A 213,041-nucleotide genomic window follows, 5' to 3' on the forward strand; every position below is an offset into this window, starting at 1 on the left:
TGGATGGAACTCAAGCGCATCGGCAAGACATACGGGAAGTCGGGCGGCGCGTTCGACACGGTTGCTGGGGATCTGTCGAGTGGACACAAAGAGGTCGACGAGCACTGGAACGGTGAGGCAGCAGCCGCATTTACCACCTACTCCGTTGATATGGTGAAGGGTCTCAACTGGGAAGGCTCCGTCGGGCGCCTCGTGGAGCAGGGGCTGTCACTGTGTGCCGACCAGCTTGAAGAGACCGCGAAGGCGATCATCGAACTCGTCCAGAAGGGCCTTTCAAGAATCGTCAAGGTGGACAGCTTCACCGGCGCTTTGAAACTGGCTGCGAAAGTCGTACCAGGCGTTGGGACCACAGCCGCAGTCGCTGAGGTGACCAGATTGCTGCTTGAAGTGGCCACGGAAACCAGGAAGCTGATACTGGAGCTCCAGCAGGGCATAGAAGCGCTGATGACTTTCATCGAATTCTGCCAAGATCCGGTCGGTTTTGCCAAAGGTCGTGCCGAGGACAGAGTCAAGGAAGAGCTGAAGCCGTTCACCGACTTCGTTGGCGAGGTGGAAGGCTATCAACAGCTTGCCACGGACGCGGCCACCGCAACCGACGTTGGGCGTGTAACGCGCACGCCAACCACGCCTTACGACCCGGGCTTGGAGGGTCGACTATGGGAGGACGCATCGTGAAACTGGTTCGTAGGCTGTCGTGGACGATTGCGACCACCGCTCTGGTGGCGATGGGTGCAGTCGCATGCGGCGACGACCCCGCGACGGACAACACCGCCTCGTCGTCAAACCAGATTCCGACGGGAGTAGCCGCGCAGTCGGCGTCGGTTGAGAACCCGACGCAACTTTCGGGCGCCGACATCTGCGCGGTGCTTTCGCCGGAGGACGTCGCGCCGTTGACCAATGGAAAGGTCACTGACAGCCCGAAACCGACAGACACTCAAGGGCTTCCCGGATGCAAATGGGCCGTCCAGGATGGATGGGGATGGCTGGAAATCGGAGTATCCAAGCCGACGAACGAAAGTGCTCTGATCTCGGCTTCGAAGTCGAACTACCAGGTCGGGGGCGGCACTGCGTACGAACAGTTCGACGAAGGACTGGCGACGTGCCAGGCATACGTTCAGGTACCCGGAGCTCCCAAGGGTTACGGGCTCAGGATCAGCCTCGACGCGCCGATGGGACAACTGGACAAAACCAATCTCTGCGAATCCGCCATCCCCCAGACCGAAAAGGTCCTCAAGGCACTGGGCTGGTGACATGTCCATGACGGACCCGGCTGGTTTTGACGAAGCACTTCACAAGCTACAGGGCGCATTGAATCACCTCGCCACCGCAACCATCCGAGCGCGCAACATCGAGTTCCCTGACGTCGAGTTCACCTCGCCACCGCCGGAACCCGACGCTGATCCGGGGCGCACCGGCGATGAGCTCGCCGATCTGCGTCGATGGGCGACAGATGAGAACGCGCGCAATGCCGAGTTCCGCCGGCGGGTGGACGAGGCATTCGATGCCGAGATCGATGGTCGGGGCGGCTGGCTCACCGATGAGCGGCGTACCCAGATCGTCGAAGATGTGCGCGCGAACCTGCTCGCACAGCTTCGACGCTTCGGCAGTGTCTAGCGAGTCGGTGGCAGGCGGCGTGCTTTTCCTCGAGCGGTGGAGTACTCCGCTGGGAATCGTTGCGCTGCAGACGGTCATGGTGGCAGCCGTGATCGGGATCGGCAATGAGGTCGAGTACCGATCGTGGGAGGGCCGATTTCCCTTCTCGATATCCTTGGATGACGGTCTCGACGCCACCCACGGACGCGACACGACGTCGAGCGCTGTCGGCGCGATTCTCGACGGGAATGTTCCGGGCACGTGGAGCGATGTGCCGCAAGCATATCCGGCTGGCGGCGAGGGCGCATTGTCGTCGCTGGCCAGCGCGATGCACGATCTGGACGATGCAATCAAACGAGCGAGGTCAATCGATTTCAGGGGATCGGGTACGGGTGCCTTCGGCTGGGGGATTGAGATGCGCGTGACCATCTTTGTGGTGGTTGCGTGTGTTGTGGCCGCGACACGAGGCCGTACCAACGGCTCTGCCGACGGGGCCGCCCGAGGCCCGCGTCTCCTCTCGCACTTCCAAGGTCACTGACTGCCCATGGAACCAGAGCATGAAAGCACCGCTCTCACACTGCGCTGGACCAAGCGCACCGCATACGAATACCGACCGTCGCGGGATGGATTGTTCGTTCTGGTCGGGATCGGTGTCGTGGGGTTCGTTGGGTCAATGGCGATGCCATTTCCAATGGTTGCATTGACGTTTGTCTGCGTGGCACTCATACCGGTTGCGGCGCGGGCCCCTTTGCGCACGAAACTGGTGACGCGGTCCGATCACGTCGCGGCGTATCGGCAACGCTTCTATGCGAACCCCGGGGTCACGATCTCGGTGTTGTGCGGGGTCATGTCCGGCGGGATGATCGGTGCCTTCCTTCTCGGATACTCCGACGCTGGGCGAATGCTGTTGCCGGCACTGATGGGCGTGGCGCTTGTGCCGGTACTCCTCACGGTGAGCTACCGCGAGCGTGGCCCACTGCTCATTGACGGGGGTGGCATTGAGTTTGGTGATGGGATGCGGTTCGCCTTCGAATCGACGACGGTCGGCTTCCTCGTGATGAGCAACCGAGTCCCCGCGATCGAGCTGAGATCTGCGAAGGTGAGGCGTGGACGCCCGCGACGGCTGCTGCACCGCCCGTACAACGTCGACTTCAACACGATGCTGTCCACGATCGAGCAACTGCAGGTGTGGCATGCCCAGGGTCGGTGGGCGACTCCTGCGGAGATCCACGCCATGCTGAATGTGTCTACGCCCACCGACGTCGAGGTCGGCGAGACCGTGACGCTTGGAGTCCGGGTGGACGAAACGCCGAAACGTACTTGAGACGTCACTGCCGTTGGTGCACGGTGTTGTGATCGATACCGCGGTGCACCAAAAGTAAAGGCAGCGGTCATAATCGGCCCCGGCGTGGCTGATGCGAGACCGCTCGGACAGGGGAAGCTGGACGCTACTGCGCCCCGCCGCACCTATCTACGACAGCGTGGCGATGGTGATTTGCTTGGCCGCCTTGAACGAAACGTTGAACCAGGCAGTGCCGGAGACGATGCTGGGCAGCTCGGGGTGTGTGCGACCGTGTCGGAACGCCGCTCGACCGAGACGGGGAAGCTGGTCTTGTACACCGAGGAGGTACCGGAGCACGACCTTCGGCGGCTGCCTTCATCGCGCCCGCGAACTCACGAATAACTCGGTCACAGTGTCCGCGTCAGTAACGGCGCCGCCGCGAACTCACCCGGCCGATCCGATCGCTCGACCAATGCGTACAGCTCGCGGGAAGCGGCCGCGAACCCGGGCTCATCGACAGGTGGCACACGGTAAAGCCACTCGAGCACCTCATCCAGTGTTGTGTCACTGATGCGGTAGCCGCGCGCGAGGGACCGCTGGTCGCCCTCGTCCGCGGGATGCCGGTACCAGTCGTAGACGAAGAACAACGGCGCCCCCTGCTCCTGGGTGATGGCCTGCGGTGTCACCGCTTCGATGTGCATGGGTCCATCATCCCGCCCGGTGCATCGGCGCTTCACACCTTCTGGTCGCGGCCGTGGCCATCCCCAATGGGGGTATCTCCGTGGCGGTGTCGCGGCAGACCTGTGCGTCCGGGAACGTTCCGATGGTCATGACGCCGGTGTGCTCGAGCCGCTGGACGGGTTGTTGTGGGCCGATGCGGGACGGCGTCCGCGGGACGTGATGGTGTCGACCTGCCGTACCGGCGCAGATGTGTTGCCTGTCCACTAATTCCCCGCCGGCACGATGTCCGCGCGGGGAGATGACTCGATAATCTTGGCGCCCAACCGGAGTGGCGTGCTAATGGGTTGTGTGGCGTAGAGCCCGTGCGCGGCCGAGACGACCCGATAGTCGGGGCCAACGAGTTGATGACTGCGAGACCATCCAGGTGAGGGGTCCCGCGGCCGAGCGCCCGGGCGACGTGGCGGGGATCGGGTACCAGGTCGGATTTGTTGGCGCCGCAGTCGGGCAGGCGAGGACCCCAGATTGCTCAGGCCATTCGTCCTCGATGAGTTCTAGATCTTCCTGGATGCCGATCAGAGCGGCACCAGGGCCGACGATGAATCAGGGGGTGGTCCTTACACCGCCGCGGTGGCGATCATCGGCAGGACCAACACCAGCAGGAACAAGACGAAGGAGATGGCGGCGATCGCGATCGTTGCTCCGACACCGTTGTACGACTGGGGACCCATGCCCAGCGAGCCTCGACTGAACGCCCACAGCGGCGCCTTGTACTCGGCTTCGGTCACCTGGTTGGGATGCACCGGGATGACGGTGTCGGCCGGTCCGAGCCGGCTCGGCAGCAGGTAGGGGACGTGCACGTGCACGTGGTGCTGGCCCGGCGGCATCGGCACCACGGTCCGGCCCCACGGTGAGCGGGGGAGCTCGTACCCGTTCACCGAGATCGACGGCTTGATGAAGAAGAACACCCACGCGAGTGGGAAGAACTCGGTGGTCAATGCGATGCCCTGCGCTGCTGCCTGCGGCGCGCCGTATTGCTGCGGGTCTCCGTACTGCTGTGGCGCTGCGTACTGCTGTTGCGGGTACTGCCCCTGTGGTGGGGCGGCCTGCGGGTAGCCGTCCTGCGGATACGGCTGCTGGGCGGCCGGATACGGCGGTGGGGTCCCGGGGTAAGCCTGGTGCTGCGGTGTCGCGGGATATGCCTGCTGGGCTGCGGCCCCATACGGTGTCGACCCGTACTGCTGGGGGTACGGCTGCTGACCGTAGGGCAGCTGGGGTGCGTTCATCGTTGGTCCTCGTCGCTCGGGCTGCGCAGTTCGAGCCGCGCAGTGTTGGGACGAATGTAGCGGGTCCACGACGGGCACAGCGTCGGCGAGCCGGGTGCATGCAGCTCTACGTCGGACGGTGTCGTTCGGGTGGATGACGCGGTCGGTCCACGGCCGACCAACGGGTTCCGAAGAACGACAAGGCCGGACACGCAACCAACCGGAATCGGGGTCAGCGCGCGTCTGAGCGGGTTGGCTGGAGCGTTCCGCGGAACGCCGGGCACCAACACACCGGTCACGCCGTCGGTTCGCTCGCGCAGCAGGTCCGAATGACCGTGTGTCGGGCGATCGCGGAGCCGCGGTCCGGACCGGTCCGCGGCTCGTCGATCGGCGGGACGGGACTCGCGTCCAGCACGCGCTGCTACCAGTTCCGTTCCACCACTGCCATGTGTGTCAGGGAATGGCGTCGATCGGACTCGCGTGATCATCGCCCATCGTCAGGCCGGTATCCGGAACGCGGATCGGGTGGTGGTGATCGATGCCCGCGCGTCGTGGAGGAGGGCACGCCTGCGGAACTGGCGGAGGCCGGCGGCTACTTCGCCGGGTTCTGGCAGCGGCACGGGAGAGTGGCGGGGTGGAAGCTCACTGATGTGGTCGGGTGAGTGGTTGCTCGCCAGTGCTGCACTGATCTTCCCGCGCCAGGGAACTCACGGCGGGGTTGTCTCGCTGATTCGGTAGGTATTTCGGCGGGATGGGGGCGAAACGGTCATCCGGTAACGATGTGCGGCGTGGGCGGCGGGAAGCTCGGATTGTCGGGCAAGGGTTGCTCACCGCTCTTCTCACCGATCTGCTTGATGGTCTGGAGTTCCGACAGGTTCGATGATCCCTGCCGGGCCAGGGAATCGTCGTACCACTCGAACCACGGATAGCCGTGGTTCTGGTAGTCGGTGATGGTCGGCGGCGCGTGATGTGGCAGGTTCCCGGTCAGTGTCTCCCAGTGAGTGCTGTTGATGATGCGCAGGGTGGCGTCGCGCTGGGCGCCGATCTCCCAATTCTCCTTCGACTCAATGGGAACGGCGATCGACTGGGTGATGGAGCCGCCGGCTCCCAATCCCATCGCGGAACCGGGTGCTGCCAATGGGGGGTTGATGTCACCGAAGTCGCCGTTGTCATCGGACCCTTTGGCGACCCGTCGCGGCGGGGTTCGACGTGCGGCGCGGCGGGCGTTCCAGATTTCTCCGCGTAGTGGTGTCACCTGGATGCGCAGTGTCGCGTCGTCGACCCCCGACAGCTGTTCGGCCGCCGTGTATCCCCGGCCGAGCGGCATGGCGACGAACTGGCGCACCGTCGTGTCGTCGACCCGGAACCCGTCCAGCCACGGTTGCGTGGGGACCTCGAAGTAGTCTTCGCCGGTGAAATCGACCTCGTCGGTGAAGTCGTCTCCGGTGACCGCATTGATGCCGCCGACCGACATCCGGACGAGGAATGGATATCTGGTCGACGACGTGAAGCTGAACCACGCCGCCTCGGCCTGCCACATCGGCAACAGCACATCCTCGCGCGACCACTCGCGTTCGCGGGACCGGAAGTTCGCGGCGGAGGTGAGCTGGAAGGCGCCGAGCCCGGGCGGCAGCCCGTAGGTGGTCTTGTCGTCGGGGACGCGAAGGGTGCGATACACGGTGATCGACAAGCGCGCATCCGCGTGGACGTCGGGGAACGCGAACTCGAGACTGCTGTCGGCGGGAGTGACAGGCATGGGAAGCCTTCCTGGATGGGCGCGATGGTGGGTCCAGGCTAGGGCGGGGGTATGACAGGGACTCGGCGGACCGTCAGCGCGTGTGCCACTCGAAGTCGACCCGTCCGAGGACGCCGATATTCTTGCGGCCGAGCCAGACCGGCGTGCTCTCGGGCTGCGTGGCGTACAGCCCGTGTGCCGCGGACACCACACGGTCGAACTGACTGGGCCAGTTGATGTCGGCGGCGAGCGTCTCAAGGAGCGGTTGGCCACGATCCAACGCCCGATCGACGTGGCCGGGGGAGGGCAGCAGGTCGGACTTGTTGGAGTTGCAGGCCGGGCAGGCGAGCACAAGGTTGGCCAGGCCGTCGATGCCGACCCGAGACCACGGCAGCACATGGTCGACGTGGCGGGTGGCGGTCAGTCGTGTCGCACAGTAGAAGCAGTTTGGTCCGAACTCGCTCGCCAGGACGTCGCCGGCTTTCAGGAGGGAGACGCGGTCGGCGCCGAAGAGGTGGTCGGCGATGTCGGGGCCGTCGGCTAACAGGGTCTTGTTCATGCGGCGGACGTCGTCGACCCACGCGAGTTGGAAAGCAGGCTTCAGGAGTGGGGCGAGACGGGCGAGGGTGGTGCAGACCCTGGGGTGTGTGCGGCGGCGTAGGCGTCCGAGCGGTCAGCGACGATCAGATCGAGCGTTGGTGTGCGGTGTGAGCGGGTCAGTTCGGCGCGTAGACCGGCGACGGTGGTGAAGAGGACGCCGCGGCCGTCGGTCGATTGGCGCAGCTGATGGCCGTCCAGGGGTCGTAGCTGACGCCAGTACAGCTCGATGACTCGGGTGGTCAGCTCGTCGAGGTCGATGTCGACAGGTGCGTCCGGATCGTCAGGGACGGATTCGACGCTAAGATCCAGCAGCGCCATGAGGATCGCGAGTTTGTAGGTCGCCGTGCGGCGCCCGCCTTCGAGGAGGGCGACCAGCTTCTGGCCAGGGTGAGTGGGTCGGAAACTGGCTGTCGCATGGGCCTATCCGGCGATCGCCGGAGATACGACGATCGATCCGTCAGACTCCCGCGCGATCTCGATGGCGACATCAGTCGGGCGGCCCGAGGCAGGGACCCTGTCGCCCAGATCTCGTAGTCGGTCGGAGGTCTGCAGGAGCTTGTCGACGTCCGCTGCACGGAACGCGAAGCCTCGCACCCCGTGCGAACGGTCGAGTTGCAGAGACGCAAGCTGCCGCAGTACGTGGGCGATGTCGTTGTCTAGCTTGTCAACGTTCTTCTGATCGGCCTGCAACGTGCGGACGAACCCCTCGAACGGGTTGCCCTCGTTCAGCTGTGCGTGCTCCACAGCTTGAAGCACCACCACCCGTCGCTTCAGTGCGATGGCCAAGTCGGCCAATTCGAGATTCCCGCGGGATATCGCTGGAGAGTGCCAGCCCGCTGGCTCAGCAACTGTCCGACCTCGTCGCGCAGACGACGAAGTCGCGTCGACGAGCGCCGCGAACTCGGGCGAGCACCTTCATCGATGTGTCTGGCGTCGAAGCACGCAAGTTGAACCCGGACCGGTCAGAGCAAGCGTGCGCGGGCCCCGCGTGGAACCAGCAAGTGGTCGACGGCCAGACCGCCGTGTATAGCGAGTTATACCCCCTGCGGCAGTCCCCTCTCCTAGTCTCTTCTCATCCATTCTGCGGTGTGAAGGGGATCAAGGCAGTGCCATCGACTCCCGTATCGACTCGAGCTCAAGCGGCATTAAGCTGTGGTCGCTCATGAACTGCATGAGCTTCGCTACGACCGCAAGTGTGTTGGCAAGTTGAAGCTTTGCGGGGGCCTTCTCGTCGCTGAATGCCGACAACCTGTTCAGCTGCGCCGAAATCTGGCTTTCTGCGTGTGCCAGGCGCGTCCACAAGTCTGCGTCGTGCGGCTCGCCGACTTGCTTTAACGCGTGCGCCGTGGCGACTTGGATCGCGATACTGGTCGGATCGAGCGACACGGGCGCCGCGCCGCCGCGAACAGTGGCGGCCGCGGTGGTGACCACGGCCCCTGTCGAAGCCAGACCTCCGAGCATTGCTAGCCCGCCGACCATACCTCCTGGGCCGAATGCAGCGAGACTGCTGGTTATGGCGGCGGCACCAACTGCGGTTGCTGAACCCGCGACGGCGAGGCCGATTGGACCGGCAGCGAGGAGGGCGACACCCGCCGCCGCCATCATGACGCGGGTCTTTGTACTGAAGAGGCTCTTATCGCTGTCGAGGCAATTGGTCACGTCGGTGACAGCCGCCTTCACCTTGTCTCCAACACCGCTGCGGAAGCCCAACTCGACGAACAGGTTCGGCACAGCGTTCACACGCGCATCGCCTACTTCGATCTCGTACGGATCGAGCACGTTGGTAAACGCGAGAACTACTGCCTGAGTGACTGCTTCGGTCAGGTCCCAGCGGCGTGGCAACGGAGGGACACGATCCTTGCTCAGCTCAGCTAGCTCGGGTGGTAGCTGCCTTCCCTCTCCGCTCAGCGCGAGCAGGCCTTGCACGAAGTTGTCCTGCAGGACGTCGAGCGCGTCTTCATAGCGGTCCTTGGTATCCCGATCGCTGATGTAGCTCGCGACATTATTCGCGTAAGCAAGGGCGAGCAGCGAACCGGCCTCCTGGTCCCCGAGCCGTAACACGACGGCGTTCTCGGCGGATGTTTCGGTCTGTTTTGCCGGATTAGCGTGCATCACCTCGGTGACCAGACGTGCGACAGCAGGATGACGCAGGTACAGGTGGGCAGAGTGTTTAGGCGCGCTCCCGATCTGAAAGTCTTGTGCACCAGGAAAGATGCGAGCAAGGCCACGACCTGAAGTCACGGGATCACGCGCGTCAAGGAAATTGGCCCAATCATCGACCCGTGCGTACGGGAACCGCTTGAGAATCCGATCGCTACCACGATGAAGTGGTTCTGAACCTGCTGGACTTCCGACTGTGATGAAGCGTTTAACGTGCAGCTTCTCGGGAAGGTGGTCGAGCAGGTCGATGGCGATGACACTCCCGAGGCTGTGTCCGATGAGCACTATTTCGCCAGACGTCGGCAGATCGTCGAGGATATTGCCGAGAATTGCCGCGCGCAGGTTTTCGTCGGAAAGATACCTTCTGACTTGCTTCAGGACTGCAAGTGGCGCGATGCTAATACCCACCGTTTGAACTGATTCCACCAGCACATCTGGCACGCCGTTGAGGCCGAATACTCGGACATCGCTTGTCCGGCGGAGCATGCGTTGTACGCGTGCTTGTCGACGTTCGAAGGCTCTGCGGAATTCGTGGTCGTTCTTGACCTTGTACGTAACACCGGGATGCTTCGACTTGATTCCGTCAGTGTTCAGCAACGATGAGTACCGGGGTGCAATGACCTCTTCTGGACTGATCTCCGGGGCATCGATACGAGCGAGCCCGCGGTTGAGTCCGGCCAACCACTCTTGCTGAGGGTTACCATCTCCAACTCCGTGGAGGAACACAATCTTCACGCCATCTCCTTGTGCGGTGTGGAAGAAGCAGGGCGTGTGGCGCCGCAGCTCATGGGACTTAGCAGTCAGAATTCTGGGGGTCAAGCGGACGGTAGTAGTGGGACAAGCTGATCCTCGTCAATATTCGCCATATTCACGACGAAGTAGCCCGCGTTGGTGAGATCCTCATCGCGATCAGCATCGGCATCTTCAACGAGCACGACTCTGGCTGTCTCCCATACGGCTTCGACTGGCCAGTAGTGCTCTCCGAGTTCAACTCCGATCTGGGGTTTGGCCACACCGCGTGTGGACAGCGTCATTAGGAGCTCGACCACTGACTGCGACGTGTACGCGAGTGTCTCACCCCAAGGCCCATCGACAAGGTCCTTCGAGGCCTCAACCTTAAGTGCCGCGAAGATCTCGAGCGCTCCGGCACGGGTGAGCTGGTCGTGATAGCGCTCGTTTCTGAATGAGCGCAGACAGCCGTAGCAGGATGTCTCGGCGCCGCAATCGCAGCGGGTCACCCTATCGACGGCGAACTGGATGACCCGATCCAGGTTCTCAGCGATGTTCTTCGCTGCCCCGGCACCGGCCGGAACGGTGTCGAAGAGGACGATGCTTCGCCGTCCGTCGCCGGTCCAGGAGAGTGTTCCGTCGATGTCGTCTCGGCTGATCTCCAGCGCTTCTGATGCACCTTCGAGCAGTGCGTAAAGCACAGAAAGCCAGTGTGATTCCGATGCTTTGTCGTATGCGACAGAACTGAAGGAAAACTCGGCGATATCGGTCTCGTATCGATGAGCCAATGAAATGATGCGAATGGAGCCCTCGCACGGAGAGTCGGTCGTCGGCTTCCGGTGGCTTCCTCCTCGGGATGTATTGGTCGTGACCGGTGCGGCCCAGCCGCAGCGTCCGCACAGCTGGAAGCCCGCTCCGCCGCCGTCAGAGATGACGATCATGCGGGCACGGGTTCCGGCGCGCGCTTCCACTTCGACACCACCGGTGGACTCCCACGGGAACGGGTCACTCACCTCTCCGAGGTCTTCGACGTAGCTGTCGCCACCCCAACGCCTCTGTGGAGGCTCGGACTTCACATCGTCGACGTTTCGGTCAGCTACGAAGCCGAACTCGGGGACCACGAACGTGCGGATTCTCTTGAAAGGTTGTTGACAGCTCGGGCACGGCTCGTCGAGGTCAAGCTCGGTCCCACATTGAAACTGGCCGCAGTTGCCGCACGTGCGGTACTTCAACTCAACGAGCTCGCGCTTAGGCAGTTTGTGAAGGCCTCGCGAGGTCCACAATTTACCGCCTGCGACGACTTGGTTTCCAGGCGCGTAGTCGTAGATGGCTTGGCTGAGGTCTCGTGAGAGCTCAAGTGAAGCGCCAACGTCACTGTCGCAGTGCAAAGTGCGCAGTTCGACTGTGTCGACCGGAAACCCGTACTTCGGAAGAATGTTCTTGTTTGCCAGATAGCCCAGTAGCTGGCGACTCTCGATAGTTCGCAACGTCTTTTGAAGGTGGCCACCGAAAGCCAGCTTGTTCGCTGCTTTCGCCTCCTCGATAAGCGCACGATAGGTATCGAGGTCGTTGAGCATGTCTTGCTCGGCGACGGCGAGAAGTTCACAGAGCTTGTCGACCCAGCTACCGTCATCGAAACCGATGTCTGATGCTAACGATGGGGGGATTACTCTCCGAATCGCGGATTCCACTGGCTTCGGCACTGGGTTGAGGAATAGCCGCACCTGTGACGCAGGGGAGTCTTGACCGTCGTCATCGGGCGAGAAGAACTCGCCAGCATGCTTCCAGGTCAGTCCGTCGTTCTCGTGCCGATGTCGGAAGTACGCTGCCAAAGCGACTGAGTGGGCGTGTCTTCGGGCAATACGCTCATTCTCGATCGGAACCCAGGGTATCCGCATTTCGCCTGCAATCATGGACTCTGGATTCTGATACTTGGAGAGGTCGTGAGAACTACGCTTCGCGTACGTCAGCACCAGTGCAGCGGAGGCCGCGCGACGGCCTGCGCGGCCCGCACGCTGGACGTAGTTGGACGTCTTGGGTGGCATATTGCGAAGGACTACCGACTGGAGGTCGCCTACGTCCACGCCAAGCTCGAAGGTGGTGGAGCATGACAGCACATTGACCTTGCCGTCGATGAACTCGCGCTGGATAGCTGCGGCAGCCTTTGACTCCCACTGCGCCGTATGTTCTTTCGCCGACAGTGGAGCCGGGCGCATTGTCCGGTACAGCGCGCGGTAGTGATTGGCGTCCGCGTCAACGTCGGGGACGCGGAAAGCTTGTAGTCTCCCGTCACACGAGCCGTGTGGGCATACGTCACGTACGTTGTTGGCGGTCAGTCGTCGACATGATGAGCACTGGTACCAATCGCAGTCGGCGCCAGGAAGAATCCGCAGCTTGTCGTGGTCGACCTGATACACGTCACCGGCGGACTTGTCGGCCACAAGCCGAAACATGCCTTGGTCTAGCAAGAAGCGCCAGCATCCGTCAAGCAGCTTCTCAGGCTGCATCTCTGCGCCAAGCGCAGTCAGTATTTTGCGGACGAACAGGATCCGATTGTTGGTTGTCCCCGCTCGTCCTGCCGCGAGCCAACTGATGATCCGCTTCTTCGGATCCGAGTTCATTGACCGGATTCGGACCTGGGTGTTGCGAGGCTCGAATATCTCTGCCTTGATGTCGACGTCGTCAAGGAGTGTCACCGCGCCCTGAAGCCGAACGATCTTGAGCAACTCGTTGAGAAGCCCCCATGCCTCGTCCTCAGCGAGACCCAGACTCGCGAACGCCGGCGGCAGCACTGCGCGACGGGAGCGGAACATCCGGACCGCCATCAGGCCCAGCCCCTCTAACGACTGACGCTGGTCAAGCGCCATCAGCTCGGCCATCACCCACGGATTGACAGTTCGCTTGATCGTCGAGCGCGTCGCCGTTTCCTCGAAGTGGTAGGCGTCTTTGGCCTTCTTGGCTGCATAGTCGGCCAGGTCGTCAGCCGAGAGTTCAACGTCGCGATACTTGGGATCGGTGAGGACCATCGTCAGGTATCGCCGTTCGATCATCCGCCCGTAGGTCTTGTCCAGGTACGGTGCGGCGAATGCGGCTGCCTGACGGGAATCGGAGAACATCAAGAGCTTTCGACCCTCGCCGACCTCTTCGACGGTCTCGTCGGACGCGGGTGGAAGGTGCTGATACAGAGCGGTAGTGATGACTGCTGGTGCTGCGTTGGTATCGGTACGGAGTCGACGAATGACCTGTCGAGCCCGGGCGCCGCACTCGGTGCACTTGCTCATCACAGCAGAAGTCCGCGCATGTTCCCGAACTCGAAGCGTCGGCCCACCGGGACATGAGGAATTTGTACAGGCACCAGCTCCCAGAGCGCCACAGCCGGCACACAATCGTTTGACAGTGGTGTCGGCCGCGGACTCGCCGTCCTGCGCGAGAGTCGCTTCATCCTCGTCGACCATGCTGTCACCCGGGGTGTCAGTCAGAACGAGCCACTTCACCTGCCCATCCTTCTTGGCAGGACGGAAGAACTCTTGCCCCTGCGATACTTCACGTTCGCCGGCGAGGTGCACTGCGCCGCACCGCTGACATGTCCCGAACTCAAAGACTGCGCGGCCCGAAACGGGATCGACCTCGTGCCGGCCGAGCAGAACTGTGGGCCCATCGTCGCCAAACGAGACGAAGGCACCCTCGGTCGCCCGCACAAATAGGTGGTATCGCGCTGACAAGACAGGATTGCCACTCGTATCGCTTACCTTCGAACCGAGAGCGACGAGGGCCTCGAGTTTCGCAGTGCTGTCAGCCAATTCTGGCCACAGTTGGTTCTCGAGTTCGTGAACGCTTACTGGCCCGCGAGCGAGGATCGCTTGCAGGTCGCTGATGTGCTGCTCGGTGTGAAGAGCGTCGGCCGCGTCGCCACTGGGTGCGTGAGCACCGAGGTTGTGGAGATCTGCGTCGGGCTCCGAGAGCCGAGACAGCTCTTCTTCGTCGATACTCCACGTAGGTGTTTCACTCCGACGGAGCCGCGTCGGAATGACAAGGTCTTGTCGATCTGGATTGTCGTCGATGAACTCGAACGGTACGTCGAAGAGGTTGCGGGCGAAGGTTGTTGCCTCTGTGCCTTGTGTCTTCGGTGTCTTGCCAGTGAGCGACGCAGACGTGGCTATGCACTGAAGCGGTCTGCCACCACTGACTCGTTGGCGTAGTCGCCGGAGCAGCAAGGCAACTTCGGCTCCTTGGGCACCGTCGTAGACGTGCGCTTCATCGAGTGCGATGAACCTCCAGGCTCCCGCGTGCTCACCATCGAAGAGGTCGAGGTCTGCTGGTCGTAGAAGCAGATATTCAAGCATCGCGTAGTTTGTGAGAAGGAAGTGCGGTGGATTGGCGCGCATCTCTTCGCGGCTCAGTAGCTCATTTGGCAGTCGGTCATGTCCAGGATTCGCCGCCCGAAAAGTTGATTCGGCGTCGCGTCTGGACTGTTCAGTCTCTCCGGTGTATCGCCCGAAGGTAATGTCGGGCACCTCTTTTAGAAGTGCACGCAACCGCTTGAGTTGGTCATTGGCGAGCGCATTCATCGGGTAGAGGAGCAATGCGCGGACACCGGGACCCAGCGTGCCTTTGGCGCGCTCCTCAACGAGCGAGTTGAGTATTGGGACCAGGAAACTCTCTGTTTTTCCGGAGCCGGTGCCGGTACTGACAACCAGATTTCGCCCACCAACGACCTTGCGGATCGCAGTCTCCTGATGCTGATACAGCGGCCGCGTCATCGGCAAGGCGTCACTATCCAGCAGGGAGAAGTCGGCGTGGAGAGTGCCGTCCTCGATCAAATCCCCCAGAGACGCCCCTGGCGCGTATGGCGGCGTCACTTCGAGCAGTGGGCCCTTGGTGAGAAGATCCGAGCCATCAATCGCGCTGTCGAATGCTGTCGCCAACTCTGGCACACGGGGCGCAAGAAGCGTTTTGAGGTAACGCCGGTAACTCGCGTCAATGGCGGCGCCAGCAGCGAGGGGGTCGAGGCGGGCGGTCATTCACCTTCTCCAATCAGATCCCCGTGCGTCAGGTGCGTCGCGAGAGCCTCGGCGATCAGCAGGTCACCAGCGACCATGGATGGAAAGTAATCGGCAAGCACTGCCCACGCATGCCGCATTCCTGCCGTCATAGGTGGGTAGGGAAATTCTCCCCGCGCCTCAAGCCGAGCGACTGCGGCCAAGGTCAGTGACTGCACCGACAACAGCATCCATGGATGTTCGACGGTGTCGACGCCGTCGAGACCTTCATTTCGTGCCTTGATCGCGTCATACAGCGTCGGCGAGGCCTTTTTGACCGCCGTAAGTGCGCTGCTGACATGGCTCGACACCTCCCGGGAAATCGGGTCAGCAGCCCACTCGCCTCGGCGACGAAAAGCCTCGAACGCCGCGCTCGTCCGAGTGTCCGCGTCGAGAAGCGGTCCTGGCACAATTCTCGCGAACTCAAACATCCGGGCAACCTGTTCGTCACTCATCGCCGCGTAGCGAGTATCTGATTGGCTGAACACGCCAGATCGAGAGTCAAGCATCTTCCCGGAACTCAACAACGCCTTAAGGTCCTCGCCACCCTGAGTTCTGATGTACGCCAAGGTCTCTGCGCGCTCGGCAGCTACGCTGTCGCCCTTCGTTTGGAGCGCCGGTAGGTCCGCGATCTCGATCATGCATCCGACCCACGGATGCTGATGCAACTCGTTGAGCGTGAAGCTCGCGGAATAGGGCCGGTCTACAAGGTGGGTGCGAATCAGCAAGGCCATCATCTCGTCTCGAGAGATGACACTGTTCCCGAGCGCCTCTAGCGCAACGCGCGGGTTCTTTCCGATGATTCTGATCAGACCGGATCTCGTACGTTCCGACTGGGAATCACTCTTGTCCCAGGGAAGCAACCACAGCGCTGCCCAGGCGCCGGCGGCGGCAGCGGAGACAAGCGGAAGCTGTCCCTCCCCGGCCAGGAACTGAGCGAGCCCGTCGAGGACTCTCGCGTTTTCGTTCCGGACCCAACCAGGCTGACGAATACGAAACGCGTCACTGTTTGGCCGTCGTGGGCGCGAAATCACCGTGAAGGGGTCATCGACGAAGACTTGAGCGATCAAGTCGCCGGCGTCTTTCAAGTCGTCCGGTAGTTTCGCACGGCCGTCTATTATCGATATCCGAGTGACTGGTGTCCATGGCGCAGTCGCTGACCAGAGCCATACGCCAAGATCATCGGCTTTCGCCAGATCCGTGAAGACGAGCTCCTCACCGTCGAGTGAGATTGCGCTGCACAGTCGCTGAGGGCGGATCTCTGCGAGTGTGAGCTCGTGGCGAGTCCCCTCAGGCGCGTTGACGACAGCAACGAGTCGCGTCACGCCAGCACCCCGCGCAGTGTCGACGAAGCGGCGCGATGCAAACTGAAACACGTTGTTGGATTGGCGTTCCTGGTCCTCGCTTTGTAGTGCACCTCCGTGTTGCGCCAACAAGGAGACGGTCACGCGAATCGTGTGCGGGACTCGCACGGCGATCACGGCATGGCGTTCGAGATCAGTGGGGGCCAGGGCGAGGGGAGAAGTACGCCACTGCGCGGGTGTGCCTGCCTCGTCGATTCGGAACTCAATGTGCGGAGGTCTGACCACGAGCCGGTAGCCGTGTCCTGCCGTGCCGACTCGAAGGTGGTTCTCTCGGTCGGTCGCCTGAAACTCGAGCCTCTCAGTGTCGACGGGAAGGCCAAACTTTGAGCTGATCGAACAAACAGTAGGCGTCAGCCCACCGGACACTGGGCACCGGAACGGTAGGTCGTACTCAATCTCGATGCCTTCGGCGATGAACAGCGTGTGTCGTTGGTCTGACCCTAGATTGCCGCTCACGACGACCTCGTATTGGCCGAGGAGAGCCTCCTCGACGCCGTCGAAGGGGTCCAGGCATGTCTCCTCGACGTCGGATTCCCAATCGGTGTCCGTTAGCCAGTGCGGGGCCCCAACCCGCCGGGTTCGCACTCGCCAGAACTCGGGCTCGTCGCCGAGATGCGGCGGTAGGTCGACCATGGGCCGTTCTGGATACACGCTGAGGCCGCCGGCAGTGTGTAGGCCCCTTATGGCCGCGCCAGGATCGAAGTTTGGTGTGCCAAGCGATTTCACGCCACGGACTGGTCCGTTCTTGTTCTTGCCATCTCGCTGCAGAACGATGGAGGAGTGACCTGCGAGGTCCAGTTGTTGCACCCGCCATCCGGCCCACCCGGACGGCACTCGTGCGTCATCGACGGCGCAAATCTCGTCCTGTGTCACGGCGTCGAACACCATGGCGTCTTTGGGGTGAACGGCGAGAACTAAACCCCGCGGCAACGCACTGCGGCGTCCGACGAGTCGACCGTCTGAAGTGAAGAGCAACAGCGGATCGGCAGAATCGAAGATCGGTACTCGGTGGGTGGCACCCGACGCGTCGTGACGCATCGTCACCTCACGAGCCGTAGTCGTTATCGATACAGGAGTTAGCGGGTGGTCATCGTCGTCTATGCCCCAGCCGCGTTCCGCATAGATTTCACGGGTCTCGCCGCCAGCAGTCACCGTCCACGGCGAGTCGCCATCCGTAGCGGGGTAAGGAACTCCCACCACGATCTCCTCGGTGTCGATCGCATAACTGATCGAAGGGCCAACCTTCCGAAGCGAGCGGCTCGCACCGCCTCTACCGGCGGTGGACAGGAACGGCTGGTCGCGGACCCGCTCGATCAGGCCCTCCAAAATCAGGGTTGGTAGGCCTGTTGTCGAGGTTTCAAGCTTGAGGTCGTTCCACACGTCCGGTTCTTGGAGAGTGAACGTGAGGAACTCGATGATGCGATCAAGGATGTTGACCGCGGTTTCACCCCCTAGCCGAAGGAAGTTGCGGACCGGCACGTCCAGGCGATTGAGTCGGTGGTCCATGCCTGGTTCGGTGAGCCATTCGACGAGCGCAGCACCTGTCGCGTCTCGTCCCTGCTGCACTTGTTCCTCGATCACATCGACGAGATCGCCGAGGCAGTGCACCGGAATCCCGGAATGCATAGCCATGGCCAGGACATAGTTTGGCCCAGAGAAGTCGACAAATTCGCGCAGCTTGAACTTGCGTAGCAAGTCGGGCAGAGAGTGGCGAAGCTGTGACTCGAAATCCTGGTCACGGTCGGTACCGATCTCGTCCCAGAAGCTGTCCCAATAGCGACCTTGCTCGTACGCAAGACCTGCGTGACCGATCATCGTCGTCAGAGTGAGCGCGGGATACCGCTTGATCACCGTGGCCTGCGTGCCACCGCTGATCTCACGAGCGGTCAGGCGGCCGAACAATTCTTGGGCGCGACGCAGCTCGTCCTCATCAAGATTGAGCTCGAAAAATAGGCTCACCTTGGCCAGCGCCTGCCGAATCCGAAATTCCTCGTCGCTTGCCTGGTCCGCTAGATATGAACTCACGTGCTTCCTCCCGCTGGTCAGCGCGCTTCACTGTGACATAGCAGACCGACAGCGACCCGACATTCCACTCCTATTCGACTGGAAGGTGGACAGCTTGTGGCGCCGATGTTGCCCTTCCTCACATACGTCGTCTGACTCACCCAGTAACGTTTCACGGGCATAGATCACCACTTGGAGGGCTGCACCATTTCCGCACCGACCACCGACCTGACTGTTGCGCCCGGGTCAATCGTGGTGGTACGCGACGAGGAGTGGCTGGTCACGTCCGCCGAGCAGGGCTCGGACGGCTGGCTGGTGAAGGCCCGCGGACTGACGGAGTTAGTCAAAGACACGTCAGCGACGTTCTACTCAAGCCTCGACACGATCGAGGTCCAGGACCCCCGCGACGCCGAGGTGGTCGCGGATGCGTCGTCGGGCTACCGCGACTCGCGGCTATGGCTCGAAGCGCTGCTGCGCAAAACACCGTTCCCCTACGGTGACCAGACGTTGACGGTGTCGACGCAGATGCTCGCGGATTCGCTCGGCTACCAGCGGGCCGCGGCCGCGAAGGCGCTCGATCCGCAGCACATTCGCCCGCGCATCCTGATTGCGGATGCGGTGGGTCTGGGTAAGACCCTCGAGATCGGCATGATCCTGTCGGAGTTGGTGCGGCGCGGGCGCGGCGAGCGGATCCTGGTCGTCACCCCGAAGCACGTGCTGGAGCAGATGCAGCACGAGCTGTGGTGCCGGTTCGCGTTGCCGTTCGTCCGGTTGGACTCGGCGGGTATCCAGAAGGTGCGGCAGAAGCTGCCGGCCACCCGCAACCCGTTCACGTACTTCAAGCGGGCGATCATTTCGATCGACACCCTCAAGAGCCCCCGCTACAAGGCGCATCTGCAGCGCCAGCATTGGGACGCGGTGGTGATCGACGAGTCGCACAACCTCACAAACGTCGGCACCCAGAACAACGAGCTGGCACGTGTCCTCGCCCCGAACACGGAGGCGCTGATCCTGGCCTCTGCCACGCCGCACAACGGCAAGGAGGAGTCGTTCGCGGAGCTGCTGCGGCTGCTGGACCCGACCGCCGTCGCCGCAGACGGCACGTTCACCAAGGACGACGTGGCCTCGCTGCTGATCCGCCGGCACCGGCACCACCCGGAAGTGGCCGCGGAGGTGGGCAGCGACTGGGCCGAGCGCGCCGAGCCCGTGCACAAGCTGGTGAAGCCGTCGCCTGCGGAGGACGCTGTCGCGCAGGAACTCTCACAGACCTGGTTGCACCCGGAATCGGGCCGCTCCCCCTACTCGGGCCAGACGACGGCACTGTTCCCGTGGACGCTGGCGAAGGCGTTCCTGTCCTCTCCCGCCGCGCTCGGCGAGTCGATCAAGCAGCGCCGCGGCAAGCTGGACGCGTCCGTGCCCGAGCACGCCGTCGAGTTGACGGCCTTGAACATCCTCGACGAGTTGAACGCGAAGGCCCTGAACGACGCGGCCGGCAAGCAGGCCGCACTGGTGCAGCGACTGAAGGAAATCGGGGTCGGCGCTAAGTCGGGCACCAGGGCGGTGGTGTTCGCCGAACGCGTCGCGACGCTGCGCTGGCTCACCGAGCACCTGCCGAAGCAGTTGGGGCTCAAGCCCGAGAACGTCGCGATGCTGCACGGGGGGCTGTCCGACGTCGAGCAGCAGGAGATCGTGGACAGCTTCAAGCTGGAGACCTCCCCGATCCGGGTGCTGGTCACCGGCGACGTCGCGTCCGAGGGCGTGAACCTGCACGCGCAGTGCCACCACCTGATCCACTTCGACATCCCGTGGTCGCTGATCCGTATCGAGCAGCGCAACGGCCGCGTCGACCGCTACGGGCAAAAGCATCCGCCGGTGATCTCGTCGCTGATCCTCGAACCGTCGGACCCGGACTTCTCCGGCGACCTGCGGGTGCTGTCCCGTCTGTTGGAGCGGGAGAACCAGGCGCACGGCACCCTCGGCGACGTCGCGTCGCTGATGGGCAAGCACTCGGTGACGGACGAGGAGAACGCGATCCGCGACGTCCTTGTCGGCAAGTCCACCCTCGACGATCAGCTCCGCGACGTCGACGACGTGGCCGCCGGCGACGACCTGGACGCGTTCTTCGCCCAGTTCGACCTCGAGGAGACCACCGACGACGACCCGGCAGCCGCGCTGCCACAGGCACCGAGGCAGAGCCTGTACGCCGACGACCTCACCTTTCTCGACGAGGCGCTCAAGGCCGCATTCCATGACGTGCCGCACGCCAGCCTCGACGCCGGCGGCGTCGGCTGGACGGTGCACGCCAACCACGCCGTCGCAGAACTGACGCCGCCGCGGGACCTGCGACAGCGTCTCGGCCAGCTGCCGCAGAACTACCTCCAGCACGGCAAGGTGCTCGAACGCCTCACCCTCGCCACGTCCCCGGAGGTCGGCAACGCGCAGCTCGCCGCGGCCCGGGAGGGCAAGGGTGTGGCGGGCACGACGTGGCCGGAGGCGCACTACCTGGGGCCGCTGCACCCGGTATTGGACTGGGCGAGTGACCGTGCGCTGAGCGCGTTGGGCCGCAACCAGATCTTCGTGATCCGCGGGGACGTGGACGCCCCCACGGTGCTGCTGATGGGCACGCTGATGAACCGGCGCGGGCAGCTGATCTCGCGGGTGTTCTCGACCGCCGAATTCCCCAACCCGAACAATCCGTCGTTCTGTGTGGTGGAAACCCTGGCAGATCTCGACTTCCTCACCACCGATACCGGTCTGCGGCCGGGTTCGGCGAACCCCGGCGCGGTCGCGGATGCCGAGCGGTATCGGGCGCTGGTTCCGATCGCGGTGGACGAGGCGACGACGGCGATGCAGATGGTGCTCGACGCGCAGGAGTCCGCCGCCATGGAGCGACTGGACAGGTGGCGACGCCGCGCCGACCGCTGGCATACCGGCGCCGAGCAGCTGGAGCTGTTCGCCGGCCAACGCAAGAAGGTGGACACCCTGTCTCGCCGCATCTCGGAGGAGCAGCGCCTCGCCGAATCCCTCGCCCCCACCCAGCAGTTGGTGCGCCCACTGCTGCTGATCGTCCCCGCTGTTCAGTCCAACGGAAAGGACCAGTAGTCGTGGCCTCCTTCGACTCCATCGTCATCGGCGAGGACTGGATCAGCGAGCACTACTTCACCACCGACTCGGCGAAGGAGTCGTTCCACGGCAAGGTACTCGAACTGCGCAAGCTGTGGGACGCCGAGAAGAAGGACGGCCGCGCTACGGTGCGCGACGACCTGCTCGCCGCCACCAAGGACTTGCAGACCGCGCTGGCCGGGCTGGCGGAGAACCCGGACGCCGCCCCCGAGGCGCACGCCCTGACGCGGACCGCGTTCGGCTACCCGGCCGCGCTGTCGGCCTTCACCGCCGAGCGCGCCGGTTCCGAGCTGGAGATACCCGACGCGCGGTTCGATCACGGCCAGCCGGGCGACGCCACGAGTGTGCTGTTCCTGCAGGCGGTTCCTGTCGCGTCGATCGAAGACCTCCTCGACCCCGACACCGGGCTGCTGATCACCCCTGCCGTCGAGGACGGGAAGCTGATCGAGTCCGCCTCGAAGGCCGTCTCGGCGGCATTCCGGTCGGACGCGCCGCCCGCATTCGTCGTCGTGCAGGCTGGGCAGTGGCTGCTCCTCGCCGAGGCGGAGCGCTGGGCGGAGGGCCGCTATCTGGCCGTCGACTTGCTCGTCGTCGCGGAACGCCGGCACGAGGCGAAGGGCGGCGAGATCGACCGCGTCGCCGCGATGTTCGGTAAGCAAGCGCTGCTGCCGGACGCGGACGGCAACGTCTGGTGGGCGGGGGTGCTGGACGATTCGGTCGAGCACACCGTCGGGGTGTCGAAGGACTTGCGTGAGGGCATTCGGCTGTCCATCGAGATCATCGCCAACGAGGTGGTGAAACGGCGGGATGCCAAGGGCCTGACCCTCGACGGAATCGACGGGCAAGACCTGGCGAAGCACTCGCTGCGGTTCCTGTACCGGATCCTGTTCCTGCTGTATGCGGAAGCATCGCCGGAGATGCGGGTGATGCCCACCGACGCCGCCGAGTACGAGGAGGGCTACGGTCTGGATCGACTGCGAGAGCTCACGCTCACCGAGCTGGTGTCCGAGCAGGCCCGCACCGGTTCCCACCTGTACGAATCCCTCGCGACCCTGTTCCGACTCGTGGACCGCGGCCACACCCCCTCGGTCCGGGAGAACTGCGCCGACGACCCCGCCCCGGGTCTCGAATTCCAGCCGCTGCGCGCGGACCTGTTCTCCCCCGCATCGACCGCCCTGATTGACGAGGTGGGCCTGGGCAACGAGGCCACCCAGCGGGTACTCGAACACCTGCTGCTCTCAAAGGAGAGCAAGGGCCGCAAGGGCGGCGACCGCGGCTTCATCTCCTACGCGGAGCTCGGAATCAACCAACTCGGTGCGGTGTACGAGGGCCTGATGAGCTACACCGGGTTCTTCGCGGAGGACGACCTTTTCGAGGTCGCGAAGAATGGTGACCCAGAGAAGGGATCCTGGGTAGTCCCAGTCGGCCGCGCAGATCATCTCTCACCCGAGGATTTCGTCCGGAAGGTCGATGAGGCGACCGGCGAGGAGAAGCCGGTGCTGCACCGCCAAGGCACCTTCGTGTTCCGCCTCGCCGGTCGCGAACGCCAGCAGTCGGCGTCGTACTACACGCCCGAGGTGTTGACGAAGTTCGTTGTCTCGCAGGCCCTCGAGGAACTGCTGGACCAGCACGGCGAGCGCACCACTCCCGAGCAGATCCTTGACCTGACGATCTGCGAGCCCGCACTCGGGTCGGGAGCGTTCGCGATCGAGGCGGTTCGACAGTTGGCGGCCGAGTACCTCAAGCGCAAGCAGGAGGATCTGGGTGAGCTGATCGACGCCGACCAGTACCCGGTCGAGTTGCAGAAGGTGAAGGCACACATCGCCCTGCACCAGGTGTACGGCGTGGACCTCAACGCCACCGCCGTCGAGCTGGCGGAAATCTCGCTGTGGCTCGACACCATGGTCGCCGACCTGCAGGCACCGTGGTTTGGTCTGCACCTGCGCTGCGGTAACTCCCTCATAGGCGCGCGACGGTCGGTATACGCGCCGAGCCTGCTGGCAAAGAAGCAGTGGCTCAAGACCCCGGCGAAGGACGTGCCACTCGGTGAGGAGATCGGCAGCGGTATCCACCACTTCCTCCTGCCGTCCGAGGGCTGGGGCGCGGTGATCGACACCGCTGAGGCCAAGACGTACGCGCCGGAGAAGCGCGAGGAGTTGCGGCTGTGGCGCAACGAGATCCGCAAGTCGCCGAGCAAGACCATCGTAAAGAGACTCGCCGCGCTGGCGCAGCGGGTGGAGACGCTGTGGGAGTTCACGCTCCGCCGGTTGACGATCGCGGAGTCGGAGATCCGCCGCGACATTCACTTGTGGGGATCGGACCCGGTTGACCACACACCGGCGGTGACACGGGAGGAAATCGAGCACGTCATCGGCGATCCGAATGGCGCGTACCAGCGCCTGCGGCGGGTGATGGACGTGTGGTGCGCGATCTGGTCGTGGCCGTTGACTGCCCAATTCGATCCGCCGGACTGGGATCAGTGGGTTGGCGGCCTCGAGGCCATGCTCGGCGTACCGGTGAAGGAGACCGCCGCCGAGCGCCGCGGCCAGCTCAGTATCGGCCGCGACACCAGCTGGCAGGAGCTGAGTTTCGCCGAAGAGAACGACCTACTGCTGTCGCGGGCGATGGCGGTCGGCCATGCATACCAACAGTTCCCGTGGCTGAATCTTGCGCAGGACACCGCCGAACGGCAGGGCTTCTTCCATTGGGAGCTCGACTTCGCGCTAGTCTTCTCCCGCGGCGGGTTCGACCTTCAGGTCGGTAACCCGCCGTGGGTGCGGCCGGACTGGGACGAGGCCAGCGTGCTTGCCGAGTTTGATCCGTGGTGGCAGTTGGCGAACGCACCCGCCGAGGCAGTCAAACGAGCCAGGTGCGTGGAAGCCCTCGACCAGACCGGTATTCGCATTGCCTACCTTGATGAACGAGCCGACCAAGCCGGCGCAAAGGAGAACCTCGGATCGGTTACTGACCGCCCTGTGCTCGCTGGCCTGCAACCGGACCTGTACCGCTGCTTCATGGAGCGGACCTGGCGGTCGATGGGCGCGACGGGAGTTGTCGGTCTCATCCACCCGGATAGCCACTTTACGGAGCTGCGCGCCGCAGGACTCCGTCGCGGATCGTACGAGCGGTTACGTCGCCATTTCAAGTTCCACAACAACACCTATCAATTCCCCGAGATAGGCCACAAGAAGACCTTCGGTATCCACATCTATGGCAGGCAGTCCTCCGTCAGTTTCCTGCAGGCCGGATGGATCTTCGCACCCAGCGTCGTTGACCGCTCGCTCCTACACGACGGCTCTGGCCCCGAACCCGGCCTGCGCGACGACGACGGCGAGTGGGACCTTCGGGCACACCGGAACCGAATCGTGAATGTAAACGACGCAGTCCTCGCTGGTTGGGCTTCGCTTGTCGACGAGCCCGGCACACCACCCACCGAAGCTCGTATGCTCTATCCAGTTAACCGCGCCAGCGCCGACGTTCTCAACAAGATCGCGGAAGCTCCACGCCTCGGGGATCTCGACTTCGAGTGGACTGCAGGTTGGCATGAGTCGGCAGATCGTCGGCGAGAGTACTTCGAGTCTCAGCAAGCAGTTCCTGCCAAATGGCACGGCGCCATCCTCCAAGGCCCCCATATCACAGTGGCTACTCCACTGTTTCAGCAACCCGAAACCACGAAGGGCCGCCAGCACATGTACGAGGAAGTCGACCTCGATGCGGTCGGTAAAGACTTCATCCCCCGCACCAACTACCAGGTCGCGAAGCCATACGACGAGTACATCGCCGCCTACCCGAAATGGCACGGCGAACCCAGCTCATCGTTCTTCCGCCTCGCCTGGCGTGAAATGGCCGATGTAATGACAGTTCGCACGCTGCAGACTGCGATACTTCCGCCAGGCCCTACTCACGTCCACACTGTCGACAGCCTCACACTTCCCGGTCTGCCAACTGAGTTGGTTGCCTTAACGGGTATCAGCCATTCGATTGTTGGCGACTTCATCATCAAAGTTATCGGAAGCTCTCACATTCAGGCATCGGTATGGAAGCGCATGCCCTTTCCTGCCCGCCACGCGCTCCTTCCGCAACTGATCCTCCGCACGCTTCGCCTCAACTGCCTTGCGAGCCCGTACGCACCACTGTGGGAGATGCTGTACGACGAGGCCTGGCAGCAAGATTCATGGGCTCCGGGTATTGGCTGCGATAACGCCGGCCGTGACCCACTTGGTGAGGTTCAAAAGCACTGGGAGTGGGCAACACCGCTACGCCGCGCCGCCGACCGCAGGCAGGTTCTCGTCGAGATCGACGCCATCGTCGCGGTCATGCTCGGCATCACCGCCGACGAACTGCTGACAATCTACCGCACCCAGTTCCCGGTGCTGCAGAAGTACGAGCGCGAAGCGCTGTATGACGCAACCGGACGGCAGCTCCCGACGAAGCTCGCGTCGGAGTACCGCAAGAAGGGCGCGCTCAAGCCCGCCGACCTTGCCGTCGACGGTGTCAACTACCAGGAACCCTTCACCAGCGTCACCCGCGAACGCGACATGGAACTTGCGCACAAACACTTCCGCGACACTCTAATTGCTCAATCCGGCTGCGACACTCGCACATCACGACCGATCATCAAGACCATGACGGGAGACCACAGTGAGCAAGTTTGATCTTTACGGCGCCCTGGAGGATGCCTACTTCTCCGACAACCCCTCGCGGGGTGTTCACTTTCTCTCGTCCTTCCTCGAGAAGCAGGTACGCCTGGCGGCTTGCCTAGTCTTCTCTGAACTCGATATCACTCAGACACACCTTCGCCTACCCCGGTCAACCGGCCTGGGCGGGTACCTCAACATTATGGAGCAGGTTGCACACTACTGCCGGACAGAAGCAACAAATACGGAAGCTACCATGCTATGCGATGCACTGACGCTTCGATTCGCCGAAAGTGCAGCGGACCGAACAATAAAAAAGTATCGCGACTATCTTTCCCACGGAGGCATCGAGCCATCCGGGACGGAACTGCAAGATGCATTGACGTATGCGAAGCAAGAGAACGCAGAGGCAATCCGCATCTATATCGAACAATGCGGTGGCGTTGTCTGGACAGATGGCCTGCTCCGGCTTGGAGCCGGACCATCCCTGTACCCCCTCATAATCGAAAGCTCCGGCGATCTCGCAATATTTCAAAGTGTCGCCGACCAATGCTGTACCTTTCACACATTGAACCGGGACCGCCCCGCCGTCGAGTTCGACTCCCCTAAAGACATCATTGTAGGCGATATTTCGCGATACACGTCGCCTCCTCCATCCTCAGTAGACCGCCAGGGCATCAGCCTCTTTCGCGAATCAATACGTAAGGACCTCAAAGGGTTCCGCGAGCTTCACATGGACTTTTCATTCCAAGGATCCTACTCCCCGTTCGCACTAGAGTGGGCACGCAAGACCAGCGGGGGCCACGAGTACCGAACCGACAAATTCCGTATCGACAACAACTACAAGCACGAATGGAGATCACCCGACGGGTGGGCGAGCTATACGGAATTTCTGAAGTCGATCGCAAACTGGGATGTCGTCGTCCGGAGATCACTGCACAGGCTTGCTGAAATCAACGACGACCTCCGCAAGGTTGAGGCCGACCAGTTCGCCAACCTGTCGACCCTTAAAATTCCCGATTCGATATCCACCAAATTTGCAGTACGAGAATTCCTAGGCACCAGCTTCGACTCGTCGAAAGATGGACAGGCCGTGGACATCTACGACATTATCGACGAATCCTCCCATAACTCGACGGGGGTACCGCAGGTATATTTCGTTCGAGGTGAAGCGGGCATCGGCAAGACTTACAACCTATTCAAGGCATCCAAAGACCGCGCCACCGCACTGTGCGATACCACATCGGACAAGCCCCTTTATCTATACATTAGCTGTAGCGGATTAGGCCTAAAGAGGGTTGAGGACATCATCGATGCCGCCGTCGTGGGGACGCAGAATCTTGATTTCAACTCAGTTCTCGCGCTCAGCCGAAATGGGTTACTTGTTCTCGTCATCGACGGATTCGACGAACTGGTCGGCGGCACGGGTTACGGTGATGCATTCCAGCTCCTTCGACCGGTCCTCAAGCAACTTGGAGGAAGCGGAACCCTACTCCTTTCCGCTCGCTCGTCCTACTTTGCAAACCAGTACCAAAAGAGTCTGGAGAATGCAGCGCAACTCGATGGCCTCCCAGCACACCACATGATCCTCGAACTGCAGCGCTGGTCACGCTCCGATGTCGAGCTACTTTTCGCGGAGAACTCTCACTGGTCCACGTATCGACAGTCGCTCAGCGACTCTGACTTGGCACTACTTGGGGTTCCGTTTTTCGCACAGGCTTTCAATGACGCGACGTCATCGCCTGGAGCAGCAGTCAGATTCCAGAGCCTGCGCTCGACACTCATCGACTCATATCTTGCTCGAGAGACAAAAAAGCTGGAGAGTCGCGGCGGTCAATCGCCCGTGTCCTCGCGACAGCTTCGATCAATATTCCAGGAGATTGCGGGGCTCCTCTACGAGAGCAGCGAGTCAAGCCTCGACGTCGACGATTTCAAACTAGCTTGTGAATCCGCACTTGAGCTCGACGGATTCAATGGCCCGAACCAGGCCCTCGGCGATCGACTGACAGTCCTCTGCGGAATGTCGGCTTCAGCAGACAGCAGCGGCTCTCCTCTCTTTAGTTTCCAGCACGACATATTCTTCGAGGTCATGCTGGCGGACTATCTGGGTAAGCAGTACCTCAGCAGCCTTGACGGATACACGTCCATGAGTGGGGCGCTCGAGCGTTCCCCGCTCGGAGACGCAACAGTCGCATCGATAGTTGAACGGTACGAGGAAGGGCTTGCATCCTTCTTGTCGGAACCATCTGTCGCGAAGAAGGATTCCAACAGCACGTACGCCCTCAACCTTGCGGCGCTGATCTCCGCATTCATTCTACCGACACATTCAATGCCGTCAACGTGGTATCGCGACATCAATTTTGGATCACTTGACCTCACCCCTCTACCTCAACTTGGCATAACTCTGAATGATTGCCATATTGATCGCCTACGTTTCGCGTCGGAAGCCACGGGATCAATTACGTTGTCAAACTGCACAGTCAATCATTTGGAGTCTTACGGCGACAGTATCGCCCCGATGTCCCCAGTGGTTTTCGAGGGAAATATCTCCGTTCAAGAGATGAGCGCAGTTCGTGGAGACGGCAAGATCGGTACATTCGAATCGGGAGTGCATCGCGTCCTTGAAGAACTAGACCGTCTCGGTGCACAGGGGGTTCAACGTCAGCTGCACGAAGCTCGCGACGCTGAGCCATCCGCTCTTGAGCTATTCGCATACGACGTACTCAACGGGATGTCTGCCCGCGGAGAGAATTCGTATATCATAAAAACAAAGAGCCAAATTCCCGGAGATAGCGCTGGTCGAGGAATGTATCGCCCGAACGATCCTCTGTGGGCTGATCTGACTCGAAAGCTTGAAAGCACAGGAGTAGCTTCAACCAAACAGATCACAGCATCAGGCACAGCGAAATCAGTTGTGGCGTTTCGGTATACTTCAACCGCACTTTGCTCGCGCCAGTCCTCCGAGGCCAAGATTAATGACTTCTGGAGCGAGCTTCGGTCATCATGAGCTCATCAATCCACGCACTACTACCCACCCTCCAGGCCAACCACCTGCGTGAGGGCCTCACCGACTACCTCGCGACTACGTTCGCCCTCACCGACCCCGACGCCCAGGGCGCACTGACGGATTTCGTCGGCCACCCCGACACCGGCATGTTCAAGGGCCCCTACGTCCGCCTTCGCCTGCCGTTCGCGCCCGCCGGCGGTAACTGGGGGATGCACCTGGACTGGCGGCCAACAGGGTTCACCCCCTACGGCCACCAGGCCGCGGCATTCGCACGCATATCAACAAAATTCCACGAGCGCCTGCAGCCGACCCTCATCACCACCGGCACCGGCTCCGGTAAAACCGAGGCGTTTCTCTACCCGATCCTCGACCATGTCCTCCGCGCCAAAGCAGCCGGCGTCACCGGGATGAAGGCTCTCATCCTCTACCCGATGAACTCGCTCGCCAACGACCAGGCCGAGCGCCTAGCCCGTCTCATCACCGAACACCCCGAATTGTCCGGCGTCTCCGCCGGCCTCTACACCGGCGAGCAGTCGACCGGCGGGCGCACCAAGGTCACCGACGAGGGCCTCATAACCGACCGTTCCCTCATGCACGCCGCTCCCCCAGACGTTCTGCTCACCAACTACAAGATGCTCGACCACCTGCTGCTGCACCCCGACCGCGCCGACATCTGGCGCCTCTCCGCGGACTCGCTGCAGTACGTCGTCCTCGACGAGTTCCACACCTACGACGGCGCTCAGGGCACCGACGTCGCCATGCTGCTGCGTCGGCTCGGCCTCACCGTCAAAACGCACTGGACCGCGACCTCCCCCGCCACCGACGAGGACCGGGCCCGCCCCCTCGGCCGCATCACCCCCGTCGCCACCTCCGCGACCCTCGGCTCGAAGGCCGAACCCACCGCGATGCTCGACTTCGCGCACACCGTCTTCGGGGAGCGGTTCGACGCCGACGCGGTGATCGGCGAAACCCGCCTCACCGCCTCGGAGTGGCTCGCCGACCGCGATACCGCCCTCGACCGGCTGTACCGGCCCATCGCCCCCGCCGTCAGCGATGCAGCCCAGCGCCTCGACGAGTGCGCAGCCGGTTCGCTCACCAACGCCTCGCTGACGACAGCCGTGCTGGCCGAACTGTTCGAGCGTGCGGAAGTGTTCGAGCGCGCCGCGCTCTTCGCTGCCGCCGACGATCTCGACACCGACCGCCGCCTCACCTCCACCGACCTGCGCAACCTCGCCCCGGTTGAGCAGCTGCACCTGCTCAAGGCGCACCCGCTGCTGGCGAGTCTCCTCAGCCATGCCGTCGACGCGATCTCCCTCGCCGATCTCGCGGACACCCTGTTCGACGGTGCCGCCTCCGACCGAGACAGCCACCGCGTGCGGGCCGCGCGGCAACGCTTCCTCGACTACCTGTTCGCCGCGCTCTCGCATCTCCGCGCTGAGATCGGCCGTGCCGCCCTGAACGTCGATGTGCACCTGTGGATTCGGGAGCTGTCCCGCATCGACCGGGCCGTCGCCACCAACACCACGTACCGGTGGTCCGACGACGGCGTCCACGAGGACGGCGACGTCGTGCACCTGCCCGCGCTGTACTGCCGGCACTGTGGCCGCTCCGGGTGGGGAGCCCGTCTCGCCCCCACCGGCCACGCCCTCGACGTCACCGATGAATCCATCCGCGCCGACCACGCTGCCGGCGCGTCCCGTTTCCGGGCACTCATCTCCGCGCCCGCCGAAGCCCTTCTCACCACCACCCGCCCGGACGAGCAGATCGAGGGTCTGCGCTGGTTCCGCATCGACGACCGCGAAATCTCCGACGCCGCACCTGATCCCGACGGCACCGAACAGCTCGAGGGCAGGGTCCTGCCGGTGCTCGTCCTCACTGGCGAGGACGTGGAGGAGAACTCCAAGAACGATATGTGCCCCGCTTGCGGGGCCGCCGACGGTATCCGCTTCCTGGGCAGCGCTGTCGCCACCCAACTCTCGGTGACGCTGTCGAATCTGTTCGGCGACGCCAAGCTCGACGCCGACGAGAAGAAGGCGTTGATGTTTACCGACAGCGTGCAGGATGCCGCGCACCGCGCCGGCTTCGTGCAGGCTCGCTCCCACACCCTGAGCCTGCGCTCCACTCTGCGCAGCGCGATCGGCGACACGACCCTCACCCTGCCCGAGTTGTGTGAGGCCGTCGTCACCCGTGCTGGCGACGACCCGGCCCGCCGCTACCATCTGCTCGCCCCGGACATCGTCGACCACGACGAGTTCGTCCCCTTCTGGAAGTCCGACGCGTCCACCGCGGCCCGCAAAAAGGCCACCACGAAGGTGGGGCGCCGCCTCGAATTCGACATCGACATGGAATTCGGGCTGCAGTCGCGCCTCGGCCGTACCCTCGAACTCACCGGCAGCGCCGTCGCTGAAGTAGACCTCGGCGGTGCGGAACGTCCCGTCCGGCTCGGCCGCGCCGCCCTCAACGCCACCGAACACCAGCTCGCGCTCGAAGCGCCCGACCCGGCGGCGATCACCCGCTGGGTCCGCGGCACCGTCGAACGTGTCCGCACCCGCGGCGCCATTCACCACCCGTGGCTGCGTAAGTACGTCGAGCGCGACGCCAACCGCCGCTGGGTGTGGGGAGCTAGACCCAAGGGCGAAGGCATGCCCGCCTTCCCGAAGGGCCGCCCCGCCGCCGCGTTCCCCGCAGTCGGATCACGGTCCGTCCCTGAGGGATTCGACGCCATCACCGCGGCCTCGTCCTGGTACGCGCGGTGGGCGTCGCAATGCCTGGGCGTGTCGCCGTTCGACGGCAGCTTCCTCGCACGCTCCCTGTTCTCTGTGCTCGCCGAGCAGCGAGTGCTCACGGCCGTTCTCACCGAAAGCGGGCTCACCGCCTACGGCCTGCCCGCCGCCGCCGTGGTCGTGTCCGCCCCGACCGACGAGGATCTCGCCGCCGGCCGACACCTGCTGGTGTGCAGCGTCTGCCAGACGCCCACCCCCGGCTCCGCCACCGTCGTCGACGAACTCGACGGCGCACCCTGCCTGCTCGTACGCTGCCCCGGCAGCCTCGCCCGCGCACCGAAGGCACAGAACTTCTACCGCCGCCTCTACGACAGCTCCGAGATGAAACGCGTCGTCGCGCGCGAGCACACCTCACTGCTGCCCACCGCGACCCGCCTCAGCTACGAGACGGCGTTCAAACGCGGCGGCGGCGATCCGCAGGCCCCGAACGTCCTCGTCGCCACACCCACGCTGGAGATGGGTATCGACATCGGTGACCTGTCCACGGTGATGCTCGGGTCGCTGCCGCGCACCGTCTCCTCGTACCTGCAGCGCGTCGGCCGCGCCGGACGCCTCACCGGCAACTCCCTCGTGCTCGCGTTCGTCCGCGGCCGCGGCGAGCACCTGCCGAAGCTGTACGACCCCACCTCGGTGATTCAGGGCGACGTCCGGCCACCCGCCACGTTCCTCACCGCCGAGGAGATCCTGCAACGCCAGTACGTGGCGCACGTGATCGACCGGCTCGCCCGCGACCCCGGCACCGTCGCGCCTCGCGGTGCCCGCGCCGTGCTCGGCAGCTTCGATCCTGGGAGCTGGATGGCCGACCTCCTCACCGCGGTGAGCGCCGATGCGGACGAGCTCGTGGACGGGTTCCTCGCACAGTTCGACGACGTCCTTGACGAGCACACACGGGGCTCGTTGCGCGCTTGGGCAACCCCTGGCGCACATGGTGTTCCCAGTGGACTGGCTGAGGAGCTACAGGAGGCCGTGCACCGCTGGAACCGGGACTTCACCGAACTCACCGCGCGTCGCGCCGCCGTCGAAGCGGAGATGCCGGAGTTCGAGCGTCGCGCGGCATCGCCAGCCGCCACCGATGACGACCTCCGGGACCTCCGCACCGCGAAAGGGTCGCTGCGGCTGCTCGGCGGGCAAATCCACGACCTCACCGACGACTACTGGATCAGCGTCCTCGAACGCTACGGCGTGCTGCCCAACTACACGCTGCTCGACGACTCGGTCACTCTCGACGTCGGCGTCACCTGGATCGACCCCGACACCAACCAGTACATGGGCGAGGCCACCAGCTACCAGCGCGGCTCCCGGGTCGCCCTGACCGAACTCGCGCCCGGCGCCACCTTCTACGCGCAGGGCCTCGCCGCGCGGATCGACGCCATCGACCTTGGCGCCGGCGAATCCAATATCAGCATCTGGCGGCTGTGCTCGCAGTGCGGGTGGGCGGGGATCACCCTCGCCGGTGAGGAACCACCGACCGTGACTGCGTGCCCGCGGTGCGGGACCGGCGCCATCGCGGACGTCAGCCAACAGCTGAACGTGGTGGAGATGGCTCGGGTGTCAGCGGAAGTGCGCCGCGACGAAGCATCCATCAACGACGCTCGTGACGAACGGCACAAAGAAGCGTTTACCGTCGTGACGGCTGCGGATATCGACCCCGTCAACGTCGACCGGGCATGGTTCGTCCGCGATATCGAGTTCGGTGCAGAATACCTGCGCCGCATAGATGTCCGCTGGCTCAACATGGGCCGTCGGACGTCGCAGGGCGGCACACGAACCATAGCTGGGCAGGAAACCACCACCGGCCTGTTCCGGGTCTGCTCGTCATGCGGGCAACTCGATCGGTCAGCGGGGCGAAACAGTCGGTACGAGCATCGCAGTTGGTGTCGGCACCGGAATGCGGCGACCGAGCATGTCCGTGAGATCGCGCTTGCCCGGACGCTTCGGACCCAAGGTGTGTTGTTACATCTGCCCCGTGCGCTGGAGTACGACCCGTTCGCGTATCCCAGCTTGAGTGCGGCGATTCTGCTGGGGCTGCGGCAGGTCATCGGCGGGTCACCCGAGCATCTCGACGTTGCGACGATTCCCGATGCGCTGCACGCGCCAAGCCAGCGAGCGCTACTGATCCACGACACCGTCCCGGGTGGCACCGGCTACCTTGCTGAGTTCGCCGATCCCGCCAAAGTGTGGGCCGTGCTGGACGCTGCTCGCACGGTGGTGCGCAACTGCGACTGTGCGGAGCAAGATCGGCTGGCCTGCCACAAATGCTTGCTGCCGTTCGCGGCTCCGCACGAGCTGGACAAGGTGTCGCGAAAGACCGCGGCACGCATCCTCGATGATCTCCTGGGCGTCGATGGAGATGCTGAGCCTCAGGTGGCGGCGTGGCTTGCGGAGGTCACCGAGCAGGCGCCGTCGAGGCCGGTGGGTAGCGAGGAATCGCCGCTGGAGAAGGAGTTCTACGTTGCCTTCGTCGAGCGTCTTCGCGCGATGGGTGCAACGGTGAAGGAAACGCCGGGTACTTATGGTCCGTCTGCGACCATCGTGCTGCCGGGTAAGAAGATCCGAACGTGGAAGCTCACCCCCCAGGTTCATATGGTCAACTCCAAGCCCGACTTTGAGCTCGCCACCACCGACCCCGAGATCCCGAGGATCGCCGTCTTCGCAGACGGCCGAAAGTTCCACGCTGTGCCGGGCTGCAACCGCGTCGCCGATGACGCTGAGAAGCGGACCGTTTTGCGTGACAGTGGGTATCTCGTCTGGTCGTTTGGGCACGAAGACCTGCAGCGATTCAAGGAGAAGACCGCACCCGTACCGCCTTGGTTCACTGAGCAGGCGGCGTCCAAGATCATGGCCGCCGGCAGCCTTCGACCCGCACTCGTGAAACATCTGACGGCGGACCCCCTTACGACCCTGCTGTCGTTCATTACCGACCCCGACGTCGGTGCCTGGGAGCAAGTGGGCCGATGGGTACCGATGATGTTCGTCGGAGGCGGCACACGCGCGAAGGGGAATGGCGACACGGTGGGTGCACGTGCACTCGACGTCCTCGACGGCAAGTCTCCGGACTTCGGCGACGGTGTGGACATGTGCTGGTCCTACGTCGAAGGACCGCTGGTCGCCACCGCGACTATGCGCCCCGGCACACGCACCACCAACGCGGTCCTTGCCCTCGACGACCGAGACGATCGACTCGAAGTCCTCGAGGGGCAGGCGTGGAAAGAGTGGCTGCGACTCTCCAATTGGCTGGGCTTGAGTAGCAATCATCGGATCACGACTCGCAGCCTGCTCGAAGCTAATGCCACTGCGCCGGCTGCGACACCAACGTCCGCCGACTTGCCCCTTGCCTGGCGCGAAGTATTTGACGCCACCGTGTCGGATGCCGAGAAAGAGCTGGTGATCGCGCTCGCCGCCGCCGAGGTTCCCGTGCCGACGGTCGGGTTCGAGACCGACGATGGCGAGGTCGTCGACTTCGCATGGGGTGACGTCCGCATCGGTGTACTTCTCGACCGGGACGTAGCCAAGGCAAATACGATGTCGGAGGCCGGGTGGACTCTGTGTCCGCCGGACGCCGAACGAATCGCGGCCGCGCTGCAGAACGGAATGGCGTAAGGGGAAGACCGGGTCACAGCGTCGACATTCACAAAGAACTAGTCGCGGAGAAGAGGTAGGCAGTGAAGGGCAGCATCAGGGCGATCACCGAGCTGTTCGACGGCAACAGCAAGCATCTGTTGATCCCCGTGTACCAACGCAACTACGACTGGAAGCTCAAGCACTGCGCCCGGCTGTTCGATGACCTGGTCGAGATCGTTCAACAGGACCGTAAGTCGCACTTCTTCGGCGCTATCGTCGGGCATGCCGAGACCGCGTTCACCTATGTGGTGATCGACGGCCAGCAGCGACTGACCACCAGCAGCCTGCTGATGCTGGCGCTGGTTCACTCGCTCGAAGACGGCGCGGTGAAGTCCGGAGACCCCAATCTCGCCGAGATGATCCGCGACAGCTACCTCGTTCTCAAGAACAAGCACGCAGACGTCAAGTTCAAGCTCAAGCCGGTCAAGAACGACAACGACGCCTACAGCCGCCTCCTTCGCGGGGACACTCCGATCGAGGCGTCCACCATCACCGCCAACTACCGTTACTTCCGCGAGCGAATCGCCGGCGCTGAGCTCGACGGTGACCAGATCTGGGAAGCCATCTTCCGCCTGCAGGTGATGGCGCTGGACCTGGAGCAGCAGGACGATCCGCAGCGAATCTTCGAGAGCATCAACTCCACCGGCCTAGAGCTCAGCGAAGCCGACAAGATCCGCAACGTGGTGCTGATGCACCAACCGAGCCACGAGCAAGACGATCTGTACGAGAACTACTGGAACCGCATCGAGACAGCGGTCGAATACCGCACCGACTGGTTCATCCGCCTCTACCTGGTCTCCAAGACCGGCAAGACTCCCCGCCAGGATGCCGTGTACGAGGCGTTCCGCGACTATCAGAAGAACGCCAAAGCTAGCACCCGCGAGATCCTCTCGGATATGCGCGCGTACGCCGCGTACAGCCGTGAACTCAATATGGCCAGCACCGGCATCGCCGCCGCGGACAAGCGACTACGTCGCTTCAACATGGTCAAGCACGACGTGACGTTGCCCTTGACCATGCCACTACTTGGCGAGGTGAAGGCCAGCACTGTGTCAGCCAAGGACTTCACCGAGGTCGTCGAGATCCTCGACACTTACCTGTTCCGCCGATTCATCTGCGGCGTACCCACAAATTCACTCAACAGCATCTTCGCGACGCTGTACTCCGAGATTCACCGCCTCCGCAGCGCCGGGGACCAGTTCTCCGAGGTGCTGACGTACTCCCTGCGCCGACGCACTACCTCGAGTCGGTTCCCCACCGATGATGAGTTCAGAGAGGCATTCGCCACCCGCAACCTGTACAACATCAAGGGCGAGAACCGCAGCTACCTGTTCGAATGCCTCGAGAATAGCTGGTCTAACGACACCCACGACATCGCCAAAGCGCTCGAAAGCCAGTCGATCAGCATCGAGCACATCATGCCTCAGACGCTGACTTCTGCCTGGCGGCACGACTTGGGTTCCGATTCGGAGGAAATCCACGCAACCTGGTGCAATCGAATCGGCAATCTGACCGTCACCGGCTACAACTCCACCTACTCCAACTCGACGTTCGCCGACAAGAAAAAGCGTGCCAACGGGTTCGACGCCTCGCCCTATCGTCTCAACGCGCTGCTGAAGAGTTCAGATGTCTGGACGGTGACTCAGCTTGAGGAACGAACCCGGGCGCTGACCGCCCTCGCGCTGAAGTATTGGCCGCTACCGACCACGGACTTCGAACCTTATGTACCGCCGCTGCCGTCGGTGCCAATGGGCGACGACGAGTCCTTCACCAACCGCACCATCGTCTCGTTCGAGTATGGTGACACCCGCAGGACGGTCGCCAGCTGGAAGGTTGCCTACGTCGAGGTGATCCGGCTGCTCGTCGACGAACATCGCGATGAGGTCTTTGCGTACGCCGCCGATTCGAATGATCTGACGACAGTTGATGATTCGTATGAGATACCTATCTGGGAATCCCTGGTGATACCAGGCCTGACGCTGACGACGGCGAACTCCACCCGCTCGAAGCTGGCCGTCCTGCGGAAGCTGTTTAACCATCTGGACATCGACACCGACGACCTGGTTTTCACGCTCCGAAATACCGAAACCGCCGACCTTGAAGAGATCGTGGAGGAACCCGGTCCGTACGTGGAGTTGACGAAGTTCATTCCCAGGATGAGGGAACTCTCGTCTGGCGTCGTCACTGACGAGGAGACTAGGGACCTTCGCACGGAGTTCGCCACGTCGTTCGCCGGGTTCACCGTCGCGAGCCCCCAGGCCGCGCTTCCGGGCAGGAACCTGCCCGATCTGGAGACCGAGGGCTTCATCGAAACGGCCACGACCGACGACATTATCGCCGCGCTGAGCATGATGTTCCAAGTCGAGGGGATGATGCCTCAGTTCCACCGTCTGATCGTCTCGGGAACGGTCGTGCGGTGGCTGAACGTGCTGGCCTCGGGCTCGCGGGAGTTCGGCGACCGACGCTCCGTCAACACCGACAGTCCGCTCCACGCTGACACCGGCAATCCCGCATCAGTGGCCCTCGGACCGCCGTGGCAGGAACTGTTCGACGCCACCGTCTCCGACGTCGAGAAGCGGTTGGTGGTCGCGCTCGCAGCAACAGAGTTGCCGGTGCCAACGGTGGGCTACGAGACCGACGAGGGCGACGTCGTGGACTTTGCGTGGCCGGACAGCCGCGTCGGGGTGCTTCTCGACCCCGATGACGACGCGGCAAACACGTTGGCCCTGAAGGGTTGGACGCTGTGCCCGCCCGATGCCGCACAGATCGCGGCAGCGTTGCAGAACGGAGTGATCTAAGTGGCGAACCTGGTTATCGCGTCCAACACGAAGGCGATGAAGAAGCTCGACAAGACGATCAAGGACAAGGTCTGGTCCTTCATCGAGAAGCTCTCCGCAGACGATACCGCCGCCGGACTACACATCGAGCCGCTCAACGGGGCCGTCGACCCGCGAGTGCGCACAGGCCGGGTAGACCTCAACTTTCGAGCGATCCTGTTCAAGATCGACGACAAGCTGGGCGATGACCCCACCTACATCTATATGGGGACATGGCCCCACGACGAAGCCAACAAACTTGCTGAACGATCACGGCTGCGAGTCAACCCAATCAACGGCGTTCTCGAAGGAATCATCGGCGAACTCGACGGTGAAGACGACCGCAAGAAGCGAACCGTCGTCCCAGACCCCCGAGGCGAACTCGACCGAAGAATACGCGAGGAACCGAAACCGTACCTCGGGGAGCGTTTCAGTCTTGCCGACCTGACGGAGCGGCTCGGCCTGGATGCCGAGCTAGCGCAGCGGGCACTCGCTGCGTCAAGCGAAGATGTCCTCGTCGATATCGCCGCGAACGCGGTCGGATGGCAGGGGAGTGCGCTCCTGGACCTCGCCACTGGTCTCCATATCGACACGATCCGTGAGAAGCACGGATTCACGGATACCCCAGCAGATGACGATCTCGACGAGGACGAGAAGATCCTCAAGGCTCTCGAACAGCCGGCATCGAAGATGCAGTTCACGTTTGTGGAGGATGACGACGAACTTCGCCGGATCATCGAGGGCGGGGACTTCGCTGCCTGGCGGACCTTCCTTCATCCGGAGCAGCGCAAGTACGTCGAACAGGACTTCAACGGGCCGTTCCGGCTCTCAGGTGGCGCTGGCACCGGCAAGACGGTGGTCGCGATTCACCGGGCGCGGCGCCTGGCCAAGGCAAACCCGGACGCACGAATCGTGTTAACCACCTACAACAGAACTCTCGCGGCGGATCTCAAATCTGCGTTGAAGACGCTCGACCCGGATGTCGTTCTCGCGGAACGGCTCGGAGAGCCCGGCGTTTACGTCAGCGGCATTGATGCGCTCGGAAACGCGGTCCTCAATCGTCCGGGCGACATGGGTGACGCGGGCGAGAACGTGCTCGGCTATCGCGGGGTGGAGCGCACACACAACCGCACCAACTCTGACAAGGTGTGGCGCGACGTCGCGCAGACCGTCGGCAGCGGCCTCGATCCCAAACTTGCCACACCAGGGTTCCTCGAAAACGAGTACGTCGCCGTCGTGCTCGCGAACCGGACAACGACTCTCGAGCAATATGCAAAAGTGCCGCGGCCCGGTCGCGGAGTTCGGCTGAGCCGTCCGCAACGCATCGCGGTGTGGAAGATAGTTGAGGCGTTTCGCCGGCAGGAGCGGGTCGACGGCAGTCTCAGCTTTCCCGAGGTGCTGGCGCTTGCCGCCGAGCACCTGCGGTTGCAAGCGGAGCCCGGTGATGGGTACTTGGCGGACCATGTTCTGGTCGATGAGGCGCAGGACCTGCACGCGTCGCATTGGGCTTTGTTGCGGGCCCTCGTCGCTGACGGCCGCAACGACCTCTTCATCGCGGAAGATTCGCACCAGCGGATCTACGGACAGCCAGTTGTGCTGTCCCGGTTTGGAATCAAGATTGTGGGTCGTGCGAGACGGCTGACCCTGAACTATCGGACGACCGCGCAGAACCTCCATTTCGCTGTGAGCATCTTGTCCGGCGCTGATTACAGGGACCTGGAAGAGGGTGAGGAGTCCACAGAGGAGTACAGGTCGGCGCGGCTTGGGCCGAACCCCCGGCTTGTCGAGTGCACGTCTCCGGCCGACGAGCTCGACAAGGTTGCGGATCTCGTCAAGGCGTGGATTGCCGACGGTGTCGACAAGTCGACGATCGCGGTGCTGACTCGTGGGCAGAACGACCGTAGTCAGTTCGTCCGGGCGCTGGGCGAGAGAGACGTTGATGCTCGTGCGTTGGACAACAATCCTGCGGCATCAGGACACGTGCAGGTGCTGACCATGCACCGGTCGAAGGGCATGGAGTTCTCGCGGGTCATCTTGGCTGGCGTCGATTCCACGCATGTGCCTTCCGGCGCGACTCTGAGATCTGTGCCGGAGGAGGAGCAGGCGGAGGCGATGTTGCGGGAGCGGTCGTTGCTTTACGTGGCTGCCTCGCGGGCGAGGGACGAGCTTGTCGTGACGTGGAGTGGGAAGCGATCGGAGCTGCTGGGACAGGCCAGTTGAATGTCGATCGCGACGGTGAAGGAGTAGGTCTATGGCGCTGATCAGATCGCTGGAGCCTAGCAAAGGAAGCGGACGGCCTCCGCAGTCGGAGGTTGACGGGACCTACGTGGTCGTTGAGGACCCGGAGCGCGGGAGGATTCTGAAGATCACGACGTATGGATCTGACACGCGGAAGTCGGGACCGAAGCCGAGCCAGGTTATTGAGCTGGACGTCGAGACGGGGCAGAAGCTTGTTGCGATTCTCCGCGATCACCTGGGTGTGGAGGTGGATTCTGACAGTTCCGAAGAAGCGACCTGAAACCGCCGATAATTTGCTCGTACAAGTCGTTGGACACCTGGGGCATAGGTAGATATGAAGAATTGAATCAAGGGAATCTGGGCGAACCCCAGGAGTAGTCCGTATCATTTGCGGCTTCGGCGTATCTATGAGATCAGCTTGTGGCTCGCATGGTGGATTGCGTACGTTCTGGTCATTTCTATATAGCTACAAGCGAATCGGCGAAAGGGGCCAATTAGTATGGACACGCTTCTAGTCATTGTTTTCCTTGTTGTCATCGCAACGGTCCTGTACCGGGTGATCCGCCATATCCGCAAGGTGAGGTACTTTGCAAGTGCGGAGTTTCTGGCTCATAAGGCTGGGTTAGCATCTGTTGTCGCTGAGCACAACGAGGTTGCTGAATACGTCTCGGAGATTCGCCGCCGCGGAACTTTCGAACTTGGTGCGTCAGCGACCGGGGCTCAGGCGCACCTGGCGTCGTTCCAGAACACCAGTCATCACCGGTACCGACGAGATCGCAACGTGGCGAATTATCACGCACCGAACGTGCACAACTGCTCACTGCAGGTCGTTCGCAACGCAAGCGCTGATCCCCTCAAATACGTGATTAAGTACTTCGGCATTAAATCTGACGAGGCGCACCTCGCAAACGTAGAGAATCTTGGCAAGGATATTGGGCGACTCGAGAACGCCCTCGCCAACGTCCAGCAGCGCGAGTCGAGCATTGCGTCGTCGATCAATCCTCCGTCGTTTATCTTGAAGCATTATCGAGAGGAGTTCATGGAGCATGCCGGAGTCGAGCTTTCACCGATTAGCATTCCCTACCCAGAATATGTTTTTGAATATGTCAGCGCGGGTGGGAACAGTTCGCAGCGAACAGCAGTCACACTGAACACTGAAACTATAGACTCACTCATCGAGACCCTTTCGCAGAGAATCCGTCTTAGAAAGAGTGCTGCGGGCCAGCGTGCACTGATGACATCCAAGCTCCGGAACTCTATTAAGTCGCGCGACAATCACACGTGCCAGAGCTGCGGGGTATCAGTCGCAGAAGAGCCCCACCTGCTGCTTGAGGTGGATCATATTGTTCCGGTCTCCAAAGGTGGCTTGTCGACGCCGGATAACCTTCAAACTCTGTGCTGGCGGTGCAACAGGTCTAAGTCGAATAAGCTCCCTAACGTATCGAGTCTCGCCGACCAGCCCTCGGCAGAGACCGGTTCGGCTGTGGCTGACGTACCCGTTGACGCGGCCGCCACGATCACGCCGGTCTACCAACCCAAGCCGTCTGCGCCACCGGTGCCGCCACCATCACCGGCGGTCTCTATGCCTCTGCGTTTGCCGCCACCCGGCTGGCATGCGGACCCGGGCGGTACTCCTGGGCTTATGCGGTACTGGGACGGTGTTCAATGGACACACCACACGGCCCCTGCGCCGTATGGACATGGTTTCACCACCGGTCCTCCTGGGATTTGACCGAGTACGTCGCTCGGCCGATCTCCCCGGCGAGGCCAGCCGTGCACCGCTCTCCGCCAGTGCCACGGGACTGCGCTGGCACCCCAGCGAGCTCCGAGCAGACCTCCGGCGATCGCAGCGACGGTATCGGTGTCGTTGCCGATGCCCACCGCGGCATTGAGGGCGTCCGGGAGGTGGAGGCACGGCATCGCGTCGAGGATCGGTGTCTGTGTGATGGCCGCGGTGGCAGCCTGTAGTGCACTGACGGTGAAACCGTTGGGTGTGAACGACTTCGGGTCCTTGCCCTCGGCGTGATCGAGCCACGTCGACCACTGGTCGACTCGTTCGCCTGGCAACAGGTCGAGACCTCGGCGGAGGTCGACGTGCCCCTCGAGAACGGCCACCCGGATCGCCTCACACCACAGCACACACGAGTCGCCGGCCAGGGGGTCGGCGTGAGTGAGCGATGCGACCAGACGCGCCGCATCGGCCAACTGCTCGCGATCGTCGAGGTGCGCCAACGCAACCGGCGCGGTCCGCGTTCAGCGCGCCGTTGCCGGCGGAACGAGGGTGCGAAGCCGCGTACCGGTCCGATTCGTCGCGCATGATCCGCCCGGTGCCGTGCTCCCCACAGTTCAGTCGGCGACGGGTCGCGCTGAGGACAGCGCGGGTCTGGTTCCCGACGTCCGGCGGATTGCCGTCGTACCAGCGCAAGAAATTGTCGGCGATGGCGTCGAGCGCGTCATCGGTGGTGAGGTCGGCGCCGGTGGCCGCGACCTCGGCGATGGCCATCGCCATCGACGTGTCGTCGCTCCACTCGCCGGGGGCGAAGTTGCCGAGGCCCCCGCCGAGCATCTGCGCAGGCTCGCCGTCGAGGGGTAAAGGGAGACTGTCGAATTCGTAGGGGACTCCGAGGGCGTCGCCGGCCGCTGTGCCGAGAAGGACGCCTGTGGCGCGGTCGAGCTGGGCGGTGGTGAGGTGGGTCAAGTGGGTGGTCATTTTCGGTGTGGGAGGGGAGTGGTCTCGATACGCGGGCTCGCCCCAGGGGGCTCGCTCGCTACTCGACCAGCGGAAAGGTGCGACCGGCGGATCGGGTGACCGGCGGAGAGGGGTGGCTACCGCCGATCGAGTAGGCGAGGAGCGTAGCGACGAGGCATATCGAGATCAGCAGTGCTACAACAGAATCAGTCGATCCGTCGACCACGCTTCCGATTCCCCAGGTGATACGAATCGCGCGTCGCCTTCGAAGCGTAGATTGCACCGGTGACCTGCGCGGTGGCGCCGAGCTCCTCGATCATCTGCAGCTCGCTGTCGATCACCGCGCGATCCTCGGGTGCGGCGCAGCCGGCCGCTTCCTGCAGCCGCTCACGGGATGCGCGGAGATGCGCCTGGCCTGCGTCGAAATCGCCGGCCTCGTAGGCCCGTGACGCCTCGAGCTTGGCGGCCTGACCTTCCTGATACAGCCTCTCCGACTGTACTTTCGGGTCGGGCATGCGCTCACCGAGTTCGTCGCCGGGAACCACACTCACCGAAATCGGCAGCGACACCGTGTGTTCGGTGAGGGATGCCGTCTCGACGTACCGCAGTTCCAGCTCGGCGATCTGCGCGAGCCCGAGCGCGGCGAGTCCGTCGACCTTCATCCGCAGCAGCAGCTTGCGACTCTCGAGTGCGTACAGATCACCCAGCTCGATCATCACCTCGCCGTCGCCGATCTGATGGGCGGGCAAATCGTTGTACAGCGACAGGGACTGGACCTGCGGCACGTAACGCACCGTGAGGGTCACGGCCTGTGCCGACTTCGCCAGCAGGCCTTCCACCTCGCCGGCGATCGCGGCACCGGCAGCGTCGGGGTCGTCGGCGAACACATGATTCCCGTTGCCCGACCGCGCGATTGCCGACAGCAGCGTCTCGTCGTAGCCACGTCCGTAACCGAGGGTCGATGTGACGATGCCGTCGGCGGCGGCCTTGGCGGTGATACTCGCGAACTCGTCGAGTTCCTGGATGCCGCGATTGACGTGGCCGTCACTGATCACCAGGACGGTACCTCCGCGGACGCCGGCTGCCTTGGTGCTGCGTCGCAGCTCCTGCAGGCCGCGGAGATAGCCCGACGAGAGGTCGGTGCATCCGCCGGGCACGATCGACTGAATCGCATCGACGGCGCGCTGCTTGTCGGAGAGCGGGCCGGCCGGGACCACGACCTGCGCATCATCGTCGAAGGTGACGACGCCGAACACGTCCGACGGATCGAGCTGCGCGACAACACCTGCCAGTGCCTTCTGGGCGCCTTCCAGCGGCGGACCCGACATCGATCCGCTGCGGTCGAGGACGACCTGCAATGCCGTGGGTGCGCGTTCGGTGTCCGGACCGACCGGGGCCTCCAGTTCGAGCAGCAGAGTGACCTCGTCGGCGGCCTCGTGGGCCACCACCTCGACGTCGAGAGCGGCGGAGAGTTTCATCAGAATTCCTTCCTCCCACCCGGCATCCGACCGAGGCGGTGACTTTTCGCGTTTTTGAGTTTACTACTTTGCGCAGACATTCGCATAGGGTCGAGATGTGAGCGCTCGACCCAGCCCGCGATTAAGCGGTTTCCCGCGTCCAAACGTCGCCGTCGACATCGCGGTGCTCACGGTGGTCGACGGGACGTTGTGTGTGGTGGTCCAGCGCGGTTCTGACTCCGAGGGAGCCGCGTTGCCGGGCCGGTTTGTTCGAGAACGCCGGACCGTCGACGAGACGGTGCGCGAAGTCCTCGAACTGAAACTGGGGCTTTCGCCCGACCACGTCCGACCGCATCTGCTGGCGGTGTTCAGCGATCCTGACCGAGATCCTCGCGGGTGGACGATCTCGATCGCGCATGCTGTGGCGTTGCCGGCCGACGACCTGTCAGACGTCGTCGGCGAGCTGGCACCGTTGACGCCGGAGGGGCGTTTGGCGTCAGGGGAGCGGTTGCTCTACGACCACGACAGGATCATCGCAGCGGCCACCGACAATTTGCGCGAGCGCTACGAGGACCAGCCGGATCCCGACAATCTCCTCCATCAGCCATACACACTGTCGGAGCTGCGTGAGCTACACGAGGCGATCCTCGGGCGGCGGCTGATGCGGGATTCGTTCAATCGTCGAGTCCAGCCCCTGTTGGCAGCGGAGATCGATCCGGAGGGCAAGCCCGCGACGCGTGTGGGTGGTGGGCGGCCGGCACGGCTGTACAGCAAGGACGCCCCGCCGACGGCGACGTTCGGGTGGAGGTTGCCGAGCGCGGAGGAGTGAGCGGCGTGCGGGCCGACGCCGGCTACGGCAGGAGCCCGGTGCCATCACGACAAGCAGCTGCAGCAGTACGGGTCGTCTCATCGGTCGCTAGGGTAGGGAACCGCTCGCAGCCGGGCGAGCCCCTTTCACGGTTGACCAACCTGTGTCCAACCAGGTGACTGCGGCAACACTCTTTGAAATTCGGGATCCGGGAAGCCGTTGGGGTACAGGCGGTGTGGTGGAGAACCTGGGTCGGTGAATCCTGGGCAGTTCTGGTGCGCCCATTGGTCGCAGGCTGTTCCGGCCCGCCACCGGTCAGCGAAGCCCGTTCTCACGAGCTCCCAACCTTGGAAGACATCCCAGTTGGGTGCGCGCGCTTCGCCGAGAGCAGGGTTGGCCGGCCACAGTGGTTTGCCTTCGACTGGACGCAACTCGACATACGTCGTGAAGGGCTCATCCATGTACGGGCGGTCGCCGGCGCCATATCGAAATCGGCCCCTCGGCATGACCTCTTCCTGCGGCTTGCCCACGAATCTCTGGCGATACAAGCCGGCCCTGTCGTCGCAGACTGTCGCGCGGACGATGCCCGCGTTCTCGGTGATCGACTGTAGTCGGAGGCGGCGTGTTCCAGTCCAATCCGCGTCGGTCTTCGCATTACCATCGATGACCGCACCCTGCAGGTCGCCGACCAACCGCACGAAACCTGGAAAGGCATCCGCTTTGGTGTACGTCGAGGCGATGAACTCGCTCTCGAAGTAGGCGCGTGTCAGTGTCGGCAGTTTGCCGGAGAGATCGATGCCGGGAGCTGCCTGCCACGTCGTTGTCATCGGACCCATCGACTTCGGGAAGGTATACGACGTGACCGGGTTGGCCTCGGTCGAACTCCCTGTGCTGGTCTCGTGACGCACTGCGTTCGCGCAGCCGCACAGAGTCATCACGAGAATCACCTGCAGCAGCACTTGTGTTCTCAGTGGTCGTCTAGAGCAGACAGTCTCTCGGAGTCGACCGAGTTCCACTACGGCCGACCAACCTGTGTCCAACCAGGCGATTGCGGCAATGTGCTTTGGAAGTCAGGATCCGGAAAGCCGTTGGGGTACAGGCGGTGCGGTGGGGGACCTGGGTCGGCGACTCCCGGGTAGTTCTGGTGTGCCCATTGGTCGCAAGCTGTTCCTGGCTGGTTCGACTCGGCCCAGCCGGTATCAACGAGATCCCAGCCTTTGAATACGTCCCTGTTGGGGGCTCGCGCATCGCCGATGGCGGGGTCGGCGGGGCCTAGACGATCGCCGTCCACGGAGAACAACTCGACGAACCACGTGTAGGGTTCGTCCATATACGGGCGGTTGCCAGTGCCGTACCGAAACCGATTCTTCGGCATGACAACCTCCTGCGGCTTGCCTACGAACTTCTGCCGATACAGCCCGGCTCTATCGTCGCAGACTGTTGCGCGAACTATGCCATCGTGTTCGGTGATCGACTGTAGTCGGAGGCGTCGCGTGCCAGTCCAGCCTGCGTAGGTTTGTGCACCGCCGTCAATCAGTTGGTACCCGTTCTTGCCAAACAGCCGAACGAATCCAGGGAATGCGTCCGCCTTGGTATACGTCTCTGCGATGAACGCACTTTCAAAAAAAGCCCTGGTCAGAGTGGGTAGTGGATCGGTGATTTTGATTCCGCGCGACGCTTGCCACGTCGTTGTCATCGGGCCCATCTTTGCCGGGAACTCGTAGGTCCGGGCTGGATCAACTGAACGTGATGAACGGGAGCTCGGAGTGTCCGGTGCGCTCGCACAAGCGGAAATCGTAATCAGGAGCGTGACGAGTGCAATGATTCTTTTCATTTCTCGCCTTGCAGATTGAGTTCGTAGTAGTCATAGTCGATCGAGTTGCTATCGTCACCGGCGAACTTGTTGTACACAATGTCGAAGTTGGTGACATCAATTCCCTTGTCGGCAAGCTTGTTCTTCATGATCTCACTCAGGGCCACCGGACTGCTCGATCTCGATTCGGTGTTGTCGAAGTTGCTTTCCTCAAGCACCTTCGCCAATGGTTTGATCGTTCCGTCCGGTTCGAAGAGCAAGGAATCGTTGGGATCGCCGGACGGTTGAGGGTCGGTTGCCGCCCATGCCGCCCAATGTTGTTCGAGCAGGGTGTCATTCATCGGTGCCCGAGATGGTTGGCTGCCCGAGTCGGCTTCGACGCTCTCGGGTGGATTGATCCAGTCGATTGCCATACCGGTGCCGAGGGCCGCAGGGTCCCCGACAAAGGGCACCGCACTGATCAGGCTGGTCACTACATCCTTCGCGTTCGATTTCACCGACCCGAAGGTGTCGGCATCGACGTCGTTACCCGGATGGTCGTCGTGCCAGTCGTCGAGCATGTCAGCCATGACTCCGTCACGCGCGAGTGATTGCAGCCAGCCGTTTCTGGCCGCCAGGTCTGCGCTGAAGCCTTGGCCGCCGGCCAGCGCATCGGATACGTGGGCTGCGTTGTACGACTGCTGCAGACCGATGTCCCTGATCAACTGGGCGCGTGCGCCGTCGTCGGACGAGATCACCCCGAACAGCCTACGAACGCCATCTTGGAAATCTCGGTCGTTTCCGATGTCATTCTCGGGACCGCCAAAGTTCCGAAGGTGTTCTGCGGCAGCTTGATCGAACCCGTAGTTCAGAGGATTTCCTCCTGAGAGGATGTTGAAGTACGGGCGGGTTGCCTGCTCCATCGCTCGTGCCAACTCCGGATTGATGTCGCCAAGCGATCCGGAATGTCCGCCATTCGTGTCCATCAGGAATGTGAAGTTCGCCGGGTTGTCGGTGAAGTCGTACATCCCGCGGAATGCTTCTGCCGACAGTCCTGCACGGTGGGAGTTGCCCTGGTCGGCAGCGTAGTCATCGATCCAGTCGGTCAACGTTCCGACAGATTTGCCGTTGTCTCGCCAGTCGTGCGCGAAGAGCGATTTCAGTGTTTCATCACGGTTGTAGTCGGGCTCCAGTCCGGCTTCGGCGCCGCCGTGGCCGCTGAGTATGGCCGTTGAGGCCTCATGGCTCAGCGACCCCGCACCGAGGAGGTTCTCAAGAGTGTCTTCATAGCGACCGCTGAAAACCGAACTGTCAGGATGCCCAGTGTCGACGAGATCGTTGAGTCCGTTCTCCACACCCCACGGACCCAGTAGCGCGAGATTCGACATGTAGGGTGATCCACCAGATGGGTTATTTCTCTCTGCTTCAGCCAGATTCGCTGTCTTCTGGATCAACTCGCTACCCAAGCGGGTACCGGGCGGTGTCGTGGCACCGTTGACCAGTTGACCCAGTACAAACGACCGCGCAAAGGGATCCAGACTGGCGACGTCTTTGGGATTGGTCGGTACCCGTTCGGTCGCGATGTTTCTCATCCAGCTGGGCAGTTCGTTGAATCCGCCCGCCGTTCCACCGCCACCGACTCTCTCGTTCCCGAGAGTGTTGATCCCGTTGCCGAACGCTGTCCCGGCGGAGGCGTCGGTCTTGTCGAGGCCGTACCGGAGTTCAAGTGCCTGCTGCGGGTTGAGTCCGCCATACAGGTTGCGCAGATACGAGACGACGCCGGGCGGTACCGCGACGTTCTCTCCGTTCATCAGGGCGCGCAGCTGCTCTGGTGTCAACTGCGCCTCCTTCAAATGCTCTCCGATGGTGCGTAGTTCGTCCGGCGAGAATCCATCGCTTGCGAGGCCCGCATCTCGTGCACCCATTGTTCCGTTCAGCGCCAGTGACGACGGAGTGATGGTGCTGAGGTTGCCGAGCTCTGAGCCCAGTGAATCGGCAGCGGACCGGACAGCATCGAAGGCTGCGTTGGCTTGAGCGACGAGTCGTGTTCGCCACGACTCCATCGCGGCGGCGTCACCCTCTTTCTCCTCCTGCCCCTCTTTGCGCTTCAGGTTCCACTGTGGATCACTGGCGGAGACAAGGTCGTATCCGGCGTCGAAAGCTGCATTCTGTATCGAGATCAAGAAGGTCTTGTGGTTCGCGATGTTCTCGCAACCCTTCTCGATCGAGGTAGCGACGTCCTCGAGGTTGTCCGCGAGATTGGTCATCCACTTCTTCTCGGCTTCGGCGCGGTCGTCTGCGCTGTTTCGGCTCTCGCCGGCCCAGTCGGACGTGCGATCTAGGTCGGCGACTACGGCATTACGGACAAGTCCGGCCTTTGCTTCCAGTGACGCGGCCATCTGACGCGCTGCTGCGGCCGCCGGCAGCATCGTGTGGGGTTGCCACATGTCGACGTCAATCCGTCCGGGAGTACTCATCGGTCCGACCTGTCAGCGCGGGTGAGCTGGACGGTTGACGTTGCCAGGGTCGGACGGAGCGACCGTCGGGAGATCGCCGGCACCGGTGAAACGTGAGGCGTTGAAGCCGTCGGTCCGCTCAGTGGCTCCGGCCGCAACCCGAACCAGCGCGGAGAACGCCTCGATCTGTCCGCCGCAGTTGGAGACGAACTCGGTGATGGTGGCGTCCGCACCGTCGGCGACGGACTTCATCGGCGACGAGCAGTTGGGTGTATCCGGTATCGCTGTGCCCAGCGTCGACATCTTGGTGGTCAACGTGAGGCTGCGGATCTCGGCTGCGAGCCCATCGACCTTGCTCGCGGCGCCCTCCACGGCACTGATATCCATACTGAACTTCGTCATTCGTCCCCCGGTGGCCACAGCGACAGAATTGGTGCACTACCTGAGCCAAAGTGGAGAATACCAAGGGTCCCCGATGGCCCGGACTATTGGACGCATCCGGGCGGAGATCGGTTCCATTGGCAGGTTCGGTGGTGGGCGTCCGTCGAGCTTCTTGCAGCAGCTTCTTGGGGGCGTCGCTGAATGCTTGCGACCCGCTGGCCTGTACACCGGAGATCGCGCCTGGGGGATCGGGACTCCGTCGTCAAGTTCACCGGGTAGTAGAAGACCTCGTCCTCGTTGTCGACGCGTTCGACGTGGAGGCGGTTTCCTTCGGCAACGCCGTGGTCGATCTCACCGGAGTCGACCAATTGGCTCTTCATGGATCGAGCAGGGATCAAGCCTCGCTGGCGGTGACTGTGACGACGGTTGTGTTGGCTGACGCGCATTTCTCGGACGGTGGTTCTGTATTTCGGTCTTGCTGGGTCTCAAGCTCCGCGGCAAGGTCGTCGCGTTCTCGGGCGGCGGGCTATAGCGTGACTCGTTCAATCGTCGATTCCAGCCGCTGATGGCGGCGGAGATCGATCCAGAGGGCAAGTCTGCCACGCGTGTGGGTGGTCGGCGGCAGCGCACGCTACAGCAAGGACGCATGGGTAACCCGCTCGGCCGGGAACCCGAGGAGATAACCGCCAACAGTTCAGTTCTTATCGCACCCAGCGCTCACCACAGCCGGCGGTATCATCGCGGGTACCGAAGCCGGAAAGCGGCAACGCACTACAGAAGTCTCTGCCGACGCACCCCAAGAACACTGGCGAAGATCTTCACTACGGAGCAAAATCTGGTGGTCTTGCGCTTGCGTCGGGCGTCGCAATGTATGACGTGGTGACCGCGGACAGCGGGGCCGACAAGTGCCGAGCAGCCATCGCCGGACTAGGGGGTGTTGCCGGCGGTTGGGGTGGCGGAGCCCTGGGCGCCGCAGTCCCGATTCCCGGGGTCAATGTGGTGACGGCCGGAGTTCTCGGCGCCGGAGGAGCGTGGGCATTCGGTTGGGTAGGTTCTGAATTGGGTAAGGCGGTCTGCAATTGAGCGGGGAACACGTCGACGGGCTCGCCGGCTGGGACAGTGTCCGAAACAAGACGAAAGTGCTTGTGGTGGTCGTCGTGGCACTCACGGTGTTGGGGCTCTTCTGGGCTTACCATGGCATCCGCGCCATCGGAGATGCCCGACTTGTCTACGTGTTGTTCTATCTCCCAGCTGCTGTGGGCTGTCTCGTCGTAGCAGCGCTCACGACCGTCATCATGCGGCAGCGGCTGAGGAGCTCCGTTGCACCGCGGACGGCTGTCACCGTTGCGTCCGGCGCGATTTCGTTCCAGATGCCCAGGACGCTGGAATGGGGATACTGGGTCGTCTTTGTCCTGACAGTCATCGCAAGCGTGACCCTCGCCGTTGGAATGTGGACGGACGCGTTGACATTCCCGATGAGCTCAGGCTTCGACATGGTTCTGCCGTTTGTCGCTCTGGCACTGGGGTTGTACGGAGCAGTGGCCCTGATCTGGTTTGCGATGGGGTTTGCACGGTTCCCCACAATCGACTGCACGCCTGATGATCTAGTGGTGCAAGGGTTCAAGGCGCGCCAGCAGATTCGTTGGTCAGAGATCGTCGACGTCGAGCCGGTGGCATCGAACAACAATCTGGGACTGGCGATCACCGTCGCTGACGGTGCCCACGCACAGGTCCACATCAACTTCATCGGGCCCCTCGCCCCGGCCCGCCGTGATCTGCAACGGTCGATCACGGTTGCCGCTGACCTTTTCGCTGTCGGCGCCGATCAGCTTCTGGGCTTCCTGCAGTACTACGTGAAACATCCCGACGCTCGTGACGAGCTTGGTGATGGTCGTGCGGTTGAACGGTTGAACGTCGCGGGTTAGCGGTGCCTGGAGTGATACGGACGGGACTTCGTCCGCCAAGGCGAACGCGGACTGATGGGATGGAGTATCCCGCACAGATACTCTTAACAATATGGGACAGCTCAGCTCTCGAATGTTTCGCGGCGTTCTGGCTCCAGCTCTACAATCTCATCGGTCACGTTCCGACGCGCACGCTCTTCCCATCTCTTGTGCCCGTAGCCAGTGTGAAAGATGCTCTGCTGGTTCAGGAGCCCGCGCAACACATCGGCCCGCCCGGGGCGGAAGTACTCGTCGGGAACGCTTGCGTACTCCTCTCGAACCTGCTGTGTATATCGTGCGTAGTCCGCTGGCGCTGCACCGAGTATGGATAGATCCGCATCGCAGAGGGCCGCGGCGTTGCGGTCACCGGGCGTGACGTGGTGAGTGGCTGTGATGCGAACGAGTCGGGTGACCTCGCCCGCAGAACCATGGCCCGCGAGCATTGTCGAAGCCAGCTCCGCTGAGCGAATCTCATTGTCGTGGCCCGGAATATCGTAGACGGCGTCGTGGAACCAAGCGGCCAACCGAACGGGAACGACATCGAATTCGACCGAGGAATCCTGAAGTTCCCTCAGCGACTCCAGCACTCGTCTCAGATGCTCCACGGTGTGGTAGCGGCGTTGCGGTTCACTCCATCTCGAAATGAGATAGTGCCGTTGGGCTTGGTCGAGTTCGGGCTCGAGCAGTTCATCGTCATTCATGGAACTGGCCCTTGGGTAGTCGCGGTCGAGCTGTGTCGGGCCACCCAGATTCAGCGGTGATTACTGTCCAGGTATCCGGAGCCGTCGTGAAGTCCATCCAGCGGCCATGCCCCAGATACAGTGAGTAAAGGTGCTCGTCGGGAAAGTTGCCCATTCGAAGGTAGAGCGGTGTCGTCGAGGTTTCACCGCGAAACCAGCCGACGTCGTCTGGGTCTGGAATGAAAGTCGTCGGAGTGGCCAGCGCGGCCTCGAGATCGGGAACGGTAGTTGCGCGAGTAACCATTGAGGGCCTCCTCAGTCGTCGAGATACGCGGACTTCACTGTCCGAAGCAGCGAAGACCAGCGCTCCGCGGTCTCAGACGCTGTCGTACCAGTGCATTGCAGTAGATAGACGACGTTTCCTCGTTGATAGAGAACATGTTTGGTCACCGCGAATAACCAGCCCGCCGAGTCATCTCGGTAGGAGCCGGCTTGGATGGTGCCACCTTCGTTCCGGTCGGTGATGGGAAATCTTTCGGCTTGTTGCTCTGTCCAGTCCGATAGTCGGCGTGCGTCGTTGAATGCTTCGTCGAGCGCGTCGTTGACATCGACACCGCGATCCACAATGAAACGAGTGAGGACAAGGAAGATATTGTCGCGGAACGACGCCAACGGGGACTCAGGAGCGACAAGTATTCTCAAGTAGCCGAGCTGCCGACCACTCGGATCTTCCTGCCATTCCAATGCCGATGCGTCTATGCGGATGTCGCCGGCAATGGTGCGCGGGTCGATAACTCGTGCCGCCGCTACCGACATCAGCCGCACGCGTTCATACAGACCGATCTCGCTCAATCGAATAGCCCTCCCACCTGTTTCCCAAGAAGGCCACCGATGAGGTCGCCGGCAAGACCGCCGATTACGGCACCTGCGGCGATGCCGACCGGCCCGCCATACACTCCCACCATCGCACCGTACTCGGCTCCCGCCCAGGCACCTCCCACAGCACCAGCCCTGAGCCTGCCGCTTCAGAAATCGTTTCAGTGCCATCCTTGACCTGGTTGTATCCGTCTTACACCTCGTATGCGAGGGCGGCAGGTATCGCCGCCTGTCCTGTGACGTGGGAGGCGGCCCGGCCGACCTCTGGGGCAGCGTCTATGGGGCCGGCGCGAGCGGGCATCCACGACTCGACTTCCTTCGGATCGGGAAGCCTCGCTCAGAATGCGGCGCTTCAAAACAGTGCGAGAGACTTGGGTGAAGCGTCGCGGCGTCCCGGCGCCTCGAGTGGACGTCTCGAATCCGAACAATCACGACATCACCCCGAGCGAGCGGCAAGCGTCTGCTGTACTCACCCTGATTCCATCACTGTTGAAAGCAGCTGACGGGGTCTAGTGTCTGAGGCTTATGTTCACCTTCGATTCGGTTACCGTTCACCTACCGTTCGCCGGCGCGTGACCGTGGCCGAACTCCGTGTCGCGACCATCGACCCTGGCGGGGTCGCCATCGATTCCGCGCGGCCGGCAGTGGTCGACGTGCTCTTCGACGGTGAATGGGTGTGGTCGTTCCAGGCCGAGCGCGACACTCGGAAAGTCCTGCGGCGCACCGTGCACCACTACGCGCCGTGGCCGGAATGCCTGCTCCCGTACCTGCACGGCACGGGCCACGTCACGGTGCGCGAACGGTCGTCGGAGCGCACGCTGTTCGACGGCGACTACGCCTTCGACAGCAGCGACGCCCGTGTGCGTATCGCCGACGGTCAGGGCCGGGCGCTGATCGTCGACAAGGCCGGCGAGCTGCAGTGCGCCTTCGCCGAGCGTGGGCAGGCGACCGTGGATGCGTTGCTCGACGCGGTCGAGGACGTGCTGGCGCGGCTGACAGGTGCGGGGGTGGACGCGTTTCTCGCATACGGTGGTTTGCTCGGCGCGGTTCGTGACGGAGCGTTCATCCCGCACGACTCGGATGCCGACGTCGCCTATCTGAGCACGCACAACGCGCCAGTAGACGTCGCGCGTGAGTCGTTCGCGCTCGAGCGCGTCATGATCGAGGCCGGGTATTGGACGTGGCGGTTCTCCGCTGCCGACTTCAAGGTGATCGTGCCTGACCCGGAGGGCGGCCGGGCGATCGACGTGTTCGCCGGGTTCGTCGTCGAAGATGTCTTCTATCTGCTGCCCGAGGTGGCGTCGGAGACGTTCCGTACCGACATGATCCTGCCGCTGGGCGAGGTCGAGTTGCACGGACGCTACATCACCGCACCCGCCGACCCCGAGGCGCTGCTGGAGATCACCTACGGACCGCACTGGCGAATCCCGGACCCGTCGTTCAAGTTCGAGGCGCCGCAGTGGGTTCGGCACCGTCTCACCGGATGGCTGCGCGGGAACAACGGCAACCACGACCATTGGTGGTCGTTCTACTTCGGACAATCGAATGAGACGGTGCCCATCGAGCCCTCACCGTTCGCCCGCTGGGTCAACGACCGCGAGCCCCTTGGATCGGCGATCGTGGACATCGGCACCGGAACCGGTCGCGACGCCCTGTGGTTCGCCCGTCAGGACCGCGACGTGCTCGGCCTCGACTACATCCCCGCGGCCACGGAGCGGGCCGGCAACATCGCCCGGGCCGAGGAACTGCCGGCGCGATTCCGAACTCTGAACCTCTACGACATCCGACAGGTGCTCGCCCTCGGCGCCGACCTGGCCCACCAGTCGGAAACGCCGGTCCTGTATGGCCGCTTCCTGATCCACGCACTTGAGGATGCCGGTCGGCTCAACCTGTGGCGGATCGCGAACATGTCGCTGCGCCGCGGCGGCAAGTTCTATCTCGAGTTCCGCACCGGTCTCGATGAGAACGCCGAGCACGAGTTCGGCGAACACTTCCGCCGCTACCTCGAACCCGACGCCGTGATCGCCGAGATCGAGGCGTCGGGTGGTCAGATCGAACACTGCGAGGCCGGCCACGGTCTCGCAGTCTACAAACAGGAGGACCCACACGTATGTCGTCTGGTCGCAACGTGGAAACGCTGAAGCAACGAGGCCGCGCAGGCAAGCGCGTGGTCACCGAGCGAATCGACAAGGTCACCTGGTCGTTCACAAAGATGCGTGAGCTGCCCGAGCGCATCAAACAGCTCGAACTCGAAGTCCAAGAGACACAGCGGCTCCACCAGCGGGTCGCCGAGCTCACCGACGTGGTCGCCGAGGTGCTGATTCCCGCAGCAGATCGCGACGACGACAGGATTCGCGAGGTTCTGGCGAAGTACAACGCGACGTCGTTCTGATCCTTTCCGGGCGTAGGACAGTGGTCGCTCTGGAGTCCTTCTACCGCCTGCGCTCAGCGTCGCGAACCGCCTCGAACTCCGCCTGCGTCAGATACTTCTGACAGCTGACGATGAGGTTCCCGACGCAATGTCCAAGGAACGCGAACGCGCCGAAGAACGCCGCACCACTTGCGATTCCGCTTCCCGACGAAGCAGCGTAACCAGCTGCTCCTGCGCCGGCACCGACCCCAATGCGCTGATTGCGCGAGAGGGCCGACCCGAAAGTCATCGGCCGGCCCTCAGCCCTTTGTTCGGGCGTCCGACGCAGAGGCTTCAGCCCGTAGTACAGACTCGCGAGAATCGTCGGGACACAGATGACGAGCAGAGTCACTGACAACCCGGTGTTGTCGCGCAGATGGGTGATGACGAGGTAGAGAAATACACCCACGATGCTGAATGAGAAAGCGCAACCGATCAGCGCGTAGATGACGAAGACCGCTCGTCTGGCCCAGTACCCGAATCCGCGGTTGTGCCAACTCGTTCCCAGACTCTTGATCGATTTGATGGGGAGCCGCTGGTGGTTCTCCACGAAACGATCCTCCTCTCACGCTGGTGATCAGCCCAATAGCTCGGACGCGGAATGATTTACACAGTGGTGATCCACCAGACTGCGAACCAGATCAGGATCGGCAACGACGGGGCCGCGGCGCTGCTGAACGGCACCGAGACACCCAGGTAGGAAAACCGGTAGAAACACGATCGAGAGTGCGACGATGGCGATGATTCCGAACAGGAGACCGGTGGCCACCTGGGACCACCCCACCGGCTGTCGATGTTCTTTCGATGGGGATGTCATTCGGGTCCGCTCTGGGGATACGGCGATCACCCGCGAACCCGTATGGCACAGCAGGTCCTATGTCGAGGCCGACGGCTCAGGCAGATCGTTGATCATGGCGTACCCGATGTATTCACACTTGTTGAAGTCGAGTTGGTCGTCGGAGCCCGCCGTGTTGTCTACGATGTAGGCCATCCGCACGGGGAACGCTCTCATGCCCTCGTGTAACTGTGCGCCCTCCCACAAGGGGGCGATCGCGATGGCATAGATGGTCACGAACTCGCCCGCCTCGTCCTTGCCGAAACATTCTGGCTGGCCGCGGGACCAGTCGAATCCCTCCGGCGGAAGGAAGTTGATCTGCTTCTGCAGGACGGCGAACGCGTAGTCGCGACCGTCTGGGCCAGGAATCTGTCGGTGCAACCGCGCGGTGATGGGAAGGAGGCGCTGCATCTCCTCGACTGCGGAATGGATGCCGCCGCCGAACTGGTCGTAGTCGACGCTTTCCACCGTGAAACGTGCCATGCTTTCAGCCCCCCGGCCTCCGTGTTGCGACGATCCTCATCCTACTGCGACATCGCTTCGTAGTACTCACGTGAGTCCGGACGATGCAACAACACGATGATGCCCACTGCGAGAACGCACATCACGATGTTGGTGCCCATCGTGAAATCGGTGTCGGCGCGTACCGCCGAGAAGAGGCCGAACACCGTGCCCAAGACCGCGAGTGTGGTCGCAGTGCTCCGGGCCCAGGTCTGCCCGCGGGCGTTGGTGCGGGCCATCCAGATCCACAGCCCGACCGCAATCGCGCTGACGGCGATGACAATTGCGACTCCGGCGCCGAGACCCGTATCGACTGAACTTTCCAGATCTGTGTCGGTGAGTCCCGAGCCCCGCGCATGCTCGGTGCGGACATTCAGCGCCGACGTGTTCATGGCGGTGAGAGCAGCGACCAAACCTGCGATCTGGACGACGGCGCCGAAGTACATCAGACAGATCGCGCCGACCAGTGGGACCGGAAGCTCACGATCCGACCCGGAGGCCATCGACCCAGCTTGTGATGGACGCCCCGGCATCCCAGAATTCATGCCTGAGAGCGTAGCGTTCGCGGATGTTCCCAGGTCGACGCGCTCACGAACATCATCCGGCCAGGCCGAGTTCCTCCCACCGGACGGCACGCACCAGCCATCCCATGGAAACCGCGTTCTGCACGCGGCGTCGTTCCTCGCGCGACATGTCCTCGCGCCCTGAGTCGACGGTCGGAGGCGGTGGGGCACCGCGGAGTAGTCGGTCGAGGTTCTCGCCGACGTGGTGGATGCGGTTGATTCGCGGCATGTTCGGGGGTCCAGTGCCGTCGTTGTTGAGAGTCCACGCCGGCCGACCGGTGTCGGGGCCTTCGCGGACGATGTGGGTCGTCCACTGTCCGACCTTGGGGCCGACCATCCGGTTGTGTTTCGGACACGCCCCCGGCGAGGTCCGAGACGTCTGTCCAGCCTCCGTCGGCCCAGTCCCGTTCAGCGTGATGGATTTCCAGGCGGGTGAACGGCTGTGTGCATTCAGGGCAGGTGCATCCGGCGCCGTCCCGGGCGAACAGCGCGAATCGCTGCGACTGGTTGGCGAGCCGCTGAGCTTCGCCGAGGTAGAGAATCTCAGGGCTGTGATCGGCGAACACTGCCAGATGATGTTTCACTTGCGCACCGAGGCGAGCAACGGTTGCCGGATCGAAGTCGCGGGCATGCTGCGCCAGCTGGGACTCGGCGGCGACCTTGTCTTCGGAGGAGGCCGACGATGGGATGTGGCGCAGCGTCTTCAGGATCATCTCGACGTGGTCGGGGCCGATGGCTCCCTCGGCCAGCGCTGCGGCGGTGGCGGGACACGCAGGAGGAAGCAGTTCGCCTTGCATCGAAAACATCTGTGCGACGGCTTCCATGTGCCGTCGGCGTTGAGTCGGGTTGGTGATCCGCAACCTGGCGGCCATGAATGCATGCAGCCTCGCCGATGACGCGGGCGACGCCACGGCAGCACATGACGCGAACGCGCTGTTGCACCAGCTGCTGGTGACGGCATCGCACAACCACGCGTTGGGGGAGATCATGTCTCCCATCCTGTTTCGCGTGCAGTGGCTGGTCCGGCAGATCCCGAACCCGCACACCGTGTCACACGATCATCACGAGTTCGTCGAGGCCATCGCCGCCGGAGACGGTGAATTGGCGGAGTCGCTCGCCAGGGAGCACGCGGAGCGGAACCGGACGACGACGTTGGAGGCGATGTTCGGGGCGGGGTGAGACGTCATTCGTCAGAGAAATCGGGCATTGGGATGTCCTCGGCGCCTGGGATTCCCTCGGAAAACGTCGTGTTGAGCTCACGCCATGTCAGGTTCAAGAGGAACGATGCTGCAGTGTCGGTCGAGTCGGTGAAATAGAATCGGCCTGGATCGTTCGCCATAAAGTACCTCGTCGCTGGCTCAAACCCACTGGGGTTTGGCTCGGATGACTGCAGCCACCCCGGCGCGAGACCGCGATTCAGCCATTGCAGGTTCACTACAGGAATTGCCGATGGTTTGTAGAGCATTCGCGTTATTTCGGCGACATTTGCACCCACGAAATACTTTGTGGCATCGTCGAAATGGCCGAACCAGCAACTTGGCCGGTCTGGGCGGATGTCCTTCCGGCTCCTTCCGGAAACCCGCAGACTGTAACTGCCGTGCTCGTCGAGAATCGAGTAGTCGGTGTAACCCTCGGAATCCTCTGCACTTCCAGGCCCGCGAGGAATCATCAGCCGTTCGCCGTCGAGGTAAGGACGCTCGTACAGCGGGGCTTTGGTTGTGAGTCGTCCGTCGCTGGCGAGCATGACCTGAACCGCATTCCAGTAAGTCATTGCGCCGAGGAAATCGGTTAATCCGGCGAACTCATCCATTGTTCTCCTAAAGTCCCACTAGTTTCGAGGAGCTTCTGAAATCACTCCGCTACGGAGCAGTTCCGAAACCCGCACCTGTTCACCAGTGGATTTCTCGATGACCACCCATTGATGACCGCCGCCGGGATGGCCAAACTCTGCCGCGATCGCGCCGTCGCGAATCTCCCACTCAGGTTTCACAGGTACTCCTGTCGCGACGTATTGGTGATAGTTCGCAGCAACTCCAGGCGGTAAGGCTCGAGCACCATAGGAGTCACCTTCTTGGCCGAGAAACTTTCCTGTCGGTTCACCAATGCGATCCAGGTGCGTCCCTGCTGGAATGCTGTCGGACACATCGTAGTCCCCCGCAAATCCGTCGTTTGGCGGATAGTTCCAAGTTTCTCTGGCGTCGTCCCAGTACCGATCCAGAACCTGCTGCGGCGTGAGGTTCCGGTATGGATTGTTGGCGACGGCGTCGTCGATGATGCTCTTGGGGACACCGCCCTCCTCCAATGATTTGCGGAGGAAATCCGGGTCCACCGCGCGTTTCAGCTCATCGCGAGCCCAGTCCGGCATCTTGTTGAGGGCCATGGCGAGCTCCTCGGCACGGACCGAACTCCGCGACAGGTCCATGGAGAACATCGCAGCGCGCGAACCCATCAGGGCGCCGAGGTCGCTGACCGCGGCGCTGGCCGGATCGATCACATATATCAAGGGCCGCACCACCTGGGCCGCAGTGGTCGCAAGAGTTCGGATGATGGTGGCGATCCGAGCGCCGGTCTGGGTCGCCTTGGCCACTCCGGCAGCCGTGGCAAGCACATCACTGAGCCCTGCGGTCACCAGGGTCAGTGCGATACCGAGGATTGCAGCACCGACCAGCTCGCAAGAAAGCTCCTTGACCTCGTCGGCGATCTGCTTCCTGGTATCGCGGACATGTGTGGCGTAGCCGTTGCACAGCTTGGCGACGGCATCGCACGAGTCGGCGATCCCGCCGAGGTGTTGCTTGATCAGACCAGCCTGATCCTGCGCCGGCCCGACCTCGGCTGAGCGCTCACCCGCAATATGTGCGATCGCTGATTGCACGGTCGTCTGGTGTTTGCGGAGGTCGGAGGCGGCGCGGGTCCATGCGTCACCCGCCTGTTCGAGCTTTCCCGGATCGCCGTCAGGGAAGATCTCGCCCTGGATGAACTCCTCGAGCTTCTCCCAGTTGCTGGGTTCTCCAGGTCCGCCGTACGAACTGCCCGCCGATACCGTTGGCAACGTCTCGAAGTTCTTGGGGTTTCCCGACGGATTGGTCGGCGTGCACACACCGATGGCGTTGTTGACGTTGTTGTGGTTCAGTGCCGATGCGTCGAGTAGCTCGGCCATCTTTCCGCATGCATTGCCCATGAGAGCAATACCGGCCAACAGGCTCTGTCCGCCGTTGACGGTCTTGTCGTAACTCTGGGCAAAAGTGCGGCCCGATCGATCACTGCCGGCCATTTGGCCCGACGAACCCAATGTGAGGTACAGGCGGTCCAGGGTGTCACGGATATCGGCACGAATGTTTTCAAACGCCTTGGCGGAGTCCGCAAAAGACGTTGGACGCACCGCGACGACGGGAGCGGTCACGGCCACATCCTTCGATGTAAGTCCTGCACCCCGTGGAAGGCGGCGTGGGAATGCGCGGTCGCCGTGCGGATGTCGGCGATCGCCTCCCGGATCTCCGATGCACCCTCTCTCCATTGCTCGTGGGCTTCTCGGTGGGCCTTGGCGCCCTTACCGGTCCAGGACACATGGAGGTCATCGATACGTTTATCGAGCGCCCGCACACGATCCTCGACGTTCTTGACGAACTTGCTGAGATCCTCGGTGAACTTCTCGACCTCGTTCAGGTCGATGCGGTACGAGTCCTCGGACGTCATGAGAGGTTCAGCAGGGGAGGTGACTCGACATCCTCGATCACCCTGGTGTTCGAGGCCTCTTGCTCCGCATATGTCTGCGCCGCCTCGACGAGCGCGCGGCCCATCGAGTCCAGGCTCGTCAACACATGTTCGAAACCATTGCGGCAGTGTGCCCACGGCTCGGCGTAAGAGTCCGCCGCAATGCCATGCCAACTCGAGCCGAACAGATCCTCTGCCTGTTTCGCGATCCGAGACCACCCGTTGGCGATGTCGCCATGGAGTTGCGCAACAGCATGAGAAGTTGCGCGCAGTCGCTCGAGATCCGCATCCAGGACCATCGCTCCCCCAATCGACGGAGCACGACGTTACCACGGCGTTATCTCGTCGAATCCGGTGTGGCCCATCGATGTCCGGTATGGGATATAGGTCGCTTTTGATCGGATTGGCGGGCGGGTGCCTGCCCGCGCTTCACCTGCCCTCGCCGAGCCGCGTCGCCAGCGACTGTGCCAGAAGGGTATTCGTCGTCTCTGTGAGCGTGACACGCGTGGCCGCATCGGCGAGGGCGCGCAACTGGACCAGCGTGAGCGTCACCTCGGTGAGTCGGTCGTCGTCTGTGCTGCCCGCCGTCGGAACCGCGAGTGCTTCTGCGGCACCGATCATCGCCTGGCCCAACTCCTCGAACGCAGGTGCGACCTGTTCGATGACGTCGATGACCGCCGATGCGGGCCTGGTCGCGGTGATCAGGGGCAGGATCGTGTCGAGAAGGGCCGGTTCCTCGACGATCACGTTATCCGCGGAGTGGATGGTGATGAGCTTGAGGCGCACCAGACGGTCGGCGTCGGCGGCATCGACACCGGCCTCGGCGAGTTCGGTAAGGGATGTCGAACGTGACGTGGGTGGTTCCTGGATGTCGGTGAGTTCGGTTTCGAGTCCGAGGACGTCGACGATCTGTCTTCCGCTTTGCCATGCTGTGATCAACTCGTCGATGTGGGCGATGGTGTATCCCCGTGACAGCATCGAACTGATCAGCGCGAGCCGCGATACGTGGCTGTCGGAATACAGCGTCACACGTCCGACGCGATGGGGCGGTGGCAGCAGGCCGCGCTCTCGATAGACCCGGATGTTCCGGGTCGTGACGCCGGAGATCCGGGCCAGGTCGTCGATGCGATACCTCGACACGGCGGGCTGGCCGAATGCCTGTCGTGTGGCGTTTGCCAGCAGTCTGGTGATGGTGGCCTCGAGCTCGCGCGACTGTTTGCCCACGTAGCGAGGGGTGGCCGACATGTGCTCGATCAGTGTTGCCAGATGAGCCATGCGCGCTGACGATGCTCGGGCCATCGCTCGTCACCTCCGCCTTCGTGCTGTGCATCCGCGCCGCGGCCGACGCCCGGTAATCACACTACGCAATGTGCCATTGACAGATGGCGGGATTGGTGATGCGATTCGACTGTGACGGAGACCTCATCTGCATCACGATGGGCGGCCTGGCTGGCGCGACGAACCTTGCGCCCGTTCGCCGAGGTGCTGCCTACCGGATCTGTGCAAGTCCACACGTCGCGTGCCATCGTGGCGGCCGCGATGCTGATCGGCTGCCCGCCCCCGCACAAGGTGACAGTCGACAGGCTTGCCACCGGAACCTTCCGGGGAGAGTGGGTCTACCCCGCCACCGCGAAGGAGTCGCGTCAGGTCATCCTGTACGTCCACGGGAGCGGGTATGCGATCTGCTCGGCCCGTACCCATCGCGGGATCGCCGCCCGACTTGCGCGCCTGACCGGGATGCCGGTCTTCACCGTCGACTACCGATTGGCTCCGGAACATGCGTTCCCGGCGGCCGCCGACGACGTCGAGGCAGCGTACGCGTGGCTGCAGGACATCGGCTACCGACCGCAGAACATCACGGTCGCGGGCGATTCGGCGGGCGGGCATCTGATCCTGGATCTGTTGGCCGAGAACGTTCGTCGAGGCCGTTCACAGCCGAGGTCAGCGGTGTTGATGTCCCCGATCGTCGATCTGACTCTGGGGCTTGCCCGCCGGCGCGAGCGGGAAATCGGCCCCGACCCGTTGATATCGGCTCGGGCCGCACGGCGACTGGTCCGTCACTACACGGCAGCACATCCCGATGACCTGCCGCGTCTGAAGCTCACCCTCGACCGCGCCGACGATCTGCCGCGGACACTCATCCAGGTCGGCGGAACCGAGATGCTCGCCGCCGACGCGGCGGAAGCTCAGCGGATGATCCTGGATGCCGGCGGGACATGCGAACTCCAGACGTGGCCGGGCCAACTGCATGTGTTCCAAGCACTTCCGACGCTGATCCCGGAGGCGACACCCGCGTTGGCCGAAGTCGCCGCATTCATCACACGGCCTTTCGAATCATCCAGTGATTCCGACCAGGACGTCATCGAGGAAGGGGACACGCGAAACCATGACAGCCAAGCGATCGTATGACGCACGCGCGGTGGTCACCGGTGCCGGCAGCGGAATCGGGCGGGCATTTGCCGTGGAGCTCGCTCGACGCGGCGGGCGCGTGCTGTGCGCCGACATCGATATTGACCGCGCCACCGAGACGGTTCGGCTGATCGATCAGGCCGGGCGTGGACAGGCCGCGGCCATATGCTGCGACGTTGCCGATGCCGACAACATGCATGCACTCGTTGCGCGGGCCCGCGACCATCTCGGTGGTCCGGCCGACCTGATGATCAACAACGCCGGCGTCGGAATTGGTGGCCGAGCGGTGGGCACCATCGGCATCGACGATTGGGAGTGGGCACTCGGGATCAACCTTCGCGGAATGGTGTACGGCTCAGAGCTGTTCCTGCCGCAACTGCGCGAATCCGGGCGCGCAGGGCTGATCAACGTCGCATCCGCAGCTGCGTTTTCCGCGGCGCCCGGGATGGGCGCCTACAACGTCGGCAAGGCCGGTGTGCTGGCGTTGTCGGAGACCATCGCCGCGGAGGTGTCAGGGAGCGACATCGCGGTGACCGTCCTGTGTCCGACATTCGTCCGAACAAACGTCGCCGCCGACGGCAGGATCACCGGCGAGGCGATGAAGGTGGCCGAAACCCTGATGCGTCTGTCCGGTCGATCTCCGGAACAAGTGGCGCGGCAGACCCTCGACGCCAACGATCGGGGCCGCCTCTACGTGATGCCCCAGATCGACGCCAAGGCGATCTGGCTGTTCAAGCGACTGGCCCCGCGGACCTACACCTTCGGGGCCGGTCTCCTGCAGCGGTTCCTACCCGACCTCGTGTCGACAGAGGTCGATGACCCCATCCCGGAAGGAGTGTGAGATGCCCATCGTGCTCGAGGACATGTTGCAGACCATCAAGGACCGACAGTGGGCGCTCGGGGACGTCGACTGGGAGGCTCCCGGTGCCGATCTCATCACCGAAGAACAGAAGCCAAAGCTCAAGGCCTTCATGGCTGATCTGGTGTGGATCGAGAACGTCGGGGCCCGCGGATTCGCCGCCCTGGCGAAGAAGGCCCCCGACGACACCCTCGCCGAGATCTACCGCTACTTCCACGCCGAGGAACAAAAGCACGCCAACGCCGAGCTCGCTCTGATGCGAAGGTGGGGGATGCTCGAGGATGACGAGGTTCCCGAGCCGAACGTCAACATCCGGCTCGCGATCGAATGGCTCGACACCTTCGCCGATCACATGTCGCTGTCCGTGTTGGGCACCGTGATCCCGATGCTGGAGGTCGCGCTCGACGGTGCACTGCTCAAGTTCCTCCTCGAGGAGGTCCAGGATCCGGTGTGTCACGAGGCGTTCCGGAAGATCAATGCCGACGAGTCCCGACATCTCGCCGTCGACTTCCATGCCCTCGACATGATCGGCAACTCACGGCTGCGCACACTGATCATCGAGACGGTCGGTACCGTGGCCTCGCCGGGTGTCATCATCGGCGCGCTGATGTACGTGCCGCTGCTGAACAAGATGCGCGACAACATCGTCGACATGGGACTCCAGGAGGAGCGTCTGTACGAGGCGATGAAACGGTTCAAGAAGAACGGGGAGCGCGGCAAGGGGACCCGCCTGCTCACCTATCAGGTGCTGAAGTATCACGCTGGCTGGGTCATCAACCGCGACAGTCCGTATCACTATTTCGCGGATGCCATGGTCCGGGTGACCGATCACTATCCGCGTTTCCTGTTGCGGCCCCAGCCGACCTGGTCGAAGGAACTGACCTACGAGCCGGTCGCATGAGCACGGGAGGCGTGACCGACGAGCGGCCCGTCGACACCACCACGCTGATCATCGGCGCCGGGTTCGCCGGCATCGGCACCGCGATCCGACTGCTTCAACAGGGACACGACGACCTGGTGATCCTCGAACGGGATGTGCGGCCGGGTGGAACCTGGCGGGACAACGACTACCCGGGTGCCGCCTGCGACATCCCGTCGCGACTCTATTCGTATTCGTTCGCTCCGAATCCCGAGTGGACACAAACATATTCGGGAAGTCGCGAGATCCTGGCGTACATCGACAGCATGATCGCCGACCACGGACTCGACCGCTACATCCGGTACTCGCACCTGGCGACCGCGATGGAGTTCGACGAAGCGAGCGGTACGTGGCTCGTCGATGTGGCCGATCGCGAGCCGATCATCGCACGCTCCGTCGTGGTGGCCTCGGGGCCGCTCTCGACGCCGGGCTATCCCGACATCACCGGCCTCGACGACTTCGCCGGGCATCGGATGCATTCGGCGGCATGGGATCACGACTACGATCTGGACGGAAAGAAGGTCGGCGTGATCGGCACCGGTGCCAGTGCCGTCCAGCTGATCCCAGAACTGGTGCGCGCCGACGCCGACGTCACGGTCTTCCAGCGCACACCCGGGTGGGTGCTGCCGCGCCTTGATCGTCGTGTCTCGGGGATGACCCGACAGTTGTACCGTTCGCTGCCGTTGACGCAGGCCACCGCGCGCCGACTGTGGTTCGCGGGACATGAGTCGGTGGCACTGGGCGCCGTGTGGAACTCGCCCTTCACCCGTGTGATCGAAGCCGTGGCCAAGCTGAATCTGCGCGCGCAGGTGAGCGATCCATGGATGCGACGCCAACTGACGCCGGACTTCCGGGCCGGTTGCAAGCGTCTGCTGATGACAAATGACTACTACCCTGCCCTGCAGGCAGACAACTGCACCCTCGTGACCTGGCCGATCGCACGGATCTGTGAACACGGGGTGCGGACCGTCGAAGGTATCGAGCGCAGGTTCGATTGCCTCGTGTTCGCGACAGGTTTCGAGGTGTCGAAACAGGGCACGCCCATCCCGATCCGAGGCCGCGACGGGCGGGTCCTGGCCGACGAATGGTCGGGCGGCGCATATGCCTACAAGAGCTTTGCGGTCTCGGGCTTCCCCAACCTGTACTTCACCTTCGGCCCGAACTCCGGCCCGGGCCACAACTCTGCGTTGGTTTACATGGAAGCCCAGATCGACGCCATCGTCACCGCGATCTCGATCATTCGCGACCGTGGCCTTCGGCTTCTCGACGTGCACCGGCCGGCACAGGAGGGCTACAACAGGTCCATCCAGAAGCGGCTTCAACACACGACCTGGAACTCCGGCTGTCGCAGTTGGTACCTCACAGCCGAGGGATTCAACGCCACGATGTACCCAGGGTTCGCCACCCAGTACATCTCTCAGATGAGGACCGTCGATTTCACCCGGGACTTCCGTGCGGTCGCCGCAGACGCCGTGCCGTCGACGCGGCCCGTCAAGTCCGGGACGCCGACGTACCGAGGTTGACCTCCAGCACGGTACCGGTGGTGAGCCCCGGGTCGTCGACGAAGTACATGACGGCACGGGTGACGTCTTCGGGTTCGAGCCATGGCACACCGAGCGGGCTGAGACCGGCGAACACGGGCTTCGCGTCGTCGGGGGTCGGGTCGTCCAGGTCTGGCCGGAACCGCCGCAGCGTCGTCTCGTTCATCACCATCGGCGTCGCCACCGACGACGGGCATACCACATTCGCGGTGACTCCGTGCGAACCGACCTCCAGGGCAACGGATTTGATGAATCCGATGATGCCCCACTTGCTGGCCGAGTAGTGCGAGAGATCCTTCATCCCACCGCGGCCCGCACCCGACGACACCCCGATGACACGGCCGAATCCGTTGGGCTTCATGGCGCGAACAGCGGCCCGGACGCAATGGAAGGTGCCGGACAGGTTGGTGTCCAGCATGTCGGTCCACTGTTCGTCGCTCATGTCCTCGAGCGGTACGAACGCGCAGATCCCGGCGTTGGCGACCAGGATGTCGAGACGGTCGTGGTCGGCGACGATGCGTGCGACCAGGTCTGTGACCGCACCCGAGTCCCTGACGTCGAGGTGCGCGCCGGTCGCCCGGCCACCGCCTTCGACGATCTCGGAGACCGTCGCGTCGAGCTCCTCGGGAGTCGCCAGCGGGTAGTTGACGGTGGTCACCTGCCGCACACTGTCGGTGACCACCACGTGGGCGCCCGCCGCGGCCAGCGCTCGAGCATGCGCACGCCCCTGCCCGCGCGCACCGCCCGTCACCCATGCGACGCGTCCGGAGAGATCGGTCATCGTCATTCCTCGAATCCGTAGACGCGTGCCGCGTTGCGGCGGTAGAAGCGGTCCTGCTCGTCCGGTGTCGCGGCGCCGATGATGGAGTCCAGTGACTCCACCAGCTCGGCGTAGCGGCCGGCCATGTGCTCGATCGGGATGTTGCTGCCGAAGATCACCCGATCCCAGCCGAAGGCGTCGACAGTGGTTTCCACCCATGGCCGCAACGCGGACACCGACAGATCGGCCGTCGTCATCCCGAGCCCCGACACCTTGCACGACGCACGCGAACGCTGGGCGCAGTCGGCGATGGCCCGATGCCAGTCGGCGCGCGCGTCGTCATCGACACCGGCGGGCCAGCCCGTGTGCTCGAGCACCACCTCGAGATCCGGGTATTCGCCGATCGTTCGCAGCCAATCGTCCATGGTGTCCGGATGGGTGACGAGGTCGAAGATCAGTTCGTGGTCGTCCAACCAGTGCAGGATGGTCCGTGCCGTCGACGATTCGGGCAAGAGGTCGTACAGCACCCGGATGCCGCGGAAATGCGGCGTGAGGGCCAGCTGAGCCTCGAGGTCGGCGAGGACATCGGCCTCGGGCAGCGCCGGATCCACTGTCCCGACGAATCGCATGTCGACGTCATGGTCACTTGCCACGGTGCTCACCCACCGCAACTCGTCGAGATATGCGCGCGGGGCCGTGACGGCGGAGACGTGCACGAACTTCTCCACCGGGAACGATCCGGCCGCCTTCGAGTAATTGTCGAGACCGAAGTCGGAGTAGAGCTCGGGTTGGCCCAGACTCTCGGCCATGGCCTGGAGGCCGGGGTACCACGGGTGGTTCAGATCCCAGAGGTGGACGTGAGCGTCGACGACGTGATCAGGCATGATGCCATCGTCGCGCCCAACCGGACCAAACCACCAACACCCATTGGCTATCGATCTAGCATCGAGCGATGCTAGATGTTTCGCTGCGAGAGCTGGAGTACGTCGTCGCGGTCCATCGGGAACGCAGCTTCACCCGTGCCGCGCAGCACCTGCACATGGCGCAACCCGCCCTCAGCCAGGCGATCATCCGGCTCGAGCGACGCTTGGGTGTCATGCTGTTCGAGCGCACCAGCCGGCGGGTGGATCCGACCAGAGCGGGCGACGAGCTGGCCGCGGACGCCCGCGACATCATCGACCGGGTCCGAGTCGCCGTCTCCCGAGCGACCGGGACACCGCGACACGTGCTCACCGTCCACGTCAGTGAGCCGGCGCTGGAGACCCCTCGTCGATTGCTGGCCGCGCTCCGCGCCACCAAGCCGGACCTGTCGGTGCATCTGACGACGTTGCCCCGTGCGTTGACCGGTGACGACGCGGCGCGAGCGCAGCTGTCGCTGACGATAGGCGGCCCGTTGGAGGTGCCCGGCGCGATGAGTGAGCCGATCCGCATCGAACGAGTCGGTGCGTTGATGACCGACGACCACCCGCTCGCATCCGCTGGGACCATCGCCCCCGACGACCTCACGCGCCACCCGGTGGTCTCCATCGATGACCAGTTGAGTCGATGGAATCGATGGGTGACCGACTGGCTCGGCATCCATGGATGCCAGCCACGCTGGACGACGTCGGCCGTGTTCGGCATCGTCGCCGGCAGCGACATGGTGACCGACGGAGAAGCCCTCTTCATCTGTCTGGAATCGGTGGCGGCCGATGTCCGCGACGGATTCGTATGGAAACCGTTGACACCTAACGCCACTGCCACGTGGCATCTCAACTGGGTGGGTGGACGGCAGGATTCGGGAGTGCTCCATGAGGGTCTGTCCGCAGCACGCGGATACGCGCTCACCGCGGGCTGGGCGGGTCATCTGATCGGTTGAATCATCTCGGATTTCGGCCCGATGGGTAACGGGAGGCAGCGCATCGTCGTATACCCGAGTGAGAACGATGCGTCCCACAGAACGCACGCTCCGCACCCACCTGTGCCTGCTGTCACGGGTGGCCGCCACATCACGAATCGAGCCTGATCATGTCCGAACCGTCCCAGGTCCCGCCGACTCCCTCGGACCCCGCGCTGCCGAACCAACCCGCGCACCTTCCGCCCCCTCCCGTTCAACCCCGTCCGGTTCCGCCCGGCCCGGGTTCGCAAGGTCAGGTGCCGATGGTCGCGCCGCATCCGGTACCTGTCGCGTCCGGGCTGGCGATGAAGCGTCGCAACCCCTTCGCGGTCTGGATCGGGCTGCCGTTGATCACACTCGGTATCTACCTTTACGTGTGGTACTACAAGATTCACAAGGAGATGGCGGAGTTCGATCGACGACGCCAGATCCCGGTCGTCGGCCCGATGCTCGTGATGCTCCTGCTCGGCTGGACCGTCATCGGACCACTGATCAGCTACCACAACGCGGGTGCGCGAATCCGAAACGCGCAAGTCGCCGCCGGACTTCCCGCCACCTGCTCGCCGACCCTGTGCTGGGCGTTGGCCTTCCTGTTCGGGACGAATCTTCTTTACATGCAGTTCGAACTGAACAAGGTGGTGGACCGTTATGCCGGCGCCCCGCCGCACACCACTGTTCCTCTGTTCGTCTGACGCTCCGGACGCCGATGGCGTCGGGCCGCGGGTAGCGGTGAGTCTGCGTAGTGCATGATCTCGTGGCAACCCTCGTCATCGGCGGGTGCGTCGCGAGCGCGGTGTCCGTCACACGCTGCAGGGTGCCGCCCTCGCGGGTGGTCCACCCGACGGTATCCACGATGCCGTGGGTGGTGCGGAGGCCCCACAGCTTCTCGATGATCCGCCCGGAATGCGGCTGGGTGCAGCCGGATTCATCGGTGCACCGTAGTCGTTGCTCGTGCCGGTGATGCTGTAGGCGAAGGCGTCGGTCTGCGCAACGCCCGTGGCCTACGCACCGCAGGAACATCGGCCGGACTCCTGTCCTATCGTGAACCCATGACGTCTCTCGACGAGCTCACTCGCCGCCTCGACCACCTCGACCGGGTCGAGGCGATCAAGCAGCTGAAGCATCGGTACTGGCGCGCCTGCGATGGCAAGGACCCCAACGGGTTCCGGGATTGCTTCGTCCGCAGCGGCGCCCGCATCGACTACGGTCCGCTCGGTGCCTACGACGACGCCGAACCGATGGCGAAGATCTTCGGGCAGGTCGCGCTGCATCGGGTCGACGGCAAGTACGTCATCTTCGACATGCACCACGGCATGCATCCCGACATCACGCTGACGTCTGACTCCACCGCGACGGGCAGCTGGACGCTGAAGTTCCGTCAGGTCAATCTGCTCGATCGCACCGAGACGATCATGACGGGGGAGTACGACGACGAGTACGTCGTCGAGGACGGCGAGTGGAAGATGTCGGCCAGCGCGCTGACCGAGCGGTGGTCGATCCGCAGGCCGCTCGGCGACGACGCGGAGTTGCGACCGGGAACCTTCGCCGGGTAGGCCTCAGTGCACGTCGAGCATCAGAGCACTTCAAGCATCAGAGCGCGTCGAGATGCTCCACCGCAGCGATCGGATCAAGGCTGTTGGGCTCGAGTCCTTCGTTGACGAGTCGTGTCGTCTCGGCCTGTACCAGCTCGTTGACCGGGGTCGGTACCCCGTGCAGTCGGCCGAGAAGAACGATCTCGCCTGACAGGTAATCGATCTCGACGTCACCGGCGCCGCGGGCGACGCTCTGCCAGGTGGAGCTGACGAGGCTGTCCTCGCCGGTGTCGCGCCGGATGATGTGGTCGCCGCGTCGTTCCTGGTCGTCGGCCGCGCTGACCACATCGATGCCGGCGGCGTCGAGGACTGTTTCGCCCTCGATGCGGGCGCGGCGCATGAGCTCGCCCAGGGCATCGTCGCCTCGACGGTAGGTGGCGTCCACGCCGTTCCCGAGGTTCAGGATCAGCTTGCGGTACTTCCACGCCATGATGTCGTGCTGTGTCCGGGACTCGAACGACGCCGCGCGGAGATGTGTGGAGATGGCCTCGGCGACATCGTCGGTACCGGTCGGGAAACGGCCGACGTCGAGGATGCCGGGTTTGGCAGATGACCCCTGCACCACGACGCCCGGTTCGAGATGTGTGGCCGGCAACATGACACAGATCGAGTAGGTGTTGGGGAAGCGCCGCAAGATCGCCGGCTCGTTCGCGACGCCGTTCTGGGCGGACACGATCGGCGTGGTCCGTGGTGCGTGCGCCTGGAGGTCGTCGAGCGCAGCAGCAGTCTGCTGTGATTTCACGCAGAGAAAGACGACGCAATCGTCGGTCCACTCGACCTCCGAAGCATTTGCCGCCGCGGTGATCATCTGGCTGATTCTGCCGTCTGCCGTGTCGAGGACCAGTCCGCGATCCCGGATGGCCTGCAGGTGCGCACCGCGGGCGACCACCGTCGTCGGACTCCCCGAATGGAACAGGTGGGAACCGATCACACCGCCGACGGCGCCGGCCCCGTAGATGACGAAATGCATGGCACCCAGGTTAGGCATGGTGGGCGCGATGTCGAAACGCGCAGCCGCTCGAGCCTTGACGTCAAGCGCACTTGAGGTCCTAACGTCGGTGCGATGAGACCGCAAATGCAGCCGCCGCTGGAACAACCCATCGGTTTCTGGACGATCCGCGCAGGTGAGGCGATCCGATCACGGATCAGGTCGCGGCTCGCGGAGGTGGGCGTCTCCCAGCACGAGTGGTGGGTCCTGCATCAGCTGTCCCGGTACCCGGGGGGAGTCGATGAGCAGCAACTGGTCGAGACGATCGGACCGAACGACACCGATGAGGCGATTGTGCGGACCATCGACGTCGTGGCCGAGAAGGGGTGGGTCACGCGGCGCGAGGGAATGGTGATGGCCACCTCGGCGGGCGCCGAACGATTCACGGTGGCCGCCGAGGCCCAGAACGAACTGGGGGTCGAACGTCGACGAGGCATCTCCGACGAGGAATACGAGATCGCCATCACGGTTCTCCAGCGCACCATCGCGAACGTCGGGGGCGACGCCTGGCATTGGTGACCGATCGGGGAAAGTGTCGTGCACAGGCAGGCGTCGGTCACACTCGACATCAGTGATCGGCGACAGCGAAGAGGAGATCCCGGGATGTCAGACAACGACCGCCCCGCACCCCCGACACCCGCGGACTTCACCTTCGACGCGCTGAGTCCGGTCGCCTTCCTCACGCGCGCTGCCGCGGTCTTTGCCGACCGGACCGCGATCGTCGACGGCGACCGGACGTTCACCTATGCCGAGCTCCATCGTCGAGCAGGCCGGTTGACGGCAGTGCTGGACGGACTGGGTGTGCGGCCGGGCGACCGGGTGGCCGCGCTGTGCAGCAACAGTCACGAGATGTTGGAGCTGCACAACGCGGTCCCAGGACTCGGTGCGGTGTTGGTGCCGTTGAACATCCGACTCTCCGAGGCGGAACTGACCTACATCGTGGAGCACAGCGGCGCGAGCCTGCTGGTGGCGACAGTCGAGTTCGCCGTGCCGGCCCGCGCGGTCGGCGCGACAGCGGGTATCCGGGTCCTGGTGTCGGGTGATGCCGACGATGAGTACGGGACGCTCCTCGACGTCGCACCGGAACCGGTGTGGCGTGAGGTGGACGAGCGCGGGCTACTGGCGATCAATTACACGTCGGGCACCACCGGGCGTCCCAAGGGGGTCATGTATCACCACCGGGGCGCGTACCTGCAGTCGCTCGCGATGGCCTACCACACCGGGATCGGACCGGCCTCCAACTATCTGTGGACGCTGCCGATGTTCCATTGTGACGGTTGGTGTTTCCCGTGGGCCGTCACCGCCGTCGGCGCCACCCACGTGTGCCTCCGCGGGATCGACACCGCGCAGATCTGGCGCCACCTCACCCACGACGGCATCACGCATTTCAGCGCCGCACCGACGGTATTGACGATGATCGCCGAGGACGCGGCCGCTGCCCCGCTCGATCGCACCGTGGAAGCGACGACCGGCGGCGCCCCGCCCTCTCCGGCGCTTTTGGCGCGGATGTCCGATCTCGGCATCGAGGTCACCCACCTCTACGGACTGACCGAGACGTTCGGGCCGATAGCCGTGAACCAGTGGCAGCCCGAGTGGAACACCGGTACTCCCGAGGAGCGCGCAAACCTGAAGGCACGACAAGGGATCGGCAACATCGCGGCCGGCGTGGTTCGGGTGGTGACACCGGAGGGGGACGACGTCCCGACGGACGGCAGCACCCAGGGCGAGCTCGTGGCGCGGGGCAACAACGTGATGCTCGGCTACTACCGCGATCCCGAGGCCACCGCAGCGGCCACGGTGAACGGCTGGCTGCGTACCGGCGACATCGCGGTCATGCACCCCGACGGATACGCCGAGATCCGGGACCGCAGCAAGGACGTCATCATCTCCGGCGGCGAGAACATCGCGTCGGTGGAGGTCGAGCGTGTTCTCGACAGTCACCCCGACGTCGTCGAGTCGGCCGTGGTCGGGCGCACCGACGAGCGCTGGGGTGAGGTGCCGATCGCCTACGTGAGCGTTCGCGCGGGCGGGGAGGTGGAGGCGGACGAACTTATCGAATTCGCGCGGGAACGGCTGGCGCGGTTCAAGGTTCCGAAGGAGATCGTCTTCGCCGAGCTGCCCAAGACCTCGACGGGAAAGATCCAGAAGACGGTGCTGCGGGAGCGACACGAGGAGCAAGCCGGCCGGCGCGACGATGCGTAATATGACAACTGTCAATTAATTGACTGTTGCACATCATGTGACTCGCCTCTACTGTCACTTTCATGCCGAGCCAGGTCCCGATCGACGTCGGCGTCGATCGCCGCGTTCGTCGTTCGCGCGCCGCGTTGTTCGCCGCCGCGGTGCGGCTGGTATCCGAACGTGGATCAAGCTCGGTCTCGCTCACCGAGCTGGCCGAAGCCGCCGATCTCAGCCGCCAGGCCGTGTATTCGCACTTCTGCGACCGGGATTCGGTGATCGTGGCGGCGGGAATCGATCTGATCGAGCGTGAACTGTTTCCTGCGCTGAACGAGTGCGGCGACGGCGCTTGGGGCGAGATGACGCTTTTGGCCACACGCCACCTGGCGCAGTACCGCGCCTACTATCGGGCGCTGGGTACCGGGCCGTGTGCGTATCCGGCGAAACAGGCGGTTCTCGCGGCAGTCGGGTCGCTGCACAATCAGATTGGTGGGCAGGCGGTCCGAGATTTCGAGGGCGACGATGCGGTGACGTTCGTCGTCGGAGGATGCTTCGATCTCTTCACTCGGTGGCTGGACGAGGGAGACGATCGTCTCGACCCAGAGGCGATGGCCGATCGTCTACTCGCATTGGCCGGGCAGTTGTTCAGTGGCGACCTCGCCGATTCGGTCAGACGCCCATGACGATCACAGGAGGACGGCAATGTCCGGATACACGCGGGTGAGAGCAATGTGCGTACTCATCGCGACCATGGTGGCGATGGTGACCACCTGTTCCGCCGTCTCCGCGGCCCCGGCCGCCAGGTCCGGCGGCGCCGTGGGGCCGGTGCCGTCGGCCGGATGTCGGACGGCCCCTACGCCACCCGGAACATCTCTCCACGGCTTCTCCGTCGTCGGGCGATCCGGTGACTACCTACAAGAGGTTCCCCGCGTTGCGCCCCGCGTCCCGATGCCGGTGGTGTTCGACGTCCACGGCTACCTGCAGCCGGGAGTTCTGCAGGACGCCTGGAGTGGGATGGGCGCCTACGGATCCAGCCACGGGTTCGCCGTGATCACACCGGAAACCCATGTGCTACCGCCGAAATGGGACTACGGCAAAGATGGCGTGGACATCGGCTTCTTGTCCGCGATGCTGACCCACGTCGAGCGGACCCTCTGTGTCGACAAGCGGCGCGTGTACATGACCGGACTGTCGATGGGAGCGTTCACCGCCTCATCGGTCGCCTGTCAGCTCGCGGATCGTTTCGCCGCAGTGGCGCCGGTCTCGGGTCTCCAGAACTTCGCCTGGTGTCGTCCGTCCCGACACGTTCCGGTGGTCGCCTTCCACGGAACGGGCGACGAGATCCTCTCCTACTCCGGCGGGGTCGGCGCTCGTGGCAAGCTCCTGCCGTCCACCGACGGCTCGGCGCGAACCATCGGTCAGCAACGCCGCGACGACGCACGTCCGCGACTGATGCCGAACACGGAAAGCATTCCCGCCCAGACTCATGCCTGGGCGCGGCGCAATGCTTGCGCAGAACGACCGACCACCCGGAAGGTCACTCACGATGTTTCTCGGACGTCGTATTCGTGCGCACCCGACAGTTCGGTGGAGCTCTACACGATCATCGGGGGCGGCCACAATTGGCCCGGTGGCGATCCGGCACTTGCGGCCACCGCGATCACCGGTCCGATCACCTCGTCGATCAGCGCCACCGCCATCATCTGGGACTTCTTCCGTAAGCATCCGCTGACCGGCGCGTTGCACGCCTGAGGTCAGCGTCGCTCTCCGAGCGCGCGCAGATACACCGACGCCCAGGTCCGAAACGGCCGCCACAATTCGGAGACTTCCGCGACCGAGCGGTCGGGCCCGTACCGCTCGGCGACCTCGGCGGCCAGCCGCCGTTCATGGGTGGGAACCGCATCCGGCGCATTCGCCCCGCGCAACACGATCAGCTCGGCGGCAAACGGTCCGATTCCGGTGATCGATCGGACCGAGTCCATCGCATCCTCCGGCGTCATCGACCGCAGCCGTGCGGTGTCGAGTCGGCCGTCGAGCGCGGCATCTGCCACCGCGTGGAGGTACTCGGCCTTGCGTCCGGGGAGGTCGAGGTGGAGGGCGGCCAGACGCTCGGGTGCCGGAAATGCTCCGTCGTCTCCATGATCGGCGATGACGCGCTGTCGGAGATGCGCGGCTTGTTCGACGCGAATGCGTTGCGACAGCACCGCCCATGCCGCCGCCTCGTACGCCGAGTGGAATCCGCAGGGCCGCAGACCGGGCAACGCGTGCTGCGCACGGCCGATCACCTCGTCCCGTTCGCCGATCCCGGGCCACTGCTGGGCGTCGACGTCGAGCGCGAGGAACCGTGCGGCCTGCTCCGCCGCCGATTCGAGATCGCCGTCGCCCTCCAGCGACAGTTCGGCAACCGTGTCACGCTGGATGACCGCGAGATGAGCCGTCGACCAGTCGCCGTCGACCCGGAACACCGTCGACAGCGTTCCGGGTCTCTGCTCGGCGGTGAGGGCGGCCGGTGCGAAGCCCTCCCAGAACTCACGGCTGGTGTCCAGCGACCACGGGCCGAGGACCTCATGTCGCACGGTGTGTGTGCTCATGGCGAACCGATCTGTCGAGTGACGATGGTTTGACGGTACGTCCGAGGTCACCGGACGCTGGGTAGCGGCACTCCCTTCGCGGCGAAGTCGTTGACTTGACCTGGCGACACGGGCTTCCAGCCGCTCTTGCCAAAGATGTGGATGCCGTTGATGTCGGCTCCCTTGAGGGTCTGTGCCTCGTACTCGTAGTGGTAGTGCACCGCGACGCCGCGCCCGCCGATCGTGGTCACCGGATACGACTTGTCGGGTACCGCCCGAACGACACGCAACCGGATCTGAGAGCGGCCCTGGATGTCGACCGCGGCTCCCGGGCGTCCGGGGTTGACTCTGCCGCCGGCGCCCGGTGCGGTGTTCGGCTCCGAGCCCTGCGGCAGGGGGACGCCGACACCGTTGTTGGTCAGCGGGTTCGGCGTGATCAGGTTCTTCGAGAATGTACCTGTAGCACCATCGTTGGCGTCTGGGTCGATGACGCGGGCGGTGGTCCGAGGGTCACCGCCCGCGGGCATGTTGTCGAGGTCGAAGACACGAGTGGTGCCGCTGTGTCTGGAACCCACCGCGCAGCCGTGTGGGCAGTTCTCGGTGGTGATCGCCGAACCGGGCAGGGAGGGACTACCCGGGATGCTCCGGGCATCGACATACGGGCCACTCGGCTCTGACGGTGTTGACGGCTCTGCTGGTGCTGACGGCTTTGCTGGTGCGGACGGCTCCGAGGGTGCGGGTGTCTCGGCGGGCGGCTGCGTGGTGGGCGCTGTCGGTGACGGTGACGGTATCTGCGGTGACTGTGTCTGGGGTGTCGCCGGCTCCGATTCTGGCGCCGAATGTTCGGAAGGACTTGCTGTCGAGGGGGATTGGCCCTGATCCTGAGGCGAGGCGTCGGCGTGCGGTGGTGTCCGGTCCCCGCCACCAGGCGTGATCGGTGCTATCTGATTACCGATATCGCCCGGCGTGAACTTGTGGGGGCTACGGTCGGGCTCCGCGCCCACGCGCGGATGATTGTCGTTGTTGTTACCGCCGGGAACGCTCTTGTGCGGACTGCGATCCGGTTCGGCGCCGTGCCGAACGTGGTTGTCGTTGTTGGTGCCGCCCGGCGTGCTCTTGTGCGGGCCGCGATCCGGCTCGGCCGACGCCGTGGCGGCCGGTGCGCCGACCACAATTGCGGCGGCAACCAGGATCGCTGACAGCCTGTGGGCGTGTGTGATCATGCCTACTCCTTGGGTGGCAGGTGTGCTGATGGGTTCCGGGCTCACGGTAGCCACGGATGCAGCGTCAGAGGTAGGGCTCCTATTCGCGTGAACGACCGTTCAGGTGAACGACCCGGGTGCGAACTCAGTAGTCCGGGTCGGGTCCGGCATTGTTGCGTTTGCGGTTCCGAGAGCGCTCGGCCCGTCGTCGGGCGTGTTTGTTCGCCGCCCGGGTGCCGGTACGGACGGGACGGTGTTCGGGTGGCAACGATGGCGGCGGGGCCTTGGCCGGAGGGGATTCGAAGCGGATCCGGCGCAGCCCGGGAAACAGGTCTTCGTTGGTCTCGGCTTCACCAGGGATGTCCAGGCCCTCGGGAGTGATGAATTCGGTGGTGAGACGGCCACTCTCGTCGCGATACTGGTCGTCGAGCCAGCTTCCGAAGGTCTTGAGCAGGTGGCCGGGCCGGCATTTGGCATTCAGGTTCTCCGACGTCGTCTGACCGCCACCCTCGGGATGGGTGTGGTCGTACTCGGTGACGTGGTCGAGATCGCAGTCGAATGCCGAGGTGGCGCAGCCGGGCTCGGCGCAGTAGCCGTCGCGCAGGCGGGTGTGCGTGTCCAGCGCGGTCGATGGTCGATACGGGTCGGCCGGTTGGTGTGCGGGCAAGGTGAAACTGCCGTCGGCGTTCGCATCGGTGCCGGGCGGGACCAGGAACGAGATCTTCGTGTCCGGACGAGCAGCGATGTCTCGGACATGCTCGTCGGAGATGACGCCGTGGCCGTCGAGGAAGCCGGGGTTCTCGGCCGTGCCGGCGAGGGTGCCCTCGTCGCACACCACGTGCAGGACGATCCTCGTGTCGACCGGAGGGAGCGTGCCCGGTTCAGGAATCTGTGCGATGCAATCGTCACGGCCGCACTGGCACTCGAATGTCGCCCCCGACAGCAACGCGAACATGGCATCGGACATGCGTTGCGGTCTCGTCCTGCCGTCATGCTCACAGGCCGCATCAGCCAGGGCGGCGACCGCGGCGGCGGCGATGCGCACGTTCTCGGCAGCCATGATCCCGGTGATCTCGGCGACCCCGTCGCCTCGACTCTCGGTCCACACGCCTCGGGCGTCGAGAGCCTCTTTCCGGCGTTCACGCACGCTGTTGGGGTCGTGGCGGAAGATGATCCGATCGACCATGTCGCGCAACCGCTTCTTCGACCATGTCCCCTTGCGCCGTCGCAGCAGATCCGCGACCGACGCGTCGATGACTGGCGCGAAGGACTGGTCGTCGAGGAGGTCGGTGCGCGATATGATCACCTTCGCCTGCCATGGTGCGATCAGCCCATCACGTAGACATTCGAAGACCTCGGGCAGCCTGTCCCGCAGGGCGACCGCCTCATTCAGCAGGACCTCCGCGTCGTGGCGGGTCATGTTTCGAAGTTTCGCGATCCGGGATGCGCAGTCGGCGAAACCATCCACGATGAAGCCGTCGGATCTCTCACGTGCGGCGACCAGACGGTCGAACATGACTGCAACCGAGGCATATTCGCAGTAGGCGAGGTAGGACCGACCATGATCGATATCGACCAAGCCGAGCAGCAGGTCGTTGATCGGTTCCTCATCCGGATATGACGGATCGATGCCACCGACGAACGCGGCGGGCAGTTCCTGCCACGACACCGACGATGAGAACACGACGAGCCTTCCAGAGTTGCGGACACGACCACAGGACCCTCGTCGTCATCAACCCTGGTGCCGCGAATCAACCGCCGCGCCGAACTTCGCTCATCGTCTTCGATCCTGCTGAAACCAACCTATAACGAGGCACCGACAAGTTTCGATCACTCGCCGGTGATCGACCGACAAGAAGGAGAATCATGATTGCCGTGCTCGATCCGGGTCGCTCACCACGCCCATCTCGCTGATCAAGCACTGTGCTGCCGCCGAGGGCGACAGCAGCTTCCTGGTTGCCGATGACGTGGCACTCGACGACACCGCCGAACACCACCTGATCGGCGCCGTGAACCTGCGGTTTGCCTACCTGGGATTGATCAGCGACGTCGCTCGGCATGCCGGCCATGCCGACATCCTCGTCGAGCAGATCCGAGCGAGCGACCGGCGCCCCGATGAGTGAGCCGCCACGACCTCGACTTCGTTCACGGGTGCTCGGCGTGCAGAGTCGGCAAGGTGTATCGGCCGGTCGCGATCGCCTCGTCGCCGCCGTAGGCCCGCACGATCACGGTGAACGGGCCGTCCGGCGCCGGCAGCCAATTGGCCTGCGCAGCTATATCATCGGGCCTCTCATGCGAGATGTGCAATGTGAGGGACCCGTCGTCGGCATAGACGATGCCGGGCGTGCGGTCGCCGATGGAGTAGCGATCGATGGGATTTGCGACCAGGAGTCGTTCGGGGAGGCGGTACATGGTGGCCGACCAGAAAAACTTCACCTTCGGCAGAGCGTCGGGGCCGAAGGTGACGGTGTGGACCGTCGACCCGTCGGGCAGCTTTCCATCGGAGTCCTTCAGCCACCCGGCGTACCATGCCTCACTCGCCGGAAGACCGTAGATACCCTTGGCGGCCGCCATGTTTCGCTTGGTGTACTCACCGGCCATCTCGTCGTGAGTGCCGAAGATCCCGATCGACGACGCGAGCTGGTCGGCATTCAGTTGGAGATCGGCTTTCGCCTCTGCCATCCCGGCGGTGAGCTCTGCCCGCTCGTCCTCGGACAACGATTCGAGGCTGAACTCTCCGGAGCCGTCGAGCCCGATCCCGGCCATGCGATCGCGAACGGCTCGATCCTCGTCGAGTACCGGACAGAACTGGAGGAGGAAGTCGAGCAGATGGAAGAATTCCGTGGTCTGGGTGAACTTCTCCTCATCCCATGCCGGCCACGCAGGTGCTGCCGTGGGTGCCGGGGAGTCGCCACCGGAGAACGCACTCAGCGGCTCGACGCGATAGGAGCGCTGGATGGCGCTCATCGACTCGACCCCGTCGGGCATCAGGGAGGTGCGGGTGAGGCTCCCGACGAAGTCGGTGGCCGAGCGGATGACGCCGTCGATGCCCGGAGGGGTGTCACCCGCCCAGGACGGCCCTGCGATCAGGTACGAACCCGCGTTCGGTCCGGTGGTCACCGCACCGACGTAACCGGCGTAGATGGTGTACAGGTCGTGGAACGGCAGGATGTAGTACCGGTCGATGGCCGGCACCGTCACCACGTAGGGCTCGGCACGCAGGTCGAGCCACAACCATGAATACGGGGTGTCGTTGTTGGGGGTGACGATGTCGGTGTTCTCGGGGCGCGCAGGCTGCGGATAATGCCGGTACTCCCCGAAACCGCCGGTGTAGCGCGGATCGTTCACATCGACGGCCTGCGCGTAGAGGGTTCGGTAGTTCTCCACCATGGCGTATCCGAACGCGAAGGCATCCTTCGCGACCTGGCGGATCGACGACGTCGGCATCGAGAACTCCATCCTGTGCGGGACGTGGGCGTGCTTTCAGCATGCCCTACGCAACGACGACGACGTCACTTCTTTGTACGACGGCTCCCGCCATGCCAGTCCTCTTGCACGCCCACCTCGGCATCGGTCACGCCGAAGGCCGTCAGCTGAGGCTTCTCGCGAAGGCTACGTTTCAGTTCGGCGAAACCGGGGAAGCGGGCAAGACCGATCACATGGTCCCAGAGCGCCACGGCATCGTCGTCGCTCGGCAACCGGCTGATCACGGGCCCGAAGAACGCGACTCCGTCCGGTGGCTCGAACTGGATGATGGGCGTGCCCACGTCCCGCCCGGTCAGCGCCAGGGCCTCATCCGTCTCGGCCTGGATCTCGGCATCGAACGACGAATCGTCCAGCGCCGCAACGTGGTGGTCGGGCAGACCGAGTTCGGCGAGCACGGGACCGAGGAAGTCCGGGGTGCCACGGTGATCGCCACCGTCGACGGTGTACGTGCCGCTGTGGGTGTCGAAGATGCGGGTGCCGAACGCCGCATAGAGGGAATCGACCGCCGCCCGACCATGCTCACGCCGAACGCTTGCGGTGGCCCGCAGCAGTCGAAGGCCGGCCGTGTGACCGGCCTCGTACTCCGGCGGGAAATGTGCGTCGTAGTCGATATGGGCGTTGAGCCGGCGCAGCGAGATGAACCGCCAGTCGACGGTGTAGTCGCGCTGTGCCCGCACCTTGCGGACCCACTTGCTGGTCATCCAGGCGAACGGGCACACCGGGTCGAAGTAGAAGTTGATGTCGGCATCGGCCATCGAAGTCATCTCTTTCGGTTGCGGTCCTGTCATCCACGATAACGCCGATCACCGCGCGGTCGGGTCGGCCTCCAATCGGGCCAGAACGGCGTCGAGATCCTGCCGCGACCACCACCCACCGTCGCGGACCACCCCGGCGACGTCGTGTAGTGCGGTGTGGTCGATGAGTGGATCTCGGTCGAGTAGAACGAGGTCCGCATTGAATCCGGCCGCGACCCGACCATGAGTGTCGCCCCGGCCGAAGAACCGTGCCGGCTCCGACGTCGCCATCTGCAGGATCTTCAGCGGCGTCAGCCCGGCGGAGGCGAGGTGGTCGAACTCGTCGTGCAGCGCGAAGCCGGGAATCACCCAGCCCGCCCCATTCGCGTCGGTGCCCGCGATCATCGGCACGCCGGCCTCGGCGAACACCTTCGTCATCCGCAACTGGGCTTCCCAATGGTCACGCAGCGCGGCGCGAGTCGCCTCGGGGAGCTTGTCGAATCGGTGTGTCGCCTTGCGCCATCGTTTGATCTCGGCCGCGTCGATGTACTTCAGGCGCGGATCATGTTGGTGTTCGGTAGCATCGGGAAACTGCTGGGTGTGTAGGCGGATCAGTGTCGGACACTGCCAGGTCTCGTGTTCGATGAACAGCGCAGCGAGCTCTGCCGCCTTGTCAGCGTCGAAGGTGTCGTCGGCGCGGGTGAGTTCCGCGGCGGCCGTGGGAGAGGTGCGTGTCGCCGGATTCACCACCAGTCGCGCGATCAGCTTGCCGACGATCCGATCCATACCCGGGATCTTCACGCCCGGTATCCGGATCTGTTTCGGTGGCACCGCTCGGATCTCCGCTTCGCAGCACGAGGTGGCCGCAAAGACCGTCGGTCCGGGACCCAGGTGCTCGATGCAGCGCATTCCCCCGTGCGCGGCGTCACGGGGATCGACGTCGCCGGGAAGATGACCCGCCAGCGGGATCCCCAGGCGGGTGGCCTCGGTGAGCGCTGCGAGAAAGCCGTCATGCTGCGTCATCCCCGCCTTGATGAAGTCGGCGCCCTGCTCGTGCTGGGCGCGCACCTCGTCGGTGGCGGCCTCGGCAGTGGCGGCATTCATGGGAGTCAAGAGCATGCCGGGGGTGGCGAGTAGTTCCGGCGCGCCGGTCGGCGCCGGAAGTCGGCCCGCGGCGCGGTCGGCGAGCAGCGCGGGACTGCCCGACATCTGCCGGAACCCGACCACCCCGTTCGCGAGCATGAGTGCGTACGCGCCGGCGACGTCGTCGGGGGTGTTCAGCGCGTGGGCGTGACCGTCGATGAAACCGGGTACGACGAATCGACCGCTGCCGTCCACGCTCTCGACATCGCGGACCTCGTCTTGGGCGGCGTCGATCAACGCGATCTTCCCTGCTGTGATCCGGATGTCGCGATGCGGGACGAGGGTGCCGCCGAGGACGTCGACGACGGTGACGTCGCGGATGACGAACGAGTCCCGGATCGCGGGTGTGGTGACGTAGTGCGTCATGATTCCGGGGTTCTCCTCAAGAGGGTGACCGCGTTGTCGGCAACCCGCGTGCGCCAGGGATCGTCGGCGTCCGGCCAGTTGTCGTCCAACTGCTTGGCCAGCAGGTCGACAGCAAAGGCCGGGGTGAAGCAGTAGTCGCTGCCGTAGAGCAGATGGTCGGTACCGAATCGACGAGTGAATGCACCCAGCTGATCGGGTATCGGGGCGCCGGCCAGATCGAACCATAGGCTTTCCCAACCGAGATCGCCGTCGACGTCGGCGGAGACCAACCCGGCCAGGCGGAACAGTTCGACGCGACTGAGCATCGTCGGCAACACGGCGCCGCAATGCGGGACCACGAACCGGATGTCGGGATGACGAAGCAGCACGCCGGCTGTGGCGAGATGGACGATCGTGCGCGTGGTGTCGAAGAGATACTCGAGCAGCGGTGCGGGGTAGCCGGTCAGCGTCGGATCGAAACCTGGTGGCGCGGTCGGGTGGACGAACACCACCGCCTTCTGCGCGGCCAATTCCTGCCACAGTGGTTCGAGGGCCGGAGCGCCCAGATACACACCGTGCGCGTTGGACTCGATACCCACACCCACACGGCCGGGGACGTCCCGGGTTCGTCGGGCCTCGTTGATCGCGCCGTCGACGTCCGGCAGGGGGAGTGTGGCGAAATACTCGAACCGGTTGGGATGATCGTGATGGAGACCGTGCATGAAATCGTTGACCGCGACGGCCAGCGAACCTGCCGCCGCATCATCGCCGAAATGCACTCCGGGAGAGGAGATCGACAGTACGGATCGGTCGATGCCGACCTGATCCATCATCGCGAGATGGTCCTGGACAGACCATTCCGGCCACGCAGGCATCGCGTCGGGCGTGATGTGTCCGGCGGTCTTCGCGGCGTCGACGTACCAGTCCGGTAGGACGTGGGCGTGGACGTCGACGAGTTCACCGCTCACCGGAAACTCCTGTCCGGTCTGCGTATTTCGCGAAGTAGCGCAGAGCGTCCGGATCATCGACGGTGTCGACGCCGGTGACCTGCATCAGCGGTCGTCCCCGGATCAGGCGTTTCACCGGGACCTCCAACTTCTTGCCGGTGCGCGTGTGCGGGATGGCAGGCACCTCGATGATGTCATCTGGGACGTGGCGTGGCGATGCCTTCGATCGAATCGCGTCACCGATCCGTCTGCGTAGGTCGTCATCGAGGACGCCGCCATCGGCCATCACCACGAACAGCGGCATCCAGTAGCCCGACCCCTCGAGCTCGGCTCCCACGACGAGAGACTCACGGATCTCGGGGAAGTCCTCGACGACGTCGTAGATGTCGGCACTGCCGAGCCGGACACCCTGACGATTCAGCGTGGCATCCGACCGGCCGGAGATGACGAGGCTGCCGCGCTCGGTGACCGTCACCCAGTCGCCGTGGCGCCAGATACCCGGATAGACATCGAAATACGCGTCCCGATAGCGGCTTCCGTCCGGATCGTTCCAGAACGCCACCGGCATCGACGGCATCGGAGTGGCGATCACCAATTCGCCGACCTCGCCGACGACCGATCGACCGTCGGTGTCCCACGCCTGCAGGTCGACACCGAGTAACGGCGCCGAGATCTCCCCCGGCCAGACCGGCGTGGTGGGGGCGCTGCCGGCGAATCCGCTGACCACATCGGTGCCGCCACTGGTGGACGCCACCTGGACATGAGCACCGAGTTCGTCGTGCACCCAGTGATAACTCTGCGCGGGCAGCGGTGCACCGGTGCAGCCGATGGCTCGCAACGCGGACAGATCGAAGGCGGTGGCGGGACGGAGACCTGCCTTGGCGCTTCCCGCCAGGTAGCCCGGGCTGACACCGAGAACCGAGACGCGGTGGTCGGCGGTGATCTCCCATAACCGTTCGGGTCCTGGGTGATTGGGGCTGCCGTCGTAGAGGACGATGGTGGCCCCGACCAACAGTCCGGATACCACCATGTTCCACATCATCCAGTTGGTGGTGGTGTACCAGAAGAACCGCTCACCGGGCCGGAGATCGTTGTGGAGCCCGAGCAGCTTCAGGTGGTCGATCACCACGCCGCCGTGTGAGTGGACGATGCCCTTCGGTACACCCGTCGTCCCCGACGAAAAGAGCACCCACAGTGGATCGTTGAATTCGACGCGGACGAACTCGGGTTCGGCGGGGTCGGAGACGACGTCGTCCCAGTCGGCCACGCCCGGGGTGTCGGTGGCATCGGGCCAGGAGCCGAGAATCGGCACCTGTAGCACCGCCCGCAGTGTGGGCACCGAAGCTCGCAGTTGCTCGACCTCGGCCCGCCGGTCATGCGCCTTCCCGTTCCAGCGGTACCCGTCCGCCGCGATCAGGACGGTCGGTTCGAGCTGGCCGAGCCGGGCCGCGGCACCCGCGGCGCCGTAGTCCTGTCCGCAACCCGACCAGATCGCGCCGATCCCGGTGGTGGCCAGCAACGCGACGACGGGATGAACGGAGTTCGGCAGGTATCCGACGACTCGATCGCCCCGACCGACGCCTTGTGTCCGCAACCATCGCTGCAACGATCCGACCATGCCGCGCAACCCATCCCAGGTGACCTCCGAAGTGGTACCCGCCTCGTCCACCGCAATGATGGCGATCTCGGTGCCGTCGTCGGTACCGTGGCGTCGTAACGCGTGTTCGGCGTAGTTGATTCGCGCACCGGGAAACCATCGGGCGCCTGGCATCGTCGAATCCGGTAAGGCGACGTCCGGAACGTCGTCGGCCTGCACGTCGAAGAAGTCCATGACCGCCGACCAGAAGTCTCCGACCTGCTCGGTCGAGTAGGTCCACAGATCGTGGTAGGTCGGGTGGTCGACGCCGGTCTGTGCGGAGACGAACTCGGCGAACCGGGCGATCTGGGTGTTCGCGGAGTCGTCGGAGGGTTGCCAGATCGGGGTGATGTCGGGGGTCATGGGATCCTCGTGTTGTGCGGGAGGGGTTTCGATACGCGGCAGGCTCGCTGCGCTCGCTCGTCGCTACTCAACCGGCGGGTAGGGGCTCAGCCAGCGGCGGCGGCATTTCCGCCGATCGAGTGGCCCGGAGCGCCAGCGGAGGGCGTATCGAGATCAGACAGCGCTGTGCACGCCGGACATCAGCGCACCGAGGTCCTCCGGTGCCAGGAACGACGGGGGCGGTGGCGGGCCCCAGCTGAACAGACCCTTGGCCCCTTCGAACACCTCGGGCGTCCACAGCTGGTCGTCGACGATGGAGTCCATGTCGGAGTAGTACTCGCTGAAGTTGCCTGCCGGATCCTTGAGGTACCAGAAGAAGTTGGAGCCTGCGTGATGACGGCCCAGACCCCAGACGTGACGATCGGGATCGGCCTCGAGCATGCGCGTCGCGCCGCGACCGATGTCGTCGACGTCGTCGAGCTGCCACGACGTGTGGTGCAGGAAACTGACCGGCGCCTGCTGCACCAGGACGTTGTGATGGTCGGTGGAGCAGCGCAGGAACGCGGCCAGGCCCTTGACCTCGTCGCTGACCTTGAATCCGAGGCCGTGGTTGAAGAAACGCTGCGTCACAGCATGATCGGTACTGCCGATGACGGCGTGACCGAGCTTGCGGGGCTTGACCGGATTCTCCCGGAGGATGCCCGGCGCTCGGCAGGTCTTGCGCTCGAGACGGCCCGGCCCGTTGTAGGGCGTCGGCTCCACATGGGTCTGGGTGATCCGGGGCTGCACCTCGACCACGGCACGCAGGCCGGTGGCCTGCTCGGTCGCCGCGATGCTGGTGGCCGTCCGGTCGAACGGGATGCCCAGCCCGTTCAGATTGTGGGCGATCTGGTCGATGTCGTCGGGGCTGTCGGCGCCGACGGTGAGTCCGATCAGCCGACGCGACGGCGCATCGAGGATCCGGAGTTGGCGCCCGCCGTCGACCGTTGACAGCCAACCGTCAGCTTCCTCGGTGAGGCCGAACTCCGAGTAATAGGAACGGGTTTCCGCGACGTTCGGCACACCCACGGTGACCGAGGCGAGACGATGCAAGCTCATGATGATGCTTCCTGGGAGGTTGCGGAGACGAAGGTCTGGTGGAGTTCACCGATGCCGGAGATCCAGCTGTCGAGACGTTCGCCCGGCGCGAGGAAACGTTTGGGATCGCGCCCGGCGCCGACCCCGGATGGGGTACCGGTGAAGATCACGTCGCCCGGATAGAGGGTCACGTTGCGCGACAAGGTCGCGACCAGTTGGGAGACCGAGAAGATCAGCTCGCGGGTGCGGCCCTTCTGCATGTCCTCACCGTCGATGGTGCAGCCGAGTTCGAGGTCGTCACGGTCGGCGAGCTCGTCCGGTGTGACCAGCCACGGTCCCTGCGGAGAGAATCCAGGGAAGGACTTGCCGAGACCGAACTGCGGTGCCGGACCACGGGTCTGGGTGATCCGTTCACTGATGTCCTGCCCTACCGTCAGCCTGGCGACGTGATCCCAGGCGTCGCTCTCGGCGATGTCGGTGGCCTCGCGACCGATGATCGCGACGAGTTCAACCTCCCAGTCGACCGCGCCGTTCTCGGGGATGACGACGGTGGTGTCGGGGCCGGAGAAGCTGGACACGTACTTGGTGAAGACCGGCGGCAGGTGTGTCGGCGACTCGAAACCGGATTCGGCGGCATGCTCGTCGTAGTTCAGGCCGACGGCGAACACCTGACGCGGCCGGGGTGACGGCGCGCCGAGGCGGGCGCGGTCGATGGGCGAGATGTCCGCGGACGAGACGTCGAAAGAGGCTGCCCAATCGGCGAGTTCGGACCATCGGTCATAGACGGATACCAGGTCGGGCCCGAAGCGTCCGTCGGACGCGGTGGCGATGTCGATACCCTGTTCGGCGCCGGAATCCCCGGTCACCAGGACCGCACGGTCGTCGTGGTTGGCAATACGCATGAGTGAGTTCTCCTTTGGTGGTATCGGGTCAGACCATCGGGGTGATCGGCTCTTCGACCCCGAGAAGGGCCTTGCCGTAGACCTCGTAGCTGACGGCCGGCGCGACGATGGCATGCCGGGCTCCGGTGGCCGAGTCGCGCCAGATCCGTTGCAGAGGGCTGACTTCCGCGAAAGACCCGGCACCGTGGGCGGAGAGCAGAATGTCGATGGCGCGGGTGATGCACTCGGCGACGTAACCTGTGTCGGACCGGACCCTGGCCCGGGCCAGGTAGTCGGGGTACTCGCCACTGGCTGCCGCAGCATCGATGTCGTCGGCGGCACGATAGGCGTGCAGGTGGGCGGTGTCGATCAATCGAGCTGCTTCGGCGATCTGCAGCTGGAAGGCGGTGGACTCCTTCTGCGAGGTGAAGAAGGTGTAGGAGATGGGTTTCTTCGGCGCTTTCTCGATGACGAAATCGAGTGCTGCCCGGCCCATTCCGAGCTGCGGTCCGACGAGCACCAGCGCGAGTACCGGTACGAGTGCGGAGCGGTAGAGCACCTCGTCGGTGTGCTCGGTGGCATAGTTGCCGACGAGGGCCGGCGGCACACTCATCACACGGTGGTCGGGTACGAAGATGTCGTCGGCGATGAGGCAGTTGCTGCCGGACGAGCGCATCCCGGCGACGAACCAGGTCTCCTCGAATTCCATGTCCTCGCGTGGGATCAGGGCAGTTCCCTGGTCGATCACATTCCCGTCGGCGTCGGTGATCGGGATGCCCATCGCGGCCCAGGTGGCGTGCCACGATCCGGAGTTGTAGAACCACTTGCCGGTGACCCGATAGCCGCCCTCGACCTTGCGGGTCTCGGCGGTGGGGGCCAGCACCCCGGACACCTTGGCGTCGGGATCGGCACCGAACACCTCGTCCTGTGCCTTCTCCGACATGAGGCCCACGAGCCAGTTGCAGACATTGGTGAGGGTGACCACCCACGATGTGCCGCCGTCGGCCTCGGCTACGGCTGCCGACACATCCATCATGGTGCGCATCGACGTCTCGTACCCTCCGTACCGCTTGGGGACCGAGATCCGGAACAGGCCGGCGTCGGTGAGCGCCTGGATGCTCTCCTCCACGACGCGGCGGTCCTGCTCACCCTGGGCGGCGTTACGCGCCAGCAGTGGCTTCAACGCATGCGCTCGAGCGACGAGTTCGGCGGCGGTCGGGACCTCGGCCGGGGTCGGGTCCTCGGTGGGTGCGGTGGGTGCGGTGGCTGTGGTGGTCATACTCGTCTCCTGATGTCGTGAATGGAAGTGGATCGGGCGGCGGTGAATCAGCTTGCGCAGGCGGTTATCTGATCGATGATGGCTGGCCGGCTGCGAACAGCGAAATGCGAGTGGGTACCAAAGGTCCGGTGTCCGTAGACAAGTGGTGGCCGGTGGGTGGATGCGGCATCGGTGACGGCGCCGATGAGCAGCAGGTGATCGCCTGCCTCGACGGTCTGGAACAGCTCGCAGGCCGCCCAGCCGGCCACCTCGTCAAGACGCGGCAGCTCGCCGGCGAGGGTCCACGGTGTAACGGCGAAGCGATCCGCGGCGCGGGAGGCGAAGGTCATCGCGACGTCATCCTGAGCCGAGTTGAGGATGTTCACGCCGAACCTCCCGGTGTCGAGGATGCGGGCCAGCAGACTCGAACGATGGTCGAGCGCGATGGACAGGAGTGCGGGGCGCAGGGAGAGCGAGGCCAGCGAGCTCACTGTGGCGCCGTGCGGACCGTCGGTGTCAGCGGTCGTGACGACCGTGACGGGTGCACATACCCCTGCCATCAGATCGCGGAACTGTTGATCGAGCATCGCCCGGCACCTCCAAATAAACATGATTAATTACTTGGATCACAGCCTGCGTGTGACACGGGTCACTTGTCAAGGAAATTCGTCAGATTCATCATGATTAATTACGGAAGCGGGCCGAGACCGTGAATAGTCGCAGTTCAGCTGCGGTGTCAGGAAGCGGATGCGACTGATTCGGGCCGCAGGATCATCGTCGGATCGGTGCGACGCAGTGCGGCAACGGCCGCATCGGCGTCTCGCGCGGTGAGCGCGCCGACCAGATCCTCGACGGCCTGAGCGAGCCCGCCGAGGTACACCGGGACTTGTTCGCGGGCCGCGTCCAGGTGGGCCTGCAGGTGTGAGGTACCGACGTCCATGATGCTGAGGTAGAGGCTGTTGAGAAGTTGGCTGCTGCCGATGCCGGCGAAGTATTCGTGCACGTTCCAGGCAGCCCAGACGAAGCCGGACAGATCACCGGAGGCGCGGGTTCGGCGGACATCGGTCAACCGTTCGTCGAGGGCACGCAGGTCGTCGTCGGTGAGAGCGCTCATGACCTCGGTCACGAGCAGGGGTGCGAGTGCGTCTCGGATCTGAATCGACTCGGGCAGAGACGAACTGTCCGCCGCAGCCGCACGAAACCAGCCGTTCATCCGCGAGAGCGGCGAGGGATCGGTCGCGAAGATGCCGCCACCCGGGCCCGGTCGTGAGGTGATGACGCCGCGTTCCTGGGCGAGCTTGATGGCCTCGTTGACCGTGCCGACCGACACCTCGCAGATACCGCGGATGTCGTCCTTGCTGCCGATTCGCTCGCCTGCGGGAAGTCCGGCTGCCAGGCGGGCGATCTGATTGGCGGCCAGCTCGGCCCGCGACAACCCGATTGTGACGGTCCCCGGCAGGCTGATGGGGCGCTGCCACATCTCCGGCGCGTAGGCCGGGATGTCGGGTGGCCCCTGGTCGGGGATGTCGGCGGGCACGTGTCGATGGTAACGCGAATCCATCATGATCAATCGTGGAGTCACCACGGGGTGGGCGTGCGACCGCCGCTCAGCGTGCGTCGATCTGTGCCAGGCCCCGCCGAATCGTCTCCTCCACCTCGCCGACGTTCTCCCGATGTCGCTGCGCGGCAGCATGTTCGTTCATCTCTTTGGCCGATCGAACGAGCGTCTCAGGGCAGCAAGATCGCCTTGAACACCCCTGGTATCCGGCCCCAACCCGGGTGAGCGGCGTAATGCGTGAGCGCCTTCGACGCCGAGGTGTTGGCCTTGGAGGTGACCAGCCAGGGCATCGGCGGTGCCATCGACGCCTCTCCGCCCAGCCACGAGCGTGGGAACGGGCGGAACGGTCCGTTCACCACCACCCGTTCGGGGCCGGCGATCAGCCGGGCGTTGTGGACAACACCGATACCGCTGCCCACGTCGTCGAGTGTGTTGCCCGGGAAGGCGCCCCACGGCATCACCGGGGCGAGGTATCCCGTGGCCGACCAGCAGTTGATCCCGATGGTGCCGTAACGCAGATCGGCGATCGCTTCGGTGAAAGCAGGCCCCATCGCCTTCCGATCATGCGGGGCGACAATGAGACTGGCGCCGAGAGTGCCCACGAGGCGGTCATTGGCGAACCGAACCGCATTGCGCAGGAAGTCGGCTCCGACTCCGGGAATAGTGGTGTGACCCAGTACGGGCGAGAAGTACTCGGTCCGGTAGAGCTCGTCCGACGTCGAATCGCCCACCTCGATCAGCATCCGGCCACCGTGACGTTCGGCGCCGGGATACGCGTGGTGGGCCCGGGCCATGTTGCGGTCACTGCCCGGATACCAGTTGCCTCGCGGAGGCAGGCTGTCGAAGACCTTCCGGATCGCGTCGAGGAACTGCGCGCGTTGCGGCCAGGCCGAACTCATGATCATGGCCTGACCGGCGATGCAGTTGTGGCCGCTGTTCTGCAGCTTCTGCGTCGCGACGTTCTCGGCCTGGTAGGTGAGGTCGGCGTCGGACCATTTTCCGGGTACGACGATGATGGGCGAGACACCGCCGAGTTCACTGGTGATCGGTTTCGCCATCAATGGTGTGTGGGCCGCGCGCCGGTGCTCGCCCTCGGTGCCGCGACCCCAGACGATGGCATCGTGGGTGGATGCGCTGCCGGTGATGTGGACATGTCCGATCTGCGGATGGCTGGTGATGTACTCACCGACATCGCCCTCGCCGTTGATGATTCGTAGGATGTCATGCCGGATCAGCGGAGCGAAAGCCTTCTCGTACACCGGTAGTAGTTCGGCGAAGGTCGGATTCAGCTTGAGTAGGCTGACGCGGTTGTGGGCGACGAGTTGGTACAGGGCATCGAGTGGTCCGATGAGTGTGGCATTGCCTGCGCCCAGGACCAGACCGACGCCGCCACTCTCGGTGGGACGTCGTGGGGCGAGCCCGGCCGTCGCGCGCACCTCGTCGATCCCGACACCCGGCGGCATCCAGATCTCGCCGATGAAACCGTTGAGCAGCAACGCTTCCTGCGCGCCATGTGGCAACACCTCGAGGGTGATCCGCCCGCCGGGTGCCCGGCCGACCGGTACTCCGTCGACCGGGTTGCCGCCCCTGGCCAGAGTGGTCAGGGTCTGCGCCGTCGCGGTGAGGGTCGCCATGGTGATGTAAGGGCCGACGAGCCACTCTTCGCCGTGTACCGATGGTGGGGTCTGTTTGATCCGGATCGCCGTGTCGGCCCACTCGGCCGCGTTGTCGCGCACGGTGTCACGGGTCCGGAGAAGGAGCGTTGCGCGTTCGTGAAGCGCCATCGACGCCCACGCGTTCGCCCCGCGTCCGAGCTCGTCGATCAGTCGGTCGAGCTCCGTGTGATCCACGGGATGCGAAATGGTGGTCATACTCACCAAGTGTGACACCGCATGATGTGAACGAGGAGTAGTTTTCGCATCATTTGTGCAGGAAGGTCGGGTTTTCGGCCGTTCCGACGACATGACGTACTCGCGGACTATGAGATGACGTCTGCGTCGATCGTGAGGACCACGAAGAGCGGATCTGTCACGATGGCCGCGGGTGTGCCGGCCTCGACGTCGACATAGGCTCGGAGACCCGGCATGACCGGCCGGCTGATGCTCACCTGTCCGACCTCACCTCGGACGACCGATCGCGGTACCCCCTCGCCGCCGTTGATGTCCAGGTCTGGATCGGACAGATCGACGCTCAGTCGTTCCCCGCGCGCAGGGACGGTGGTGCCGAAGATCTCCGCCGGGCCGGTGAGATGCACTGTACGGACGGCACGCTCGCGGGCGGCACGGTACTCGGCGACCTCGTCGGGGCCGGGCTCGGTGATGGTGTCGATGGCGAGCCCGACGACCACGCCGCCGACGGATCGAACCTCGCCGGTGCGGTCATCCTCGGCCGCCGAGTGCGGGTGCCGTTCTGCCGCAGTGACACTGGTGTACTCCCGGGAGCCCGATACGAGGTGCCACTCGTCTCCCGCGCGCCGGGCGAGGGTCGAGGTTTCATACACCGCGGTGATGGTGGCGACGACCTCGGGGCGAACGGGTGCGGTCTCATGCCACGACATGGACAGCATCAGCGCTCGGCCTCGCGGATCATCGAGGTCCGGTGCCCAGTGTGCCGAGCCACCGGGAAAGCGGATCAGGTCGAGATCGCTGTCCCAGGATGTCGGCGCCGGCACCAGAAACCGATGGTCCGGATCTGCCGGAAACGCGGACAGGCTACCGGTGACCTGTGCGCCCTGGGTGGGAGTGGTGCCGCAGCAGCCGTACTCCCAGGACGAGATGTGCGCGTAGACGGGATCGTGTGGAGGAGAGGCCAAGATGATCACGAATTGCATCGGGAGGTGGACGGCCGCGGCACGAACGCCCCGGGTCCCGATGTACCTGTCGGTCCAGGCTAGGCCGACTGCCTCGACTCGGCAAGATGCAGATTGGCTGTTCAGGGCAAGGAGTCACGGCGGATCAGTGCGATATGGATTGAGCTGTAGGTCTTTACCGACGGGAACCAACCCAGCGCCCGCATTCCGTAGCCGGATCGCGGCCCTCGGAACTTCACGAAGCCTTGGTCGCTGGCGTCAACGAGCTTCGCGGCCATGTCGTCGTGCAGGATGCTGCGCTTGTTCTGCGCGTCTCGGGCACGCCTGTACAGCGCCTAATTGACCAGCGTGGCCCGACCGTCCGCCATCAAGGAGTAGATAGTGCGACAACATCGGTCGGCTGGTCGACGGCCGACCTCTCGAACGGGTGGTCTGGCCGGTCGGCTGAGGTGGGTTCCTCGACACGACGCCTGCGAGGTCCACGCCACGGATCGGGGAGCAGCATCCCGGCCGCTGCCACCAAGAGCACCGAGATCAGCACATCACTGGGGCGGTGCCAGCCGGCCGCGACGAGCGAGACGCCGATCACCGCGGCCCAGCCTCCGAGCACGATGCCGATCAATGGGCGCAGCACCGGGGGAGTGGCAAGGATCAGCACCACGGCGACGGCAGTGACCGCCGCGGCGTGGCCGCTCGGTGCCGAATTGGCGGTCTCGGTGATCCAATCGTGGAGTTGCGGACGGGTCAGGACGTGGTCGCGCAGGATGCGGGCAACCAGGATGGCGGCCGGTGGAAACGAGAGCAATGCCACGGTCACGATCAGCGTGTGCCGGGCCTCGGCGCGCGAGCGGAACCGTCCGAGCTGGATCAGCACCACGACGGCGGCTGCGACCCCCAGCCACAGCAGCGGGTTGGAAACGATGTCGATCGTGACGATGGCCGGTACGTCGGCCTTCGGGATACGCCGACCGGCGTCCAGGAGCCACTGGTCGATGCGTTGGCCGGTCGGTGTCCGCACCGCGACCAGGAAGACGGCTGCGGCGGCCAGGACGAGTGCGGCCGCGACCATCACTGCGCGTGAGAGGGAGGGGGTGCGCCCAGTGACAGTCGCGGCCATGTGAGCAACGCTAGAGGGTGAGTCTGGGAGCGACCTGGACGAAACCTGAGGACCACCGATGTGCCGCGAAGATGTGCCGCGAACACTCCGACCGAACGGCCAGATCTGTGTACAGTTGTGCACCAGGGGGTGGGAGGAGCCTGTATGGACCTTTTGAAGTGGAGCAAGCGCCCGGCGGCCGACGTCGAGGCGAAGAAACCCGAGGTCAACATCGTGCGGGGCCTCATCGCCCGCGCGACCACGCCATTGTTGCCCGATGACTATCTGCACCTCATCAATCCGCTGTGGAGTGCGCGTGAATTGCGCGGCCGGGTCGTCCACGTCGAGCGTGAGACCGAGGATTCCGCGACGGTCACCATCCGCACCGGATGGGGTTTTCCTGAGTCGTACAAACCCGGCCAGTACGTGGGGATCGGGCTGCAGGTCGGCGGGCGCTGGCATTGGCGGTCCTATTCGCTGACCTCGATCGGTAGTTCGGACGATCGGAAGATCGCGATCACGGTGAAGGCGAATCCCGACGGGTTCCTGTCGACGCACCTCGTCGACGGTGTCAGTCCCGGGACGATCATCCGTCTCGCAGCGCCCAAGGGCGACTTCCATCTGCCCGAGCCGTTGCCCGACAGCATCCTGTTCCTCACCGCGGGCAGTGGTATCACGCCGGTCATGTCGATGCTCCGGTCCGTGAGCTCACGCGAGCAGCAGCCCGACATCGTGCACGTGCACTCGGCGCCCACCCGAGACGACGTCATCTTCCTCGAGGAACTCGAGGGCATGGACTCCGACCTGGTGTCTTACAGTCTGCAACTGCAGCTCACCCGCGAGCACGGTAAGTTCGAACTCGACCAGCTCGATGCCGAGGTCCCGGATTGGCGTGACCGTTCGTGCTGGGCCTGCGGGCCCGTGGCAATGCTCGATACCGTCGAGGAGCGCTATGCCGACGAGGGGCTCCGCGACCAGCTCCACATCGAGCGGTTCGCCATCGCACGGACCGATGTGGGTGGTGAAGGCGGGACGGTCACGTTCACCAAATCTGGTAAGACCACTGAGATCGACGGCGCCACCACACTTATGGAGGCAGGCGAAGGACTGGGAATCCAGATGCCGTTCGGCTGCCGGATGGGCATCTGCCAGACCTGCGTTGTTCCATTGGCCGGGGGCTACGTGCGCGACCTGCGCAGTGGCGATGAGCATCGTGAAGGAGATCGAATCCAGACATGTATCAGCACCGTGTCTGGAGAATGCACACTCGACCTGTAAAGGGGAGCAATGGCGATCACCGACATTGATCAATACGCACACCTGACCGACGCCGACGTCGAGGCATTGGGCGCAGAGCTCGATGCCATCCGGCGGGACATCGAGGAAGAACGCGGCGAGTCGGATGCCCGCTACATCCGGCGCTCGATCACCATCCAGCGCAGCCTCGCCGCCACCGGTCGTGTGGTGCTCATGTTCAGCAACCGCAAGCCGGCATGGGTGGCAGGAACCGCCATCCTCGGTCTGGCGAAGATCGTGGAGAACATGGAACTCGGGCACAACGTGATGCACGGGCAGTGGGACTGGATGAACGATCCGGAGGTCCATTCATCATCCTGGGAGTGGGACACCACGTGCCCGAGCGTGCAGTGGAAGCACTCCCACAACTTCGTCCATCACAAGTACACCAACATCGTCGGGATGGACGACGACGTGGGTTACGGGATTCTGCGGGTGACCCGCGACCAGCCGTGGGAGTGGTGGAACGTCGGGAACCCGTTCTATAACCTCACCCTCGGTACCTTCTTCGAATACGGTGTGGCGCTCCATCATCTGGAGACCGAGAAGCTCCGCAAGAAGGAGAAGTCCTACCGGCAGGCCTTCAAGGATCTGCGGATCATCGGTCGTAAGGTCGGTAAGCAGGCGGCCAAGGACTACCTGATCTTCCCGGTCCTTGCCGGTCCCAATTGGAAGTCGAACATCACCGCCAACTTCACCGCCAACATCATTCGCAACTACTGGTCGTACATGGTGATCTTCTGCGGTCACTTTCCGGACGGTGCCGAGAAGTTCACCGTCGAGGAGTACGAGAACGAGGACCAGCCGCGCTGGTATCTCCGACAGATGCTGGGATCGGCGAACTTTCGTGCCGGACCGCTGATGCGTTTCATGAGCGGCAACCTGAGCCACCAGATCGAACACCACCTGTTCCCCGATCTGCCGAGCAATCGGTACGAGGAGATCGGCGTTCGGGTGCGTGAACTGTGCGACAAGTACGACCTGCCGTATACGACGGGTTCCATTGTGCACCAGTATTTTCAGTCGTTCCGGACCATCGCCAAGCTCGCGCTGCCCAACGCGCTGTTGAAGGCAACGTCCGACGATGCGCCCGAGACTGCCTCGGAGTTGCGGTTCGCCGTGCGCGATGGTGTACAGAACCACTTCGGGGTCGATCCGGTGACCGGTCGGCGTCGGGGTCTACGCACTGCGATGCGGGAACTCAAGAACGCGCCGGTGCAGGCGGCGAGCTGATCGGGCGGCCGCCGTGTCAGGGCGGCCACCCGAGCAACAGTGCGCGCACACTTCTTTCACACTCACTTTTTTCACACTATGGAGTTGTCAAAGGACTGATGCGGTCCCGGCCGGATGAACCGTTGTTTGCCGGGTGCGAGAAATCAATTGCGCTGGGACGGTTGAGCGCTGAGCCTGTTGAGCGCTGGGCCAGTTGAGCGTCAGCCGGCCAGTGCGAGGTCGTCGGTGGTCAGCGCGCGTCTGTTGTAGGCACGCAGGGGTCTGCGTCTCGGGTCGACGGTCCGCGGTGGGATGAGCCATGGATGCTGGTCGGAACCGATGAACACCTCCCATCCGTGGTGATGCACATCCGCATGACACGACGGACAGAGCAGGCAGCCGTTCACGAGACATGTGTCCCCGCCGTCTGCCCAGTGACGGATGTGGTGGGCGTGGGTGCGGTCGGCAGGTGCGCCGCACTTGATGCAGCACTGGTCGCGAACGTAGAGGGCCTTGCGTAGGTGTGCCGGGAAGAATCGCTTCTCGCGGCTGATGTCGAGCGGCACCCGTTCGCCGTCGACGATGACGGTGGTGACCGACGTGTCACATGCAAGTGCGCGCATCGTGGCCTCGGTGACCGATCCCATGAGCGCCAACGACGACAACGTCGGAGCGTCGGCCGGCACTGTCAGCAGCACCTGGGTGCGCGGCGCGGACGCGGTGTCGCCACAGCGGGCGGCGATGTCGAGGAGCGTCTCCAGGGCGTCGGCCTGACGACGCTGGGTCGACCGCGCATCCGGTGAGCCGTCGGGTTCTGGCCGGGGCGCTGCCAGCTCGTCGATGGCCGCACGGAACTTCTCGCCGACCTCGACGTCGAGGTCGGCCCGCACCTGGAGTCGACCGTCATCGTCTTTGCCGTGATCGAGCGTGTTGAGCGCCCGATCTTCGGCCGCAGGGAGGCCGCCCTCGCTCGAAGCGGCGATCTGGTTGCCGAGTGTCCGTGCGCGATCCATGATCTCGGCGGGTGTGGCGCCGGAGAAGAACTGTCCGAGAAGATCTGTCACATGTTTATGACGCATCGCCCCATCGATCGGTTCCGGCGATCGTGTCGCGATGTGCTTCATGCCGCGCACGATCGCATCGGTGTGCTCGCCGGAGATGGCGCCGTCGGCAGCGTGCGCGTCCAGGGTCGGGAGTTGTGCCGCCCCGGCCGCGATGCGCAACAGTCGCTGCGCCGCCGACGGCGCAAATCCCATGACGATCAACAACTCTCGAGTGGTCCGTCCGTGATCTTTGGCGATTCCCAGGCGATCGAGTGCACCGGCGAGGACGGCTGCACGATGGTCGATCTGGTTGCGTGCCCTGATGGTCGACTGCATTGCCTCGAATTCGCCGCGACCGCTGAGTTCCGCATCAATACGCAGTTCGCCCAAGATGTCGGTGATGGTGAGATCCCCCGCTGCTCCCATGACCCCACACTACTCGCATGTATGTTCGAGTCAAGAACTAATAGTGGTTTAGCCCAACGACTTTCAGTACCAGCAGTGGACTGCAGTGGACTGCAGTGGACTGCAGTGGACTGCAGTGGACTGCAGTGGACTGCCGTGAACAGGAGTCACAGGAGTCACGCCTTCGGATCTGGCTCCCGACTTCTATGTTGGGGCGGCATCGTGTTCGAACCTACGGGTCGTAGCGTGCCGTAGGTGACCTCGGGGATGACTCGCTGGCTTCCTGCCACCCGTCCGGCCGGAGGGTTGGCTCTAAGAGGGTTCTGTTTCCTCGCGGTCACTGTTCGCTGCCTGGCTCAACACAGGAACGCCGCCCGTCCCTGGGTGGCTGGAAGTCGGAATGCCGGCAGCGGATTGCCACTGTCCACTGCTCGGAAGGCGCACCTCACAGTGATCGTGATCGGTATCGACCCGCACAAGTCCACCCACACCGCTACCGCGGTGAACTCGGCCAACAACCGGGATCTCGGATCTGTGCGGATCAGGTCATCGTTCGACGATTACGCACAGCTCATCACATGGTCCAAGGCGTGGCCGGATCGGATTTGGGCCGTGGAGAACGCTTCCGGGCTCGGGCACCATCTCACGCAGTGGTTGGTCAGCCGCGGTGAGGCGGTCGTCGATGTCCCATCGACGGCGACGGCCCGGGTGCGTCAACTCTCGCGTGGTGGCCGCCGCAAGAACGACCGCATCGATGCCGCTGCGGCGGCGTGTGTGGCATTCAGTCAGGGCGATTTTCGGCCGGTCGCCCCAGAAGGCCAAACCGGTGTCTTGCGAGTCCTCGACGAACGCCGGGTCGACCTGGTCAAGCAGAACGGGCGGCTCGTCAATCAGCTCCACGCGCTGCTGCGAGAGCTGTTCCCGGGCGGCATTGGACGTGATTTCGACACCGAAGACGCCGCCAAGCAGCTCAAAGCGTTCCGGCCCGAGACTCAGGCAGACGCGATGCGTAAGAACGTCGCCCTCGAGATAGTCGGCGACCTGCGGCGAATCCAGTTTCAGATTGACGACCTCAGCACCCGAGTCAAGACCGAGCTCGCTGCGAGTGGCACAAAGCTGATGAAGATTAATGGCGTCGGGATCGCGACTGCGGCAAGGATTCTCGCTCGGACCGGTGATCCGACCCGCTTCGCGAACGAGGCTGCATTCGCGAGCTACACCGGTACCGCTCCTGTCGAGGTCGCCAGTGCCGACAAACAACGTCACCGGCTCTCACGCTACGGCGATCGCACTCTGAACTCGGCGATCCACATCGTCGCCGTTACTCAAGCCAGAACACCCAGCAGCGACGGATACGCCTACCACCAGCGCAAGATGTCCGAAGGGAAGACCTCACGCGAGGCGATGCGCTGCCTCAAACGACAAGTGGCGAAACGGTTATGGCGCACAATGAGAGACGATCATTCAGCAGTCTCGCGCCCATGTAGTCAGGCAGCTCTTGGCAGTTCACGTACTGGTTGGCGCCGTTGATCCCGGAGACTTGGGGCCAACGGGTGAATTGGTGGTGGGAGTAGCCCTCGGTGGAGTAGATCTGTGCTTTGGCGCCAGTGATGGTGGCGTTCCCCCCGACCCTCGTTACAGGCTGTGTCGGGGACGGTGAATCACGCGGCGATGTAGTGGCTGTCGATGGCCTGATCGCTTTCGCCTCGGAAATCGTACTGGGGGGGGCGGTGCAGCCACACCAGATGGTGTACTGGCCCGAAACCGGGAGCAGTGGGCAGTTCGCGTCAGCGTCTCCCGGTCCTCATCGGTCAACACCAGTTCAATTTTTGGTCGCCCACCTGCTGTACCTCAGGGTTGTTTGCAAGAGTGACGCCGACCCGCAGTTGCCGCCGTGCCCTGTGCCCCCGGAGCCAGCAGCCGATCTGTGCATCGGTGAGCGACTCGGCGTCCAGGCGTGTGGCTATCTCAGGTTGATGACCGAATCCGCGGTCATCCTTGGCGCCGCCAACCAGGTCGTAAGAAGTCAATTCAATGAACTCGTGTGGTTTCTCGCGGTGGTGGTGCCGTCGGGGTTGTCCCCCGACGGCACCTCGCCCTGCCCACGTGTTGCACGTTTCTACCATCCGATGTGGATCAGGACGCCGAAGGTGAACAAGTAGCCGTAGACCACCGTCCCCACCACCAGTGACCACCCGAAAACTCTGAATAACGGCCACTTGGTGTGCAGCAGGATCGCGACCAGCACCGCGAGGAGCGGGGCCAGAACAAGCGCATTGATCATCCAATGGCCGACTTCTGGCACGGCCAGAAACGCGGTCCACCAGAGCGCTCCGGCAGGAAGGCCGCAGAGGCCTTGCACCAAGGCCCAGGCCATCTGCGGGGGACCCGTCGGAGTTGACCGGGCGTCAGTTTTCGAGTGGTCCATCCTGTCAGTCTTTCAAGACGATGAGATCGTTGCCATCTTCATTGTCCAGACCGACCAGGTCCGGAACGATACGGGCCTCGTGTGCATAGCGAAGACTCGTATCCTCGATGCCGGCGTGATTACCTTCGTTGCGCAGGCCGACCGCGCGTCCGGTCACGTTGTTGTACGCATCCATCGCGTTGGCCTGTGGGGTGCCGGGTGCGTCCTGCTCGTGGGCGTCGGCGATCTGTATCGCGAAGTCTTCGTTGGCCATCTCCGTGGTGTATGCCTGCCATAAGCAGTGCCGCGCCGCATCGGCTCGGTTGTCCCCCTGATCAGCACCGGGGAACTCCTGCAACGAGATCTTCTGAGCCATCGACTGCGCGGGGAAGGCGCGACGGCAGTCGTTCGGATTGGTGCCGCAGACCCATCGCTGCTGCGTGCCGATGCTCATGAAATCGTCGTAGCTGCTGGTGGCAGCTTCGAACAGAGAATCGACGGGCACGCGTGCAGTCTTGTCGAACTGGAACGTCACACTGCTCCCCGCGGTAACCGCACTGACATCGACCAGCGCGCCCGCAGAATCTGTCGCAATCGGGAGCCCAATGGCCGCGATAACGCTCGAGTCAGGGGCCAGCAGGTCCACGCGGCCACCGTCGGCCTGGAGTCGGAATCCGGCAGGTACCGGCAGAAGCATCGTGAAATCGCGCGGCGCCTGTGCTCCCAGGATGTCGATGCCAATCTCCGCGTAGATCTCGCTCCGCTTGAGGAGTGTGACGTCGAAGCCGTCGCCATGAAAGGTGACGCCGTCGGTGACCGCTTCCACCGTGAGCGTTCCCAGGCTGGGAAGACCGAATGACAGCCCGGCCGGGATCAGATCGGCGGTGAGTCGTGCCCCCGAGGAGTAGAGACGACCGTTCTGGAACTCCTGCTCCTCGACCGATGATCCGGCCGCCACGGTCGCATCAGAGACGGGGTAGCCGAGGTCGCTGCGTTCGTAGCCGGCCGCAGCCCACTGGTCGTAGATGGTGCCGATGACCGAATGTGCTCCCGTTGTCGGTGACCAGTAGATGGCGCCGTGCTGGAACGTTGAGTACCGTCCCGCGCCGTCCGGGGCGACGATCTCGTCGGAGGTCGGGAAGCCGAGCACGCCCGTTTCTGCACCCGTCGCCTTCCACTTGTCATTGATGAGGCTCTGGATGCTGTGCGCGCCGGTGCCAACTCCGCGACCGAAAGACGACGCTGTAGATACATGCCTCAGCGGGAGCCGCAGTCACCTGTACTGGAGCGGTGAGGGCTATGGGCCAGCAACGTGTGGAATGAAAGCGTCTAACGGATACGCCGCCGAGCATCTACGAGCCATGACCGGCATTGGGGCTTGCACTGAGTGGGCAGGTCGGGCCTGGCAAACAAGCGAAACAGAATGGGGGACAGTTGATTGACGGTCGTGGCTCAGCTGGACTCATCGCCTGGCAGATACGTAAGGCGGCACAAGGCTTACTTCCATCGGACAGATACAGGCGGCGAGGTGTAGGACAATGCTTCCCGGGCAGTACCCCATCGCCCACACCTCGCTCACCTGCGCCCAGCGAGCGTTCGAACAGAATCCCCATTGACAAACACACAGGAACCCTCAGAAACTCGCCGTCGGCGCACCCATCCCCGGATCGATCCGTACCGGCCCCTCCTTCGACGGAGCGATCGGGAAGTCGAAGATCGCCGTGGGGATGTAGACCGTCGCACACGAATTGGGGATGTCGACCACTCCGGAGAGCCGCCCTTCGATGGGCGCCGACCCGAGAAGGAGGTAGGCCTGCTCAGGGCTGTAGCCGAACTTGGTGAGGTAGTCGATCGCGTGTAGGCAGGCGCGCTGGTAGGAGAGATCCGAATCCAGGTAGCGTTGCTCACCGTCGAGGGTCACCGACGTACCGGAGAAGGCGATCCACTCCGAGTACTGCGGGTCGGTGTTGCCGGGCAGGAAGATGGCGTTCTCGGTGACACCGTAGGTCTCCATGCCGCCCTTGATCAGATCGACGTGGAGGTCCATGAAGCCGCCCATCTCGATGGCGCCGCAGAAGGTGATCTCACCGTCGCCCTGGGAGAAGTGCAAGTCGCCGAACGAGAGATTCGCACCGGGAACGAACACCGGATAGAACACCCGGGTGCCCTTGGTGAGATTCTTGATGTCCTGGTTCCCGCCGTTCTCCCTGGGCGGTGCGGTCCGGGCGGCTTCGCCTGCGACGCGGTCGAATTCGGCGCCGGACAAGGAACCGAGGACAGCGCCGTCCGGCTCGGGCGGCAGTGCGAGCGGCGGCACGCGGTCGGGATCGGTGGCGATCAGCGTCGCCTCACGTGCATTCCAGGTGCCCAGCAGTTCGGGCGACGGTGCCGTACCCATCAGGCCGGGATGCACTATGCCGGTGTACTTCACATGTGGGACATGCCTCGACGTGGTGCTCTGGCCGCTGAAGTCCCAGATGGCCTTGTAGGCGTCCGGGAATTGTTCGGTGAGGAATCCGCCGCCGTTGCGGGTGGCGAAGATTCCTGTGTAGCCCCAGCCCTGACCGGCAAGCGGGCCCGAATCCTCCTGCGGGATCGGCCCGACGTCGAGGATGTCGACGATCAGCAGATCACCTGGCTCTGCGCCCTCGATCGCGAACGGCCCGGACAGGGTGTGCACGTTGTTCAGTGGGGCGTTGAGAATGTCGTCTGCCGAGTCGTCGTTGTGGATGGCGCCGTCGAACCACTCGCGGCAATGTGCGCGGAAGGTGTCGCCCGGTTTGACGGTGACCGCAGGCGGGATGTCGGGATGCCAGCGGTTGTGGCCGACGATCTGTTGATCGGTGAAGCTCTTCGACGAATCCAGTGGGAACAACAACTCCGGCACAGCGACTCCCTCAACTTCCGACGACGGATCGGCTCGGGGATGAGTCTAGTGATGCAGGCCGGTATCGGCAGCGTCTACGACGCATCTGGTCGGCGACGTACGCCTAGGGTGAAAGCCATGCCGACCTACGTGTACCGATGCTCGGAGTTCTGCGATGACTTCACCGAGCAGCATTCGATGACGTCGATCTCGGATGAGTCGACGTGCCCGGAATGCGGACATGATGCGCGACGGGTGATAGGCGCCCCGGCGTTGGGCGCGGGCAATACGGCGGCGGTTCGTCTACAGGATGCGACCAGGTCGACTGCCGACTCACCGCAGGTGGTGTCGAGCGTCCCCGGTCGACGTCGCACGCCCACTCCGGTGTCGACGAACCCGTTGCACCGCAAGCTGCCGAGGCCGTGACGGCCGGGCCGACGCCGCCGGGACCTTGAATGTTCCCGGCCGTCGTTCGCTGAACCGAATTGGTTCCTCACGGGGTTCGGAGAGGATGATGCCGACCTAGATTCATCTCGACCCATCCATTCGCGAGAGTCGAGACAACATGCGATCTTCCAGAGCCATCACGGTGCTTATCGGCGCCTGTGTCACCGCTGTGGCCGCCGTTCTCATCGCCATTCTCCCACTGGCACATGCCGGTGCGGCTTCCACCAACGGCATGGGCGGCGGTGCGTCGTCGCAGTCGGGGAACAGCAAGAGTGGCCACAACAAGGCGACACCGTCACCGGGAAACCGGCGCGGCGAGGCGCACAAGATCAAACCTCGGCCGGCGCCGTCGAGCCCAGCGGCTCCCAAGAAGCCGTCGACGCCTCACAGGTCACCGGCGAAGCCGGATCGCGATCCGCACAAGTACTCCCCGAAGACCAAGGCGCCGAATACTTCTGACCATGGCGCGAGAAGTGGGAACAAGCGGAAGGGCGCCGACCGCCCGTCGGGTCCGTCCGAGAATCGCGGCCCGAACAAGAGCACGCCGAACACCTTCGCTCGTCCGGACTCGTCGCCGGATCGGAGTTCGCACGGACGTCCAGGCACGAGCGGCCGCACCGAGGATCGCACGCCGGACCGGGACGATCCGCCTGCGACACCACTCGACAGTCCGGGTATGGACGGTGTCGACAACGATCACGACGGCATCGTCGACAACGAGAATCCGTTCGTCGAGCTTCCGCCCGTCGAGATCCCGATGCCCCGGGGCGGCGGTCTCCCGCTGCCAGGCATGAAGCCGCCGGCCCCGAAGGTACCGGCAGAGCCCGCACCTGCCCCGGCGCCCAAGGCCCCCGAATCCGCTCCGGCCAGACCGGCCCAGCCGCCTGCCGCCCAGCCGCCCGCCGCCCAGAAGCCCGCCCCCGCGCCGGCGAAGTTGCGACCATGGCAGCAGGGCGCCCCTCGCCCGCCGCAGGTTCCGGAGGGCTACGTCGCGGGACCCGCGCGGAACGGAAAGGGAGTCGTGTGGCGTCCGCCGGGTTCCCAGGGCGACGAGAACTCGATCCGGATCATGGAGCCGACCCCGCAACACCCGAACGGGTACGTTCGGTACTACAACAAGTACGGACAACCAGTCGACCAGCAGATGAAGCCGACCGGCCCGGACCTGACCCACCACGATCTCGGACCGGATGGTCAGTTCCCGTCGGTCCCCAGCGGATGGCCACAGAAATGACGAGCATCACCGACCGGCCTCAGACGATCTCCGAGGTGGTGATCGAGCCGTACCGAATCGTCATCCGCACCGACCTCGACTGGACCATCGTGCTCGAGGTCTATGACGCGATCCGCTCGGGGGAGGGCGCGGTCATCCCGCCGGACGAAGTGCCCAGCACTCTCGAATCGTTGACCGGCAGGTCCGTCGGCAGAATGACGGTGGATGATCCGGGGACGTTGTCACTGACCTTCGACGACGGATCGCGAGTCGACATCGGCGGCGACCCGACCGGCCGATACGAGGCGTGGTCCGTCGTCGCCCCCGACGGGGTCCGGGCCGTCGCGATGCCCGACGGCGAGGTGGCGTTCTGGGATCCACCGCCGGCACCGCAGTGACAGCGTGAACGGGCGGCCGGCATTGTGGGGCCGACCGAGAGGCCTGGCACGGATCGGTCAGGTGGTGTGCTCGCGGCCCGACGACTCGGGCCTGCGGCGGTTCTGGGCTTCGTCGAGGGCACGCAGTGCGGTCCCGAGGCACCTGATGACGTGTCGCCATTCGCGGGCCTCCTCGGCCCGGCGCTCGGCCGCGTCCGGATCACCGAGCTGTCGGGAAGCCTTCTCGTCTGCCCGGCACCGATTGGACCGTTGGGCGCAGTGACGCAGGTAGCCGAGGATGGTGGTCTCGTCGTATCGACACAAAGCGGCGATGGTCATACCGTCCGGCTCCGATCGATCGTCGACCAGGTCCAGCACGCCGTCGAGGCCGGCCGGCGTCCCGCCTGACTCGGCAAGCACGGGTCGCGGTCGTGCCCTGCTGCAGCGCAGTGCGATCTCGGTCGCAGAGTCTCGGATGAAAGAGTCCCAGATCTCCAGTCCGGCAGTGAGGTTGGCCGGATGGAAGGCCGAGCACTCGATGCGGTGCGACGCGTGGACCCGGCCATCCTCGACCGACAGGCAGATGCCGGGCCACTGGCGTCCGTTGGTGGCGACGAAATCCGCAGCGCCGGAGGCCGGCACGTGATCGGAGAGGATCGTGTAGCACTCGATCGCTGCGACGTCGTGAATCGCGCGTAGCCACGACTTGACCGGATCGGTCGGGAGTGGGATCTCGCCGTGCCGGTCGACGTGGACGCGGACACCGGTGAGTCCTTCGAGGGCGTCGATCACCAGGCTCAGCAACTGGGTCGAGTCGTGGGCGAGGGTGGCGAGTTCGATGGCGGGCTCGTCGGGGACGGTCTCATCCGAGGACGCCTGAAGGAATGCCGGATGCACGACATCCCACACCTCGCGCAATGCTGTCGCCACGATCGCGGAGATGACGTCGACCTGGCGTTTGCCGGTATCGACGACGAGGTCGCCGCCGGCGCCCCGCAACGACCGCATGCCGAGGTCTCGCAGAACGCGCATCCGCGCGGGACGTCGTTCGTCGTCGCCAAGTGTGGGCGCGTGGACGCGACATCGGTACCTACGGGATGCGGTGAGGGAGCACGTCATCAGGGGATGGGCCGCGCTGTTGCCGTCGACGGGAATCGCCGACACGACCAATTCCTCCCCGGCCGGTAGGCCCGCGAGGTGATCGGCGAGGTCGATCCGGTACCGGCGCCATGCGGCCTCGAGGTCGTCGTCGAAGTCGGCGAGAGTCATGGCGAACCCCTCTCGATCGCTGGACGCGATGCTGGAGTCGAAAAGCGTGTTACCGCAGCTGATCTGGCTGGATCGGCGGGGCAGCACCGAGGCCGTGAGGAGCTCGGTGCTGCACCCGATCGGTCCGCGATCAGGCGGCGGGAGGTGTGAGGACGGTGTCGATCAGGTAGACGGTGGCGTTGGCGGTCTTCACGCCGCCGCACACCACGCCGGCCGAATCGTTCACCTTCATGTCGTTGCCCGAACCCGAGACGGTGAGGGACTTACCCTCGACGGTCTTGTGTTCGCCACCGACCTGATCCGGAGTCATCTGGCCCGGAACCACATGGTACGTAAGGATGTCGGTCAACATCGCGGAGTCGGTCTTGAGCTTGTCGAGTGTTGCCGGCGGCAGCTTCGCGAACGCGTCGTCGGTGGGGGCGAAGACGGTGTACTGCCCGTTGTTGAGCGTGTCCACGAGGTTCACGTCCGGGTTCAGCTGCCCGGAGACCGCCTGGGTGAGGGTCTTCAGCATCGGGTTCGCGGCCGCTGCCGTGGCGACGGGGGCCATCGCCATACCGTCGACCGATGCCGGGCCCGTCGGATTCTGTTGCGCGTAGGTGGCACAACCGGAGCCGACCATCGCTGCCGGTGCGGCGGAGGCGCTTTCGCCGGACATACCGCTCATCGGTGCCATGCTGGACGCGGTCGAGTCAGATGTCGTGGAGCTGTCATCCGACGAGCATCCTGCCACGAGGCCGATTGCCAGAACGGCGCCCGATGCCGCCAGCACTGCGCGCTGCATTCCTTTGATCGCCATGATCGATCCAATCTGTCGATGGTGGACCCACCGCCCGGCAGGTCTCATCGAGTCATTCGCTGGCCACGTGATTCCGGATGGGTGTGAGTTTTGCGATTGCGTCGGAATCCCGCTCGCCTGTGCTGACCCCGTGAGACCAATCCGGGCGTCCGACTCCGCCGAATAGCAGATGTCTATGGACGGACAACAGGTCCCGACAGGCTTGTTGTACGAGGAGGATGCTCATGCGCACCAGTACCGAAAAGTATGTGCGCGGGGGCTTATCCGGGCTCGTCGCCGTCGGCTGCGGAGTTGCGTCGGGTGAACTCGTCGCGCTGGCGGTCTCGGCATTCGCGTCGCCCTATCAGGCCGTGGCCGCGTTCATGGTCGACCACTCGCCCGCCTTCGCGCGGGAATTCGCCATCCAGACCTTCGGGACCAACGACAAGCAGGCGCTGATGCTCGGCATGGTCGCGGTGATCGCCCTGCTCGCGGTGGTCGCCGGCATCCTGCAGGTCCGTCGCCCGCCGCTGGGTCTCGTGGTGGTCGTGCTCTTCGCGGCTTTCGGTGTGCTTGCTGCGGTGACCCGTCCGACATTCGAGCCGTCGTACGTCCTCCCCCCGCTCGTGTCGGGCGTTGTGTCGGGCCTCGTGTTGGTGGTGTTGTGCCGCGGTGCGCGGCCCCGTTCGGATGGTTCCGCCGAATCCGCGGACAGCCCTGATCGGAGTCCTGATGGGGCGGGTTGGTCGCGCCGACAGTTCGGCGGTGCGGTGGGGGTGCTCGCGGTGGCCTCGGCTGCTTCGGTCCTCGTCGCCCGACAGGTGGCACGCACGGGTGGCGTGATCGCGGAACGGATGCGCGAAGTGTTGCCGAAGGCATCCTCGGAGGCCGCTCCGATCCCGGCGGGTACCGATGTGGCGGTCGATGGCGTGACCCCGTTCGTCACGGGGAACGGGACGTTCTACCGGATCGACACCGCGCTGCAGGTGCCACAGCTGAGCACCCGTGATTGGCAATTGCGGATCCACGGGATGGTCGATCGGGAGATCACGCTCTCGTGGGACGACCTGATGTCGATGCCGACGATGGAGCGCATCATCACACTGTCCTGCGTGTCCAACGAGGTGGGCGGCGATCTCGCGGGCAATGCGCGATGGCTCGGCTTCCCGATGCGCGAGATCCTCGATCGCGCGGGCGTGCAATCCGGCGCCGACATGCTCCTGTCCACCAGCATCGACGGCTGGACGTCCGGAACGCCGCTGCAGGCGATCACGGACGGCCGGGACGCGATGCTCGCCATCGGTATGAACGGTGAGCCGTTACCTCTCGAACACGGTTATCCGGTTAGGCAGGTGATCCCGGGACTCTACGGGTTCGTGTCGGCATGCAAGTGGGTTGTCGATTGGGAGATCACCAGATTCGATCGTGCACAGGCATATTGGACGAAACGCGGCTGGGGGGTGCGGGCACCGATCAAGACCGCGTCGCGCATCGACCGTCCGGCGCCACTGTCGAAACAACCCGCCGGGCGGGTGGTGGTGGCAGGCACCGCATGGGCGCAACATCGCGGCGTGCGTGGCGTGGAGGTGCGCGTCGACGACGGCCCATGGCAGCCCGCCACTCTGGCGACCGAGTACTCCGTCGACACCTGGCGCCAGTGGACCTGGGACTGGGATGCCACGCCGGGCCAGCACACGCTGCACTGCCGTGCAACGGACGCGGCCGGCCGTACCCAACCCGAACAGCGGGTGGCACCGATCCCCGACGGCGCGACCGGCTGGCACAGTCGGGTGTTCCGGATCGAGGGGTGAGTCAGGCCGGCGCAGGCGCCCGGCCGAACACCATCGAGTCCTCGACATCGTCGAGGCGATGGTCGATCGCGTCCCGGTAGTAGTTGTGGCGGACCGCCCAGTGTCCTCGGGTGCCCGACTTGGGGAGGGCGTCGGGTGAGCGCTCGACGTAACCCGCCTTGAGGTCCCACAGTGGCTTGGACCCCATCGATTCCGATCCCAGATGTGGATAGGCATGGGTGTAGCCGTGAGACTTCATGTACCGCAACAGCTTCGCCACCGCCCGTGCTGTCATGTCCGCGCGTAGGGTCCAGGACGCGTTGGTGTAACCGACCGACCACGCGAGGTTGGGGACATCCTCCAGTAGATGGCTCTTGAAGACGAAGCGGTCATGTGGCTTGATCTCGGCGTCGTCGACGCGAATCCGGATGCCACCGAACGCCAGGAGCTGCAGCCCGGTGGCCGTCACCACGAGATCGGCATCGAGGTGCCGCCCTGACTGTAGGGTGACCCCGCCCGCGTCGAACCGATCGATCTGATCGGTCACCATCTCCACACGGCCGGTGGTGATCTCGGCGAACAGATCGCCGTCAGGGACCATGCACATGCGCTGATCCCAGGGGTCGTAGCGGGGATTGAAATGCACGTCGACCGGATAGTTGTCGGGGAGTTCCTTGGCGACTCCGGAACGCAGGAGCTTGCGACCCACCTTGGGGAACCGGTGCATCCCGTGCACCATGGCAGCAGTCTGCGCCGCGTAGCGGGCGCGGATGACCTTGTGGGCGGCCTTGGCCGGCAAGACCTTCCGGATCAACGGGTTGATTCGCTGCTGCTGCGACATCGATGCGATGTACGACGGCGACCGCTGCAGCATCGTGACGTGCTCGGCGGTGCGTGCCAACGACGGGATGAGGCTCACCGCGGTGGCGCCGCTCCCGATCACGACGATCCGTTTGCCGGAGTGGTCCAGGTCCTCCGGCCACTGCTGTGGATGTACGACGTTTCCGGCGAAGTCGTCGAGCCCGGCGAACCGCGGTTGGTAGGGATCGTCGTAGTCGTAATAGCCGGTGGCGAAATAGACGAACCGACATCGGTAGGTCTGTTCTGTGCCGTCCGCCGAGGTGGCGATCGTCCAGGAGTCGGTGCTCGAGTCCCAGTCGGCGGAACGGACGTGCTGCCCGAACCGGATGTGCTCGGCGATCCCGTGCCTGGCCGCCGTCGCGGTGACATAGTCACGGATGTCCGAGCCCTGGGCGAGGGCTTCGGGTCGACGCCACGGCTCGAACGGGAAGCTCAGGGTGAAGATGTCGCTGTCCGAGCGTATGCCGGGATAGCGGAACAGATCCCAGGTGCCGCCGATGTGGTCGCGACGCTCCAGGACCAGGTAGCGGGTGGTTGGGTCCGACTCGGTCAAACGGTACGCGGCGTCGATGCCGGAGAGCCCGGCGCCGATGATGATGACGTCGTACAGCTCGGCGCCGTCGGCGCGCGATCCAACGCCGGATGTGTCGGGCTCGTTCACCGGGACCTCCTCGTCGAGTTCCGCATTCATGGCGGAACGATCACGGACCGTGTTGATCACGAACGTGGGCAAGCACGTTCGCGACCACCGTTGTGCGCTGTCGGCCGCAGCCCGTCGACGGGGGTCCGTTGAGGTAACCGTAGTTCTTCGAAGCCCGGTTGTGCGGAGAAGTCGCGAAGGTTTCTCGGCCGGGCATCGGTTGCCCACGCTCCGCTGGTGGGCGCGGCGTTACGCGTCAGGCATGGTGAACAGCGCGCCCATCGTCGACTGCCCGTCCAGGGCCTCGCGGATGATGTCGGCGTGACCCGAGTGATGCGCGGTCTCGCGAAGCTTGTGCAGCATCATCTTCCGGATCGTCCACCACTCGCGCTCCGGCTGCCATGGAGCGGTCGGCTGCGGGATCAGCTCGTCGAGGCCGCCGACCTCCGCGACATATTCGTCGAGTTCGGCCGCCGCGCGGTCGTACTCGTCGAGCCAGCCCGCGAGGGTCTCGCCGTCGGCGAGATCGTAGGCGTTCTCGGCCTCGGTCATGTCGAACTCGGCCGTCTCGTCGCGTTCGCGCAACTCCTCGAGCGTGTTCTGCTCACCCAGCGCGAGGTGCTTGACCAGACCGCCGAGGGTCAGCTCGCTCACCGTGGTCCGCTTGCGGGCCTGCTCCTCGGTGATTCCCCGGACGGTGACCTTGAAGAGCGCCCGCTGATCGGCGAGCAGAGTGAGCAGATCTTCTTTCTCACCGATGACGGTGAACGGGAGTGCGACAGAGGTGTAGGTGCCGGCCATGATGGTGCCTCTCGTTGTCGGTGCTTGCGCTGTGGTGCTGGGGACAACGTTATGGACAATTGCGGACAGGTTCGGTCCGCGATGTTTCGAGTCGGTTGGAATACTTGGTCGGCGGGATCTCGATACGCGCCCTCGCTGCGCTCGGGGGCTACTCGATCGGCGGGAGGGGGCGCGCTGCGCCCGGGGGCTACTCGATCGGCAGGAACGGCCGCTGCCGATATCGCCGGTCGAGTAACCGCGAACGGAGTGAGCGGTGTATCGAGACCACTGGTTCACTCCTGCTTGCGGAGGATGAATCGCTGGATCTTGCCACTCGGCGTCTTGGGCAACGCATCGACGAAGTGCACGGTCCGCGGATAGGCGTGCGCCGCGAATCCGGTCTTCACGAGCTGCTGCAGTTCCTTCTCCAGGTCATCGGTCCCGGAGACTCCTTCCGCGAGTACCACAAAGGCCTCGAGGACCTCACCGCGCAGTTCGTCGGGGCGGCCGACGACGGCCACATCCATCACCGAGGGATGCGTGATCAGCACACTCTCCACGTCGAAGGGGCCGATCCGGTAGCCCGCCATGATGATCACGTCGTCATCGCGGGCGGTGAAGAAATAGCGACCGTTCTCGTCCATCCGGCCGGTGTCACCCGTGAGGTACCACGTCTTGTCGTCGGTGAAACGCGCGGCGGTCTTGTCCGGCGCATCGAGATAACCGGTGAACCACATCAGCGGACTCCGCGCCACGTCGATGGCGATCTGGCCGTCGACGATGCCTGCCGCGAAGCCCGGCATGGGCTTGCCCATCGAGCCGGGAATCAGCGGTTCGGCGACGTCGGGGTGCCAGTGATTGTTGATGAACATGCCATGTTCGGTCTGCCCGTAGTGATCACGGACCTCGGTGTTCAGTGCGGTCTTCGCCCACTCGATCACATCGGGGGTCAGCGGCTCACCCGCCGATGACGCGCGCCGCAGGGTGAAGCCGGTGAACGACGGGTCCTTCGACAGCGACCGGTACACCGTGGGTGCGGCAGCGAAGTTGGTGACGCCCAGTTCCCGGATGGTGCGCGCGGTCAGCTCAGGTGAGAAACCGGCGTGCAGCAACAGGTTTCGACGACCGAGCGACAACGGGCCGAGCACGCCGTAATAGAGCCCGTAGGCCCAGCCGGGATCGGCGGCGTTCCAGAACACGTCGTCGGCGGCGACGTCGAGGCCGTAGTGCATGTAGCAGGCGAACGACGCGAGCGCGCGTACCGACACCGGGACGCCCTTGGGTGCGCCGGTGGTGCCGCTGGTGAACAGCAGGATGAGCGCGTCGTCGCCGCCGACGGCCACCGATTCGGCGATGGGCGCGCTGGTGGCGACGAGATCGTCGAACTGTTCACCGGCGACGATCGTGCTGATGCCGTCCACGCCGTCGAGCTTCGAGGCCTGACTCGGCTCGGTGATCACCACGCGTGCCTCGCCGGCCGTCAGGCGCATCTCGATGGCCGGCGGTGCAAAGGCGGTGAACAGCGGGATGTAGACGGCGCCCAGTCGCGCGATGGCGAGCAACGCGACGACCAGTTCAGCGCGCTTGCCCATCAGGACTCCGACGGTGTCCCCGCGACCGATGCCCGCCTCGGAGAGCGCGGTGGCGAATCGCTTGGAGGAATCGGCGAGTTCGCCATAGGTGAGGTCGACGGTGACCAGATCGTCGCCGTCGACCTCGATGGTGGTGAAGGCGATGGCGGCCGGGTCGTGGCGATCCACCAGGAGTTCGGCGGCGTTCGCGTCGTCGGCGCCGAAGGTGGTGAGCCAGGCGTCGATGGTCGCGGTGACCGAGGCGTGGTCGGCGGGGGTGGGAGCGGTCTGCGTCATGGTGAACCTCTGTCGGTGCCGGGGGCGGAACGAGCGGGCCGGATCGGATCCGGCCCACGGGTAAGCTAGGTCACATTGTCCCGGTGGTGGCGCATTCCGAACACCCCCCGAAGAGGGGTCGCGCCGAGATCGCGGGTTGACGCCGAGACGCCTGGAGGCTGCCATGAGCGAATCGACGCTGGTCACAGATGCGCTGCGCCGCGTCCGCCGAACCAGCGGGGTATCGCTCGCGTTTGCCGGCATGGTCAAACCCGCGGTCGGGACCCGACAACGGAGTGTGCGACTCGAGCATTTCGTCGGGAACACCATCGGCGCGTTGGCCGGGGTGTCGGTGGACGTCGGGCACGGTCTCGGCGGCAAGGTCGTCAGCGTGAGCCGCCCGGTCGCCGTCGACGACTATCTGCGCACCCCGAACATCACCCATCGCTACAACACGATCATCGCGACCGAGGGACTCCGTGCGATGGCCGCGGCACCGGTGATCGTCGACCGCACGCCCGTCGCGGTTCTGTACGGTGCGCTGCACACCGACGACCCGATCGGAAACCGCACGCTCGACGTCCTGGCGATGGAGGCGCGTGCACTCGAACAGCAGATCGTCGCGACCCGTGCCGCCGTGGAATCGGAGGCAGCCGCCCCGGAGATGGGTGCACTGCGCGACCGGATCACCGACGCGTATGCCCGGCTGCGGGTGCTGGCACAAGCCGTCGACGACCCGGCGTTCACGCGGGAACTCGACCTGATCACCGAATCGCTGATCGGCTCGTCGGGAGGCCCGGGAGTCGCGCTCACGCGCAGAGAGCAGGATGTGCTGTCGTTGGCGGCTCTCGGCTACAGCAATGCGCGGATCGCCGAGAGCCTCGGCGTCGGTGTGCAGACCGCCAAGGGTTACATGAAAGACGCGATGCGCAAACTCGGTGCGTCGACGCGGTTGGAGGCGGTCGTCATCGCTCGCCGCGCAGGTCTGCTGCCCGGCTGACGAACACCGTGGTCACCGGATTCAGTGATTCCGCAACGCCTCGATGAGCTGGTCCTTGTTCAGGTCCGAGTAACCCGTGAGATCGAGTTCTTTTGCGCGTTTTCGCAATTCATCGACGGTCCAGTCCTCGTAGGAGCCGGACTCGCCACCTTTCTCGCCGACCTTTGATCGGGATTGGTTGGCGGCGGCGTTCGCGATCCGGGCGGATTTCTCCTTGGAGTTGCCTTCGTCGCGCAACTTCTCGTACAGCTCGTCGTCCTTGACGGAAGGTCCGGGGTCGCGTTCTGGCATGGCTGCCTCCTCTGATCATCGAAACTGAGCTTCGAAATCTCGTGGTCTCGTCTGTCTTCTCAACCGAGGGCCTGTTTTCGAGGCTACGCCGGTGGGGCGGAAATTTGACGAATCACCGCACGCCCGGTGGCAGTTCGCCTCAGCGGAACATGGAGTCTCCCAGTGCGACAAAGAAGGACGAGACGGGAGCGCCCCCGCCGCTCAGTGCAGACAACGCAACCGCTCGCGGCCGGCACATGCTGTCTGGTGAGAATCGATATCGAAAGGCCGGGTTGGTGCCCGAAGCGCCGGTTTCGTTCTAGGGTTGGGAGACAGCCGAAGCGGAGAGGGACGACACATGGGCAAGAAGCAGAAGTTGATCGGGCGCCTCGAGAAAGAAGTCGAAAGGCTGCAGCAGGAACTGTCCCGCGTGGAGAAGGAAGCCAAGAAGCGGCTGAAGAAGGCCGACAGCGATGTCGCCTCTCTGCGCACCGAGGTCTTGAGATTGATCGGCCAGCGCGGGTCCGCGAAGCCGGCCGTCACGGAGAAACCGGCCCCGCGGCCTGCCGTGGTGCCGGAGGCGGTGACCAAGCCGTCGACCCCGGCGAAATCTGCGCCCAAGCCCGCTCCCGCCAAGCCTGCCACCGCCAAGCCCGCTCCCGCCAAGCCTGCCACCGCCAAGCCCGCGGCCAAGGCCCCCGCACAATCGACGCCCCGAGCACGTCGGAGCGGCCCGACTGTCGCCGAGCTACGCACCCAGGCCAAGGAGAAGGGCGTCAAGGGCTATTCGTCGATGACCAAGGCGCAACTGCTCGACGCGCTCAACTGAGGCCTGGCGTACGTATCGACTGGACACTTGTCTAGGCTGCGTGCGAGGGAATCTGAACGCCGACGAGCTCAATCTCGAAACTAAACAACGTCCACTCTGAGTGGAGCGGGTGTTGCCTCGTCGTTAGGCTGATGCCGACGTTCGATCACATCGTGAACGCAGTCGTGGAAGGAAAGCAGCGCATGTCGCAGACCGTCAAGGGAGTCATCTCTCGCAGCAAGGGGGCGCCGACCGAACTGGTCGACGTGGTGATCCCGGATCCGGGTGCGCGGGATGTGGTGGTGGCGATCAAGGCGTGCGGGGTGTGCCACACCGACCTCGCCTACAAGCAGGGTGGCATCAACGACGAATACCCCTTCCTCCTCGGTCATGAGGCCGCGGGAGTGGTGGAGTCGGTCGGTTCCGACGTCACGCACGTCGAGGTGGGCGACTTCGTGGTGCTCAACTGGCGCGCAGTGTGCGGTCAGTGCCGGGCGTGTAAGCGTGGTCGGCCGTGGTACTGCTTCGACACCTTCAACGCGAGCGTTCCGATGACGTTGACCGACGGCACCGAACTGACCCCCGCGCTCGGGATCGGGGCGTTCGCCGACAAGACCCTGATTCACGAATTGCAGTGCACCAAGGTCAATCCCGAGACCGATCCCGCCGTCGCGGGACTGCTCGGGTGTGGCGTGATGGCAGGCCTGGGTGCGGCGATGAACACCGGCAACGTGGTCCGCGGCGACTCGGTCGCGGTGATCGGTTGCGGCGGTGTGGGTGACGCGGCGATCGCGGGTGCGCGGCTGGCCGGGGCCACGACGATCATCGCGATCGACCGGGACCCGACCAAGCTGGAGTGGGCGAAGGATCTGGGCGCGACCCATACCGTCAACGGTGCCGAGGTCGATGACGTGATCACCGCGGTTCAGGATCTGACCGATGGCAACGGGGTGGATCTGGTCATCGACGCGGTCGGCCGCCCGGAGACCTACAAGCAGGCGTTCTACGCGCGAGACCTGGCGGGCACCGTGGTGCTGGTCGGGGTGCCGACACCGGAGATGAAGCTCGAGTTGCCGCTGATCGACTTCTTCTCCCGCGGTGGTGCATTGAAGTCGTCGTGGTATGGCGACTGCCTGCCCGAGCGTGACTTCCCGATGCTCATCGATCTCTATGAGCAGGGCCGGTTGCCGCTGGACAAATTCGTCACCGAGCGCGTCGGCCTGGGCGATGTGGAGGCCGCGTTCTCGGCGATGGAGGCGGGCAAGGTGCTGCGGTCGGTGGTGGAGGTGAAGGCATGAGTGACTTGCGCATCGACAATGTCGTCACCTCGGGTACGTTCTCGCTCGACGGTGGCACCTGGGACGTCGACAACAACATCTGGGTGGTGGGCAACGACGACGAGGTGATCATCATCGACGCCGCACACAGTGCCGCGCCGATCCTCGAGACGGTCGGTGACCGAACCGTGAAGGCGATCGTGCTCACCCATGGCCACAACGACCACATCACCGTCGCGCCCGAGCTCTCGAAGGAGACGGGCGCCCCGATCTTGCTGCACCCGGGCGACGACATGCTGTGGAACGAGACTCACCCGGACGTGACCCATCAGGACCTCGAAGACGGCCAACAGATCGAGGTCGCCGGCACGACGCTGACGGTGATCAACACACCGGGACACTCACCCGGCTCGTCGGTGATCTACGCGCCGGAGGCCGGCGTGCTGTTCTCCGGTGACACCCTGTTCCAGGGCGGTCCCGGAGCGACGGGGCGGAGCTACTCGAGTTTTCCGACGATCATCGCGTCCATCCAGGAGAAGATCTTCACGCTCGATCCGGAGACCAAGGTCCACACCGGCCATGGTGACGGCACCACGGTCGGCGCGGAATCGCCGCATCTCGAGGAGTGGATCAAGCGGGGAAGCTGACCGGCACTGTTCGTCGTTCCGATCTGTTCATCCGAGCACGACACAATCGACACCTCAGCGGGCCTTCATGACGTCATTCGTCTCGGAGGCCCGCTGTGGTGTCATCTGTGCGGGTAACGTCATCGCGGATGAAGCTGTCCCGTGTCGTCGAGGCATCGAGCGCCGTCACCGTCACTCGGTCTCGTAAGAAGAAGACCGAAGTGCTCGGCGCGCTGCTCGCGGACACATCGGCCGACGAGATCCCCACCGTCGTCGCTTGGCTGTCCGGGGTGATCCCGCAGGGGCGCCTCGGCGTGGGATGGCGCTCGTTGGTCGCGTTGGAACTCTCGCCGGCGACCGACCCGACGCTTACCGTGGCCGGTGTGGACGACCTGCTCACGCGGCTGTCCACCGCAACGGGACCGGGATCGGTCGCCCGTCGGCGCGCATTGCTGGAGGAATTGTTCGGCTCGGCAACCGAATCCGAGCAAGATCTGCTCCGCAGGTTGATGACCGGTGAACTCCGGCAGGGGGCGCTGGCGGGGGTGATGGTGGACGCGATCGCGTCGGCGTCCGGGCAGCCGCTCGATCTGGTCCGCCGTGCCCACATGCTCACCGGATCGCTCTCGGAGACAGCGGCGCTCGCGGTCCACGGTGGCGCGCAGGCACTGGCCGATGTCGGCCTGCAGGTGGGTCGCGCGGTGGCTCCGATGCTCGCCACCCCGGCCGATTCACTCGCCGACGCGGTGACATCGCTCGGCCCGGATCTGGTGGTCGATTTCAAGCTCGACGGTGCGCGTATCCAGGTCCATCGTTGTGGCGACGAGATCTCGGTGTACACCCGCACCCTGCGTGACATCACTGATGCGGTACCCGATCTGGTCGCGGTGGTTCGCGAATTGCCCTGTGACACCGCGATCCTCGACGGTGAGACACTCACACTCGACGCCGACGGTCGTCCGCGCCCCTTCCAGGACACCATGAGCAGGTTCGGTTCGGCTGGTGAGCTCAGCGACGATCCCGCCGGCGTACTGCGCCCGTTCTTCTTCGACTGTCTGCATCTCGACGGTGTCGACCTCATCGATCGGCCACTGAGTGACCGGCTGGCAGCGCTGACGTCGGTCGCACCGGGACTGCGCATCCCCTCGGTGACCGATCCGACCGTCGAAGAGGCACAGCAGCATTTCGATGCCGCCCTCGCCGCCGGCCACGAGGGTGTGATGGTGAAGTCGCTGGCCGGACAGTATGCGGCCGGCCGGCGCGGAAAAGGTTGGCAGAAGGTCAAACCTGTGCACACCTTCGATCTCGTGGTGCTCGCCGCCGAATGGGGTTCCGGACGGCGCAGCGGCTTCCTCTCCAATCTGCATCTCGGGGCGCGTGATCCGGTTGGCGGCCCGCCGGTCATGGTGGGCAAGACCTTCAAAGGTCTCACCGATGCGCTGCTGCAATGGCAAACCGACGAGTTCCCGCGCCACGAAACCCGCCGCGACTCCTACACGGTGTATCTGCGCCCGGAACTCGTCGTCGAGATCGAACTCGATGGTGTGCAACGTAGTTCGCGCTATCCAGGTGGCGTGGCCCTGAGATTCGCGCGCGTCGTGCGCTACCGGCCCGACAAGACGGCGGCCGAGGCGGACACCATCGACGCGATCCGCGCGAAGTTGCCGTGACCCTTCGAGGCTCGCTTCGCTCGCACCTCAGGGGACAGGACCGGGCTGTTAGCTCAACTGCAGTTCTGCGACGAACGGGCCGGTTGGCTGCTGCGAACCGCCGGGCGGCTCGACGCTGAACGCCAATGTGGTGGCGTCGCCGAGGTCCTTCAGTACCGCCGTCGTCGACGGCGCGACGTCCTTGTCGGTCATCGTGCCCGCCGACGACCGGCCGTCGGGGCCGACCAGCCACATCTGATAGACGGTGCCCGGCTGGGGCGGCGGCACGTCGTTCATCACCAGGACCCCGGCGTCCTCGGACGGGGAATACGTGACTGTGGCGCGGCCGGTTGCCACATCACCCGACGAGGTTCGGACGTCCTTCGCGGCGAACACCTGCTCGGCCGTCGGAGGTTGGGCGGGTTCGGTATCCGACGATGCGCCGATGGCCCAGCCGATCGCGCCGACGGCGATCGCCACAATGGCGGCGGCCGCGAGATAGGCGACGCGGCGTCGTCGGTTGGGCAACGGGGTCACCGTCGCTGTCTCTGGGGCCCGGGTGACCGGGGCCGGTCCCGATTGCGACGAGTCGGCCTCGGCCCGGGCGGCGGCCAGGACGCGCTCGCGCAGCGTCTCTGGCGGTGACACCGCGGTCGCGTCGCTCACCCGGGCCATCGCCTCGCGGGTGGCCCGGACCTGCCGGTGGAATTCGTCGCGGACCGCCGGCGATGCGCCGTCGGCTTCGCGGGTCACCTCGTCGAGTTCGGGACCGTGCACGGCATTCAGACCCACCGCGGGTGCGAGGTCGAGGAGTTCGTCGTCAGGCATCGCGATCCCCCAGACACCGGCGGAGCCGTTTCATGCCATCTCGAATCCTCGACTTCACGGTCGGTAGCGCGACGGTGAGGCGCTCGGCGACCTCGCGGTACGACAGACCGTGGTAGTAGGCGAGATCCACCGATTGACGTTGGACGTCGGTCAGGGTCTCCAGACAGCCGACCACCTCGCGCGTGGTCTCCCGGGTGGCCACGGCGTCGACGACCTGATCGAAACTGGACCGGGTGTCCTCGAGGCCGTATGCGACATCGCGTCGGGTGGCTGCGGATTCGGAGCGTACCCGGTCGACGGCCCGGCGATGCGCCAGCGTGATCAACCAGGAAAGGGCCGAACCGGCCTGGGGATCGAACGAACGCGCCGACCGCCACACCTGCAGGAAGACCTCCTGCGTGGTCTCTTCGCTGTAGCCGGGATCGCGCAGCACGCGCAGGACCATGCCGTACACGCGGTCGCAGGTGAGGTCGTAGAACCGGGCGAACGCATCGGCATCCCCCGATCCGATCCTGTCGAGCAGCGCGGGCAGCGCAGCGACATCGGATGCGGAATCTGCAGTCACCGCGAGCGCTCCGTCGTCATCGTCGATCAGCCTATCCGGCCGATGCCGGGTCCTCAACGATTCGAGCGGTGTCATGCCAGGGTCCGCCGGGGTGGTCGCGGCAGGAAGTAGGACGTCCGCTCCTGGTAGGCGGCGTAACCGGGCCGGCGGCTCATCGATTCCTCCAGCAGTCGCGCCCCGGTGGCGTACACGAGGAAATAGGTCATGGCGACGGGCGAGAGCACGGTGAGCACTCCCGGCCACGCACTCGCCGCGACGAGCCACAACCCCCACCACACGCTCGCGTCGCCGAAGTAGTTGGGATGGCGCGTCCACGACCAGAGCCCGCGGTCCATGATCTCGCCCTTGTTGGCCAGGTCGGCCTTGAACCGGCGCAGCTGGGCGTCGCCGACGGTCTCGAAGGCCATGCCGAGCACCCACAACCCGCTTCCGACGACCAGCACGACGATCCAGATCCCCTCGGTGCGTCCGACCACTGCTGACACCTGGATCGGCAAGGACACGAACCACTGGGAGATGCCCTGGGTGGCAAAGATCTTGCGGGCCACGACGCCGAGTCCGTCGCCGCCGGAGCGCGACAGCAACTCGGTGTAGCGCGGATCCTCGCCTTTGCCGGCGGACTTCACGTACATGTGCCAGGTCAGTCGTGAACCCCACACGGTCACCAGCACCGCCAGCAACCACCGGCGACCCAGGTCACCTGGCCCCAGAATCAGCGACAGCACAGCGATCCCGACGAATCCGAGCCCCCACGCGACGTCGACGACGTTGTAGCGACCGATGCGATGACCGATCGCCATCGTCACCCCGTGCAGGACGGCGAGCAGGATCAGGGAGGCGCCGGTGAGCACGCCGAAGGCGGCCCAGCCGTGCAGTCCGGAGATCATCGCGTGTCCCGCTGCTCGCCGTCACGGGCGAACACCAGCTGGTGCACATCCAGGTAGCCGGATCGGAAACCGGCCTCGGAGTAGGCGAGATAGAACTCCCACATCCGCATGAAGGTGCTGTCGAAACCCAGTTCCGCAACGTCGTCGTGACGGCCGACGAACCGTTCGCGCCACAGGCGCAAGGTCTCGGCATAGTGGTCTCCCATGGCCTGCACGTCGACCAGACGAAGGTCGGTGTGCCGCCGCGTCACCGAGTCGAGAGCGCGCAGCGATGGCAGCTGGCCGCCCGGGAAGATGTACTTGTGCACCCAGGTGTAGGTGTTACGGGAGGCCGACATCCGGTCGTGGGGCATGGTGATCGCCTGGATCGCCACCCGGCCGCCGGGAGCCAGGATCCGGTCGATGGTCTGGAAGTACACCGGCCAGTACTTCTCACCGACGGCTTCGATCATCTCCACCGACACGACCGCGTCGAACTCTCCGTCGACCTGCCGGTAGTCGACGAGGTCGACGGTGACGCGGTCGGCGAACCCGGCGTCGGCCACTCGTTGCCGGGCCAACTGTTGTTGTTCCACGGACAGCGTGACCGAACGGACGACGGCGCCGCGAGCCGCGGCCCGCAGGCACAGTTCACCCCAACCCGTCCCGATCTCGAGGACCCGACTACCCGGGCCGACACCGGCGAGGTCGAGCAGCCGGTCGATCTTGCGTCGCTGCCCGTCGGCGAGGTCCGCCCACGGTGGCCGGGTGCCCGGCGTCAGATCGTCGAAGAAGGCGCTCGAGTAGGTCATGGTGTCGTCGAGGAAGGTGGCGAACAGGTCGTTGGAGAGGTCGTAGTGCCGCGCGATGTTGGAGCGCGTGTTGGCGGCCGTGTTCTCTTCGGAACTCGGTTGGCTCGGCAGCACCGCGGCCCGCAGGATCTGTAGCGGCCGGGGGATGAGGCGTGCCATCCGGGCAGCGAACGGGGTGAGGACACCGACGAGATCGTCGGTGGTCCAGTCCCCGGCCATGAAAGCCTCGCCGAATCCGATGAGACCGTCGGCGCCGACGCGACGTGCGAAGGCCTCCGGTCGCCGGATGATCATCCGGGGCTGGATGCCGGAGCTCCGCAGCCCCGACAACTCGCCGTCGGGGTACTCGACCCGGACGTCCACGCGGCGCGAGGCGTGACGGAACAGCCATGCCGCGGCCGAGCTCCGCAGGGCCACGGACAGTCCGTCGGGCACGCGGGCGACATCGGGCCAACGCGCCGCCTCGTCGGGTGGGAAGTCGTTGGGGAAGTTGCGAATCGGGGCGTTCATCGTCGTTCCTTCCGGCCGGAGGCGGTGGAGATGGTGGTGGTATGTGGGTGGTCGGGACGGCGGATCACCGGCAGATGCTTGAGCCACAGCCGGATTCCGTGCCAGCGGATGCGCGCGGCGACGACCAGTGGCGCGAGTGGAGTGCGAAGCTGGGTGGCCAGAATGGCGTCCGTCCGGGCCGGGCGGGCGCGACCCGACAGGGCGGCGACGAACGGATCATGGCCGTCACGTTCCAGGGTCACCGACACCGCGATCCGGCCGTCGGCTGTCGGCGGAGGCATGTGAAGCCGGTACGTACCGCTCACGTCGTTGAACGGCGACACATAGAACTCCTTGTCCACCTGGGCATGTCCGTCGTCGTCGGGGGTGACGACGTAGGTGTGTCGCTCCCCGTAGGTGTTGTGCACCTCGGCGACGACGCACGCCGGGGTCCCGTCGGGGTGGTGGCACCAGAACACGCTCAGCGGGTTGAACACGTAGCCGGCGACCCGCGGTGAGAGCAGCGCGACGACCTGGCCGGCCGGCGGTGTGACACCGGCCGAGATCAGGTGGTCGGTGAGACGATCACGCAGGGTCTGCCCTGCGATGGGTGTCTCCGGGAAGTGGTCGGCGGCGTCGAAACGGGCGAAGGGGCGCAACGGCTTCGCCGGCGACGGCAGGTGATCGATGTCGATCAGCCACGACGCGCTTCGGTAGACGAACGCGTGGCGGATCGGAGTGGTACGGCTGTGTGAGATTCGGGTGGCCACCACCGCAGGCGTCGGACACGAGATGCCGACCCCGCGACCGTGCACAGTTTCGCGTCGATCGGGCGCAGAATCTCGCCGATCGTGCGCAGTTTCGCGTCGACTGTGCGCACGGCGGTCTTCCGTCGCCCGCCCGACGGAAATCTGTGCACGATCGACGAAGATCTGCGCACGGTGGGCGAGATTCTGGGCCCGATCGGCGAAAAACTGCGCCCGGTCGGCGAGGGAGGCGGGGTGGTCGGGCCGGGTGCGCTGAGCGGAGGTGTGCGATGCGTTGGTCATGCCGTCACCTGGGTTGGGGAGGTCTGCCAGGCCACGCCGAGGCGCTCGGCGGCGCGGGCACCGGAGAGTGCGCCGTCTTCGTGGAACCCCCACCCATGATAGGCGCCGGCGAAGCGGATCACCTCCGTCTCGGCGTCGGGGAGCAGCGCCTGGGCGGCAACAGATTCGGTGGTGTAGACGGGGTGCTCGTAGGTCATCTCGGTGATCACCGACGACTCGTCCACGAGGTCGGTTCGACCGAGCGTGACGAGCATCCGGGGCTGCGTCGTCGGGAGGCGCATCAGTCGGGTCATGTCGTAGGTCACCGCGACATCGGAACCGTCGTCACGGATCTGGTAGTTCCACGACGCCCGGGCCGGTCGGGCGCGGGGGAGAAGTGAGGTATCCGTGTGCAGCACAGCTGGTTTCGAGGAGTATCGGATCGCGGAGAGCGCGCGCTCCTGTGCGCGGGTCGGTTCGGTCAGCATGGCCAACGCCTGATGCGGGTGCGTGGCGATCACCACGGAGTCGAACCGTTCGGCGCCGATGGCGTCGGCGGCGATCTCGACGCCGCCGTCGACCGGCGTGACCGAACGGACCGATGAGCCGGTGTGGAGCGTCCCGCCACGGCGGACGACGCCGTCGGCGATCTTCTCGACGTAGCGGGCCGAACCGCCCACCACCGTTCGCCAGGCGGGCGACCCGAACACCGACAGCATGCCGTGATGGTCGAGGAAGGTGAACAGGTAGCGGGCCGGGTACTCGGCGGCGACCTCGTCGTCGCACGACCAGACCGCGGCGACCAACGGCAACAGGAAGTTCTCCAGGAAATAGTCCGAGAAGCCCTCACGGACGACGAACTCACGCAGCGGTTCGTCCGAGTCGGGGACGTCGAGGAGCCGGCGCGCCGCGCGGTGGAAGCGCATCACCTCGCCCAGCATCATCAGATAGCGCCCGCGGGTCAGTGTGCGCGCGGTGGGGAAGATGCCCCGCACTCCGAGCGCGCCGGCGTACTCGAGTCCGGTGATCTCCGACCGGACCGACATCGACATGTCGGTCTCCTGGGTGGCCACCCCCAGCTCGTCGAACATCCGCAGGAGGGTCGGATAGGTGCGGTCGTTGTGCACGATGAAGCCCGTGTCTACCGAGAGCACCTCGCCGTCGGGCATGGTGACGTCGTGGGTGTGGGCGTGCCCGCCGAGCCGGGAGTCCGACTCGAACATCGTGACCCGACTCTGCCCGGACAGCAGGTGGGCGGCGGTCAGTCCGGACACGCCGCCACCGATGACCGCGATGGACCGGGACGGTGAAAGGCTCATGTCCGGTGTTCGGAACTACCAGCAGTTCGGATGGGTCGGACAGGGCCGCCGAACGGCCCGGGAGGTGTGAGAGACGTCTCGTCAGTAGGCGGGGCGTTGTGCCGGTGGCGGGCCGGCGGGCAGGTACTCGTCCTTGGAGACGATCTTGGCGCCCAGCGGCAGCAGCGAGACCGGCACCATCTTGAAGCTCGCGATACCCAACGGGATGCCGATGATGGTCAGACACATGGCGATTCCGGTGGCGATATGGCCGATCGCCAGCCAGATCCCCGCGACGATGAGCCAGATGATGTTCCCGATCAGCGACATCGCCCCGGCGGTCGGTTTGCGTACGACCGTCCGGCCGAACGGCCACAGCGCGTAATTCGCCATGCGGAACGAGGCGATTCCGAACGGGATGGTGATGATCAGGATGCAGCAGATGATCCCCGCCACCACGTAGCCGATGGCCATCCACACGCCACACAGCAGCAGCCAGATCACGTTGAGAACGGTCTTCATGCCATCATTCTCCGCTACCGCGGGGCCGCAAGTCGAGAAACCGATCGTGCCCGTTCGTCGTCGACGGGTGCCGGGCCGTTCACGCGGTTACCCTGACGCCATGGGCGATCGGGGACGCGAAGCCGTGTGGGCGGTGATCACCACGCTCGTGCTGGTGGTCCGCATACTCGCGACGATCGCCCTGGTGCTGTTGGCCATCGGATGGGTGGTGGTGGCCGTGCGGGGTTCGTTGCTCAATGCCTACCTGTGGCCGACGGTCATCACCGCGGGCGTCCTGCTGGTGAGCACCTACCTCTACAGCTTTCTGCGCGCCCGCTACCCCCGGCGCAACGGATGGATTCCGTGAGGGCGTCCGGGGGCCATCGGGCGCGTCGTCAGGCGGACCGACCGAGGATGGCGAGTACGCGCGCCTGGCGATCGGCGCCCGCGGGTGCCTCGACACCGGATCTGCACACTCCGTCGCCGTAGAGCGCGGGGCCGAAGCCTGCGGCCGCGGTCTCCATCATCTCGAGTTCGGCATCGGTGAAGCGCAGTTCGCGGCCGGTGGCCGAGGCCACATCCCACCGGTGGGCCACCATGTCGAAGCCGTAGAAGCGCAACAGGGTCTCGCCGACCGTCGTCGGGCCGAAATGGCCGTCGAAGGGCATGGCGCCGACGGCCGGATCGGCCAGTCGGTCGGCGACGGCGGTGCGGTGCGCCCGCCACGCGGCGGCCGGGTCGTCGAGGTCAGGGGCCTCGCCCAGGTCGATCTCGTGTCGGGCGATGAAGTCGCGCTGGGTCTCGATGACGTGGCCGACGACGTCACGCGCAGTCCAACCCTCGCAGGGGGACGGTGCCGCCCACAGGTCGGACGGAATCTCGTCGAGGACGTCGCCGAAGCCGGTCGCCAGCCGTGCACATTCGGTTGTGAGGGTCTGGGTGATGTCGGATGAAGTGGTCATGATGGAAAGGTACGGAGAACGACCGGAGTGGGGCTTGATGAAATCCGACAGATCAGGTGAGTCCGCGACACGCATCGACGACGTGGAGCGTGCACACCTCGTCGACCCCGACGACACGTCGTTCGCGATCGGGCGCTGGGCTCCATCGCCGGATCTCACGGACCTCATCAGACGATTCTGGGTGCCGACCTGGTCGGTACCTGCAGGCCGATCGGCACCTCAGCGGGTCCTGCAATATCCGGTGTGTCTGATGGTGGTCACCGACGACTACGCACGCTTCTACGGGGTCAACACCGGGTTGTCGGAGACGGTGCTGACCGGTCGGGGATGGGCGATCGGGACGATGTTCGCCCCGGCGGCCGGTGCGCTGATCACGGGCGGCCCGGTCGCCGACTGGACCGACCGGTTCGCCGACCTCACCGAGGTGGCCGGCGCCGACGGGTCAACACTCACCGCGAACATCCGTTCGGTGATGGCCGCCGATCCGAACGATTCCGCGCGTCAGCACGAGGCCACCGACCTCGTCGAGGCGTGGATCCGTCCCCGCCTACCTGCCGACGACGACGGTCTGCTCATCAACGCCGTCGTCGAGTTCGTCGAGAACGATTCGACGGTGACGTCGGTGACCCAGATCTGCGACCGATTCCACCTCACCGAACGCAGTCTGCAACGACTCACCCAGCGTCGACTGGGGCTTACGCCGAAATGGTTGATCCAGCGGCGCCGGCTGCAGGAGGCGGCCGAACGGCTCCGCGGATCGGGGACCACCCTGGCGATGATCGCGGCCGAACTCGGTTACGCCGACGAGGCACATCTGGTGCGCGATTTCCGCACGGTGACGGGCATGACGCCTGGACGGTTCGGATCGCGGTTCGACTGACGTTCCCGCAGGTGGCGGCACCCCTGCACACGTGCGCCGGCCTCGACGATCTCGGCGGCGCGCTACTCTGAGCGCAGAGAGGTCCTGTTGTCGCAGTCACAGACGGAGCGACACGATGGGACCGGGTGAGGCGATTGACGGAGGACGTATGAGCGATTCTGCCTCGGCGTCCTCGCGCGTGCGCCGAGCGTATGAGGACTTCCTGACGGGGATCACGCCACCGGCGGACTCCGTCCGGTCACTGGTGCGCGATTCATGGGTCCGCTCGGTCACGAGGGGCGTCAATCCCACGGTGTCGGCGCCGGAGACAGATACCGCGTCGATGACGGCGGCGGAGTTCGTCGAGTACCGCGACGCCCATCCGATCACCGCCGTCCGACCGCTCGTACAGTCCCTCATGCTCGACGACATCGCCGATTCGGGCGTCGTTGTCGCGCTGACCGATCAGTCGGGCCGGCTGCTGTGGGTCGAGGGAGCGACGGATGCGCGGGACAAGGCCGCGAACATCAACTTCATCGAGGGCTCGTTGTGGAGCGAGGAGGTCGCCGGCACCAACGCACCCGGACTCGCCCTGGCGGTGGACCGCGGTGTGCAGGTTGTGGGTCCGGAGCACTTCGCCGGGCCGGTCCAGGAGTGGAGTTGCGCGGCCGCGCCGGTGCACGACCCGATCACCGGTCATGTCATCGGTGTCATCGACGTGACGGGCGGCCGCGAGGTCGCAGCGCCCTTCGCGCTGGCCGCCGTGCGGTCGGTGGTGGCCGCTGTGGAACGCGAAATGCAGTCGCGAGCAGTCGATCTCGCTGATCCGGCCACGTTCGTGGCGCCTGGTGGTGCCCGTCTGACCGTGCTGGCAGGCAACACCCTTCGATGGCGTCGCGAGGGCGATGCGACCGGTGAACGGACATTGTCCCGACGGCACGCGGAGATCCTGTTGCTGCTCCAGGCATACCGCGAAGGTCTCAGTACCGAGCAGCTCGCGACGCTGCTTGCGGAGGATCCCCTCGATCCTGTGACGGTGCGCGCCGAGATCTCCAGACTGCGTAGGGATCTGGGCAATGATGTGGTCGAGTCCCGGCCATACCGGCTGACCGTCGACCTGATCTCGGACGTCTCCGAGATCCGGGATCGTGTCGCCGGTGGCGACCAACTCGGCTCGGTGATAGACGAACTCGGCCGTGGCGGTCTGCTCGCCGAATCGTCGGCGCCCGGGATCACGGAACTGTTCGAGGAGATCAGGGAGGACGTTCGGTCCCGGGTCATCGCCGAAGGTGATGTGGGTGTCCTCCGCACGTGGACGTCGTCGGCGCACGGTCGCGACGACTTGGCCGCATGGCGGCGTCTCGAGCACCGCCTGGCGCCCGGACACCCAGACCGCGCTCTCGTCGGAGGCCGGATCCGCTTGCTGGACAGGCGCTACGGCGTCTGATCCGGTTGCGGCTGCGGGGTCCGATCAGGACTTGCGGCGGGCGTGCAGCACGACGTCGTGGGTGTGTGCGCCACCGCCCGCTGCGACCCCGCGTTCCCTGGTCTCTTCGGTGACGGTGGTCCAGCCGTCGCCGAGCAGCGCCGCGATGTCGCCGGGCTGGAAGTAGTCGTCCGGGTTGCGCCCGTGTGCGCGAATGCCTTCTGCCTCATGGGACACCACCAGGAGATGGCCGCCCGGACCGACGGCGTCGAGGATCTTCCCCATCGTGCGGTCGTCGGAACGTGCGATCGGGAAGTACTGAAGTGAGACCAGCCCGAACTCGACGCCGGGGATCTCGTCCTCGGTGAGGTCGGCCTGCAGCCAGGTGATCGACTCGCGGGCATCGGTCTCGCGGGCGCGGTCGATGGCGACCTGCGAGATGTCGACGGCGGTCACCTGCCAGTCCCGGTCGGCGAGCCATCGGGCATCGGCGCCTTCCCCGGACCCCACGTCGAGGGCCGTGCCCGGCGTGACGTCGGAGACCTCGGCGATGAGGGCGGGATTGACGTCGGCGGTCCAGAGCCGATCCGCACTGCGGTAACGCTCATCCCATTCGGCTGCGCCGTCAAAATCCGACCCGCTCGCTGCGCTCCCGGCGTCGTCAAAATCCGACCCGCTCGCTGCGCTCCCGGCGTCGTCAAAATCTGACCCGCTCGCTGTCTCACTCATGACCCGACCGTACCTGTCGGACCCGCATGCGAACGTATGTTCTATGCGCATCGAGCGGAAGGAGCGTCCGGAAGCGACGATTCTGCATGCTGACCTGGACTCCTTCTACGCCTCGGTCGAACAGCGCGACGATCCTGAACTCCGCGGCCTGCCGGTGATCGTCGGCGGCGGGGTCGTTCTCGCCGCAAGCTACGAGGCGAAGGCGTGTGGGGTCCGGACACCGATGCCCGGACGGGAGGCCCGGGCCCTGTGCCCACGTGCAGTGGTGGTCCGTCCCCGTTTCGACGCGTACATGGAGGCGAGCCGCGCCGTCTTCGAGATCTTCCACGACACCACCCCCATCGTCGAGGGGATCTCGGTCGACGAGGCCTTCCTCGATGTCGGCGGACTCCGCCGCGTGAGCGGGACACCGGCCGAGATCGGGCAAAGGTTGCGGGCGCGAGTGGCGACCGAGGTCGGCCTGCCGATCACCGTCGGGATCGCGCGGACGAAATTCCTCTCGAAGGTCGCCAGCGCGGTGGGCAAGCCCGACGGGTTGCTCGAGGTGGCTCCGGGCACCGAGCTCGCATTTCTGCATCCACTCCCGGCGCGGCGCCTATGGGGCGTCGGCGCGGTCACCGAGGCGAAACTCGCCGACGCCGGGATCACCTCGGTCGGCGACCTCGCCGCGTTCGGGGAGCACGGACTCTGCGGACTGCTGGGGGCCGGCACCGGGCGTCACCTGTACGCGTTGTCGATGGCGCGGGACCCGCGGCGAGTCGAGACGGGGCGTCGCCGGCGATCGATCGGATCGCAGCGTGCACTCGGGCGCAGACCGAAGACCGAAGCCGACCTCGAGGCGACCCTTGTCGCGATAGTCGAGCGCCTTGGAAAACGTCTTCGAGGTGCCGAACGTGTCTGCCGCACAGTCGTTCTGCGACTCAGGTTCGACGATTTCGCGCGTGCCACCCGATCGCGCTCCTTCCTCGAGTCGACGGACCGGACGGACATTGTCATGGCGGTCGCCCGCGGGTTGCTGGCCGATGCGATGCCGTTGATCCGGGAGCGCGGCTGCACGCTCATCGGGCTGTCGCTGACCAACCTCGACGACCACGACAGTGTGCAGCTCGCATTGCCCTTCGATTCCGACCGTGGTGTCGAACTCGACATCGCGATGGACCTCCTGCGTAACCGGTTCGGGCGCGACGCGGTGACCCGGGCGGTCCTCGTGGGTCGCCACCACGGGGACGACGCCCCGATGCTGCCGGACTGACCCGCCGATCGAGCGCGCAACCCGCCGATCGAGCGCAACCCGCCGATCGAGCGCCGCAACCCGCCGATCGAGCTTGTCGAGATCACGAGCGGGGTCTCGATGCGCCACTCACTCCGTTCGCGGCTTACTCGACCGGCAGAGGGTTCGCGGCTTACTCGACCGGCAGAGGGTTGGGGGACGTGCGCAAAATGCGCAAAAGACGACTTATGAGCGCAAGCGTGACTGTGACGTGGGTTACCCGAAGACTGCTCCTGTAACGGCCGGCATGACAGTTCGGCGACCCGGCGGCCGTTCCCCACACGCAGAAAGAGCATGACAAATGTTGGTAGCACTCGGCCTCGCAATGGTGGCCACCTTCATGTTCCTGATCATCACCAAGCGCGCGACCCCGGTGGTCGCGCTGATCCTGGTGCCGGTGGCGTTCGGTCTGTTTGCCGGGGCCGGCCTCGACATCAGCGACATGATCACCGACGGCATCAAGGAACTCGCCCCGACGGCGGCGATGCTGTTCTTCGCAATCATCTTCTTCGGCATCATGATCGACGTCGGACTCTTCGATCCGGTGGTCCGCCTGGTGGTTCGGATGGTCCGCAACGACCCCGCGCGACTGGTCGTCGGCACGGCGGTGCTGGCGATGGTGGTCTCCCTCGACGGGGACGGGTCGACGACCTTCATCATCACCACCGCCGCCCTGCTCCCCCTGTATCTGAAGTTGGGCGTGAGTCCGGTGGTCCTGACCGTGGCCGCGGGCCTGGCCAACGGGACGATGAACATCCTTCCGTGGGGTGGTCCGACGGCCCGCTCGGCGAGCGCGCTGAAGATCGACACGAACGCGGTGTTCCTCCCGATGGTCCCCGCATTGATCGCCGGTCTCGTGGTGGTGCTGCTGTTCTCGTACCACCTCGGCGTCCTGGAGCGGCGCCGTATCGGGCAGATCGAGATCAGGGATTCGATTCTGATGCCGCGCGAGGAGGTCCTGGTGGCCGCCGGTGGCGGCGCAGGCACCGACGTCCCGCCGACCTCCCGTCGACGCCACGCGAGCGTACCGGCAACGGGTTCTGCCGCAACCGGTTCTGCGGGTTCGGGTGACGGCACGTCGAAGGACGACGAGCCGGACGATGAATCGAACTTCACCGGCGTTCTCGATCCGAATCGTAAGACCCTGCGCCCCAAGCTGTTCTGGGTCAACGCCGGCCTGACCGTCGTCCTGCTGGCGGTGCTTGGTCTCGACATCGTGGCCATTCCCGTGCTGTTCATGATCGCCACCGGTATCGCGCTCGCCGTCAACTTCCCGCACGTGAAGGATCAGCAGGAGGCGATCACCCGGCACTCGTCGAGCATCGTGTCGGTGGTGGCGATGGTGCTCGCGGCCGCGGTGCTGACCGGTGTGTTCAGCGGTACCGGCATGGTCGATGCGATCGCCCACTGGCTGGCCTCCGGAATCCCGGACTGGATGGGTCCCCACATGGCGGTCGTCATCGGCGTCCTTTCCATCCCGCTGACCTTCTTGATGAGCAATGACGCCTTTTATTACGGGGTGCTGCCGGTGATGTCGGAGACCGCGACCCGCTACGGCATCGACCCTTCGGAGATGGCCCGGGCGTCGATCACCGGTCAGCCGTTCCACATGCAGAGCCCGCTGGTCCCGGCGATCCTGCTGCTCGTCGCACTGGCCGGGGTGAGCTTGGCCGATCATCACAAGAAGGTGCTGTGGCGAGCGGCCGCGGTGTCGATCGTGATGCTCGTCGTCGGGTGCCTGGTCGGCGCGATTCCGTTCTGACCTGATCCGGCATACCGACGCCTAGGCTGACCGCATGCGATTGCGAACGCAGGTTCTCCTCCTGCAACTCGCCGTCATCGCGATCAGCCTGAGCGTCGGTTTCGGGCTGGTGATCTCCGGATCGGATGATCGCGTACGGGAGGAATACGCGCAACGCGCCCTCGCGATCGCACAATCGGTCGCCGCCGACTCCGACGTCCAGAGTCAGGTCGCGAGCCATCGAGGTGCTGCCGTCGACCATCGCGAACTCGTATCCGGGCCGCTGCAGGCCGAAGCGATCGCCGTGCAACAGCGGACGGGTGCACTGTTCGTGGTGATCGGCAACGACAGCGGGGTCCGGCTCGCACATCCGGAACCCGACGAGATCGGCAGGCAGGTCTCCACCGACCCGTCGAACGCGTTGGCGGGCAACGAGGAGGTGAGCACCGACCGTGGCACTCTCGGAGAGTCCGTCCGCGCGAAGGTGCCGGTCTACGACGACGGGCGGGTCGTCGGCTTCGTCAGTGTCGGGGTGTCGACGGCACGGCTGGCCGGCGAGACCCGCCGCGACACCGTGGCCACCGTCCTCATCGCCTTGGTCGCGCTCGCCGTCGGTGCGGTCGGTTCTGCCCTGTTGGCCCGACGATGGCGCCGACTGACGCTCGGACTCGAACCCGACGAGCTCACCGAACTCGTCCGGCAACAAGGCGCGGTCCTGCACTCGATGGCCGACGGAGTCCTCGCCGTCGACAGCAAGGGGATCGTCCGGGTCCTCAACGACACGGCCCGGCGACTGCTCGACCTCACCGATCCGGTCGGCCGGAACGTCGACGAGCTCGGGCTCTCGCCGCGCGTCCGCAGTGTGCTCGATCAACCGATCGCCGAGCCCATCGCCGCCACCGTCGGAGATCGGGTGGTGCTCGTCAGTTCGCACACCGTGGAGGCCGACGGACGTGACCTCGGCATGGTGATGTCGGTGATCGACCGGACCGACGTGGAGCGACTCACCCGAGAGGTGGACTCGATCCGGGCGATGAGTACCGCCTTGCGCGCGCATCGCCACGAGACCGCAAACCGGATGCACGTGCTTGCAGGGTTGTTGCGCCACGACCACACGGCCGAGGCGATCGCCTACCTCGACGAACTGAGCGGCGCCGGTCCGCGGAGTTCTCGGCTCGAGGACTCGACAACATCGGCGAACCGCATCTGCAGGCGTTTCTCGACGCGAAGGCGGCCCACGCCCGGGAGCGCGGGGTCACCTTGCGGCTCGGTGAACAGACCTGGGTGCAGGGCGCTCTGCGGGATCCGGTGGTGGTGACGACGGTGCTGGGCAACCTGGTGGACAACGCGATCGACGCGAGCGCGCCGGGTTCGGCGAGTGCCGGTCGAGATGAGCGGCAGGCCGTCGTCGAGGTGGAGGTGCTGACCGACGGCGACGACATGTTCATCACGGTCAGCGATTCCGGCCCCGGACTCGGCGTCGACGATCCGGACGTGATCTTCGACGAGGGCGTGACCACCAAGGTCGACCCGGGTGTGCCCGGCGGCCGGGGGATGGGGTTGGCGCTATCTCGGCAGGTCGCGAGGCGCATCGGAGGAGACATCTGGGTGGCGGACCCGGGCGGCCGTGCGGGTGCTCTCGGCGACGACGGGGTCGCTGTCGGCCGGGTGGAGAATGAGCTCGCGGGTGCGGTCCTGGTCGCTCGCCTGCCGGCCGTGATCAACACCGGTTCCGCGACGACCGACGACGAGACGAGCGGAGGTGGCGCAGATGGGTGACGACCTCGGTGTCCTCATCGTCGACGACGATTTCCGGGTCGCCGCGTTGCACGCCACCATCGTCGACGCCGTGCGCGGGTTCCGTGTCGTCGCGCGGGCGGGCAACATCGCCGCGGCCCGCGCCGCCGTCGCCGATCATCCCGACGTCGACCTGGCGTTGCTCGATGTGTATCTGCCCGACGGCTCGGGTATCGACCTCGTCGCCGAATTGCCGTGCGACGCGTTCATCGTCGGTGCGGAGACGGATGCGGCCGCGGTGCGCCGGGCGATGCGTGCCGGAGCGCTGGCCTACCTGATCAAGCCCTTCGACGACACCGAACTCGCCAGGCGGTTGGCCGGCTACGCCCAGTACCGGCGCGTCCTCGCCGCCGACAACGTCGATCAGCACGCCGTGGATTCGGCGCTCTCGGCATTGCGATTCGGCACCCGAGGATCCGATCGACCGGACGCGGGCTCACATACCGAACAGCGCATCCTCGAACTGTTCGCAACCGCCGGCGGGCCGCTGTTCGCCGACCAGGTGTCGGAGGCGGTCGGTGTCTCGGCGGCCACCGCGCGTCGTCATCTCGCACATCTGGTGTCCGCGGGGCGGCTCCGGATGTCGCTGCAATACGGGAGTACGGGGCGGCCACGACAGGAGTACCGGCTGCCGGGCTGACCTGGGGACTTCCGTCGACCGCGATGAATTCGACGGGCCGGGCCGGTCTGCACCCTCAACGACGTTTCCGAGACGAGTGGAAGGGCGCCGCAATGGGATTGCTCGAAGGCAAGGTCGCGATGATCACCGGCGGTGCCCGCGGACAGGGTCGCGCGCATGCGCTGACCCTGGCACGCGAAGGCGCCGACATCGTGTTCTGCGACATCGCTGCACCGGTGTCGGAGGTGGAGTACGAGACGGCCACCCCCGACGACGTCGAGCGCACGACGCGTGACGTCGAATAGCTCGGTCGACGCTGTCTCGGCATCACAGCCGACGTGCGCGATCTGTCGGCGGTCGAGGGAGTCGTGGGCAGGGTGCTCGCCGCCCATGGCCGGATCGACGTCCTGATCGCCAACGCCGGCATAGCGAGCAGCGGCCCGATCGCGACCATGTCGGCGCGGCGCTGGCAGACGATGATCGACGTCAACCTCACCGGGGTCTTCAACTCTTTCCGGGCCGTCCTGCCGCACATGATCGAGCGCCGGGCCGGGCGCATCGTCGCGACGTCGTCGAGTGTCGCGAAGACCGGCGCGACCAACTCGGGCCACTACGCGGCAGCCAAGGCCGGGGTCGTCGCGCTGGTGCAGTCGGTGGCCTACGAGGTGGCCGAATACGGGATCACGGTCAACGCCGTGCTGCCGTCCGGAGTGAACACGATGATGATCCACAACCCGGCGACCTACCGGCTCATCCGGCCCGATGTCGAGAACCCCGGCCGCGACGATGTCGAGGAGATGTTCGCGCAGGGGCGTCCGCGGCCGGGCTTGCTGGAACCCGACGATGTCGCGAATGCGGTGCTGTACCTCGTCTCCGAGCAGGGACGTTGCCGATCGGGCGATTCGATCTCGTTGTCCAACGGGATGGACTGAGAGCGGCGCCGAGCTCGCGGATTCGACGCAACCCACAAGAGTTTGCTGGACCGCACCTGATCGCCGGGCTAGAACAGTGGAGGGGGAGTGTCCGACGCCCGGAGCACACCGAAGGAGTCCTCGTTGACCGAGACCCGCACCGACCACGCCGCCTACACCGACGATGAGCTCGCCGCCGACCTCCGATGGTGGGCGGCCGCCAACTACCTGACGGTCGCGCAGATCTATCTGCAGGACAACGTGTTACTGCGCGAACCACTGACCGCAGACCACATCAAGCCGCGACTGCTCGGCCACTGGGGCACCAGCCCCGGACTGTCCGCGATCTACACCGTGCTCAATCGCGTGATCCGCGAAACGGATTCGGACTGGCTCTACGTCACCGGGCCGGGACACGGCGGGCCCGCGCTGGTCGCCAACGTCTATCTCGAAGGCACCTACACCGAGGTCTATCCGCACGTTTCGCGGGACGCGCGGGGAGTACTGAAGCTGTGCCGCCAGTTCTCCACCCCGGGCGGTATCCCCAGTCACGTCAGCGTGCAGACGCCGGGCAGCATCCACGAGGGCGGAGAACTCGGCTATGCCCTGGTGCACGCCGCAGGTGCCGCTTTCGACCATCCCGACCTCACGGTGGTCTGCGTCGTCGGCGACGGGGAGGCGGAGACCGGGCCGCTGTCGGGATCGTGGAAGATCCCGGCCTTCCTCAATGCCGCCCGCGACGGGGCGGTGCTGCCGATCCTGCATCTCAACGGCGCGAAGATCGCCGGACCGACCGTCCTCGGCCGCAGCAGCGACAGCGACATCGCCGACTATCTCGGCGGACAGGGCTGGACCCCGATGTTCGTCGAGGGTGATGACCCGAAGACCGTGTTGCGCGATCTGAAGTCGGCGATCGACCAGTCAAATCGCATCATCCGTGACCTCCAGGCCGAGGCGCGCGACGACGGGCCGTCGGTCGGCACCCGGTGGCCGGCGATCGTGCTGCGCACCCCCAAGGGCTGGACCGGTCCGCACGAGGTGGACGGCGAACTCATCGAGGGCACGCACTGGGCGCATCAGGTGCCGCTGTCGAGCGTCCGCGAGAATCCGGAACACCTGGAGATCCTGGAGACCTGGTTGCGGTCGTACCGGCCCGACGAGATCTTCGACGCGGCGGGTTCGATCGTCGAGGAGATCGCCGGGCTCGCCCCCGAGGGCGACCGGCGAATGGGTGCGACGCCCTATGCCAATGGCGGTCGGCTGCTGACCCCGTTGAAGCTGCCACCGATCGCCCGCTACGCACTCGAGGTCGACAAGCCGGGAGCGACGATCCACGAGACCACCCGCGTGCTCGGCGAGTACATGCGCGACATCTACTCCGAGAACTTGTCGTCCGACGACGACGGTGGCGCGTTCCGGCTGTTCTGTCCGGACGAGACCGCGAGCAATCGTCTCGCCGCGGTGTTCGAGGCGACCGATCGCTGCTGGCAACTCCCCACCACCGAGCACGACGACAATCTGTCCCAATCGGGACGGGTGATGGAGGTGCTGAGCGAACACCTGTGTCAGGGCTGGTTGGAGGGTTACCTCCTCAGCGGCCGGCACGGACTCTTCGCCACCTACGAGGCGTTCGCGATGGTGAGTGCGTCGATGGTCATCCAGCACACCAAGTGGCTGCAGCACGCCGCGACCCTGGACTGGCGTGAGCCGGTCGCGTCGCTGAACATCCTGTTGACCTCCACCTGCTGGCGCAATGATCACAACGGCTTCTCCCATCAAGGGCCCGGGTTGATCGACGCGGTGCTGCCGCTGGCACCCGACGTGGTGCGGATCTGGCTGCCGCCGGACTCCAATTCGCTGCTTTCCATCGCCGAACACTGCTTTCGCAGCCGCAACCACGTGAACCTCCTGGTCGTCGACAAACAGCCGCATCTGCAGTACCTCTCGCTCGACGAGGCCAACGACCAGGCGGCGGCCGGTATCTCGATCTGGCCGTGGGCGGGGACCGAGGGCGACAACAACGACGACCCGGACATCGTGCTGGCCGGCGCCGGTGATGTGCCCACTCAGGAGATCCTCGCGGCGGCCCAGATGCTTCGTGAGTGGGTGCCGTATCTGCGGGTCCGGGTGGTCAACGTGATGGACCTGATGTCGTTGCTGCCGCAGGCCGACCATCCACACGGGATGTCCGACGACGACTTCGTCGACCTGTTCACCCGTGACGGTCACGTGGTGTTCGCATTCCACGGATACCCGCGCGCGGTCCATCAGCTCCTGCACGGGCAGCCCGACGCGGACCGATTCCACGTACGCGGATTCTCCGAGCAGGGCACCACGACCACGCCGTTCGACATGGTGGTGCTCAACAAGATGAGCCGCTATCACCTTGTCCTCGAAGCGCTCCGCCGATCGCGTCGGGTGCCCGAACGTTCCGAGGAACTCGTCGAGTTCTGCCACCGGCAGTTGGCCCGCCATCACGATCACGTCCGCGAGTACTTCGAGGACCTCCCGGAGATCCGGGACTGGACCTGGTCGTAGCGGTCGCGGCGGGGATCTCGATACGTCCTCGGCTGGCGCCTCGTCCTACTCGATCGGCGGTGCCGCCCGCTGGTCGAGTAGCCGACGAGCGCAGCGAGGACACCGCTCGCCCGCTGGTCGAGTAGCCGACGAGCGCAGCGAGGAAGCGTATCGAGGCCACCGTCCGCAACAGCCCGTTTACAGTGTTCGCATGACGATGAACGTGGACGCCACCAATCCCGATCTGGTGACCGTCGGGGTGCCGACCCACTGGTACAACCTCGCAGCCGAGCTCGACGTGCCGATCCCGCCGCATCTGCATCCGGGAACCAAGGAGCCGGTCGGACCCGACGACCTCGTTGCGCTGTTCCCTGCAGGCCTGATCGCGCAAGAGGTGTCCACCGACCCGTATATCGAGATCCCCGATCCGGTGCGGGAGATCTACCGGATGTGGCGGCCCTCCCCGCTGATCCGGGCGCGTCGGTTCGAGGAGGCACTCAACACCAAAGCCCGGATCTACGTGAAATACGAGGGTGTCAGCCCGGTCGGCAGTCACAAGACGAACTCGGCTGTCGCGCAGGCCTACTACAACAGCGTCGACGGCGTGCGGAAGCTGACCACCGAAACCGGTGCCGGACAATGGGGTAGCGCGCTGGCGTTCGCCGGTGCGCAGTTCGGCATCGACATCGAGGTCTGGCAGGTCCGCGCCTCCTACGACTCGAAGCCGTATCGCGGGCACCTGATCCGCACCTACGGAGGCACCTTGCATCCGTCGCCGTCGGACCTCACCGAGTCCGGCCGCGCGATGCTGGCCAAGGACCCCGACACCACCGGTAGCCTCGGTATGGCCGTCAGCGAGGCCGTTGAGGTCGCCGCCGGTGACCCGGACACCCGCTACGCGCTGGGCAGTGTGCTCAATCACGTTGTGTTGCACCAGAGTGTGATCGGGGTGGAGGCAGTCGAGCAGCTCGATGCCGTCGAGCCCGGTGGCGCCGACGTCGTCTTCGGCTGCGCTGGTGGCGGTTCCAATCTCGCCGGGCTGTCGTTCCCGTTCCTGCGCGAGAAGATCCACGGCCGGTCGAACCCGCGGGTCGTCGCAGCCGAACCCGCCGCGTGCCCGTCGATCACGCAAGGCGAGTACCGCTACGACCACGGCGATGTCGCGGGCCTGACTCCATTGCTCAAGATGCACACGCTCGGAATGGACTTCGTTCCCGATCCCATCCATGCGGGCGGGCTGCGCTACCACGGTATGGCGCCGGCGTTGAGTCACACAGTGGAACTCGGCCTGGTGCAGGGTGTCGCGATCACTCAGCATGACGCGTTCTCGGCAGGCGTGCAGTTCGCGCGGACGCAGGGCATCGTCCCGGCTCCGGAGTCGACCCACGCCATCGCCGCGTGCGCCGCTCACGTCGCCGACAGCGACAAAGAAGAGGTGGTGGTGATCGGACTCTCCGGCCACGGGCAGCTCGACCTCCCGGCGTATGCGGAGTTCCTCGACGGAAAGTTCTGAGCGACAGACGGATTCGATGGGTTCGGCGATGCGGACGGTCGGTGTCGACCTGGCCGCGTCGCCGAAGTTCACTGCGGTCGCGGTGGTCGACTGGTCACCCGGGGCCGCGCGACTGGTCGACCTGGTGATGCCCGCGACCGACGCGCACATCGCCGACCTGGTGGTCGGTGCGGAGAAGGTCGGTATCGACGCCCCGTTCGGATGGCCGGATGCGTTCGTGGATTTCGTCGTCGCGCAACACCGGGGCGAGCTCGGCGCCGGACGGTCTCTCGACGACATCGAGCAACGAAGGCCGCTGGCCTATCGACGGACCGACCGCGTCGTCGTGGAGAACGGGTGGGGCCGACCGCTGAGCGTGTCCGCGGACCAGATCGCGCACGTGGCGTTCCGGGCGGCCGGGCTGATCGCGGATCTGGGCGTCGTCGATCGTGTGACCGGATGGGCAGTCGAGGCCTATCCGGCTGCAGCACTGAAGCAATGGGGACTCACGTCCCGTGGTTACAAGGGCGTCGCACGGCGCGCTGTGCTCGCCACGTCGTACGAGTCCCTCGTCGAGAGCGCGCCATGGCTGGATCTCTCCGACCACCGAGAACTCCTGACCCAGGATGACAACGCGTTCGATGCGGTGATCACCGCGCTGATCGCGCGTGCGGCGACGTCGGGACAGACCTTCCTTCCCGACCACCGCGACCGGGCCGTCGCGGCTCGTGAGGGATGGATTCACGTCCCGGAATGTGCTCTGAGCGATCTGGTCACGTGAGATCCAAGCGCATCAGCACGCGCGGAAATCCGTTCAGCACCGACGTCGTGTCGGCGGCCCATTCGAAACCGTTGTCCTCGAACAGTTTTCGCGTGCCGACGTAGGCCATGGTCAGGTCGACCCTGTCGCCGGCGTTGTCGACCGGATACCCCTCGACGGCGGGCGCCCCGTTGGTGCGGGCGAACTCGACGGCCCCGGCCAGCAGCGGGTGTGAGATGCCCTGCTTACGATGGCCCGGACGAATGCGGATGCACCACACCGACCACACGTCGAGGTCGTCGACGTGCGGGATCTTCCGGTTACCGGCGAACGTGGTGTCGGCCCGCGGCGCGACCGCCGCCCAGCCGACCACCTCGTCACCGTCGTAGGCGAGGACGCCGGGTGGCGGCTTCTGCCTGCACAGTTTCTTCACGTACTCGCCACGATCCTCGCGCGCGAGTTCCTGATTGAGCTTGTTGGGAATCCGATAGCTCAGACACCAGCAGACATTGGCGTCGGGCCGCTTCGGCCCGACCATGGTGCGGACGTCGGCGAACCGCGTCGCCGGGCGTACCTCGATCGCCATGCGTTCCACCATCGTCGACGGGCACCGGATCGGCAAGACCGCCGGCGCCTGTCGACGCGGTCGTCACGAACGGAAGAACTCCAGGAGATCGGCGTTGATGGTCGCTGCCTCGGTGGTCGGCATGCCGTGCGGGAACCCGGGGTAGGTCTTCAGGGTGCTGTTGGGCAGCAACTCCGCCGACAACACACCGGTGTTCTGATAGGGGACCACCTGGTCATCCTCGCCGTGCAGCACCAGCGTGGGGATGGTGATCTTCCGCAGGTCGTCGGTGAAGTCGGTCTGGGAGAACGCGACCACACCGTCGTAGTGCGCCTTGGCGCCGCCCATCATCCCCTGCCGCCACCAGTTGGCGATGACGCCCTCGGACGGTGCGGCGCCCTCCCGGTTGTAACCGTAGAACGGACCTTCGGCGAAGGTACGGAAGAAGTCGGCGCGGCCGGTGGCGACCTGCGCCTGGATGCCGTCGAAGACGTCCTTGGGAATCCCGTCCGGGTTGGCGTCGGTATTCACCATGAGCGGGGGAACCGAGCTGATCAGGACGGCCTTGGCTGCGCGGTCCTGGCCGTGCTGTGCGAGGTAGTGGGCAACCTCGCCGCCACCGGTCGAGTGCCCGACGTGGATCGCATCGGACAGGTCGAGGTGCTCGACGACCGCGGCGAGATCGGCCGCGTAGTGGTCCATGTCGTGTCCGTCGGCCACCTGCGTCGAGCGACCGTGTCCACGGCGATCGTGGGCGATCACCCGATAGCCCTCCGCGAGGAAGAACATCATCTGCGTGTCCCAGTCGTCCGACGACAGCGGCCAGCCGTGACTGAAGACGATGGGCCGGCCGCTACCCCAATCCTTGTAGAAGATCTCGACGCCGTCGGAGGTGGTGATCGTGGGCATGGTGGTGCTCCTTCGAAATGGGTGCAACGGTGCGGTGTCGCCGGTTGCCGCGCCGTGAGACATCCGGGCGCAACCGGCCACTTCAGTGTGCCGTGGTCTCGGCCCGCGCGGTCCCACTTCACGCGCCAGGAACACCCCCTTTTGCGCCACATCTCGCGGCGGGGCGACGACGCGTGGTCAGACCGCGATCGGCCCGGTGGTCGCGAAGCGCTGTTGGTACTTTCGCGGCGAGATCCCGATCCGCGCGATGAACGCGCGTCGCATCACCTCGCCACTGCTGTAGCCGGCGGCCCGCGCGGCCTGGGTGACGCTGAATCCGGCGTGAAGGCTCTCGCACGCGACCTCGAAGCGCGTCGCCGCGACATAGCCGGCCGGTGTGGTGGCCAGTTCATCCCGGAACAGCCGGGTCAGTTGGCGGGCACTGACGTTCACGTGTGCCGCGAGGCTGCCGACCGTGTGTGGGAGTCGAGGATTGCCGCGGACGTGGTCGGTGACCTTGCGGACCATGCTGCTGCGGGGGATCGGCCCTTGCAACGACGCCGAGAACTGCGACTGACCGCCACCGCGTTGCATGTAGACGAGCAGGCCCTGCGCGGTTCGTCGAGCGACCTCCGCGCCGTGGTCGTCCTCGACCAGGGCCAGGCTCAGGTCGATGCCAGCAACGACCCCGGCCGAGCTGTAGACGTCGCCGTCGCGGACGAAGATCGCGTCGTCGTCGACCTTGATCAACGGGTAGCGATGTGCGAGGTCGGCGGTGAACTTCCAGTGCGTCGTCGCGGCGCGCCCGTCCAGGAGTCCCGCCGCGGCGAGGACGAAGGAGCCGGTGCACACCGAGGCCAGCCGGCGGGTGCGTGACGACAGGTCGAGGACGGCGTCGATGAGTTCGTCGGTCAGGAACTTCGGAGGAGCGAGTTCGCTGCCCGCGACCAGGACGGTGTCGAAGCGGCCCGAGCCGGCCACCGCTTCCGTGCTCAGCCGTGCGTGGACCGACGTCGTCACATCTCCGCCGCCGGGCGACAACACGACGACTTCGTAATCGCCGGCGTGCTGATTCGCTTCCACGAAGACCTCTGCGGGACCGGAGAAATCGAGCATCTTGACGCCGTCGAACACGACGATGCCGATCCGACGGTGCGACGGTACCGCGGACAGACCAACTGGCTTCATGGGAGTAAATCTAATCTGCCGCGTGCGAGTCTGCCGTCGTCGACCGGGACGGTGCGATCGGTAGGCTGACGGCATGAGCGTGGCAGGTCCCAGTGAGCCCCGGGTCACCATCGTCGAGGTTGCGCCTCGCGATGGACTCCAGAACGAGAAGGTGGAGCTGACCACCGCCCAGAAACGGGAACTCGTCGAACGTGCGGTGCAGTACGGGGCTCGAAACGTCGAGGTCACGAGCTTCGTCCATCCCAAGAAGGTGCCGGCCATGGCGGACGCGGAGGACCTCGTCGGCCTGCTGCCGAGCGGGGACGGGGTGGCCTACAGCGCGCTGGTGCTCAACGAGCGGGGACTCGAACGTGCGCTCGCCGCCGGCGTCACCGAGATCAATGCCGTCGTCCACTGCACCGACACCTTCAGTGGGCGGAATCAAGGCACCGACGTCGACGGCGGGGTGGCGATCTGGCACCGCATCGCCCGTACCGCACGCGAGGCGGGCATCACCGCCAACCTGACGATCGCGGTCGCCTTCGGCTGCCCGTTCGAGGGTGAGGTTCCCGTTGATCGGTTGCGGACGATCCTCGATCGTGTCCTCGAGGAACCGCCGACGGAGCTGTCCCTCGCGGACACCATCGGGGTGGCCGTACCGAAGGACGTGCGGGAGCGTTTCGGGGTCGCGTCGGTTCTGGTGCCCTCGGGCGCCGCATTGCGGGCCCACTTCCACGACACTCGTAGTTGCGGCATCGGCAACGCACTCGCCGCCGTCGAATCCGGCGTCACCATCCTCGATGCGAGCCTCGGCGGTATCGGTGGTTGCCCGTTCGCGCCGAACGCGACCGGCAACATCGCCACCGAGGACCTTGCCTACGCGCTGGACCGCACCGGGATCGCACACGGGCTCGACACCACTGCTCTGCAGGCGTCCGGCGAATGGCTCGAAGGGATCTTCGGGCGCCGACTGCCCGCCATGGTTTTGCATGCGGGCGGGTTTCCGGCGCCCGTCCACTGACCGACCGCGTTCCTTCTCCGGTCTCGTGTTCGTGCGTCAAATACATTCCGCACACGAACACATTTCCGGCGCAGGAACTGTCGGGGTGGGTGACCCTCAGTCGAGCAGCTTCTTCTGAACCTTGCCCATGGCGTTGCGGGGGAGTGACTCGACGAAGCGGATCTCCCTGGGCCGCTTGTGGTGTGACAGTTCCCCGGCGACCAGGTCGATGAGCTCGGTGTCGGGGACGCGTCCGCCGACGACGTAGGCGACGATGCGCTGACCGAGGTCGTCGTCGGGGGCGCCGATCACGGCCACCTCGTCGACGGCTGGATGACCGAGCAACACGGTCTCGATCTCGCCGGCCCCGATGCGGAAGCCGCCCGACTTGATCAGGTCGGTGGCCCGCCGTCCGACGATCCGGTGCATGCCGCCCGGATCGATCACCGCGACATCGCCGGTGGCGAAAAACCCGTCGTCGAGCCAGGACTCGTTGGGATTCGGCCCGCTCGCTCCGCTCCCGGCGCCGGCAGTCTTCTCCGGCTGATGGAGATAACCGGAAGACATCATCGGGCCGCGTACATGGAGATCGCCGACCGACTCGCCGTCGTGCGGGAGGTCGAGGTCGCCCTCGCGTAGTCGGGTCTCGACACCGTCGAGCGGGAAGCCGACCCAGCCGGGACGGCGTTCTCCGTCGACCCTCGTGCTCACGGTGATCATCGTCTCGGTCATGCCGTATCGCTCGATGATCTCGTGGCCGGTGAGGTCGCGGATCTTCTCGAAGACGGGGACCGGTAGCGGGGCGCTGCCGGACACCAGCAGCCGTGCCGGTGACAGTGCCTGTGCTGCAGCGGGATCGGACGCAACACGAGTCCAGACGGTCGGCACGCCGAAGAACATGGTCGCGCCACGGCTCATCGCGGCTGCGTAGTTCTGCGGTGTCGGCGTGACCGTGTGGATCAGGCGTCCGCCCCGGCGCAACGGACCGAGCATCCCGAGGATCAGGCCATGAACATGAAAGAGCGGAAGACCGTGAGCGAGTGCATCATCGGCGGTCCACTGCCAGGCGTCGCCCAGCGCGTCGAGGCCCGCGGCGATGGCGGAGCGGGTGATCGGAACGCCCTTGGGTAGCCCGGTGGTGCCGGAGGTGTACAGGACGAGGGCGATCGACGATTCGGGCGGCTCGGGATGGCGATGCCACGATCTGGCGTAGCGCCGCACCGGAATCACCGGCAGGGTCGGATCGTCGGGCGCGGCACCCAGCCAGGCCTGCGCGCCGGAATCGCCGAGGATGTGCTCGATTTCGCGCGGCCCGGAGTCGGGTGGCACGGGCACTGCGGCGACACCGGCGATCAGGCAGCCGACGATGGCGAGCACGGTGTCCGTCGTCGGCCTCGCGTAGACCGCCAGAACCCGGGCGCCGGCGACTCGCTCGGCGACCGCGGTCGCCGCGCCGACCAGGTCCTCCCGGGAGAGTCGGTCGTCGCCGATCGTGATCGCGTCGGGGATGTCGGGTGCGGTGGGTGTCAGCGTCGGAAACAGCACCCCATCAGCTTCCCACTTGGACGATTCGTCGGTGCGTGCACCGGCCTGCTATCGTTGGGGCCACGTTCACGCGATGCTGTAACTCGCTTGTTGAACCAGAGGCCGGGGTGATTACAGAAACCCCCGGTCTTGTCCAAACTTCCACCGCGCCGGTCGGCACAGATGTGTGCTGCCCGGCGCGGTTTTGTGCTGATCGCACCACCCGAACCCGCAGACCGAACCCGCAGAGACGAAAGATCCGCAGCCATTCTCACCGACGAGCGAGAAGAACGGCCACGGATCTCGTGTGGCGGAGGATAGGGGATTCGAACCCCTGAGGGCTGTTAACCCAACCCGCGTTCCAGGCGAGCGCCATAGGCCACTAGGCGAATCCTCCGTCAGGGATGATAGCGGCCGAGGGGCTGCTGGCCCAAAACCGGGCGCGACGGCCACCTCGATGACGACGGATACCTCACCTGTGATCAGGGACCCTGCGCGCGCGAAAGGTCCCCGGCCGGAGATGAGGTCTTTGCGCGTAAGGGCCGGTGAGCAGGGTGGTGGACCACCGATTGTCGATCGGCGCCGACCGCCCGCTACACTTGACGGCGGATCCCGCGCGGCGTGCATCCTGTGAACTCCCCCAGGGCCGGAAGGCAGCAAGGGTCAACGGGCTCTCTCGGGTGCGCGGGGTCCCCATAAACACAATCATCCGCTTGGAGCGTCACCGCCAACCCACGCCGGTGTCACTGGAGAGGTCCCTGCGTTGAACTATCACTCGTTGAGTGCCGACCAGCTCCGTGAAACCAAGTCCGAACTGCAGAATCTCTACGACGCATTGTGTGCGGCAGGCCTGAAACTGGACCTCACCCGCGGCAAGCCCGCGCCCGAGCAGCTCGACCTCTCGAACGAGCTTCTGGCGCTGCCGGGGACCGAATACCGCGACGCCGCGGGGACCGACACCCGCAATTACGGCGGATTGGCCGGCCTCCCGGAGCTCCGCGAGATGTTCGGCGAACTGCTCGCCGTCGACCCGGCCCACCTGATCGCGTTCGGTAACTCCAGCCTCGAGCTGATGCACGACCTCACGGTGTTCTCGCTCCTGAACGGCAACCCCGATTCCGCGCAGCCGTGGGGATCTGGTCCCATCAAATTCCTGTGCCCGGCGCCCGGTTATGACCGACATTTCGCGATCACCGAGAGCTACGGCATCGAGATGATCCCGGTGCCGATGTTGCCGAACGGCCCCGACGTCGACGCCTGCGCTGCGCTCACGGCAGCCGATCCCAGCATCAAGGGCCTGTGGGCCGTACCGACCTACTCCAACCCGACCGGCGTGACGTTCACCGAAGACGTGACGCGCGGTCTGCTGGAGATGCCCGCCGCCGACGACTTCCGCATCTATTGGGACAACGCCTACGCGGTGCACACCCTCGTCGAGGCGCCCCCGACGCCGCTGCCGGTGATCGACATGGCGGCCGAGGCCGGCAACCCCAACCGCGTGTACGTGCTCGGCTCGACGTCGAAGATCACCTTCGCCGGCGCCGGTGTGTCCTTCTTCGGGTCGTCGAAAGCGAATGTCGACTGGTTCAGCCGGCACCTCGCGTTCAAGACGATCGGCCCGGACAAGGTCAATCAGCTCCGGCACGCGAAGTTCTTCGGCGACGCCGACGGCGTCCGGGCGCACATGGCCCGCCATCGGGAACTCCTGGCGCCGAAATTCCGGCTGGTGCTCGACATCCTCGCCGACCGCCTCGCCGACTCGAAGGTCGCCGCGTGGTCGGAGCCGGAGGGCGGCTACTTCATCAGCCTCGACGTCATCGACGGGACTGCTCGACGCACCATCGAACTCGCGAAGCAGGCGGGCATCGCACTGACCGCAGCCGGGTCGACGTACCCCTACAAGGAAGATCCGTTCGACCGCAACATCCGCCTGGCACCGACGTTCCCCTCCACAGATGATCTCCGAACCGCCATGGACGGCGTCGCGACCTGCGTGCTGCTGGCAGCTTCGGAGACCCTCTTGGCGACGCGCGAATCCTGATCGGACTCGTGCCCGTGACCATCCGCAGAGCGTGAGGACCCACCGATCGGCGCTGGTCGCCGTCGGATTTGTGCTCGTCGGGCTTCTCGCGATCTGGCTGCAGGACGTCGTGGTGCCCCTGAACACCCCGTTCTGGGGACTGTTCGACAACCAGCTCGACCTCCAGGTCTACCTCGATGGCGCCCGGACGGTGCTCACCGGCGGCCACCTCTACGACGCCAAGTTCCTCGGGCAGATGGACTACACCTACACGCCCATCTCGATCTTCCTGTTCGCACCGTTCACCTGGGTGTCGTTCGAGGCGGCGCGGATCATCTGGACCGCGGGGATATTTGTCGCGCTCTATCTCATCGTCATGCTGAGCTTCAAAAGTCTTGGGCGTCAGGCGACCTGGCCGCTGCGCTGTATCGGCATGTCGCTGGTGGCGGTGGTCTTGCTGCTGGAACCCGTCCGCACGACGATCTGGTACGGGCAGATCAACGTCTTCCTGTTGCTGATCATCGTCGCCGACCTGGCCCGCCCGGAGCGCAGTCGGCTCTACGGTGTCGGCACGGGCATCGCCGCCGGGATCAAGCTGACCCCGCTGATCTTCGTCTTCTACCTGGCACTGCTGCGTCAGTGGCGCGCAGTGGCCGGCGTGGCCGCCGGATTCGTCGGCACGGCCGTCGTCGGCTTCGTGGCGTTGCCGCGGGAATCGTGGTCGTACTGGACCGGCAAACTGTTCGATTCCGACCGAGTGGGGGCACCCCAGACGCCGGGCAACCAGTCGATCCGCGGTCTGCTCGCGAACCTCTTGCACAGCGACGACCCGAACGGTTTCCTCTGGCTCGCCGTCGTCGTCGCCGCGCTGGCGCTCGGGATGTATGCGGCAGTGCTGGCGCACCGGCACGGACAGGAACTGCTCGCGATCACCATCGTCGGGATGAGCGGTTGCGCGATCTCACCCATGTCCTGGGGGCATCACTGGGTGTGGTTCGTCCCGCTGGTGGTGATCGGGTTCCACATGCTGATGACGCCGGGCCGCCGCCCGACGACCTACGTCCTGATCACGGTGGGGCTCATCGCACTGATCCTGGTCACGTTCTCCTGGCGGAGCTACCTCGCCCATCCGATCTGGTTCGTGAACAGGACCGTCCCGGACGCGTATCTGATCGGGCTGTTCTTCAAGACCGGCATCGGGTGGCTGACGTGGTTCACGTACTACCCGTACAACGCGGTCTTCCTGGTGACGGCCATCGCGACGATGGTGGTGTTCCGACGACGCGAGAACGCGGTGTCCGACACCGATCCGGCCGTCGTCGCATCCCGCCCTGCGTGTAATGACGTGACTGCGACAGACGACATACCTGTCAGGGAGAGCCGATCACGGGGTGACTGGGAGGCAGACGAATGCGACATCGAACAGTGGCAACCGCGACCGTGATGCTGGGGGCATCCGTGCTCGCGACGATCGGGGTGGCTGGGCCGGCCCAGGCCGCCCCTCGAACGCAGAACATCGGCATGAATTGCTGGAGCCTCAACCCGAACATCGTCGACGTCCCGTTCTTTGCCGGAGTCACCGTCCGCACCGACACCGGCCGACCGGGCGATTTCAGCATCTGGGCCGACAGCAAGAGCCTGTTCCCGTACACCACTGACACCACTGTGACGGTCACGGAGCTCTCGACCGGCCGTGCACAATCCCACCAACGGCATTGGCAACACGGCCTCGGCGATCTCCCCGGTTACTGGATCGACGGCCTCCATGGCAGCGGTCCCATCAGGGTCACCATCCGTTCCGTGGGTCATGGGCTTATCCCGTCCTTGCCTGCTCCCGTGTGCAGCGGTACCGCCACCGTCTGACCCCACACCCGTGTCGCGCTCGCCCGGAAACAACAGAACGGCGTTCGGGTGTGGACAGGGTGGGGGAGCGGGTTCGGCTGTCGGCGATCGCCGGTAGTCTCGTCACGTGGCTCTGTATCGCACCTATCGCCCGGCTACCTTCGCCGACGTCGTGGGCCAGGAGCACGTCACCGATCCGTTGAGTCATGCGCTCGACTCGGGGCGTATCAACCACGCCTATCTCTTCTCCGGACCCCGCGGATGTGGCAAGACGTCGTCGGCCCGCATCCTGGCCCGCTCGCTGAACTGTGTGCAGGGCCCGACGTCGACGCCGTGTGGCGTGTGTGACTCGTGCCAGGCGCTGGCGCCGGGCGGAGCCGGCAACCTCGATGTGATCGAACTCGATGCGGCCAGTCACGGCGGCGTCGACGACACCCGAGAACTGCGCGACCGAGCGTTCTACGCACCCTCGGAATCCCGGTACCGCGTGTTCATCGTGGACGAGGCCCACATGGTCACGAATGCGGGATTCAACGCGTTGCTCAAGATCGTAGAGGAGCCGCCCGAACACCTCATCTTCGTGTTCGCGACCACCGAGCCGGAGAAGGTGCTCCCCACCATTCGCTCACGGACGCACCACTATCCGTTCCGTCTGCTCGCGCCGCCGGTGATGCGTGGGCTGCTGGAGAAGATCTGCGCGAACGAGAACGTGACGGTCGCGCCCGACGTCTATCCGCTGGTCATCCGGGCCGGCGGCGGCTCACCGCGCGATTCGCTGAGTATCCTCGATCAGCTTCTCGCCGGGGCGGGCGACGAGGGCGTCACCTATGACCGCGCGCTCGCATTGTTGGGCGTCACCGACATCGCCCTCATCGACGAGGCGATCGACGCGCTGGCGGATGCCGACGGGGCACGATTGTTCGGCGCTGTGGAGAAAGTGGTCGATGCCGGCCACGACCCGCGGCGGTTCGCCGTCGACCTCCTCGAACGACTACGCGATCTCATCCTGCTGCAGGCGGTTCCGGACGCCGCCGATCGTGGACTCGTCGAGGCTCCCGGTGATCAGTTGCAGCGCATGCAGTCCCAGATCGAGATCCTCGGGCCGGCGGCACTGACCCGATTCGCCGAGATCGTGCACGCGGCTCTCGGCGAGATGCGCGGTACCACCTCGCCCCGGCTGTTGCTGGAGGTGATGTGCGCCCGGATGCTGCTGCCGGCGGCATCGACGGAGGATGCGGCATTGCTGCACCGACTCGAACGTCTCGAGTCCGGCGTCGTGACGTCGGGTGGGTCGTCGTCGGGGGCTCGAGCGGCCGCGTCCGTCACCGCCGGCGCAGAGCCGCCCAGCGCGACGACCGAGCCCGAGTCCGCACCAAAATACGTGCGCCCGTCTCAGCGTAAGGCTGCCGAACAACCTGCGGCCGAGGTGAGCGCTCCGACCGAACCGCCTGTTGTCGAGCAGGTTTCGCCCGTCACCCCGCAGGCTCCGGACGAATCAGCCGATCGGGCACCGTCGGATCCGCCGGCGGTCCCCCAGCCGACCGCACCGCGCGGCGGCGGTAACCCGACGTCGCCGCAACCGCCGGCGCGGATGCCGGCCGAACGTGAACCCGAGCCGGTCGTGCCGGAGGAGCCGGCGCCCGCGCAGCCGGATTCGCCACCGGTCGCCCCGACGCCGACCGCCCCGACGCCGACCGCTCCGGAGCCACCGGTTTCCGAACTGCCGGTTTCCGAACTGCCGTCCGCGTCCGCCTCGGACGACGACATCCCGCTTCCCGATGAGCCGACCGAGGACCCGACCGACGGCGCCGCTCCGCCGTACGACGACGGCGCCGCCCACGCCGAGGCCGTGGATGACTCGGATCCCGAAGAGTCGCAAGCGGCCCCGGGACTCGCTGTCGCCGACATCGAGGCCCGGTGGCCGGAGATCCGCGAAGCGGCCCGCGGTATCACGCCCGTGCTGGAGGTCATGCTCTCCGGGGCGTCCATCCAGGGGGTGGACGGGCAGTCCATCGTGTTCGGCCACACCACCGAGATGCTCGTCGGCCGGTTGAGCAACGAGCACGCGGGCAATCTCCGTGCCGCGGTCCAGCGGGTCTTCGGCCCGGGCATGGATGCCCGGTGTGTCCACGCGTCCGGGCCGACAGTTCAGGCGCAGCCCCCGCGCGGTGCCGGGGACCGCGAGCCGTCGCGGCCGGCGCCGAAACGGCCCGCCTATTCGCGGCCGAGTCGCGCGCGTGACCAGTCGCAATCCGCCACTCCGCCACCGGAACACGCTCCCGAACCCGAGGAGCCCGAGCCGCCACGGCCGGACGAGGAGATCACCGATGCGGAGCGTGACGAGATGGTCGCCGACGCGCACTCTGGGCCGCCGGAGCGTCGCCTCGATCCCGATCAGGTGGCGCTCGAACTGCTCAGGTCGGAGCTGGGAGCCCGCCCCCTCGAGTGAAGGTGGCTCCTGGTCTCCCGCTGACAGCAACAGAAATCCCGCCGACAGCAACAGAAATCCCGCCGAGAGCAACGGGAATCCCGCCGAGAGCAACCCGGAATTGCGCGTAGCCGGTTGCTGTCGACGCAAAACAGGTTGCTGTCGGCGGGATTTCGGTTGCTGTCAGCGGGTGCGGGTGCGGGAGCCGGTGGGAGCCGGTGTGGGTGGAGATGCCGGTGCGGGTGGAGCGGGAGCTCAGGCGTTCCACCAGGGACGCAAGGGGAGGTCGTTGCCGCCCTTGTCGTCGAGCTTGGTGGCGAGCACATGATGGAGCTGGATGATGTCGCGCTCGAAGCCGATCCGGCAGCCGGCCATGTAGAGGCCCCAGAGGCGGGCGGTTCCCTCGCCGACCTCGTCGACGGCTTCGTCCCAGTGCTCGAGGAGGTTCTTGTTCCAGTCGCGCAGGGTCATCGCGTAGTGGTCGCGGAAGTTCTCCTCGTGCACGACCTCCATGCCGCCGATGTCCTGCAGCTTGGAGATGATCTTGCCGGACCCGGTGAGCTCGCCGTCGGGGAACACATAACGGTCGATGAAGGAGCCCGCCCGGCCGCTCTTGAGGTTGTCCGGTCGGGTGATGCAGTGGTTCAACAGCATTCCGCCGACCCGTAGCCGGTCTCGGATGAACTTGAAATACGCGGGGTAGTTGGCGACCCCGATGTGCTCGGTCAATCCGATCGACGACACGGCGTCGAAGCCGGTCTCGGTGACGTCGCGGTAGTCGCTGTGCCGTACCTCGGCCAGGTCCGAGAGCCCTTCGTCGATGATGGCTTTCTGCGCCCACTGCGCCTGCTCGGCGGAGAGGGTGGCCCCGATGACCTTGACCCCCCGGTGTGCGGCGTAGCGGACCATTCCGCCCCAGCCGCAACCGATGTCGAGGAGACGGTCGCCCGGCTTGAGCCGCAGCTTGTCGAAGATGAGCCGGTACTTGTTCTCCTGGGCGGCCTCGAGCGACGCCTCGAGTTCGGGGTACACCGCACACGTGTAGGTCATCGACGGCCCGAGCACCCACTCGTAGAAGGTGTTCGAGACGTCGTAATGGTGGTGGATGACCTCGGCGTCGCGAGCCTTGCTGTGGCGCAGGCCTTCGGCGAAGCGGCGCCAGCGCGGCAGGGCCTCCTGCGGCGGAGGCGCGATCGGCTTGAAGTGCTCGATGCCGAGTGAGCGGGCGATGTTCGCGAGGACGAGCGGGGAGGGCCGACTGAAATGCAGATCGGCGGCGAGGGCGCGCAGTGCCCCGTAGGGGTCACCCGGGTGCGCGCCGACGAGTTCGAGATCGCCGGCGATGTAGGCGCGGGCCAGTCCGAGGTCGCCGGGGGCGGTGACGAGGTAGGTGGTACCGCGTGATGTCTTGAGGTTGAGCCCGAACTCCGCGTCCTCGGGTCCGGCCGCACTGCCGTCGTAGGCGGTGATGCGAATCGTGAGGTCGCCGCCCATCAGCGATTCGAAGATCTGGGCCAGCGTCATCCTGCCCGTCGCCGCGTCACCACCGGCGTGCAAGGGACTGTCCTTGAATGTTGTCACTGTCGTTTCACCGCTTTCGCATACAGGTCCAGCAGACGGCCTCGTGGGTCGTACTGCTTCTTGAGCAGCCGATAATTCTCGCCCCCGTAGAGTTCGTCGAACTCGTCGGGGGGGTAGAAGGATTCCGAATAGAGGGACTTGTGGCCATCGAGCTCGGCCACTTTGTGTTCGATGAGTTTGTTGGTGTGCCCGGGATCGCCAGGGGTGACGGGCACCGCCGACCAGAAGCCGATGTTCACATACGTCCGCCGCGGTTCGAGAGGGTACAGCGGCCACGGCCGGACCGGGTCCGAACCCTCGACGGCGGGCTCTCGGAGGCGCAGCGGGCACAACCAGATCGGCTCGATCGGGATGTTGCCGAGGAACCACTCCACGTATGCGGTGGTGTTCTCGATCGGCACCTCGATGTCCTGGACCACCCGCTCATTGGGCGGCTCGCCCTTGCGGGCACTGAGCTTGTCGCCGATGTTGTACCGATGGTCGAGGGCGATGAGCTTCCAGTAGAAGCTGCTGCGCAGCAGTTTCTTGGGCCAGAATCGGCGGACCCGCGGATTCTGGGCACCGAACGCGCGCGAGCACCAGAACCAGTCGGTGTCCCACCGCCACAGGTAGTCGTGGATGGTGAGGCGGTCGGTGCCGGTCCCGCTCGCGGCCGCCGTTCGCGCCTGGATGGACCGGTAGAAGATGTCCATCCCGGTGTAGTCGCTGGTAGGGCCGGATTCGTCGGTCTGGCGTCCCAGCGTCAGATACGACTCGTCAGCGGTGAACACCACGCCGTCGAGGTAGTCCACCCGTTCGCCGCGATACGACCCGTCGGAGATGATCGCGGCCATCGCCACCTGGAGGTCCTCGACCCGGTCAAACCGGACGTGCCGTAGCGCCACATAAGGCTGCACGGACTCCAGCTCGATCTTCAGCCGGACCGAATAGCCCAGCGTGCCATAGGAATTGGGGAATCCGAAGAAGAGATCGGCATTCTCGTTGGCCGGGGTGGCCGTGATGATCTCACCGTCGCCGGTCAGGACGTCGATCTCGAGGACCGACTCGTGCGGCAGGCCGTTGCGAAACGAGGTGCTCTCGATCCCGAGTCCGGTGACCGCGCCGCCCAGGGTGATGGTCTTCAACTGCGGGACCACCTTGGGTGCCAGCCCGTAGGGCAGGGTCGCGGCGACGAGGTTCTCGTAGGTACACATGCCGGCGACGTCGGCGGTCTTGGCATCCGGATCGACCGAGATCACCCGATCGAGGCCGGAGACGTCGAGGCCCGGATGCGGGTTCTCGGCACGCTTGCGGAACAGGTTCGAGGTCTTCTTCGCCAACCGGACCGTCGCACCGGGCGGAATGTCGCGGTAGCTCTTCAGGAGGGTTGCGACACCCTGGTCGAATCCCTGCGCCCCCATCTCCAACCGGTCAGAGTTCACTTGGATAGCCTAGGTCGTGAGATTGCCCCCCGCCAATCAGTTCTAAGGAGTGCCCGCCGTGGGTCAGGTTTCCGCAACCCAGTCGATTGACATCGCCGCCACCCCGGACGCCGTGGTCGCCGCGCTCGCCGACTACAACGAGGTGCGCCCGGCGATCCTGCCCTCGCAGTACCGCGACTATGCCGTGATCAGCGGCGGTAACGGCGAGGGAACGGTGGTGCACTGGATCCTGCAGGCCACCGAGAAACGTCAGCGTGACGTCAAGGCGACCGTCTCGGTGGTGCCGGACACCGTCACCGAGAACGACGAGAATTCGTCGATGGTGACCACCTACACAGTCGCGAAGTCCGGTTCGGGCAGTGCGGTGACCACCACGACCACCTGGACCGGTGCCGGCGGGATCGGCGGGTTCTTCGAGAAGACGTTCGCGCCCAAGGGGCTCAACCGCATCCAGGCGGAGCTGCTGGGCAATCTCAAGAAGCGTCTGGAGAACTGACCCGCCGACGACGTCGAGGGCCCGTCACGCCGCTGTCGCCGCGTGACGGGGTCGATGCCACACGTGTGGTGCTCCGGGCCGGTCCGGAGCGGACCGTCGGCGAATGTCTGCTCGCGACGCCTTCGTTGGCCGGCATGACCCGCGACGATCTCGCGGCCCGGGCCGCGCTCGGCGAGATCGTCGATGCCGACGGTCAGCCGATCGTCCTCGACGCACCCGCTCGTCTCAACACGTCGGTCTATCTGTACCGGGACCTGCCCGAGGAGCCGGACATCCCGTTCGACCTGCCGATCCTGTACGCCGACGACAACATCGTCGTCGTCGACAAGCCGCACTTCCTCGCCACCATGCCGCGTGGGCGTCACGTCACCCAGACCGCGCTCGTCAGGTTGCGACGGGAGCTCGGGACCGATCTGGTGTCCCCGGCGCATCGCCTCGACCGGCTGACCGCGGGCGTACTCCTGTTCACGCTCCGGCCCGAGGTGCGGGCGGCCTACCAGGCATTGTTCGCCGAACGACTGGCCATCAAGGAGTATCGGGCGCTGGCACCCGTCCGCACCGATCTGGAGACCACGACGACCGTCGCCAACCGGATCGAGAAGACCGCCGGTGACCTGCGCGCACGCGTGCTCGCAGGCGAGGTCAACGCGATCAGCGACATCACCCTGGTCGAGCAGGCCGCCGCCGGTGGGGTCTACGACCTCCGACCGTTCACCGGGCGCACGCATCAGCTCCGGCTGCACATGGCACAACTCGGTGTCGGGATCGTCGGGGATCCGCTCTATCCGGACGTCCGTCCGGAACTCGCCGCGCGACCCGATCACGGCGACTTCTCCGAGCCGTTGCGGTTGGTCGCGCACACGCTGCGTTTCGCCGACCCGCTGACCGGAGAGAAACGGCACTTCGTCTCCCGGCGGACGGTCACCGACCCGCTCGGCTGATGCCGATGTGGTTACCCTGACCCCATGGCCATACAGGCGACCTACGAGCGGCACACCGATCTGGGGTGCGAGGCCGTCGTCTTCATCGACGACGAGTCGATGGCATGTTTCCAGATCCAGCGTGACCTGGTGGGCGGGCCGAGGTCGGACGAATACTGCGTGACCACGGGCGCCAGCGCCCCGATCTACGGTGCGATCACCGAGTGGCGCAGGGTCGACGACCGGTTCGAATTCGCTCTGACCAGGCGAGCAGGCCGACTGTTCGGCGACGATGTGATCTCGTTCATCGTCAGCCCCGGTCATGGCGTCACCGTCGAGGAGCTCGCCGAGCATGTCGATCGGCTCCTGCGCTGACCCGGCGATTACTCTGGAGCCCGTGACTCAACCATTCGACCCCAGCGCACTCTTCGGCGGCGGCGACAACGCCGGCGGCGACAACCCGATGGCCGGGCTGCTCGCGCAAGCGCAGCAGATGCAGGAGCAGCTGCTGGCCGCGCAGAACGAGATCGCGGCCGCCGAGGTCACCGGTTCGGCCGGCAACGGCCTGGTGACGGTGACCGGTAGCGGCACCGGCGAGGTCACCGGGGTGGCCATCGACCCCAAGGTCGTCGATCCCGAGGACGTGGAGACCCTGCAGGATCTCGTCCTGGGTGCGCTCGCCGATCTCGCGTCCAAGCGTGAGGCGCTGACGCAGGAGAAGATGGGACCGCTCGCCGGCGGGCTCGGCGGCGGTCTGCCCGGTCTCGGCTAGGCCATCATGTACGAGGGACCCATTCAGGACCTGATCGACGAGCTGGCCAAACAACCAGGACTCGGCCCGAAGGGTGCCCAGCGAATCGCCTTCCACCTGTTGGGCGTGGAGAACAACGAGATCGATCGGTTGATCGCGGCGCTCGGCCGGGTGCGCGACGATGTCACCTTCTGCGCCGAGTGCGGCAACGTCTCGGCGAACCAGCTGTGTCGGATCTGTTCGGATGCGCGCCGTGATGCCACGAAGATCTGCGTCGTCGAGGAACCCAAGGATGTGCACGCCCTCGAGCGCACCAAGGAGTTCAACGGCAGGTATCACGTACTCGGCGGAGCCCTGGACCCGTTGTCGGGGATCGGGCCCGACCAGCTGCGGATCCGTGAACTCCTGCGTCGGCTGGCCAATCAGGAGGACGGTGTGGACGTCAGCGAGGTGATCGTCGCGACCGACCCCAATACCGAGGGCGAGGCTACGGCGACCTACCTCCTGCGCATGCTCAAGGACTTCCCGGGGTTGTCGGTCACCCGACTCGCCTCCGGGCTCCCGATGGGCGGTGACCTGGAGTTCGCGGACGAACTGACGCTCGGTCGCGCGTTGTCGGGCCGTCGGGCGCTGGCCTGACCGCGGTCACGCGCCGGGAGTGATGGATATCCTCGACACCGTGGACATCTCCGGCCCGTCGCCCGCCGTCGTGGCGCACCTCGACGAACTGGCCGGTGAACTGATGGCCGGGATCGTCGCGATCGACGGGCCCTCGGGGGCGGGCAAATCCACGGTCGCCGACGCGCTGGTGGCCCGCCTGCGCGAACGGGGTACCGGCGTACAACTCATCCGCACCGACGACTTCGCCACCTGGGACAACCCGGTCGCCTGGTGGCCGGAGCTGGAAACCGATGTGCTGCATGCCTTCATCCGTCGGCACGACTACCATTACCGGCCGAGGGTGTGGCGCGGCGGGGTTCCCGAGGTAGGGCGTCGGGTCTGGCTCCGATGGGAACCATTGCTGATCATCGAAGGTGTGTCATCGGCGCGACGCAGGATCGCCGAGCGGCTCACCCATTCTCTGTGGCTCGACGGCGGTCCCGCCCGGGAACGGCTGGAACGGGCCGTCGCCCGTGACGGGGAGGAATCACGGACCGAGCTGGAACGGTGGCAGCAGTTCGAGCGCGGCTGGTTCGCGGTCGATCGGACCCGTGATCGGTGCCGCGTACTGGACTGAACGGATCTCGGGGGCGCTACGGTGAGGTGTGGTCTATCGCAGTGTGGCGGCGCTCGACGACGAACTCGTCGAGTGTCGCGCGTGTCCACGACTGGTCGAGTGGCGAGAGCGGGTGGCCCGTGACAAACGGGCGGCGTTCGTCGATCAGACCTACTGGGGCCGACCCGTTCCCGGCTTCGGTCCGGTCGACGCCCGGGTGATCATCCTCGGATTGGCGCCGGCCGCCCACGGCGCCAACCGCACGGGTCGGATGTTCACCGGCGATCAGAGCGGCGACGTGCTGTTCCGCGCCCTGTATGACGTCGGCCTGGCGAGCCAACCGGTCGCGGTGTCCGCCGAGGACGGCATGGAATTGTTCGGGGTGCGCATGACCGCGCCGGTCCGGTGCGCACCTCCCCAGAACAAACCGACGGTGACCGAACGCGATCGGTGCGCGCACTGGCTCGACGCCGAGATCGACCTGCTGTTGCCGACGCTGCGCTCGGTGGTGGTGCTCGGGGCGTTCGGGTGGCAGTCCGCGTTGCGCACCTTCGGTGACCTCGGCTGGAACGTCGAGCGGCCGAAGCCGAAGTTCGCCCACGGCGCCCGCACGACAATCCGTCGCGATGATCGTGAACTGGCGATATTCGGTAGTTACCATGTGAGCCAACACAATACGTTCACCGGTCGCCTGACGCCGGAGATGCTCGTCGAGGTACTGAGCGCGGCGGCCGGCCATGCCGGGCTGAGGCCGGGAAGGTGACCGCGGCGATGATCGACCTCGAGTGGGCGCCAAAACTCGTCCATTGTGCGCAGTTTCGCGCCGATCGTGCGTCGGGGTCCGGGGTTGCCGGATCACTCAGCCGCGTCGACCGACGGCCAGCCGTTCCTTCCGCAACCGCTCGACCTCCGGAAGATTCAGCGGTGCAAGGGAATCAGAGCCTGTCGCGCGGGCCAGCAGATAGTCGGCCAGCTCGGGATTGCGCGCCAATGCCGGGCCGTGCATGTAGGTACCCAGCACCGATCCCTGGATGACACCCTCCGTGCCGTCGCCGACACCGTTGCCGACGCCACTGCGCACGCGCGCCAGTGGTCTCGCGTCGGTACCGAGAGTGGTTCCGCCCCGGTGATTCTCGAACCCGGTGAGCGGGGCGGTGAGTCCGTCGACGGCGGGGGTGGTGATCAGTTCGCCGATGCTGCGCTGGGCCTGTGGTGCAGTCGTGAGGTCGAACAGCGAGATCCCGTCGACGCGTTCGCCGGCCGACGTCTCGTACCAGTGTCCGAGGACCTGGATCGCCGCGCAGATGGCCAGAACGGGACGTCCGGCGGCCGCCGCGCGTTGCAGGCCCGGATATCGCGTCAGGTGGCGGGTGGCCAGACGCTGCGCGTAATCCTCCGCGCCGCCGAGGGCGTACACGTCGAGGGAGTCGGGCACCTCGTCGTCGAGGGTGATCTGGATGATCTCGGCGTCGATACCCCGCATGCGCGCCCGCTGCTTGAGTACCAGCGCGTTGCCGCCGTCGCCGTAGGTTCCCATCACGTCGGGCAGGACGAGTCCGATTCGGAGGGTCGATTCGCTCACTGTTCCGCGTCCCTCTGCAGGTCGGAGCCTCGTGCGCGTTCGGCGCGATCCAGTGCGACGCCGAGGTCACGGAACGCCGTGTAGTTGGCCAGCACCTCGACTCGCCCCGGCGGGCACGACGCAATGGCCTTCATCGGGTCGGGGATGGTGGTGTGTTCGGCGCCGGCGTACAGCAGGCGCACCGACAGATCCGCGGCACGTTCACCCGCCGCGACCACCTGCATCGTCTCGAACGCCTCGAACCGCACGTCCCACAACCAGGAGAGATCTTCGCCGTCGGGGACCTGCCCGTTGACCGCGATCACGAGTCCGTCGGCGTCCTGGTCGATCATCGACAGGGCCTCCTGCCATCCGGCCGGATTCTTGGCCAGCAGGGTCCGGACGGAATGATTGCCGACCTGATGGATCCCGTAGCGGCCGGCCACCTCTCCGACGGTGCCGACCGCGGCGACCGCCTTCGCCGGATCCGCGCCCATCGCCACGGCCGCCGCGACCGCCTGGGCGGCGTTACCCCGATTCGCTCGCCCCGGCACCGACAGGGTCATGGGCGATACGAAACCATCTGGGCCATAGAGATTCTCGCCGTCGACCCACCAGTCGGGCGACGGCCTGCGGAACTGGTCGTCGCCGCTGGAGTGCCAGTCGTCGCCGTTGCGGACGATGGGCTCGCCGGTGCGCGGGCAGCTCACGGAGTCGCCGACCCAGCCGGCGCCCGCCGCCACCCAGATGACCTTGGGAGCGTCGAATGCGGCCGAGGTGATCAGGACGTCGTCGCAGTTGGCGATGACCGTCGTCGACGGGTGCCGTGCGAGGCCGTCGCGAAGGCGGCGTTCGATCATGTTGATCTCGCCGACGCGATCGAGTTGATCACGCGAGAGATTCAGCATCACAAGGACTTCTGGATCGACCGCATCGCTGACGTGTGGCACGTGTAGTTCGTCGACCTCGAGCGCGCAGATGGTCGCCGGGCGGTGCAGGGTGAGCGTGGCGATGATGCCGGCGTCCATGTTGGCGCCGTCCGCCTGGGTGGCGACCTCGCCGAGTTCGGACAGCGCAGCGGCGGTCATCCGCGTGGTGGTCGACTTCCCGTTGGTGCCCGTCACCAGCGCGGTACGTTTGCCCGCGGCAAGGCGTCCCATGATGTTCGGGTCGATCTTGGCGGCCACCAGACCGCCGATCATCGAGCCCTTGCCGCGGCCTGCGGTTCGTGACGCCCAGCGGGCCGCGGATGCGGCGGCCAGTGCGACGTGGGTGCGCATCGGAGTTCTCACGCGGTCGGGCATGGCATCGAGTCTGACACAGGCGGCGATGGGCAGTACGGCGGTGCGCCGGGGGTACGCTCACGATCGTGAGCCAGGCCACAGCGATGTCGCTTCCCTTCCCCGCCCGCGTCCAGCGGGCCTTGATGCGCGGTGCCGGACACGTTCCGCCGGCACTGTTGCGCTTCGCGGGCCGGTGGGGCCGCGCCAACGCGGACGGGGACAGGCTGGCGCCGGAGATGGCGTTGACGGGCTGGGTGGCCGAGCGTCTGCCCGCCTTCGCACTCGCCGGGAAATCGGTCGCGCAGGCACGCGCCGATGTGCGGGACAACGCCACGACGATGGCCGAGAAGCTGCCGCCGATGGCGGTCGAGGAGGATCTCGTCATCGACGGTCCCGGCGGCCAGATCCCGGCGACGCGGTATCGGGCAAGAGTCGACTCGGTCGGCATCGTCGTCTTCTTTCACGGCGGAGGCTGGGTGGAGGGCGACCGGGTCAGCCACGACAACCTCGTCCGCAGGCTGGCGTTGTCCACCGGGGCCGACATCCTCTCGGTGGACTACCGGCTCGCACCCGAGCACCGGTTTCCGGCCGCGGTGGACGATGCCCTCGCGGCGTGGCGGTTCGCGGTCGCCAAGGCGCCGGACTGGGGTGTGCCGACCGATCACATCGCCGTCTCCGGGGACAGCGCAGGAGGCAACCTCGCCGCGGTGGTCGCCCAGCAGGTCCGCGACGACGCGGTCACGCCATGCCTGCAGATGTTGATCTACCCGGTCACCGATGCGTCGACGAAACGGCAGTCGCGTCGTGAGTTCGCCACCGGGCTGTACCTCACCGATGAGCACATGGACTGGTTCCTCGACAATTACGTCCCCGACGTCGACCAGCGCACCGATCCGCGGGTGTCGCCGCTACTGGCCGACGACCTCTCCGGCCTCTCGCCCGCCTACGTGATCGTCGCGGGCTTCGACCCGCTGCGTGACGAGGGCATCGCCTACGCCGACCGGCTGCATGCGGCGGGCGTCCCGGTGACCCTCGACCGGGCCGGCAGTCTCATGCATGCGTTCGCGAACATGACGCTGATCAGTCCGGATGCCCGGGCGGCCGTCGACCGGATCGGTGCCGCTCTGGCCGACTCGCTGGGCTGACGGCTCTGCCGTCGACGCCTTGGGATTCGACATCGGCGATGCGATTACGCCCGCGGCGCATCCACCGATCACGGTCACCGCACCCACGAGCTCGATGACGGTAGGCGTCTCACCCAGGAACAGCCAGGCGGCGGTGATCCCGACGACGGGCACGAGCAGTGACAACGGAGCGACACGACTTGCCGGATACCTCGACATGAGATGCGTCCACAGGCCCGAGCCCACGACGGTACCGAGGATCACCGTGTAAGCGAGTCCGGCGAGGGCCGGCAGCCCGGTGTGCGATCCGAGCGTCGTCATCGACTCGATCCCGGCGGTCGGGCCGTCGAAGACCAGGCTCATCAGGAAGAACGGGATCGGCGGCACGACCGACATCCAGAGCGTCATGCGGAGTGCGTCATCCGGTCGGGACAGGCGTGAGCCGATGTTGCCGAAAGCCCAGCCGAGGCCGCCGAGCACGGTCAGGAGCATCGGGACGACCGCGGCGACACCGAGCGAGCTGTGCGCGGCGCGGTCGATGCCGATGACGATCATTCCCACCACGGCCACCGCGATACCGACGACCTGCAGCGGACTCATCCGCTCCCGCAGGAACAGGACACCGAGGAGCACGGTGAAGGGCGCGGAGGTCTGCAGCACGAGCGACGCCAGGCCGGTCGGCATCCCGAGGTTCATGGCCAGGAACAGGAAGGCGAACTGCAGGATGCCGAAGCCGACGGCATAGAGCAGGAACCACTTCACCCGGACCGTGGGGAACCGTACGAACAGCACGACCGGGACGGCCATCACCGCGAAGCGCAGCGCGGCGCAGAAGAACGGCGGGAAGTGGTCGAGGCTGAGGCGGATCGCGATGAAGTTCAATCCCCACAGCACGATCACGCCGAGCCCGAGGAGCCGATCGCGACTTGTCATGACGACCATCGTGCGGACGAAAGTCGTCCAGGACAATCGAAATAAATCGCATCAATGATGTAGCTGGGCTACACGAACATCCGTCGACAGCAACGCGAATTCCGTCGACAGCACCAGAGCCCGGTTGCTGTCGGCGGGAAACGCGTTGCCGTCGGCGGGGAAGGATCAGCGCCAGCCGAGTCCCGGCGCGACGTGCGTGAGGATCGCCTCGATGACGTGCGCGTTGTAATCGACGCCCAGTTGGTTGGGCACGGTCAGCAGCAGGGTGTCGGCGGCGGCGATCGCCTCGTCCTCGCGAAGTTGCTCGATCAGCTTGTCCGGCTCGTCTGCGTAGCTCCGGCCGAACCGGGCGACGGTGTTGTCGATGACGCCGACCTGATCGTCGTCGCTGCCGCCCCGGCCGAAGTAGGCGCGGTCGCGGTCGTCGACGAGTGCGAAGATGCTGCGGCTCACCGATACTCGTGGTTCGCGGGGATGGCCCGCCTCGGTCCAGGCATCGCGGAACCGCTGGATCTGCTCGGCCTGCAGCTTGTGGAACGGGACGCCGGTGTCCTCGGTCAGCAGGGTGGAGCTCATCAGGTTCATGCCCTGCTGCGCAGTCCATTCCGCGGTCGCGCGGGACCCCGCGCCCCACCAGATGCGATCTCGGAGGCCGGGGGACTGGGGTTCGATGGGCAGTGGGCCGGGTGGATTCGGGAACATCGGCTGCGGATTGGGTTGCGCGAAGCCGTTGCCGTCGATGACCTTGAGGAAAACGTCGGCATGCTGGCGGGCCATCTCCGCGTCCGACGAATCCTCCTGTGGCACATAGCCGAAATACTTGTACCCCTCGATGACCTGCTCAGGGGATCCCCGGCTGATGCCGAGTTGTAACCGGCCGCCGGCGATCAGATCGGCGGCGCCGGCGTCCTCGGCCATGTACAAGGGATTCTCGTAGCGCATGTCGATGACGCCGGTGCCCAGCTCGATGGTGCTGGTCCTGGCGCCCGCGGCGGCCAGCAGCGGGAACGGCGACGCCAACTGCCGGGCGAAATGATGCACTCGGAAGTAGGCGCCGTCCGCGCCGAGCTCCTCGGCGGCGACGGCCAGATCGATGGATTGCAGCAGCGCATCGGAGCCGGAGCGGACCTGCGAGCCGGGTGCGTCGGACCAATGGCCGAAGGAGAGGAAGCCGATGTTCTTCATGGTGGGTTAAATGGTACTCGGGTCCGGTTAATTCCCGGGTGCTCAGACCAGGGCCGCGCGACCCTCCACGGCGGAGCTCACCAGATTGTTCTTGGTGAGGGCGCTGCCCGCGCCGAGCGCCGTCCGCCAGTCCGCGGTGGTCGCGACGGCGGCGAAGTTCGACTGCAGCAGCACCATCAGAGTCCGGTGCAGATCTTCCGCGGAGACCGTCCCGGCCTCGTTGGCGAGGTGGATCGCGCCGGTTGCATCCGACAGGATCTCGCTGTTCAGGCCGAGGCCCTCGGCCTCGACCGCGGTCGCGATGTCGCAGTTGTTGGCCATGAACCCCACGATGGTGATGGTGTCGACGTCGTGTCCGGCGAGCCAGTCGGCGACATCGGTGCCGGCGAACACCGATCCGAACTGCTTTCGCACGTACTTGGCCGAAGCCGGCGCGGCCTCGACGATGGAGGGGTGCAACTGCCAGCCGGATGTGCCTTCGGCGAACACCGGCGTTCCATCGGGATAGGTGTGTTGTACGACGACGACCGGGATGTCCGCCGACGTCGCGGCGTCGAGCGCGGTCACGATGTTCGCGAGCGCGCCGTCCCGCGGCGGGTACTGGATCTGCAGCGGTCCGTCGAAGTACTCCTGCTGGACGTCGACGACGATCAGGGCGCGGCGCGGTGTGGCGGTCATGGTCACTCTCCTCGTGGGTGCAGAACGGGTATGGCCAAGCCTGCCGCGGTGTGGTTCTGTTGGGTAGTGGCCCACATGCACAGTTTCGATGAAATCGGGCCACAGGTCAGTCGGTAGCGGGTGACCGATCAGATGCGGAGGGATATGCGCACCGCCATCCATGTGTTCGATGACGCGTCGTTGTTTCACATCGCCGCTCCACAGATGGTGTTCGGCGAGGTGGCGCGGCTGGGTCTTGCCGAGGATTGGACGACGGCGCTCTGGTCGCTCGACGGCGCCGCCGTGCGGACCGCCGAGGGCAACACGCTGTCCGATGTCGGGGATCCGTCGGTGGCCGACAACGCCGACATCGTGGTCATCCCCACCTGGCCGGCCGACCTGCCGCAGATCGGCGATGGCCTCCGAACGGTGATCGGCGACGCGCATGCGCGTGGCGCGGTGATCGTCGGCCTGTGCCTGGGTGCGGTGGCCGTCGCGGACACGGGTCTCATCGCCGGACGGTCGGCGGTCACCCACTGGCAGTGGATGTCTCGACTCGCCCAGCGTGATCCGACCCTGCGGACGGACTCGTCGGTGCTCTACATCGACCACGGTGACGTGATCACGTCGGCCGGGACGGCGGCGTCCATCGACGCGTGTCTGCACATTGTCCGTCGTTTCCTCGGTGCGTCGGCGGCCAACCGGGTGGCGCGCAGTCTGGTGGTGGCACCACACCGCGGCGGCGGCCAGGCGCAGTACATCGAGCGACCCGTGGCCGACCATCCTGCCGGCGACCCGATCTCGGACGTGTGTGTCTGGGCGCTGGCCCACCTCGACCACGATCTCTCGGTCGACGAACTGGCTGCGCGTGCGCGCATGAGCCGGCGGAGCCTGGTCCGCAACTTTCGGGGGGCCACGGGGATGTCGCCGGCGAGATGGGTTCTGGAACAACGCCTTGATGAGGCCCGTGTGCTGCTCGAGCGGACACATTGGGGAATGGACCGCATCGCCCACGCCTGCGGATTCGGCAGTGCGGTGACGATGCGGCAGAACTTCGTGAAGGTGTACGCGACCACGCCGTCCGCCTATCGAGCGACCTTCGGCGTCGCGGCGACCGCGACGTCACCTCCGCAATGATGTAGCAAGTCCGAATCGTTGTGGCACTTCGATAGAGTTCCTCCTCATGGATGTGAAGCGGCTGCGGTTGTTGCGGGAGTTCGCCGATCGCGGTGCGGTCGGGGCGGTTGCAGATGCCATGCACATGACGCCGTCTGCGGTGTCGCAACAGCTGAAGGTGCTCGCCAAGGAGTCCGGTGTGGAACTCCTCGAGCAGGACGGTCGGCGGATACGGCTCACCGACGCGGGTCGGGCCCTGGTTCTGCGCGCCGACGAGGTGATCGCCGCCGTCGAGCGGGCCCAGGAGGAGATGGCCGGGTATCGCTCGGGGAAGAGCTCGGTACGCCTGGCGATGTTCCCGTCGGGCGCGGCGCTGTTGCTGCCGGCCGTCCTCGATGGGGTCTCGGGTTCGGGGATCGATGTGCACGCCTCCGAACTCGACGTCGGTTACTCCGAAGCGACGCCCTCGCTGGCCGATTTCGACATCGTGGTGACCCACCGGGACGAGCGCACCGCGTCGGTGAGTGAACCCCGTGTCGAGGTGACCGAGTTGATGCGGGAGCCGGTGGATGTGGTGGTCGCCCGCGAATCGGCACTGGCGCGCCACGACGAGGTCGAGGTCGGCGAGTTGGCCGACCACGACTGGATCAGCGTGGAGGGGGGATTCCCCGTCGACGATGTGCTGCTGTCGATTTCGGCGGTGACCGGGGTGGCTCCCCGGGTGACACAACGGATGCTCGACTTCGCGACCATCGAGGCCATCGTCGCGGCCGACCACGGAATCGCGCTGATACCGCGGTTCGCGGTGCGCCACCCCGGGGTGAAACGCTTGGAACTCAAGGGTGTTCGGGCGGCACGGGTGTACGAGGCGCTGACCCGGCCGTCGTCGCGGGTTGCGGTGCAGGCCGTGGTGGGCCACCTCGTGGAGTCGGCCCAACGTGAATCCGACCGTTCCCGAACATGATTCGTAGGATGGGCCTACTCGGACGCGCCCCGGTCAGCTGCCGGTTGCAGACTTCGCCCGTCGACGCGGAGCGGCCTTGGTGGCCGGCGCCTTGGTGGCGCCCCGTGAACGCTTGGCCGGAGGTTTCGGTGCGTTCTTCTGCTCGTCGATGAGGTGGCTGGTGTGGTCGAGAATGCAGCTGAGCCCATACTCGAAGTTCTGTTCGTCGGGGGCGCCGCCGACGCGACCCTTCGCGGCGGCCTCGGCGAGCAGCGGGGTCTGATCGGGTGTGATGATCAGATTCTCGTAGTACGCCTGGGCGGCCGAGTCCTCGGCCTTGTTCTTCTCGTGCAGGCGCTCGAGCACCACCGACCCGCGCACGTGCAGTTGCACTGCCGAGTAGCTGTCGTAGGCCTCCTCGAGGGACAGCCCTTCGCGCATCAGATTCTCCACCGACCGCTCGATCTCCAGCGCGCCCAGTTGCGCGTTGCGCGGCCCGAGGGAGGACCTGATGAGGATGAGATCGCAGAGGATCGGGTTCTTCAAGAACACGTCCCGCATGGCGTGAGCGTGATCATGGAGACGCGTCCGCCAGTCGTCGCTCGAATGCTTGAGGGCGGCTGCGAGGCCGTACCGTTCGAGGGCGCGGTCGGTCATCGCGTTGAGCAGCTCGTCCTTCTTGCGGAAGTACCAGTAGATACTCGTCACGCCGACACCGAGATGCTTGCCGAGGAGTGGCATGCTCAGATTGTCGACGCCGATCTCCTCGGCGAGTTCGAAAGCGCCCTTGATGATTTCCTCGGGATCGATGGATCCCCGCTCCCGCCGTTCGCGCTTCGGGGCGTTCTCCTTGCGTGCCATCCGTCAACCAGCCTCTCTGACAGCCCGTAATGCCGCCACTGTAGCGCATACGGGATCCCCCTGCCGGTGCGCTGTGGTGCGTGACATGGCATAAATCGGGGTGGCTCAGGTGATTTCGGCCGGGTTGGCCTCCGTCAGGTTTCCGGGGCCCCTGTCAGGGTTCGGTGATGCGCATCGTGACGGTCCTTCCGCCGGGGACAGGCCGGCCGCCCGGTCACCTCTGCTGTAGGGGCAACAGTAGGGACCTGCGGCCGTGCGGTCGACGCGGGGCGGCGAATCGGCCCTCAGTAGGCCATGAACAGGATCTCGTCCCGGCTGTAGTCGTGATCGGGGTGGTTCTCGGCCAGGTGCTTCTGGACCAGTGTCACCAACTCGTCCTCGTCGGCGCCCTTCATCATCTCGCCGCATGGGCAGGTCAGTCGTGTCTTCATGGTGGTCACCTCGGTGTCGATCTCGTGTTCGGATGTGGTGGCCGTGGAAAATCTCGGCCGGTGTGTTCGAGATTACCCGCATCGCCGTCGGCGACGGCGGCCGCCCGGTGGTCTGCGGAAGGCGCCGGGCGATTGCTCGATTGACAGTACTGGATGGCATACGGTAAATCCTGTCAGCGCAGCCCGACTCTTTGGAGGAATCATGCCCGAGACCAGCGAAGTGACCTCCACTCATGCCTTTCATCCGCTCGACATATCGGCAACAACGTTCTGGGAAAAGGACTTTCGCAACCGCGATGACACCTTCGCCGAGCTCCGCGCCATCGACGGTCTGACCTGGCATTGTCCGACCGAATCCATGTTCCCGCACGAGGAGACCGGATACTGGGCGGTCACGCGGCACGCCGACATCCGTCATGTCAGCCAACACCCCGAACTCTTCAGTTCGAGCAACGGGATCAGCATGGATCCGATGCCGGCAGAGATCCAGCGGAACATGGCCTTCTTCCTGACCATGGACCCGCCCGAGCACACCCGCTATCGGCGCTTGATCTCGATGGCGTTCACCCCCAAGCAGGTCCGTCGCATCGAGGCGCAGATCGAGGCGAATGCGAAGCGGATCGTCGGGGAACTGCTGGACGAACTGGATTCTGGCGCGCCCGTGGACTTCACCGATGCGGTCTCGAAGAAGCTCCCGATGCTGACGATCTCGGAGATGATCGGTATCCATCCCGACGAGTACGAGGCCGTCGCGTTCGCCGCGGAGAGCGTCTTCAGCGCCGGCGACGACGACTACGCCGGTGGCCTGGAGGAGCAGGCGGCCTTCCTGATGACCCAGTTCGGCATCCTGACCGGTGCCGGAGTGGAATTGGCAAAGAAGCGTCGGGTGGACCCGCGCGAGGATCTGATGACGAACATCGTCAATGCCGAGGTGGATGGGCGCCGGCTCACCGACGACGAGATCGGCGCATTCATGGTGCTGCTGGGCTCGGCAGGCAACGACACCACCAAGCAGACGACATCGCATGCCTTCAAGGCGCTGATGGATAATCCGGATCAGCGCCGGTGGTTGCTCGAGGACCTCGAGGGGCGGATCGGCGGGGCCGTCGACGAGTTCATCCGATGGTCGACGCCGGTGATCAGCTTCGCGCGGCACGCGGCTGTCGACACCGAGATCGCCGGGACGCCGATCGCGGCAGGGGAGAAGGTCGTCCTGTTCTACTGCTCAGGCAATTTCGACGGTGAGGTCTTCGACGACCCGTACCGGTTCGACCTGGACCGTTTTCCGAATCCGCACATCGGATTCGGGGGCGGAGGCCCGCACTTCTGTCTCGGTAAGCAGCTCGCCGTCATGGAGCTGAAGCACTTGTTCACCGAGCTTCTGACGAGGCTGCCGGACGTCGAACTGGGCGATCCCGAGTACGTGCGCAGTGACTTCGTCCACGGGATCAAGCGGATGCCGGTTCGCCGGGTCTGAGCCGTGCTCGGGTCAGCGGGTCGGAATGACCTCGGGCAGCTGATCGTCGACACGAACCGGAACCGGGCGGGTGCCTGCGTGTGCGAGCAGGCCGATCATCGCACCGATCCCGACAGTGGTCACGATGAGAACGGAAAGCAGGGCAAATATGAGTGTGGTGTCCATATGAATCCATCCTCCGCCTGAACAGGCCCGATGGCACGTCTCCGGGCCGAATCGTCCGGAGGTTCACAGTGGGTGCGCAGATGTGACGCACGACAACCGCCGGCCGTCGCGCGCTCTCGGAACGATAACACCCGTGGGATCAGCCGAGTGCCTTGGCCTTGAGTTGCGCGAACTCCTTCTCGTCGATCGTCCCCGCATCCAGCAAAGCCTTGGCATCGGCGATCTGTTCGGCCGACGAACGTCCGCTGACCGATCGGATGTAGTCGTCGCCCTGCTGCTTTGCCTGTGCTTGGGCATCTGCCGCACGGTGCGACATGCCCTGCCCGCGTGCGATGAGATACACGAGTGCCGTCAGCCAGGGCACGATGATCAGAAACACCACCCACACCGCCTTCCACCAGCCGGACAATGCCCGATCGCGGAAGAGGTCGGTGATGATCCAGAACAAGATCATCAGGTAGGCCAAGAAGGCGAACACGACCAGCGTGTACCAGATGAAGTCCCAGAATGAATCCCACATGGTCGTCTCCTTCGATACCGAGGCACCCGATACCTCTGAGGTGTCGGGCTCGCCTCATTATGCGAGTGCACCGAGTGCCGGCGGCTCATCCGGAGCGGGTGACTTCGCAGGCGGTGCGGGGGATCTTCATACCGCCTGGGTGATGCCTGCTCATCGGCTGAACTGTCATCGTCGGATGATGGAGACGGCAGTCAACGCGACCGGCGGTGAGCCGGTGATGCACGCCGGCCCCGGCTATCTCTCGATCGCCGAGCGCGTGGCGTCCGGACGCGCCGCGAGGAAGCGGGTGGCGCCGGGTGACCTCGGCGAGGTGCCGCCCGGAGTGCTCGATGCGGGCACCCACCGGGACCCGATGGAATTGCTCTTGCAGCAGGCCGATTCCCGGGTTCCCGAACTGGTGCCGATCCGTCACGGGCGGATGGCGCGGTCCCCGTTCACGTTCTATCGCGGTGCCGCTCTCCCGATGGCCGACGATCTCTCGCAGACGCCGCACAGTGGCATGACCGTACAACTCTGCGGGGACGCCCATCTGAGCAACTTCGGCTTCTTCGCGACACCGGAGCGTCAACTCGCCTTCGACGTCAACGATTTCGACGAGACATATCCCGGTCCGTTCGAATGGGATGTCAAGCGGTTGGCGGCGAGCCTGGTGGTGGCCGCGCTCGACAACGGATTCGGACGCAAAGAGGGAAAGGCCATCGCGCGGGCGTGTGCCTGCGAATACCGCGAGACGATGGCCGCGCAGGCGAATCTCGGGACCCTGGACAGCTGGTACAGCCACACCGAGCCGGCCGGGAACCTGAACGGGATCCGGCAGACGATCAACGCCTCGACCGTCAAGCACCTGGAGAAGGAGATCAAGAAGGCGTGGCGGCACAACGGCCTCCAAGCACTCTCGAAGTTGACCACGGTGATCGACGGGAAGATCGGCTTTGTCAGTTCGCCGCCGCTGATCGTGCCGGTCGAAGAGCTGCTGGACCCGACGGAGATGGAAGGCGCCTATGCCGAACTCCGCGAGCGGCTGGGTGACTTCCGGGAGACGATGCCGCCGCATCATCGTGTCCTGCTGGACAAGTTCGAACTCGTCGCGATGGCGCGCAAAGTGGTCGGCGTGGGCAGCGTCGGGACGCGGGCCTGGGTGGTGTTGCTCCGCGGCAAGGACGACGGCGACCCGTTGCTGTTGCAGGCCAAGGAGGCGCAGGAGTCGGTGCTCGCGCGCTATCTCGACGGTCCCGAGCACCTCAACCAGGGCGAGCGGGTGGTCAACGGCCAGCGGCTGATCCAGGCCGTCAGCGACGTGTTCCTGGGCTGGGATTCCGGTGTCGGTTTCGACGGTGTGTACCGGGATTTCTACCTCCGCCAGTTGCGAGATGCCAAGGGCTCGGTGGTGATCGAGAGCCTCGATCCCGCCGCACTCCTGGCGTACGGGCGGGTGTGCGGTCGCGTCCTCGCATACGGTCACGCGCGCTCCGGGGATCCGATCGCGATCTCGGAATTCCTCGGGTCGACCGACGAATTCGATCGCGCCATGGGACGATTCGCTCTCAGATACGCGGAATGCAACGCCCGCGATCACGCCGCCTTCGTGGCGGCCATCGACCGTGGTGCGATCGAAGCGATCGCCGACTACTAGGAGGCCCGGACGTGGCGGAAGCCGGATCCGACAGTGCTCGCCCCCTCGACGCTCGCCCCCTCGACGCCGGCGAACGCGCCGAACTCGAGCGCCTCAGAGCCGAGGTGGCGGCCCGATCCGACCGTCGGCGGGAAGGGCCGTCGGTATGGCGCCGAATCGGTGCGACCGTGTTGGTCATCTTGTGTGCGCTCCTCGCGCTCACCTCTGTGACCACCCGTTATGTGCGTGGTGAGCTCCTCGACACCGAGCACTATTTGACCACGGTGACGCCGCTGGCCTCCGATCCCGCTGTGCAGGCGCAGGTCTCCGCCGCGGTCACCGAGCAGATCGATTCGCGGGTCGACATCCAGCAGATGACCCAGCAAGCGCTGCAGCAGATCGTGGATCTCACCCCCGCGGACCGGCCCCGTGTCGATCAGGCGCTCGTCGGTCTGGCGCCCGTTCTCGCATCGCAGGCCGAGTCGTTCGTGCACAAGACCGTCGACGACTTCGTCCGCTCGTCGGCGTTCAAGGACCTCTGGGTGGCGGCGAATCGCGCCGCTCATCGATCGGTGGTCGCCGCGGTCACCGGCGAAACCCAGCGCGATGCCGTGGAGATCGGTTCGGACGGGACGATCAGCATCCAGCTGGGCCCCATCATCGAACAGGTGAAGCAGCGACTCCAGGACCGCGGCTTCGGCTTCGCCGGCAGCATCCCGAAGGTCGACAAGCAATTCGTCGTGTTCCAGTCGCCCGACCTGGCCAAGGCGCAGCGGTGGGTGCGGGCGCTCGACAAGATCGCGTCAATCCTGCCGTGGTTGGCCAACCTCGCAGGCGTGGGTGCCGTGTTGCTGATCGGGGCGGGACGACGACTCCGCATGCTCGCCATCGTGGGGATCGCGATCGCCCTCAGCATGCTCGTCCTGGCCCTGGGACTGCTCGCCGGACGGGCGATCTATCTCGGCCAGGTTCCGCCGGACGTGCTCGCACCCGATGCCGCACGGGTCATCTTCGACACCGTCGTGGCGCCCCTACGTCTCGCCTTGCGGGCGGTCGCGGTGGTGGGCCTCGTAGTGGCGGTGGCGGCGTTCCTCTTCGGTCGATCGCGGTCGGCCCTCGCGGTCCGTCACGGATTCTCCCGCGGCGTCGGGGCCATCGACTCCCGTCGGGCCGCACGACAGCCCAACACATTCGAGCGCGTCCTCTGGCAGGCGCGGATCGCGGTGCGGATTGGCGTGGTCGCGATCGCCGCACTGGTGTTGATGTTCTGGCCGTATCCGACGGGTCTGGTGGTGATCTGGACGGTGGTGATCGCGTGCGTGGTGTTGGCGGCACTGGAAGTGGCCATGCAGCCCGCGCGCCGCGCCCCGGTCCCGGTGGCCGAGGGCACTGCGGAACAGGGCACGGCAGACGAAGAGACAGCAGGCGAGGGCACAGCAGGCGAGGGCACAGCAGACGAGGGCACAGCAGACGAGGGCACAGCAGACGAGGACACAGCAGACGAGGACACGGCCGACGACGAGACGGCGGAACCGACCGACTCGCCCGTCAGCGCCCGCGGCGATGAGGACTGATCATTCGTCGCGACCCTGACTGTGGTCGGCGTGTTTCGTGGAGTGCGCAGGCCCACCCGCCCCGGAGTCGTCTCGGCGACGGGAGATGGCGCGTTCGAGCAGGGCAGCGGACTCCGGATGTGGCGTCGATCGAACGATGGGATGACCGATGACGGCCCGCCGGTTCGACCGTCCGGGGCGTAGGGCCACGGCCACCACCTCCTCCGTGCCTGCGGCGATGCTTCGCCGCGTGCTCATTTGATCGTCACAGACCGGACACCGTGCTGTCGCCATTCCATTCGAATGAGTGAACGGGTCCGACGATCGGACGGACTAGACTCTCTGCAGGCACCCCGGGCCAGTCGGGGCGTCGTAGACGGGATCCGTGTGAACGAGTCGATCGATCACCTAGCGCCGGGTGCCAGGCTGCGCATCTCGCGCCCGGACCTACCTCCGGGTCATGTCCGGCTGCGTCGAATCGACCGTGCGTTGACCAAGTGCCGCCCGGGTCAGGTCGCCGTGGTGTCGGCGGGGCCCGGTTATGGGAAAACACTTGCGGTTGCTGCGTGGAGCCGTCACATCGCGACGGAACCGGTGGCGTGGCTGGCGGCCGACGACTCGGATGGTCTCCGGTCGTTCTGGGGCGGCGTCGTCGGGGCCCTGTCGGCCGCCGGCGCTTTTCGTGATGGCACGGCCGTGACCGATGTGGTCCCGGGAGTCGGGTTCGATCGCAGCGAGGTCGAGCTCGTCATCGACGGCCTCACGGCCACCGAGACGCCGGTGACGCTGGTGGTCGACGACCTCCATCGGATCGCCGACCAGGCGGTTCTCGAGTCCGTCCGGTACCTGATCTCCCGTCAGCCCGTGCAACTGCGGCTGATCCTGATCACCCGTGCGGCCTCCGAACTCCGGCTCCAGAAACTGCGACTCACGGATCGGCTCACCGAGATCGGTTCCGATCAGCTGGCGTTCACCCACGCCGACGCACTCGAATTCTGCACGCGTGCAGGAGCAGACGTCTCCGACGCGGATCTCGACACGTTGCTGGTGCGGACGCAGGGTTGGCCCGCAGGCCTCCGGCTCGCGCTGCTGAGTACCCGTGACGCCGACATCCACGATGCACTGGCGCAATTCGGGGGTCGCAACGAGACCGTCGCAGCCTATCTCGTGGAGGAGGTGCTGGAGAATCTGGCACCGACAGATCGGAAATTCCTGCTGTCGAGCAGCATCGTGGAGATGATGACCGGTGATCTCGCGCGTGCCCTGACCGGTCGGATCGACAGTCGGCACGTCCTCGACAGCCTGGTCGACGACAATCTGCTCACCGTTCGGCTGTCCGATCGGCCGGACTGGTACGCCTATCACCCACTGTTCCGTGAACTGTTGCTGGATCGTCTCGCTGCCGAGAACCCTGATGCCCCTGCCGATCTCCATCGTCGAGCGGCGGCATGGTTCGCCGAGAGCGGTGATCCGATCTCGGCCATCCGACATTTCGGTCTGGCACACGCCTGGGCCGAGGTGGCGGAGGTGCTGTGCCGGATCGCTCTGCCCCTGGTGTTGTCGACGCAGGCGCCTGCCCTCGCAGCGGCATTGGCGCCGACGGCCGCGCAAGCCGGCCGACGGCCGACGGCCGACACGCTGATCGTGGCGTCGATCCTGGCGTATCACCGCAGCGACTACGACACGATGATCCGAGACGCCGAAGACGCGACGAATGCCTTGCGCACCAGTCCGACTCCGCCTGCGGCAACACAGATCGTGCTCGCCCTGACACGTATGGTGCGTGCACGGCTGAGCTCGCTCGACGATGTCGTCGACAGGTGCGACGAGGTGCTCGGACTGGTGGCCGGAGTGTCGCGGAGCGAGGTGCCGGCCGCCCAGGCCTATGCGTTGATAGCCAGGAACAACCGGGCCATCGGACTGTTCCATCGTGGTGAGATCGACTTGGCCACAAAAGAACTCGAATCCAGCCGGGTCAGCGCCGCCGGTGCGGGGCTGAGTCTGATGTCGATGGCGGCCGACACCTACCTGGCGCTCGTCGATCTCGCTGGCGGCGCGTTGCCGGAGGTCCGTGCCCGGACGACGGCGGTCAGGTCGCTCGCCGAGCGGCGCGGGTGGACGCGTCAGCCGCAGGCGATGGCGCTCTACGCGGCGTCCGCGCTGACCCACCTCGAGAGCCATGAGCTCGAGGAGGCCGAGCGCGCGATCGCCATGGGGCGCAGTGCTGTCGAGCTGGGTACGGACAGTGGGGCCTGGTTGATCCTGGAGATCTCGGCGGTCTGGCTGGCGGTGGTGCGTGGTGATCTCTATGCCGCGCGAGCCGCATCCAAGCGGCTCGAGGCCGCACGTGAGCAGGCCGGCCGGCTGCCTTCGTTGCTCAGCACGTGGTATCAGGCCACGTCGGCTGAGGTGCAGATACTCGCCGGCGAGGCCGAGGCGGTGATAACACGGCTACGCGATCCGGCTCGTGCCGATTCGTACGCCGGTGCGTTGACGAGGGTCACCCTCGCCAGGGCGTACCTATCGACGGATCGGCCCGGTGACGCGGCGGACGTGCTGGGCGCGACGAGTACCTTTGCACCGCACCGTCTGCAGGCCGTCGAGGCCGCGGTGCTGTCGGCGGTGGCCTCGGCGCGGCTGCAACGCGAGTCGGTCGCGCTCGAACGCATCGGCGACGCGACGCGGCTGGCGGCGCCGATCGGTCACATACGGCCGTTCGTGACGGCGGGGCCGCCGGTGCGGGCGCTGCTCGACAAGCACCAGCACCTGGCCGACGACAACGCCGGATTCATCCGGCAGCTCGTCGCGGCGTGCGGTGGCATTGCTGGACCGGTCGATGGCTCGCCGGTAGGCGTGCTCACCGAGCGGGAGCTGGTGATCTTGCGATACCTGCCGACGATGTACAAGGCGTCGGAGATCGCCGCGGATCTGTTCGTCTCGGTCAACACCGTGAAAACCCACCAGCAGTCGATCTATCGGAAGCTGGGGGTGTCGACCCGTCGCGAGGCCGTCGACCGGGCCCGCGAACAGGACCTGATCTGATCGTCGATACGGCCTCATCCGGGGGGCTCGGTCGACAGCGCCGCGACGATCGCCCCGGTCGGGATGCGTCCCTGGGCGATGATCTGCGACCCCGACATCTGCGCGAGCGTGGCAAAAGGTCGGGCGCACAGGTATTCCCACACGATCACGATGGCACTCCGCCCTGGTGTGGCCGCGGTTGCGATGTTCTCCACGTCCTCGAGGGCGAGGATCTCGGCGAGTGATGCAGAGAGGTCCGCGAGCCGGGGATCTCCGACCTTCTCGACCTCGGTCACGTCAACCGTGCCGGTGACGTCGACGGAGATCGCCACCAGGTCGAGGACGCGCATGGTGCCGGTCGCCATGAGCGCGGCGATCTCTGCGATCATGTGGTCGATGAGAGTCGTTGTGTCGTCGGGGAGTTCGACGACGATGTAGTCGATCGGCCCAAGCTCGGCCGGGTCGGCCATGCTGACCCCTCTCGCGGAGTGGACCGTGCCGCGCGGACGATGCGCCCGATCCTCTCCTTGGAGTCTCTCCCGCGCCGAGGCGGAAGTCGTCATCCGGAAAGGATGATCACGACAATCGCATCGAACGCCAAAGGGAGTGGGCCGGGACCCGGCAGCAGGGATCGCCCGCTGTTCGATGGATCCCGGCCCACGCCTGGGCACGGTGAATCGGGGGTCGCCCGACCACCGTGGGTCTGGTGGCGCGCCGAATGGGGTTGGCGCGCTGGTGATCTCGATACGCGGCTCCTACGTCGCCGCTACTCGATCGGCGGGTGAGACGCGGCTTCTACGTCGCCGCTACTCGATCGGCGGGGGGAGGTTGCTCGCGGCTACGGGGCCCAGGTGCGCGGTGCGGCGGCGGCATCGTCGGGGGCCGGCGCGGTCACGCGGTTCGCGCGGTTGACCGCGGAGACCACCGCGCGGAGGCTGGCCGTCGTGATCGACGACGCGACGCCGACGCCCCAGACGGTTTCGCCGTTGACCTCGGTCTCGACGTAGGCCGCTGCGCTGGCATCTCCGCCTGCGGTGAGTGCGTGCTCGCTGTAGTCGAGGACCCGGACGTCGAAGTCGACCGTGGACAACGCGTCCACGAACGCCGCGAGCGGTCCGTTGCCGCTACCGCTGATCTCGCGCTCGACACCGTCGACCTTGACGACCACGGTGATGCTGTCCTCGCCGCCGTCGACCTCGGCCGCATCCACCTTCTGGCGCATGCGCTCGAGCGGTCGGACCGGGTACAGGTACTCCTCGGCGAACACGTCCCACATGGCCTTCGGGTTGACCTCGCCGCCCTCGCCGTCGGTGATCTTCTGGATCTCGCGGCTGAACTCGATCTGCAGGCGACGCGGCAGGTTCATGCCGTGGTCGGCCTTCATGATGTAGGCGACGCCACCCTTGCCGGACTGACTGTTGACCCGGATCACGGCCTCGTAGTTGCGGCCGACATCCTTGGGGTCGATGGGCAGATACGGCACCTGCCACAGGATGTCGTCCATGTCCTGGTCGGCGTCATCGGCGTCGATCTTCATCTGGTCCAGGCCCTTGTTGATGGCGTCCTGGTGGCTGCCCGAGAAGGCGGTGTAGACGAGGTCGCCGCCGTACGGGTGGCGCTCGGGAACGTTCAGCTGATTGCAGTACTCGACCGTGCGGCGGATCTCGTCGATGTCGGAGAAGCTGATCTGCGGGTCGACGCCACGGCTGAACAGGTTCATGCCCAGCGTCACCAGGCAGACGTTGCCGGTGCGCTCGCCGTTGCCGAACAGGCAGCCCTCGATCCGGTCGGCGCCGGCCTGGTAGCCGAGTTCGGCTGCGGCGACGGCCGTTCCGCGATCGTTGTGCGGGTGCAGACTCAGGATGACCGAGTCACGACGGGCCAGGTTGCGATGCATCCACTCGATGGAGTCGGCGTAGACGTTCGGGGTCGCCATCTCGACGGTGGCCGGCAGATTGAGGATCATCGGACGCTCCGGGGTCGGCGCGATGATCTCGGTGACGGCGTCGCAGACGTCCTTGGCGAAGCTGAGTTCGGTACCGGTGTACGACTCGGGCGAGTACTCGTAGCGCCAGTTGGTGTCGGGATACTTCTTCTGTTCGTCGAGCACCTTGTGGGCGGCGTCGGTGGCGATCTTCTTGATGGCGCCCTTGTCGGCGCGGAACACCACGCGGCGCTGCAGCACCGACGTCGAGTTGTAGAAGTGGACGATCACATTGGCGGCACCGCGGCACGCGTCGAAGGTGCGCTCGATGAGCTCGTCGCGGCACTGCGTCAACACCTGGATGGTGACGTCGTCGGGGATCGCGTTCTCCTCGATGATCTCCCGGACGAAGTCGTAGTCGGTCTGGCTGGCCGCCGGGAAACCGACCTCGATCTCCTTGTAGCCCATACGGACCAGCAGATCGAACATCCGCCGCTTACGGGCCGGACTCATGGGGTCGATCAGGGCCTGATTGCCGTCGCGGAGATCCACCGCACACCACATCGGAGCGCCGGAGATGATCTTGTCGGGCCAGGTGCGATCGGGGACGGCGACGTTCTCGACCTCATCGGCGAACTGACGATAACGATGAGACGGCATCGCCGAACTGCGTTGGGTGTTCCAGACCGGTTGGCCGGAGGGGATGGGGCCGGACGGCTCGACGATACGGCTCGTGCCGGAAGTGAATGAGTCTGCTGCTGCCATTGGTGGTCAATCTCCGTGAATCGAATGGGGAAGATGACCGGCGCATGAGTAGGCCCGCGACGGAGGGCCGGTCATTCAGACCCCGCCGCGGCAACCGAGGAGGAGCGCGCGCTGCATGTCTCGGACTGTACTCCTCACCGACGGCGCCGATCAAATGCCGTCGGCACCCCGGGTGTGCCCACCAAATCGCCGCCCGCGGATTCGGGCATGTGGGCACAAACCCGGCAAAAACGCTCTGACCAGCGAAAAATAAACGCAGACTGTTGGGTGATTCTCAGTCGTATCTCATGTGGCGCCGCTAGTTTTCGTCGCATGCCCGGCCCGTTGGGCCGTGCATGTCACGCGACGGCTCTGTCGTTCGACCGACAACGAAGGATGTGTGCATGACTCATTCCACTCGCCCAGGTAAGCGGTTCGCCCGCGGTGTCGCCTGCAGCGTCGCCGGCGCCGGCATCGCGTCGGCCATCGCGGTCGGAGGCGTCGCCACTGCGGCCCCGGCGGCACCCGCGCCGCACTCGAGCGTGCCAGGCACCCACTGCAGCGTGTCCCAGGTGGAGGGCGCTCTCTCGAAGCAGGACCCGGCCTTGTGGAAGCGCATCGACGGCCATCCGAAGATGAAGAAGCACTTCGAGTCGGCGATGACGATGACGAAGGAACAGAAGCAGGCCAAGCGTGCGGAGTTCCGCAAGAACCACCCCACTCGTTCATCGATCAGGCAGTTCATGCGGGATCACCACATCATGCCGCCGATGCGTACGGAGATGAAGAAGAACCACGACGCGATCAAGAAGGCCAAGGCGACCTGCGAGCAGTTCTGATCGGTCCTGCGTGTCACTGACTCGCCGACCGGGCCAACGACTCCATCGATCGTGCGCGGGATCGCGCCCAGCGTGCGCACGAACCCGGGCTGGTGCCCGGTCGGCGGGGGACTGTGCCCGGTCGGCGGGGTCAGGGGCTTCCGAAGGCGTGACCCCAGGTCTCGCTGAACGCCACCTCGTCGAGTGGTAGCCGGGTGCGCGGGCGTTCGTCGCGCTCGCGGATCTCCGGCGCGACTGTCGCGGGATCGGCGAGCTTGCCGATGCCCAGCAGAACCAACGGGCGCCGGTCGTCGGGGATGGCGAACAGTTCCCGCACGCGCTCGGGATCGAACCCCGCCATGGGATGACCGTTGAAACCCAGGTTCGCGGCCTGCAGGATCATCTGCGCCACCGCGAGTCCGGTGTCGACCGTGGCGTAGGTGCGGGCCTTCTCGTCGTCGGGCTCGGCGGCCGTGCACACCAGGACAAGCGCCGCCGAGGCAGGCGCCCACCCGGCGTTCCCGCGGGTCAGTGCGTCGGTGAGTTTCCCGAATGTCGCGTCGCCCCGTACACCGACGACGAACCGGACCGGCTGGACCCGACCCCAGGTCGGCGCCCAGCGGCCGGCCTCGAGGATCGAGGTCACGTCGTCGGTGGAGATCGTCGCGTCCTGGTCGTAACCTCGCGCGCTCCAGCGTCCTTCGATCAGCTCGTGCACGAGGCAAGGCTAGCGCGTCCGATCCGATCAGTCCTGCCGCACGTCGGCTGCGGTGCGATCGCGCATGACGACGGTCAGCACGACGGCGAGCACGCCGAGTGCGATCACACTCAGGAGGGATGCGGCATGCATCCCGTCGACGTAGGCGTTGCGAGCCGCGTCCACCAATCCTGTTCCGCCGTCCCCCATCTCGAGGGCGCGATGCATCGTGTCGCCGAGTGTGTCGCCGAAGGTCCAGCCGCCGGAGTTCTCCCGGAACACCAGCGTTGCCAGCGATCCGAGCAGCGCGAGACCGAGGGCCGTGCCGAGCTCAAAGCTCGTCTCGGAGATCCCCGACGCCGCACCCGAGCGCTCGACCGGGACCGATCCGACGACCACATCGGAGACCAGGCTGAACTGGATGCCGTATCCGATGCCCGCGATCGAGGTGAACACGAGGTAGATCCACAGCGGGCTGGACATCGACAGCGCGAGCAGGCCGAGGTTGCCGACCGCCGCGAGCAGCACCGACCCGACAAAGGCGGCTCGCAGTCCGACCGCCGCGACGACCCGAGACGCGCCGATCGAGAAGACCGCCACCGCGACCGCCATCGGTAACCCGGCGAGGGCCGCGGTGAGGACGTCGAACCCGCGAACCGACTGCAGGTAGACGCCCGTGAGGTACGACATCCCGCCGAGCGCCATCATGCCGACCAGTGCCACCGAGACAGCGGCGCTGAACTGCGGGTTCCGGAACAAGGCGAGATCGAGCAGTGGGGCGGCCACCCGACGCTGATGGGCCAGGAACAGTGCGAGCATCGCGACACCGAAGACACCGATCGCGACGACGGTTGCGCTGAAACCGTCGGCCGCCATCGTCTTCACCGCGTAGACGAGCGGCAGGATGCCCAGCATCGACAGGGCCACGCCGACCACGTCGAACCGCGTCGTGTTGGGCGCGCGGTACTCGGGCACCAGTCGAGGACCGGCGATGAACAGCACCGCCAGCACCGGCACGTTGATGAGGAACACGACGCCCCACCAGAAGTGGTGCAGGAGCACGCCGCCGATCACCGGGCCGAGCGCACTGCCGCCGGCGAACGCGGCCGTCCAGACGCCGATGGCCCTGGCCCGGTCACGGGCGTTCGGGAACATGTTGGCGATCAGCGACAGGCTCGACGGCATGAGGGTCGCACCGCCGACGCCCATCAGGGCTCGGGCGGCGATCAGCACCCCGGCGGTGGGCGCGAACGCGGCGATCACCGAGGCGACCCCGAACAGCGCCGCACCGGCCAGCAGGATGCGCCGACGCCCGAGCCGGTCACCCACGTTGCCCATCGTGATGAGCAGGCCGGCGATGAGGAATCCGTAGATGTCGAGGATCCAGAGCTGCTGGGCGGCCGACGGGTCGAGAGCCTCGGTGATCGCCGGGATGGCGAGGTAGAGGACCGAGAAGTCCATCGACACCAACAACACGGGGAGGGTCAGGACACCCAGTCCCCACCACATGCGTCGGTCGGCGCCGGAGGGATCCCGTTGGCGCTGATCTGACGATGGGATGAGGGTGGACATGTCGAACTCTCCTGGATCTCGCAATACTGGCGAAGGCGTACGCCGCCCATGGCCGCGTACGCCGTACGCTTCGAAGGGTACGAGAATGGGTACGCTGTACGCAAATGAATTATTCCCACAGGTCACCGGCGTGATCGGTGGACGGCACCGGGAGAGGAATCGACAGATTGTCGCCTGACGAGAAATCCGCTGCAGACAGGTCCGCTCCAGACAAGTCCGCTCCAGACAAGTCCGTGGTCGGCGCGAGGCTGACTCTCGCCGTGATCGTCGACGCCGCGATCGACGTCGCCGACCGGGACGGCATCGGCGCGTTGTCGATGCGCCGGATCGCCGACGAACTCGGTGTCGGCGCGATGTCTCTGTATCGGCACGTCGCCGACAAGGACGCTCTGCTCCAGCAGATGTCGGAGGAGATCGGCAGGCGGTTCCCGTACCCGGTCGACGAGGCGGAGCCGTCGTCGTGGCAGGAGCGGGTGCGGATCGTCGTCGAGATCGACTGGGAGTTGTATCGCCGCCATCCCTGGGTGGTGCTCGCATATTCGTCACCCAGGCACAGCTTCGGTGACGAGTCGCTACGGTGTCTGGACTGGTTCGCCGCCGGCTTCCTGGATCTCGGTGTCGACCTCGTCGAGGCCACCGGGATGGCGCTCGCGGTCTGGACGCATGTGCACGGCGTCGCGCTGGTGGCCGTCAGCGACGACCTGCTGCGCACCGAGAAACCCTCGGAGCGGCCGGACGGACTCGAGGACCTGATCGGGGGCCGGAGCAAGGCCGCGGCGCCGCATCTCTCCGAACTGTCCGGATGTGACACGGCGCCACGGCTTCTCGACCCGCGATCGCGCCTCGACGACGGGATCGCCTATCTGTGTGCCGGATTCACCGCACGGGGCCGGCAGTTGCCGGGGCAAGCGCCCGACGCTCACCCTGGGTGATCGCCATCAGCACCGCGCCGACGGTGAGCAGGATGGCGGCCGCCAGGACCGTGACGGTCATGCCGTGCGCGAAGGTGGTCGTCGAGGGTGAGAGGCCGCGTGTCGCGGCCCCGAACACGGCGACCATGATGGCGAGACCGACTGTGCCGCCCAGTTGCTGTGCAGTGTTGACCAGCCCGGATGCCGCCCCGGCGTCGTCTGGGTGCACACCCCGCAGCGCTGCGGTGGTCAGCGACAGGAAGGCCATTCCGCCACCGGCACCGATCAGCACGAACGGTCCCAGGAGGGCGAGATACGGCGTCTGGGCATCGAGAGTGGTCAGCCAGAACAGGCCGGCCGCCGCCACGGAGAACGCGGTGATGAGGAGGGTGCGAGTACTGAACCGCCCCACCAGCACGCGTGCGGTCACCTGCGAGGCGGCGAAGGTGGCCACCGTCATCGGGAGGTAGGCGACACCGGTCTCCAACGGGCCGTAGTGCAGGACCTCCTGCAGGTACTGGGTCAGGAAGAACATGATGCCCATGAACCCGGCGACCATCACCAGCCGGCCCAGGTGGGCAGAGCTGCGAGACACGCTCGCGAACAGCCGCAGCGGTGTGATGGGTTGTGGTGCACGGCTTTCGGTGTAGACGAAACCGATCAGGAAGGCGAGTCCGACGATCAGCGCCGCGATCGTCACCGATGACGACCATCCGTGTTCGGCAGCGTTGACCAGACCATAGACAATCGCTCCGATGCCGGCCGTCGAGTACAGGGCGCCCTGGAGGTCGAACGCGCCGGGCTGGGCCGCGGTTCGTGGCAGCGACAGCAGGCCGGCGATCATCACGACCGCACCGATGGGCACGTTGACGAAGAACACCCAACGCCAGTCCAGCCATTGGACGAGAGCGCCGCCGAGCACGAGTCCCAGCGAGAATCCGCCGATCGACACCGCGGTGAACAGCGCCAAGGCGCGTGTCCGTTGGTTTCCCTCGGGGAATCGGGTCATCAGCAGGGCCAGCGCGGCCGGCGCAGCGAGTGCGGCACCGACGCCCTGAAATGCCCGGGCCACCAACAGCATCGAGGTATCGGTGGCGAAGCCGCCGAACATCGATGCCGAGACGAACAGGGTGAGTCCGCCGAGGAAGGTGCCCCGACGACCCAGGATGTCGCCGAGTCGGGCGCCGAGCAGGAGCAGGCCGCCGAAGGTGAGAGTGTAGGCGTTGAGTACCCAGGACAGGCTCGAGGTCGAGAAGCCAAGGGACCGTTGGATATCGGGTAGGGCGACGTTGACGATCGTGGCGTCCACGACCACCATCAGCTGGCATCCGAGCACCGCCAGGAGAACCAGTGCGTCGGTGTTGATCCGTGACCACAGCCGGTGGGTGAGTGACGGTTGTCCCGGAATCCGGATGCGTTCGAGTGAGGGCGAAAGAGACATTGATGAGCTCTTTTCGAGTAGGGATTGTGGAGTACACTCAGCGGTGAAACGGAAGCTTCCTCCGATTAATATACGGAGGATTCCTCCGTTTGGCAACAGCAGTGTGGAAACAGTGGTGTCGAAACAGGTGCTGTACCGACCGAGAGGAGTGGATGTCGTGGGCGCCCGATCCCGTCCTGCCGCGAAGGCCGTCGATGTCGCGAAGGCCGTTGATGACGAGACGAAGGCGCCGGCCCTGGCATCCAAGCGCCCCACCCGCGCCGACGCCGCTCGCAACTACGACAAGCTGGTCGCGGCGGCACAGGAACTGTTCGCCACCGAGGGCACGGATGTCGCATTGGACAAGGTCGCCGCCGAGGCCGGGGTAGGGGTCGGGACGCTCTATCGTCACTTCCCGAATCGCACCGCGCTGCTCGAGGCGACGTTCCGCAGTTACTCGGCGCAGATCGTCGCCGACGGCTGGCGTCTGCTCGACAGCGAGTCCGCCGTCGTCGCGCTCGAGGGTATGTTCGCGGCCTATATGGCCACGGCGGGTACGAAGCGTGGGATGCGCGAGGCCATCCTGGTCGCGGTCGGCAACGATGCGCCGGTCTTCGAGGAGACCCGCACCAACTCGCGAGAACTGATGACCGCCATCCTCGAGTCCGGTCGACGCAGTGGAGATTTTCGCGACGACGTGGAGCCCGCGGACATCACCCGTCTGATGGGCGGTCTGTCGATGACGTGCGTGGCCGAGGACACCGAGGAGACCCGCCGGAGGCTCATCGGCGTGGTCCTCGACGGTCTGCGGCCGCCGGGTCGGTGATCGGGTCGGCCTGCTGCCCACTGCAGTTCGCTCCACCCGCCACCTGCGCCCCGCCCCCGCCGGTCGCGCCACCCGCCACCTGCGCCCCGCCCCCCGCCGGTCGAGTAGTCGCGAGGAACGAGCGACGTATCGAGACCTGCAGCGCGAGATCTCGATACGCGCTCACTTCGTTCGCGCTACTCGATCGGCGGTGGTGAGGCGCTCACTTCGTTCGGGCTACTCGATCGGCGTTGGTGGGCACGATGAGCAGTGGCGAGTACATGGGCAGGGGTGGGCTACATCGCGTGTGGGTAGACCGTGAGCATGTGGGCTCCGAACCATGCGCTGCCGATGACGATCGGCACCATCGTCGCGATCCCGACGGCGGGGCGCCAGCGGGCGAGAACCATCGCGACTGGAACCAACAGGACAAAGGCCGGCAGGAGAAGTCGGGCGCGGCTCATCATCAACCCGCTCGAGAGCACGATGGACGCGATGACCAGCGCACCGTAGAGCAGCACCGGCCACGGCAGCCTCGACCATGCCGCGATCACCAGCATCGCCATCGTCGAGAGGATGATGAACGCCGAGGCGACCGGCGCGACCTCTCCGGCGTGCACGAGTGCGTCGTTCACGAAATTGAAGGTGGCTCGGCCCCAGTCGAACTCGGTGCCCCAGCCGACGGTCTGGATCGTGAACCAGCCTGTCGGCGATCCCGTATGGGCCCACACGACGGCGAGGTAGCCGAGATATCCGAGCGGACTGATCACCACCGCCGTCCACGCCCGCCAGCCGTCGCGTCGTGCCAGCAATGCCGCCAGCATCACCACTCCGATCAGCACCATCGCCGTGGGCCTGCTGGCACCGGCGAGGCAGGCACAGATGCCGGCGAGCAGCCAGTTCCGCTCCAGGATGCCGATCAGCGCCCAGACGGCCAGGGCGCAGAACAGCGCTTCCGTGTAGGCCATGTTCAGCACCACCGACATCGGCGTCGCGGCAAAGAGGGCGACGAGGAACAGTCCCGTGCGACGGGGATTCGCCGCTCCGATCGGGGACTTGTCGGCCATCGCGCGTGCGCACAGGGCACCGAGGCGGGCAGCCCCCACTGCGGCGATGCAGCCCAGAACCAGATTGACCGTGATCGCGGCTCCATAGGGCGTGATCAGTGGCAACTTCGCCACGGCGCCGACGAGCATCGGATAACCGGGGAAGAAGGCATATGCGGTGTCCGGGGTGTGCAGGCCACGGGCGTCGGTCTGGGTGAACGGCACATCGGTGTATCCGTACTCGGCGATCGCCACCATCCACTTGCCGTCCCAGAGCCACAGCGCATCGCCGAGCGTGGTGTCCCTCAGCTGAGCGAAACGCGCGAGGACCAGGATGCCGACACCTCGGATTGCGAGGAACAACAGGATGGGCTGGAGCCAGGTCCGCACCGGCGCCTGAGGCCGAGGCCTCAGGCGCGACGGACGGTCGTCGGTGCGCTGCCGACCCGATCGCGGACCCGACCGACGGTCGTCCGGCTCGCGACGACCAGCCGGGGTCGTGCCGACGTCGGTTCCAGTGGCCACCTGAGCGATGTTAGGGCGATGCGCCGCCGACGACCACAACACCGTCCGAGTCCGGGTGTCCACCGGACTTTCTGCACGTCCGGCGCTCGCGCCGACGTCGTGTCTGGCCTGCGCGAACGGCGCTCGATTCGGGCACTTACCGCGCCGCCGGTAAGGTGATGCCCGCAAGGAAGGCCCCGAATGCTCAATCGGAGACCGATCCCGAGCAGGGGCGATGCATCCGAACCGATGCATCCGACAATCCCGGAAGGTGGTTCGACGTGGCACTCGTTGTGCAGAAATACGGCGGATCGTCGGTCGCGACGGCCGAGCGCATCCGTCGGGTCGCCGAACGCATCGTCGAGACCAAGAAACAAGGCAACGACGTGGTCGTGGTGGTGTCCGCGATGGGCGACACCACCGACGAATTGCTCGACCTCGCGAACCAGGTGTGCCCCGCGCCGCCGGCGCGGGAGATGGACATGCTGCTGACGTCCGGCGAGCGAATCTCCAACGCGCTGGTCGCCATGGCCATCAGCTCCCTCGGTGCGCAGGCGCAGTCGTTCACCGGCTCGCAGGCCGGTGTGATCACCACCGGCACCCACGGCGCCGCGAAGATCATCGACGTGACGCCGGGTCGAGTCCGCAGCGCCCTCGACGACGGCAAGATCGTCCTGGTCGCCGGATTCCAGGGTGTCTCCCAGGACACCAAGGACGTCACCACGCTCGGCCGCGGTGGCTCCGACACGACCGCCGTCGCGCTCGCCGCGGCGTTGAAGGCCGATGTCTGCGAGATCTACACCGACGTCGACGGCATCTACACCGCCGACCCGCGCATCGTGCCGAACGCGCGACATCTGCAGACCGTCTCCTTCGAGGAGATGCTCGAGATGGCGGCGTGCGGGGCGAAGGTCTTGATGCTGCGTTGTGTGGAATACGCACGGCGTTACAACGTTCCCGTTCACGTGCGCTCGTCGTACTCGACAAAACCCGGCACGATGGTGGCCGGCTCGATGGAGGACATTCCAGTGGAAGAAGCCATTCTCACCGGAGTTGCACACGACCGCAGCGAGGCGAAGGTCACCGTTGTCGGTCTCGACGACAAGCCGGGGTACGCCGCCAAGGTGTTCCGGGCCGTCGCCGAGGCGGACATCAACATCGACATGGTGTTGCAGAACGTCTCCAAGGTGGACACCGGCAAGACCGACATCACCTTCACCCTGCCGCGTGAGCTCGGCCCGACCGCCGTCGAGAAGCTGACCAAGCTGCAGAACGAGATCGGCTTCACCGAGCTCCTCTTCGACGACCACATCGGCAAGGTCTCCCTCGTCGGTGCGGGCATGAAGAGCCACCCCGGCGTGACCGCGACCTTCTGCGAGTCGTTGTCGGACGCGGGCATCAACATCGAACTGATCTCGACCTCGGAGATCCGCATCTCGGTGCTCTGCCGTGACACCGAACTCGACGATGCCGTGCGCGCGCTGCATCAGGCCTTCGACCTCGGCGGCGAAGAAGAAGCGGTCGTCTACGCAGGAACGGGGCGGTAGGCATGGGTATCAGCATCGGAGTTGTCGGCGCGACCGGTCAGGTCGGCGGCGTCATGCGAACCCTGTTGGCGGAGCGCAAGTTCCCGGCCGACGAGGTGCGCTTCTTCGCGTCGTCGCGGTCGGCAGGCAAGAAGCTGCCGTGGGGTGACGGCGAGATCGTCGTCGAGGATGCCGCGACCGCGGACCCGACCGGCCTCGACATCGCGCTGTTCTCCGCCGGCGGCACGATGTCGAAGGAGCAGGCGCCGCGGTTCGCCGCCGCCGGTGTCACCGTCATCGACAACTCGTCGGCCTGGCGCAAGGATCCCGACGTCCCGCTGATCGTCGCGGAGGTCAACGGCGAACTCGCGAAGACCCCGCCGAAGGGCATCATCGCGAACCCGAACTGCACCACGATGGCCGCGATGCCGGTGCTCAAGCCGCTCCATGATGCCGCGGGCCTGCAGCGCCTGGTCGTGTCGTCGTATCAAGCGGTGTCGGGCAGTGGCCTGGCCGGCGTCGAGGAACTCGCGGGGCAGATCCGCGCCGGCGCAGACGATGCCGAGAAGCTGGTGCTCGACGGCGGCGCAGTGTCGTTCCCCGAGCCCGTCAAGTATGTCGCGCCGATCGCCTACAACGTGGTTGCCCTGGCCGGTTCGCTGGTGGACGACGGGTCGGGCGAGACCGACGAGGATCAGAAGCTGCGCAACGAGTCGCGCAAGATCCTCGACATCCCGGGTCTGCTGGTGAGCGGCACCTGCGTGCGCGTGCCGGTGTTCACCGGCCACTCGCTGTCCATCAACGCCGAGTTCGCGAATCCGCTCTCACCGGAACAGGCCAGAAAGATCCTGGGCGGTGCGGCCGGGGTCGAGGTGGTCGACGTGCCGACACCGCTCGACGCCGCGGGCAAGGACGTGTCGCTGGTGGGTCGGATCCGTCAGGACGAGGGTGCACCCGAGGGCCGTGGGCTGGCGCTCTTCGTGTCGGGGGACAACCTTCGAAAGGGCGCTGCGCTCAACACGATCCAGATCGCCGAACTGCTGGTCTGAGATCCACTCGACCGTGCGGACACCCATCACGCCACCCGTGGTCGTGATGGGTGTTTCCGGTTCCGGCAAGTCCACGATCGGTGCGGCGCTCGCCGAGCGGCTGGGCGTGGCGTTCGCCGACGCCGACGATCTGCATCCCCCGTCGAACATCGCCAAGATGGCCGCCGGGCATCCGCTCGGCGACGCGGACCGGTGGCCCTGGCTCGATGAGGTCGGGGCGTGGCTGGCGCGGCATTCCGATGGTGGCGTGATGAGCTGTTCGGCGCTGCGCAGGGGTTATCGGGACCGCTTGCGCGCACACGAGCCGTCGACGTGGTTTCTGCATCTCGCGGGGTCTCCCGAGCTCATCGCACGCCGTCAGGCCGGACGGTCGGGACACTTCATGCCCTCGACCCTGCTGACGTCTCAGTTCGAGACCCTCGAACCGCTGCGCGAAGACGAGGCGGGATCGACCGTCGACGTCGCAAATAATGTGGACGAATTGATCGCGGCGGCCGTGGACGGGCTCGACGACCTGACGAGCTGACACACCTCGGGATATCCCCGCCAAGTTCCACGTGGTGAACTCCGGTCACGAGGACGTGCGTGACAAAGGCGGCCTCGACGACACGATGACATTCCTGAACGGCGTGATGCCGGCCCGCTGACCTGCGATGTCCGAATTCCACCACCTACGATGACCCGGGTCACCTGACCAAGTTACTGTGCGGTAGCTTACCTCTCCATGAGGAGAACGTGGGGGAAACTGTTCGGTCGATCGGCACGTAGATCGAGGTCGACGCAACGCTTGGCGACCATGGTCACCACCGGTCTGGTGGCGGCCGCAGGTATCACGATGGCATCGCCGGCGGCATCGGCGGCCGGTGATTTCTATACGCCGCCGTCGACGTTCGCGTCCCAACCGGGCTCGGTCATCCGCAGTCAGCCCAGTCCGCTGCTCCTGCAGATCCCCGGCGTGAAGAACCAGTGGCCCGGGACCGCCACTCGAGTCATGTACACGTCGAGCTACCAGGACGGGAAGCCGGCGCCGGTCACCGGAACCCTGGTCGAACCGACCGCGGCGTGGCGCGGCAAGGGCGAACGACCGACGATTGTGCTCGGACCGGGGACGGTGGGCCAGGGCGACCAGTGCGCGGGCTCGAAACTCATGAACTTCCCGCTCGCCATCGACCCGGCGAAGCCGAGTATCGCGGTGAACTACACGGCGCCCGAACTCAACCTGTTGCTCATCAACGGTGTGCGGGTGTTCATCACCGACTACATCGGGATGGGTACACCCGGCATCCACACCTACGTCAACCGTCGTGAGTCGGGCGCCGCCATGCTCGACGGCGCGCGTGCCGCACTGCGGCTGTCGAAGGCAGGCGCCGACGCTCCGGTCGGTTTCTCCGGCTACTCCCAGGGCGGTGGCGCGGCCGCGTCGGCGGCGGAGATGGCCGCGACGTACGCACCCGATCTGAACGTGAAGGCTACCTACGCAGGTGCCCCGCCCGCCGACCTCGCCAAGGTGATCGACCGCATCGACGGGACGTTCATCGTCGGCGGGATCGGTTATGCGATCAACGGTCTGACCGCGCGGTACCCGGAGCTGGGGCCGATCCTGGACCGGGAGACCACTCCGGCCGGCAAGCGGGTGCTGTCGCAGGTGGCCACCCAGTGCATCGGTGACACCGGCCTGGCCTTCGGCTTTCAGCGGACCAACCAGTGGACCAGGACCGGCCAGCCGCTGTCGCAGGTGATCGACAGGATTCCGGAGGCGAAGAAGGTGGTGGCCGAACAGCGGATCGGCACCCTGAAGCCCAATGCGCCCGTGCTCCTCGAGGGCGGCATCAACGACGACGTGATCCCTTACGGTCAGGTCGTCGCGCTCGAGCGTGACTGGCGTGCCCAGGGAGCCGATGTGCGGATGGTGACCAACGGCATCCCGCCGATCTTCCCGGGCCTCGTCGTCAACCACGCGCTGCCGATGCTGACCACTCTCCTGCCGGCGACGAACTTCCTGCTGGCCAACTTCGATCGATGACGGGAGTGGACGGCACCACCGAAGTGAGCTGACCGAGAAGCTTCCGACGTCCGCCGAAATGTGGTTTGCTGTCGCGGTGTCGTCGGGGTGTGGAGCGTTGCGCGGTGGTCGGTTTCGGTGGTCGGCGGTTCTTGTCGCGGCCCTGCTGACATGGGGTCTGCTCGGCTCGGCGGCGGATGCCGCGCCGGCTGCGCCATCGCCGTCCACGGGCGTCGGCCCGACCGGCACCTCGCTGATGCACGGAGATCTGTGGTCCACCGACTCGACGCCCTTCCCCGGTCCGGGCCGGGGGGCGCGGCTCGCCGCATCGTCGGTGCCCGGGGGTGCCTGCGCGGCAACGTTCATCGGGCACGACGGCCTGCCGGTGTCACTCTGCACCCAGTTCGTCGGGACAGCGGCTACGAATCGGCCCGCTCGCTCCGCTCCCGGCGCCGGATCGAATCGGCCCGCTCGCTCCGCTCCCGGCGCCGGATCGAATCGGCCCGCTCGCTCCGCTCCCGGCGCCGGACCCCCGAGTGTCGCCGTTCCCACAGTCACCCTGTTCGATCCGGCGACCGCGGCTCCGCTCGCGCGTCTGCAGCTGGCCAAGGGCGGTCTGCTGGGAGGCGTCTACGGCTATCTCGACGACCGTGACCGGGTGGTCGTGGCCGACGGGTCCGGCGCCATCCTCCGTGTCGCGCACCGGAAGACGGCACGCGGGTGGCAGGTCTACGTCGCTGACCGGATCGACGTGGCGAAGCACATCCCGGCGGGGGACGCGATCACCGGCCTGGCTCCCGATTTCTCGGGGCGGGTCTGGTTCGCGACGACCCACGGTGTCGTCGGGACCGTGGACAAGGCACGCAACGTCCGGTCGATGCATCTGCCGCGCGGGGAAGAACTCGGTAACGGGCTCTCCATCCGCGCCGACGGTGCCTCCGTCCTCACGACCCATGCGCTCTACGAGATGCGGGCGAACGCGAACGGTGTCCCGCGAGTGGTGTGGCGCCGCGCGTACGACCGGGGGACCGCCCGCATGCCCGGCCAGCTGACCTGGGGATCCGGCACCACGCCGACCTACTTCGGACCGGGCGGCGACGGCTGGGTCGCGATCGTCGACAACGCCCGGCGCCCACAGCTGATCGTCTACGACAGTGATACCGGCTCGACCGTCTGCCGGATGCCGGCGTTCGACCGTTCCGGCCAGGGCACCGAGAACTCGCCGATGGCCTGGGGTGATTCGCTGGTCATCCCGAGCACCTACGGCTACCAATACCCGCCAATGGCGGTCACCGGACCGAGCGTGCCGGCCAACGCGCCGTTCGTCGGGGGATCGACCCGCATCGACGTGTCCGCGCAGGGCTGCCGCCGGATCTGGGAGAACAACGACCGGATCGCGACGCTGCCCCACCTGTCGCGCGCCGACGGCCTCATCCACGCGCTCGGGTACGGGCCGTACGTGCCGGGCGCCGTTCAGCAGCTCGGACCCGTCGACTACGTGGCCACCGACTTCGCGACCGGACGTCGTGTCCGGACCCTGAAGGTCGGTGACGCGCCCATCGACGAGCCGCTGGAACTGACCGGAACCATCGCCCGCGACGGGACCATGTGGCAGGCGACCCTCGGCCGGATGCTGAAGATCGCTCGATGACCCGGCCGGAGCGCGTCGCGCTGCATGGGACAATCGGCCCATGACCCAACCCGACGACCCTGATCGCATCCCGTCCCAGGCCGAGCTCGACGCGGAGGACCTGGCGGAGATCGAGCGGAGTTCGCGGGACCGCGACCAGGCGAATCTGTACCCGCCCCGTGCCGACGACCCGGGACCCGCGCCGGTGGCGTTGTCGCTGCACGCCCGCGTGGCGTTCTGGGGCGCGGCGGTCGCGGGGCTGGTCAGCGTCGTGTACGGCTTCGTCAATCTGGGACTGATCAGCGACGCGCTGCGGCAACGACTGCTCGACGGTGTGATCGACGACCCGCGCAATGCGAGTCCGCAAGGTCAGGTCGACTCGCTGGCCGGCTTCTTCCCGCCGTTCATGCTGGTCATGATCGTCGTGTTCCTCGCGGTCGAATACGCGCTGCTCGTCGCCGCGGTGCATCACCGCAGCCGCAACTGCCGGAACTTCTTCCTCGCGGCCGTGGTGGTCAACCTGCTGTGCATCCCGATCGGGATCGACCTGTTGTTCCAGTACCCCGAGGTGTGGTCGGCGATGGTGGTGATCTCGTGGATCCAGTTCGCCCTGCTGGTCGTCGCGGCGATCTTCACCGTGCGCCGCAGCGTCAATCAATGGCTCCCCGAATCCACCCGGATGCGTCCGACGAAGATGATGCGAGCGCGGTGATCGTTGCTCGGGCTGCCCGATCAGCGAAACCCGCTCCTGCTGGTCGAGTAGGAGCGAGTTCGCGAGCGAGGTATCGAGACCACCGCCCGATCACCGGAGCGCGAGCAACTCCTTGGTGAACTCCGCCTCGTCGACCCGGGTGCTGCGCCCGTCCTCGACGACGATCTGCCCGTCGACCATCACGGTGTCGACGATCGATCGTGAGCCCGTGGTGAGCAGCGATGCCCCCGGGTCCCGGACGGGCAGGGTCGCGTAGTCGCGGTCGAACCGGATCAAGGTCAGATCCGCCGGCGTCCCGACGCTCACGCCGCCGACCACCGCGGGCAGCCCCAGCGCGACATTTGCGCCTCCGCACGCGATGTCGAGCATCTCGCCGAAGCCCAACAGGTCGGCGCGCTTGTGTACCGCACGTTGGACATAGGACGCGATCCGGAAGGTCTCGAGCATGTCCTGGGTGTCGTTGCTGGCGGCGCCGTCGACACCGAGTCCCACGGCGAGCCCACGGTCGAGCATTGCGGGGATGGGTGCGATGCCACTGCCCAGCCGCATGTTCGACAGCGGGTTGTGCGAGACGGCGACACCACGGTCGGCGAGGATGCCCTGCCCGATGTCGTCGAGCTCGACACAGTGGACGGCGAGCACCCGATCCCACAGGAATCCATTGCTGTCCAGGTACTCGACCGCACCCACCCCGGCGTGCTCGAGGCACATCCGGTCGTCCGTCGGTGTCTCCAGCAGGTGGATCGACACCGGCAGATCCCGCGCCTGTGCGAACTCGCGCAGCGTGATCATCCCGGTCTCGGTCACCGACCGCGGGTTGGGCACGGCGAGCGCGACTGTGATCGGCGCGTCCTTAACCTGTGGACGAAGGTGATCGACGTGTTCGAGGACATCGCCGAGCGGTTGCATCAGGCGCGGCTCGAAGCCCCACTTGCGGGACGCGTCGGCACGATCAGCCACGCCACGGCCCAGTACGGCGCGAATCCCGGTGTCGCGCAACGCCTGGATCACTGCGCCGTGCACCTCGTCGGACGGGTGGGGCCACATGTGTTCGACGACGGTGGTGGTGCCCGACCGCAGCGATTCGAGGCAGGCCGACACCGCGGCGAGGTAGGCGCGCTCGGGCGTGATCGCGACCGATTCCTCACCCACCGCCAGCAGCCACTCGAGGAGGGGGGTGCATTCGGCGATCCCGCGCATCAGCGACTGCTGCAGATGCGTGTGTGTGTTGACGAATCCCGGGATCAGGAAGCCGTTTCCGCTGTCCGCCGGCGCCGGTGTGTCGGTGATCGAGGCGACCACGCCGCCGGCGATGTGGACATCCTGGTGTGTGTGCCACGCGCCGCCCGAGAACACGGTGACGTCGCTGAAGGAGGGGGAGTGGGAGGCGGGGGCGTCGGATGGTGTCATGACGTCGGTCCTACTTCGCGAAGTTGGCCGCGATGCGTTGGGCGATGTAGTCGCCCCCGGTGATGGGCGGGTACTTTCCTGCCGCGCTCTCGATGACCGCGTCGGTGTTCGCCTGCGCGAAGAACGCGATCGAGTAGCGCGGACCGGTGTCCTCGTCTCGGCGCGGTGCGCGCACCCGGTGGAAGTTCGACGGGAGGCGGTCATCCGACCAGCGCATCAGCATGTCGCCGATGTTGCAGGTGATCGCCTCGTCGGACGGTTCCACCGGCGTCCAGGCCTGGCCGTTCGCCTCGGCGCCGGGCAGCACCTGCAGGCCACCCTGGCCTGTCCGCTGGAACAGCAGGGTGAGCGCATCGAAGTCAGTGTGCGCACCCGCGCGCCACGCGTTGTCCGCGCCGAGCAACTCCTCGGGGAAGGCGTAATAATGCAACAAGCGAAGAGTGCTCTGGTAGGTGTCGACACCGGGATCATGTGCGCGGGTGAAGAATTCACTGTCGAATCCGAGCTTGGTTGCGAAACACCCCAGCAGATCCATCGCGAGACGCCAGCATTTGCGCTCGAACTCCAGGATCGTCGTCCGGAATCCCGCGAGTTCGGCGCCGGACGGCCAGAGCCCGTCCATCCGGGGCAGGGTGAGCTGGTAGGACTCCTTCTGGTCGGGCGTGCCGACCGAGGGGCGGACCTGGGAGGTGTGCTCCCACCCGGCGTTCTGGCCCTTCTTCAGCGGGTACTGCGCCTTGACGTCGCCGGGTAGCGCGAAGAACTTGGCCGACATGTCGAACGCGTGCGCCACATCGTCGAGATCGATGCCGTGGTCGACGACCTGGAAGAACCCGATATCTGTTGCTGCGGACCACAGTTCGTCGGTGATCTGGTCGCGTCGGGCATCGAAGTCGGCGAGGCTGATCCGTCGTACCTCGCGGTCGGTGGTCTCGGTGCCGAGGCCGCCCATCGATGCTTCGCGATTGAGTTCGGTCATCCCGTAGGGCTCGCCCGGTCGAGGCGCGGCGGCCTCGGGCCGGTGGTCGCCGGACAGTGTGGTGATGTCGGACATGGGTGTTCTCTCTCGTGTGCGTGAGCTCGCGTGCGCTTTTCGACGCGAAGCCTGAGAGAGGGACATCGCGGACGCGAACAGTGGGAACTCCGGCCCGCTGCTACACACGATCTCGTCCGCCACAGATTAGGGCACGACGGCAGAGGATGCGACTCGACTGTGCTGACCTGAGCGTGGCCGAGGTTAGGTTTCCCTCATTTTCTGGAGTTCATCCAATTTCTGGAACAACTCCAGAAAGGGGCGTACGGTTGAGTCATGTCCGATCGCCACATGCTCCATCGACAGCTCCGAGAGGCCGGTCTGCGCGTCACTGCGCCCCGACTCGCGGTGCTGGAGATCCTGCATGAGCATCCGCATTCGACGGCGGACTTCGTGACCGCGGGCGTTCGCGAGAATCTCGGCGCGGTGTCCACGCAGACCGTCTACGACGTGCTGCGCGCGTGCACGGATCGCGGCCTGCTGCGGCGGATCGAGCCTGCGGGGTCGCCGGTGCGGTATGAGACCCGGACCTCGGACAACCACCACCACCTGATCTGCCGCACGTGCGGAGAGATCACCGACATCGATTGCGTGGTGGGTGACGCGCCGTGCCTGGCCCCGGATCGCGACCACGGATACCGTATCGACGAGGCGGAGGTCATCTTCTGGGGAATGTGCCCCGATTGCCAGAGCGCGGCCGCCCGACCGGTTTCGTGACACCTCGACCACAACCGAATTCATCGATCGCATCGCGGCCCAACCGATGCCGTTCATCCGAAACGATCTCCGCAAGAAGGTCGAAGAAGTTGTCCGACAGGGACTTTGATCGACAAGGGCGATCTACGCGACGAAGCTCACAGATCAACCCGAAATGAACAAAAGCCGAGAACCGCTGAAGTAGAAGACAGTTCACCGAAAAAGTATCGACCCACAGGAGGAGAACACGATGGCAATCGACCCGGTATACACGATTTCGTCCAAGGCGTCCGGCGGAGGCCGCGACGGAGAGGTCGTCTCGGCGACCGGTCAGATCGACCTCGAGTTGCGGCCGCCGAAGGAGATGGGCGGCAGCGGTGACGGCAGCAACCCGGAGGAATTGTTCTCGGCCGGCTACGCGGCATGCTTCCTGGGCGCGCTGCGGGCCACGTCGAAGCAGGCCGGATCGCCGGTTCCGGACGACTCGACGGTCTCCGTAACCATCGGCATCGGCAAGGATCCGGCGGACGGCGGATTCGGGCTCACCGCGACCATCGAGGCCCACATCCCGGGAGTCGACGAGGCCACCGCCCAGAAGCTGGCCGACGGCGCCCACGCCTTCTGCCCGTATTCCAAGGCCACGCGAGGGAACATCGCTCAGACCGTCACCGTCACGGTGTGACCTCGGACGTCAGATGAGCACGGCGAGGGCCGTGCCGCGAAAGGAGTGGTGACATGACCACCAAGACCCCCATCACCAGCACATTGACCGAGGAGCAGCAGTCGGTCACCGGCCGGGCCCTGCAAGACACCGTCGTCGACCTGATCGATCTCTCGCTGATCGCCAAGCAGGCTCACTGGAACGTCGTCGGACGTCAGTTCCGGTCGGTCCATCTCGGACTCGACGAGCTCGTCGCGGTGAGCCGTGAGTTCACCGACGCGGCGGCCGAGCGTGCGACCGCCATCGGGGTCAGCCCCGACGGACGTGCGGAGACGGTGGCGAAGACCGCGCACACCAAGGGCTTCGGCGAGGGCTGGACCCAGGATGCCGATGTGGTGGCCGCCGTTGTCGACAATCTCAAGTCGGTCATCGCCGGGTTGCGCGAGCGGATCGACGCGACGGAGAAGGCCGACCCGGTGACCCAGGACCTGCTGATCGGATTCGCCTCCAAGCTGGAGCAGCTGCACTGGATGTGGCAGGCGCAGGCCGCCTGACCCCACCCGCGCAGTGGCGACCGTCAGCCCCGGTCGTCGCGACCGTCAGCCTCGGTCGCGGACGCGCGTCGTTCGTCCGGGCGTGCACGGAATCCCCGTGCGCGACCGAACGGACGGCGCGCGTTTCGTCGTTTTCGGACCAAAAGTCCGGTGTGACCGGGCGCACTCCGCCGATTCGGTCGCATGTAGCGTGTCAGCGTGGACAGTTGGGGAGCAGTTGTGGGGTTGGGACTACTCGCGGCAGCGGTGAGCGTGATCGCGTTCGTCCGCTATCGAGAACGAGAGACGACCACTCTGCAGCGAGACGTTGCATTGGCCCGCGAAATGCGTGACCTCGCGGGCGGCGACGACGTACGCGTCGCCGCCGTCGATGAGTTCGAGCTGGCCATCTACCAGCGCCTGTTCTATGCGTCGGTGGTCGCGCCGCGTATCCGGAGTGCCGCCTGGGCGCTCCTGGGTGCCGTGTTGGCAGTCACCGCGGCGCTGGCAACCGGGCCCGGTGACGGCCTCCTGTACTCGGTCGTGCACATCGTCGCCATCATCGTCGCGGTCGGCTTCGGGATCGGGGCCGTGGCCTTCGCCGCCTTGGCCGTCTTCCACACCGCGACGACACCGCGGGTGTCGTTTGCCGATTCGTACGCGGGTTCCGCCGAGACGGAGTAATCGCTCTTCAGCGCGCGAAGCGCTTCCGATAGATCGTCGGGGTCACCCCGACCGTGGCGTTGAAATGGTGACGGAGCAGGGTGCCGGAGGCGAAACCGACCGAGCCGGCCACCTCGTCGACGGCCAGATCGGTCGACTCCAACAGGCGCCGCGCGTGGAGTACCCGCTGCTCGGTCAGCCATTTGTGAGGTGAGATGCCCACCTCGTCGACGAATCGCCGGGCGAAGGTGCGCGTCGACATGTGCATCCGGCGCGCCAGTTCGTCGACGGAGATCTCGTGGTCGATGTGCTCGATCATCCACTCCAGCATGGCGGCGAAGCCGTCCGATTCGCATTCCGGCATGGGCGACTCGACGAACTGCCGTTGGCCGCCGTCGCGATGTGGCGGTACCACCATGCGGCGTGCGATCCGGTTGGCCACCTCGGGGCCGAACTCTTCCCGTACGAGATGCAGTGACGCGTCGATGCCGGCGGCGGTGCCGGCGCTCGTGGTGATGGGCCCGTCGTCGACGAACAAGACGTCGGTGTCGACGATCGCCTTCGGGAATGTCTCCGCGAGCTGGGAGCCGAACCGCCAGTGGGTGGTGCAGCGCCTGCCGTCGAGCAGACCTGCGGCGCCTGCCGCGAACGCGCCCGAACACACCGTCAGCACGCGGCCGCCGTTGTCGACCACGCCACGTAGCGTGTCGAGGATCTCGGGCGGGAAGTCGGGGTCGGTGCTGCCTCCGGGGATGGCGACGAGATCTGCATCGAGACAGTCCTCGAGCGTTGCGGGCGGAATCACGTATGCACCGTTCCCGATGCTCAGCGGGACGCCGGGCTCCGGGGATCCCACCACGAACTCGAACGGCGGCACGCCGTCGTCGGTGCGGTCGAGCCCGAACACTTCGTTGACCACGCCGAATTCGAACAAGGAGACCCGTCGATAGAGAAGTACCGCGACCTTGCTCAACATCTCACCATTATGGCAGCAAATTTGTGAACGATGTCATTCAAGCCACTGTTGGCGGGATCTTGACGGAGAAATACTTTCTGTCATGAACGCATTCCTGATGATCTCCCTGCTCGTCGTCATCGTCGCGCCCGCCATCGTCCTCGTGTACCGAGCCGACCGACAGACCTCACACCTGAATCGGGTGCCGTTCGGATTCGGCCCCGACTCCGAACGCATCCACGACGAACTGGTGGTGCTGAACCTCCGACGGCGAGACTGCGCCTGAATCGATCGCGCCTGGGCTCCGGAGCGGCGACCGGCTGAATCCGTGCCACTCGGGCGCATCGAGTGGGAGAATTCTCGTTCGAGGGACGAGGAGGCGCAGATGTCCGCGACGATTCCCGAGTTGGCGACCTGCCCGGACCCTGCCGGCCGGGCCGACCCGGTAGGGATCCTGACCGCGCAGGCGACCTCGCGGGTCGAAGAGCTGGTCCCGGTGCGCAACGCCCGGATGGCGGCGACCCCGTTCACCTTCTATCGCGGCGCCGCTGCCGTGATGACCGCCGATCTCGCCGCAACACCCGATTCGGGGGTCAATGCTCAGCTGTGCGGAGATGCCCACCTGAGCAACTTCGGTCTGTTCTACACGCCCGAGCGCCGGATGATCTTCGATCTCAACGACTTCGACGAGACCAGCCCGGGCCCCTTCGAATGGGATGTGAAACGGCTGGCGGCCAGCTTCGTGGTCGCGGCACGCTACAACGGGTTCGACGCGAAGACCAGCCGGGCGATCGCCCGCGAGGTGGCCAAGTCGTACCGGAGATGGATCGTGGCCAGTGCCGACCAGTCGACCATGGACTGCTGGTATGCGCGGATCGACGCCGACGAGATGCTGGCGACGGTGGGTTCGACGCTTGACACGTCCACGGCGGCCCGCACCGTCAAAGGCCTCCGAAAGGCCCGCCACCGCAACAGCCTGCAGGCGGTGGGCAAGCTGTGCGTCACCGACGACGAGGGCAACCTCCGGATCCGGAGCGACCCACCACTCCTGGTACCCATTGACGAACTCTTCCCGGATCACCATGCCGACGTCGTCGCCGAACGGATCGCGGTGCGCATCGATGGATATCGGTCGATGCTGCCGGACTACGTCCGAGCACTGTTCGATCAGTTCACCGTTGTCGACAGCGCGCGCAAGGTGGTCGGCGTCGGGAGTGTGGGCACCCGTTCCTGGATCGTGCTGATGCGTGGACCGCAGGGCGATCCGCTCTTCCTGCAACTCAAAGAGGCGCAGCGGTCGGTGATCATGGATCATGTTCCGGTGCAGCCCTATCCGAACCAGGGTCAACGAGTGGTCGAGGGACAGCGACTGTTGCAGGCGGCGAGCGATCTGTTCCTCGGGTGGACTTCGGGATTGGACGAGAACGACGAGAGACGCGATCTCTATGTGCGTCAGCTGCGCGATGGCAAGGGATCGGTGGTCATCGAGGCATTGACGCCCGACGAGATGAATCTCTATGCGCGGCTGTGCGGCCGTGTCCTGGCGCAGGCACACGCGCGTACGGTGGACCGACTGGCGATCGTCGACTTTCTCCGGAGTGGCAAGGGATTCGCCTCCGCCATCTCCGATTTCGCGGCGGCGTACGCGGAGCTCAACGACACAGATCACGCGTCGCTCGTCGCCGCGATCGAGCGTGGCGATGTGCCGTCGAACGAGCTGCGCTGAGCCCCGGAGGGTGAACGTGGTACGACCTGACGGCACACGCCGGGCGAACGGCCCACCAAATCCACGAGACGTCCGATCGACTCGGGCAAGATGATGGGTGGGGGTACGCAGAAGGGTGTGTGGTGGAGCGTATGTCGGCCAGTGCCGCGGACGTGCCGATCGACGTGCACGGGGCCGAGGCAGGTCCGTTCGTCACGGAGCGCCCACGGATCGCGGGACTCCTCGATCAGGCGATCGCGCCGACCTCCGAGCGGGCCACTGATTCCCGACGCGGGCCGATCATCCTCGTCAGCGCCCCGGCGAATACCGGCAAGACCTCGGCGGTAGGTGCCTGGGTCCGCACACTTCGGGATGTGCTGACCATCGAGATCGCCGTCTCGCCCGCCGAATCAATGGAACGTATCTGGCGACGGTGCCACGAGCGACTCGAGGCGACGGATACCCGGCCTGCACAGATCGCGGGACAATTGTCGTCTGCGGGACCGTCGACGGACTTCGCCGATACGGCGCGACGACTCGAGCAGCGGCTGGCGCGGTCGGATCGGCCGGTCGTCCTGATCGTCGACGACGTCGACCGATTGACCGATCCCGTCGGAGTGCACAGCCTCGACACCTTCCTCGCCGTGTTGCCGGCCCATGTCGCGGTCGTGCTGATCGCGCGACACGATCCCCCGCTTTCGTGGCATCGGTACGCCCGCGAAGCGCGTTTCACGCGGATGGGCGAAGATGTTCTGTCGTTGACGGTGGCCGAGATACGCGATGTGATGCTCCGTCAGCACACCGAGCTGACCGACGGCGCGGCCGAGCGCCTCCTGTTCCTGACCGGCGGATGGGCGGCCCTGGTCAGGGTCGCGGCGAATCATCTCGCCGGGAGATCGGACGTCGCCGGCGCGCTGGATCAACTCGAGCGCTCCCCACGGCCGGTGTCGGACTACCTGGTGGGCGATCTGATCACCGCGCTGCCGGCAGATCTGTTCGACTTCGTCTCCGCGACCGCGGTCCTGCCGGAGTTCGAGGTGGAGCTCGCCGACGCGATCTGCTCGGTCGACGCGGCTCGTGCGCTCCGCGGCCTGGTCGACCACAACTTCCCCGTCGTCGCGGGCGGACTCACCTCCGGTATCAGGTCGTACACCTACCCGGGTATCGTCCGCGCGTATCTGCGAGGGGAATTGCGGACCCGAGAGCCTGCGGCACGGGAACAGATCATCACAACTGCGATCGCCTGGTCCGTGCGGAACCGGCGAAACCACGGCGCACTCCGGCTCGCGCTCGATCTCGCCGATGGCGGTGTGCTCGAGACGACCCTCCTCGAGTGCGGACTGCCGATGGCGATCGACGGCGACCTGAATCATCTTCTCGCGCTGCTGGACTCCGCCCACACCGTGCTCGCGGGCAGCCCTGTGTCACCGCTGCTGCACGCGCTGATCGCTTGTGACACCGGTGATCCCGATGGTGCGAGCACCCATCTCGACCATGCCGTGGCACTTGCGCCGGCGCTCGATGATCCCCACCCGGGGGACGATGCGATGACCCATCTGTACCGGGCACTGCTGGTGCAGGTGTCCGCCCGCATCCGGGGCCGCGATGTGGTGGGACTCATCCCCGCTCTCGACGACCCGCCGTCTCGTGCCCCGGACGATCTCGTCATCGTCGGACTGATCGCGGCCGGCATCGGATGTCGTGCAGTGGGAGAGCATGATTCCGCCGAGCGGCGCCTTCGGCGAGCGCTCGCTCTGGCCGAAGGTGCCGCGCGGCCGCCGCTGCGCGTCCGGGTCGGTACCGAATTGGCGCGCCTCGCCTGGTGTCGGGGCGACGCGCTGTCGATGAGATCCCTTGCTGTCAGCGCGATGTCACTGGCACGTACTCGCGCCATCGGGGTACACGACATCGCCCGGTGTGCGGCGACGGTGGCGATGGCCGACTACCTTCTCGGCGACCGTGACGATGTCGCAGGCGCCGCTGATCTGTCGTTCATCGGGCAGCCGCACCAGCCCGGCGCGGTGGTGGTGGTCGATGCCCTGACGGAGCTGAGCGAACTCATCGCCACCTTCGATCGCACTGCCGAGCGTTATGTGTCGGCGGACCGCGCACGCCGAATCCTCGCGGTCATGGCGGCCGACGACCCGGCCCCGGTGCCGACCTGCGTGCTGCTGATGAGCGTGACCCACATGTGCCTGGCGGTGGGTCGGCCGGACAGGGTCACCGAGCTGATCGCGATCGCGGATCGTTCCCACGGACCTCGCCCCGAGGCTGCGGTCGCGTCTGCCGCGGTCCAGGTCTTTCATGGTCGCTGGGAGTCGGCGCACCGCACGCTGGCCCCGGTCCTGTGTGATGCGGAACGTCTGCATCCCCACACCGCGTCGTCGGCGTGGTCGCTCGAGGCGGCGGTGGCGTGCGAATTGGGCGAGACCCGCGCCGTTCACCTGGCCCTGAGTGCGGCTCTCGGCGTCGCGGATCGGACCGGTGTGGTGGCTCCGCTCCTCGAGGCGGGCGCTGCGGTGACGGACGCTCTGGCGCGTGACATCGGGACCTTCGGGCATCTCGACGGTCTCGCGGACCGGGTGCTGTTGCTGGCGACCACCTCTGACCGGGTCGACCATGCCCGCCTCACCCCTTCCGAGATGCGGGTGCTGAGTATGCTCCCGTCGGCCAAGACGGCCGGCGAGATCGCCGAGCTCCTGTCCGTGTCGGTGAACACGGTGAAGACACACATGCGGGGTGTGTACCGGAAGCTGGGTGTCGGGTCACGACGCGACGCGGTGAGTGTGGCCCGCTCGACCGGGCTGATCTGACCCGCGCGGGCCGGGGGATCAGCGAACGCGAAACTCCAGCAGAACCAGTCCCAGGGTGTCGATTCTGGCCATCACTCCCCGGACGGCCGCGGTGTCGGTGAGCGCGCCGGTGAGTCGGGTGGTGGTGTGTCGGTGATCGATGTCGGCGGTCAGCTCCGGAAAACATGCAATCGCGCGGTCTGACAACGTCCCGTCGACGACGAACTCGTATTCCTCTGCGCTCACGTCCACCTGCCGCATGGTCCGGGGTCCGCTTCCCCCTGCCGATGGTCCTCCACCGGCCGTCGTCGGGGCATCATCCGTGAGGGGTGAGGTGCGGGTGGATTCTCGTCGCCGGCGTCGTGAGGCATGCAGATCGTGGCCAAATCATATGCAACACAACGACAGTGACCGACCATGCCATTCTTCGAAGAGGCACGCACGGGACTCGGGAGCGGTGCCTGGACAATTCACCCGCGGCGGGTGAGGTGCGGAGACGGTGCAGGTGCGACTGTCGGAATGCTGAGCTCTCTCAACGAATCGTCGCCGGCGGCGGTTCTCGGTGTAGGAGTGTGCTGGATGGGCGAGCATTCCGCAGAAGACGATTCTGCGACCAAGGGGCGAGCCGGGACGATTGCCACCCCGCGGCCGGTCAACTACATCACCTGGACTGCCCTCGCGCTGATGACGGTGTCGTCGGTCGCGAGTCTGCGGCCGGCGCCGACCATGGCGGTGTATGGGCTGGCCTGTGTGTTCCTCTACGTGCTGCCCGCCATCCTGTTCCTGATCCCGACGTCACTGGTGTCGGCGGAGCTGGCGTCCGGGTGGTCCGGTGGCGTCTATCGCTGGGTCACCGAGGGGATCTCGCCCAACATGGGCTTCGCCGCGGCCTGGCATCAGTTCGCGATGACGATCTTCTACTATCCGACGTTGCTGTCCTTCGTCGCGAGCACGCTGGCCTACGTGATCGATCCGGACCTCGCGTCGAACGGGGTGTTCACGGCTGTCGTGATCATCGTCGTCTACTGGTCGGGCGTGCTGCTGGCCCTGCGTGGCGGGATCGGCGTGATCGCCAAACTCGCGTCGAGCGGTGTCCTGATCGGCACGCTCATCCCGGGCGCCCTGCTGGTCCTGCTCGGCATCATCTACCTGCTCCAGGGCAACCCCTCGGCGGCGCCGATGACCGGTGGCCATCTGCTCCCGGCGTGGACCGGTATCGCCAGTGTCGTGCTGATCGTCAGCAACTTCGGCGCGTACTCGGGCATGGAGATGAATGCCGTGCACGTCAACGAGCTGAAGGAGCCGGCGAAACAGTTCCCGCGCGCGATGTTCGTGGCGGTGGCCCTCGTCCTGGTGATCCTGATCCTGCCGCCCCTGGCGATCTCGTGGGTCGTGCCCTCGGACCAGATCAGTCTCACGGCCGGGGTGATGCAGGCCATCGAGGTGGTGTTCGCACACTTCGGCCTGCAATGGCTGGTACCTCTCATCGGTCTTGCCATCGTGATCGCGTCCCTGGCCGGATTCATGACCTGGTTGTCCGGTCCGTCGCGGAGTCTCCTGCTCGTCGCGAGGGACGGCGGGTATCTGCCGCCCTATCTGCAGAAGACCAACAAAGCCGGTGTGCAACAGAACATCCTGGTCGTCCAGGGGTGGGTGACCACCGTGCTCGCGCTGTTGTTCGCGCTCGTGCCCGCGGTGTCGAATGCCTACTGGATCTTCATGACCATCACCACGTCGGTCTATCTGCTCGTGTACCTGTGGTTGTTCATCGCCGCATATCGACTGCGCAAGATCGCTCCCGATCACCCGCGCGGGTACCGCGCTCCGGCTCTCCCCCTGCTGTGCGCGGTCGGGTTCCTCTCGTCGATCGCGGCGATCGCGATCAGCTTCGTGCCGCCCTCACAGTTCGGCAGTGGCAGTCCGTGGGTGTTCGTCGCGATCGTCGGCGGCGGCATCCTGCTCCTGGGCCTCATCATCCCGGCCGCGCTCATCGCATTCCGGAAACCCAGTTGGCATCTCCCGGTCGAGACCGAGGGGGAGAAGGCATGAGCCCCAAAGCGATCTATTGGACCGTAGGCGCGGTCCTGGCGGTGCTGCTGGTCGTGATGCTGGTCAGCTTCGACTACGACCGCAACAGTCCTGAGGCGCGTGCCAAGGCAGCCAGTCTGATCTCTGCCTATGAGGCGAATGGTCTGGCGACACCGTTCTCGGTGGATCAGGTCGCCCAGGTTCTCGGCGACGACGGCGGCACGGTGTGCGCCGCCGCCGGGAGCGAGGCGCAGCTCGGGCAACTGAAGACTCAGATCGGAGTGGGCGGCGAGTTCTATGTCCGGCCGATAATCCTGAAGGAGAACGTGTTCGAAGGGTTTCGGCTGATAGTCCAGGTCTACTGCCCGGAGAACATCTCGACCGTGCGGGACTTCATCGCTGATCAGCGCTACGCACAATGATCCACGCGGAATCCGCTGGTGTGGGTTCTCGCCGCTGGATCTCGCTGGCGGCGACCTGTACCGCGGCCGGGCTCGTGTGGCTGGCGTTCGCCGACTTCGGTGTGGCCACGCCGACGATCGCCGACGAGATGCACGCGGATCTCTCCGGATTGCAGTGGGCGAACAATGCCTTCAGCCTGGTGGCCGGTGCCCTGGTCATCGCGGCCGGCAAGTTCGGGGACATGTTCGGTCAGCGGAGGGTGCTGCAGATCGGCATCGCCGTGTTCGGGGTGTTCTCCATCGTCGCGGCACTGGCGCCCGGGGTCACCACTCTGATCGCCGGTCGCGGACTGATGGGAATCGGTGCGGCCCTGATCCTTCCGGCCACTCTCGCATTGATCCCGATGCAGTTCTCGGGGCGTACGCAACTGACCGCCTTCGGGGTGTGGCAGGCGGTCGCATGGGGTGGCCAGGCGCTGGCGCCCACCGTCGGTGGACTCATCACGGACGGTCCGGGCTGGCGGTGGATGTTCTGGATCAACGTGCCGCTGGCGATCATCGCGTTGCTGGTGATCCGCTGGGCCACACCCGAGGCGAGCGACGAGAAAGCGAATCGTTCGGTGGACTGGGTGGGTCTCGGCGCCATCGGGCTCGCGGTTTTCGCGTTGCTCTACGCCCTGACCGATGGTCCGACGGCCGGCTGGGACAGCCCGGTGGTGATCGGATTGTTCATCGCCGCCGTGGTTCTCGCCGTTGCCTGGGTGCTGATCGAACGCACGGTGGCGTCCCCACTCGTCGACCTCTCGCTCTTCCGTCTCCGGCCCTACGACGGTGCCCTCGTCGCCAACCTCATGATGAATCTCGGTTATGCGGGACTCAGTTACGTGCTCGTTCTCTGGCTGCAGAACGCCCGCGGATACAGCGCGGTCGAGGCGGGTCTGCTCCTGCTGCTGGCGACCTTCGGCATCTTCGCGCTCATCCCGATCGGTGGCCGGCTCGACGCACGTGTGGGCGGCCGCCTCCCCGTGCTCGTCGGATTGGTGGTGCTGGCCGCGGGGACGGCTGTTCTCGGTCCGCTGCAACCCGATTCGTCCCTGTGGCTGGTGGTGATCGCGTTGATCGTCATCGGCGCCGGTCTCGGCCTCCTGTCCACGCCGGTGTCGAACACGGCCGTCGGCGGTGTGTCCGAACGCCTCTCGGGAACAGCCGCAGGCGTCTTCAAGATGTCGAGTATGGTCGGCGGTGCGGTCGGGGTGGCCTTGCTGACCGCGATCACGCACGGGCTGACGATCGCCGACTCCCACGAGGCGGTGCAGGAATCGGGACTCAGCTCTGGCGAGGTCGATCAGGCGCATGCCGCGCTCGTCAACTCGTCCTCATACACGGACGCGTTGGCGACACTGCCGGCCGAACTGCAACAGAAGGTCACCGCTGCCGTCGTCGATGCCTTCACCCACGGTCTGGCCGTGACGACGGTTGCCACCGCGGTACTGATCGCGGCGGCGACGCTGGTGGTCTGGTGGGTGTGGCCGCGTCAGGATGCCGGGACGGCAGACGGAACCGGCGAGTCATGAGAACCTGGAAACAACAGTCGAGATCGAGGGACAGCGATGAGTGACGAAGCCTTGCGCGAACGAATCCGTGGTCTGATGCCGCAGGCTCAGGCAGATCTCACCGAGATGGTGGGATTCCGCTCCGTCCATGATCCGGCGCAGTCGCCGCCCGAAGAGTGCGACAAGATGGTCGACTGGCTGCAGGAGACCTTCACATCACTCGGCTTGTCCGATGTGGCGGCGCACGAGACATCGGACGGGAGCAAGGCGGTCACCGGCAGCCTCGCCGGGCCCGATGACGCGCCGACCGTGCTGCTGTATTTCCACCACGACGTGCAGCCCCCGCTGGACGATGCGGCATGGGATTCGCCAGTCTGGTCGCTCACCGAGCGGGGCGGTCGCTGGTACGGCCGCGGGGCAGCGGACTGCAAGGGCAACATCGCGACCCACCTGACCGCTTTGCGCGCACTGGACGGCGACATCCCGGTGAACATCAAGATCATCGGCGAGGGCTCCGAGGAGCAGGGCACCGGCGGTCTCGAGGATTTTGTGCCGAAGAACCCCGAACTGCTGAGGGCAGACGCGATCCTGGTGTGCGATGCCGGCAACTTCGCGGTGGGGCGACCGAGCCTCACCACGAGCCTCCGAGGTATCGCGAACATCGTCGTCAGCGTCGAAACCCTCGCGTCGGCAATGCATTCCGGAATGTTTGGTGGTGCGGCGCCGGATGCGTTGGCGGCGCTTATCTCGATGCTCGCAAGCCTCCGGGATGCTGACGGCAACACCACCGTGGCCGGCCTGAGATCAGATGCGGTCTGGGAGGGCGTCGACTATCCGGCAGACGCGTTCCGGCGAGACGCCACCGTGCTCGACGGCGTGGACCTCGTCGGCTCGGGACGAGTGTCGGACATGGTCTGGGCGCGCCCGGCCGCGACCGTGCTGGGCATCGATTGCCCGCCGGTCGTCGGGTCGTCGGCGGCCATTCAGGCAAAGGCCCGCGCCCGCATCAACCTCCGTGTGCCGCCGGGGATGAACGCACGCGAGGCGCAAGATGCGCTCATCGCACACCTCGGGGATGCGGCCCCGTGGCACGTGAAGGTGTCGTTCGAGCGGGAGTCCGAGGGTTCGCCATTCACCGGATCCACCTCGGGAGCCGGTTTCGACACGATGGTCGATGCGATGACGACCGCCTACGGCACCGACGTCCTGCTGCAAGGGCAGGGTGGCTCGATCCCGTTGTGCAATGTGTTCGCCCAGACGTTCCCGGACGCGGAGATCATGCTCCTCGGCGTCGAGGAGCCGCTCTGCCTCATCCATGCACCCAACGAGAGTGTGGATCCCACCGAGATCGAGAACATGGCGGCGGTGGAGGCGATGTTCCTGCGGGAGTACCCCACCCGCCTCAGCCGGAGTTGAATCTGGGCCACCAGAAGGTCTTTCAGCTGGGGACGGCTCGCGGCGACCAGGGTGAACACGGCTTCGCGTGCCGGGCGCTCGGGGTGGCTGCCGCGAAGCAGCCGGCGTCCGCCCTCGGCGGCCACCAGCGCGGCCGAGGCGTCCAGGGCGAGCGTGGCGGCTTCCGCCCTGGCTGAGATCAGCCCGGCCGCATCGGTAATGCCGTCGTCGAGCCGCGTCCGCACGATGCTGCTGCGCTCGCGCAGGGCGCGGGCGGCATCGGTGTGGCTGGAGACGTCGAGCAGTGCTGCGCATCGTCGGAGCAGCCCCAGCGGAAGTGTGCCGTTGATCCGGACGCCGATGTTCTGCGACGCGAAGAAGACGTCGAGATCGACCCGGCTCACCACCCGGTAGTCGGGAATCACGAGACCGTCGAGTTTCAGTGACACCGTTCGGGTCCCGTCGGCCGCGCCCAGATGCAACGGAAGTGACGGTGACGGCCGACGGTGCCGGCTCGATCGGCAGGATCGCGGCGATCACCTCGTCGGTGGCCACGTCGCGTGCGGAGATCTGCAACAGATCGACGATGCCCCAACCGCTCACAAACGGCGCGTACCCGTCGAAGCGCCACCCGCCGTCGACGCGGGTGGCCCGCATCCGAGGCGGTGTGGGTACCACGCCGGCGTATGCGACCCCGGCGCGTAGCCGTCCAGAGACGGTGGCCTCGAAGAGTTCATCGCGCAGCGCCCCGTTCGTGGTGGCGGCCAGGGTGATGACCACGCCGTGATGCTGCAACCAGGTGAACGCAGTGGTGAGACAGCCGCTGGCCATCACCTCCATCACCTCGATGAGCTGTGCGAATTCAAGGCCGGGCCCGCCGGACTTCTCGGGTGCCGCGATCCCGAACAGCCCGGCGTCGGCGATCGCGGGCCAATGCCCGGCCGGGATCACGCCGGTGTGGTCCACCTCCGCCGCTGCCGGGAAGAGGAGCTCGTCGGCGAGACGGTAGGCGTTCTCGACCAGCCGGGTGCGCCCATCCCGCTCGTCGAATAACCGTGAACAAAGCGCGTGTACCCATCCGCTGGTCGAGTAGCCGCGAACAAAGCGCGTGTACCCATCCTGCTGGTTGAGTAGCCCGCGAGGAACGAGCGTGCGTATCGAAACCAAGCCTCCACAAACGCTTGTCAGCCGATCTTGTCGGTGCCCCCCGATATGGTTGTTTCCAGTTGATGGTGATGCGGGCTTTTCGTTTCCTATGACGGGCAGATGTTGTTGGTGTCCT

The 213,041-nt window shown here is 65.4% G+C and carries 181 protein-coding genes, 1 tRNA gene, 1 other RNA gene and 5 pseudogenes (1 of these 188 cut by a window edge); 94 read left to right on the plus strand and 94 right to left on the minus strand.

All coding sequences use genetic code 11. The annotated features are described in order from the left end of the window. From ACLQ3I_RS05570 to ACLQ3I_RS05590, 5 genes are all read left to right on the plus strand, one after another. Positions 1 to 675: the 3' portion of a hypothetical protein gene (locus ACLQ3I_RS05570; protein ID WP_425800427.1), read on the plus strand. It extends 579 nt beyond the left edge of the window; only the last 675 of its 1,254 coding nucleotides appear in the window; its start codon lies beyond the left edge, outside the window; its stop codon occupies positions 673 to 675. Further along, positions 672 to 1,250: a DUF3558 family protein gene (locus tag ACLQ3I_RS05575; protein WP_425800429.1), complete on the plus strand. Its 579-nt coding sequence runs from the start codon at positions 672 to 674 to the stop codon at positions 1,248 to 1,250. Before ACLQ3I_RS05570 ends, ACLQ3I_RS05575 begins: the two co-directional genes overlap by 4 nt. 7 nt (positions 1,251 to 1,257) lie before the next feature. Next, entirely contained in the window at positions 1,258 to 1,614 is a 357-nt protein-coding gene (locus tag ACLQ3I_RS05580) for a hypothetical protein (protein WP_425800431.1), read from the plus strand. 7 nt (positions 1,615 to 1,621) lie between these two features. Continuing rightward, positions 1,622 to 2,131: a hypothetical protein gene (locus tag ACLQ3I_RS05585; RefSeq protein WP_425800433.1), complete on the plus strand. Its 510-nt coding sequence runs from the start codon at positions 1,622 to 1,624 to the stop codon at positions 2,129 to 2,131. Between the two features lie 177 nt (positions 2,132 to 2,308). Continuing rightward, positions 2,309 to 2,917: a hypothetical protein gene (locus tag ACLQ3I_RS05590; RefSeq protein ID WP_425800435.1), complete on the plus strand. Its 609-nt coding sequence runs from the start codon at positions 2,309 to 2,311 to the stop codon at positions 2,915 to 2,917. A 365-nt stretch (positions 2,918 to 3,282) separates the two neighbouring features. Here ACLQ3I_RS05590 and ACLQ3I_RS05595 read toward each other — a convergent pair whose 3' ends face one another. The 9 genes from ACLQ3I_RS05595 to ACLQ3I_RS05635 form a co-directional block, all read right to left on the minus strand. Further along, on the minus strand, positions 3,283 to 3,576 hold the full coding sequence (locus ACLQ3I_RS05595) for a hypothetical protein (RefSeq protein ID WP_425800436.1): 294 nt from the start codon (positions 3,574 to 3,576) through the stop codon (positions 3,283 to 3,285). Between the two features lie 594 nt (positions 3,577 to 4,170). Next, entirely contained in the window at positions 4,171 to 4,839 is a 669-nt protein-coding gene (locus tag ACLQ3I_RS05600) for a hypothetical protein (RefSeq protein WP_425800438.1), read from the minus strand. Positions 4,840 to 5,584: 745 nt separating this feature from the next. Further along, positions 5,585 to 6,574 (minus strand): hypothetical protein, encoded by a 990-nt coding sequence (locus ACLQ3I_RS05605; protein ID WP_425800440.1) that lies wholly within the window; start codon positions 6,572 to 6,574, stop codon positions 5,585 to 5,587. Positions 6,575 to 6,647: 73 nt separating this feature from the next. Next, complete coding sequence (locus tag ACLQ3I_RS05610) at positions 6,648 to 7,112, minus strand: HNH endonuclease (RefSeq protein ID WP_425800442.1); 465 nt, start codon at positions 7,110 to 7,112, stop codon at positions 6,648 to 6,650. A gap of 41 nt (positions 7,113 to 7,153) precedes the next feature. Beyond that, on the minus strand, positions 7,154 to 7,471 hold the full coding sequence (locus tag ACLQ3I_RS05615) for a hypothetical protein (RefSeq protein WP_425800444.1): 318 nt from the start codon (positions 7,469 to 7,471) through the stop codon (positions 7,154 to 7,156). Between the two features lie 102 nt (positions 7,472 to 7,573). After that, entirely contained in the window at positions 7,574 to 7,939 is a 366-nt protein-coding gene (locus ACLQ3I_RS05620) for a hypothetical protein (RefSeq protein WP_425800446.1), read from the minus strand. Between the two features lie 312 nt (positions 7,940 to 8,251). Then, complete coding sequence (locus tag ACLQ3I_RS05625) at positions 8,252 to 10,048, minus strand: hypothetical protein (RefSeq protein WP_425800448.1); 1,797 nt, start codon at positions 10,046 to 10,048, stop codon at positions 8,252 to 8,254. Positions 10,049 to 10,128: 80 nt separating this feature from the next. Continuing rightward, entirely contained in the window at positions 10,129 to 15,063 is a 4,935-nt protein-coding gene (locus ACLQ3I_RS05630) for a DEAD/DEAH box helicase (RefSeq protein ID WP_425800450.1), read from the minus strand. After that, on the minus strand, positions 15,060 to 18,470 hold the full coding sequence (locus tag ACLQ3I_RS05635; protein ID WP_425800452.1) for a hypothetical protein: 3,411 nt from the start codon (positions 18,468 to 18,470) through the stop codon (positions 15,060 to 15,062). Before ACLQ3I_RS05635 ends, ACLQ3I_RS05630 begins: the two co-directional genes overlap by 4 nt. Before the next feature lie 234 nt (positions 18,471 to 18,704). Between ACLQ3I_RS05635 and ACLQ3I_RS05640 the strand changes: the two genes are divergently transcribed. From ACLQ3I_RS05640 to ACLQ3I_RS05675, 8 genes are all read left to right on the plus strand, one after another. Further along, positions 18,705 to 21,551, plus strand: a complete 2,847-nt coding sequence (locus ACLQ3I_RS05640) for a helicase-related protein (RefSeq protein WP_425800740.1) — start codon at positions 18,705 to 18,707, stop codon at positions 21,549 to 21,551. A gap of 2 nt (positions 21,552 to 21,553) precedes the next feature. Beyond that, positions 21,554 to 26,227 carry an Eco57I restriction-modification methylase domain-containing protein gene (locus tag ACLQ3I_RS05645; protein WP_425800454.1) on the plus strand — a complete coding sequence of 1,558 codons (4,674 nt, stop codon included), beginning with the start codon at positions 21,554 to 21,556 and terminating at the stop codon, positions 26,225 to 26,227. After that, positions 26,214 to 29,216 (plus strand): NACHT domain-containing protein, encoded by a 3,003-nt coding sequence (locus tag ACLQ3I_RS05650; protein WP_425800456.1) that lies wholly within the window; start codon positions 26,214 to 26,216, stop codon positions 29,214 to 29,216. The genes ACLQ3I_RS05645 and ACLQ3I_RS05650 overlap by 14 nt, the downstream gene beginning before the upstream one ends. Beyond that, positions 29,213 to 35,599, plus strand: coding sequence for a DEAD/DEAH box helicase (locus ACLQ3I_RS05655; protein ID WP_425800458.1), 6,387 nt, complete (start codon positions 29,213 to 29,215; stop codon positions 35,597 to 35,599). The genes ACLQ3I_RS05650 and ACLQ3I_RS05655 overlap by 4 nt, the downstream gene beginning before the upstream one ends. Positions 35,600 to 35,661: 62 nt before the next feature. Next, the gene (locus tag ACLQ3I_RS05660; protein WP_425800460.1) at positions 35,662 to 38,418 is read left to right on the plus strand and encodes a DUF262 domain-containing protein; all 2,757 of its coding nucleotides are present in this window, start codon (positions 35,662 to 35,664) and stop codon (positions 38,416 to 38,418) included. Then, entirely contained in the window at positions 38,419 to 40,656 is a 2,238-nt protein-coding gene (locus tag ACLQ3I_RS05665; RefSeq protein WP_425800462.1) for a 3'-5' exonuclease, read from the plus strand. A gap of 31 nt (positions 40,657 to 40,687) precedes the next feature. Continuing rightward, positions 40,688 to 40,954, plus strand: a complete 267-nt coding sequence (locus ACLQ3I_RS05670) for a hypothetical protein (RefSeq protein WP_425800464.1) — start codon at positions 40,688 to 40,690, stop codon at positions 40,952 to 40,954. 219 nt (positions 40,955 to 41,173) lie between these two features. Further along, positions 41,174 to 42,406, plus strand: coding sequence for an HNH endonuclease (locus ACLQ3I_RS05675; RefSeq protein ID WP_425800466.1), 1,233 nt, complete (start codon positions 41,174 to 41,176; stop codon positions 42,404 to 42,406). Here ACLQ3I_RS05675 and ACLQ3I_RS05680 read toward each other — a convergent pair. The 3 genes from ACLQ3I_RS05680 to ACLQ3I_RS05690 form a co-directional block, all read right to left on the minus strand. Then, positions 42,337 to 42,813 (minus strand): ADP-ribosylglycohydrolase family protein, encoded by a 477-nt coding sequence (locus tag ACLQ3I_RS05680; protein ID WP_425800468.1) that lies wholly within the window; start codon positions 42,811 to 42,813, stop codon positions 42,337 to 42,339. The genes ACLQ3I_RS05675 and ACLQ3I_RS05680 overlap by 70 nt on opposite strands. Then, on the minus strand, positions 42,800 to 43,384 hold the full coding sequence (locus ACLQ3I_RS05685) for an ADP-ribosylglycohydrolase family protein (RefSeq protein WP_425800470.1): 585 nt from the start codon (positions 43,382 to 43,384) through the stop codon (positions 42,800 to 42,802). The genes ACLQ3I_RS05680 and ACLQ3I_RS05685 overlap by 14 nt, the downstream gene beginning before the upstream one ends. A gap of 185 nt (positions 43,385 to 43,569) precedes the next feature. Beyond that, positions 43,570 to 44,841, minus strand: a complete 1,272-nt coding sequence (locus tag ACLQ3I_RS05690) for a vWA domain-containing protein (protein ID WP_425800472.1) — start codon at positions 44,839 to 44,841, stop codon at positions 43,570 to 43,572. A 97-nt stretch (positions 44,842 to 44,938) separates the two neighbouring features. On the opposite strand from ACLQ3I_RS05690, the gene ACLQ3I_RS05695 reads away from it, so the two are divergent. Beyond that, positions 44,939 to 45,649: an NUDIX hydrolase gene (locus ACLQ3I_RS05695; protein ID WP_425800474.1), complete on the plus strand. Its 711-nt coding sequence runs from the start codon at positions 44,939 to 44,941 to the stop codon at positions 45,647 to 45,649. 125 nt (positions 45,650 to 45,774) lie between these two features. Here the strand turns inward: ACLQ3I_RS05695 and ACLQ3I_RS05700 are convergent, their stop codons facing one another. From ACLQ3I_RS05700 to ACLQ3I_RS05710, 3 genes are all read right to left on the minus strand, one after another. Then, on the minus strand, positions 45,775 to 46,587 hold the full coding sequence (locus tag ACLQ3I_RS05700; RefSeq protein ID WP_425800476.1) for a hypothetical protein: 813 nt from the start codon (positions 46,585 to 46,587) through the stop codon (positions 45,775 to 45,777). Between the two features lie 871 nt (positions 46,588 to 47,458). Further along, entirely contained in the window at positions 47,459 to 49,897 is a 2,439-nt protein-coding gene (locus tag ACLQ3I_RS05705; RefSeq protein WP_425793387.1) for a hypothetical protein, read from the minus strand. Between the two features lie 12 nt (positions 49,898 to 49,909). Then, the gene (locus tag ACLQ3I_RS05710) at positions 49,910 to 50,278 is read right to left on the minus strand and encodes a hypothetical protein (RefSeq protein WP_425793388.1); all 369 of its coding nucleotides are present in this window, start codon (positions 50,276 to 50,278) and stop codon (positions 49,910 to 49,912) included. Positions 50,279 to 51,336: 1,058 nt separating this feature from the next. Here ACLQ3I_RS05710 and ACLQ3I_RS05715 point away from each other — a divergent pair. Then, positions 51,337 to 52,182: a hypothetical protein gene (locus ACLQ3I_RS05715; RefSeq protein WP_425800478.1), complete on the plus strand. Its 846-nt coding sequence runs from the start codon at positions 51,337 to 51,339 to the stop codon at positions 52,180 to 52,182. A 101-nt stretch (positions 52,183 to 52,283) separates the two neighbouring features. Here ACLQ3I_RS05715 and ACLQ3I_RS05720 read toward each other — a convergent pair whose 3' ends face one another. Together ACLQ3I_RS05720 and ACLQ3I_RS05725 are read right to left on the minus strand one after the other, a co-directional pair. After that, on the minus strand, positions 52,284 to 52,901 hold the full coding sequence (locus ACLQ3I_RS05720) for an HD domain-containing protein (RefSeq protein WP_425800480.1): 618 nt from the start codon (positions 52,899 to 52,901) through the stop codon (positions 52,284 to 52,286). 294 nt (positions 52,902 to 53,195) lie between these two features. Continuing rightward, entirely contained in the window at positions 53,196 to 53,732 is a 537-nt protein-coding gene (locus ACLQ3I_RS05725) for an LpqN/LpqT family lipoprotein (RefSeq protein WP_425800482.1), read from the minus strand. Between the two features lie 596 nt (positions 53,733 to 54,328). Here ACLQ3I_RS05725 and ACLQ3I_RS05730 point away from each other — a divergent pair. Together ACLQ3I_RS05730 and ACLQ3I_RS05735 are read left to right on the plus strand one after the other, a co-directional pair. Next, positions 54,329 to 55,897, plus strand: a complete 1,569-nt coding sequence (locus tag ACLQ3I_RS05730; RefSeq protein ID WP_425800484.1) for a LicD family protein — start codon at positions 54,329 to 54,331, stop codon at positions 55,895 to 55,897. Then, on the plus strand, positions 55,885 to 56,148 hold the full coding sequence (locus tag ACLQ3I_RS05735) for a DUF6752 domain-containing protein (protein ID WP_425800486.1): 264 nt from the start codon (positions 55,885 to 55,887) through the stop codon (positions 56,146 to 56,148). The genes ACLQ3I_RS05730 and ACLQ3I_RS05735 overlap by 13 nt, the downstream gene beginning before the upstream one ends. Before the next feature lie 40 nt (positions 56,149 to 56,188). On the opposite strand, the gene ACLQ3I_RS05740 is transcribed toward ACLQ3I_RS05735, so the two are convergent. The 5 genes and pseudogenes from ACLQ3I_RS05740 to ACLQ3I_RS05760 form a co-directional block, all read right to left on the minus strand. Beyond that, the gene (locus tag ACLQ3I_RS05740) at positions 56,189 to 56,716 is read right to left on the minus strand and encodes a hypothetical protein (RefSeq protein WP_425800488.1); all 528 of its coding nucleotides are present in this window, start codon (positions 56,714 to 56,716) and stop codon (positions 56,189 to 56,191) included. A 324-nt stretch (positions 56,717 to 57,040) separates the two neighbouring features. After that, positions 57,041 to 57,484, minus strand: a complete 444-nt coding sequence (locus ACLQ3I_RS05745; protein WP_425793400.1) for a hypothetical protein — start codon at positions 57,482 to 57,484, stop codon at positions 57,041 to 57,043. 41 nt (positions 57,485 to 57,525) lie between these two features. Further along, positions 57,526 to 58,005 (minus strand): hypothetical protein, encoded by a 480-nt coding sequence (locus tag ACLQ3I_RS05750; protein ID WP_425793402.1) that lies wholly within the window; start codon positions 58,003 to 58,005, stop codon positions 57,526 to 57,528. A 94-nt stretch (positions 58,006 to 58,099) separates the two neighbouring features. Further along, a complete protein-coding gene (locus tag ACLQ3I_RS05755; protein WP_425800754.1) occupies positions 58,100 to 58,402 on the minus strand; it encodes a hypothetical protein in 303 nt (100 codons plus the stop codon). Between the two features lie 298 nt (positions 58,403 to 58,700). Beyond that, positions 58,701 to 59,054 (minus strand): annotated as a pseudogene (locus ACLQ3I_RS05760) (DUF222 domain-containing protein); the annotation flags it as partial. On the opposite strand from ACLQ3I_RS05760, the gene ACLQ3I_RS05765 reads away from it, so the two are divergent. Further along, complete coding sequence (locus ACLQ3I_RS05765; RefSeq protein WP_425800490.1) at positions 58,936 to 59,244, plus strand: FCD domain-containing protein; 309 nt, start codon at positions 58,936 to 58,938, stop codon at positions 59,242 to 59,244. The pseudogene ACLQ3I_RS05760 and the gene ACLQ3I_RS05765 sit on opposite strands and share 119 nt — an antisense overlap. A 4-nt stretch (positions 59,245 to 59,248) precedes the next feature. Here ACLQ3I_RS05765 and ACLQ3I_RS05770 read toward each other — a convergent pair whose 3' ends face one another. From ACLQ3I_RS05770 to ACLQ3I_RS05790, 5 genes are all read right to left on the minus strand, one after another. Beyond that, positions 59,249 to 59,875, minus strand: coding sequence for a hypothetical protein (locus ACLQ3I_RS05770; RefSeq protein ID WP_425800492.1), 627 nt, complete (start codon positions 59,873 to 59,875; stop codon positions 59,249 to 59,251). Positions 59,876 to 59,893: 18 nt separating this feature from the next. Beyond that, on the minus strand, positions 59,894 to 61,465 hold the full coding sequence (locus ACLQ3I_RS05775; RefSeq protein ID WP_425800494.1) for a TNT domain-containing protein: 1,572 nt from the start codon (positions 61,463 to 61,465) through the stop codon (positions 59,894 to 59,896). After that, on the minus strand, positions 61,462 to 61,758 hold the full coding sequence (locus ACLQ3I_RS05780; protein WP_425800496.1) for a WXG100 family type VII secretion target: 297 nt from the start codon (positions 61,756 to 61,758) through the stop codon (positions 61,462 to 61,464). The genes ACLQ3I_RS05775 and ACLQ3I_RS05780 overlap by 4 nt, the downstream gene beginning before the upstream one ends. Continuing rightward, positions 61,755 to 62,075, minus strand: coding sequence for a WXG100 family type VII secretion target (locus ACLQ3I_RS05785; RefSeq protein ID WP_425800498.1), 321 nt, complete (start codon positions 62,073 to 62,075; stop codon positions 61,755 to 61,757). Before ACLQ3I_RS05785 ends, ACLQ3I_RS05780 begins: the two co-directional genes overlap by 4 nt. Before the next feature lie 130 nt (positions 62,076 to 62,205). After that, positions 62,206 to 63,051: a MerR family transcriptional regulator gene (locus ACLQ3I_RS05790; RefSeq protein WP_425800500.1), complete on the minus strand. Its 846-nt coding sequence runs from the start codon at positions 63,049 to 63,051 to the stop codon at positions 62,206 to 62,208. A gap of 135 nt (positions 63,052 to 63,186) precedes the next feature. Between ACLQ3I_RS05790 and ACLQ3I_RS05795 the strand changes: the two genes are divergently transcribed. Genes ACLQ3I_RS05795 through ACLQ3I_RS05810 form a run of 4 tightly spaced genes read left to right on the plus strand, consistent with a single transcriptional unit; the run spans position 63,187 to position 67,486 of the window. Beyond that, positions 63,187 to 64,185 carry an alpha/beta hydrolase gene (locus ACLQ3I_RS05795; RefSeq protein WP_425800502.1) on the plus strand — a complete coding sequence of 333 codons (999 nt, stop codon included), beginning with the start codon at positions 63,187 to 63,189 and terminating at the stop codon, positions 64,183 to 64,185. After that, a complete protein-coding gene (locus tag ACLQ3I_RS05800) occupies positions 64,163 to 65,026 on the plus strand; it encodes an SDR family NAD(P)-dependent oxidoreductase (RefSeq protein WP_425800504.1) in 864 nt (287 codons plus the stop codon). Before ACLQ3I_RS05795 ends, ACLQ3I_RS05800 begins: the two co-directional genes overlap by 23 nt. Position 65,027: 1 nt before the next feature. Further along, positions 65,028 to 65,945, plus strand: coding sequence for a ferritin-like domain-containing protein (locus tag ACLQ3I_RS05805; RefSeq protein ID WP_425800506.1), 918 nt, complete (start codon positions 65,028 to 65,030; stop codon positions 65,943 to 65,945). Then, positions 65,942 to 67,486, plus strand: coding sequence for a flavin-containing monooxygenase (locus tag ACLQ3I_RS05810; RefSeq protein WP_425800508.1), 1,545 nt, complete (start codon positions 65,942 to 65,944; stop codon positions 67,484 to 67,486). Before ACLQ3I_RS05805 ends, ACLQ3I_RS05810 begins: the two co-directional genes overlap by 4 nt. Here the strand turns inward: ACLQ3I_RS05810 and ACLQ3I_RS05815 are convergent. Next, positions 67,455 to 68,285 carry an SDR family NAD(P)-dependent oxidoreductase gene (locus ACLQ3I_RS05815; protein WP_425800510.1) on the minus strand — a complete coding sequence of 277 codons (831 nt, stop codon included), beginning with the start codon at positions 68,283 to 68,285 and terminating at the stop codon, positions 67,455 to 67,457. The genes ACLQ3I_RS05810 and ACLQ3I_RS05815 overlap by 32 nt on opposite strands. 2 nt (positions 68,286 to 68,287) lie before the next feature. Then, positions 68,288 to 69,148 (minus strand): amidohydrolase family protein, encoded by an 861-nt coding sequence (locus tag ACLQ3I_RS05820; RefSeq protein WP_425800512.1) that lies wholly within the window; start codon positions 69,146 to 69,148, stop codon positions 68,288 to 68,290. Positions 69,149 to 69,216: 68 nt separating this feature from the next. Between ACLQ3I_RS05820 and ACLQ3I_RS05825 the strand changes: the two genes are divergently transcribed. The 3 genes from ACLQ3I_RS05825 (at position 69,217) to ACLQ3I_RS05835 (ending at position 71,693) form a co-directional block, all read left to right on the plus strand. Then, a complete protein-coding gene (locus ACLQ3I_RS05825; RefSeq protein WP_425800514.1) occupies positions 69,217 to 70,122 on the plus strand; it encodes a LysR family transcriptional regulator in 906 nt (301 codons plus the stop codon). A gap of 281 nt (positions 70,123 to 70,403) precedes the next feature. Continuing rightward, a complete protein-coding gene (locus ACLQ3I_RS05830) occupies positions 70,404 to 70,832 on the plus strand; it encodes a DUF4234 domain-containing protein (RefSeq protein WP_425800516.1) in 429 nt (142 codons plus the stop codon). Between the two features lie 357 nt (positions 70,833 to 71,189). Continuing rightward, positions 71,190 to 71,693 (plus strand): nuclear transport factor 2 family protein, encoded by a 504-nt coding sequence (locus ACLQ3I_RS05835; RefSeq protein WP_425800518.1) that lies wholly within the window; start codon positions 71,190 to 71,192, stop codon positions 71,691 to 71,693. A gap of 37 nt (positions 71,694 to 71,730) precedes the next feature. Here the strand turns inward: ACLQ3I_RS05835 and ACLQ3I_RS05840 are convergent, their stop codons facing one another. After that, on the minus strand, positions 71,731 to 72,702 hold the full coding sequence (locus ACLQ3I_RS05840; RefSeq protein WP_425800520.1) for a ketopantoate reductase family protein: 972 nt from the start codon (positions 72,700 to 72,702) through the stop codon (positions 71,731 to 71,733). A gap of 93 nt (positions 72,703 to 72,795) precedes the next feature. Here ACLQ3I_RS05840 and ACLQ3I_RS05845 point away from each other — a divergent pair, with 93 nt between their 5' ends. The 4 genes from ACLQ3I_RS05845 (at position 72,796) to ACLQ3I_RS05860 (ending at position 76,650) form a co-directional block, all read left to right on the plus strand. Then, positions 72,796 to 73,239 carry a MarR family winged helix-turn-helix transcriptional regulator gene (locus ACLQ3I_RS05845; protein ID WP_425800522.1) on the plus strand — a complete coding sequence of 148 codons (444 nt, stop codon included), beginning with the start codon at positions 72,796 to 72,798 and terminating at the stop codon, positions 73,237 to 73,239. An 84-nt stretch (positions 73,240 to 73,323) separates the two neighbouring features. Beyond that, positions 73,324 to 74,922 (plus strand): long-chain-fatty-acid--CoA ligase, encoded by a 1,599-nt coding sequence (locus ACLQ3I_RS05850; RefSeq protein ID WP_425800524.1) that lies wholly within the window; start codon positions 73,324 to 73,326, stop codon positions 74,920 to 74,922. Positions 74,923 to 74,984: 62 nt separating this feature from the next. Further along, positions 74,985 to 75,581 (plus strand): TetR/AcrR family transcriptional regulator, encoded by a 597-nt coding sequence (locus tag ACLQ3I_RS05855; protein WP_425793418.1) that lies wholly within the window; start codon positions 74,985 to 74,987, stop codon positions 75,579 to 75,581. 19 nt (positions 75,582 to 75,600) lie between these two features. Beyond that, positions 75,601 to 76,650 (plus strand): alpha/beta hydrolase family esterase, encoded by a 1,050-nt coding sequence (locus tag ACLQ3I_RS05860; protein WP_425800526.1) that lies wholly within the window; start codon positions 75,601 to 75,603, stop codon positions 76,648 to 76,650. Between the two features lie 2 nt (positions 76,651 to 76,652). On the opposite strand, the gene ACLQ3I_RS05865 is transcribed toward ACLQ3I_RS05860, so the two are convergent. The 3 genes from ACLQ3I_RS05865 to ACLQ3I_RS05875 all read right to left on the minus strand — a co-directional run bounded on the left by ACLQ3I_RS05865 (position 76,653) and on the right by ACLQ3I_RS05875 (position 80,354). After that, entirely contained in the window at positions 76,653 to 77,489 is an 837-nt protein-coding gene (locus tag ACLQ3I_RS05865; protein ID WP_425800528.1) for a DNA-3-methyladenine glycosylase family protein, read from the minus strand. Positions 77,490 to 77,536: 47 nt separating this feature from the next. Next, entirely contained in the window at positions 77,537 to 78,043 is a 507-nt protein-coding gene (locus ACLQ3I_RS05870) for a hypothetical protein (RefSeq protein ID WP_425793423.1), read from the minus strand. Between the two features lie 772 nt (positions 78,044 to 78,815). Beyond that, on the minus strand, positions 78,816 to 80,354 hold the full coding sequence (locus ACLQ3I_RS05875) for a DUF222 domain-containing protein (RefSeq protein ID WP_425800531.1): 1,539 nt from the start codon (positions 80,352 to 80,354) through the stop codon (positions 78,816 to 78,818). Positions 80,355 to 80,637: 283 nt separating this feature from the next. Here ACLQ3I_RS05875 and ACLQ3I_RS05880 point away from each other — a divergent pair, with 283 nt between their 5' ends. Continuing rightward, on the plus strand, positions 80,638 to 80,793 hold the full coding sequence (locus ACLQ3I_RS05880) for a DUF664 domain-containing protein (RefSeq protein WP_425800533.1): 156 nt from the start codon (positions 80,638 to 80,640) through the stop codon (positions 80,791 to 80,793). Between the two features lie 22 nt (positions 80,794 to 80,815). Here the strand turns inward: ACLQ3I_RS05880 and ACLQ3I_RS05885 are convergent, their stop codons facing one another. The 13 genes from ACLQ3I_RS05885 to ACLQ3I_RS05945 all read right to left on the minus strand — a co-directional run bounded on the left by ACLQ3I_RS05885 (position 80,816) and on the right by ACLQ3I_RS05945 (position 96,003). Next, a complete protein-coding gene (locus tag ACLQ3I_RS05885; protein ID WP_425800535.1) occupies positions 80,816 to 82,117 on the minus strand; it encodes a DUF1254 domain-containing protein in 1,302 nt (433 codons plus the stop codon). A 65-nt stretch (positions 82,118 to 82,182) separates the two neighbouring features. Next, positions 82,183 to 82,911, minus strand: a complete 729-nt coding sequence (locus tag ACLQ3I_RS05890) for a hypothetical protein (protein ID WP_425800742.1) — start codon at positions 82,909 to 82,911, stop codon at positions 82,183 to 82,185. 48 nt (positions 82,912 to 82,959) lie between these two features. Beyond that, the gene (locus ACLQ3I_RS05895) at positions 82,960 to 84,399 is read right to left on the minus strand and encodes an amidohydrolase family protein (RefSeq protein WP_425800537.1); all 1,440 of its coding nucleotides are present in this window, start codon (positions 84,397 to 84,399) and stop codon (positions 82,960 to 82,962) included. After that, positions 84,396 to 85,346 (minus strand): amidohydrolase family protein, encoded by a 951-nt coding sequence (locus tag ACLQ3I_RS05900; protein WP_425800539.1) that lies wholly within the window; start codon positions 85,344 to 85,346, stop codon positions 84,396 to 84,398. The genes ACLQ3I_RS05895 and ACLQ3I_RS05900 overlap by 4 nt, the downstream gene beginning before the upstream one ends. After that, on the minus strand, positions 85,336 to 87,324 hold the full coding sequence (locus ACLQ3I_RS05905) for an acetoacetate--CoA ligase (protein WP_425800541.1): 1,989 nt from the start codon (positions 87,322 to 87,324) through the stop codon (positions 85,336 to 85,338). Before ACLQ3I_RS05905 ends, ACLQ3I_RS05900 begins: the two co-directional genes overlap by 11 nt. A gap of 153 nt (positions 87,325 to 87,477) precedes the next feature. Continuing rightward, on the minus strand, positions 87,478 to 88,401 hold the full coding sequence (locus ACLQ3I_RS05910; RefSeq protein WP_425800543.1) for a VOC family protein: 924 nt from the start codon (positions 88,399 to 88,401) through the stop codon (positions 87,478 to 87,480). Further along, entirely contained in the window at positions 88,398 to 89,282 is an 885-nt protein-coding gene (locus ACLQ3I_RS05915) for a fumarylacetoacetate hydrolase family protein (protein ID WP_425800545.1), read from the minus strand. Before ACLQ3I_RS05915 ends, ACLQ3I_RS05910 begins: the two co-directional genes overlap by 4 nt. A gap of 28 nt (positions 89,283 to 89,310) precedes the next feature. Then, the gene (locus tag ACLQ3I_RS05920; RefSeq protein ID WP_425793436.1) at positions 89,311 to 90,540 is read right to left on the minus strand and encodes an acyl-CoA dehydrogenase family protein; all 1,230 of its coding nucleotides are present in this window, start codon (positions 90,538 to 90,540) and stop codon (positions 89,311 to 89,313) included. Between the two features lie 47 nt (positions 90,541 to 90,587). Then, positions 90,588 to 91,106: a flavin reductase family protein gene (locus ACLQ3I_RS05925; RefSeq protein ID WP_425800547.1), complete on the minus strand. Its 519-nt coding sequence runs from the start codon at positions 91,104 to 91,106 to the stop codon at positions 90,588 to 90,590. Positions 91,107 to 91,255: 149 nt separating this feature from the next. Continuing rightward, entirely contained in the window at positions 91,256 to 92,056 is an 801-nt protein-coding gene (locus ACLQ3I_RS05930; RefSeq protein ID WP_425800549.1) for a FadR/GntR family transcriptional regulator, read from the minus strand. Between the two features lie 191 nt (positions 92,057 to 92,247). Next, positions 92,248 to 93,948, minus strand: a complete 1,701-nt coding sequence (locus ACLQ3I_RS05935) for an aldehyde dehydrogenase family protein (RefSeq protein ID WP_425800551.1) — start codon at positions 93,946 to 93,948, stop codon at positions 92,248 to 92,250. A 107-nt stretch (positions 93,949 to 94,055) separates the two neighbouring features. Beyond that, positions 94,056 to 94,898, minus strand: coding sequence for a DUF6578 domain-containing protein (locus ACLQ3I_RS05940; RefSeq protein WP_425800553.1), 843 nt, complete (start codon positions 94,896 to 94,898; stop codon positions 94,056 to 94,058). Positions 94,899 to 95,253: 355 nt separating this feature from the next. Then, positions 95,254 to 96,003 (minus strand): phosphatase PAP2 family protein, encoded by a 750-nt coding sequence (locus ACLQ3I_RS05945; protein ID WP_425800555.1) that lies wholly within the window; start codon positions 96,001 to 96,003, stop codon positions 95,254 to 95,256. Between the two features lie 144 nt (positions 96,004 to 96,147). Here ACLQ3I_RS05945 and ACLQ3I_RS05950 point away from each other — a divergent pair, with 144 nt between their 5' ends. After that, the gene (locus ACLQ3I_RS05950) at positions 96,148 to 97,260 is read left to right on the plus strand and encodes a ferredoxin reductase (RefSeq protein ID WP_425793442.1); all 1,113 of its coding nucleotides are present in this window, start codon (positions 96,148 to 96,150) and stop codon (positions 97,258 to 97,260) included. A 9-nt stretch (positions 97,261 to 97,269) separates the two neighbouring features. Beyond that, on the plus strand, positions 97,270 to 98,511 hold the full coding sequence (locus ACLQ3I_RS05955) for a fatty acid desaturase family protein (protein ID WP_425793443.1): 1,242 nt from the start codon (positions 97,270 to 97,272) through the stop codon (positions 98,509 to 98,511). 200 nt (positions 98,512 to 98,711) lie between these two features. Here the strand turns inward: ACLQ3I_RS05955 and ACLQ3I_RS05960 are convergent, their stop codons facing one another. Further along, positions 98,712 to 99,959: a DUF222 domain-containing protein gene (locus tag ACLQ3I_RS05960; RefSeq protein WP_425800557.1), complete on the minus strand. Its 1,248-nt coding sequence runs from the start codon at positions 99,957 to 99,959 to the stop codon at positions 98,712 to 98,714. A 429-nt stretch (positions 99,960 to 100,388) separates the two neighbouring features. On the opposite strand from ACLQ3I_RS05960, the gene ACLQ3I_RS05965 reads away from it, so the two are divergent. After that, entirely contained in the window at positions 100,389 to 101,468 is a 1,080-nt protein-coding gene (locus ACLQ3I_RS05965; protein ID WP_425800744.1) for an IS110 family transposase, read from the plus strand. Positions 101,469 to 102,057: 589 nt separating this feature from the next. On the opposite strand, the gene ACLQ3I_RS05970 is transcribed toward ACLQ3I_RS05965, so the two are convergent. From ACLQ3I_RS05970 to fmdA, 3 genes are all read right to left on the minus strand, one after another. Further along, a complete protein-coding gene (locus ACLQ3I_RS05970) occupies positions 102,058 to 102,315 on the minus strand; it encodes a hypothetical protein (protein WP_425793446.1) in 258 nt (85 codons plus the stop codon). A 55-nt stretch (positions 102,316 to 102,370) separates the two neighbouring features. Next, positions 102,371 to 103,495, minus strand: a complete 1,125-nt coding sequence (locus tag ACLQ3I_RS05975; protein WP_425800559.1) for an LGFP repeat-containing protein — start codon at positions 103,493 to 103,495, stop codon at positions 102,371 to 102,373. A gap of 483 nt (positions 103,496 to 103,978) precedes the next feature. Further along, positions 103,979 to 105,232: a formamidase gene (gene fmdA, locus ACLQ3I_RS05980; protein WP_425793448.1), complete on the minus strand. Its 1,254-nt coding sequence runs from the start codon at positions 105,230 to 105,232 to the stop codon at positions 103,979 to 103,981. 117 nt (positions 105,233 to 105,349) lie between these two features. Between fmdA and ACLQ3I_RS05985 the strand changes: the two genes are divergently transcribed. From ACLQ3I_RS05985 to ACLQ3I_RS05995, 3 genes are all read left to right on the plus strand, one after another. Continuing rightward, a complete protein-coding gene (locus ACLQ3I_RS05985) occupies positions 105,350 to 105,637 on the plus strand; it encodes an FmdB family zinc ribbon protein (protein WP_425800561.1) in 288 nt (95 codons plus the stop codon). Between the two features lie 139 nt (positions 105,638 to 105,776). Then, positions 105,777 to 106,892 (plus strand): hypothetical protein, encoded by a 1,116-nt coding sequence (locus ACLQ3I_RS05990; RefSeq protein ID WP_425800563.1) that lies wholly within the window; start codon positions 105,777 to 105,779, stop codon positions 106,890 to 106,892. After that, the gene (locus tag ACLQ3I_RS05995; protein WP_425800565.1) at positions 106,889 to 107,269 is read left to right on the plus strand and encodes a DUF6188 family protein; all 381 of its coding nucleotides are present in this window, start codon (positions 106,889 to 106,891) and stop codon (positions 107,267 to 107,269) included. The genes ACLQ3I_RS05990 and ACLQ3I_RS05995 overlap by 4 nt, the downstream gene beginning before the upstream one ends. Positions 107,270 to 107,326: 57 nt before the next feature. Here ACLQ3I_RS05995 and ACLQ3I_RS06000 read toward each other — a convergent pair whose 3' ends face one another. Both ACLQ3I_RS06000 and ACLQ3I_RS06005 read right to left on the minus strand, forming a co-directional pair. Continuing rightward, the gene (locus ACLQ3I_RS06000; protein ID WP_425800567.1) at positions 107,327 to 108,517 is read right to left on the minus strand and encodes a TY-Chap domain-containing protein; all 1,191 of its coding nucleotides are present in this window, start codon (positions 108,515 to 108,517) and stop codon (positions 107,327 to 107,329) included. 130 nt (positions 108,518 to 108,647) lie between these two features. Then, positions 108,648 to 109,316, minus strand: coding sequence for a fasciclin domain-containing protein (locus ACLQ3I_RS06005; protein ID WP_425793452.1), 669 nt, complete (start codon positions 109,314 to 109,316; stop codon positions 108,648 to 108,650). Between the two features lie 224 nt (positions 109,317 to 109,540). Here ACLQ3I_RS06005 and ACLQ3I_RS06010 point away from each other — a divergent pair, with 224 nt between their 5' ends. Continuing rightward, positions 109,541 to 111,106 (plus strand): molybdopterin-dependent oxidoreductase, encoded by a 1,566-nt coding sequence (locus ACLQ3I_RS06010; RefSeq protein ID WP_425800569.1) that lies wholly within the window; start codon positions 109,541 to 109,543, stop codon positions 111,104 to 111,106. A 1-nt stretch (position 111,107) separates the two neighbouring features. On the opposite strand, the gene ACLQ3I_RS06015 is transcribed toward ACLQ3I_RS06010, so the two are convergent. From ACLQ3I_RS06015 to ACLQ3I_RS06025, 3 genes are all read right to left on the minus strand, one after another. Then, the gene (locus ACLQ3I_RS06015) at positions 111,108 to 112,637 is read right to left on the minus strand and encodes a flavin-containing monooxygenase (RefSeq protein WP_425793454.1); all 1,530 of its coding nucleotides are present in this window, start codon (positions 112,635 to 112,637) and stop codon (positions 111,108 to 111,110) included. 198 nt (positions 112,638 to 112,835) lie between these two features. Beyond that, positions 112,836 to 113,387, minus strand: a complete 552-nt coding sequence (locus ACLQ3I_RS06020) for a DinB family protein (RefSeq protein WP_425800571.1) — start codon at positions 113,385 to 113,387, stop codon at positions 112,836 to 112,838. Between the two features lie 272 nt (positions 113,388 to 113,659). Further along, positions 113,660 to 115,234 carry an AMP-binding protein gene (locus ACLQ3I_RS06025; RefSeq protein ID WP_425800573.1) on the minus strand — a complete coding sequence of 525 codons (1,575 nt, stop codon included), beginning with the start codon at positions 115,232 to 115,234 and terminating at the stop codon, positions 113,660 to 113,662. Between the two features lie 163 nt (positions 115,235 to 115,397). Here ACLQ3I_RS06025 and ACLQ3I_RS06030 point away from each other — a divergent pair, with 163 nt between their 5' ends. After that, entirely contained in the window at positions 115,398 to 116,213 is an 816-nt protein-coding gene (locus tag ACLQ3I_RS06030; protein WP_425794769.1) for a LuxR C-terminal-related transcriptional regulator, read from the plus strand. A gap of 21 nt (positions 116,214 to 116,234) precedes the next feature. Here the strand turns inward: ACLQ3I_RS06030 and ACLQ3I_RS06035 are convergent, their stop codons facing one another. Further along, the gene (locus tag ACLQ3I_RS06035; protein ID WP_425800575.1) at positions 116,235 to 116,504 is read right to left on the minus strand and encodes a DUF7218 family protein; all 270 of its coding nucleotides are present in this window, start codon (positions 116,502 to 116,504) and stop codon (positions 116,235 to 116,237) included. A 337-nt stretch (positions 116,505 to 116,841) separates the two neighbouring features. On the opposite strand from ACLQ3I_RS06035, the gene ACLQ3I_RS06040 reads away from it, so the two are divergent. The 4 genes from ACLQ3I_RS06040 to ACLQ3I_RS06055 all read left to right on the plus strand — a co-directional run bounded on the left by ACLQ3I_RS06040 (position 116,842) and on the right by ACLQ3I_RS06055 (position 120,864). Beyond that, positions 116,842 to 117,312, plus strand: coding sequence for a Rho termination factor N-terminal domain-containing protein (locus ACLQ3I_RS06040; protein WP_425800577.1), 471 nt, complete (start codon positions 116,842 to 116,844; stop codon positions 117,310 to 117,312). A 182-nt stretch (positions 117,313 to 117,494) separates the two neighbouring features. Continuing rightward, positions 117,495 to 118,589 (plus strand): S-(hydroxymethyl)mycothiol dehydrogenase, encoded by a 1,095-nt coding sequence (locus ACLQ3I_RS06045; protein WP_425794766.1) that lies wholly within the window; start codon positions 117,495 to 117,497, stop codon positions 118,587 to 118,589. After that, a complete protein-coding gene (locus tag ACLQ3I_RS06050) occupies positions 118,586 to 119,215 on the plus strand; it encodes an MBL fold metallo-hydrolase (protein ID WP_425800579.1) in 630 nt (209 codons plus the stop codon). The genes ACLQ3I_RS06045 and ACLQ3I_RS06050 overlap by 4 nt, the downstream gene beginning before the upstream one ends. 128 nt (positions 119,216 to 119,343) lie before the next feature. Then, positions 119,344 to 120,864: an ATP-dependent DNA ligase gene (locus ACLQ3I_RS06055; protein WP_425800581.1), complete on the plus strand. Its 1,521-nt coding sequence runs from the start codon at positions 119,344 to 119,346 to the stop codon at positions 120,862 to 120,864. Positions 120,865 to 120,912: 48 nt separating this feature from the next. Here ACLQ3I_RS06055 and ACLQ3I_RS06060 read toward each other — a convergent pair whose 3' ends face one another. The 7 genes from ACLQ3I_RS06060 to ACLQ3I_RS06090 all read right to left on the minus strand — a co-directional run bounded on the left by ACLQ3I_RS06060 (position 120,913) and on the right by ACLQ3I_RS06090 (position 127,251). Beyond that, a complete protein-coding gene (locus tag ACLQ3I_RS06060) occupies positions 120,913 to 121,671 on the minus strand; it encodes an anti-sigma factor (protein WP_425800583.1) in 759 nt (252 codons plus the stop codon). Then, on the minus strand, positions 121,664 to 122,236 hold the full coding sequence (gene sigK, locus ACLQ3I_RS06065; protein WP_425794762.1) for an ECF RNA polymerase sigma factor SigK: 573 nt from the start codon (positions 122,234 to 122,236) through the stop codon (positions 121,664 to 121,666). Before sigK ends, ACLQ3I_RS06060 begins: the two co-directional genes overlap by 8 nt. A gap of 71 nt (positions 122,237 to 122,307) precedes the next feature. Next, positions 122,308 to 123,123, minus strand: coding sequence for a DUF1295 domain-containing protein (locus tag ACLQ3I_RS06070; protein ID WP_425800585.1), 816 nt, complete (start codon positions 123,121 to 123,123; stop codon positions 122,308 to 122,310). Next, entirely contained in the window at positions 123,120 to 124,424 is a 1,305-nt protein-coding gene (locus tag ACLQ3I_RS06075) for a class I SAM-dependent methyltransferase (RefSeq protein ID WP_425800587.1), read from the minus strand. Before ACLQ3I_RS06075 ends, ACLQ3I_RS06070 begins: the two co-directional genes overlap by 4 nt. Further along, the gene (locus tag ACLQ3I_RS06080) at positions 124,421 to 125,197 is read right to left on the minus strand and encodes a DUF1365 domain-containing protein (RefSeq protein WP_425794776.1); all 777 of its coding nucleotides are present in this window, start codon (positions 125,195 to 125,197) and stop codon (positions 124,421 to 124,423) included. Before ACLQ3I_RS06080 ends, ACLQ3I_RS06075 begins: the two co-directional genes overlap by 4 nt. Positions 125,198 to 125,448: 251 nt before the next feature. Continuing rightward, positions 125,449 to 126,750 carry an NAD(P)/FAD-dependent oxidoreductase gene (locus ACLQ3I_RS06085; RefSeq protein ID WP_425800589.1) on the minus strand — a complete coding sequence of 434 codons (1,302 nt, stop codon included), beginning with the start codon at positions 126,748 to 126,750 and terminating at the stop codon, positions 125,449 to 125,451. A gap of 81 nt (positions 126,751 to 126,831) precedes the next feature. Then, complete coding sequence (locus tag ACLQ3I_RS06090) at positions 126,832 to 127,251, minus strand: YccF domain-containing protein (RefSeq protein WP_267630845.1); 420 nt, start codon at positions 127,249 to 127,251, stop codon at positions 126,832 to 126,834. 100 nt (positions 127,252 to 127,351) lie between these two features. Here ACLQ3I_RS06090 and ACLQ3I_RS06095 point away from each other — a divergent pair, with 100 nt between their 5' ends. Next, complete coding sequence (locus tag ACLQ3I_RS06095; RefSeq protein WP_164310322.1) at positions 127,352 to 127,597, plus strand: hypothetical protein; 246 nt, start codon at positions 127,352 to 127,354, stop codon at positions 127,595 to 127,597. A 28-nt stretch (positions 127,598 to 127,625) separates the two neighbouring features. Here ACLQ3I_RS06095 and ACLQ3I_RS06100 read toward each other — a convergent pair whose 3' ends face one another. Continuing rightward, a complete protein-coding gene (locus ACLQ3I_RS06100; RefSeq protein WP_425800591.1) occupies positions 127,626 to 128,192 on the minus strand; it encodes a TIGR03086 family metal-binding protein in 567 nt (188 codons plus the stop codon). A gap of 37 nt (positions 128,193 to 128,229) precedes the next feature. Here ACLQ3I_RS06100 and ACLQ3I_RS06105 point away from each other — a divergent pair, with 37 nt between their 5' ends. Both ACLQ3I_RS06105 and ACLQ3I_RS06110 read left to right on the plus strand, forming a co-directional pair. Beyond that, entirely contained in the window at positions 128,230 to 129,072 is an 843-nt protein-coding gene (locus ACLQ3I_RS06105) for a helix-turn-helix domain-containing protein (protein ID WP_425794754.1), read from the plus strand. Between the two features lie 148 nt (positions 129,073 to 129,220). Further along, positions 129,221 to 130,498 (plus strand): GAF domain-containing protein, encoded by a 1,278-nt coding sequence (locus ACLQ3I_RS06110; protein ID WP_425794753.1) that lies wholly within the window; start codon positions 129,221 to 129,223, stop codon positions 130,496 to 130,498. A 24-nt stretch (positions 130,499 to 130,522) separates the two neighbouring features. On the opposite strand, the gene ACLQ3I_RS06115 is transcribed toward ACLQ3I_RS06110, so the two are convergent. Then, positions 130,523 to 131,206: a class I SAM-dependent methyltransferase gene (locus ACLQ3I_RS06115; protein WP_425794751.1), complete on the minus strand. Its 684-nt coding sequence runs from the start codon at positions 131,204 to 131,206 to the stop codon at positions 130,523 to 130,525. A 43-nt stretch (positions 131,207 to 131,249) separates the two neighbouring features. Here ACLQ3I_RS06115 and dinB point away from each other — a divergent pair, with 43 nt between their 5' ends. The 9 genes and pseudogenes from dinB (at position 131,250) to ACLQ3I_RS06160 (ending at position 142,334) form a co-directional block, all read left to right on the plus strand. Further along, a complete protein-coding gene (dinB, locus tag ACLQ3I_RS06120; RefSeq protein ID WP_425800593.1) occupies positions 131,250 to 132,458 on the plus strand; it encodes a DNA polymerase IV in 1,209 nt (402 codons plus the stop codon). A 319-nt stretch (positions 132,459 to 132,777) separates the two neighbouring features. Further along, complete coding sequence (locus ACLQ3I_RS06125; RefSeq protein WP_425800595.1) at positions 132,778 to 134,238, plus strand: CitMHS family transporter; 1,461 nt, start codon at positions 132,778 to 132,780, stop codon at positions 134,236 to 134,238. A 34-nt stretch (positions 134,239 to 134,272) separates the two neighbouring features. Beyond that, a pseudogene (locus tag ACLQ3I_RS06130) lies at positions 134,273 to 135,996 on the plus strand (ATP-binding protein). After that, on the plus strand, positions 135,989 to 136,654 hold the full coding sequence (locus ACLQ3I_RS06135; protein ID WP_425800597.1) for a response regulator: 666 nt from the start codon (positions 135,989 to 135,991) through the stop codon (positions 136,652 to 136,654). The pseudogene ACLQ3I_RS06130 and the gene ACLQ3I_RS06135 overlap by 8 nt, the downstream one beginning before the upstream one ends. Before the next feature lie 92 nt (positions 136,655 to 136,746). Then, complete coding sequence (locus tag ACLQ3I_RS06140; RefSeq protein ID WP_425800599.1) at positions 136,747 to 136,938, plus strand: SDR family NAD(P)-dependent oxidoreductase; 192 nt, start codon at positions 136,747 to 136,749, stop codon at positions 136,936 to 136,938. Positions 136,939 to 136,956: 18 nt separating this feature from the next. Further along, positions 136,957 to 137,565, plus strand: a pseudogene (locus tag ACLQ3I_RS06145) (SDR family oxidoreductase); the annotation flags it as partial. 123 nt (positions 137,566 to 137,688) lie between these two features. Then, positions 137,689 to 140,082: a phosphoketolase family protein gene (locus tag ACLQ3I_RS06150; RefSeq protein ID WP_425800601.1), complete on the plus strand. Its 2,394-nt coding sequence runs from the start codon at positions 137,689 to 137,691 to the stop codon at positions 140,080 to 140,082. 190 nt (positions 140,083 to 140,272) lie between these two features. Next, positions 140,273 to 141,574 carry a TrpB-like pyridoxal phosphate-dependent enzyme gene (locus tag ACLQ3I_RS06155; protein WP_267630832.1) on the plus strand — a complete coding sequence of 434 codons (1,302 nt, stop codon included), beginning with the start codon at positions 140,273 to 140,275 and terminating at the stop codon, positions 141,572 to 141,574. Positions 141,575 to 141,590: 16 nt separating this feature from the next. Beyond that, positions 141,591 to 142,334, plus strand: a complete 744-nt coding sequence (locus tag ACLQ3I_RS06160) for a DUF429 domain-containing protein (RefSeq protein WP_425800604.1) — start codon at positions 141,591 to 141,593, stop codon at positions 142,332 to 142,334. Here the strand turns inward: ACLQ3I_RS06160 and ACLQ3I_RS06165 are convergent. The 3 genes from ACLQ3I_RS06165 to ACLQ3I_RS06175 all read right to left on the minus strand — a co-directional run bounded on the left by ACLQ3I_RS06165 (position 142,327) and on the right by ACLQ3I_RS06175 (position 144,954). After that, positions 142,327 to 142,899, minus strand: a complete 573-nt coding sequence (locus tag ACLQ3I_RS06165; RefSeq protein WP_425800606.1) for a GNAT family N-acetyltransferase — start codon at positions 142,897 to 142,899, stop codon at positions 142,327 to 142,329. The genes ACLQ3I_RS06160 and ACLQ3I_RS06165 overlap by 8 nt on opposite strands. A gap of 63 nt (positions 142,900 to 142,962) precedes the next feature. Continuing rightward, positions 142,963 to 143,787 (minus strand): alpha/beta fold hydrolase, encoded by an 825-nt coding sequence (locus ACLQ3I_RS06170; RefSeq protein ID WP_425800608.1) that lies wholly within the window; start codon positions 143,785 to 143,787, stop codon positions 142,963 to 142,965. A gap of 177 nt (positions 143,788 to 143,964) precedes the next feature. Then, positions 143,965 to 144,954, minus strand: a complete 990-nt coding sequence (locus tag ACLQ3I_RS06175) for a GlxA family transcriptional regulator (RefSeq protein WP_425800610.1) — start codon at positions 144,952 to 144,954, stop codon at positions 143,965 to 143,967. A 73-nt stretch (positions 144,955 to 145,027) separates the two neighbouring features. Here ACLQ3I_RS06175 and ACLQ3I_RS06180 point away from each other — a divergent pair, with 73 nt between their 5' ends. Continuing rightward, positions 145,028 to 145,954 carry a hydroxymethylglutaryl-CoA lyase gene (locus tag ACLQ3I_RS06180; RefSeq protein ID WP_425800612.1) on the plus strand — a complete coding sequence of 309 codons (927 nt, stop codon included), beginning with the start codon at positions 145,028 to 145,030 and terminating at the stop codon, positions 145,952 to 145,954. 96 nt (positions 145,955 to 146,050) lie between these two features. On the opposite strand, the gene ACLQ3I_RS06185 is transcribed toward ACLQ3I_RS06180, so the two are convergent. Both ACLQ3I_RS06185 and ACLQ3I_RS06190 read right to left on the minus strand, forming a co-directional pair. After that, positions 146,051 to 147,478: an acyl-CoA synthetase gene (locus ACLQ3I_RS06185; RefSeq protein ID WP_425800614.1), complete on the minus strand. Its 1,428-nt coding sequence runs from the start codon at positions 147,476 to 147,478 to the stop codon at positions 146,051 to 146,053. Positions 147,479 to 147,765: 287 nt separating this feature from the next. Beyond that, a tRNA-Ser gene (locus ACLQ3I_RS06190) sits at positions 147,766 to 147,854 on the minus strand. A 207-nt stretch (positions 147,855 to 148,061) separates the two neighbouring features. Here ACLQ3I_RS06190 and ffs point away from each other — a divergent pair. The 5 genes from ffs (at position 148,062) to ACLQ3I_RS06215 (ending at position 153,768) form a co-directional block, all read left to right on the plus strand. Continuing rightward, positions 148,062 to 148,156: signal recognition particle sRNA small type (gene ffs, locus ACLQ3I_RS06195), an RNA gene on the plus strand. A gap of 64 nt (positions 148,157 to 148,220) precedes the next feature. Beyond that, positions 148,221 to 149,498, plus strand: coding sequence for an aminotransferase class I/II-fold pyridoxal phosphate-dependent enzyme (locus ACLQ3I_RS06200; RefSeq protein WP_425794734.1), 1,278 nt, complete (start codon positions 148,221 to 148,223; stop codon positions 149,496 to 149,498). A 31-nt stretch (positions 149,499 to 149,529) separates the two neighbouring features. Then, positions 149,530 to 150,921: a glycosyltransferase 87 family protein gene (locus tag ACLQ3I_RS06205; RefSeq protein WP_425800616.1), complete on the plus strand. Its 1,392-nt coding sequence runs from the start codon at positions 149,530 to 149,532 to the stop codon at positions 150,919 to 150,921. After that, the gene (locus ACLQ3I_RS06210; RefSeq protein WP_425800618.1) at positions 150,903 to 151,340 is read left to right on the plus strand and encodes a hypothetical protein; all 438 of its coding nucleotides are present in this window, start codon (positions 150,903 to 150,905) and stop codon (positions 151,338 to 151,340) included. The genes ACLQ3I_RS06205 and ACLQ3I_RS06210 overlap by 19 nt, the downstream gene beginning before the upstream one ends. Positions 151,341 to 151,446: 106 nt before the next feature. Then, complete coding sequence (locus ACLQ3I_RS06215; protein WP_425800620.1) at positions 151,447 to 153,768, plus strand: DNA polymerase III subunit gamma and tau; 2,322 nt, start codon at positions 151,447 to 151,449, stop codon at positions 153,766 to 153,768. 234 nt (positions 153,769 to 154,002) lie between these two features. Here the strand turns inward: ACLQ3I_RS06215 and ACLQ3I_RS06220 are convergent, their stop codons facing one another. Then, on the minus strand, positions 154,003 to 155,328 hold the full coding sequence (locus ACLQ3I_RS06220) for a class I SAM-dependent methyltransferase (RefSeq protein WP_425794729.1): 1,326 nt from the start codon (positions 155,326 to 155,328) through the stop codon (positions 154,003 to 154,005). Next, positions 155,325 to 156,728 (minus strand): FAD-binding oxidoreductase, encoded by a 1,404-nt coding sequence (locus ACLQ3I_RS06225; protein WP_425800746.1) that lies wholly within the window; start codon positions 156,726 to 156,728, stop codon positions 155,325 to 155,327. The genes ACLQ3I_RS06220 and ACLQ3I_RS06225 overlap by 4 nt, the downstream gene beginning before the upstream one ends. A 79-nt stretch (positions 156,729 to 156,807) precedes the next feature. On the opposite strand from ACLQ3I_RS06225, the gene ACLQ3I_RS06230 reads away from it, so the two are divergent. The 7 genes from ACLQ3I_RS06230 (at position 156,808) to ACLQ3I_RS06260 (ending at position 160,895) form a co-directional block, all read left to right on the plus strand. Continuing rightward, a complete protein-coding gene (locus tag ACLQ3I_RS06230; protein ID WP_425794727.1) occupies positions 156,808 to 157,245 on the plus strand; it encodes an SRPBCC family protein in 438 nt (145 codons plus the stop codon). Between the two features lie 134 nt (positions 157,246 to 157,379). After that, positions 157,380 to 158,186 (plus strand): pseudouridine synthase, encoded by an 807-nt coding sequence (locus tag ACLQ3I_RS06235; RefSeq protein ID WP_425800622.1) that lies wholly within the window; start codon positions 157,380 to 157,382, stop codon positions 158,184 to 158,186. Positions 158,187 to 158,210: 24 nt separating this feature from the next. Continuing rightward, a complete protein-coding gene (locus ACLQ3I_RS06240; protein ID WP_425794724.1) occupies positions 158,211 to 158,540 on the plus strand; it encodes a hypothetical protein in 330 nt (109 codons plus the stop codon). Continuing rightward, complete coding sequence (locus ACLQ3I_RS06245) at positions 158,518 to 158,937, plus strand: YbaB/EbfC family nucleoid-associated protein (protein WP_425794723.1); 420 nt, start codon at positions 158,518 to 158,520, stop codon at positions 158,935 to 158,937. Before ACLQ3I_RS06240 ends, ACLQ3I_RS06245 begins: the two co-directional genes overlap by 23 nt. A 6-nt stretch (positions 158,938 to 158,943) precedes the next feature. Further along, positions 158,944 to 159,555, plus strand: a complete 612-nt coding sequence (recR, locus tag ACLQ3I_RS06250) for a recombination mediator RecR (protein ID WP_425794722.1) — start codon at positions 158,944 to 158,946, stop codon at positions 159,553 to 159,555. Between the two features lie 103 nt (positions 159,556 to 159,658). Next, a complete protein-coding gene (locus tag ACLQ3I_RS06255; RefSeq protein WP_425800748.1) occupies positions 159,659 to 160,153 on the plus strand; it encodes a uridine kinase family protein in 495 nt (164 codons plus the stop codon). 28 nt (positions 160,154 to 160,181) lie between these two features. Further along, positions 160,182 to 160,895, plus strand: a complete 714-nt coding sequence (locus ACLQ3I_RS06260) for a uracil-DNA glycosylase (RefSeq protein ID WP_425794720.1) — start codon at positions 160,182 to 160,184, stop codon at positions 160,893 to 160,895. 96 nt (positions 160,896 to 160,991) lie between these two features. Here the strand turns inward: ACLQ3I_RS06260 and ACLQ3I_RS06265 are convergent, their stop codons facing one another. Then, a complete protein-coding gene (locus ACLQ3I_RS06265) occupies positions 160,992 to 161,714 on the minus strand; it encodes a type 1 glutamine amidotransferase (RefSeq protein WP_425800624.1) in 723 nt (240 codons plus the stop codon). Beyond that, a complete protein-coding gene (locus ACLQ3I_RS06270; RefSeq protein ID WP_425794717.1) occupies positions 161,711 to 162,997 on the minus strand; it encodes a MurT ligase domain-containing protein in 1,287 nt (428 codons plus the stop codon). The genes ACLQ3I_RS06265 and ACLQ3I_RS06270 overlap by 4 nt, the downstream gene beginning before the upstream one ends. 338 nt (positions 162,998 to 163,335) lie before the next feature. On the opposite strand from ACLQ3I_RS06270, the pseudogene ACLQ3I_RS06275 reads away from it, so the two are divergent. Then, positions 163,336 to 163,983, plus strand: a pseudogene (locus tag ACLQ3I_RS06275) (alpha/beta hydrolase); the annotation flags it as partial. On the opposite strand, the gene ACLQ3I_RS06280 reads toward ACLQ3I_RS06275, so the two are convergent. The 3 genes from ACLQ3I_RS06280 to ACLQ3I_RS06290 all read right to left on the minus strand — a co-directional run bounded on the left by ACLQ3I_RS06280 (position 163,885) and on the right by ACLQ3I_RS06290 (position 166,896). Next, complete coding sequence (locus ACLQ3I_RS06280; protein ID WP_425800626.1) at positions 163,885 to 165,033, minus strand: EamA family transporter; 1,149 nt, start codon at positions 165,031 to 165,033, stop codon at positions 163,885 to 163,887. The pseudogene ACLQ3I_RS06275 and the gene ACLQ3I_RS06280 overlap by 99 nt on opposite strands. Positions 165,034 to 165,198: 165 nt before the next feature. Beyond that, positions 165,199 to 166,218, minus strand: coding sequence for an LLM class flavin-dependent oxidoreductase (locus tag ACLQ3I_RS06285; RefSeq protein WP_425794715.1), 1,020 nt, complete (start codon positions 166,216 to 166,218; stop codon positions 165,199 to 165,201). 42 nt (positions 166,219 to 166,260) lie between these two features. Continuing rightward, positions 166,261 to 166,896, minus strand: a complete 636-nt coding sequence (locus ACLQ3I_RS06290; RefSeq protein ID WP_425794713.1) for a cysteine hydrolase family protein — start codon at positions 166,894 to 166,896, stop codon at positions 166,261 to 166,263. Between the two features lie 144 nt (positions 166,897 to 167,040). Here ACLQ3I_RS06290 and ACLQ3I_RS06295 point away from each other — a divergent pair, with 144 nt between their 5' ends. Both ACLQ3I_RS06295 and ACLQ3I_RS06300 read left to right on the plus strand, forming a co-directional pair. Beyond that, positions 167,041 to 168,012 carry a GlxA family transcriptional regulator gene (locus tag ACLQ3I_RS06295; protein WP_425800628.1) on the plus strand — a complete coding sequence of 324 codons (972 nt, stop codon included), beginning with the start codon at positions 167,041 to 167,043 and terminating at the stop codon, positions 168,010 to 168,012. A 46-nt stretch (positions 168,013 to 168,058) separates the two neighbouring features. Further along, positions 168,059 to 168,955 (plus strand): LysR family transcriptional regulator, encoded by an 897-nt coding sequence (locus ACLQ3I_RS06300; RefSeq protein ID WP_425794711.1) that lies wholly within the window; start codon positions 168,059 to 168,061, stop codon positions 168,953 to 168,955. A 33-nt stretch (positions 168,956 to 168,988) separates the two neighbouring features. Here the strand turns inward: ACLQ3I_RS06300 and ACLQ3I_RS06305 are convergent, their stop codons facing one another. Together ACLQ3I_RS06305 and ACLQ3I_RS06310 are read right to left on the minus strand one after the other, a co-directional pair. Then, the gene (locus ACLQ3I_RS06305) at positions 168,989 to 169,795 is read right to left on the minus strand and encodes a TetR/AcrR family transcriptional regulator (RefSeq protein WP_425794709.1); all 807 of its coding nucleotides are present in this window, start codon (positions 169,793 to 169,795) and stop codon (positions 168,989 to 168,991) included. A 284-nt stretch (positions 169,796 to 170,079) separates the two neighbouring features. Next, on the minus strand, positions 170,080 to 170,226 hold the full coding sequence (locus ACLQ3I_RS06310; RefSeq protein WP_164310371.1) for a DUF1059 domain-containing protein: 147 nt from the start codon (positions 170,224 to 170,226) through the stop codon (positions 170,080 to 170,082). A gap of 202 nt (positions 170,227 to 170,428) precedes the next feature. On the opposite strand from ACLQ3I_RS06310, the gene ACLQ3I_RS06315 reads away from it, so the two are divergent. Next, entirely contained in the window at positions 170,429 to 171,703 is a 1,275-nt protein-coding gene (locus ACLQ3I_RS06315; RefSeq protein WP_425800630.1) for a cytochrome P450, read from the plus strand. A gap of 12 nt (positions 171,704 to 171,715) precedes the next feature. On the opposite strand, the gene ACLQ3I_RS06320 is transcribed toward ACLQ3I_RS06315, so the two are convergent. Together ACLQ3I_RS06320 and ACLQ3I_RS06325 are read right to left on the minus strand one after the other, a co-directional pair. Beyond that, on the minus strand, positions 171,716 to 171,868 hold the full coding sequence (locus tag ACLQ3I_RS06320) for a hypothetical protein (protein ID WP_425794706.1): 153 nt from the start codon (positions 171,866 to 171,868) through the stop codon (positions 171,716 to 171,718). Positions 171,869 to 172,007: 139 nt separating this feature from the next. Further along, positions 172,008 to 172,388: an SHOCT domain-containing protein gene (locus tag ACLQ3I_RS06325; protein ID WP_425794705.1), complete on the minus strand. Its 381-nt coding sequence runs from the start codon at positions 172,386 to 172,388 to the stop codon at positions 172,008 to 172,010. Positions 172,389 to 172,563: 175 nt separating this feature from the next. Between ACLQ3I_RS06325 and ACLQ3I_RS06330 the strand changes: the two genes are divergently transcribed. Beyond that, positions 172,564 to 174,021: a DUF2252 domain-containing protein gene (locus ACLQ3I_RS06330; protein WP_425800632.1), complete on the plus strand. Its 1,458-nt coding sequence runs from the start codon at positions 172,564 to 172,566 to the stop codon at positions 174,019 to 174,021. A gap of 11 nt (positions 174,022 to 174,032) precedes the next feature. After that, positions 174,033 to 175,574, plus strand: a complete 1,542-nt coding sequence (locus ACLQ3I_RS06335; protein ID WP_425800634.1) for a hypothetical protein — start codon at positions 174,033 to 174,035, stop codon at positions 175,572 to 175,574. Here ACLQ3I_RS06335 and ACLQ3I_RS06340 read toward each other — a convergent pair whose 3' ends face one another. Then, positions 175,575 to 175,811: a hypothetical protein gene (locus ACLQ3I_RS06340; protein ID WP_425794702.1), complete on the minus strand. Its 237-nt coding sequence runs from the start codon at positions 175,809 to 175,811 to the stop codon at positions 175,575 to 175,577. A 231-nt stretch (positions 175,812 to 176,042) separates the two neighbouring features. On the opposite strand from ACLQ3I_RS06340, the gene ACLQ3I_RS06345 reads away from it, so the two are divergent. After that, entirely contained in the window at positions 176,043 to 178,595 is a 2,553-nt protein-coding gene (locus tag ACLQ3I_RS06345; RefSeq protein WP_425800636.1) for a LuxR C-terminal-related transcriptional regulator, read from the plus strand. Between the two features lie 14 nt (positions 178,596 to 178,609). Here ACLQ3I_RS06345 and ACLQ3I_RS06350 read toward each other — a convergent pair whose 3' ends face one another. Both ACLQ3I_RS06350 and leuA read right to left on the minus strand, forming a co-directional pair. After that, positions 178,610 to 179,137: a DUF6325 family protein gene (locus ACLQ3I_RS06350; RefSeq protein WP_425800638.1), complete on the minus strand. Its 528-nt coding sequence runs from the start codon at positions 179,135 to 179,137 to the stop codon at positions 178,610 to 178,612. Between the two features lie 275 nt (positions 179,138 to 179,412). Next, complete coding sequence (leuA, locus tag ACLQ3I_RS06355; protein WP_425794698.1) at positions 179,413 to 181,263, minus strand: 2-isopropylmalate synthase; 1,851 nt, start codon at positions 181,261 to 181,263, stop codon at positions 179,413 to 179,415. A 383-nt stretch (positions 181,264 to 181,646) separates the two neighbouring features. On the opposite strand from leuA, the gene ACLQ3I_RS06360 reads away from it, so the two are divergent. Beyond that, positions 181,647 to 182,081 carry a hemophore-related protein gene (locus ACLQ3I_RS06360; protein WP_425794696.1) on the plus strand — a complete coding sequence of 145 codons (435 nt, stop codon included), beginning with the start codon at positions 181,647 to 181,649 and terminating at the stop codon, positions 182,079 to 182,081. Between the two features lie 130 nt (positions 182,082 to 182,211). On the opposite strand, the gene ACLQ3I_RS06365 is transcribed toward ACLQ3I_RS06360, so the two are convergent. The 3 genes from ACLQ3I_RS06365 to ACLQ3I_RS06375 all read right to left on the minus strand — a co-directional run bounded on the left by ACLQ3I_RS06365 (position 182,212) and on the right by ACLQ3I_RS06375 (position 184,633). Next, positions 182,212 to 182,778: a nitroreductase family protein gene (locus tag ACLQ3I_RS06365; RefSeq protein WP_425800640.1), complete on the minus strand. Its 567-nt coding sequence runs from the start codon at positions 182,776 to 182,778 to the stop codon at positions 182,212 to 182,214. Between the two features lie 27 nt (positions 182,779 to 182,805). Then, positions 182,806 to 184,329 (minus strand): MFS transporter, encoded by a 1,524-nt coding sequence (locus ACLQ3I_RS06370; protein ID WP_425794693.1) that lies wholly within the window; start codon positions 184,327 to 184,329, stop codon positions 182,806 to 182,808. A 109-nt stretch (positions 184,330 to 184,438) separates the two neighbouring features. After that, positions 184,439 to 184,633, minus strand: coding sequence for a pentapeptide repeat-containing protein (locus ACLQ3I_RS06375; RefSeq protein WP_425794692.1), 195 nt, complete (start codon positions 184,631 to 184,633; stop codon positions 184,439 to 184,441). Here ACLQ3I_RS06375 and ACLQ3I_RS06380 point away from each other — a divergent pair. Continuing rightward, complete coding sequence (locus tag ACLQ3I_RS06380; RefSeq protein WP_425800642.1) at positions 184,563 to 185,261, plus strand: TetR/AcrR family transcriptional regulator; 699 nt, start codon at positions 184,563 to 184,565, stop codon at positions 185,259 to 185,261. The genes ACLQ3I_RS06375 and ACLQ3I_RS06380 overlap by 71 nt on opposite strands. Here the strand turns inward: ACLQ3I_RS06380 and ACLQ3I_RS06385 are convergent. Continuing rightward, a complete protein-coding gene (locus tag ACLQ3I_RS06385) occupies positions 185,206 to 186,681 on the minus strand; it encodes an MFS transporter (protein WP_425800644.1) in 1,476 nt (491 codons plus the stop codon). The genes ACLQ3I_RS06380 and ACLQ3I_RS06385 overlap by 56 nt on opposite strands. Before the next feature lie 157 nt (positions 186,682 to 186,838). On the opposite strand from ACLQ3I_RS06385, the gene ACLQ3I_RS06390 reads away from it, so the two are divergent. Further along, positions 186,839 to 187,486, plus strand: a complete 648-nt coding sequence (locus tag ACLQ3I_RS06390) for a TetR/AcrR family transcriptional regulator (RefSeq protein ID WP_425794689.1) — start codon at positions 186,839 to 186,841, stop codon at positions 187,484 to 187,486. Between the two features lie 275 nt (positions 187,487 to 187,761). Here the strand turns inward: ACLQ3I_RS06390 and ACLQ3I_RS06395 are convergent, their stop codons facing one another. After that, positions 187,762 to 189,036 (minus strand): hypothetical protein, encoded by a 1,275-nt coding sequence (locus tag ACLQ3I_RS06395; RefSeq protein ID WP_425800646.1) that lies wholly within the window; start codon positions 189,034 to 189,036, stop codon positions 187,762 to 187,764. Between the two features lie 260 nt (positions 189,037 to 189,296). Between ACLQ3I_RS06395 and ACLQ3I_RS06400 the strand changes: the two genes are divergently transcribed. The 6 genes from ACLQ3I_RS06400 to ACLQ3I_RS06425 all read left to right on the plus strand — a co-directional run bounded on the left by ACLQ3I_RS06400 (position 189,297) and on the right by ACLQ3I_RS06425 (position 195,934). Continuing rightward, positions 189,297 to 190,562: an aspartate kinase gene (locus ACLQ3I_RS06400; RefSeq protein WP_425794687.1), complete on the plus strand. Its 1,266-nt coding sequence runs from the start codon at positions 189,297 to 189,299 to the stop codon at positions 190,560 to 190,562. Positions 190,563 to 190,564: 2 nt separating this feature from the next. Next, entirely contained in the window at positions 190,565 to 191,590 is a 1,026-nt protein-coding gene (locus ACLQ3I_RS06405; RefSeq protein WP_425800648.1) for an aspartate-semialdehyde dehydrogenase, read from the plus strand. 25 nt (positions 191,591 to 191,615) lie between these two features. Then, complete coding sequence (locus ACLQ3I_RS06410; protein ID WP_425800750.1) at positions 191,616 to 192,116, plus strand: gluconokinase; 501 nt, start codon at positions 191,616 to 191,618, stop codon at positions 192,114 to 192,116. A 198-nt stretch (positions 192,117 to 192,314) separates the two neighbouring features. After that, positions 192,315 to 193,613: a lipase family protein gene (locus ACLQ3I_RS06415; RefSeq protein WP_425800650.1), complete on the plus strand. Its 1,299-nt coding sequence runs from the start codon at positions 192,315 to 192,317 to the stop codon at positions 193,611 to 193,613. A gap of 58 nt (positions 193,614 to 193,671) precedes the next feature. Next, a complete protein-coding gene (locus tag ACLQ3I_RS06420; RefSeq protein ID WP_425800652.1) occupies positions 193,672 to 195,243 on the plus strand; it encodes a hypothetical protein in 1,572 nt (523 codons plus the stop codon). A 40-nt stretch (positions 195,244 to 195,283) separates the two neighbouring features. Continuing rightward, the gene (locus ACLQ3I_RS06425; RefSeq protein ID WP_425800654.1) at positions 195,284 to 195,934 is read left to right on the plus strand and encodes a hypothetical protein; all 651 of its coding nucleotides are present in this window, start codon (positions 195,284 to 195,286) and stop codon (positions 195,932 to 195,934) included. Between the two features lie 90 nt (positions 195,935 to 196,024). Here the strand turns inward: ACLQ3I_RS06425 and ACLQ3I_RS06430 are convergent, their stop codons facing one another. Both ACLQ3I_RS06430 and ACLQ3I_RS06435 read right to left on the minus strand, forming a co-directional pair. After that, a complete protein-coding gene (locus tag ACLQ3I_RS06430) occupies positions 196,025 to 197,344 on the minus strand; it encodes an amidohydrolase family protein (protein ID WP_425800656.1) in 1,320 nt (439 codons plus the stop codon). Positions 197,345 to 197,354: 10 nt separating this feature from the next. Continuing rightward, entirely contained in the window at positions 197,355 to 198,323 is a 969-nt protein-coding gene (locus tag ACLQ3I_RS06435; RefSeq protein ID WP_425800752.1) for an isopenicillin N synthase family dioxygenase, read from the minus strand. Between the two features lie 330 nt (positions 198,324 to 198,653). Between ACLQ3I_RS06435 and ACLQ3I_RS06440 the strand changes: the two genes are divergently transcribed. From ACLQ3I_RS06440 to ACLQ3I_RS06455, 4 genes are all read left to right on the plus strand, one after another. Next, on the plus strand, positions 198,654 to 199,094 hold the full coding sequence (locus tag ACLQ3I_RS06440; protein ID WP_425794677.1) for a Fur family transcriptional regulator: 441 nt from the start codon (positions 198,654 to 198,656) through the stop codon (positions 199,092 to 199,094). Between the two features lie 229 nt (positions 199,095 to 199,323). Then, the gene (locus ACLQ3I_RS06445) at positions 199,324 to 199,755 is read left to right on the plus strand and encodes an organic hydroperoxide resistance protein (protein ID WP_267630760.1); all 432 of its coding nucleotides are present in this window, start codon (positions 199,324 to 199,326) and stop codon (positions 199,753 to 199,755) included. Positions 199,756 to 199,808: 53 nt separating this feature from the next. Further along, positions 199,809 to 200,288 carry a Dps family protein gene (locus tag ACLQ3I_RS06450; RefSeq protein WP_425800658.1) on the plus strand — a complete coding sequence of 160 codons (480 nt, stop codon included), beginning with the start codon at positions 199,809 to 199,811 and terminating at the stop codon, positions 200,286 to 200,288. A 198-nt stretch (positions 200,289 to 200,486) separates the two neighbouring features. Beyond that, positions 200,487 to 200,951 carry a hypothetical protein gene (locus tag ACLQ3I_RS06455; protein ID WP_425794675.1) on the plus strand — a complete coding sequence of 155 codons (465 nt, stop codon included), beginning with the start codon at positions 200,487 to 200,489 and terminating at the stop codon, positions 200,949 to 200,951. 7 nt (positions 200,952 to 200,958) lie between these two features. Here the strand turns inward: ACLQ3I_RS06455 and ACLQ3I_RS06460 are convergent, their stop codons facing one another. Continuing rightward, positions 200,959 to 201,906, minus strand: coding sequence for a GlxA family transcriptional regulator (locus ACLQ3I_RS06460; RefSeq protein WP_425794674.1), 948 nt, complete (start codon positions 201,904 to 201,906; stop codon positions 200,959 to 200,961). Positions 201,907 to 201,988: 82 nt separating this feature from the next. On the opposite strand from ACLQ3I_RS06460, the gene ACLQ3I_RS06465 reads away from it, so the two are divergent. The 3 genes from ACLQ3I_RS06465 to ACLQ3I_RS06475 all read left to right on the plus strand — a co-directional run bounded on the left by ACLQ3I_RS06465 (position 201,989) and on the right by ACLQ3I_RS06475 (position 206,403). Beyond that, positions 201,989 to 202,171 carry a hypothetical protein gene (locus tag ACLQ3I_RS06465; RefSeq protein ID WP_425800660.1) on the plus strand — a complete coding sequence of 61 codons (183 nt, stop codon included), beginning with the start codon at positions 201,989 to 201,991 and terminating at the stop codon, positions 202,169 to 202,171. 99 nt (positions 202,172 to 202,270) lie between these two features. Beyond that, entirely contained in the window at positions 202,271 to 203,611 is a 1,341-nt protein-coding gene (locus tag ACLQ3I_RS06470; protein WP_425800662.1) for a DUF2252 domain-containing protein, read from the plus strand. 131 nt (positions 203,612 to 203,742) lie between these two features. Further along, positions 203,743 to 206,403 (plus strand): LuxR C-terminal-related transcriptional regulator, encoded by a 2,661-nt coding sequence (locus tag ACLQ3I_RS06475; protein WP_425800664.1) that lies wholly within the window; start codon positions 203,743 to 203,745, stop codon positions 206,401 to 206,403. A gap of 18 nt (positions 206,404 to 206,421) precedes the next feature. On the opposite strand, the gene ACLQ3I_RS06480 is transcribed toward ACLQ3I_RS06475, so the two are convergent. Then, positions 206,422 to 206,628, minus strand: coding sequence for a hypothetical protein (locus ACLQ3I_RS06480; protein WP_190267370.1), 207 nt, complete (start codon positions 206,626 to 206,628; stop codon positions 206,422 to 206,424). 333 nt (positions 206,629 to 206,961) lie between these two features. On the opposite strand from ACLQ3I_RS06480, the gene ACLQ3I_RS06485 reads away from it, so the two are divergent. Genes ACLQ3I_RS06485 through ACLQ3I_RS06500 form a run of 4 tightly spaced genes read left to right on the plus strand, consistent with a single transcriptional unit; the run spans position 206,962 to position 211,780 of the window. Continuing rightward, positions 206,962 to 208,431 carry an APC family permease gene (locus tag ACLQ3I_RS06485; protein ID WP_425800666.1) on the plus strand — a complete coding sequence of 490 codons (1,470 nt, stop codon included), beginning with the start codon at positions 206,962 to 206,964 and terminating at the stop codon, positions 208,429 to 208,431. Further along, positions 208,428 to 208,832: a hypothetical protein gene (locus ACLQ3I_RS06490; protein WP_425800668.1), complete on the plus strand. Its 405-nt coding sequence runs from the start codon at positions 208,428 to 208,430 to the stop codon at positions 208,830 to 208,832. Before ACLQ3I_RS06485 ends, ACLQ3I_RS06490 begins: the two co-directional genes overlap by 4 nt. Positions 208,833 to 208,852: 20 nt before the next feature. Continuing rightward, positions 208,853 to 210,385, plus strand: a complete 1,533-nt coding sequence (locus ACLQ3I_RS06495; protein ID WP_425800670.1) for an MFS transporter — start codon at positions 208,853 to 208,855, stop codon at positions 210,383 to 210,385. Between the two features lie 36 nt (positions 210,386 to 210,421). Beyond that, positions 210,422 to 211,780: a dipeptidase gene (locus tag ACLQ3I_RS06500; RefSeq protein WP_425800672.1), complete on the plus strand. Its 1,359-nt coding sequence runs from the start codon at positions 210,422 to 210,424 to the stop codon at positions 211,778 to 211,780. Between the two features lie 8 nt (positions 211,781 to 211,788). Here the strand turns inward: ACLQ3I_RS06500 and ACLQ3I_RS06505 are convergent. Next, a pseudogene (locus ACLQ3I_RS06505) lies at positions 211,789 to 212,782 on the minus strand (acyl-CoA dehydrogenase family protein); the annotation flags it as partial. Positions 212,783 to 213,041: the final 259 nt, after the last annotated feature.

Origin of the sequence: Gordonia sp. DT101, from assembly GCF_049844895.1 — a bacterium.
Taxonomy (GTDB): Bacteria; Actinomycetota; Actinomycetes; order Mycobacteriales; family Mycobacteriaceae; genus Gordonia.

Excerpts from the sequence above, each read along its gene's own strand:
- ACLQ3I_RS06310 (WP_164310371.1), bottom strand. The coding sequence starts at position 170,226 with ATGAAGACACGACTGACCTGCCCATGCGGCGAGATGATGAAGGGCGCC.
- ACLQ3I_RS05970 (WP_425793446.1), bottom strand. The coding sequence starts at position 102,315 with ATGGCCTGGGCCTTGGTGCAAGGCCTCTGCGGCCTTCCTGCCGGAGCG.
- ACLQ3I_RS06445 (WP_267630760.1), top strand. The coding sequence starts at position 199,324 with ATGGCAATCGACCCGGTATACACGATTTCGTCCAAGGCGTCCGGCGGA.
- ACLQ3I_RS05995 (WP_425800565.1), top strand. The coding sequence starts at position 106,889 with ATGACGAGCATCACCGACCGGCCTCAGACGATCTCCGAGGTGGTGATC.
- ACLQ3I_RS06470 (WP_425800662.1), top strand. The coding sequence starts at position 202,271 with ATGTCCGCGACGATTCCCGAGTTGGCGACCTGCCCGGACCCTGCCGGC.
- ACLQ3I_RS06010 (WP_425800569.1), top strand. The coding sequence starts at position 109,541 with ATGCGCACCAGTACCGAAAAGTATGTGCGCGGGGGCTTATCCGGGCTC.
- ACLQ3I_RS05705 (WP_425793387.1), bottom strand. The coding sequence starts at position 49,897 with ATGAGTACTCCCGGACGGATTGACGTCGACATGTGGCAACCCCACACG.
- ACLQ3I_RS06280 (WP_425800626.1), bottom strand. The coding sequence starts at position 165,033 with ATGACAAGTCGCGATCGGCTCCTCGGGCTCGGCGTGATCGTGCTGTGG.
- ACLQ3I_RS05845 (WP_425800522.1), top strand. The coding sequence starts at position 72,796 with ATGAGACCGCAAATGCAGCCGCCGCTGGAACAACCCATCGGTTTCTGG.
- ACLQ3I_RS06035 (WP_425800575.1), bottom strand. The coding sequence starts at position 116,504 with ATGCCAGAACGCGACCCCGGACCTTCCGTCAAGGACGACGAGCTGTAC.
- ACLQ3I_RS05685 (WP_425800470.1), bottom strand. The coding sequence starts at position 43,384 with ATGACCACCCACTTGACCCACCTCACCACCGCCCAGCTCGACCGCGCC.
- ACLQ3I_RS06175 (WP_425800610.1), bottom strand. The coding sequence starts at position 144,954 with ATGAAGCCAGTTGGTCTGTCCGCGGTACCGTCGCACCGTCGGATCGGC.
- ACLQ3I_RS06050 (WP_425800579.1), top strand. The coding sequence starts at position 118,586 with ATGAGTGACTTGCGCATCGACAATGTCGTCACCTCGGGTACGTTCTCG.
- ACLQ3I_RS05855 (WP_425793418.1), top strand. The coding sequence starts at position 74,985 with ATGCCGAGCCAGGTCCCGATCGACGTCGGCGTCGATCGCCGCGTTCGT.
- ACLQ3I_RS05890 (WP_425800742.1), bottom strand. The coding sequence starts at position 82,911 with ATGGCCGATGCCGACATCAACTTCTACTTCGACCCGGTGTGCCCGTTC.
- ACLQ3I_RS05755 (WP_425800754.1), bottom strand. The coding sequence starts at position 58,402 with ATGGTCGGCCCCAAGGTCGGACAGTGGACGACCCACATCGTCCGCGAA.
- ACLQ3I_RS05925 (WP_425800547.1), bottom strand. The coding sequence starts at position 91,106 with ATGCTCGATCAACAGTTCCGCGATCTGATGGCAGGGGTATGTGCACCC.
- ACLQ3I_RS06005 (WP_425793452.1), bottom strand. The coding sequence starts at position 109,316 with ATGGCGATCAAAGGAATGCAGCGCGCAGTGCTGGCGGCATCGGGCGCC.
- ACLQ3I_RS06180 (WP_425800612.1), top strand. The coding sequence starts at position 145,028 with ATGAGCGTGGCAGGTCCCAGTGAGCCCCGGGTCACCATCGTCGAGGTT.
- ACLQ3I_RS05820 (WP_425800512.1), bottom strand. The coding sequence starts at position 69,148 with ATGCCTGATCACGTCGTCGACGCTCACGTCCACCTCTGGGATCTGAAC.
- ACLQ3I_RS05945 (WP_425800555.1), bottom strand. The coding sequence starts at position 96,003 with ATGGCCGCGACTGTCACTGGGCGCACCCCCTCCCTCTCACGCGCAGTG.
- ACLQ3I_RS06435 (WP_425800752.1), bottom strand. The coding sequence starts at position 198,323 with ATGACCGAACTCAATCGCGAAGCATCGATGGGCGGCCTCGGCACCGAG.
- ACLQ3I_RS05985 (WP_425800561.1), top strand. The coding sequence starts at position 105,350 with ATGCCGACCTACGTGTACCGATGCTCGGAGTTCTGCGATGACTTCACC.
- ACLQ3I_RS06030 (WP_425794769.1), top strand. The coding sequence starts at position 115,398 with ATGAGCGAATCGACGCTGGTCACAGATGCGCTGCGCCGCGTCCGCCGA.
- ACLQ3I_RS06440 (WP_425794677.1), top strand. The coding sequence starts at position 198,654 with ATGTCCGATCGCCACATGCTCCATCGACAGCTCCGAGAGGCCGGTCTG.
- ACLQ3I_RS06110 (WP_425794753.1), top strand. The coding sequence starts at position 129,221 with ATGAGCGATTCTGCCTCGGCGTCCTCGCGCGTGCGCCGAGCGTATGAG.
- ACLQ3I_RS06290 (WP_425794713.1), bottom strand. The coding sequence starts at position 166,896 with ATGACCGCCACACCGCGCCGCGCCCTGATCGTCGTCGACGTCCAGCAG.
- ACLQ3I_RS06340 (WP_425794702.1), bottom strand. The coding sequence starts at position 175,811 with ATGAGCACGCGGCGAAGCATCGCCGCAGGCACGGAGGAGGTGGTGGCC.
- ACLQ3I_RS06320 (WP_425794706.1), bottom strand. The coding sequence starts at position 171,868 with ATGGACACCACACTCATATTTGCCCTGCTTTCCGTTCTCATCGTGACC.
- ACLQ3I_RS06235 (WP_425800622.1), top strand. The coding sequence starts at position 157,380 with ATGACCCGCGACGATCTCGCGGCCCGGGCCGCGCTCGGCGAGATCGTC.
- ACLQ3I_RS06375 (WP_425794692.1), bottom strand. The coding sequence starts at position 184,633 with ATGCCGTCCCGGTCGGCGACGTCGATCGCGGCGTCGACGATCACGGCG.
- ACLQ3I_RS06135 (WP_425800597.1), top strand. The coding sequence starts at position 135,989 with ATGGGTGACGACCTCGGTGTCCTCATCGTCGACGACGATTTCCGGGTC.
- ACLQ3I_RS05835 (WP_425800518.1), top strand. The coding sequence starts at position 71,190 with ATGACGTCTCTCGACGAGCTCACTCGCCGCCTCGACCACCTCGACCGG.
- ACLQ3I_RS06325 (WP_425794705.1), bottom strand. The coding sequence starts at position 172,388 with ATGTGGGATTCATTCTGGGACTTCATCTGGTACACGCTGGTCGTGTTC.
- ACLQ3I_RS05770 (WP_425800492.1), bottom strand. The coding sequence starts at position 59,875 with ATGGATGAGTTCGCCGGATTAACCGATTTCCTCGGCGCAATGACTTAC.
- ACLQ3I_RS05910 (WP_425800543.1), bottom strand. The coding sequence starts at position 88,401 with ATGAGCTTGCATCGTCTCGCCTCGGTCACCGTGGGTGTGCCGAACGTC.
- ACLQ3I_RS05815 (WP_425800510.1), bottom strand. The coding sequence starts at position 68,285 with ATGACCGATCTCTCCGGACGCGTCGCATGGGTGACGGGCGGTGCGCGC.
- ACLQ3I_RS06070 (WP_425800585.1), bottom strand. The coding sequence starts at position 123,123 with ATGATCTCCGGACTGCACGGCTGGGCCGCCTTCGGCGTGCTCACCGGC.
- ACLQ3I_RS05860 (WP_425800526.1), top strand. The coding sequence starts at position 75,601 with ATGTCCGGATACACGCGGGTGAGAGCAATGTGCGTACTCATCGCGACC.
- ACLQ3I_RS06485 (WP_425800666.1), top strand. The coding sequence starts at position 206,962 with ATGGGCGAGCATTCCGCAGAAGACGATTCTGCGACCAAGGGGCGAGCC.
- ACLQ3I_RS05790 (WP_425800500.1), bottom strand. The coding sequence starts at position 63,051 with ATGGCTCATCTGGCAACACTGATCGAGCACATGTCGGCCACCCCTCGC.
- ACLQ3I_RS05785 (WP_425800498.1), bottom strand. The coding sequence starts at position 62,075 with ATGGTCCTGGATGCGGATCTCGAGCGACTGCGCGCAACTTCTCATGCT.
- ACLQ3I_RS06095 (WP_164310322.1), top strand. The coding sequence starts at position 127,352 with ATGGGCGATCGGGGACGCGAAGCCGTGTGGGCGGTGATCACCACGCTC.
- ACLQ3I_RS06490 (WP_425800668.1), top strand. The coding sequence starts at position 208,428 with ATGAGCCCCAAAGCGATCTATTGGACCGTAGGCGCGGTCCTGGCGGTG.
- ACLQ3I_RS05920 (WP_425793436.1), bottom strand. The coding sequence starts at position 90,540 with ATGACCACCACAGCCACCGCACCCACCGCACCCACCGAGGACCCGACC.
- ACLQ3I_RS05810 (WP_425800508.1), top strand. The coding sequence starts at position 65,942 with ATGAGCACGGGAGGCGTGACCGACGAGCGGCCCGTCGACACCACCACG.
- ACLQ3I_RS05605 (WP_425800440.1), bottom strand. The coding sequence starts at position 6,574 with ATGCCTGTCACTCCCGCCGACAGCAGTCTCGAGTTCGCGTTCCCCGAC.
- ACLQ3I_RS05915 (WP_425800545.1), bottom strand. The coding sequence starts at position 89,282 with ATGCGTATTGCCAACCACGACGACCGTGCGGTCCTGGTGACCGGGGAT.
- ACLQ3I_RS06305 (WP_425794709.1), bottom strand. The coding sequence starts at position 169,795 with ATGGCACGCAAGGAGAACGCCCCGAAGCGCGAACGGCGGGAGCGGGGA.
- ACLQ3I_RS05745 (WP_425793400.1), bottom strand. The coding sequence starts at position 57,484 with ATGGCACGTTTCACGGTGGAAAGCGTCGACTACGACCAGTTCGGCGGC.
- ACLQ3I_RS06040 (WP_425800577.1), top strand. The coding sequence starts at position 116,842 with ATGGGCAAGAAGCAGAAGTTGATCGGGCGCCTCGAGAAAGAAGTCGAA.
- dinB (WP_425800593.1), top strand. The coding sequence starts at position 131,250 with ATGCGCATCGAGCGGAAGGAGCGTCCGGAAGCGACGATTCTGCATGCT.
- ACLQ3I_RS05595 (WP_425800436.1), bottom strand. The coding sequence starts at position 3,576 with ATGCACATCGAAGCGGTGACACCGCAGGCCATCACCCAGGAGCAGGGG.
- ACLQ3I_RS06240 (WP_425794724.1), top strand. The coding sequence starts at position 158,211 with ATGGCCATACAGGCGACCTACGAGCGGCACACCGATCTGGGGTGCGAG.
- ACLQ3I_RS06020 (WP_425800571.1), bottom strand. The coding sequence starts at position 113,387 with ATGGCCGGCACCTACACCTCTGTCGCACTCCCGTTCACCGTCATCGGT.
- ACLQ3I_RS05960 (WP_425800557.1), bottom strand. The coding sequence starts at position 99,959 with ATGGGAGCAGCGGGGGATCTCACCATCACCGACATCTTGGGCGAACTG.
- ACLQ3I_RS05950 (WP_425793442.1), top strand. The coding sequence starts at position 96,148 with ATGGACCTTTTGAAGTGGAGCAAGCGCCCGGCGGCCGACGTCGAGGCG.
- ACLQ3I_RS06170 (WP_425800608.1), bottom strand. The coding sequence starts at position 143,787 with ATGCCCACGATCACCACCTCCGACGGCGTCGAGATCTTCTACAAGGAT.
- ACLQ3I_RS06025 (WP_425800573.1), bottom strand. The coding sequence starts at position 115,234 with ATGACGCAGACCGCTCCCACCCCCGCCGACCACGCCTCGGTCACCGCG.
- ACLQ3I_RS06465 (WP_425800660.1), top strand. The coding sequence starts at position 201,989 with ATGAACGCATTCCTGATGATCTCCCTGCTCGTCGTCATCGTCGCGCCC.
- ACLQ3I_RS06100 (WP_425800591.1), bottom strand. The coding sequence starts at position 128,192 with ATGACCACTTCATCCGACATCACCCAGACCCTCACAACCGAATGTGCA.
- ACLQ3I_RS05600 (WP_425800438.1), bottom strand. The coding sequence starts at position 4,839 with ATGAACGCACCCCAGCTGCCCTACGGTCAGCAGCCGTACCCCCAGCAG.
- ACLQ3I_RS05690 (WP_425800472.1), bottom strand. The coding sequence starts at position 44,841 with ATGAAACTCTCCGCCGCTCTCGACGTCGAGGTGGTGGCCCACGAGGCC.
- ACLQ3I_RS06255 (WP_425800748.1), top strand. The coding sequence starts at position 159,659 with ATGGCCGGGATCGTCGCGATCGACGGGCCCTCGGGGGCGGGCAAATCC.
- ACLQ3I_RS06425 (WP_425800654.1), top strand. The coding sequence starts at position 195,284 with ATGACCCAACCCGACGACCCTGATCGCATCCCGTCCCAGGCCGAGCTC.
- ACLQ3I_RS06350 (WP_425800638.1), bottom strand. The coding sequence starts at position 179,137 with ATGACGACTTCCGCCTCGGCGCGGGAGAGACTCCAAGGAGAGGATCGG.
- ACLQ3I_RS06055 (WP_425800581.1), top strand. The coding sequence starts at position 119,344 with ATGAAGCTGTCCCGTGTCGTCGAGGCATCGAGCGCCGTCACCGTCACT.
- recR (WP_425794722.1), top strand. The coding sequence starts at position 158,944 with ATGTACGAGGGACCCATTCAGGACCTGATCGACGAGCTGGCCAAACAA.
- ACLQ3I_RS05655 (WP_425800458.1), top strand. The coding sequence starts at position 29,213 with ATGAGCTCATCAATCCACGCACTACTACCCACCCTCCAGGCCAACCAC.
- ACLQ3I_RS05610 (WP_425800442.1), bottom strand. The coding sequence starts at position 7,112 with ATGAACAAGACCCTGTTAGCCGACGGCCCCGACATCGCCGACCACCTC.
- ACLQ3I_RS06285 (WP_425794715.1), bottom strand. The coding sequence starts at position 166,218 with ATGAAGAACATCGGCTTCCTCTCCTTCGGCCATTGGTCCGACGCACCC.
- ACLQ3I_RS05990 (WP_425800563.1), top strand. The coding sequence starts at position 105,777 with ATGCGATCTTCCAGAGCCATCACGGTGCTTATCGGCGCCTGTGTCACC.
- ACLQ3I_RS05615 (WP_425800444.1), bottom strand. The coding sequence starts at position 7,471 with ATGGCGCTGCTGGATCTTAGCGTCGAATCCGTCCCTGACGATCCGGAC.
- ACLQ3I_RS06160 (WP_425800604.1), top strand. The coding sequence starts at position 141,591 with ATGGGTTCGGCGATGCGGACGGTCGGTGTCGACCTGGCCGCGTCGCCG.
- ACLQ3I_RS05850 (WP_425800524.1), top strand. The coding sequence starts at position 73,324 with ATGTCAGACAACGACCGCCCCGCACCCCCGACACCCGCGGACTTCACC.
- ACLQ3I_RS06115 (WP_425794751.1), bottom strand. The coding sequence starts at position 131,206 with ATGAGTGAGACAGCGAGCGGGTCAGATTTTGACGACGCCGGGAGCGCA.
- ACLQ3I_RS06385 (WP_425800644.1), bottom strand. The coding sequence starts at position 186,681 with ATGTCTCTTTCGCCCTCACTCGAACGCATCCGGATTCCGGGACAACCG.
- ACLQ3I_RS05765 (WP_425800490.1), top strand. The coding sequence starts at position 58,936 with ATGAATGCATGCAGCCTCGCCGATGACGCGGGCGACGCCACGGCAGCA.
- ACLQ3I_RS06090 (WP_267630845.1), bottom strand. The coding sequence starts at position 127,251 with ATGAAGACCGTTCTCAACGTGATCTGGCTGCTGCTGTGTGGCGTGTGG.
- ACLQ3I_RS06270 (WP_425794717.1), bottom strand. The coding sequence starts at position 162,997 with ATGCCCGACCGCGTGAGAACTCCGATGCGCACCCACGTCGCACTGGCC.
- ACLQ3I_RS05905 (WP_425800541.1), bottom strand. The coding sequence starts at position 87,324 with ATGACCCCCGACATCACCCCGATCTGGCAACCCTCCGACGACTCCGCG.
- ACLQ3I_RS06155 (WP_267630832.1), top strand. The coding sequence starts at position 140,273 with ATGACGATGAACGTGGACGCCACCAATCCCGATCTGGTGACCGTCGGG.
- ACLQ3I_RS05630 (WP_425800450.1), bottom strand. The coding sequence starts at position 15,063 with ATGACCGCCCGCCTCGACCCCCTCGCTGCTGGCGCCGCCATTGACGCG.
- ACLQ3I_RS06060 (WP_425800583.1), bottom strand. The coding sequence starts at position 121,671 with ATGCCTGACGACGAACTCCTCGACCTCGCACCCGCGGTGGGTCTGAAT.
- ACLQ3I_RS06420 (WP_425800652.1), top strand. The coding sequence starts at position 193,672 with ATGTGGTTTGCTGTCGCGGTGTCGTCGGGGTGTGGAGCGTTGCGCGGT.
- ACLQ3I_RS06360 (WP_425794696.1), top strand. The coding sequence starts at position 181,647 with ATGACTCATTCCACTCGCCCAGGTAAGCGGTTCGCCCGCGGTGTCGCC.
- ACLQ3I_RS05800 (WP_425800504.1), top strand. The coding sequence starts at position 64,163 with ATGACAGCCAAGCGATCGTATGACGCACGCGCGGTGGTCACCGGTGCC.
- ACLQ3I_RS06295 (WP_425800628.1), top strand. The coding sequence starts at position 167,041 with ATGCGCACCGCCATCCATGTGTTCGATGACGCGTCGTTGTTTCACATC.
- ACLQ3I_RS05780 (WP_425800496.1), bottom strand. The coding sequence starts at position 61,758 with ATGACGTCCGAGGACTCGTACCGCATCGACCTGAACGAGGTCGAGAAG.
- ACLQ3I_RS05720 (WP_425800480.1), bottom strand. The coding sequence starts at position 52,901 with ATGAATGACGATGAACTGCTCGAGCCCGAACTCGACCAAGCCCAACGG.
- ACLQ3I_RS06015 (WP_425793454.1), bottom strand. The coding sequence starts at position 112,637 with ATGAATGCGGAACTCGACGAGGAGGTCCCGGTGAACGAGCCCGACACA.
- ACLQ3I_RS06225 (WP_425800746.1), bottom strand. The coding sequence starts at position 156,728 with ATGGGGGCGCAGGGATTCGACCAGGGTGTCGCAACCCTCCTGAAGAGC.
- ACLQ3I_RS06315 (WP_425800630.1), top strand. The coding sequence starts at position 170,429 with ATGCCCGAGACCAGCGAAGTGACCTCCACTCATGCCTTTCATCCGCTC.
- ACLQ3I_RS05955 (WP_425793443.1), top strand. The coding sequence starts at position 97,270 with ATGGCGATCACCGACATTGATCAATACGCACACCTGACCGACGCCGAC.
- leuA (WP_425794698.1), bottom strand. The coding sequence starts at position 181,263 with ATGGCAGCAGCAGACTCATTCACTTCCGGCACGAGCCGTATCGTCGAG.
- ACLQ3I_RS06125 (WP_425800595.1), top strand. The coding sequence starts at position 132,778 with ATGTTGGTAGCACTCGGCCTCGCAATGGTGGCCACCTTCATGTTCCTG.
- ACLQ3I_RS05865 (WP_425800528.1), bottom strand. The coding sequence starts at position 77,489 with ATGAGCACACACACCGTGCGACATGAGGTCCTCGGCCCGTGGTCGCTG.
- ACLQ3I_RS06075 (WP_425800587.1), bottom strand. The coding sequence starts at position 124,424 with ATGAACGCCCCGATTCGCAACTTCCCCAACGACTTCCCACCCGACGAG.
- ACLQ3I_RS05670 (WP_425800464.1), top strand. The coding sequence starts at position 40,688 with ATGGCGCTGATCAGATCGCTGGAGCCTAGCAAAGGAAGCGGACGGCCT.
- ACLQ3I_RS06415 (WP_425800650.1), top strand. The coding sequence starts at position 192,315 with ATGAGGAGAACGTGGGGGAAACTGTTCGGTCGATCGGCACGTAGATCG.
- ACLQ3I_RS06430 (WP_425800656.1), bottom strand. The coding sequence starts at position 197,344 with ATGACACCATCCGACGCCCCCGCCTCCCACTCCCCCTCCTTCAGCGAC.
- ACLQ3I_RS05935 (WP_425800551.1), bottom strand. The coding sequence starts at position 93,948 with ATGACCACCATTTCGCATCCCGTGGATCACACGGAGCTCGACCGACTG.
- ACLQ3I_RS06000 (WP_425800567.1), bottom strand. The coding sequence starts at position 108,517 with ATGACTCTCGCCGACTTCGACGACGACCTCGAGGCCGCATGGCGCCGG.
- ACLQ3I_RS06460 (WP_425794674.1), bottom strand. The coding sequence starts at position 201,906 with ATGTTGAGCAAGGTCGCGGTACTTCTCTATCGACGGGTCTCCTTGTTC.
- ACLQ3I_RS06405 (WP_425800648.1), top strand. The coding sequence starts at position 190,565 with ATGGGTATCAGCATCGGAGTTGTCGGCGCGACCGGTCAGGTCGGCGGC.
- ACLQ3I_RS05805 (WP_425800506.1), top strand. The coding sequence starts at position 65,028 with ATGCCCATCGTGCTCGAGGACATGTTGCAGACCATCAAGGACCGACAG.
- ACLQ3I_RS06140 (WP_425800599.1), top strand. The coding sequence starts at position 136,747 with ATGGGATTGCTCGAAGGCAAGGTCGCGATGATCACCGGCGGTGCCCGC.
- ACLQ3I_RS06105 (WP_425794754.1), top strand. The coding sequence starts at position 128,230 with ATGAAATCCGACAGATCAGGTGAGTCCGCGACACGCATCGACGACGTG.
- ACLQ3I_RS06300 (WP_425794711.1), top strand. The coding sequence starts at position 168,059 with ATGGATGTGAAGCGGCTGCGGTTGTTGCGGGAGTTCGCCGATCGCGGT.
- ACLQ3I_RS05840 (WP_425800520.1), bottom strand. The coding sequence starts at position 72,702 with ATGCATTTCGTCATCTACGGGGCCGGCGCCGTCGGCGGTGTGATCGGT.
- ACLQ3I_RS06165 (WP_425800606.1), bottom strand. The coding sequence starts at position 142,899 with ATGGCGATCGAGGTACGCCCGGCGACGCGGTTCGCCGACGTCCGCACC.
- ACLQ3I_RS06475 (WP_425800664.1), top strand. The coding sequence starts at position 203,743 with ATGTCGGCCAGTGCCGCGGACGTGCCGATCGACGTGCACGGGGCCGAG.
- ACLQ3I_RS06330 (WP_425800632.1), top strand. The coding sequence starts at position 172,564 with ATGATGGAGACGGCAGTCAACGCGACCGGCGGTGAGCCGGTGATGCAC.
- ACLQ3I_RS05675 (WP_425800466.1), top strand. The coding sequence starts at position 41,174 with ATGGACACGCTTCTAGTCATTGTTTTCCTTGTTGTCATCGCAACGGTC.
- ACLQ3I_RS05825 (WP_425800514.1), top strand. The coding sequence starts at position 69,217 with ATGCTAGATGTTTCGCTGCGAGAGCTGGAGTACGTCGTCGCGGTCCAT.
- ACLQ3I_RS05580 (WP_425800431.1), top strand. The coding sequence starts at position 1,258 with ATGACGGACCCGGCTGGTTTTGACGAAGCACTTCACAAGCTACAGGGC.
- ACLQ3I_RS05885 (WP_425800535.1), bottom strand. The coding sequence starts at position 82,117 with ATGCCGACGTCGTCGATCCGCCAGGTCGCGAAGGATGCCTTCGCGTTC.
- ACLQ3I_RS05830 (WP_425800516.1), top strand. The coding sequence starts at position 70,404 with ATGGTCGCGCCGCATCCGGTACCTGTCGCGTCCGGGCTGGCGATGAAG.
- ACLQ3I_RS05710 (WP_425793388.1), bottom strand. The coding sequence starts at position 50,278 with ATGACGAAGTTCAGTATGGATATCAGTGCCGTGGAGGGCGCCGCGAGC.
- ACLQ3I_RS06045 (WP_425794766.1), top strand. The coding sequence starts at position 117,495 with ATGTCGCAGACCGTCAAGGGAGTCATCTCTCGCAGCAAGGGGGCGCCG.
- ACLQ3I_RS06370 (WP_425794693.1), bottom strand. The coding sequence starts at position 184,329 with ATGTCCACCCTCATCCCATCGTCAGATCAGCGCCAACGGGATCCCTCC.
- ACLQ3I_RS05750 (WP_425793402.1), bottom strand. The coding sequence starts at position 58,005 with ATGGCCTCCGGGTCGGATCGTGAGCTTCCGGTCCCACTGGTCGGCGCG.
- ACLQ3I_RS06085 (WP_425800589.1), bottom strand. The coding sequence starts at position 126,750 with ATGAGCCTTTCACCGTCCCGGTCCATCGCGGTCATCGGTGGCGGCGTG.
- ACLQ3I_RS06450 (WP_425800658.1), top strand. The coding sequence starts at position 199,809 with ATGACCACCAAGACCCCCATCACCAGCACATTGACCGAGGAGCAGCAG.
- ACLQ3I_RS06245 (WP_425794723.1), top strand. The coding sequence starts at position 158,518 with ATGTCGATCGGCTCCTGCGCTGACCCGGCGATTACTCTGGAGCCCGTG.
- ACLQ3I_RS06500 (WP_425800672.1), top strand. The coding sequence starts at position 210,422 with ATGAGTGACGAAGCCTTGCGCGAACGAATCCGTGGTCTGATGCCGCAG.
- ACLQ3I_RS05895 (WP_425800537.1), bottom strand. The coding sequence starts at position 84,399 with ATGACGCACTACGTCACCACACCCGCGATCCGGGACTCGTTCGTCATC.